At 57.0% G+C, this 199,088-nt stretch carries 174 protein-coding genes, 5 tRNA genes and 2 pseudogenes; 58 read left to right on the forward strand and 123 right to left on the reverse strand.

The features are described from left to right. Positions 1 to 120: 120 nt before the first annotated feature. Genes hemG through pepQ form a run of 4 tightly spaced genes read right to left on the reverse strand, consistent with a single transcriptional unit; the run spans position 121 to position 4,093 of the window. A complete protein-coding gene (hemG, locus tag B4056_RS07040; RefSeq protein WP_039381821.1) occupies positions 121 to 657 on the reverse strand; it encodes a menaquinone-dependent protoporphyrinogen IX dehydrogenase in 537 nt (178 codons plus the stop codon). 18 nt (positions 658 to 675) lie between these two features. Beyond that, the gene (gene trkH, locus B4056_RS07045) at positions 676 to 2,127 is read right to left on the reverse strand and encodes a Trk system potassium transporter TrkH (RefSeq protein ID WP_065647777.1); all 1,452 of its coding nucleotides are present in this window, start codon (positions 2,125 to 2,127) and stop codon (positions 676 to 678) included. A gap of 17 nt (positions 2,128 to 2,144) precedes the next feature. Then, a complete protein-coding gene (locus B4056_RS07050; RefSeq protein WP_113655768.1) occupies positions 2,145 to 2,762 on the reverse strand; it encodes an IMPACT family protein in 618 nt (205 codons plus the stop codon). Beyond that, entirely contained in the window at positions 2,762 to 4,093 is a 1,332-nt protein-coding gene (gene pepQ / locus B4056_RS07055) for a Xaa-Pro dipeptidase (protein WP_071668198.1), read from the reverse strand. Before pepQ ends, B4056_RS07050 begins: the two co-directional genes overlap by 1 nt. Positions 4,094 to 4,279: 186 nt before the next feature. On the opposite strand from pepQ, the gene fadB reads away from it, so the two are divergent. Continuing rightward, positions 4,280 to 6,463 carry a fatty acid oxidation complex subunit alpha FadB gene (fadB, locus tag B4056_RS07060; RefSeq protein ID WP_288654238.1) on the forward strand — a complete coding sequence of 728 codons (2,184 nt, stop codon included), beginning with the start codon at positions 4,280 to 4,282 and terminating at the stop codon, positions 6,461 to 6,463. Positions 6,464 to 6,472: 9 nt separating this feature from the next. After that, complete coding sequence (fadA, locus tag B4056_RS07065) at positions 6,473 to 7,636, forward strand: acetyl-CoA C-acyltransferase FadA (RefSeq protein ID WP_094111146.1); 1,164 nt, start codon at positions 6,473 to 6,475, stop codon at positions 7,634 to 7,636. A gap of 63 nt (positions 7,637 to 7,699) precedes the next feature. Here fadA and fre read toward each other — a convergent pair whose 3' ends face one another. Then, positions 7,700 to 8,401 (reverse strand): NAD(P)H-flavin reductase, encoded by a 702-nt coding sequence (gene fre / locus B4056_RS07070; protein WP_094111147.1) that lies wholly within the window; start codon positions 8,399 to 8,401, stop codon positions 7,700 to 7,702. Between the two features lie 31 nt (positions 8,402 to 8,432). Then, the gene (gene ubiD, locus B4056_RS07075) at positions 8,433 to 9,917 is read right to left on the reverse strand and encodes a 4-hydroxy-3-polyprenylbenzoate decarboxylase (protein ID WP_039381814.1); all 1,485 of its coding nucleotides are present in this window, start codon (positions 9,915 to 9,917) and stop codon (positions 8,433 to 8,435) included. Between the two features lie 236 nt (positions 9,918 to 10,153). Between ubiD and rfaH the strand changes: the two genes are divergently transcribed. Beyond that, positions 10,154 to 10,642, forward strand: a complete 489-nt coding sequence (gene rfaH / locus B4056_RS07080; RefSeq protein WP_039381813.1) for a transcription/translation regulatory transformer protein RfaH — start codon at positions 10,154 to 10,156, stop codon at positions 10,640 to 10,642. On the opposite strand, the gene tatD is transcribed toward rfaH, so the two are convergent. From tatD to udp, 10 genes are all read right to left on the reverse strand, one after another. Then, on the reverse strand, positions 10,639 to 11,421 hold the full coding sequence (tatD, locus tag B4056_RS07085) for a 3'-5' ssDNA/RNA exonuclease TatD (protein ID WP_288654243.1): 783 nt from the start codon (positions 11,419 to 11,421) through the stop codon (positions 10,639 to 10,641). The genes rfaH and tatD overlap by 4 nt on opposite strands. Positions 11,422 to 11,511: 90 nt before the next feature. Beyond that, positions 11,512 to 12,258 carry a Sec-independent protein translocase subunit TatC gene (gene tatC / locus B4056_RS07090; protein ID WP_039381808.1) on the reverse strand — a complete coding sequence of 249 codons (747 nt, stop codon included), beginning with the start codon at positions 12,256 to 12,258 and terminating at the stop codon, positions 11,512 to 11,514. A gap of 2 nt (positions 12,259 to 12,260) precedes the next feature. Further along, entirely contained in the window at positions 12,261 to 12,770 is a 510-nt protein-coding gene (tatB, locus tag B4056_RS07095; protein WP_094111148.1) for a Sec-independent protein translocase protein TatB, read from the reverse strand. A gap of 9 nt (positions 12,771 to 12,779) precedes the next feature. Further along, positions 12,780 to 13,025: a twin-arginine translocase TatA/TatE family subunit gene (gene tatA / locus B4056_RS07100; protein ID WP_039381803.1), complete on the reverse strand. Its 246-nt coding sequence runs from the start codon at positions 13,023 to 13,025 to the stop codon at positions 12,780 to 12,782. Positions 13,026 to 13,129: 104 nt separating this feature from the next. Beyond that, a complete protein-coding gene (gene ubiB / locus B4056_RS07105) occupies positions 13,130 to 14,767 on the reverse strand; it encodes a ubiquinone biosynthesis regulatory protein kinase UbiB (protein ID WP_039381801.1) in 1,638 nt (545 codons plus the stop codon). Beyond that, entirely contained in the window at positions 14,764 to 15,369 is a 606-nt protein-coding gene (gene ubiJ, locus B4056_RS07110) for a ubiquinone biosynthesis protein UbiJ (protein WP_039381799.1), read from the reverse strand. The genes ubiB and ubiJ overlap by 4 nt, the downstream gene beginning before the upstream one ends. A gap of 6 nt (positions 15,370 to 15,375) precedes the next feature. Next, the gene (gene ubiE / locus B4056_RS07115; RefSeq protein WP_288654247.1) at positions 15,376 to 16,134 is read right to left on the reverse strand and encodes a bifunctional demethylmenaquinone methyltransferase/2-methoxy-6-polyprenyl-1,4-benzoquinol methylase UbiE; all 759 of its coding nucleotides are present in this window, start codon (positions 16,132 to 16,134) and stop codon (positions 15,376 to 15,378) included. A gap of 74 nt (positions 16,135 to 16,208) precedes the next feature. Beyond that, positions 16,209 to 17,696 (reverse strand): DNA recombination protein RmuC, encoded by a 1,488-nt coding sequence (rmuC, locus tag B4056_RS07120; RefSeq protein ID WP_104085848.1) that lies wholly within the window; start codon positions 17,694 to 17,696, stop codon positions 16,209 to 16,211. A 91-nt stretch (positions 17,697 to 17,787) separates the two neighbouring features. After that, entirely contained in the window at positions 17,788 to 19,059 is a 1,272-nt protein-coding gene (locus B4056_RS07125; RefSeq protein WP_113655772.1) for a tetratricopeptide repeat protein, read from the reverse strand. Between the two features lie 99 nt (positions 19,060 to 19,158). Then, on the reverse strand, positions 19,159 to 19,920 hold the full coding sequence (udp, locus tag B4056_RS07130) for a uridine phosphorylase (RefSeq protein WP_039381790.1): 762 nt from the start codon (positions 19,918 to 19,920) through the stop codon (positions 19,159 to 19,161). Between the two features lie 300 nt (positions 19,921 to 20,220). Between udp and B4056_RS07135 the strand changes: the two genes are divergently transcribed. The 3 genes from B4056_RS07135 (at position 20,221) to B4056_RS07145 (ending at position 22,750) form a co-directional block, all read left to right on the forward strand. Then, the gene (locus tag B4056_RS07135; RefSeq protein ID WP_071668202.1) at positions 20,221 to 21,057 is read left to right on the forward strand and encodes a dienelactone hydrolase family protein; all 837 of its coding nucleotides are present in this window, start codon (positions 20,221 to 20,223) and stop codon (positions 21,055 to 21,057) included. Between the two features lie 180 nt (positions 21,058 to 21,237). Then, a complete protein-coding gene (gene metR / locus B4056_RS07140) occupies positions 21,238 to 22,173 on the forward strand; it encodes an HTH-type transcriptional regulator MetR (protein WP_039381784.1) in 936 nt (311 codons plus the stop codon). A gap of 94 nt (positions 22,174 to 22,267) precedes the next feature. Next, a complete protein-coding gene (locus B4056_RS07145) occupies positions 22,268 to 22,750 on the forward strand; it encodes a DUF1456 family protein (protein ID WP_071668203.1) in 483 nt (160 codons plus the stop codon). Positions 22,751 to 22,788: 38 nt separating this feature from the next. Here B4056_RS07145 and B4056_RS07150 read toward each other — a convergent pair whose 3' ends face one another. Further along, the gene (locus B4056_RS07150) at positions 22,789 to 23,649 is read right to left on the reverse strand and encodes a carboxylate/amino acid/amine transporter (protein WP_039385681.1); all 861 of its coding nucleotides are present in this window, start codon (positions 23,647 to 23,649) and stop codon (positions 22,789 to 22,791) included. Positions 23,650 to 24,051: 402 nt separating this feature from the next. Between B4056_RS07150 and glpT the strand changes: the two genes are divergently transcribed. Next, positions 24,052 to 25,392 carry a glycerol-3-phosphate transporter gene (gene glpT, locus B4056_RS07155; RefSeq protein ID WP_071668204.1) on the forward strand — a complete coding sequence of 447 codons (1,341 nt, stop codon included), beginning with the start codon at positions 24,052 to 24,054 and terminating at the stop codon, positions 25,390 to 25,392. A gap of 33 nt (positions 25,393 to 25,425) precedes the next feature. Here the strand turns inward: glpT and yigL are convergent, their stop codons facing one another. Then, positions 25,426 to 26,226, reverse strand: coding sequence for a sugar/pyridoxal phosphate phosphatase YigL (gene yigL / locus B4056_RS07160; protein WP_094111152.1), 801 nt, complete (start codon positions 26,224 to 26,226; stop codon positions 25,426 to 25,428). A gap of 32 nt (positions 26,227 to 26,258) precedes the next feature. Then, entirely contained in the window at positions 26,259 to 27,254 is a 996-nt protein-coding gene (gene pldB / locus B4056_RS07165) for a lysophospholipase L2 (RefSeq protein WP_094111153.1), read from the reverse strand. A gap of 104 nt (positions 27,255 to 27,358) precedes the next feature. Between pldB and rhtB the strand changes: the two genes are divergently transcribed. Continuing rightward, positions 27,359 to 27,982: a homoserine/homoserine lactone efflux protein gene (rhtB, locus tag B4056_RS07170; protein ID WP_094111154.1), complete on the forward strand. Its 624-nt coding sequence runs from the start codon at positions 27,359 to 27,361 to the stop codon at positions 27,980 to 27,982. Positions 27,983 to 28,044: 62 nt separating this feature from the next. Here the strand turns inward: rhtB and rhtC are convergent, their stop codons facing one another. The 3 genes from rhtC to pldA are packed head-to-tail and all read right to left on the reverse strand — an operon-like array spanning position 28,045 to position 31,405. Further along, on the reverse strand, positions 28,045 to 28,668 hold the full coding sequence (gene rhtC, locus B4056_RS07175; protein WP_094111155.1) for a threonine export protein RhtC: 624 nt from the start codon (positions 28,666 to 28,668) through the stop codon (positions 28,045 to 28,047). Positions 28,669 to 28,680: 12 nt separating this feature from the next. Continuing rightward, on the reverse strand, positions 28,681 to 30,507 hold the full coding sequence (gene recQ, locus B4056_RS07180) for an ATP-dependent DNA helicase RecQ (protein ID WP_039381770.1): 1,827 nt from the start codon (positions 30,505 to 30,507) through the stop codon (positions 28,681 to 28,683). A gap of 19 nt (positions 30,508 to 30,526) precedes the next feature. Continuing rightward, complete coding sequence (pldA, locus tag B4056_RS07185) at positions 30,527 to 31,405, reverse strand: phospholipase A (protein WP_039381766.1); 879 nt, start codon at positions 31,403 to 31,405, stop codon at positions 30,527 to 30,529. 166 nt (positions 31,406 to 31,571) lie between these two features. Here pldA and B4056_RS07190 point away from each other — a divergent pair, with 166 nt between their 5' ends. Then, a complete protein-coding gene (locus tag B4056_RS07190; RefSeq protein WP_039381765.1) occupies positions 31,572 to 32,042 on the forward strand; it encodes a thioesterase family protein in 471 nt (156 codons plus the stop codon). A gap of 41 nt (positions 32,043 to 32,083) precedes the next feature. Next, positions 32,084 to 32,983 (forward strand): EamA family transporter RarD, encoded by a 900-nt coding sequence (gene rarD / locus B4056_RS07195; protein WP_288654330.1) that lies wholly within the window; start codon positions 32,084 to 32,086, stop codon positions 32,981 to 32,983. On the opposite strand, the gene B4056_RS07200 is transcribed toward rarD, so the two are convergent. From B4056_RS07200 to B4056_RS07240, 10 genes are all read right to left on the reverse strand, one after another. After that, complete coding sequence (locus B4056_RS07200; protein ID WP_094111157.1) at positions 32,954 to 34,006, reverse strand: AbrB family transcriptional regulator; 1,053 nt, start codon at positions 34,004 to 34,006, stop codon at positions 32,954 to 32,956. The two genes, rarD and B4056_RS07200, sit on opposite strands and share 30 nt — an antisense overlap. 213 nt (positions 34,007 to 34,219) lie before the next feature. Continuing rightward, the gene (gene corA / locus B4056_RS07205) at positions 34,220 to 35,173 is read right to left on the reverse strand and encodes a magnesium/cobalt transporter CorA (RefSeq protein ID WP_039381760.1); all 954 of its coding nucleotides are present in this window, start codon (positions 35,171 to 35,173) and stop codon (positions 34,220 to 34,222) included. A 186-nt stretch (positions 35,174 to 35,359) separates the two neighbouring features. After that, positions 35,360 to 35,413 carry a YsgD/CorL family protein gene (ysgD, locus tag B4056_RS17025; protein WP_349919670.1) on the reverse strand — a complete coding sequence of 18 codons (54 nt, stop codon included), beginning with the start codon at positions 35,411 to 35,413 and terminating at the stop codon, positions 35,360 to 35,362. Positions 35,414 to 35,488: 75 nt separating this feature from the next. Continuing rightward, positions 35,489 to 37,651 carry a DNA helicase II gene (gene uvrD / locus B4056_RS07210; protein WP_039385680.1) on the reverse strand — a complete coding sequence of 721 codons (2,163 nt, stop codon included), beginning with the start codon at positions 37,649 to 37,651 and terminating at the stop codon, positions 35,489 to 35,491. Positions 37,652 to 37,818: 167 nt separating this feature from the next. After that, entirely contained in the window at positions 37,819 to 38,535 is a 717-nt protein-coding gene (gene yigB / locus B4056_RS07215; protein ID WP_071668210.1) for a 5-amino-6-(5-phospho-D-ribitylamino)uracil phosphatase YigB, read from the reverse strand. Then, on the reverse strand, positions 38,532 to 39,434 hold the full coding sequence (gene xerC, locus B4056_RS07220; protein ID WP_094111159.1) for a tyrosine recombinase XerC: 903 nt from the start codon (positions 39,432 to 39,434) through the stop codon (positions 38,532 to 38,534). The genes yigB and xerC overlap by 4 nt, the downstream gene beginning before the upstream one ends. Then, a complete protein-coding gene (locus tag B4056_RS07225; RefSeq protein WP_094111160.1) occupies positions 39,431 to 40,135 on the reverse strand; it encodes a DUF484 domain-containing protein in 705 nt (234 codons plus the stop codon). Before B4056_RS07225 ends, xerC begins: the two co-directional genes overlap by 4 nt. Further along, positions 40,132 to 40,956 carry a diaminopimelate epimerase gene (dapF, locus tag B4056_RS07230; protein ID WP_094111175.1) on the reverse strand — a complete coding sequence of 275 codons (825 nt, stop codon included), beginning with the start codon at positions 40,954 to 40,956 and terminating at the stop codon, positions 40,132 to 40,134. The genes B4056_RS07225 and dapF overlap by 4 nt, the downstream gene beginning before the upstream one ends. A 29-nt stretch (positions 40,957 to 40,985) precedes the next feature. Then, positions 40,986 to 41,189 (reverse strand): LPS translocon maturation chaperone LptM, encoded by a 204-nt coding sequence (gene lptM, locus B4056_RS07235; RefSeq protein WP_039381747.1) that lies wholly within the window; start codon positions 41,187 to 41,189, stop codon positions 40,986 to 40,988. Positions 41,190 to 41,301: 112 nt separating this feature from the next. Continuing rightward, positions 41,302 to 43,860: a class I adenylate cyclase gene (locus B4056_RS07240; protein ID WP_288654254.1), complete on the reverse strand. Its 2,559-nt coding sequence runs from the start codon at positions 43,858 to 43,860 to the stop codon at positions 41,302 to 41,304. Between the two features lie 308 nt (positions 43,861 to 44,168). Here B4056_RS07240 and hemC point away from each other — a divergent pair, with 308 nt between their 5' ends. From hemC to hemY, 4 genes are read left to right on the forward strand one after another with little or no spacing between them, the layout of a single operon-like run. Beyond that, entirely contained in the window at positions 44,169 to 45,110 is a 942-nt protein-coding gene (gene hemC / locus B4056_RS07245) for a hydroxymethylbilane synthase (RefSeq protein ID WP_094111176.1), read from the forward strand. Next, on the forward strand, positions 45,107 to 45,847 hold the full coding sequence (gene hemD / locus B4056_RS07250; protein ID WP_150034908.1) for a uroporphyrinogen-III synthase: 741 nt from the start codon (positions 45,107 to 45,109) through the stop codon (positions 45,845 to 45,847). The genes hemC and hemD overlap by 4 nt, the downstream gene beginning before the upstream one ends. Positions 45,848 to 45,870: 23 nt before the next feature. Continuing rightward, positions 45,871 to 47,001: a uroporphyrinogen-III C-methyltransferase gene (gene hemX / locus B4056_RS07255; protein ID WP_094111162.1), complete on the forward strand. Its 1,131-nt coding sequence runs from the start codon at positions 45,871 to 45,873 to the stop codon at positions 46,999 to 47,001. 2 nt (positions 47,002 to 47,003) lie between these two features. After that, a complete protein-coding gene (gene hemY / locus B4056_RS07260; RefSeq protein WP_071668214.1) occupies positions 47,004 to 48,200 on the forward strand; it encodes a protoheme IX biogenesis protein HemY in 1,197 nt (398 codons plus the stop codon). Positions 48,201 to 49,012: 812 nt separating this feature from the next. Here hemY and B4056_RS07265 read toward each other — a convergent pair. From B4056_RS07265 to trxA, 18 genes are all read right to left on the reverse strand, one after another. Further along, a tRNA-Pro gene (locus B4056_RS07265) sits at positions 49,013 to 49,089 on the reverse strand. Between the two features lie 37 nt (positions 49,090 to 49,126). Beyond that, positions 49,127 to 49,213, reverse strand: a tRNA-Leu gene (locus B4056_RS07270). Between the two features lie 16 nt (positions 49,214 to 49,229). Next, positions 49,230 to 49,305: transfer RNA gene (locus B4056_RS07275), tRNA-His, on the reverse strand. 90 nt (positions 49,306 to 49,395) lie between these two features. After that, positions 49,396 to 49,472: transfer RNA gene (locus tag B4056_RS07280), tRNA-Arg, on the reverse strand. Positions 49,473 to 49,630: 158 nt separating this feature from the next. Next, the gene (gene wecG / locus B4056_RS07285) at positions 49,631 to 50,374 is read right to left on the reverse strand and encodes a lipopolysaccharide N-acetylmannosaminouronosyltransferase (RefSeq protein ID WP_175540443.1); all 744 of its coding nucleotides are present in this window, start codon (positions 50,372 to 50,374) and stop codon (positions 49,631 to 49,633) included. Between the two features lie 19 nt (positions 50,375 to 50,393). Then, positions 50,394 to 51,737, reverse strand: a complete 1,344-nt coding sequence (gene wzyE / locus B4056_RS07290; protein WP_039381732.1) for an ECA oligosaccharide polymerase — start codon at positions 51,735 to 51,737, stop codon at positions 50,394 to 50,396. Further along, on the reverse strand, positions 51,734 to 52,804 hold the full coding sequence (locus B4056_RS07295) for a TDP-N-acetylfucosamine:lipid II N-acetylfucosaminyltransferase (protein WP_039381728.1): 1,071 nt from the start codon (positions 52,802 to 52,804) through the stop codon (positions 51,734 to 51,736). The genes wzyE and B4056_RS07295 overlap by 4 nt, the downstream gene beginning before the upstream one ends. Beyond that, complete coding sequence (wzxE, locus tag B4056_RS07300) at positions 52,801 to 54,054, reverse strand: lipid III flippase WzxE (RefSeq protein WP_094111163.1); 1,254 nt, start codon at positions 54,052 to 54,054, stop codon at positions 52,801 to 52,803. The genes B4056_RS07295 and wzxE overlap by 4 nt, the downstream gene beginning before the upstream one ends. Continuing rightward, on the reverse strand, positions 54,054 to 55,184 hold the full coding sequence (gene rffA, locus B4056_RS07305; RefSeq protein WP_071668217.1) for a dTDP-4-amino-4,6-dideoxygalactose transaminase: 1,131 nt from the start codon (positions 55,182 to 55,184) through the stop codon (positions 54,054 to 54,056). The genes wzxE and rffA overlap by 1 nt, the downstream gene beginning before the upstream one ends. Next, entirely contained in the window at positions 55,181 to 55,879 is a 699-nt protein-coding gene (gene rffC / locus B4056_RS07310) for a dTDP-4-amino-4,6-dideoxy-D-galactose acyltransferase (protein ID WP_288654260.1), read from the reverse strand. Before rffC ends, rffA begins: the two co-directional genes overlap by 4 nt. Next, positions 55,857 to 56,738: a glucose-1-phosphate thymidylyltransferase RfbA gene (gene rfbA, locus B4056_RS07315; RefSeq protein WP_288654332.1), complete on the reverse strand. Its 882-nt coding sequence runs from the start codon at positions 56,736 to 56,738 to the stop codon at positions 55,857 to 55,859. Before rfbA ends, rffC begins: the two co-directional genes overlap by 23 nt. 22 nt (positions 56,739 to 56,760) lie before the next feature. Continuing rightward, positions 56,761 to 57,837, reverse strand: coding sequence for a dTDP-glucose 4,6-dehydratase (gene rfbB / locus B4056_RS07320; protein WP_104085860.1), 1,077 nt, complete (start codon positions 57,835 to 57,837; stop codon positions 56,761 to 56,763). Continuing rightward, positions 57,834 to 59,093 (reverse strand): UDP-N-acetyl-D-mannosamine dehydrogenase, encoded by a 1,260-nt coding sequence (gene wecC / locus B4056_RS07325; protein WP_288654262.1) that lies wholly within the window; start codon positions 59,091 to 59,093, stop codon positions 57,834 to 57,836. The genes rfbB and wecC overlap by 4 nt, the downstream gene beginning before the upstream one ends. A gap of 2 nt (positions 59,094 to 59,095) precedes the next feature. Next, positions 59,096 to 60,220, reverse strand: a complete 1,125-nt coding sequence (wecB, locus tag B4056_RS07330) for a non-hydrolyzing UDP-N-acetylglucosamine 2-epimerase (RefSeq protein WP_039385676.1) — start codon at positions 60,218 to 60,220, stop codon at positions 59,096 to 59,098. 10 nt (positions 60,221 to 60,230) lie between these two features. Continuing rightward, positions 60,231 to 61,277, reverse strand: a complete 1,047-nt coding sequence (gene wzzE / locus B4056_RS07335; protein WP_071668219.1) for an ECA polysaccharide chain length modulation protein — start codon at positions 61,275 to 61,277, stop codon at positions 60,231 to 60,233. A 33-nt stretch (positions 61,278 to 61,310) separates the two neighbouring features. After that, positions 61,311 to 62,387 (reverse strand): UDP-N-acetylglucosamine--undecaprenyl-phosphate N-acetylglucosaminephosphotransferase, encoded by a 1,077-nt coding sequence (gene wecA / locus B4056_RS07340; RefSeq protein WP_071668220.1) that lies wholly within the window; start codon positions 62,385 to 62,387, stop codon positions 61,311 to 61,313. Between the two features lie 274 nt (positions 62,388 to 62,661). Then, positions 62,662 to 63,921, reverse strand: coding sequence for a transcription termination factor Rho (gene rho, locus B4056_RS07345; protein ID WP_039381703.1), 1,260 nt, complete (start codon positions 63,919 to 63,921; stop codon positions 62,662 to 62,664). 344 nt (positions 63,922 to 64,265) lie between these two features. Then, entirely contained in the window at positions 64,266 to 64,598 is a 333-nt protein-coding gene (gene trxA / locus B4056_RS07350) for a thioredoxin TrxA (RefSeq protein WP_039381699.1), read from the reverse strand. Between the two features lie 116 nt (positions 64,599 to 64,714). Between trxA and rhlB the strand changes: the two genes are divergently transcribed. Further along, entirely contained in the window at positions 64,715 to 66,010 is a 1,296-nt protein-coding gene (rhlB, locus tag B4056_RS07355; RefSeq protein WP_094111166.1) for an ATP-dependent RNA helicase RhlB, read from the forward strand. A 6-nt stretch (positions 66,011 to 66,016) separates the two neighbouring features. Continuing rightward, positions 66,017 to 67,501, forward strand: coding sequence for an exopolyphosphatase (gene ppx, locus B4056_RS07360; RefSeq protein WP_094111167.1), 1,485 nt, complete (start codon positions 66,017 to 66,019; stop codon positions 67,499 to 67,501). Between the two features lie 17 nt (positions 67,502 to 67,518). Here the strand turns inward: ppx and rep are convergent, their stop codons facing one another. Then, positions 67,519 to 69,537, reverse strand: a complete 2,019-nt coding sequence (rep, locus tag B4056_RS07365) for a DNA helicase Rep (RefSeq protein WP_039385675.1) — start codon at positions 69,535 to 69,537, stop codon at positions 67,519 to 67,521. 151 nt (positions 69,538 to 69,688) lie between these two features. Between rep and ppiC the strand changes: the two genes are divergently transcribed. Then, positions 69,689 to 69,970, forward strand: a complete 282-nt coding sequence (ppiC, locus tag B4056_RS07370) for a peptidylprolyl isomerase PpiC (RefSeq protein ID WP_039381691.1) — start codon at positions 69,689 to 69,691, stop codon at positions 69,968 to 69,970. Here ppiC and B4056_RS07375 read toward each other — a convergent pair whose 3' ends face one another. Together B4056_RS07375 and pdeH are read right to left on the reverse strand one after the other, a co-directional pair. After that, the gene (locus B4056_RS07375) at positions 69,971 to 72,031 is read right to left on the reverse strand and encodes an AsmA family protein (RefSeq protein ID WP_094111168.1); all 2,061 of its coding nucleotides are present in this window, start codon (positions 72,029 to 72,031) and stop codon (positions 69,971 to 69,973) included. A gap of 59 nt (positions 72,032 to 72,090) precedes the next feature. Further along, positions 72,091 to 72,861, reverse strand: a complete 771-nt coding sequence (pdeH, locus tag B4056_RS07380) for a cyclic-guanylate-specific phosphodiesterase (protein WP_288654267.1) — start codon at positions 72,859 to 72,861, stop codon at positions 72,091 to 72,093. Positions 72,862 to 73,436: 575 nt separating this feature from the next. Here pdeH and B4056_RS07385 point away from each other — a divergent pair. Then, positions 73,437 to 74,309 carry an alpha/beta hydrolase gene (locus tag B4056_RS07385; protein WP_288654270.1) on the forward strand — a complete coding sequence of 291 codons (873 nt, stop codon included), beginning with the start codon at positions 73,437 to 73,439 and terminating at the stop codon, positions 74,307 to 74,309. Positions 74,310 to 74,350: 41 nt separating this feature from the next. Here the strand turns inward: B4056_RS07385 and B4056_RS07390 are convergent, their stop codons facing one another. The 19 genes and pseudogenes from B4056_RS07390 to B4056_RS07480 form a co-directional block, all read right to left on the reverse strand. Then, positions 74,351 to 75,841 carry a M16 family metallopeptidase gene (locus B4056_RS07390; protein WP_288654272.1) on the reverse strand — a complete coding sequence of 497 codons (1,491 nt, stop codon included), beginning with the start codon at positions 75,839 to 75,841 and terminating at the stop codon, positions 74,351 to 74,353. A gap of 245 nt (positions 75,842 to 76,086) precedes the next feature. After that, on the reverse strand, positions 76,087 to 77,367 hold the full coding sequence (locus B4056_RS07395) for a dicarboxylate/amino acid:cation symporter (protein ID WP_039385674.1): 1,281 nt from the start codon (positions 77,365 to 77,367) through the stop codon (positions 76,087 to 76,089). Between the two features lie 233 nt (positions 77,368 to 77,600). After that, a complete protein-coding gene (gene hmsP, locus B4056_RS07400; protein WP_199560447.1) occupies positions 77,601 to 79,610 on the reverse strand; it encodes a biofilm formation regulator HmsP in 2,010 nt (669 codons plus the stop codon). Between the two features lie 205 nt (positions 79,611 to 79,815). After that, on the reverse strand, positions 79,816 to 80,820 hold the full coding sequence (locus B4056_RS07405) for a glycosyl hydrolase family 8 (RefSeq protein ID WP_376780632.1): 1,005 nt from the start codon (positions 80,818 to 80,820) through the stop codon (positions 79,816 to 79,818). Positions 80,821 to 80,829: 9 nt separating this feature from the next. Further along, positions 80,830 to 81,276 (reverse strand): cellulose biosynthesis protein BcsD, encoded by a 447-nt coding sequence (bcsD, locus tag B4056_RS07410; protein ID WP_094111172.1) that lies wholly within the window; start codon positions 81,274 to 81,276, stop codon positions 80,830 to 80,832. Beyond that, entirely contained in the window at positions 81,276 to 85,076 is a 3,801-nt protein-coding gene (locus B4056_RS07415; RefSeq protein ID WP_150034913.1) for a cellulose biosynthesis protein BcsC, read from the reverse strand. Before B4056_RS07415 ends, bcsD begins: the two co-directional genes overlap by 1 nt. A gap of 11 nt (positions 85,077 to 85,087) precedes the next feature. Next, positions 85,088 to 87,523 (reverse strand): cellulose biosynthesis cyclic di-GMP-binding regulatory protein BcsB, encoded by a 2,436-nt coding sequence (gene bcsB / locus B4056_RS07420; RefSeq protein ID WP_094111174.1) that lies wholly within the window; start codon positions 87,521 to 87,523, stop codon positions 85,088 to 85,090. Then, positions 87,520 to 89,639, reverse strand: a pseudogene (gene bcsA, locus B4056_RS07425) (UDP-forming cellulose synthase catalytic subunit). Before bcsA ends, bcsB begins: the two are co-directional and overlap by 4 nt. Before the next feature lie 54 nt (positions 89,640 to 89,693). Beyond that, on the reverse strand, positions 89,694 to 90,494 hold the full coding sequence (bcsQ, locus tag B4056_RS07430) for a cellulose biosynthesis protein BcsQ (protein WP_071668229.1): 801 nt from the start codon (positions 90,492 to 90,494) through the stop codon (positions 89,694 to 89,696). After that, positions 90,485 to 91,105: a cellulose biosynthesis protein BcsO gene (gene bcsO / locus B4056_RS07435; protein WP_288654277.1), complete on the reverse strand. Its 621-nt coding sequence runs from the start codon at positions 91,103 to 91,105 to the stop codon at positions 90,485 to 90,487. The genes bcsQ and bcsO overlap by 10 nt, the downstream gene beginning before the upstream one ends. Positions 91,106 to 91,578: 473 nt before the next feature. Further along, entirely contained in the window at positions 91,579 to 92,589 is a 1,011-nt protein-coding gene (gene dppF / locus B4056_RS07440) for a dipeptide ABC transporter ATP-binding subunit DppF (RefSeq protein WP_039381655.1), read from the reverse strand. Beyond that, the gene (dppD, locus tag B4056_RS07445; protein ID WP_039381653.1) at positions 92,579 to 93,565 is read right to left on the reverse strand and encodes a dipeptide ABC transporter ATP-binding protein; all 987 of its coding nucleotides are present in this window, start codon (positions 93,563 to 93,565) and stop codon (positions 92,579 to 92,581) included. Before dppD ends, dppF begins: the two co-directional genes overlap by 11 nt. Positions 93,566 to 93,577: 12 nt before the next feature. Further along, positions 93,578 to 94,480: a dipeptide ABC transporter permease DppC gene (gene dppC / locus B4056_RS07450; protein ID WP_094111900.1), complete on the reverse strand. Its 903-nt coding sequence runs from the start codon at positions 94,478 to 94,480 to the stop codon at positions 93,578 to 93,580. 9 nt (positions 94,481 to 94,489) lie between these two features. Then, positions 94,490 to 95,509: a dipeptide ABC transporter permease DppB gene (dppB, locus tag B4056_RS07455; RefSeq protein WP_039381648.1), complete on the reverse strand. Its 1,020-nt coding sequence runs from the start codon at positions 95,507 to 95,509 to the stop codon at positions 94,490 to 94,492. Positions 95,510 to 95,709: 200 nt separating this feature from the next. Next, entirely contained in the window at positions 95,710 to 97,320 is a 1,611-nt protein-coding gene (gene dppA / locus B4056_RS07460; protein WP_039381644.1) for a dipeptide ABC transporter periplasmic-binding protein DppA, read from the reverse strand. Between the two features lie 841 nt (positions 97,321 to 98,161). After that, positions 98,162 to 98,238 (reverse strand) — tRNA-Pro (locus tag B4056_RS07465). Positions 98,239 to 98,359: 121 nt separating this feature from the next. Then, a complete protein-coding gene (gene eptB / locus B4056_RS07470; protein ID WP_094111899.1) occupies positions 98,360 to 100,051 on the reverse strand; it encodes a kdo(2)-lipid A phosphoethanolamine 7''-transferase in 1,692 nt (563 codons plus the stop codon). Between the two features lie 260 nt (positions 100,052 to 100,311). Next, on the reverse strand, positions 100,312 to 100,740 hold the full coding sequence (locus B4056_RS07475; RefSeq protein ID WP_039381640.1) for an organic hydroperoxide resistance protein: 429 nt from the start codon (positions 100,738 to 100,740) through the stop codon (positions 100,312 to 100,314). A gap of 73 nt (positions 100,741 to 100,813) precedes the next feature. Continuing rightward, positions 100,814 to 101,278, reverse strand: coding sequence for a MarR family winged helix-turn-helix transcriptional regulator (locus tag B4056_RS07480; protein WP_071668230.1), 465 nt, complete (start codon positions 101,276 to 101,278; stop codon positions 100,814 to 100,816). A 60-nt stretch (positions 101,279 to 101,338) separates the two neighbouring features. Between B4056_RS07480 and B4056_RS07485 the strand changes: the two genes are divergently transcribed. Beyond that, positions 101,339 to 101,932, forward strand: a complete 594-nt coding sequence (locus tag B4056_RS07485; protein ID WP_104085869.1) for an HD domain-containing protein — start codon at positions 101,339 to 101,341, stop codon at positions 101,930 to 101,932. Positions 101,933 to 101,973: 41 nt separating this feature from the next. Here B4056_RS07485 and B4056_RS07490 read toward each other — a convergent pair whose 3' ends face one another. Next, on the reverse strand, positions 101,974 to 102,270 hold the full coding sequence (locus B4056_RS07490) for an HTH-type transcriptional regulator (RefSeq protein ID WP_039381633.1): 297 nt from the start codon (positions 102,268 to 102,270) through the stop codon (positions 101,974 to 101,976). Between the two features lie 699 nt (positions 102,271 to 102,969). Between B4056_RS07490 and B4056_RS07495 the strand changes: the two genes are divergently transcribed. From B4056_RS07495 to B4056_RS07515, 5 genes are all read left to right on the forward strand, one after another. After that, positions 102,970 to 103,686, forward strand: coding sequence for a DUF3053 domain-containing protein (locus tag B4056_RS07495; protein ID WP_071668231.1), 717 nt, complete (start codon positions 102,970 to 102,972; stop codon positions 103,684 to 103,686). A 431-nt stretch (positions 103,687 to 104,117) separates the two neighbouring features. After that, on the forward strand, positions 104,118 to 106,052 hold the full coding sequence (locus B4056_RS07500; RefSeq protein WP_039381628.1) for a PTS mannitol transporter subunit IICBA: 1,935 nt from the start codon (positions 104,118 to 104,120) through the stop codon (positions 106,050 to 106,052). Between the two features lie 93 nt (positions 106,053 to 106,145). Further along, positions 106,146 to 107,294 carry a mannitol-1-phosphate 5-dehydrogenase gene (mtlD, locus tag B4056_RS07505; RefSeq protein ID WP_113655840.1) on the forward strand — a complete coding sequence of 383 codons (1,149 nt, stop codon included), beginning with the start codon at positions 106,146 to 106,148 and terminating at the stop codon, positions 107,292 to 107,294. A gap of 63 nt (positions 107,295 to 107,357) precedes the next feature. Beyond that, the gene (mtlR, locus tag B4056_RS07510) at positions 107,358 to 107,903 is read left to right on the forward strand and encodes a mannitol operon repressor MtlR (protein ID WP_175540444.1); all 546 of its coding nucleotides are present in this window, start codon (positions 107,358 to 107,360) and stop codon (positions 107,901 to 107,903) included. Between the two features lie 89 nt (positions 107,904 to 107,992). Then, complete coding sequence (locus tag B4056_RS07515; RefSeq protein ID WP_065647847.1) at positions 107,993 to 108,355, forward strand: YibL family ribosome-associated protein; 363 nt, start codon at positions 107,993 to 107,995, stop codon at positions 108,353 to 108,355. Between the two features lie 6 nt (positions 108,356 to 108,361). Here B4056_RS07515 and B4056_RS07520 read toward each other — a convergent pair whose 3' ends face one another. The 3 genes from B4056_RS07520 to fdhD form a co-directional block, all read right to left on the reverse strand. Next, positions 108,362 to 109,324, reverse strand: coding sequence for a VirK/YbjX family protein (locus B4056_RS07520; RefSeq protein WP_094111897.1), 963 nt, complete (start codon positions 109,322 to 109,324; stop codon positions 108,362 to 108,364). 184 nt (positions 109,325 to 109,508) lie between these two features. Further along, complete coding sequence (gene sodA, locus B4056_RS07525; RefSeq protein WP_039381619.1) at positions 109,509 to 110,126, reverse strand: superoxide dismutase [Mn]; 618 nt, start codon at positions 110,124 to 110,126, stop codon at positions 109,509 to 109,511. A 149-nt stretch (positions 110,127 to 110,275) separates the two neighbouring features. Further along, the gene (gene fdhD / locus B4056_RS07530) at positions 110,276 to 111,067 is read right to left on the reverse strand and encodes a formate dehydrogenase accessory sulfurtransferase FdhD (RefSeq protein ID WP_223811803.1); all 792 of its coding nucleotides are present in this window, start codon (positions 111,065 to 111,067) and stop codon (positions 110,276 to 110,278) included. Between the two features lie 332 nt (positions 111,068 to 111,399). Here fdhD and fdhE point away from each other — a divergent pair, with 332 nt between their 5' ends. Both fdhE and B4056_RS07540 read left to right on the forward strand, forming a co-directional pair. Beyond that, the gene (fdhE, locus tag B4056_RS07535; protein ID WP_094111895.1) at positions 111,400 to 112,326 is read left to right on the forward strand and encodes a formate dehydrogenase accessory protein FdhE; all 927 of its coding nucleotides are present in this window, start codon (positions 111,400 to 111,402) and stop codon (positions 112,324 to 112,326) included. A 48-nt stretch (positions 112,327 to 112,374) separates the two neighbouring features. Next, the gene (locus tag B4056_RS07540) at positions 112,375 to 112,986 is read left to right on the forward strand and encodes a glutathione S-transferase (protein WP_071668235.1); all 612 of its coding nucleotides are present in this window, start codon (positions 112,375 to 112,377) and stop codon (positions 112,984 to 112,986) included. A gap of 56 nt (positions 112,987 to 113,042) precedes the next feature. Here the strand turns inward: B4056_RS07540 and glyS are convergent, their stop codons facing one another. Then, positions 113,043 to 115,112, reverse strand: coding sequence for a glycine--tRNA ligase subunit beta (gene glyS / locus B4056_RS07545; RefSeq protein WP_039381608.1), 2,070 nt, complete (start codon positions 115,110 to 115,112; stop codon positions 113,043 to 113,045). 9 nt (positions 115,113 to 115,121) lie between these two features. Further along, positions 115,122 to 116,033, reverse strand: a complete 912-nt coding sequence (gene glyQ / locus B4056_RS07550) for a glycine--tRNA ligase subunit alpha (RefSeq protein ID WP_039381606.1) — start codon at positions 116,031 to 116,033, stop codon at positions 115,122 to 115,124. A 203-nt stretch (positions 116,034 to 116,236) separates the two neighbouring features. On the opposite strand from glyQ, the gene B4056_RS07555 reads away from it, so the two are divergent. Next, positions 116,237 to 117,232 (forward strand): acyltransferase, encoded by a 996-nt coding sequence (locus B4056_RS07555; RefSeq protein ID WP_039381604.1) that lies wholly within the window; start codon positions 116,237 to 116,239, stop codon positions 117,230 to 117,232. Positions 117,233 to 117,275: 43 nt separating this feature from the next. Here B4056_RS07555 and B4056_RS07560 read toward each other — a convergent pair whose 3' ends face one another. Further along, on the reverse strand, positions 117,276 to 118,193 hold the full coding sequence (locus B4056_RS07560) for an alpha/beta hydrolase (RefSeq protein ID WP_313110223.1): 918 nt from the start codon (positions 118,191 to 118,193) through the stop codon (positions 117,276 to 117,278). Positions 118,194 to 118,482: 289 nt separating this feature from the next. Between B4056_RS07560 and B4056_RS07565 the strand changes: the two genes are divergently transcribed. Both B4056_RS07565 and B4056_RS07570 read left to right on the forward strand, forming a co-directional pair. Beyond that, positions 118,483 to 119,586 carry an EpsG family protein gene (locus tag B4056_RS07565; protein WP_223811801.1) on the forward strand — a complete coding sequence of 368 codons (1,104 nt, stop codon included), beginning with the start codon at positions 118,483 to 118,485 and terminating at the stop codon, positions 119,584 to 119,586. A 242-nt stretch (positions 119,587 to 119,828) separates the two neighbouring features. Next, entirely contained in the window at positions 119,829 to 120,866 is a 1,038-nt protein-coding gene (locus B4056_RS07570) for an acyltransferase family protein (protein ID WP_039381595.1), read from the forward strand. A gap of 65 nt (positions 120,867 to 120,931) precedes the next feature. Here the strand turns inward: B4056_RS07570 and B4056_RS07575 are convergent, their stop codons facing one another. The 4 genes from B4056_RS07575 to B4056_RS07590 form a co-directional block, all read right to left on the reverse strand. Further along, the gene (locus tag B4056_RS07575; RefSeq protein ID WP_094111892.1) at positions 120,932 to 122,065 is read right to left on the reverse strand and encodes an ROK family transcriptional regulator; all 1,134 of its coding nucleotides are present in this window, start codon (positions 122,063 to 122,065) and stop codon (positions 120,932 to 120,934) included. Positions 122,066 to 122,158: 93 nt separating this feature from the next. Beyond that, entirely contained in the window at positions 122,159 to 122,899 is a 741-nt protein-coding gene (gene dnaC, locus B4056_RS07580) for a DNA replication protein DnaC (protein ID WP_288654292.1), read from the reverse strand. Next, the gene (gene dnaT / locus B4056_RS07585; RefSeq protein ID WP_288654295.1) at positions 122,899 to 123,435 is read right to left on the reverse strand and encodes a primosomal protein DnaT; all 537 of its coding nucleotides are present in this window, start codon (positions 123,433 to 123,435) and stop codon (positions 122,899 to 122,901) included. The genes dnaC and dnaT overlap by 1 nt, the downstream gene beginning before the upstream one ends. A 100-nt stretch (positions 123,436 to 123,535) precedes the next feature. Continuing rightward, on the reverse strand, positions 123,536 to 124,198 hold the full coding sequence (locus B4056_RS07590; RefSeq protein ID WP_113655844.1) for a hypothetical protein: 663 nt from the start codon (positions 124,196 to 124,198) through the stop codon (positions 123,536 to 123,538). A 128-nt stretch (positions 124,199 to 124,326) separates the two neighbouring features. Between B4056_RS07590 and B4056_RS07595 the strand changes: the two genes are divergently transcribed. The 10 genes from B4056_RS07595 (at position 124,327) to B4056_RS07640 (ending at position 134,459) form a co-directional block, all read left to right on the forward strand. After that, positions 124,327 to 124,887, forward strand: coding sequence for a DNA-3-methyladenine glycosylase I (locus tag B4056_RS07595; RefSeq protein ID WP_145339787.1), 561 nt, complete (start codon positions 124,327 to 124,329; stop codon positions 124,885 to 124,887). A gap of 108 nt (positions 124,888 to 124,995) precedes the next feature. Next, complete coding sequence (locus B4056_RS07600; protein ID WP_039381558.1) at positions 124,996 to 125,658, forward strand: OmpA family lipoprotein; 663 nt, start codon at positions 124,996 to 124,998, stop codon at positions 125,656 to 125,658. 153 nt (positions 125,659 to 125,811) lie between these two features. Further along, the gene (locus B4056_RS07605) at positions 125,812 to 126,807 is read left to right on the forward strand and encodes a LacI family DNA-binding transcriptional regulator (RefSeq protein WP_094111888.1); all 996 of its coding nucleotides are present in this window, start codon (positions 125,812 to 125,814) and stop codon (positions 126,805 to 126,807) included. A 61-nt stretch (positions 126,808 to 126,868) separates the two neighbouring features. Continuing rightward, positions 126,869 to 127,894 carry a LacI family DNA-binding transcriptional regulator gene (locus tag B4056_RS07610; RefSeq protein WP_039381552.1) on the forward strand — a complete coding sequence of 342 codons (1,026 nt, stop codon included), beginning with the start codon at positions 126,869 to 126,871 and terminating at the stop codon, positions 127,892 to 127,894. A 127-nt stretch (positions 127,895 to 128,021) separates the two neighbouring features. Further along, positions 128,022 to 128,768 carry a sugar phosphate isomerase/epimerase family protein gene (locus tag B4056_RS07615; RefSeq protein ID WP_039381548.1) on the forward strand — a complete coding sequence of 249 codons (747 nt, stop codon included), beginning with the start codon at positions 128,022 to 128,024 and terminating at the stop codon, positions 128,766 to 128,768. Positions 128,769 to 128,778: 10 nt separating this feature from the next. Continuing rightward, the gene (locus B4056_RS07620) at positions 128,779 to 129,726 is read left to right on the forward strand and encodes a sugar kinase (protein ID WP_071668244.1); all 948 of its coding nucleotides are present in this window, start codon (positions 128,779 to 128,781) and stop codon (positions 129,724 to 129,726) included. A 93-nt stretch (positions 129,727 to 129,819) separates the two neighbouring features. Continuing rightward, the gene (locus B4056_RS07625; RefSeq protein WP_071668245.1) at positions 129,820 to 131,100 is read left to right on the forward strand and encodes an MFS transporter; all 1,281 of its coding nucleotides are present in this window, start codon (positions 129,820 to 129,822) and stop codon (positions 131,098 to 131,100) included. Positions 131,101 to 131,167: 67 nt separating this feature from the next. Beyond that, the gene (ghrB, locus tag B4056_RS07630; protein WP_039381539.1) at positions 131,168 to 132,142 is read left to right on the forward strand and encodes a glyoxylate/hydroxypyruvate reductase GhrB; all 975 of its coding nucleotides are present in this window, start codon (positions 131,168 to 131,170) and stop codon (positions 132,140 to 132,142) included. An 84-nt stretch (positions 132,143 to 132,226) separates the two neighbouring features. Next, positions 132,227 to 133,513, forward strand: coding sequence for a valine--pyruvate transaminase (locus B4056_RS07635; RefSeq protein WP_094111887.1), 1,287 nt, complete (start codon positions 132,227 to 132,229; stop codon positions 133,511 to 133,513). A gap of 40 nt (positions 133,514 to 133,553) precedes the next feature. Then, positions 133,554 to 134,459, forward strand: coding sequence for an EamA family transporter (locus B4056_RS07640; RefSeq protein ID WP_094111886.1), 906 nt, complete (start codon positions 133,554 to 133,556; stop codon positions 134,457 to 134,459). Between the two features lie 55 nt (positions 134,460 to 134,514). On the opposite strand, the gene ibpA is transcribed toward B4056_RS07640, so the two are convergent. Next, positions 134,515 to 134,931, reverse strand: coding sequence for a small heat shock chaperone IbpA (ibpA, locus tag B4056_RS07645; RefSeq protein ID WP_039381531.1), 417 nt, complete (start codon positions 134,929 to 134,931; stop codon positions 134,515 to 134,517). A 287-nt stretch (positions 134,932 to 135,218) separates the two neighbouring features. On the opposite strand from ibpA, the gene B4056_RS07650 reads away from it, so the two are divergent. Further along, positions 135,219 to 135,575, forward strand: a complete 357-nt coding sequence (locus B4056_RS07650) for a YceK/YidQ family lipoprotein (RefSeq protein WP_223811800.1) — start codon at positions 135,219 to 135,221, stop codon at positions 135,573 to 135,575. Here the strand turns inward: B4056_RS07650 and B4056_RS07655 are convergent. From B4056_RS07655 to dnaA, 11 genes are all read right to left on the reverse strand, one after another. Beyond that, positions 135,544 to 136,815, reverse strand: a complete 1,272-nt coding sequence (locus B4056_RS07655; RefSeq protein WP_113655848.1) for a DUF3748 domain-containing protein — start codon at positions 136,813 to 136,815, stop codon at positions 135,544 to 135,546. The two genes, B4056_RS07650 and B4056_RS07655, sit on opposite strands and share 32 nt — an antisense overlap. A 101-nt stretch (positions 136,816 to 136,916) precedes the next feature. Continuing rightward, positions 136,917 to 138,209: an MFS transporter gene (locus tag B4056_RS07660; RefSeq protein WP_039381522.1), complete on the reverse strand. Its 1,293-nt coding sequence runs from the start codon at positions 138,207 to 138,209 to the stop codon at positions 136,917 to 136,919. 244 nt (positions 138,210 to 138,453) lie between these two features. Further along, entirely contained in the window at positions 138,454 to 139,602 is a 1,149-nt protein-coding gene (dgoD, locus tag B4056_RS07665; protein WP_288654305.1) for a galactonate dehydratase, read from the reverse strand. Further along, positions 139,599 to 140,216 (reverse strand): 2-dehydro-3-deoxy-6-phosphogalactonate aldolase, encoded by a 618-nt coding sequence (locus B4056_RS07670; RefSeq protein WP_094111682.1) that lies wholly within the window; start codon positions 140,214 to 140,216, stop codon positions 139,599 to 139,601. Before B4056_RS07670 ends, dgoD begins: the two co-directional genes overlap by 4 nt. Beyond that, positions 140,200 to 141,078, reverse strand: a complete 879-nt coding sequence (locus B4056_RS07675; RefSeq protein ID WP_094111681.1) for a 2-dehydro-3-deoxygalactonokinase — start codon at positions 141,076 to 141,078, stop codon at positions 140,200 to 140,202. Before B4056_RS07675 ends, B4056_RS07670 begins: the two co-directional genes overlap by 17 nt. Then, positions 141,075 to 141,773, reverse strand: a complete 699-nt coding sequence (locus B4056_RS07680; protein WP_113655849.1) for a FadR/GntR family transcriptional regulator — start codon at positions 141,771 to 141,773, stop codon at positions 141,075 to 141,077. Before B4056_RS07680 ends, B4056_RS07675 begins: the two co-directional genes overlap by 4 nt. A gap of 373 nt (positions 141,774 to 142,146) precedes the next feature. Next, on the reverse strand, positions 142,147 to 142,956 hold the full coding sequence (yidA, locus tag B4056_RS07685; RefSeq protein WP_039381505.1) for a sugar-phosphatase: 810 nt from the start codon (positions 142,954 to 142,956) through the stop codon (positions 142,147 to 142,149). 194 nt (positions 142,957 to 143,150) lie between these two features. Beyond that, on the reverse strand, positions 143,151 to 145,559 hold the full coding sequence (gyrB, locus tag B4056_RS07690) for a DNA topoisomerase (ATP-hydrolyzing) subunit B (protein WP_150034923.1): 2,409 nt from the start codon (positions 145,557 to 145,559) through the stop codon (positions 143,151 to 143,153). A gap of 17 nt (positions 145,560 to 145,576) precedes the next feature. After that, positions 145,577 to 146,665, reverse strand: coding sequence for a DNA replication/repair protein RecF (recF, locus tag B4056_RS07695; RefSeq protein ID WP_288654309.1), 1,089 nt, complete (start codon positions 146,663 to 146,665; stop codon positions 145,577 to 145,579). A gap of 86 nt (positions 146,666 to 146,751) precedes the next feature. Continuing rightward, entirely contained in the window at positions 146,752 to 147,852 is a 1,101-nt protein-coding gene (dnaN, locus tag B4056_RS07700) for a DNA polymerase III subunit beta (RefSeq protein WP_039381494.1), read from the reverse strand. Positions 147,853 to 147,857: 5 nt separating this feature from the next. Continuing rightward, on the reverse strand, positions 147,858 to 149,261 hold the full coding sequence (gene dnaA / locus B4056_RS07705; protein ID WP_039381492.1) for a chromosomal replication initiator protein DnaA: 1,404 nt from the start codon (positions 149,259 to 149,261) through the stop codon (positions 147,858 to 147,860). A 599-nt stretch (positions 149,262 to 149,860) separates the two neighbouring features. Here dnaA and rpmH point away from each other — a divergent pair. The 9 genes and pseudogenes from rpmH to B4056_RS07750 all read left to right on the forward strand — a co-directional run bounded on the left by rpmH (position 149,861) and on the right by B4056_RS07750 (position 157,381). Beyond that, positions 149,861 to 150,001 carry a 50S ribosomal protein L34 gene (rpmH, locus tag B4056_RS07710; protein WP_003849659.1) on the forward strand — a complete coding sequence of 47 codons (141 nt, stop codon included), beginning with the start codon at positions 149,861 to 149,863 and terminating at the stop codon, positions 149,999 to 150,001. 15 nt (positions 150,002 to 150,016) lie between these two features. After that, positions 150,017 to 150,376 carry a ribonuclease P protein component gene (gene rnpA, locus B4056_RS07715; RefSeq protein ID WP_071668251.1) on the forward strand — a complete coding sequence of 120 codons (360 nt, stop codon included), beginning with the start codon at positions 150,017 to 150,019 and terminating at the stop codon, positions 150,374 to 150,376. Beyond that, a complete protein-coding gene (gene yidD / locus B4056_RS07720; RefSeq protein ID WP_071668252.1) occupies positions 150,340 to 150,597 on the forward strand; it encodes a membrane protein insertion efficiency factor YidD in 258 nt (85 codons plus the stop codon). The genes rnpA and yidD overlap by 37 nt, the downstream gene beginning before the upstream one ends. Before the next feature lie 2 nt (positions 150,598 to 150,599). After that, positions 150,600 to 152,246 carry a membrane protein insertase YidC gene (gene yidC / locus B4056_RS07725; RefSeq protein WP_094111677.1) on the forward strand — a complete coding sequence of 549 codons (1,647 nt, stop codon included), beginning with the start codon at positions 150,600 to 150,602 and terminating at the stop codon, positions 152,244 to 152,246. Positions 152,247 to 152,350: 104 nt separating this feature from the next. Continuing rightward, positions 152,351 to 153,715 carry a tRNA uridine-5-carboxymethylaminomethyl(34) synthesis GTPase MnmE gene (gene mnmE / locus B4056_RS07730; RefSeq protein WP_071668253.1) on the forward strand — a complete coding sequence of 455 codons (1,365 nt, stop codon included), beginning with the start codon at positions 152,351 to 152,353 and terminating at the stop codon, positions 153,713 to 153,715. 352 nt (positions 153,716 to 154,067) lie between these two features. Beyond that, the gene (locus B4056_RS07735; RefSeq protein ID WP_039381479.1) at positions 154,068 to 154,319 is read left to right on the forward strand and encodes a helix-turn-helix domain-containing protein; all 252 of its coding nucleotides are present in this window, start codon (positions 154,068 to 154,070) and stop codon (positions 154,317 to 154,319) included. Next, positions 154,319 to 155,638: pseudogene (locus B4056_RS07740) on the forward strand (type II toxin-antitoxin system HipA family toxin). The gene B4056_RS07735 and the pseudogene B4056_RS07740 overlap by 1 nt, the downstream one beginning before the upstream one ends. Positions 155,639 to 155,847: 209 nt before the next feature. Next, positions 155,848 to 156,438 (forward strand): malonic semialdehyde reductase, encoded by a 591-nt coding sequence (locus B4056_RS07745; protein WP_094111675.1) that lies wholly within the window; start codon positions 155,848 to 155,850, stop codon positions 156,436 to 156,438. 181 nt (positions 156,439 to 156,619) lie between these two features. Beyond that, positions 156,620 to 157,381, forward strand: a complete 762-nt coding sequence (locus B4056_RS07750; RefSeq protein WP_094111674.1) for a 4'-phosphopantetheinyl transferase family protein — start codon at positions 156,620 to 156,622, stop codon at positions 157,379 to 157,381. A gap of 30 nt (positions 157,382 to 157,411) precedes the next feature. On the opposite strand, the gene B4056_RS07755 is transcribed toward B4056_RS07750, so the two are convergent. Then, positions 157,412 to 158,725, reverse strand: a complete 1,314-nt coding sequence (locus B4056_RS07755) for an NCS2 family permease (protein ID WP_094111673.1) — start codon at positions 158,723 to 158,725, stop codon at positions 157,412 to 157,414. Positions 158,726 to 158,874: 149 nt separating this feature from the next. On the opposite strand from B4056_RS07755, the gene yieH reads away from it, so the two are divergent. Beyond that, a complete protein-coding gene (gene yieH, locus B4056_RS07760) occupies positions 158,875 to 159,552 on the forward strand; it encodes a 6-phosphogluconate phosphatase (protein WP_288654316.1) in 678 nt (225 codons plus the stop codon). Positions 159,553 to 159,986: 434 nt separating this feature from the next. Here yieH and B4056_RS07765 read toward each other — a convergent pair whose 3' ends face one another. The 24 genes from B4056_RS07765 to ravA all read right to left on the reverse strand — a co-directional run bounded on the left by B4056_RS07765 (position 159,987) and on the right by ravA (position 186,625). Next, entirely contained in the window at positions 159,987 to 161,225 is a 1,239-nt protein-coding gene (locus tag B4056_RS07765; RefSeq protein ID WP_113655869.1) for an MFS transporter, read from the reverse strand. A 105-nt stretch (positions 161,226 to 161,330) separates the two neighbouring features. Beyond that, positions 161,331 to 162,065 (reverse strand): phosphate signaling complex protein PhoU, encoded by a 735-nt coding sequence (phoU, locus tag B4056_RS07770; RefSeq protein ID WP_071668257.1) that lies wholly within the window; start codon positions 162,063 to 162,065, stop codon positions 161,331 to 161,333. 14 nt (positions 162,066 to 162,079) lie between these two features. Beyond that, complete coding sequence (gene pstB, locus B4056_RS07775) at positions 162,080 to 162,853, reverse strand: phosphate ABC transporter ATP-binding protein PstB (RefSeq protein WP_039381453.1); 774 nt, start codon at positions 162,851 to 162,853, stop codon at positions 162,080 to 162,082. A 44-nt stretch (positions 162,854 to 162,897) separates the two neighbouring features. Then, the gene (pstA, locus tag B4056_RS07780) at positions 162,898 to 163,785 is read right to left on the reverse strand and encodes a phosphate ABC transporter permease PstA (RefSeq protein WP_039381450.1); all 888 of its coding nucleotides are present in this window, start codon (positions 163,783 to 163,785) and stop codon (positions 162,898 to 162,900) included. Next, entirely contained in the window at positions 163,782 to 164,744 is a 963-nt protein-coding gene (pstC, locus tag B4056_RS07785) for a phosphate ABC transporter permease PstC (RefSeq protein ID WP_039381448.1), read from the reverse strand. The genes pstA and pstC overlap by 4 nt, the downstream gene beginning before the upstream one ends. Positions 164,745 to 164,829: 85 nt before the next feature. Continuing rightward, positions 164,830 to 165,873, reverse strand: coding sequence for a phosphate ABC transporter substrate-binding protein PstS (gene pstS, locus B4056_RS07790; protein ID WP_039381445.1), 1,044 nt, complete (start codon positions 165,871 to 165,873; stop codon positions 164,830 to 164,832). A 172-nt stretch (positions 165,874 to 166,045) separates the two neighbouring features. Then, on the reverse strand, positions 166,046 to 167,875 hold the full coding sequence (glmS, locus tag B4056_RS07795; protein WP_039381443.1) for a glutamine--fructose-6-phosphate transaminase (isomerizing): 1,830 nt from the start codon (positions 167,873 to 167,875) through the stop codon (positions 166,046 to 166,048). Between the two features lie 144 nt (positions 167,876 to 168,019). After that, on the reverse strand, positions 168,020 to 169,390 hold the full coding sequence (glmU, locus tag B4056_RS07800) for a bifunctional UDP-N-acetylglucosamine diphosphorylase/glucosamine-1-phosphate N-acetyltransferase GlmU (protein ID WP_113655870.1): 1,371 nt from the start codon (positions 169,388 to 169,390) through the stop codon (positions 168,020 to 168,022). A gap of 200 nt (positions 169,391 to 169,590) precedes the next feature. After that, the gene (locus tag B4056_RS07805; RefSeq protein WP_039381436.1) at positions 169,591 to 170,010 is read right to left on the reverse strand and encodes a F0F1 ATP synthase subunit epsilon; all 420 of its coding nucleotides are present in this window, start codon (positions 170,008 to 170,010) and stop codon (positions 169,591 to 169,593) included. A 24-nt stretch (positions 170,011 to 170,034) separates the two neighbouring features. Next, entirely contained in the window at positions 170,035 to 171,432 is a 1,398-nt protein-coding gene (atpD, locus tag B4056_RS07810) for a F0F1 ATP synthase subunit beta (RefSeq protein WP_065647895.1), read from the reverse strand. A gap of 63 nt (positions 171,433 to 171,495) precedes the next feature. Beyond that, a complete protein-coding gene (gene atpG, locus B4056_RS07815; protein ID WP_039381430.1) occupies positions 171,496 to 172,362 on the reverse strand; it encodes a F0F1 ATP synthase subunit gamma in 867 nt (288 codons plus the stop codon). 52 nt (positions 172,363 to 172,414) lie between these two features. Further along, complete coding sequence (atpA, locus tag B4056_RS07820) at positions 172,415 to 173,956, reverse strand: F0F1 ATP synthase subunit alpha (RefSeq protein ID WP_039381427.1); 1,542 nt, start codon at positions 173,954 to 173,956, stop codon at positions 172,415 to 172,417. A 14-nt stretch (positions 173,957 to 173,970) separates the two neighbouring features. Further along, complete coding sequence (atpH, locus tag B4056_RS07825) at positions 173,971 to 174,504, reverse strand: F0F1 ATP synthase subunit delta (protein WP_039381423.1); 534 nt, start codon at positions 174,502 to 174,504, stop codon at positions 173,971 to 173,973. Positions 174,505 to 174,518: 14 nt separating this feature from the next. Next, a complete protein-coding gene (gene atpF / locus B4056_RS07830; RefSeq protein ID WP_039381418.1) occupies positions 174,519 to 174,989 on the reverse strand; it encodes a F0F1 ATP synthase subunit B in 471 nt (156 codons plus the stop codon). Positions 174,990 to 175,097: 108 nt separating this feature from the next. Further along, the gene (gene atpE, locus B4056_RS07835) at positions 175,098 to 175,337 is read right to left on the reverse strand and encodes a F0F1 ATP synthase subunit C (protein ID WP_003849523.1); all 240 of its coding nucleotides are present in this window, start codon (positions 175,335 to 175,337) and stop codon (positions 175,098 to 175,100) included. 48 nt (positions 175,338 to 175,385) lie between these two features. Continuing rightward, a complete protein-coding gene (gene atpB / locus B4056_RS07840; protein WP_039381416.1) occupies positions 175,386 to 176,204 on the reverse strand; it encodes a F0F1 ATP synthase subunit A in 819 nt (272 codons plus the stop codon). Between the two features lie 8 nt (positions 176,205 to 176,212). After that, a complete protein-coding gene (gene atpI, locus B4056_RS07845) occupies positions 176,213 to 176,593 on the reverse strand; it encodes a F0F1 ATP synthase subunit I (RefSeq protein ID WP_039381414.1) in 381 nt (126 codons plus the stop codon). A 712-nt stretch (positions 176,594 to 177,305) separates the two neighbouring features. Beyond that, complete coding sequence (rsmG, locus tag B4056_RS07850; protein ID WP_071668258.1) at positions 177,306 to 177,923, reverse strand: 16S rRNA (guanine(527)-N(7))-methyltransferase RsmG; 618 nt, start codon at positions 177,921 to 177,923, stop codon at positions 177,306 to 177,308. Between the two features lie 48 nt (positions 177,924 to 177,971). After that, positions 177,972 to 179,861 (reverse strand): tRNA uridine-5-carboxymethylaminomethyl(34) synthesis enzyme MnmG, encoded by a 1,890-nt coding sequence (gene mnmG, locus B4056_RS07855; RefSeq protein ID WP_288654323.1) that lies wholly within the window; start codon positions 179,859 to 179,861, stop codon positions 177,972 to 177,974. Between the two features lie 439 nt (positions 179,862 to 180,300). Next, positions 180,301 to 180,741: an FMN-binding protein MioC gene (mioC, locus tag B4056_RS07860; RefSeq protein WP_039381406.1), complete on the reverse strand. Its 441-nt coding sequence runs from the start codon at positions 180,739 to 180,741 to the stop codon at positions 180,301 to 180,303. Between the two features lie 153 nt (positions 180,742 to 180,894). Beyond that, positions 180,895 to 181,356, reverse strand: a complete 462-nt coding sequence (asnC, locus tag B4056_RS07865; protein ID WP_039381403.1) for a transcriptional regulator AsnC — start codon at positions 181,354 to 181,356, stop codon at positions 180,895 to 180,897. A 104-nt stretch (positions 181,357 to 181,460) separates the two neighbouring features. After that, positions 181,461 to 183,599, reverse strand: coding sequence for a 5-histidylcysteine sulfoxide synthase (gene ovoA, locus B4056_RS07870; protein WP_288654324.1), 2,139 nt, complete (start codon positions 183,597 to 183,599; stop codon positions 181,461 to 181,463). A gap of 72 nt (positions 183,600 to 183,671) precedes the next feature. Further along, positions 183,672 to 185,132 carry an ATPase RavA stimulator ViaA gene (viaA, locus tag B4056_RS07875; protein ID WP_094111669.1) on the reverse strand — a complete coding sequence of 487 codons (1,461 nt, stop codon included), beginning with the start codon at positions 185,130 to 185,132 and terminating at the stop codon, positions 183,672 to 183,674. Next, a complete protein-coding gene (ravA, locus tag B4056_RS07880; RefSeq protein WP_288654326.1) occupies positions 185,129 to 186,625 on the reverse strand; it encodes an ATPase RavA in 1,497 nt (498 codons plus the stop codon). Before ravA ends, viaA begins: the two co-directional genes overlap by 4 nt. Before the next feature lie 285 nt (positions 186,626 to 186,910). Between ravA and kup the strand changes: the two genes are divergently transcribed. After that, the gene (gene kup, locus B4056_RS07885; protein ID WP_039381392.1) at positions 186,911 to 188,779 is read left to right on the forward strand and encodes a low affinity potassium transporter Kup; all 1,869 of its coding nucleotides are present in this window, start codon (positions 186,911 to 186,913) and stop codon (positions 188,777 to 188,779) included. Here the strand turns inward: kup and qseC are convergent. Together qseC and qseB are read right to left on the reverse strand one after the other, a co-directional pair. After that, on the reverse strand, positions 188,748 to 190,121 hold the full coding sequence (gene qseC / locus B4056_RS07890) for a quorum sensing histidine kinase QseC (protein WP_094111667.1): 1,374 nt from the start codon (positions 190,119 to 190,121) through the stop codon (positions 188,748 to 188,750). The two genes, kup and qseC, sit on opposite strands and share 32 nt — an antisense overlap. Beyond that, complete coding sequence (qseB, locus tag B4056_RS07895) at positions 190,118 to 190,780, reverse strand: quorum sensing response regulator transcription factor QseB (RefSeq protein WP_071668262.1); 663 nt, start codon at positions 190,778 to 190,780, stop codon at positions 190,118 to 190,120. Before qseB ends, qseC begins: the two co-directional genes overlap by 4 nt. Positions 190,781 to 190,958: 178 nt before the next feature. Between qseB and B4056_RS07900 the strand changes: the two genes are divergently transcribed. The 7 genes from B4056_RS07900 to rbsR all read left to right on the forward strand — a co-directional run bounded on the left by B4056_RS07900 (position 190,959) and on the right by rbsR (position 197,369). Further along, positions 190,959 to 191,357, forward strand: coding sequence for a YgiW/YdeI family stress tolerance OB fold protein (locus B4056_RS07900; protein WP_094111666.1), 399 nt, complete (start codon positions 190,959 to 190,961; stop codon positions 191,355 to 191,357). 215 nt (positions 191,358 to 191,572) lie between these two features. Beyond that, the gene (gene rbsD / locus B4056_RS07905; protein ID WP_039381382.1) at positions 191,573 to 191,992 is read left to right on the forward strand and encodes a D-ribose pyranase; all 420 of its coding nucleotides are present in this window, start codon (positions 191,573 to 191,575) and stop codon (positions 191,990 to 191,992) included. 7 nt (positions 191,993 to 191,999) lie between these two features. Then, on the forward strand, positions 192,000 to 193,508 hold the full coding sequence (gene rbsA / locus B4056_RS07910) for a ribose ABC transporter ATP-binding protein RbsA (protein WP_288654328.1): 1,509 nt from the start codon (positions 192,000 to 192,002) through the stop codon (positions 193,506 to 193,508). Beyond that, positions 193,505 to 194,476, forward strand: a complete 972-nt coding sequence (rbsC, locus tag B4056_RS07915; protein WP_039381378.1) for a ribose ABC transporter permease — start codon at positions 193,505 to 193,507, stop codon at positions 194,474 to 194,476. The genes rbsA and rbsC overlap by 4 nt, the downstream gene beginning before the upstream one ends. Before the next feature lie 27 nt (positions 194,477 to 194,503). Further along, positions 194,504 to 195,379 (forward strand): ribose ABC transporter substrate-binding protein RbsB, encoded by an 876-nt coding sequence (gene rbsB / locus B4056_RS07920; RefSeq protein ID WP_039381376.1) that lies wholly within the window; start codon positions 194,504 to 194,506, stop codon positions 195,377 to 195,379. Positions 195,380 to 195,442: 63 nt separating this feature from the next. Further along, a complete protein-coding gene (rbsK, locus tag B4056_RS07925; RefSeq protein ID WP_094111663.1) occupies positions 195,443 to 196,372 on the forward strand; it encodes a ribokinase in 930 nt (309 codons plus the stop codon). A 13-nt stretch (positions 196,373 to 196,385) separates the two neighbouring features. Beyond that, entirely contained in the window at positions 196,386 to 197,369 is a 984-nt protein-coding gene (rbsR, locus tag B4056_RS07930) for a ribose operon transcriptional repressor RbsR (RefSeq protein WP_039381369.1), read from the forward strand. Here the strand turns inward: rbsR and mdtD are convergent. Beyond that, positions 197,366 to 198,769 carry a multidrug transporter subunit MdtD gene (gene mdtD / locus B4056_RS07935; protein WP_094111661.1) on the reverse strand — a complete coding sequence of 468 codons (1,404 nt, stop codon included), beginning with the start codon at positions 198,767 to 198,769 and terminating at the stop codon, positions 197,366 to 197,368. The genes rbsR and mdtD overlap by 4 nt on opposite strands. Positions 198,770 to 199,088: the final 319 nt, after the last annotated feature.

The following is a 199,088-nucleotide window of genomic DNA, read 5'->3' on the forward strand; positions in this document are numbered from 1 at the left end:
TTTTCCGTAAGCCGGTGTGCCGTGTCGATGGAGGGGTATTAGAGGGACGTCTTCCGTGCTGATATGCGTTAAATACAAAAAAAGAATCGTTCGCGCTATTTTTCGCCACAACGCTCTATTTCACAACGATTTGCCTGGTAACTGCGCAAATTCATACGCAAATCTGCTCACTGCAGACCAGTCGGTGTACTCGACTTCTTTAGAGGTATCGGTTTCACCACCGGTCATGCGCATAATTAACTGAATCATTACCCGATCAAACCAGCGATAGCGCGGATAACGTAACGCGCCGGCAAACACAGCGCAGCAGTCGGGCTGCCACGGTGACTGCTCAAGAAATTTGCGGGTATAGGCATTGGTTTGCGGGGAACGCTTGTCAGCTTTGCGCGCCGTCAGATTCACGCTAAAAAATCCGCTTACCCGCTGCTGCAGCGACTGCCGGTGCTGCGTGACAAACGTCATCAGCGCCGTATCAAAATGACCATAGCGAATCGAGGCGCCTATCAGTACGCGATCGTACTGCGACCAGTCAATCTGTCTCGTCTCTGCAAGATCCTGCACATCACATAACTGCTGCGGTACCAGAGTCTGAGCAATACGCGCTGCAATTTCGCGGGTTTGTCCGTCGCGGGTGGAATAAAGTATTAATGCTTTCATTACAGGTTCCTGTTTCTCTTATTCACGCCAGAAAGTCGGCGTGAACAGCACCAGCAGCGTAAAGACCTCAAGACGCCCGAACAGCATCGTCAGGATCAATATCCATTTCGCCACATCATTCATGGTTGTGAAGTTGTCTGCGACTACACCCAGTCCCGGCCCAAGGTTGTTCAGCGTTGCCGCAACAGCAGCAAACGCGGAGAAGTCATCAACGCCGGTCGCGATAATGGCCAGCATGCTGAGCAGAAACACCAGCGCATAGGCGGAGAAGAAACCCCATACCGCTTCCAGAATACGCTCCGGCAGCGCCCGGTTGCCAAGCTTAATGGTGTAAACCGCATTAGGGTGCACCAGACGTTTTAGCTCACGTGAACCCTGCTTGAACAATAGCAGAATACGAATAACCTTCAGGCCGCCCCCGGTTGAGCCAGCCATACCACCGATAAATGCTGAGCAGAGCAGCAGCACCGGCAGGAACAGCGGCCAGCGTGCAATGCTATCTGTGGTGAAGCCCGCCGTTGTTGCCCATGACACTACCTGGAAAAAAGCCTGATTCAGCGTTTGCCAGCCGCTGTCATAAACATTATGCAGCCAGAGCACCAGCGTGCAGATCACCACCAGCGTAAACTGCACGCCAATAAACATCCGGAATTCAGGATCGCGCCAGTAAACCTTCAGGTTACGCCCGCTCAGCAGTGAAAAGTGCAGGCCGTAGTTACAGCCGGAAATCAGCAGAAACACCGCAACAATCGTGTTGATCGTCGGGCTGTTAAAATAGCCGATGCTGGCATCGTGCGTGGAGAAACCGCCAATAGCGATGGTAGAAAAGCTGTGCCCGATAGCGTCAAACATCGGCATGCCGGCCAGCCACAGGGCCAGCGCGCAGGCGATGGTCAGCACAACATAAATCAGCCACAGCGTTTTTGCTGTCTCTGCAATACGCGGCCGCATCTTATTGTCCTTCAGCGGCCCGGGCATTTCGGCGCGATAGAGCTGCATGCCACCAACGCCCAGAATCGGCAGTATGGCAACGGCCAGCACGATAATCCCCATACCGCCCAGCCACTGCAGCATCTGCCGGTAAAACAGAATCGCTTTCGGCAGGGAGTCGAGCCCCACCAGCGTCGTTGCACCCGTCGTCGTCAGGCCGGAAAAGGATTCGAAAAAGGCATCGGTCGCGGAGAGGTGAGGCTGCTCGGCAAAGATAAACGGCATTGCACCGACGCTGCCCAGTACCGTCCAGAACAGCACCACAATCAGAAAGCCTTCGCGCGGTTTAAGTTCGGTCTTCTGTTTACGGTTGGGCCACCAGAGCAGCGAACCAATGACAATCGCCATCAGGAACGTCTGACTGAAGGCGCGGCCGGCACCGTCGCGATAAATCAGCGCCACTAAACCCGGTACAATCATGGTTACCGAGAATAAAATAACCAGCAGACCCACAATGCGGGTAATGGCGCGGAAGTGCATTCAGCCGTGTCCTTTGTTCAGTTATCCAGCGGGAGCAGCGCTAGCGCACCCCGGCTGTAGTCAGAGAGGTTTTGCTTAAAGGCCGCTATCTGCGCATGAGGCAGCGCAATGCGCAGCGTGATGCAATCTTCATAGCGGCTCTCTTCAGTAATGCCGTCAAAACGCTGCAGCAGGCGTTCTATATCGCTCATCTGTGCATAATCACAGCGCAGCATAAAAGATTGCATCGGCACTTTGCGCTGACGCGGCAGCTGTTTCAGTCCCTGCTGCACCCCGCCGCCGTAAGCTTTGACCAGCCCGCCGGTCCCCAGCATGATGCCGCCATAATAGCGTACGACTACGGCAGTGATCTCACCAAGGCCGCTCCCCATCAGCTGCGCCAGCATCGGCTTACCTGCCGTGCCGGAGGGTTCGCCATCGTCGGAGAAGCCCAGCTGCTGTGAATCGTCCGGAGCACCGGCAACCCAGGCCCAGCAGTGATGCCGCGCAGCGGGATGCTCGCTTTTGACCCGCTGCACAAACGCCCGCGCCGCTTCAGCACCCGGCGTATGCGCCAGCAGAGTGATAAAGCGGCTTTTTTTGATCGTCTCTTCGCTGCTGCTTATCGCCTCAGCCGGAATATCATAAGCGTCCATCAGGCCAGGTGCAGGTCGCGCGTCATGTTCTCAATGCGATTAGGGTGGATCACCACATTATCTTCAATGCGAATTCCGCCATACGGCTTCAGCGCATCAATCGCCTGCCAGTCAAAGTGCTGGGTGTACTTACCCCCGCGTAGCGGCGCCAGCAGCGAATCGATAATATAGAAGCCCGGCTCAATGGTCAGTACCATGCCGGGCTCCAGCACCCGGGTGCAGCGCAGATAAGGGTATTGCGCCGGCGCAGCCAGATGCGTGCCGCGATCGTCCTGCATAAAACCGGCCACATCATGTACCTGCAGCCCGAGGGGATGACCCAGGCCGTGCGGCATGAAAGGTCCGGTGAGATTCTCTGCCACCAGCGCCTCTTCCGTCAGGCCTTTTACCAGACCAAATTTCAGCAACAAACGCGCAATGCGCTGATGCATCTGCAGATGATAATCGGTATAGCGCACGCCCGCTTTCAGCGTAGCGATCAGCGCCAGCTCCTCTTTATTCATTGCCTCCACCAGCTCGGCATAGCGCGTTTTACTTTGCGCCGCATAGCTGCGGGTTAAATCTGCTGCATATCCTGCATACTCAGCGCCGGCGTCAATCAGGAAGCTGTGACGTTTGGCTGGCGGCTGGTGATCGAGCCGGGTGTAGTGCAGCACGGCTGCATGTTCGTTCAGCGCCACAATATTGCCATACGGCACATCCGTATCCCGGTGCCCGGTAGCGGTAAGATAGGCGAGGTTAATATCGAACTCGCTCATGCCGGAGAAAAACGCCTCTTTAGCCGCGCGATGGCCAGCAACCGCCAGCTTCTGCGCCTGACGCAGGCAGGCGAGCTCATAATCCGTTTTGATACTGCGATGATAATGCAGGAAATCGATGACCGCCTGCGGGTTGATCTGCGCGCTGCTGAAGCCCAGCTGCGCAGCACGTTCCGGTACCGGGCCAATGTAGGCGACGTTTTCACGCGATGCTGGCAGCAGCTGTGCAATCTCATCTGCATTTTTCAGCCCGATGACATCAACATCTCCGGTCCAGAAGCTCTCCGGCAGCGGCTCGACGTTATGCCAGTAGTCGACGGGTGAATAGAACCACAGTTTAGGTTTATTGCTGCCGTCGACCCACAGCCAGCAGTTCGGCACCTGCGTGACCGGCACCCAGGCTTTGAACTGCGGATTCACTTTAAACGGATAGGTGTGATCATCCAGAAAAACGGTCTGTAGCTCGCCGGAGTGGATCAGCAGCGCATCGAGTTTGCCGCGCGCCAGAATCTGTTGCGCCCGCTGCTGCAGCGTTTTGATATGCGCCTGATACAGTGTTTTCAGTGAATCCATGAACGAGTCTCCGATGTCGCGAAAGTGGCCGCAGTGTAGCATAGCCGCGCCGCTATTGGCGCGCCAGCCAGCCTGTGATCGCGGTATCAAATAAGCACACTGCCGTTTGCAAAAGAGGGGCAGGCCGCTCACACTCCTGTTCATCTGGTATGACCAGATCACTTTTCGCGGTTTCAGGAGACGGATATGCTCTACCAAGGCGATACCCTTTCATTACACTGGCTCGAAGACGGCGTTGCCGAGCTGGTTTTCGATGCTCCCGGCTCGGTCAATAAACTTGATATTAAAACCGTCGCCAGCCTGGGAGAGGCGCTGAATGTACTGCAGCAGCAGCCCGGTCTGCGCGGTCTGCTGTTAAGCTCCGCCAAACCCGCTTTTATCGTCGGCGCGGATATCACCGAGTTTCTTTCGCTGTTTGATGCCCCTGAAGAGAAACTGAGCGCGTGGCTGACCTTTGCTAACAGCATTTTTAACCGGCTGGAAGATCTGCCGGTACCGACCATTGTCGCCATTGATGGCTATGCGCTGGGGGGTGGCTGCGAGTGTGTGCTGGCAACCGATCTGCGCGTCGCGACGCCGGAGACGCGTATTGGCCTGCCGGAAACCCGACTCGGCATCATGCCAGGCTTTGGCGGTAGCGTGCGTTTGCCGCGCCTGCTGGGAGCCGACAGCGCGCTGGAGATCATTGCCGCCGGCAAAGATGTGGATGGATTAAGCGCGCTGAAGCTGGGTCTGGTCGATGCCGTGGTCAGCCGCGACAAACTGCGCAGCGCCGCGCTCACTATGCTACACGACGCCATTACCCAGCAGAGCTGGCAGGCACGCCGGGCGCCGAAGCTGGCGCCGCTGAAGCTGAGTCCGGTTGAAGCCGCGATGAGCTTTACGCTGGCGAAAAGCATGGTGCTGCAGACGGCAGGTAAACACTACCCTGCCCCGCTGACAGCGGTGAAAACAATTGAAGCTGCCGCCGGGCTGACGCGCGATGATGCGCTTAAGCTTGAAACGGCTGCGTTTGTGCCGCTGGCACAGAGCGATGTTGCCCGCGCGCTGGTCGGCATTTTCCTTAACGATCAATATGTCAAAAGCCTGGCGAAAAAACATAGCGCCCGCGCAGAGCTGCCGCAGCAGGCCGCCGTGCTGGGTGCCGGCATCATGGGGGGCGGGATTGCCTGGCAGTCAGCGTGGAAAGGCGTACCCGTTATCCTGAAAGATATCAGTGAAAAAGCGCTGACGCTGGGTATGAATGAAGCCAGCAAGCTGCTGAATAAGCAGCTGGCGCGCGGCAAAATTGATGGTGCGAAACTTGCTGCCGTGCTGACAACTATCCAGCCGGTGCTGGAGTATAGCGGTTTCCGCCGCGCTGATGTGGTGGTAGAAGCGGTAGTGGAGAATCCGGCGGTCAAAGCGAAAGTGCTCGCTGAGACCGAACAGCAGCTGCGGGACGATGCCATTCTCGCCTCCAACACCTCAACCATCCCGATTAGCGAACTGGCGAAAGCGCTGCAGCGTCCGCAAAATTTCTGCGGTATGCACTTTTTCAATCCGGTACCGCGCATGCCGCTGGTGGAAGTGATCCGCGGCGAACAGACCTCAGAAGCGACCATCAGTAAGGTGGTGGCGTGGGCCAGCAAAATGGGAAAAACAGCGGTCGTGGTTAACGATTGTCCCGGTTTCTTTGTTAACCGGGTACTGTTTCCCTATTTTGCGGCTTTCAGCCTGCTGCTGCGCGACGGCGCTGATTATCGCCAGATTGATAAAGTCATGGAGCAGCAGTTTGGCTGGCCAATGGGGCCAGCGTGGCTGCTGGATGTGGTCGGTATCGATACCGCCCATCATGCGCAGCAGGTCATGGCGCAGGGCTTTCCGGCGCGCATGCAGAAAAACTATCGGGATGCCATCGATGTCCTGTTTGATGCGGGCCGGTTTGGGCAGAAAAACGGCCTCGGCTTCTACCGCTGGGAACAGGATAAAAAAGGCAAACCGCAGAAGATACACGATCCGGACGCCGATACGCTGCTGAGCAGCGTCAGCGAACCTGCGCGTGCGTTCAGCGATGAAGAGATTATTAATCGTATGATGCTGCCGATGCTGCATGAAGTGGTGCGCTGTCTGGAAGAGAAGATTATCGCCTCACCGGCAGAAGCGGATATGGCGCTGGTCTATGGCCTCGGCTTCCCGCCATTCCGCGGCGGCGCTTTCCGCTATCTTGATACGCTCGGTAACAGCAATGTGGTCGACCAGGCCAGACGCTACGCACATCTCGGCACGCTTTATACGCTGCCGGAGGCGCTGGTGCAGCGTGCGCACGCGCATCAGAGCTGGTACCCCGCCGTTCAACCTATTGATGAAGCGTCGCTGCAGCGCGCCTGAGGAACAGAGATGGAAAATGTCGTCATTATTGATGCCGCACGCACGCCCATGGGCCGCTCTAAAGGCGGCGCCTTTCGTCAGGTGCGGGCGGAAGATCTCTCAGCACATCTGATGCGGGAGCTGCTGAGCCGCAACCCGGCGATCGACCCCGCCTCGCTGGATGATATCATCTGGGGCTGCGTGCAGCAGACGCTGGAGCAGGGATTTAATATTGCGCGCAACGCGGCGCTGCTGGCGGAAATTCCGCACCGCGTGCCCGCCAGCACGGTGAATCGCCTCTGCGGTTCATCTATGCAGGCGCTGCATGATGCTGCCCGGGCCATTATGACCGGCGATGCGCAGACCTGCCTGATTGGCGGCGTTGAGCATATGGGCCATGTCCCGATGAGCCACGGCGTTGATTTCCATCCCGGCCTGAGCCGGACAGTGGCAAAAGCCGCCGGCATGATGGGCCTGACAGCGGAAATGCTGGCGCGCATGCACCATATCAGCCGCGAACAGCAGGATGCGTTTGCTTTCCGTTCGCATCAGCGTGCATGGGCGGCGACGCAGCGCGGCGATTTTGCCCGCGAAATTATTCCCACCTGGGGGCACGACGCCGATGGCGTGCTGAAGCGCTATGAGAGTGATGAGGTCATCCGTCCGGAGACCAGCCTGGAGGGTCTGGCCGCGCTGCGGCCGGCGTTTGATCCGGTGAGCGGCACGGTGACCGCCGGCAGTTCATCCGCGCTTTCTGACGGCGCTGCCGCCATGCTGATCATGAGTGAAAGCCGCGCCCGTGAACTGGGCATCACCCCACGTGCGCGTATCCGCAGTATGGCGGTAACCGGCTGCGATCCTTCAATTATGGGATACGGCCCGGTTCCCGCCAGCAAAATGGCGCTGAAGCGCGCCGGACTCAGCGTAGCGGATATCGGACTGTTTGAACTCAATGAGGCTTTTGCTGCGCAAACCCTGCCCTGCATCAAAGATTTAGGGCTTATGGCGCAGATGGATGAGAAAGTAAACCTGAACGGGGGTGCCATTGCACTGGGGCATCCGCTGGGCTGTTCCGGCGCGCGCATCAGCACCACCCTGCTCAACCAGATGACACAGCATGACGTGCAGTTTGGCCTGGCAACCATGTGTATCGGCCTGGGTCAGGGCATCGCCACCGTATTTGAACGTATCTAAAACAGAGACCTGTGAATCGCACGTGTTCCCGCCCTTCCGGGCGGGCTTTTTTACGGCTGCGCCTCAGATAAACGCAAAGGCATCGCCATACATCTGCGCTTCCAGCGCGCCGCGCTCGCTGCAGAAACGCTCACGGGCAATTTTTGCCATCTCAAAGCGTCCGGCGATATAGATGTCATGGCCGCTCAGATCGGCATGATCCTGCATAACGGCGGTCAGTACCGTCCCGCTGCGCCCCTGCCAGCCATCTGCAGGCTGCTCAACCACTGGAATCACCCTGAGATTCGGGTGTTTTACCGCCAGCGCTTCCAGCTCATCCATATCGTAGAGGTGCTGCAGTTCACGTCCGCCCCAGTAAATGGCGATATCACGATCGGGCTGCTGCGCCAGCGCGGTCAGCAGCAGTGAACGCGCGTAGGAAAAGCCGGTGCCGCCGGCGATCAGAATCACCGGGCGCTCGCTCTCTTCCCGCAGCCACGCATCACCATGCGGCATATCAATCGTTACCTGGCGGTCGCTTCTGATGCGATCCATCACGGCCATAGCGTAAAGATTGAGATCGGATGCGCCAATGTGCAGCTCAATAATCTCTTTCTCCATTGGCGTTGAGGCAATGGAGAAAGGACGCTTGTCGCGCTCATCCATTACCACCATCAGATACTGACCGGCGCGAAAGCTAAATTCCGCTTCCGGGATCAGGCGCACGCGATATACGGTGTCGGTAATCGCCTCAACCGAAGTCACTTTGCAGCTTAACGTCGTCATAATTGCCCTTTCTTATGGTTCTCTGCTGCCGTCAGCGCTGCGGCGGTTCGGCAAAGATTGCTAACTCATCCCAGATTGCGTCAATACGCGCGGTGACCGCCGGATCTTTGACGATCGGCGTGCCCCACTCGCGCTGCGTTTCACCCGGCCATTTATTAGTAGCATCCAGCCCCATTTTGGAGCCCAGCCCCGAAACCGGTGAAGCAAAGTCGAGGTAATCGATCGGCGTATTCTCTACCAGTACGGTATCGCGCGCCGGGTCCATGCGGGTGGTAATCGCCCAAATCACATCATTCCAGTCGCGCGCGTTTACGTCGTCGTCACACACAATAACAAATTTGGTGTACATAAACTGACGCAGAAATGACCAGACGCCAAACATCACCCGCTTGGCATGTCCTGCGTACTGTTTTTTAATCGTCACTACCGCCAGGCGGTAGGAGCAGCCTTCAGGCGGCAGATAAAAATCGACAATTTCCGGAAACTGTTTGATTAAGATTGGCACCAGCACTTCATTCAGTGCCACCCCCAGTACCGCAGGCTCATCGGGTGGACGACCGGTATAGGTGGAATGATAGATCGGTTTACGCCGCTGCGTAACGTGCGTAACGGTAAAGACCGGAAAGCTGTCTACTTCATTATAGTAACCGGTATGGTCGCCATAGGGACCTTCCGGCGCCATGTCGCCCGGTTCAATGTAGCCTTCCAGCACAATTTCCGCGCTGGCGGGCACTTCCAGATCGCAGGAGACGCATTTTACCACTTCGGTTTTATTGCCGCGCAGCAGGCCGGCGAAGGCGTACTCCGAGAGCGTATCCGGCACCGGCGTGACCGCGCCCAGTATGGTGGCGGGATCGGCACCCAGCGCCACCGCGACCGGAAAGCGTTCGCCGGGGTGGGCTTTGCACCACTCCTGAAAATCGAGCGCGCCGCCGCGGTGCGACAGCCAGCGCATAATCAGCCGGTTTTTGCCGATAACCTGCTGGCGGTAGATCCCCAGGTTCTGCCGCTCTTTATGCGGTCCGCGCGAAACGGTCAGCCCCCAGGTAATCAGCGGTGCCGCATCGCCAGGCCAGCACTTCATCACCGGAATACGCGACAAATCAACCTCATCGCCGCTGAAGATCTCTTCCTGACAGGGAGCATTGCGCAGACGCTTTGTTGGCATATTCAGCACCTGCTTAAACTGCGGCATTTTGTCAAAGAGATCGCGGAAGCCTTTGGGCGGCTCCGGCTCCTTCAGAAATGCCAGCAGTTTACCGACGTCGCGCAGCGCGCTGACCTCCTCCTGCCCCATACCCATGGCCACGCGCTTTGGCGTGCCAAACAGGTTACACAGCACCGGCATGTCATACCCTTTGGGGTTTTCAAACAGCAGCGCCGGGCCGCCGGCACGCAGCGTGCGGTCGGCGATTTCGGTCATCTCCAGTTCAGGATCAATCTCCTGAGTGATGCGCTTGAGCTCGCCACGCTGTTCCAGCAGCGAAAGAAAATCTCGTAAGTCCTGGTATTTCATGTGGCTTCAGTTTTCCGGCCAGAGTGAATCGGGAAATCGTGCAGATCCGTAATGGTCTGGCAGTCTGATACAGATGCGCCCTAGTCGTCAATTCTCTTGCCGCAAAGCGCACAGATAACGCACTAATCAGAAAATTCGCAGAGAATTTCTCTGGCCGGCACGGTATACGCCAGCCGATGCGCTATAACTCTGACTGCAGGTTTGTTATTCTTGGCATCCATTATTTGGGGGCAATTATGGAATCCTGGTACTTACTCTATTGCAAACGCGGACAGCTGCTGCGCGCTAAGGAACATCTTGAGCGTCAGGCAGTAACATGCCTCAGTCCAACGATCGCGATGGAGAAGCTGGTGCGCGGTAAACGCACCACTGTCAGTGAGCCGCTGTTCCCTAACTATCTGTTTATCGAATTCGATCCGGAAGCGATTCATACCACCACCATCAGCAGCACGCGCGGCGTCAGCCATTTTGTGCGCTTCGGCGCTATGCCCGCCACGGTGCCCTATGAAGTGATTGAAGCACTGCAGACCGATACACCACAGATTGTTCTGGATCCTGAAACGCCGCAGTCGGGCGATGAAGTGCTTATCACCGACGGCACGTTTGAAGGGCTGCGGGCGATTTTTGCCGAGCCCGACGGAGAAACCCGTTCGATCCTGTTGCTGAACCTGCTGAATAAGCAGGTGATGCGCAGTGTGGATAACAAACTTTTTCGTAAGGTTTAAGCCAGCCTGAACAGCTGACGCGCGTTTGCGTCGGCATGCGCACTCAGCGCCTCCGCCGTCTCTCCGCGCCAGCCCGCCACCTGCTGTACCAGATGAGGCAGAAAACAGGGTTCATTGCGCCGCGAGGCCGGACGGGGCCGCATATCGCGCGGCAGTAAATAAGGCGCGTCCGTCTCCAGCAGTAAACGCTCCGCCGGGATCAGCGGCAGCATCTCACGCAGCGCCATTCCGCGGCGTTCATCACACACCCAGCCGGTAATGCCCACGGAGAGGCCCAGCGCCAGACAGGCTTCCAGCTCCGCACGCGTGCCGGTAAAGCAGTGTACCACCGCTCCCGACAGCTTCGGCAGCCACGGCTCCAGCACCGCAACAAAGCGATCGTGCGCTTCGCGGCAGTGTAAGAACACCGGCAGCTGCAGCTCTGCAGCCAGCGCCAGCTGGGCATCGAATGCATACTCCTGCTGCTGATGCGCAGCCAGATTGCGGTTGAAGTCGAGCCCGCACTCCCCTATGGCAACCACCTGTTCGCTCTCTGCCAGGCGGCGCAGCGTGCTGGCTGTTTCTGCGGACCACTCACTGGCGTGATGCGGATGGACGCCGGCCGTAGACCAGCAGTAGCCGGGATGCTGTGCTGCCAGCTGTCGTGCCTGCTGGCTCTCCAGCGCGTTAGTGCCGGTAAGCAGCATGCCGGTGACACCTGCTTCGCGCGCGCGCTTAACCACCTGAGCGCGATCTTTTGCGAATTGCGTGCTGGTCAGGTTTACACCGATATCAAACATCTCTTTCCCCAAATAAAAACCGCCCGGCAGGCGGGCGGTTTGTAAAATGCTTTCACCCCGCGCGCAACGGGGCGTCCTGCGTAAACGCGATCAGGAGTCTTCCTCTGCCGCTTTACGCCCTTTACCCACGTAGTAGCGGGAAAAGAATACGCCGACTTCAAACAGGCAGTACATCGGAATAGCGAGCAAAGTTTGGGAAAAAACGTCTGGCGGTGTGAGCAGCATCCCAACAACGAAAGCGCCGACCAGAATATAAGGCCGTTTTTTCCGCAAATCGTCTGGCGTGGTGATCCCGGTCCAGCAGAGCAGCACGATGGCTATTGGCACTTCAAACGCAACGCCAAATGCCATAAACAGCGTCATGACAAAGTCGAGATAGTTCGTAATGTCGGTCGCAATGGTGACGCCCTGCGGCGCGGTCTTGGCAAAAAAGCCAAACGCCAGCGGAAAGACAATAAAGTAGGCAAAAGCCACACCCACGTAGAACAGCAGTGTACTGGAGAAAAGCAGCGGCATAACCAGCCGGCGTTCATGCCGGTAGAGCGCTGGCGCGATAAATGCCCATACCTGATAGAGGATCACCGGAACCGCCAGAAACACCGAGACAATAAGGGTCAGCTTGATCGGCGTAAAAAATGGCGAGGCAACATCTGTGGCAATCATACTGGCGCCGGCCGGCATCTGGCTGATCAGCGGTGCGGCGACCGCGTGATAGATATCGTTAGCGAAATAGATCAGGCAGAGAAAAATCGCAAACACGGCAATGATGCAGTTCAGCAGACGCTTACGCAGCTCGATCAGATGGCTGATGAGCGGCTGGGTATCTTCAACAGCCATGGTTATCGTTCATCTTTTGCAGAAAGGGGAGTGGGTGAGTGCGCCGCATCAGCCCGATCGCTGAGCGTTTCTGCAGCAGCAGGTGCCTGCGCCGGTGCGCTGGCGTGATGCTCCGCCTGTGCCGGCGTAACGGCGGCAGCCGGCGGCACATCAGGTTTAACCACGGCAGGCTGATGAATCGTATTCGCTTCATCCTCCGCTTTTTCGATATCAATACTCTGCTGAACAGAGCGCTTCATGGAGTCAGCGGTTTTACGCAGCTCTTCCATTGACTGCTTCAGCTCCGGAGAGAGCGTTCCCTTTCCCGCCTCTTCCACTTTCTTCAGGCTGTCCTGCAACTCCTGCAGCTTTAGCTCCTGCGCCAGCTCGTGCTGCACATTAGCCGCCAGCGAGCGAATTGCCCGGATCCAGCCCACTACCGTTTTTACCGCCACCGGCAGACGTTGCGGCCCGAGTACAATCAGGCCGATCACGAACACCAGAACCAGTTCACTAAAGCCAATATCGAACACAGTTACACCTTACTTATCCCGCGGCTGATCTTTATTCACCGGGTCATGCTGTTTATCTGCCAGCGTTTTGGCATTGAAGTCAGCATCCTGCTCTTTAGGCAGATCTTTTTTCTCATCTTCATCACTCATCGCTTTTTTAAAGCCGCGAATGGATGAGCCAAGATCTGAACCGAGGTTGCGCAGTTTATTGGTGCCGAACAGAAGTACAACGATGACGGCAATGATTAACAATTGCCAGATACTGATACCGCCCATGAGATATGCCTCTGAAATACTTAACAAAAAGAAAAACTGTAATGTGGCGGGCCGGGAAACCGGCTCCGGCCTGCGACATTACGCGATTTGCACCAGGCAAACAATTAGTTTGTCTTGCGCCAGCCCACCAGCCAGGTCACGATGCCCGCCGCCATTAACAGCGCCGGGAAGAAGTCCCAGTCAGGCCGGCTCAGGAGTACTGCCGTCCCGCTTAACAGCAGCGTGGCCCCCACGCCAAACAGGTAGCGCGACTGGTGATGCCGGGTGCGCTGCGCGTTCAGTTCATTAACCAGTTTATCAACGCTGTGCTGCAATAACTTATGCTGGCGCATGCTGTCGTAAAACAGTTCCGGCAGTTCTGGCAGTTTCTCTGCCCAGAAAGGCGCTTTCTCTTTAACCTTACGTACCAGCGCCGGAAGACCAATCTGATCTTTGATCCACTCTTCCAGAAACGGCTTCGCGGTTTTCCATAAATCGAGCTGCGGATAGAGCTGACGTCCAATCCCTTCAATATAGAGTAGCGTTTTTTGCAGCAGCACCAGCTGCGGCTGCACTTCCATATTAAAGCGGCGCGCCGTGTTGAACAGGTTGAGCAGCACGTGACCAAATGAGATCTCCGCCAGCGGCTTCTCAAAAATCGGTTCGCAGACGGTGCGGATTGCAAACTCAAAATCTTCAACGTTAGTATCGGGCGGCACCCAGCCGGAATCCACGTGGAGTTCCGCTACCTTGCGGTAGTCGCGGTTAAAAAAGGCAATAAAGTTTTCGGCCAGATAGCGCTTATCTTCTTTGTTAAGCGATCCCACAATCCCGCAGTCGATACCGATATATTGCGGATCTTCCGGACGATCGTAACTGACAAAAATGTTGCCCGGATGCATATCGGCGTGAAAGAAGCTGTCGCGAAATACCTGGGTAAAGAAAACCTGCACGCCGCGTTCAGCCAGCAGCTTCATATTGACGCCGTGCTGCTCCAGCGTGGCGACATCGGAGATCGGGATCCCGTAAATCCGCTCCATCACCAGCATGGTTTCGCTGCAGTAATCGGAGTAGACCTCCGGTACGTAGAGCATGCGGCTCTGATCAAAATTACGGCGCAGCTGAATCGCATTGGCCGCTTCCCGCAGCAGATTGAGTTCATCAATCAGCGTTTTTTCGTAATCGCGGACCACTTCCATCGGACGCAGGCGGCGACCATCCGGCAACAGGCGCGGCACCCAGCGTGCCAGCCGGTAGATCAGCTTCATATCCGCTTTGATAACCGGCAGGATATCAGGGCGGATCACTTTGATGACCACTTTGCGGCCGTTAGATTTCAGCGTCGCGGTGTGGACCTGAGCAATAGAGGCAGAGGCGAGCGGTTTGATATCGAAATCGTCAAACCAGGTCTCAACCGGACCGCCAATCGAGCGCTCAATCTGCGCTTTTGCTTTTACGCCGTCAAACGGCGCGACGCGGTCCTGCAGGATTGCCAGCTCGTCGGCAATTTTAGGCGGAAACAGATCGCGACGGGTTGAGAGCATCTGACCAAACTTGATCCAGACCGGGCCAAGCTGCTCCATTGCCAGACGCAGGCGCAGGCCCATCTCCGCTTCTTTATGCCGGTTGGGGATCCAGAATACGCAGCGGCGCCACAGCCGCAGCGGCAGCGTGATGCGCATGTGCGGTATGAGTTCATCCAGCCCGTAGGTCAGAAAAATTTTAACGATAAAATATAAGCGCCGAAGTTCTCCGAGCGTCATTTCGCCTCCCGCTGTGCCAGACGCGCCTCAAAGGCGTTTAGTGAACGCTCCATCGCTTCAACCTCTTCTGCAAACCATGCCAGCTCCAGCGCACCCGGCGCCAGCCGCCACTCTTCGGTTACCACCTGGCTGAGATAGTCCTGACGGCGCGTTACCTGCTGCTGCGCAAAAGCCAGCGCCCGCCTGCCGGCCTGACTGATACCCTGTGCCGCAATATCACCGGTCCAGGGTGCCAGATACTCTGCCGGATCGAGTTCAGCCAGATCCATTAATGCGGAGAACTGCTGTACCACCTGCAGATCGCCCTCAACGTTCAGCTCGCCGCTGCGGATCAGGCCGGTGAGCTGCTGGCGATCGCGCAGTTTAGGCAACGTACTCAGGCGCAGGCTGACGCTGCAGTCGCTGCTGTCCTGCCAGTCGCCCAGCACGTCCAGTCGCGTTTCGCTGAAGACCAGCACAAGGGGAAAATCGAGCTCCTGCAGCCGCAGCAGCAGCACCTTACCTGCCAGGCGCTGCCGGGCGGCTTTCAGGCTACGATCGCGATAAAGTACACGATTCAGCGCGGTTTCAAGCGCGCCGGTAATAAGAGGGGTTAGCGTCATGGTCACTCAGAACTTAAAGCCACGATGCAGCGCGACAATGCCGCCAGTCATGTTGTGATACGTGCTGTTTTCAAAACCGGCGTCGTTCATCATCGCTTTCAGGGTCTCCTGATCGGGATGCATACGAATAGATTCAGCCAGATAGCGATAGCTCTCTGCGTCATTCGCCACCAGCTGCCCGATACGCGGCAGAATATGGAATGAATAGGCGTCATACGCCTTGCTCAGCGGATCCAGCACCGGCTTAGAAAACTCCAGCACCAGCAGACGACCGCCCGGCTTCAGCACGCGAAACATTGAAGCCAGCGCTTTCTCTTTTTCCGTGACGTTGCGCAAGCCAAACGAGATGGTGACGCAGTCAAAATAGTTATCCGGGAACGGCAGAGCTTCCGCATTCGCCTGCACATAGCTGACGTTGCCGGTGACCCCAAGATTACGCAGCTTTTCACGGCCCATTTTCAGCATCGAGCTGTTAATATCCGCCAGAACCACCTGCCCGGTTTCACCCACCAGACGGGAAAATTTCGCCGTGAGATCGCCCGTGCCGCCTGCCAGGTCGAGCACACGCTGACCGCGACGCACGCCGCTGCTGTCAATGGTAAAACGCTTCCATACGCGATGGACGCCGAACGACATCAAATCGTTCATCAGGTCATATTTTGCCGCAACGGAATGAAACACGTCCGCGACTTTATCGGCCTTTTCACTTTTTGCTACGGTCTGGAAGCCAAAGTGAGTAGTTTCCTGCTGTGATTCATCTGCCATCGGTTTTACCTGTTCCACAAATAATTCTCTCCGAAGTGTATCAGAGTCGCGCGATCCGAGCACGTTGCCGCCGGTTATTCATTGATACGGCGCACTTCCGCTGCCGTTTCCGCATCATCCTCTGCCCAGCGCTCATCCGCTTCATCCGGCAGCGCCTGCTGCACCAGCTGCGGATTAATGGGCCGCTTAACTTCGACTCCCAGCGACTTAAACGCCTCGCTCTGGGCGATAAGATTGCCGCGCCCTTCTGCCAGCTTTTTCATCGCCTGCTGATAGCTCTGCTGCGCCTTGTCCAGATTATGTCCGATGCCGCTCATATCATCGACAAACAGCCGCATTTTGTCATAGAGCCGTGCGGCGCGATCGGCAATCCGCTGGGCGTTGCGGCTCTGATGCTCATAGCGCCACAGATTATTGATAGTACGCAGCGCCACCAGCAGCGTAGTCGGACTGACCAGCATGATATTCTGCTGCAGCGCCTCGCTAATCAGCTCAGGCTGCCGATCGATGGCCAGCAAAAACGCCGGCTCCACCGGTATAAACATCAGCACATAATCCAGCGAGCGTAAACCGGGTAATTGTTGATAATCTTTTCGCCCCAGCAGACGAATATGACCGCGCATCGCCGCAACATGGTCCTGAATAGCCAGCTCCCGTGCGGCATCATCCTCAGCGTTAAAGTAGCGCTCATACGCGACCAGCGTCATCTTGGCATCCACCACCACATCTTTGCCCTGCGGCAGCCGGACAATCACGTCGGGCTGCATGCGCCCCTGCTCCAGCGCGATGTTAACCTGGGTTTCATACTCATACCCCTCACGCAGGCCGGACGCTTCCAGTACCCGACTGAGCACCACTTCGCCCCAGTTACCCTGAATCTTGTTGTCGCCTTTCAGCGCTTTGGTCAGGTTTAACGCCTCCTGCGCCATTTGTGCATTGAGCTGCTGCAGCTGGCGGATCTCATACGTTAACGTATGACGCTCACGCGCCTCCTGACCAAAACTCTCATTGACCTGACGGCGAAAGCCATCCAGCTGATCGCGCAGCGGCGCAATCAGGCTGTTAAGACTCTGACGATTTTGCTCATCAACACGGCGACCGCTGTTTTCAAAAATGCGGTTCGCAAGATTCTCAAACTGGGCGCTCAGACGCTGCTCGCTGCTGGTCAGCAGCCGCTGCTTCTCTTCAGCGGCAAAGCGCGTCTCCTCCAGCCGGATAGTCACCTCGCGCAGCTCCGCTTCCTGTGCGCTGTTGACCTCCAGCTGATTACGCAGCTCGCGGCTGAGCTGTTCACTTTCAGCACGCCAGTAATCCAGCTGCTGCAGGCGCTCCTGCGCCCCGCTCAGGGTGCCATGCAGCTGCCGCAGCTCCTGTTCACGCTGCCGGAGCTGCAGCTGCAGCTGTTCCTGTTCGCGCTGCTGACGCTGCTGCGCCGCTTCCAGCAGGCGATGCTCCGCAGTCAGGCTGGCGTGCTGCTGACCGGCACGCAGCTGCGCCAGCAGCCAGCCGATACCCAGACCGGCCAGTGCCAGTACAAGCGTAATAATAAGTTGCTGATCCATGATCCCCCCGCCCCTCGCGATGCTCAGGGGAAAGGTAAAGTTGGCCTGGAGGAATGTCTACTGAAATCTCTGACCGCCAGGCCGCAGGAGGTCAGCAGGCTCTGACCGTGAGTTCGCCCGCTTTCCAGGCATCGATCAGGAAAAACGGCATCGGCAGCACCCATTCACTCTCATTCACCACGCGCGCCGGATAACACCAGCTCTGGCCGCCACAGGCGAGTTCAACCTGCTGCGCACCGTTGCAGGGGGCAGTGGCCTTACCGGTCATGCTGGCATAGCCGGCGTTACTGCCGACATGAAAATGTTCTGTCTGCCAGCGAACGGGGGCGTGAGCGGGCCACGGCTGCGCCTGATGAAAATGAAAAAGATCGTCATGACTGAGCAGGCTGGCACGAACGGTGGGCCACAGCGCCACTTTGAGGAAATATTGATCGGTGAAGCGCTGATTGCCGGTGTAGCGCGCCATAAAGTCGCGCATCTGCTGCGCAAGGTTGCGGACGACGCCGTGACAGCCGCCCCACATACCGGCCAGCAGCAGTTCGGTATGGGTAAAGTAGTCACGCATATGATGAAACCAGAACGGCGAGTCGAGCCAGGCCTGCACGGCCGCAGCTTCGCGCTCTGACAGCAGCGAGTCGGCGTCGCGAATGATAAAGCGCCTGACCGTGGGGTCATCCATCACCAGAAAGCGCCAGAGCGTAGGCTGAATCTCTTTTTCGTGCGACATATCCACCAGCTGCGCGCCGGCGTGCTGCAGGCGCTGCCAGACATGCTGCGGCACGCTTTCATCCAGATAGACGCGACACTGCCATGCCGGATAGAGCTCGCGCGCCACTTCAACGTTTTTAATCAGCGTTTCGCAGTAGCGCGGCTGGTTGCCATACAGGCTGAACGCAATACTGTTTTCCGCCGGGTTGTGCGGGTTAAACGCCGGCGGCGCATCAGCCGGAAACGGCTGCTTTTGTCCGGCAGAAAAGCGCGCATCGGAGTGCATCAGCGAAGCCAGGCCGTAGCGTGCCACCTCATCCGGCTTATCCAGCCAGCCACAGACCTCGGTCAGGCCATCCAGCCAGGTTTCCGAAGCCTGTGCACGCTGTGCGTCAGGCGCCTGGCAGATTTTCTGATAGATTTTGTACGATTTTTTATAGTCGCCGGTGCGCATCAGCGTCAGTGCATAGTCGCTGAGCACCTGCATATGGTTCGGCATTACCCGCAATACCGCTTCACAGCACTGACGCGCCTGCGCGTAGTCGCCGTCGGCCATCGCCTGGCGAAACTGCGCGGCGGCGTGTTCAACGCGCGCCTGCGCAGCAGCGGGATTATTGACAGAGGCGGAACGGGGAGCGGAGAAGGTCTTACGCATAAAAGGGATCCCAGAGTTCGCTGAATAGGTGCGCATCCTGATTCGTCAGCGGCTGAGTTCCCTGTGAGGCGGGTCCCGCATCCATTGCCAACTGGCGCGCTACAGTAAGCGACGCGCGGCTTCCACCACAATTTTCACAGCGTCGCTCTCGGTCTGCTTCATGGTTGCCGCGTCCGGGATCTCTTTTTGCGTACGGTTCACAATGACGCCAGCCACCATGCCGGCACGCAGTCCCTGACTGGCGCACATGGTTAACAGTGTAGCGGATTCCATCTCATAGTTAAGTACGCCCATCGCCTGCCACTCCTGCATGGAGCCCTGGAAGCGATTGACCACGCGACCAGAGAAAGTGTCGTAACGCTCCTGACCCGGGTAGAAGGTGTCAGAAGAGGCAGTGATGCCGATATGGGTACGCGCGCCGCACTCTTCTGCCGCCGCGACCAGCGCCGTGGTACAGGCAAAATCGGCCACGGCCGGAAACTCCATTGGAGCAAAGTGCAGGCTGGCGCCATCCAGGCGTACTGAGGCGGTCGTCACCAGCACGTCACCGACGTTAATGTGCGGCTGAATGGCACCGGTGGTGCCGACACGCAGGAAGGTCCGGACGCCGAGCTGCGCCAGCTCTTCTACCGCAATTGAGGTTGAAGGACCACCGATACCGGTTGAGCAGACCACTACCGGCTTGCCGTCGATCTCCGCCAGCCAGGTAGTGAATTCACGATGCGACGCCAGATGCTGCGGATTCTCCATCAGCGCAGCGATTTTTTTCACCCGCTCCGGGTCGCCCGGGACGATCGCCAGCGTAGCGCCTTTCAGGTCAGCTTTAGTGATACCAAGGTGGAAAACGTCAGACTGGGTCATATCAGACTCCTGCTAATTAAGTATTGTGTCGCGCACTCTACGTGAGGCAGCGCGACAAATATGTGATATCTCTCACTTCAAATAATGAAAGTTACATTACCAACCGCACTATTTGTGATTTTTGTCACAATATAACGCGCCGTTTCACACATTTATCCGGCACGGTGCTGCGTAAGCTTCAGCGGCAATGTTAATACAGAAGCCGCATCTGAGAATCTGTTCCTTTTACCCTGTAACCATCCGGCTATTATGACCAGGCTATAGTTACCTGATTGCGCACCTGCCAGCACGGAGAGAACCATGAAAACCACAGAAAATATGGCACAAGAATCGACCCCGGGTGGCTTCGCCTCAGCGGCGCAGCCCGCCGCCAGCAGCACAATCATTACCCAAAGCGATGCGATTCAGTGTGGCGAGACCTCAATTCCCAGCCAGGGGGAAAATCTGCCCGCCTGGTACGCACGACCTAAATCATTCAGCGGTACGCTGCCGGTGGTACTGGTGGTTCAGGAGATTTTTGGCGTACATGAGCATATCCGCGATCTGTGTCGCCGCCTGGCACTGGAGGGCTACCTCGCAGTGGCACCGGAACTCTATTTCCGCGAAGGCGATCCGCAGGAGTATCACGATATCCCGACGCTGCTCAGCGAGCTGGTGAGCAAAGTGCCCGACAGCCAGGTGCTTGCCGATCTCGATCATGCGGCAAACTGGGCTGCACGGCACGATGGCGATATTCGTCGTCTGGCGATTACCGGCTTCTGCTGGGGCGGGCGCATCAGCTGGCTGTTTGCCGCACACAATCCTCAGGTGCGTGCCGCAGCGGCGTGGTATGGCCGCCTGGAAGGAGAAAAAACGCTGAAGCAGCAGAAGCATCCGATTGATGTCGCCGTCGATCTGAACGCGCCGGTGCTCGGCCTGTATGGCGGGCAGGATGAGGGTATTCCGCTGGAGAGTATCGATAAAATGCGTCAGGCGCTGCATGCCGCCAATGCCAGAGCGGAAATTGTGGTCTATCCGGATGCCGGTCATGCGTTTAACGCCGATTATCGTCCAGGCTACCATGCAGAATCGGCCCGGGATGGCTGGCAGCGTATGCTGGCGTGGTTCAAACAGTATGGGGTAGCCCCCAGCGCATAACGTTATCCGGGGCGCTGAGGCGCCCTTTTTCATGCACGTTCTGCTTTTGACGCCCGCGTTTGCTGCCTCTGCGCACAGCAGCCCATCCCATTTAGCCATCCAGATGTTTACACCGCCACAATCTGCGGGTAGTGTATAGCTTACCGCGTTATTCGTTTTGTCCCGCTGTGAAGGATTCTCATGATCGAACTCAAACACCTGCGAACGCTGCAGGCGTTACACAACACCGGCTCGCTCGCCGCCGCTGCGGCGCAGCTGCACCAGACGCAGTCTGCGTTATCGCATCAGTTCAGCGATCTGGAGCAGCGCCTTGGCTTCCGGCTGTTTGTGCGTAAAAGCCAGCCGCTGCGCTTTACGCCGCAGGGTGAGATTTTACTGCAGCTGGCAGAGCAGGTACTGCCGCAGATCCAGCAGGCGCTGCAGGCGTGTCATGAGCCACAGCAGCAGGCCACGCTGCGCATCGCTATTGAATGCCACAGCTGTATTCAGTGGCTGACGCCTGCGCTGAATAACTTCCGCAAGAGCTGGCCGCAGGTGGTGATGGATTTTAAATCCGGCGTCACCTTTGATCCGCAGCCGGCGCTGCAGCAGGGCGAACTGGATGTGGTACTGACCTCGGATATTCTGCCGCGCAGCGGGCTGTTTTATACGCCGATGTTTGATTTTGAGATGCGGCTGGTGCTGGCACCCGATCATCCGCTGGCGCAGCGCACGCATATTACGCCGCAGGATTTCGCTGATGAAGTTTTAATGATCTACCCGGTACAGCGCCAGCGGCTGGATGTCTGGCGTCACTTTCTGCAGCCCGCCGGCGTCAGCCCGGCGCTGAAAAGCGTGGACAATACGCTGCTGCTGATTCAGATGGTTTCGGCGCAGATGGGGATCGCCGCCCTGCCGCACTGGGTGGTTGAGAACTTTGAAAAGCAGGGGCTGGTCGTCACCAAAACGCTGGGCGACGGTCTCTGGAGCCGGCTCTACGCCGCCGTACGCGAAGGCGAACAGCGTCAGCCGGTGCTGGAAGCCTTTGTGCGCTTTGCCCGCCAGCACGCCTGCGATCACCTGCCGTTTGTGCGCGACGCCTCGCAGCCGGGCGCGGTATTACCCGGCGCATCCTGATGGTCCGGTGCGGCGTGCGTGCGCCGCGCTGTTATCCCCGCCCCGCCTGCACTATAATGCGCCGCCTTTTACTGCATACCCGGAGAGTTTCACCATGACCAATAACGATGTTCTGCGCAGCGTGCGCTATATGCTTGATCTGAGCGATAGCAAAGTGGTGGAGATTTTTGCCCTTGCGGGAAGCGATGTGCCGCTGGAGGATGTGCAGGCCTGGCTGAAAAAAGAGGATGACGCCGCGTTTCGCAAACTACCTGATGTACTGATGGGCTATTTCCTCAACGGCCTGATCTACTACCGGCGCGGTAAGAGCGACGATGCGCCGGCGCCCTCTGTTGAACGTCGCATGAGCAATAACATCTTTCTGAAGAAGCTGCGTATCGCGTTTGCGCTGAAAACCACCGATATTCCCGACATCCTGCTGAAAGCCAACTTCAAGGTTTCACAGGGTGAAATCGGCGCTATCTTCCGCAATCCGGATCACAAGAACTATCGCGAATGTGGCGATCAAATTCTGCGTAATTTCCTGAAAGGGTTAACGCTTATCCAGCGTCCGGGAACGCCGGCGAAGAAAAGCTGATCGCACGGCGCTGCCTGCAGGCTGCGCCCGCCACGTGCTCAGGCGTGACGCCTGCCGATCACCCAGCGTTTATGCACATAGAGTGAAGCGAAGATCACCGCAGCGCCCGCAATAAAGCTCGGCCAGTGCGGCTTCTCCTGCCAGATCGCCAGATTTACCAGCAGCCCCGCCGGAACATGCATATTGTTCATAATGCCCAGCGTGCCGGCATCCACCTGCGTGGCTCCATAGTTCCACATAAAATAGCCCAGCCCGGATGCGGCAACGCCCAGCCATATCAGCACGCTCCACTGCAGCGTGGTCGTGGGCAGCTTCTGCGGATTGCCCCACAGCGACCAGGCCAGGGCGGCAATCAGCACCGCTCCGAGATAGAACCAGGAGAACGCCGTATGCTGCGGCATGGGCCGCGTCTCCTGCAGCCGTTTGTATCCCACCATGCCGACAGCAAAGCAGAGATTCGCCGCCTGCACCAGCAGCAGACCCAGCCAGAAATGATCGCTGACTTTGTCATAGCGAATAATGGCTGCCCCCGCTACCGCCAGCAGCGCGCTGAAGGCGTAGCCGATGCGCAGCGGACGCCGGCTCAGCAGGTCATAAATCAGCGTAATATAGAGCGGCGTCATCACCGTAAACAGCAGGAACTCAGATACGCTCAGGTAGAGATAGGCTTCAAAACTGAGCAGATACATAATGCCGAGCTGCAGCATTCCCACCAGCATATAAAGCAGCAGCGTTGATGCCCGGTAGCCGCGCCAGCGCAAAAACGGCAGAAAAACCAGCGCGGCCAGGCCCAGGCGCATCAACACGGAAAACCAGCTATCCACCTGGCCGGCCAGATATTCGCCGATCAGGCTAAAAGAAAAAGCCCACAATACAGTGGTGATAATAAGTAACAGCACGGCACACCATTCCCCGATAAACAGAGGCGCTAGTGTAATCAAACCTTCATGAACCAGCTGAATAATCTGGTTTACAACTGAGCATATTTTGCCCGCTTGTGGCGGACAGCTGGCGATACGCGCTGGTCAGCTGTTACCTCCTTACACAGGCTCTGGTCAGAATGCGTATGAACACCGGCTTAAAACCTGGCAAAATGCGCGAAATCCAACATTTCCTGGTTTTTTTCGCTCCTGATTGTCATAAAACTGTAACATATGTGTCACACGTCACAGTAACGTGCAGCAACCATCTCTATCCTTTGCGCGATATGGAAACACCAGGTTTCCTTTGCGCTTATGCGTATTTCTGCCCCAACCTGCTGGGAAATTCATAACTATTCTGCGCCCCGGAGGGCCACACTCATGCTGAGTATTTTTAAACCTGCACCGCATCGGCCTCAGGTCGCTGACGATCGTGTTGATCCACTGTATCGCCGGCTGCGCTGGCAGATCTTCCTCGGGATCTTCTTCGGCTATGCGGCTTACTATCTGGTACGCAAAAACTTCGCGCTGGCGATGCCCTATCTGGTTGAACAGGGGTTCTCGCGCGGGGATTTAGGGTTTGCCCTCTCCGGCATCTCTATTGCGTACGGCTTTTCCAAATTTATCATGGGTTCTGTTTCCGATCGCTCAAACCCGCGCGTTTTTCTGCCGGCGGGCCTGATTCTTGCCGCCTCGGTCATGCTGTTTATGGGCTTCGTGCCCTGGGCGACCTCCAGCATTATGGTGATGTTTGTGCTGCTGTTCCTGTGTGGCTGGTTCCAGGGAATGGGCTGGCCGCCGTGTGGCCGCACCATGGTGCACTGGTGGTCACAGAAAGAGCGCGGCGGCATTGTTTCCGTGTGGAACTGCGCGCATAACGTCGGAGGCGGTATCCCGCCACTGCTGTTCCTGCTCGGTATGGCGTGGTTTAACGACTGGAAAGCGGCGCTCTATATGCCCGCGTTTGGCGCCATTCTGATCGCGCTGTTTGCGTTTGCCATGATGCGCGATACGCCGCAATCATGCGGTCTGCCGCCGATTGAAGCGTGGAAAAATGACTATCCGCCTGATTACAGCGAGGACCATGAGCAGGAGCTGACCGCAAAGCAGATCTTTATGCAGTACATCCTGCCCAATAAGCTGCTGTGGTATATCGCGCTGGCAAACGTCTTTGTCTATCTGCTGCGCTACGGCATCCTCGACTGGTCGCCGACCTATCTGAAAGAGGTGAAACACTTTACGCTGGATAAATCCTCCTGGGCCTACTTCCTGTATGAGTATGCGGGCATTCCCGGTACGCTGCTGTGCGGCTGGATGTCAGACAAAGTGTTCAGAGGCAATCGCGGCGCGACCGGCGTGTTCTTTATGACGCTGGTGACAATCGCTACCGTGATCTACTGGCTTAACCCGCCGGGCAATCCGGGCATCGATATGCTCTGTATGATTGTGATTGGCTTTCTAATCTACGGCCCGGTGATGCTGATTGGCCTGCACGCGCTGGAACTGGCACCGAAGAAGGCCGCCGGCACCGCAGCGGGCTTTACCGGCCTGTTCGGTTATCTGGGTGGCTCCGTGGCAGCCAGCGCTATCGTTGGCTATACCGTTGATTTCTTCGGCTGGGATGGCGGGTTTATGGTGATGATCGCCGGCTCGGTGCTGGCAGTGGTGCTGCTGCTGCTCACCATGATCAACGAACATAAGCATAAGAAACAGCTCGGATAAGCGAGGCGGGCCGGGAGAGACCGGCCCGTTTTTTTACTCCAGAAAGAGTTTACGCAGCGTGTGCGGCACCGCATCGTCCGCATTGCTGCCAATGATCTCCAGCGATGGCAGCGTATCCTTCAGGCGCTGCTGACCGTTGTGCATAATGCACCCTTTACCGGCCATACTCAGCATCTCAACATCATTCATGCCATCGCCGAATGCGATGCACGCTTTCAGCGAATGCCCCAGCTGTTTTGCCACAGCTTCCAGCGCGTGCCCCTTCGACACGCCGCCCGCCATCACTTCCAGACAGGTTGGCAGCGAGAAACTGACGTTAACGCGATCGCCCCAGCGCGCTTCAATCGCCTGCTCCAGCGGCAGCAGACGAGCCGGATCGCTGCAGGTGAAGAAGACTTTGCTGATGCCATCGGTGGGCAATATTCCCGGCTCATAAAGCTGATACATAAACTCCGACTCCTGGAAATAGTCCTGCTCATCGGGATGGTGACGGTTCATAAACCACTCATCATCGCGATAAACATGGGTCAGAATATTTTCATCCTGATATTTCAGGGCGTAAAGCTCGCTGGCGATATCGCCGTCAAGATTGTGGCTGAAAATCAGCTCGCCTGCGGCGTTATGCACGCGCGCGCCGTTGGAGGTGATCATGTACGCCGGAATGCCGAGCTTGTCGCGCATCTGTCCCACGTCGATATGGTGGCGGCCGGTGGCAAAAACAAAATGGATATCACGCGCCACCAGCGCCTGCAGCGTGGTACGGGCAAACGGCGTCAGACGATGTTGCGGCGAGAGCAGCGTGCCATCCAGATCGGATGCAACGATGTGAAACATGGAAACCTCGGGTTGTAATAACGGAAATAACGTCAGCTGAGATGACGGGCAAAAAAATCCACGGTGGCATTGAGCGCTTCGGCGCGCATTGCATCTGATTCAAACAGAATTTCATGTCGCGCGCCTTCAATGACGCGCGGTACGTTACCTTCACAGGGATGCCCGGCTGCCGCCAGCGCCTGGCAGAAGAGATCCTGTGAACGGTTGTCCACCACATCATCTTCACTCGCCTGCAGCAGCAGCAGCGGCGTGGTGATATTTGCCGCCTGACGCATAATATTGCGTCCGGCCTGCACGCCTTCACGCACCCAGTGATAGGTCGGACCGCCGACGCGAATAGCCGGATCGTCAGCATAAAAGCGCAGATTGCGTCGATAGCGCTCGCGGCTGTGCGTCAGGCGGTTAATGCCAAACGGATGCGCGCGCCAGCGTCCGGTGCCAAGGGCGTATCCGTCGCGCAGCGCCGGCCGCTTCTCTGCCCAGTCAAGAATACGGTGCGCCAGAAAGGGCGGCAGCGGTAGCACAATGCCAAACATAGGTGCGCACAGCACCGCCGCATGAAATGCCCGCGGCTGCCGGGCCAGAAACAGCGCGACAATCGCACCGCCCATTGAGTGAGCGAGGACATAGCGCTGCTGATAATGCTGGCTGACAATCTCTTTCAGGTAGAGCGTCTCCAGATCGTCAACATAGTCGCTGAACTCCACCACGTGTCCGCGGTGCGAATCTGCCAGCAGCCGCTCAGAGCGCCCCTGCCCGCGATGGTCAATAATCACCACATCGTAGCCGCAGTGAAACAGGTCGTATGCCAGCTCCGGGTATTTGATATAGCTTTCAATACGCCCCGGCACAATCAGGATCACGCGCGTGTGGTGTGGCGCAGTAAAACGTACATAGCGGAGAGTAAGATTGCCCGTTCCGGTGAACTCACACTCTTCCCGCTGCCGCCAGAAGTCGAGCAGCGGACCGGTAGCAAACGCCGCAAAAGCGCGTTCACGCCTGAGCCAGCTCTCTCTGTGATGCTGCATCTGCCCCTCCCGGAGAGTTCAGTTCGCCCTGCTGGTATGCCATAGCGCAGCGCAATTTTCTGGCGTATTGTGTCATACTTCGCTCGCTTCAGGGAATGTCACACATGACGACAGAATGGTGGTTAACCTACCTGCTTACCACAACCATCCTCAGCCTTTCACCAGGCTCAGGCGCTATCAATACCATGAGCACCGGTATCAGCCACGGCTATCGCGGTGCGGCCGTATCGATTACCGGCTTACAGCTCGGACTGGCGGTGCATATTGTGCTGGTGGGGGCCGGACTCGGCGCGCTATTTTCACAGTCGCTGCTGGCGTTTGAGATCCTGAAATGGGCCGGTGCTGCCTATCTGATCTGGCTGGGTATTCAGCAGTGGCGCGCCGCTGGCAGCCTCGACCTGAACGCCGTTGCCAAAGCGATGCCGCGCCGGCACCTGTTTCAGCGCGCGCTGCTGGTGAACCTGACCAACCCTAAAAGCATCGTGTTTCTCGCCGCGCTGTTTCCGCAGTTTATTCTGCCCCATCAGCCGCAGCTGATGCAGTATCTGATCCTCGGCGTGACCACGATTGTGGTCGATATCATCGTGATGATTGGCTACGCCACGCTGGCGACGCGCATTGCGGGCTGGATCAAAGGCCCGAGACAGATGAAGCTGCTGAACCGCATTTTTGGTGGATTGTTTATGGCGGTCGGCGCGCTGTTAGCCAGCGCGCGTAAAATAGCGTAATAAACGGCCGGGTGTGCGGTCAGCCACACCCGGCGCAGCGTCGCCGTTTCAGGCGACCGGGCCTAGCGCGAAATAATCAGGTGAATGCCAAAACCGGCAAACAGCACGCCCGCCATGCCATCCACCCACTTTGCCATGCGCTGATACTTCTCGCGCATCCACGGCAGGGCAAAGATAGCGGCCACCAGCGCAAACCATGCAAAGGTTTCCGCAATAATCAGCAGAAATAGCCCCCAGCGCGTCGCGGCACCGACATCATTACCGACAAACAGCGAAAAGACGCTGCCAAAATAGATAATGGCTTTGGGATTGGACAGGTTTGTCAGCAGCCCTTTCAGAAAGCTCATGCCGCGCTTCGGCAGCTCCACCACGGGTGCATCACTCTGCGGCTGCTTATGGCGCTGACGCGCCGAGCGCAGCAGCTGCCAGCCCATCCACAGCAGATAGAGCCCGCCGCCCACCATGATAATTTCATGCAGCCACGCCATTTTGGCCAGCAGCAGGTGCAGCCCCATCAGCGCTACGCCCGCCCAGACAACAATGCCCAGCGTAATGCCCAGCACGCCCATCATCGCCTCTTTACGCGAGCGGCTGGCCGCAGTTTGCGACACAAAAAAGAAGTCAGGGCCGGGGCTCATCAGCGCAACCAGGTGCACCAGCGCGACGGTAGCAAATAATATCAGCATGCGTTTAGTCCTTTATTCGTCATTATCAAGATGTTCCCGGATCATCAGCAGGAACGGCTTACCAAAGCGCTCCAGCTTGCGATGCCCTACGCCGTTTACGCTCAGCATATCTGACGCGCTGACCGGCAACTGTTCCGCCATTTCAATCAGCGTGGCGTCATTAAACACCACGTAAGGCGGAATATTCTCTTCATCTGCTATCGCCTTGCGCAGCTTACGCAGCTTGGCAAACAGCTTGCGATCGTAGTTGCCGCCGTACACTTTTGGCGCACTGCTGCGGCTTTTCGCCGTCACGGTGCGCGGTACCGCAAGCATCAGCGGTATTTCAGCGCGCAGTACCGGACGCGCGGCCTCGGTGAGCTGCAGCGCAGAGTGCATGGCGATATTTTGTGTCACCATGCCAAGGTGAATGAGCTGACGCAGTACGCTGATCCAGTGCTCCAGGCTCTGCTCGCGCCCCAGGCCATAGATCGGCAGTTTGTCGTGGCCGTTATCGCGAATACGCTGGCTGGCTGAGCCGCGCAATACTTCCACAATGTAGCTCATGCCAAAACGCTGGCCGGTACGGTAAATGCACGACAGCGCTTTCTGCCCGTCAACCAGCCCGTCATAGCGGCGGGGAGGATCGAGGCAGATATCACAGTTGCCGCAGGGCTGCTGACGCCCTTCGCCAAAGTAGTTCAGCAGTACCAGACGCCGGCAGGTTTGCGCTTCCGCAAACGCGCCCATCGCATTGAGCTTGTGACGCTCGATATCCTGCAGCGGCCCCGGGACTTTCTCTTCCAGGCATTTGCGTAGCCAGACCATATCCGCCGGATCGTAAAGCATCATCGCTTCAGCAGGCAGGCCATCGCGGCCGGCGCGGCCGGTCTCCTGATAGTAGGATTCGATGTTGCGCGGGATATCAAAATGCACCACAAAGCGTACGTTGGGTTTGTTGATCCCCATGCCAAACGCCACGGTAGCGACCACAATCTGCAGATCGTCGCGCTGAAACGCTTCCTGCACATGCGCGCGCTGTGCGCTGTCGATGCCGGCGTGATAGGCGCCCACGCTCAGACCACGGCTCTGCAGACGCGCGGCGGTATCTTCCACTTTTGCCCGGCTGTTGCAGTAGATAATGCCGCTTTTGCCGCGCTGCTCCTGTACGTAGCGCAGCAGCTGATCGGTGGGTTTAAACTTCTCCACCAGGGTATAGCGAATGTTAGGACGATCAAAGCTGCTGACCTGAATCAGCGGATCGCGCATCTGCAGCAAATGGACAATGTCGTTACGCGTGGTTTCATCGGCCGTGGCGGTCAGCGCCATCACCGGCAACTGCGGAAAGCGCTGCCTCAGCTGCCCGAGTGCGCCATACTCCGGCCGGAAGTCATGCCCCCACTGCGAAATACAGTGCGCTTCATCGACGGCCAGCATCACCGGATTCCAGTGCTGCAGCCCCTCGAGGAAGTTGTCCATCATCAACCGTTCCGGAGCGATGTAGAGCAGTTTGAGCTTCCCGGTACGGCAATCGGCAAAAACCTGCTGCTGCTGTTCGCGCGTCTGCGTCGAGTTAAGACACGCCGCCGCCACACCGTTGGCCAGCAGCTGATCAACCTGATCTTTCATCAGTGAAATCAGCGGGGAGACCACCAGTGTCAGCCCGTCCTGCACCAGCGCCGGGATCTGATAACAGATCGATTTGCCGCCGCCGGTCGGCATGACGACCAGACAGTCGCGCCCCGAGAGCGCTGACTCGATAATGGATTGCTGACCCGGACGAAACTGCTGATAGCCGAAGGTGTCATGTAACACCTGCTGCGCCAGCGTTTCCTGATTGTGCACTGCCGAAATTGCCACGGTAATCCTGTTTTACTGATTAGAACAGATCGTTAAGCGTTACGCCCACGCCTAAACGGGTCTGACGGTGGTTATAGTCGATAAGCGATTCGCCATAGCCGCTGAACAGCTGCGTATAAAAGCGAACGTGTTCAGTGAGAGGATAGCTCCAGGCGAAGGTTGCGCCGCCGTAGCCGCTGTTCCAGTTATAGTTGCCTTCCACGCTGAAAATGCTGTCGCCCATCATATAGCCGAGCTTCGCGCGGTAATAACCCATGTATTTGGTAATGTCCGGGTTATCGTCATTGCTGGCGCTTTCCGGCAGACGATACCAGGGCTTGATCTCCGCAAGGAAGTTGCCGTTTTCTGCCATCAGGCGGGCGTAAAGGCGGTTCCAGCTGCGGGAAGTGGGATCGCTGCGACCATTGGACTGATGATTAACGCCCAGCTCCACATCGCGCAGCGTCCAGCCTGCCAGTGAGTAGTCCGTTGCCCAGCCCAGAAACAGCTGTGGCTCATAGTTCGTTTCGCGGAAGGGTGACGACGCGCCGCGATTCGACAGCTGCCACCATGAACGCTGAGTATACGAGGCGGCCAGTACTGAGTTATCACCTAAAATGCCGCGCCACAGCGGAAACGCCAGGCTGAGCTGGAATTTTACTTCATCTTTTTTCGCTTTGTCTGCCCAGTTGTAAGAGGAAATCGCCTCTTTATTCATGTCGCTGGTGTAGGTGTAAAGCAGGTAGTTGTTTTCATAGGGGTAAAGCACAAACGGATTGTCATGCTTTTCCAGCAGATTTGCGATCACGCTCCCCTTCACCGCAGGTGCGTCGTGAATATTTTTAATCGTGGCTTCATCTGCCTGCGCCAGTGCAGGAACGGTTAATGCCGCGGCCAGCATGACGTATTGCTTACGCATAGTGTTCTCCAGTGCGCTGCGTGGGAAGGTTTTCAGGGCGGTGGTACAAAAAGCAGGCCATTCTACACGCAAAGCGGGGCGTTGATCAGCGCCGATTTCTGAAACTGGAAAGCAGCGCGGGAGCAGCATAATATACACAACTTCTTAACATCTTAAGGCCGTAACTATGTCATCTCCGATGCTGACTCAGCAGGACGCGCGCCAGCTGATTGGTGAAATTTTTGTTTATCATATGCCGTTTAATCAGGCGCTGGGCCTGGAACTGGAACACCTTGATGCTGATACGGTCCGGCTGGCATTTGCCAATAAAACCATGCTGGTAGGCAACGCCGCACAGCAGATCCTGCATGGCGGCGTAATTGCCTCGGTGCTGGATGTTACCGCCGGGCTGGTTTGCGTCAGCCATGCGCTGACGCGGCAGGAGAGCATCAGCGAAGAGGAGCTGCGTCAGCGGCTGGCGCGGATGGGCACTATCGATCTGCGGGTTGATTATCTGCGCCCGGGCCGCGGCGAGCGTTTTATCGCTACCGGTACTCTGCTGCGTGCCGGTAATAAAGTCGCCGTGGCGCGCGTTGAACTGCATAATGAGCAGCACGATTATATCGCTACGGCCACCGCAACCTACCTGATCGGTTAACTCACGCAGCGCAACCGGTGCGCCGCCTTATGGACAATACAATGGACAGCCAGCAAACGCGGCAGGGCATTTTTTATGCGCTCGGCGCTTATTTTATCTGGGGCGTTGCTCCGGCCTACTTCAAACTGGTCAGGGCAGTGCCGCCCGCCGAAATCATGACCCATCGGGTGATCTGGTCCGTGCTGTTTATGCTGATCCTGATTACGCTGAGCCGCAGCTGGAAGCAGGTGCGCCAGGTGGCCGCTCAGCCGAAAAAAGTTCTGCTGCTGGCGCTGACCGCCGTCACCGTCGGCGGCAACTGGCTGCTGTTTATCTGGGCGGTGAATAATCAGCATATGCTGGAGGCGAGCCTCGGCTACTTTATCAATCCGCTGATTAATGTGGTGTTCGGCATGCTGTTCCTGCGTGAACGCTTTCGCCGTCTGCAGTGGCTGGCGGTTGTGCTGGCGGCGGCGGGCGTACTGGTGCAGCTGTGGCAGTTTGGCTCGCTGCCGGTGATTGCGCTGGGGCTGGGGCTGAGCTTTGCGCTGTATGGCCTGGTGCGGAAAAAGATCCAGGTTGATGCACAAAGCGGCATGCTGATCGAGACGCTGTGGCTGTTCCCGCTGGCGGCGATCTATCTGTTTGGTATTGCCGACAGCGCGACCAGTCATCTCAGCGCCAATCCGCTCAGCCTCAATCTGATGCTGGTGGCCGCCGGCGTGCTGACCACCATTCCGCTGATGCTGTTTGCCGCAGCCTGCGCGCGTCTGCGTCTCTCAACCGTGGGCTTTTTCCAGTATCTTGGCCCGACGCTGATGTTTCTGCTGGCGGTACTGTTTTATGGCGAGCGCCTGACTCCCGATAAGCTGGTCACCTTTGGCTTTATCTGGCTGGCGCTGGCGGTGTTTATTTTTGACGCCGTACTCTTCTCAGCCCGCACGCGGATGCGCAAAGCGTGAGATAAAGCGCGCCAGTGCCGGGCCGGTGAGCAGAATGGTAAACAGACGCAGCGTCTGCAGCGCCATAACAAACGCCATATCGACCCGGCTGCCGGCGGCGATAATAGCGACGGTATCCAGCCCGCCCGGGCTGGTAGCCAGATAGGCGGTCATCAGGTCAATATGCAATACCCGCGTCAGCATCCATGCCAGCGCCGCACACAGCACCATCAGCCCGAGGATTGAGGCGAGCATCTGCGGCAGCGTCCGCAGCGCCAGCAGGAAAATCGGGCGCGTAAAGCGCAGTCCGACGCTCCAGCCAATCAGCGCATAGGCCAGCGCCAGCAGCCACTCCGGCACCTGCAACGTCGCGATTTCGCTCCCCTGCAGCGTGGCCCCAGTCAGCGCCGGCAGCAGCAGCGCACCGGAGGGGATCCGCAGGCGCTGCCCGAGCCAGGCACCGGCGATCATCACCACCAGCGTCAGCAAAAAACCGTGATCAAGCGCCGGAAACCAGATCGGTCTGGTCGCACCGCCGCTGGTATCCAGACCAATACGCGCCACCACCGCCGCCGCCGTGGCGACAAACAGGACGCGCAGATACTGCATAAACGCGACCAGACGCACGTCAGCCCCGAAATCCCCCGCCATCGCCACCATTGCCGAGGCGCCGCCGGGCGACGATCCCCATGCACCGGTAGGACCCGGCAGGTTACTGAAGCGCACCAGCAAAAAACCTGAGAGACCGCTGGCGGCCAGCGTGAGGATCAGAACCGCCAGCACCACCGGCCAGTCGTTTAATAATGGGGTCAGTATGGCGGGCGACAGGCTCTGAGCGATCATACAGCCCAGCACCGCCTGTGCCAGAATAAACAGCCGCTTATCGATGCGCAGCGTTGCGCCGCTGAGTCCCATTACGGTTCCGGTGATCATCGGGCCAAGCAGCAGCGCAGCAGGCAGGTGAAGCAGCTGGAGAGCAACGCCCAGCGTCAAAGATGCAACCACCAGCAGCATCCATTGTAAGCGGAGAGAGTAGTGTGACATGAGCAAAATCAGACAAAGATAAGAGTTCAACAGGTTACGCAGGTTGCGCCCCCGGAGCCAGCGCAAATCGTTTTTTAATCAGCAGGCGGGGGCGATGTTTGACCAGGGCGCCATGAATGGCGCCCCTACAGAAATGTAGGGGGCGCATTTATGCGCCCCTGGCGTCAGACGGGTGCGGTGTTCAACCAGGGCGCCATGAATGGCACCCCACGATCACAGCCAGTTTTTGCGTTTGAAATAGAGATAAGGTGCCAGGCCTGCCAGCATCATCAGGCAGATTGCGCCAGGATAGCCGAAGCTCCATTTTAGCTCAGGCATAAACTCAAAGTTCATACCATAGCTGGAAGCCACCAGCGTTGGCGGCAGGAACACCACCGAGACCACCGAGAAGATCTTGATAATGCGGTTCTGTTCGATATTGATAAAGCCCATCGCCGCCTGCATCAGAAAGTTGACCTTCTGGAACAGGGATTCATTGTGCGGCAGCAGCGATTCAATATCGCGCAGGATCTCACGTGCCTGCTCCAGCTGGTTACCTGGCAGGCGCGCCTTACGCACAAGGAAATTGAGCGCACGCTGCGTATCCATCAGGCAGAGACGGACTTTCCAGCCGATATCTTCCAGCTCAGCGAGACGCGACAGCGCCTCGTCATACTCTTCACCCTGCTGGCCTTCCATAATCACGCGGCTCAACTTCTCCAGCGCGCTATAGATATTTTCAATCTCATCCGCCAGCTGCTCAATTTTGGTCTCGAACAGATCCAGCAGCAGCTCGTAAGCGTTGCCGTCGGTCAGCTGCTGATTGCGGGCGCGCATGCGGTAAAGACGAAAGGCTGGCAGCTCGCGCTCGCGCAGCGTATAGAGGCGATCTTCGCGGATTGTAAAGGCCACGGTGGAGTTGCCGGCGTGATCTTCAGCATCCTCAAAGAAAAAGAACGAGTGGATATGCAGGCCATCTTCATCTTCAAAGAAGCGCGCCGAGGCTTCAATATCTTCCAGCTCCGGACGCGTTGCCAGGCTCTGTCCCAGCTCTGACTGCACGCGCTCGCGCTCGCTGTCATCCGGCTCGATGAGATCGACCCATACCGACGTGTTGAGTTTATCGTTGTTATCTTCCAGCTCGATGCGCGTCAGGCGATCGCGCTCGAGTTTAAATGCGCTCAGCATAGCAATACTCCCCATTGCAGACCAAATGGGACAGGGCGGTGCCCGTCACGTCCGAAACGTAACGGACACGGCAAAGCCTTAACGCGGAAACTTTCGCTTCAGGGTGTGATCAGTGCTGACTCATGCGACGGATAAGCAAAGGAGGTCGCGGATAACCTTTCAGGCTACCTGCGTAAAGAGGTAGCCTTAGATATTCCTGCTAAACAGGATGTTGAGCCAGCATCGACTGGGCGCGTCCAAGGCATTGTCCTCTCATGATAATAGTGCGCGCATGTTACGCTGAGACGAAAAAGTCGTCAAGGTAGCGCAGCCGCGCTACATCGCCTCCAGCCGCGCATACGCGGCGACCAGCCACTTAATGCCCTGCCCCTGGAAAGCGACCTGCAGGCGACTGTGCTCGCCGCTGCCTTCCAGATTAATAATGGTGCCTTCGCCAAACTTCGCGTGACGCACCCGCTGACCCAGGGTAAAGCCGCTGTCGCTTTTGCTGGTGGGCGTGCCCATGCGCTGATGGCTGACCGGACGGCTGACGCTGGCGCGCAGGCGCACTTCTTCCACGCACTCTTCCGGCAGTTCGCCAATAAAGCGCGACGGGCGATGATAGACTTCCTTGCCGTAAAGCCGCCGCGTCTCGGCGTAGGTGAGCGTCAGCTTGACCATCGCCCGGGTGACGCCAACATAGGCCAGCCGCCGCTCCTCCTCCAGACGCCCGCCCTCATCCAGCGACATCTGGCTCGGGAACATGCCCTCTTCCATGCCGACAATAAAGACCTGAGTAAACTCCAGCCCTTTTGCCGAGTGCAGCGTCATCAGCTGTACGGCATCCTGCCATTTATCCGCCTGACCTTCGCCCGCTTCCAGCGCGGCGTGCGATAAAAACGCCTGCAGCGGCATTAAATCTTCATCTTCATCCTGATAGCTGAACTGGCGGGTGGCCGTAACCAGCTCCTCTAAGTTCTCAATACGCGCCTGGCCTTTTTCGCCTTTTTCCTGCTCATACATCAGCCACAGACCGGAATCTTTAATCACGCGATCGGTCTGCACATGCAGAGGCATCTCTGCGGTTTCATGCGCCAGCGCATCAACCAGTTCGCAGAAGCGCTGCAGTGCCGACGCCGCCCGCCCTGCAAGCGCGCGATTCTGCAGCAGTTCCCGCGTGGCCTGCCACAGCGTAAGCTGTTTTTCGCGCGCCGTCTGACGCACCACATCAAGTGTCCGATCGCCCACGCCGCGCGTCGGCGTATTGACCACGCGCTCAAATGCAGCGTCGTCATTACGGTTGGCAATCAGGCGCAGATAGGCGAGCGCATCTTTGATCTCCTGACGTTCAAAGAAGCGCATACCGCCATAAATACGGTATGGCATGCTGGCCTGCAGCAGCGCCTCTTCCAGCACGCGCGACTGGGCGTTACTGCGATAGAGAATCGCGCAATCCTGCAGCGCATTACCGTTCTCATGCCAGGTTTTAATGCGGTTAACCACAAAGCGCGCTTCATCCAGCTCGTTAAACGCACAGTAGATTGAGATTTTTTCGCCGTCGCTGCCGTCGGTCCAGAGCTCTTTTCCGAGCCGTCCGCTGTTGTTGGCGATCAGGGCGTTGGCGGACTTCAGGATATGATTAGTGGAGCGGTAGTTCTGCTCAAGGCGGATCGTTTCCGCACCGGGAAAGTCCTGCAGGAAGCGCTGGATATTCTCAACCTGCGCGCCGCGCCAGCCGTAGATGGACTGATCGTCATCGCCGACAATAATTACCCGGCTGCTGTCGCCCGCCAGCATGCGGATCCACGCATACTGAATGTTGTTGGTGTCCTGAAACTCATCAACCAGAATATTGCTAAAGCGCTCGCGATAGTGATTCAGGATCTGTGGCTTATGCAGCCACAGCTCATGCGCGCGCAGCAGCAGCTCGGCAAAATCGACCAGGCCTGCGCGATCGCACGCCTCCTGATAGGCCTGATAAATACGCAGCCACGTCTGCTCAACCGGATTGTTGTAGCTTTCGATATGTTTTGGCCGCAGACCCTCATCTTTCTTGCCGTTGATGTACCACATGCCCTGCCGTGCCGGCCACTGCTTATCATCCAGATTCATTGACTTAATCAGACGCTTCAGCAGCCGCAGCTGATCTTCGCTGTCGAGGATCTGAAAATCCTGCGGCAGTCCGGCATCCAGATGGTGCGCCCGCAGCAGGCGATGCGCCAGGCCATGGAATGTGCCAATCCACATGCCGCCCTGTCCGCTGCCAATCAGCTGATCGATACGATGACGCATCTCAGCCGCTGCTTTATTGGTGAAGGTGACCGCCATGATGGAGTATGGCGAGCAGTTCTCCACCGACAGCAGCCAGGCGATGCGGTGCACCAGCACACGGGTTTTGCCGCTGCCTGCTCCGGCCAGCACCAGCAGATTGCTGCGCGGTGCGGCAACCGCCTCACGCTGTTTGTCATTCAAGCCGTCGAGCAGATCAGAAACGTCCATAAGCACCGTTTTTAAAGAATAGAGTTGCGTACCCTGAGTCATTCGTCCTGCAGCGATGCCGCAGATCTCTGAATGGTCGCGCGCTTACGCAGGTAAGTCGCCAGAGTGAACCGGCACAGCCCGTAAAGCCGTGCGCCACAGGATACGACTGGATAAATTTACAGCCATTATAGCAGTGAGGTCAGGGATGCCAACCGATGAATTTCGACGTGCGGCAGCAGGCGGGCGTCATCAATCTGCATCAGATTGCCGCTGTTCAGGTTGATCCAGCACGCCTGCAGGCCAGCGCGCAGTGCGCCTGCAACATCGGTAGTCAGGTCATCGCCAACGTGCAGGATCGCCTCCGGCGCAATAGCAAGCCGCTCCGCCGCGAGATGATACATATCCTGCCACGGCTTGGCGCGACCGTGCGGACCGGCACGCAGCGTAAACTGAAAGTAGTGCTGAATGCCGAGCTTTTCCGGATCGGCATTGCCGTTGGTGATCGCCACCAGCGGCACGCGCTCGCCGAGCCAGCGCAGCGTCTGGTGCGTCTCTTCCGGCATCACAACCTGACTGCGCCAGTGGTGAAAGGTGCGCATCACCTCTCCTGCGCCCGCGGCAGCGTCGGCGGCCGGCAGGCCAATATTCAGTAACGCCAGCTCCACCGAACGGCGGCGCCACTCTGAGACGTCATGATAAATATCGGGTTCGCGCGCCAGCAGCTCATCACGCAGCTGCTGATAATCGGCCGGTGTGAATTCACGCAGCGCCGGGTGAAACGCCTGTAGCGCCGCATGCGTCTCCTGCGCGGTCTTGCGGATCACCGGGCGGTTGTCATACAGCGTATCATCCAGATCGAAGGTCAGCGCCTTAACCGGATGCAGGGAGCGGTAAAACTTCATTCTGATTTTCCTCGTTTGGCACGCGGATGCGCGGCATCGTAGACCGAGGCCAGATGCTGGAAATCGAGATGGGTGTAAATCTGGGTGGTCGAGAGATTGGCATGCCCGAGCAGCTCCTGCACCGCGCGCAGGTCGCCGCTTGACTCCAGCAGGTGGGTGGCAAAAGAGTGGCGCAGCTTATGCGGATGAATATGGCTGGCCACGCCCTGTTTGATGCCCCACTCGGCAAACCGCTTCTGCACGTTGCGCGCGGAAATCCGGCTACCGCGCGAAGAGACAAACAGCGCATCATCCTGCGGAGCAAAACTGTCGCGCAGCGCCAGCCAGTGCTGCAGCCAGGTCACCGCCGTTGCGCCAACCGGCACGCGCCGCTCTTTACTGCCTTTGCCCAGCACCTGGACTTCACCCGACTCCGCATCAAGATCGCGGCAGTTTATCCCGACCAGCTCGCTGAGACGCAGGCCGCCGCCATACATGGTTTCAAGCATTGCGCGATCGCGCACCGCCAGCGGGTCATTAAGGTCAATCTCCAGCAGCTGCGTGACTTCATCCACGTCCATATTCTTTGGCAGATGGCGAGCGTTACGCGGCGTGGCGATACCTTTCGCCGGATTTGCGCTCAGCATGCCCTGGCTGACCTGCCAGTCAAGAAAGCTGCGCAGGGCAGACATACGCAGCGCCAGACTGCTCGCCTGCAGGCCATCGCGCCGGCTGCGCGCCGCCAGGCTGCGCACCTGCGCCGGCTCCAGCTGCGACCATTCGGTTAACTGCATGCTCTCCGCGAGCGCCACAAGCGCCAGCAGCTGGCGACGATAGTTTTTCTGCGTCAGCGGACTGAGCTGGCGTTCTACCTGCAGATAGCGCAGAAAGGCGTCGACGGCGGGCAGCAGCGTACTCATACGCGCTCGATCCAGCGCGCCAGCAGCGCCGGCAGCATCTGGGCCAGGTGCTGCAGTAAGAGTGTCCCCATGCCGGCCTGATAGTGCTGATTATCGCGGCTGCTGAAGATGACGACGCCCGCTTCACCCCGCTCGCCCAGCAGCGACATCGCAACCGAGCCGACCGCTTTCGCCTGCGGCAGCAGCAGCAGCAGCTCCGGTCCGTTCAGGCTGCCAAGATAGTGCTGCTGCTGACCAAAACGCTGAATACGCAGCGGCTCAAACGCCTGTCGCGCCAGACCCAGCTGGATAAAATCAGAGGGTGCGCCGAGGCGCCATTGATCGCTGAACAGCCGTACATTGGCGCCCGCCAGACCCAGCTCGCGCGCCCAGCGCTGCAGGCGGTTCAGCATCTCCTGCAGGCTGTCAGCGGCGGCGAGATGTCCCTGCAGCGCCAGCAGGCGATCGAACAGCTGATGATTGGCGTTGGCCTGTTCCATCAGCAGCGTGATCTCCTCTTCCAGCTGACGGATGTGGTTGCGCTGGCGCGCCATATGCCACTCTACCAGCGAGACGCTGCCGCGCACCGCGTGCGGCACCGCCATCTGTTCAACCTGACGTGCGTTGCGGATAAAAAAATCGGGGTTCTGCTGCAGATAAGCGCTGACGGCGCGATCGTCAAGCTGCACCGCGCTGTCAGTCTGCTCTTCCGGGTATTTCATAAATGGATAAATCCGTCATAAACGTGGGTGGCGGGTCCGGTCATATATAGCGGCTGTCCGGCCCCCTTCCAGGCGATATGCAGCGTGCCGCCGGGCAGATCGACGCGCACTTTTTCTGCCAGCAGCCCCTGCTGAATACCACAGGCTACTGCTGCACAGGCGCCGCTGCCGCACGCCTGGGTTTCGCCGGCTCCGCGCTCATAAACGCGCAGGCGTACGTGCTCACGGCTGACCACTTCCATAAAGCCGACGTTAACGCGTTCCGGGAAGCGCTCATGACTCTCCAGCGCCGGCCCCAGCGTCTCAACGGCTGCAGTTATCACGCTCTCCACCTGAATTACACAGTGCGGATTACCCATTGAGACGGCACCAAACATCACGGTCTGCTCAGCGACGCGCTGCAGATAGAGATTCTCCGCCTTGTTAGCGCGCAGCGGCACACGCTGCGGATCAAAATCAGGCTCGCCCATATTGACCCGTACCAGCTCATCGCTGGTCACGCTCAGCACCATACGTCCGGTTTGGGTGCTGACGCGAATGTCATTTTTATTGGTCAGCCCTTTGAGGCGCACAAAGCGGGCGAAACAGCGCGCGCCGTTGCCACACTGCGCCACTTCACTGCCGTCAGCGTTAAATATGCGATAGTGAAAGTCGAGATCCGGATCGTAGGGTGGCTCTACGATCAGCAGCTGATCAAAGCCGATCCCCAGATGCCGATCCGCCAGGCGGCGAATCAATTCCGGCGAAAAAAAGACGTTTTGTGTCACTGCATCCACGACCATAAAGTCGTTGCCGAGACCGTGCATTTTCGAGAACTGCATTTTCTGCTCCGCCGGATTACTCATTAAATTTAGTTTGACTGTACGCCTGATGAGCTGCCGGTGACCAGGCCCCCGGTATCCGCCTGCTGAGCGGCCTGCTGCTGCTGTTCTGTCGGCTTGTCGTTCTGCTGTGGCTTATCCGCGGGCGGGAAGTATAACGGGCCTTTCAGGCCGCAGCCTGCCAGGCTGACCAGCATCAGCGCCATGCCCAACTGGCTTATGACTCGTCTCATTTTATCTGCTCGTATTGTCCAATTCTCAGCTGCTTATCATCGCAGCTGATGGTGTAAAAGCAACAGGAAATATCGGACAGAGTGGCCGTGCAGGCTGGCTGAAAACCCGCGATCAGTGCACCTGATAACGCGGCATAAAATCGGCGTTGTCGTTATCCGGCGGGGTCGGACAGAGCTGCGTCAGGGTCTGACTGCGGAACGGGATCACCTGAAAACGATCGCCGGTGTTCACGATTTGATAAAACTGCGGCAGATTGAAATTGATAAAGCTTGAGCCGTAGGTAAAGCGATCGTGTGATGAAGAGTAGAAACGGCTGACGTCGCGCACCAGCTCCTCTTTACTGCCTTCGCAGTGGTGGTAAATCTCCACGCGATTGCTCTCATCGAGAATATAGATGTTGAATCCGCGATCGTCGCTGGTGTCTTCAAAGAAGAACTGAATAATGCCTTCGCTGGCGTAGCCGTTTACCACCGGCGGCAGCGGAGTCTGGTTCGATTCCACCTTAATCGATAACCCATGCAGCTTGTTGTTGGAAATCGCGCCGTAAAACTCTACCGCGTTCTCCAGCTTCTGCACCGAGACGCTCATGCGTTCAAAGAAGAGTCCCCAGGTCTGTCCCGCGACGCGAATCGCTTTGAAGCGGCCCGGCTCCTGCCGCGTACTCGACAGGCGCAGCTCAATGCACTCTGATACCAGCTGCTGTACCCGCGTGCGGATCAGGCCACGCAGATGCTGACTGTAGCAAAATACCTCAACCGTATCGGGCGGCGCCGCATCCTGATGCATCTTGCCCAGAATGGTTTTCAGCGCGTCAATCATCGCCTGTTCACCGCTGAAATGCAGGGTACGTACTTCATTCCACGAGTTGCGGTAGAGCAGATCGACGCTGCCAATCAGGCACTGCTGCTGCTGACCAAAGCTGAATACATCCAGCTTGCGGAAATCAAAGTGCACCACCTGGTTACGGAATGCCGCAGTGGGATCGTGCTCAAGATTGACAATAATCGCCAGATGGCGGATTTCGCACGGGCTGTAGAGCGCTTTTGGCGTAGGCGCCGGCAGGCGCAGCGGAAAGTGGCCGGAGACATCGCTGACCAGCTCCTGCAGACGCGCCAGGTCGCACAGCTCGTTACCTTTAATGTGCAGCCGCGTTTTCTGCGTCAGTAATCCGTTGAACCATGCCCACGCCACCAGCTTGTTCAGATAGCGGTTATATTCCAGCGGCTGATGGCTGATAATCGAACTCATATCCGGCGACTGATTATAGAGATACCAGCCTGGCCGGTTCGCGCGCCCGGCGGGCGCGTGAATAAAGGTCAGGTTCTCTTCTGACAGATCGGGTGATATTTGCGGGTTGACCAGCGTGACTTTACCCGGCAGCGCTTCAAAAGCGGCATACAGTTTACGCGTCAGTACGCCGATATCCTGCGGGCTGGCACTGACGCTTAAATTGTTCCGGCGCGCAAAGCGGATCAGATTACGATAGCTCTGCATCATCGCATCCAGCAGCTCATTATGCGCCTCGCGCACGCGCTCGATCTTCCACTCCGCCCGATTATCCAGAACGGCGAGTTTCGCTTCGTCCCAGCCCCAGGCTTTTACCAGCTGCAGCAGAATTTCGCGCCGCCAGCCGTTGCGGGCGTGCTGATCGTCACCGGAAAGCTTCTCGCACACTTTCAGATAGAAACAGCGCCGCACCAGGTCGAGGCGGGCGTGATCTTCCACGCTGGTCAGATAGCGCGTGACCCGCTCCAGCATCATGCAGTAGGGATCCAGCCCGAAGCTGACGATCTCGCCTTCATGCAGACGCTGTCTGATATCCATCGCCAGCAGCTGCGTATTCGGATACTCCCAGCTGTACGCTTCCAGCAGCAGCGTTTTCAGCACCGCTTTATAAGGGGAGTCGATACTTTTATAGAGCTGCCACAGGCTGGCGCCAAAATACTCTTCTGCCGACAGCGTACCGAGGCCGCCTAAATCGAGCCATTCGTTCGGTGTCAGTACGCCCTGTGAATAGAGCGACATGACGTAATCGTCATAGTGATGCTCTTCCTCATTCGGCACCATATTCCACAGAATACGCTTACCCGCCATGCGCACTGCCGTACGGTAGAACTCATCAAGCAGCAAAATATGCTGGGTCGATCCGCAATCCTCACCGCCGAGGCTGCCGCTCTCGTTGTGACGAAAACGGTTTTCATCAATAAGGAAAAAGCTGACTTCCACACCCATTGACACACACCACTTCTGTAACAGCGTACACTTACGCTGCAGGGCCAGACGCTCTTCGTTATCAAGCCAGGAGTGGTGGCACACCCAGATATCCAGATCGGATGCGCTGTTCTGCCCGACCGACGAGGTGCTGCCCATTGAGTAGATAGCGGTAATTGGCCGTTCGCCCCCGGCCGCTGGCGTCAGGTCTGCCGCCGGTTTGCCGGTAACGGTATGCAGCAGCTGCTGTTGCTGTTCATCAGGCGTGAAGAAGCAGACGCCGTGTGGAACGTTACCTTCGAGGTAACCCGGCATCAGAGGATGATGATAGTGCAATAATGTTGGCAGCAGACTGTAGACGTGCTGGAAAGCAGGCCCCATGGCAGCCAGCGCGCGATCTACGCGCAGCTGGTTAATCGCATCCAGTCTCTGTTTAAGTGTCTCAATGTAGAGGTACAAGACGTTTCGCCTGATTGTCCCAGTGTTAAGCACCCTGCTTCCAGCGTTTGCCATTTTAATAATGAGGTATGCAGGCAAATTATTGCTGGAAACGTGATCAATCTAACACCAGAAGGATTGACCGTAAAGAAAGTTGCGCTACATGACAGTTTAGCATCTGCCGCAGAGCAACCCGCTTTTTTTGCGCCACGCCTGCTGAGGTATGGCGAGCCACAAATGAATAGTGCGGCCTTTTCAATCCGTTGAAACTGACAGCATTCCCCTATCGATGATAGGATAATCGATGAACGATCAAAATGGTTAACGGTATGTTAAACAAAATTTTCAGAATTGCTACCCGTCAAAGTCCTCTCGCACTCTGGCAGGCACAATATGTTCAGCAGCGCCTGATGGCAGCCCATCCGGGCCTGCAGGTAGAGCTGGTGCCGATGGTGACCAAAGGCGATGTTATTCTCGATACCCCGCTGGCAAAAGTGGGCGGCAAGGGTTTGTTCGTTAAAGAACTGGAACAGGCCATGCTGGAGAATCGCGCCGATCTGGCGGTGCATTCCATGAAAGATGTGCCGGTTAACTTTCCGGAAGGCCTGGGTCTGGTGACTATCTGCGAACGTGAAGATCCACGCGACGCCTTTGTCTCTAATCACTATAACGCTATCGATGAGCTGCCTCAGGGTGCAGTAGTTGGCACCTCCAGCCTGCGCCGCCAGTGTCAGCTGAGCGCACGCCGGCCTGACCTGATTATCCGTTCGCTGCGCGGCAATGTCGGCACCCGTCTCGGCAAGCTTGATGCGGGTGAATATGATGCCATTATTCTGGCCGCTGCCGGTCTGAAACGCCTTGGGCTGGAAGATCGCATTCGTCAGGCACTGCCTGCAGAGCTTTCACTGCCCGCCGTGGGACAGGGTGCCGTAGGCATTGAGTGCCGGCTTGATGACAGCGCATTAATTACGCTGCTGCAGGCGCTGAACCACAGTGAGACAGCAGTATGCGTGCGCGCTGAGCGCGCCATGAATACCCGGCTTGAGGGTGGATGTCAGGTGCCGATCGGCAGTTTTGCCGTACTGGAAGATGACCAGCTCTGGCTGCGCGGTCTGGTCGGTGCGCCCGACGGCAGCCAGATGGTAACCGGTGAACGCCGTGGCCCGCGTGAGCAGGCGGAGCAGATGGGCATTTCGCTGGCTGAAGAGCTGCTGAATAAGGGCGCGCGCGAAATTCTGCATGAGGTCTATCAGGGACAGCCGCCGGTATGACTATTCTTGTGACCCGTCCGGAACCGGCTGCCAGCGAGCTGGTTGCGCGCCTGCGCAGCCTGGGCAAGCTGGCGTGGGCGTTTCCGCTGATTGAATTTACGCCGGGTCGCGATTTAGCACAGTTACCGCAACAGCTGACGGCGCTGCGGCCGGGCGATCTGGTGTTTCTGCTGTCACAGCAGGTAGTGAATTTCGCCCATCCGGCGCTGCAGCACAGCCAGACAGCCTGGCCCGCTGCCGCTGACTACTATGCGATTGGTCGCTCAACCGCGCTGGCGCTGCATACCGTCACAAATCTCAAAGTAGACTATCCTCATGCGCGGGAGACCAGCGAAGAGCTGGTTCGCCTGCAGCGCCTGCAGCAGGTCAGCGGCAAGCGCGCGCTGATCCTGCGCGGCACTCCCGGTCGGGAATTATTAGCGGAAACTCTCATCGAACGTGGCGCAGAAGTGCAATACTGTGAGTGCTATCAGCGCAATGAGAAGCACTACGACGGCGCTATTGAGGGTCGGCGCTGGCGCGACCGCGGGATTACCACGCTGGTGGTGACCAGCGGTGAAATGTTAAAACAACTCCATGCACTGTTTCCGCCAATCGATCGGCGGGAGTGGTTACTGCACTGTCGACTGGTGGTCGTCAGTGAACGTTTGGCTACCCAGGCCGCTGAAGCGGGCTGGCAGGAGATAGACGTAGCCGATGGTGCCGATAACGACGCGCTGCTGCGTGCGTTACGCTGAACTTAACAATGGGATGAGCCACAATGACGGAACACAAAGCTTCCTCCGCCATGGTTGAAGAAACTACCCCAGCGGACACTTCCCCGACGCCAGAAAACCAGCCGCCACGCGAAAAACAGCGCGATGGCCGGGTATTAAGCGCCGTGGCAATTGTGATTGCGCTGGCGATTGGCGCAGGCCTTTACCTCAACGGGAAACATCAGGCCGATGTACAGGCTCAGACTAACCAGCAGCTCAGCGAGCAGCTCAGCGCGCTGCAGCAGCAGCTTGGCAGCGACAAACGCCAGCTGACGCAGCAGCTGACTGATGCGGGCACTGCTCTGCAGGAAGCGCGCGCTAAGCAGGATAACAGCGCAAAAGAGCTGGAGACGCTGCGTGAAAAAGTCGCCACTATCTCCGGTAATGACACCCGCACCTGGCTGCTGGCGCAGGCTGACTATCTGGTAAAACTGGCGGGCCGCAAACTCTGGAGCGATCAGGATGTCACCACGGCCGCTGCGCTGCTGAAAAGCGCCGATACCAGTCTGGCTGAGATGAACGATCCCAGCATGACCAACGTCCGCCGGGCGCTGACGCAGGATATCAGCTCACTTTCGGCCGTCAGCCAGGTCGACTACGACGGCATCATCCTCAAGCTGAATCAGCTCTCTAACGGCGTAGACAATCTGCGCCTGGCGGACAACGACAACGACGATGCGCCAATGGATAGCGACGGTGGCGAACTCTCCGGCTCGCTGCACGAATGGCGGCAGAATCTGGTGAAGAGCTGGCATAATTTTATGGATGATTTCATTACCATCCGCCGCCGTGATAATACCGCTCAGCCGCTTCTGGCGCCTAATCAGGACGTCTATCTGCGTGAAAATATCCGCTCCCGTCTGCTGGTGGCTGCGCAGGCGGTGCCGCGTCATCAGGAGGAGATCTATAAACAGTCGCTGGATGCGGTATCGAGCTGGGTACGCGCCTGGTATGACACCAACGATGCGGCGACCCGGGCGTTTCTTGCACAGCTGGATGAGCTGAGCCAGCAGACCATCTCAATGGATGTGCCGGATTCGCTGGAAAGTCAGCCGCTGCTGGAAAAACTGATGCAAACGCGCGTGCGCAATCTGCTGGCGCAGCCATCGGTTGCGGCTGAACAACAGGGAGGCTGACCATGCTAAAAGTACTGGTACTTTTCCTGCTGTTGCTGGCTGGCGTCGTGCTGGGCCCGATGGTAGCCGGGCATCAGGGTTATGTGCTGATCCAGACTGATAACTGGAATATTGAGACCAGCGTGACCGGGCTGGGGATCATCCTGGTCCTGAGCCTGCTGGTGATTCTGCTGGCAGAGTGGATCCTGCGTCGTCTGTTCCGCACCGGCGTCCGTACGCGCGGCTGGTTCACCGGCCGCAAACGTCGCAGCGCGCAGCGTCATACGCAGCATGCGCTGATGAAGCTGGCTGAAGGTGACTATCAGCAGGCAGAGAAGCTGCTGGCGAAGAATGCCGATCACGCCGATCAGCCGGTAGCAAACTATCTGCTTGCGGCTGAAGCGGCACAGCAGCGCGGCGATGAAACCCGTGCTAATCAGCATCTGGAACGCGCTTCTGAACTGGCAGAGAACAATACTATCCCGGTGGAGATCACCCGGGTCCGGCTGCAGCTGGCGCGCAACGAAGATCATGCGGCGCGTCACGGTGTTGACCGTCTGCTGGAAGTTGCGCCGCGCCATCCGGAAGTGCTGCGTCTGGCGGAGCAGGCCTATATTCGTACAGGTGCCTGGGGTGCCCTGCTGGATATTCTGCCGGCGATGCAAAAGGCCAAAATTAACGATGATGCGCAGCGTCATGCGCTGCAGCAGCAGGCGTGGCTGGGGCTGATGAACCAGGCGATGGCCGATCAGGGTAGCGAGGGCCTGAAGCGCTGGTGGCAGAGTCAGAGCCGCAAGACGCGGCAGGAGACTGCGCTGCAGGTCGCCATGAGTGAGCATCTGATCGAGTGCAACGATCCCGACACGGCTCAGGATATCGTGCTGGACGGTCTGAAAAAGCAGTATGACGATCGGCTGGTGCTGCTGATGCCGCGCATTAAAAGCGGCAATCCTGATGCGCTGGAGAAAGCGCTGCGTCAGCAGATCAAACAGCATGGGGCAACGCCACTGCTGCACAGCACGCTGGGGCAGCTGCTGATGCGCCACGGCGAATGGCAACAGGCCGCCGATGCGTTTGAGCAGGCGCTGGCGCAGCGTCCTGATGCGTTTGATTATGCCTGGCTGGCGGATGTCTACGATCGCCTGCAGCGTCCGGAGGATGCGGCCAGCATGCGCCGCGAGGGCCTGCTGCTGACGCTGAAGAACAATCCGGCAACCTGATTTATGCTTGTTGTTTGTCTGCCGGGCTTGTCCCGGCTTTTTTTTGCCTGAACCGTGCCATCCCCGCCGTAAGCAGATAAAAAAACACCTGCCAGAAGCAGGTGTAAGATCAGGTCGTAAGACAACTGATGGTATCCGACTCAACGTAATGTCCGTCTAACTACAGTAGCGCACAGCGTTACTGCCAGGCTGGACAACGGATACCGTAAGGGGCTCTGCATCATTCCCAGGTTTATGTCGCCTGAGCGGACATAAGAGGTGGAATGAGCATCTACGACAGGAAGTATTGCACAAGATGTGCCAGATTGGCATTTTTCTTAAAAAGCTTTTCTGGTTCAGGGAGTTAACGCTGCTGTTCTCTTATCTGAAAAGCGACATGCCGCAGGCAGTATGCGATTGCGGTCATTTCCGTCGCAAAACAGCGACAAATAGATCTCTTATGGAATAAATTCAATTTATTCAAAGCGTTATTTGTCGCAAAAATACGACAAAAACTGTAGCGGTCGCATTGCGAGTTTAAACCAGGGCGCCATTAATGGCGCCCCTACGGTTTGGTGGGGGCCGCGCATCGTATCGCGGATTTTTTGCAGGGGTCGCATTTATGCGACCCTGGCCGCAGACCGTATCGCGGGTTACGTCATTGCGTATCGTACCCGCCCTTAACCAGGGCGCCATAAATGGCGCCCCTACGGTTTGGTGGGGGCCGCGCATCGTATCGCGGATTTTTTTGCAGGGGTCGCATTTATGCGACCCTGGCCGCAGATTACACGCAAACGAAAAAAGCCTGCTTTTTCAAGCAGGCTTTTCGAATATGGTCGGCGAGAGAGGATTCGAACCTCCGACCCACTGGTCCCAAACCAGTTGCGCTACCAAGCTGCGCTACTCGCCGATTTTTTACTTCTTTACTTCTTTACTAAAATTCTGCCTGGTGCGAAGAGAGGGACTTGAACCCTCACGTCCGTAAGAACACTAACACCTGAAGCTAGCGCGTCTACCAATTCCGCCACCTTCGCATGTCCCAGCAAAATCTGGGGTGGCTAATGGGACTCGAACCCACGACAACTGGAATCACAATCCAGGGCTCTACCAACTGAGCTATAGCCACCATAATTCTGGTGCGTAAGCTGTTACGCTTACTATTCACTGCATAACGCGGTTAAACCCAACCACCGAAGCTCTTGCGCCCAAAAGAAAATGGCGCGCCCGACAGGATTCGAACCTGAGACCTCTGCCTCCGGAGGGCAGCGCTCTATCCAGCTGAGCTACGGGCGCGTAGCGCCGTTGCGGATGGGCATACTACGTATTTGGCTTCACCCTGTCCAGTGCTTTTTAAAGAAAAAAACGCGTTTGGTTATGCTTTGTGCATTCCGTCGATAAATAGCGCAATTTCACGCTTATAAGCTAAAAAATTGCTGGATTAATCAGCAGCCTCAGAGATCGCCCCTCCAGTGATAGCGCAAATATTTCAGCAGCTTTAACTGCCGGCGCCAGCGTGAAGGCTGCCGGATCAGCCGATAGAGCCACTCCAGCCCCAGACGCTGCCAGAGACGCGGTGCACGGGTAACGTTGCCGGTAAAAACATCATAGGTACCGCCTACTCCCATATAGAGTGCGTCGGGCCAGTGCTGGCGGCAGTCACGCATCAGAAGCTCCTGACGTGGTGAACCCTGCGCTACGGTAACGATTTTTGCGCCGCTCGCAGCGATACGTGCAAACAGCGCCTCGCGGTCAGCCGGGGCAAAATAGCCGTTCTGGCTGCCGACAATATTTACGTTCCACTGACGCTGCAGTTTGTCGCAGGTCTCCTGCAGTACCTGCTCGCGGCCGCCAATTAAAAATACCGGAATCCCGGTGCGTCCGGCGCGCTCCATCAGCGCCTCCCACAGATCGGCACCGGCAATGCGGCTGACCTGCAGCTGCGGATACTTTTTGCGCAGCGAGCGGACAATACTGATGCCATCCGGATATTTAAACTCAGCTTCGCTAATCAGAGCGCGTAGCTGCGCATCTTCTTCCAGCGTCAGCATCTTTTCAGCATTGATGGCAATCAGCGTACCGCGCCGGGGCGTGTTATCAGGCAGCAGAAAGCTGACAAAGCTCTCCATATCGTTAAACGCGTGCAGATCAACGCCGCGTATCGCGTAATGCGGCTCAGTGGTCGTCATGGTTTTCATCTTCCGTTTTGCCCGGTGATCAGGAGGAGCCGCGCAGCGCCTGAACACGACGCGGACGAATAAGCCCTGCGCGCGCCAGCAGCCAGCTGAGCAGCTTTGCCAGGCCTGTACAGGCGGCAAAAATGATGCAGAAAAACACCACGCGCGAGCCGAATGCGTCCAGCCCCTCGCGAGCGAGAACGATCATGTTAAACACCGCACCGAAGCAGAAACTCTGCAGCACCGCGCCGCTATAGCGGTTGTCGCTGTCACGTCCCTGCGTATAAAGCGCGTCAAAGCCTTTCATCAGGAGGCCCACCGCTACCGCACCCAGCGGAATAAACAGCACGCCACCCATGATCAGCAGCGAACCGATCAGCGTCGGCGAAATGGCCAGGCCGGAGTGGTTATTCAGCACTTCCCAGGTAAAGTAGTTAGCGCTGTTCAGGATCGCAGAGGGACGATCGGGCCACAGCCAGCCCGGAATAAAGACATAAAAGTCGCGCCAGAGCGGCGCCAGCCCCTGAAAATCGATTTTGTCATAGTTCTGCAGCAGCAGCGCCAGGTTCTCCCACGGCGAGAACGTATCCCGCGTCAGGTAGAGAAACGTATAAAAGGCCTCTGCCCCGGCCACATCCAGGTTGTAGCGCCGCAGCGCCAGCCAGAACATACCGCAGATCGCCATCGCGCCTGCCCCTGCCAGCATCCAGAGCGTGATCCAGCCGCGCGTAATACCAATAAACAGAAACAGCGCAAAGGCGATGATGATGTTCGCGCGCGTACCGCCCACCAGCGCATAGGTCAGCAAGCCAAACGCCACCGTTACCAGCAGAAACAGCAGCCACTGCCGCTGTGTCGGATGCAGAAAATAGCGGATCAGCATCGCCGGAATAAAGAAATAGAAGAAGCGCTTGAGCGCCACGCCAGAAACCTCACTCGAGAAAATCTGGTTATAGGCCGAGAGCCGGAACAGCAGCAGCCCGTTGTGCATGAAAAACACGGTCACCGTGCCAATCGCCACCAGCGCCAGCAGCAGGCAGGTGAGATGCGTCTCCACCCGATCCATTACCAGCCACGGCTTGCGCGGCGCGGCGCTGGCCGGTCGCAGCCGGACTTTATAACTGACGTAGTAAATAGCGTAGAAGCTGGTGGCTGCCAGCAGCGCCTGCAGCAGAAAGGCGGGCGGTACCACGGCCACATCAAAGCGGAATACCAGTACGCTGGTCAGCGGAAAACCAAAGTAGAAGGTCAGCAGAAACAGCAGCGTAAAGAAGAGATGAAAGTTAAAGCGCACGCGCCTGAACTCACGCCAGGTCAGCGTCAGGATAAAGCCCAGCGAGCAGAGATAAACCACCAGCAGACCACTAAACTGCAGCAGACTCATGATGCACTTCCTTCACTCAGGCTGAGCGCATGGCGCCAGCCGGCAAGATAGCCCGGCGCAAAAAAAGCGATGGCCGGTTTGTCGCACGCCGTCAGCTGGCGCTGCGCTTCCGCGATGCGGCTGGCATCAAGTTCGTCACAGCTGAACAGCACCGGGATGCCCTGCTCGCTGAGATCGCGCCAGAACGGATTTTTACGGTTCAGCACAAAGGGAATGTTAGCCTGAATCAGCAAACAGAGCGTGCCAATCCCCTGCTGCCGCTCAAACATAAAATAGCCAAGCTGGCAGCGTCTGAGCAACTGAAGGTAGGCTGGAAAATCGAGCCTGTCGCGGATCAGCGTAACCTGCCCGGCCGGAAACAGACGCTGCGCCGCCGCATCGATCTCATCAATATAGGCATAGTTGTTGGCCGGGTAGCCGAGCGGAACCAGCACGCTGACCTGCTCGCCAAACTGCCGGCGTATCGCCTGCAATCCTTCAATGTGCCGGTTGCTGCGGTCGCCGGAGTTGCCCAGCAGGATCGTCAGCGCACTGTCCGATGCTGTGGCTGCCGGCAGCGCAATATCAGGCATGCGCGTCGGAAAATAGAGCAGTGACGCCGGCACCTGCGGATGCCGCTGCTGATAAAAAAAGAGATCGCCGCGCGTAGCAAACACCTGTGCCATACGCCCCTGCGCGATGCGGCGCAGCAGATAGAACAGACGATATTTCAGCCCGGCACCCTCTTCATACAGGTCAGCTCCCCAGACATGCCAGAACGCCTGATGGCGGCGGATCTTTCCGCTGAGCAGCGCCAGCCAGATACGCGGGTTAAACTGTCCGTGAAAGAAAAAGCGCCGGGAGCGATCGGCGGCGCGCGCTATTACCGCCTGCGCCAGCGCGGCTTTAGTAGCGAAAGTTTCGATCTGCAGCTGGCTACAGGCGGGCAGCGAGCCAGGCGCAGCAACTACCATAAAGCGGCGCGGCGCGGCGGCAGGCAATTCAGTGCCTATCACGTCATTAAAGAAACGCAGCACCGTCTGATTGTGATGCGGGATATCAGATCCCAGCACATGAAATAACGTCATTTTGTCCGGCAATAAATCAGGAAAGCGCCACAGCAAAGGGCAAAATAGAGTATATAGGTCGCCATATACGCCTGCGCTGCGCCAGTCGCGCCGTGAAGCGGGATCAGCCAGCGCGAAAACAGCGTCAGCAAAGCAAACTGGCTGATCTCGGTGAGAATATAGAAGCGCAGCGACGCTTTGGCGATCACCAGATATCCGAAAACATAGGCGCCGACTTTAAAGAGATCGCCACATAACTGCCAGATAAAAAGATCGCGCATGCCGCTAAACTGCGGGGAAAACAGCAGCCAGATCGCCATGTCGCGCAGCAGCCAGACAGCGAAACTGGCGGCCGCCACCGCCGGCAGTACAAACCGCAGCGCGCGGCCTATCTCCCGTGCAATCTGCGGCTTATGCTCCAGGCGTGCCAGCGTCGGCAGCAGCCAGACGCTGAAAGTAGCGGTAATAAACTGCAGATAGGCGTCAGAGATCGTCGTCACGCCCTGCCATAATCCCACCTGCGCCCAGCCCTGCTGTTCCGCCAGCAGATTACGCATCATCACCCACGCAACCGGCAGCGTGATCGACGTCATCAGCGCCATCAGCGTATATTTTGCCAGGTTGCGTGCCAGTTCCGGCTGCCATACTGGCCTGAGCCAGCGCAGCGGCAGCACCGCACGATGGCGCCGCAGCATAATCAGCGCCGGTATCACCAGCAGCGCCGGGACCAGCGCCAGTCCCGCCAGCGCCCCCTGATAACCGCCCAGCCACCAGCAAATAATATAACCGGCCACCCCTGTCAGGCTGCCGGTTATCAGCGCCAGCGCATTGCCGCGCGCATCGCGAAAGCCTTTCAGCAGCGCCAGTGTCAGATTCGCCCAGGCGATGCCAAACTGCAGAAACGCCACGATGCGCACCACGCTCTGGTAGTGCTCGTGCCCAAACAGCATCCGGCTGACCGGTGCCGCACCCAGCAGCAGACCCGCGGCCAGCAGCGCCGAAAAGCCGAGCACCATCGCAGAGGCCGTACCGGTCAGCGCCCGCAGCTGCGCAGGTTCATGCTGCAGCTGCGCCACGCTGGCGGTCACGCCATTAAAAATGCCTGCGCCAGCCAGTACGCCGAGCACGGTAATCAGCTGCCGGAAGTTACCCGCCTGCCCGACGCCTTCCGGACCGAAACTCAGCGCCAGCAGCTTTATCACCAGCAGGCCAGCCGCAATTTTTACCAGCGTGGAGGCCGCGGTCCAGACCGATGCTTTTGCCAGCGACATCAGGCAAAGTAGCTCAGCAGAGAGCTAATCACGGTACGCTGATTGTTATCTGACAGGTTATAGAACAGCGGCAGGCGCAGCAGGCGCTCGCTGTCGCGCGTGGTGACGCGATCTTCACCGTGGAAGCGGCCAAACCGCTCACCGGCAGGCGACGTATGCAGCGGAATGTAGTGAAACACCGTGAGGATCTCCGCTTCTTTCATCCAGCGTATCAGCGCTTCGCGATCGTCACTATCGCGCAGTTTCAGATAGAACATATGCGCATTATGACGGCAGCTATCCGGCACTGCCGGCAGCGCGATCCGCCCCTGAGCCGCCAGCGGCTGCAGCGCGTCGTAGTAGCGCTGCCACAGTCGCAGTCGCTGCTGGTTGATGGTCTGCGCCGCTTCCAGCTGCGCCCAGAGATAGGCTGCCTGCAGATCGGCCATCAGGTAGCTTGAGCCGATATCGCGCCAGGTGTATTTATCCACCTGACCACGGAAAAACTGACTGCGGTTGGTGCCTTTTTCCCGGATAATTTCAGCACGCTCGGTGAGCGCCGCATCATTTATCAGCGTCGCACCGCCTTCACCTCCGGCGGTGTAATTTTTCGTTTCGTGAAAGCTAAAGCAGCCGATGTGCCCGATGGTGCCAAGCGCGCGGCCTTTATACTGTGACATGACGCCCTGTGCAGCATCTTCAATGACATAAAGCTGATGCTTTGCGGCCAGCGCCATAATGGTGTCCATTTCACACGCCACGCCCGCATAGTGTACCGGTACGATAGCGCGCGTTTTCGGCGTGATTGCAGCCTCAATCAGTGTCTCATCGATGTTCATCGTATCCGGGCGCACGTCAACAAAGACAATGGTGGCGCCGCGCAGCACAAACGCGTTTGCGGTGGAGACAAAGGTATAGCTCGGCATGATCACTTCATCACCGGGCTCGATGTTGATCAGCAGCGCGGCCATCTCCAGCGAGGCGGTGCAGGAGGGCGTCAGCAGCACTTTTTTACTGCCAAAATGCTGCTCCATCCACTGCTGGCAGCGGCGGGTAAAGCCGCCGTCACCGCACAGCTTGCCGCTGGCCATCGCCGACTGCATATAGTCTGTTTCAGTGCCCACCACAGGGGGCGCGTTAAAAGGGATCATGATGCTTTCCTGTAAAACCAGTAGGCGGTGCTTTCCAGCCGGGCACCGCAGCGTAAATAGAGGCGCATCGCTGCAAGATTGCTGAGCTGCGTGGCAACGCGCAGCTGCGCCAGCTGGCGCACCCGGCCCCAGTCAGCCGCAGCCAGCAGCAGACGCTGGCCAATACCCTGCGACCGGGCATCAGGCAGCACCGCCAGCAGTCCGATACGCACATCGCCGTTCACTTCACGCAGGGAGACAAAGCCCTGCAGGCTGCCCTGTTCATCGCAGGCGATCAGACACTGGTGATCGAAGGTGCCGCGCACCGCGTTTTCAATCCACTGCGCATAAAACCGGCCGCTGTCGGCCGCGTCAAACCACGGGGCACGAAACCGGCTCTGGCTGAAGGCTTCTGCAGCGGCGGCACGCAACGCCGGGATTTGCGCCTCACGCGCAATTCGTACGCCAGGCTGACGCGCCGTCTGCGTCAGCGGTAACGTCAGATCGGCTTCTCCCTCAACCAGCTGAAAGCCGTGCTGGCAGACCGCATCAATCGCCGCGGTCTGCTCTGCCGGCACTTTTATCTGCAGCAGGCCTGTCGCCTGCTGCAGCGCCTGCGGCAACGTTAGTTCACCCTGCAGCGTCAGGCGCGCCGTGGGCTGATGAAAGAAGTCACTCTCCCACTCAAGGAGATCAATACTGACGCGGACGGGCATGTAAAATATCCAGCAGATACTGGCCGTAGCCGGTTTTGGTTAACGCCTCGCCTGCCGCCTGTAGCTGAGCATCGCTCAGCCAGCCGTTGCGCCAGGCAATCTCTTCCAGGCAGGCTATCTTGAATCCCTGCCGCTTTTCTACCGTCTGCACAAAGACGCTGGCTTCAACCAGGCTGTCATGCGTACCGGTATCCAGCCAGGCGAACCCGCGACCCAGCAGCTCTACAGAGAGTAAGCCAGCCTCCAGATACATCTGGTTAATCGCCGTAATCTCCAGCTCACCGCGCGCCGAGGGCTGGACGCGCTTTGCAAACTCCACCACGCGGCGATCGTAAAAATAGAGTCCGGTCACCGCCCAGCGCGATTTTGGCTGCGCCGGCTTCTCTTCGATTGAAAGCGCATTAAACGCCTCATCAAATTCCACCACGCCGAACCGCTCGGGATCCATCACCTGGTAAGCGAAGAGCGTCGCGCCTTCCGTTCGGGCAGCCACTTTTTTCAGCTTCGGACTAAAACCCTGACCAAAGTAGAGATTGTCGCCCAGCACCAGACAGCAGTGGTCGTCACCAATAAACGATTCACCAATAATAAACGCCTGCGCCAGTCCATCGGGGCTTGGCTGTTCAGCATAGGAGAGCCGGACACCAAACTCACTGCCATCCCCCAGCAGACGCTCAAAGTGCGCCCGGTCTTCAGGCGTGGTAATGATCAACACATCGCGGATGCCTGCCAGCATCAGGACAGAAAGGGGATAATAGATCATCGGCTTGTCATACACCGGCAGCAGCTGCTTGGAAATTGCGCGGGTAATCGGATGCAGGCGCGTTCCTGAACCACCCGCCAGAATAATACCTTTCATCATTGCTCCTTCTGGCTCTGCTTCAGCGCGATGCGGTTAAGCCGAGGCGTTCAGCGCGATAGCTGCCGTTGAGAATAGCCTGCCACCACTGCGGGTTGGCCAGATACCACTCCACCGTTTTACGTATGCCGCTCTCAAAGGTTTCCTGTGGCGTCCAGCCCAGCTCGCGGGCAATTTTGCTGGCATCGATGGCGTAACGCAGATCGTGTCCGGGACGGTCGCTAACAAAGGCGATCAGCTCGCGGTAGCTGTTAATCGCCGCAGGACGCTGCCCGGCGGCAAGCTCATCCAGCAGATCGCACAGGGCGTGCACTACCTCAAGATTACGTCGCTCATTATGCCCGCCAATATTGTAGGTCTCTCCTGCTTTGCCGTGACTGACAACGGTATAGAGCGCGCGCGCATGATCTTCCACATAGAGCCAGTCGCGGATCTGGCTGCCGTTGCCGTAGACCGGCAGCGCCTTGCCCGCCAGCGCATTGATGATAGTCAGCGGGATCAGCTTCTCCGGAAAATGGCACGGGCCATAATTATTGGAGCAGTTGGTGACGATCACCGGCAGTCCATACGTTCGCATCCAGGCACGCATCAGATGATCGCTGCTGGCTTTTGATGCGGAGTAGGGGCTGCTCGGCGCATACGGCGTGGTTTCGGTGAAAAAATCATCCGTACCGTGCAGATCGCCAAAGACTTCGTCTGTGGAAATATGGTGCAGCAGGAAGCCAGCTTTGCGCGTGCTCTCCATCGCCTGCCAGTAGTGGCGTACCGCTTCCAGCAGATGATAAGTGCCGACAATATTAGTTTCGATAAAGGCAAATGGCCCATCAATCGAGCGGTCGACGTGGCTTTCTGCTGCCAGATGCATTACGCAGTCGGGCTGATACTGCGCCAGCACCCGATCAAGCTCCGGCCGGTTACAGATATCAACCTGTTCAAAGGCAAAACGCGGATGCTGCTGCACGCCCGCCAGTGACGCCAGATTGCCGGCGTAGCTTAGCTTATCCACCACCACGACCTGATGCTCCGTGCTTTCAATCAGAAAGCGCACCAGCGCTGAGCCTATAAATCCCGCGCCGCCGGTGATCAGAAAGCGTTTCATCGCCATACCCCTTTGGTATCGACAATCCACGGCTGGGCAATCTGCGCAGCGTCAATGGCCCGGAACTGTGCATGATCAACCAGCATCACCAGAATGTCAGCCTGCTGTAGCGCCTGCTCCACGGATACCAGCGAGGCGTCCTGCCCCAGCCGGTCAGGAATCGACGTAACGTGCGGCTCGACAACCCAGGTCTCTCCGCTGTGCCACGCCGCAATGCGCTGCGCGACCGCCATCGCCGGGCTCTCACGCAGATCGTCGATATCGGGCTTAAACGCCAGCCCGAAACAGGCAATAGCGATCTCGCTGGCGCGCTTATCGCTCTGCGTCGCGCACTCCGCCAGCGCCTGTTTTACCTGCTCCAGTACCCAGCCAGGTTTGGCATCATTCACTTCACGCGCGGTGCGAATCAGCCGCGCCTGCTGCGGGTTCTGCGCCACAATAAACCACGGGTCGACGGCAATACAGTGTCCGCCCACGCCCGGTCCGGGCTGCAGAATATTGACGCGCGGATGCCGGTTCGCCAGCGCAATCAGCTCCCAGACGTTGATCTTCTGATCGGCGCAGATCAGCGACAGCTCATTAGCAAAAGCGATATTGACATCGCGGAAGCTGTTTTCCGTCAGCTTGCACATCTCCGCCGTACGCGCGTTGGTTTCAACGCAGGCTCCGCGCAGGAAAATACGGTACAGCTCGCTGGCACGCGCCGAACAGGCGGGCGTCATGCCGCCAATCACGCGATCGTTCTCCAGCAGTTCGGTCATCACCTTGCCGGGCAGCACCCGCTCCGGACAGTAGGCGATAAAGATATCGCTCTCGCCCTCATGCTGAGGAAAACGCAGATCGGGACGCGCCTCGGCCAGCCATTCCGCCATCTGCTCTGTGGCGCCGACCGGCGAAGTCGACTCCAGAATCACCAGATCGCCTGTTTTCAGTACCGGTGCCAGCGACAGCGCGGCCGCGCGGACAAAGCTCAGGTCTGGCTGATGATCGTTCATAAAGGGCGTGGGGACAGCGATCAGAAACGCATCTGCCGGTTCTGCCGTCGTGGTGGCGCGCAGCTGCCCCTGCTGCACCGCCTGCCGGACCACCTCGCCGAGATCGGGCTCCACGATGTGGATTTCCCCCCGGTTAATGGTTTCAACGGCGCGCAGATTGACATCCACGCCCACGACCTGCTTTCCCCTTGAAGCGAAAACGGCTGCCGTTGGCAGCCCGATGTAACCCAGTCCGATCACGGAAATGGTATTAAAAGACATAATTAAACTCTGTTGTTGTTCAGCGCCTGCAGAATGCGTGCGCAGGCGTGGCCGTCGCCATAAGGGTTGTGTGCCCGGCTCATACTCTGCCACGCCTCTTCGTCCTGCAGCAGCAGGGTGACTTCAGCGACAATGGTATCGACATCGGTGCCAACCAGTTTTACCGTCCCTGCCGCGACCGCTTCCGGCCGCTCCGTGGTATCGCGCATCACCAGCACCGGTTTCCCCAGCGACGGCGCCTCTTCCTGAATTCCGCCGGAATCGGTGAGGATCAGCCAGGCACGGTTCATCAACCAGACAAACGGCAGATACTCCTGCGGTTCGATCAGAATAATATTGTCGATACCGCTAAGTATCCGGTTAACCGGCTCGCTGACGTTGGGATTGAGATGCACCGGATAGACGATCTGCGCCTGCGGATGAAGGCGCGCAATCTGCGCCAGCGCACTGCAGATACGCTCAAAGCCCTTACCAAAACTTTCGCGCCGGTGACCGGTAACCAGGATCAGCTTTTTGTCCGATTCCAGAAACGGATAGTGCGCCGCCAGGCGGGCATTGAGATCGGCGTTGGTCAGCACGCGATCGCGCACCCACAGCAGCGCGTCGATTACCGTATTGCCGGTGACAAAGATACGCGCATCAGGCAGGTTTTCCCGCAGCAGGTTCTGCCGTGATGTGGTGGTCGGCGTGAAGTGATAGCTTGCCAGATGGCCTGTGAGCGTGCGGTTAGCCTCCTCCGGCCAGGGCGACATCAGATTACCGGTGCGTAAACCAGCCTCGACGTGCCCCACCGGGATCTGCTGATAAAAGGCCGCCAGGCTGGCCGCCAGCGTGGTGGTGGTATCACCGTGCACCAGCACCACATCAGGTTTAAAATCGGCTAAAACGGTTTTCATGCCCTGCAGAATACGGCAGGTAATCTCGGTCAGCCCCTGCTCCGGGCGCATGATATTTAAATCGTAATCGGGCTGCAGCTGAAACAGATGCAGCACCTGATCGAGCATTTCACGGTGCTGTGCGGTGACGCACAGGCGGGATTCAAACGCAGCATCCTGCGCCAGTGCCTGCACCAGCGGCGCCATTTTGATGGCTTCAGGACGGGTGCCAAATACAGTCAGTACTTTCACGCTGATTCTCTTATTGGCGAATAGCTGATAACGCGCGCGGCCGGCGCACCAGCGCCACACCCGCTCCGACCAGCGCCCCGATCGCTCCCCACATCACCATCATAAACAGACGGCGCGGGCTGTCGCGTGAAACGGGCTCTTCCGGCGTGCGCAGGTAGCGGTAAGTCTGGAACTGTTTATCAAGGCGTGGGCCAGCCTGTAACGTGCTCAGCATCGCCCTGTTTTGATCATAGCTCAAATCGTAGGCGGGGCCGCTGGCCTGCAGCATATCGAGCTGCGCCTGTAGCCGCTGCTGGCCCAGTAAAAAGCGATCGCTCTCTGGCAGGCTCTCACCTGCAGCAGGCGCACGGTTATCGGTAATACCCTGCTGACTGGCGAGCTTCAGCGCCTGCTCAATGCGCTGACGCTGGCGATCGTACACCGCCTGCGCCACCGCCTGCTGCCGGTCAACCTGCGACTGCAGCTGCACGTTACGCGCCTGCCATGCGCCTTTCAGCTCTTCATTCAGATGGCGTGCCGCACGCTCGCTGGCGTAAGCAATATACTGACGCAGAAGATTGTTAGCATCACCGGCGGTTTCTGCCACCAGCCGCACCGTATCAAGCGTGTTGTGCGCACTATCTGCCGGCATAAACTGGATGTTGGTGATCATATCGTCCAGCAAGGCCGCATCATTATGCGCATTACCACTTTTACGGCTTTTAAAATAGTCGGTCTGCTGCCAGAAATCGCGCCGCGTATCCCATGAAGCGAGCTGCATGGTGAACTCCTGATAGACCTCATCCATTACGGTAGGGGCCGGATTATTCAGGCTCAGCGTATTGCTGTGGATATCGAGGTTGTTCAGAAACTGCTGCTGTACATAGTAGTCGCCCAGCATGTTAACCGTAGGCCTGTCGGTGACTGCCGTGGTGCTCCACGCCTGCTTCATCAGCATTGAAGCGAGCCAGGCCAGCAGGGCAAACAGAACAGCGCAGCCCGCTATCCAGCGTTTACCGCGCCACAGCGTGCAGCCCAGGCCGCGAATATCCAGTTCGTTCTCCACAACAGAGTTCATAACAGCGGTGTCCTTATCTGATGCTTATCCAGGTCATGTTTTATTGATATGCGCTTGATTCCATCTGCGCTTGAGACGGCGAATCATTCGTGCCATACGCCACGCGTGTTTAATGCAGTAGCCATAGAGCAGAAATGCTACCAGGAAGAGCACCAGCATGACCCACTCAGGTATGAACGCCAGATATTCGCCGAGCACGCCGATGCCTGCCAGCAGCGCCGCCGCCAGCGTGATCAGTAAAAAAGCCTGACGTGACGAGAAACCGGCACGCATGATGAGGTGGTGAATATGTTGCCTGTCGGCTGAGAATGGACTCATGCCCTTGCGCAGCCGGCGATACATGATAGCCACCATATCCATCAGCGGGATGGCGATCAGCCACAGCGCTGTTACCGGCGTAATAGGATGGCTCAGGCCCTGTGTCGTTTCCAGCAGGATCCAGATAATGGTGAAACCGATCATGGTGCTGCCGGCATCACCCATAAACACTTTATAGCGTTTGCCCAGAAAACCGAGGTTCAGCAAAATATAGGGAATAGTGGCGGCGATCATGGCAAAACACCACATTGCCAGGCTGGTCATGCCGTCAAAATAGAGAATGATCCCCATTGCACCGAACGTTACGCAGGAGAGTCCGCCCAGCAGACCATCGATACCGTCGACCATGTTAAACGCATTAATTGCCGCCCAGACGGCGAACAGCGTTAATACGTAGCCAAAGGGACCGACGACAATCTCCACCGGACCCACAATAAAACCGAGACTCAGCAAATAGAGCTTGGCGCCATACATCATGACAACGGCGATAATCGCCTGCATACAGGCGCGAAACTTTACGCTGATATCAAAGCGATCGTCGAGTGCGCCGACCAGCACCAGCACGCCGGCACAGAAGAGATAGAGCAGGCCGTTCGGCATATAGGACTGCGTAATAAGGAAAGCGAAGCAAACGCCAGCGTAAACGGAAATACCGCCAACGAGAGGGATAACGCCCTGATGCTTTTTCCTTGCATTAGGCTTATCAACTAATCCGATTTTTTTTGCGACCTTACGGGCCATAAAAAGGAATGCCAGAGAGAAGAGAAAAGTTAAACCCAGCTCTGCACCCATAGTGAGTAAATTCACATTAACGCTCTCAGCTAAAATCGTGGACAACAATAAGCAAAATCCCGGTTATTGCTGTATATCCCTGTCTGACCAGGCCGCAGCGCGCGCGGTTGCTGAAAAAATCGCCGCCTTTCTGCTTGCGTCATTCTAAAACTTTTCTGACTCGCCTAATCCTAATGCGCACAAATAAAAAACGCCACGATAAGCCGTGGCGTTTAACAGAAATAATGCCGATTTATTACCTGCGTAACAATATCATTGTTTCGCTTTTAACCGCTTATGAACGCTTCATCATGTCGAAGAATTCATCGTTGGTTTTGGTCATCGCCAGCTTGTTGATGAGGAACTCCATCGCGTCAATCTCGCCCATCGGGTGAATAATTTTGCGCAGGATCCACATCTTCTGCAGCTCTTCCTGAGAGGTGAGCAGCTCTTCTTTACGGGTACCTGAACGGTTGTAGTCAATTGCCGGGAAGACGCGTTTTTCCGCAATCTTACGCGACAGGTGCAGTTCCATGTTACCTGTACCTTTAAACTCTTCGTAAATGACTTCATCCATTTTCGAACCGGTATCAACCAGCGCTGTGGCGATGATAGTCAGGCTACCGCCCTCTTCCACGTTACGTGCTGCACCGAAGAAACGCTTCGGACGATGCAGGGCGTTGGCATCAACACCACCGGTCAGGACTTTACCTGAGGCAGGAACCACGGTGTTATACGCACGCGCCAGACGGGTGATTGAGTCGAGCAGGATGATGACATCTTTTTTATGCTCGACCAGGCGCTTGGCCTTTTCGATGACCATTTCAGCAACCTGCACGTGGCGGGATGCAGGCTCATCGAAGGTAGAGGCGATAACTTCACCTTTAACCAGACGCTGCATCTCGGTCACTTCTTCCGGGCGCTCGTCAATCAGCAGCACCATCAGGACGCAATCCGGATGATTATACGCAATGCTCTGCGCAATGTTCTGCAGCAGCATGGTTTTACCCGCTTTTGGCGGTGCCACAATCAGGCCACGCTGGCCGCGGCCAATTGGCGACGCCAGATCCAGCACGCGAGCGGTTAAGTCTTCAGTTGAGCCATTACCCCGCTCCATACGCAGACGACTGTTAGCGTGCAGCGGCGTGAGGTTTTCGAACAGAATCTTACTGCGGGCGTTTTCCGGCTTGTCGTAGTTAACTTCGTTAACTTTCAGCAGGGCAAAATAGCGCTCACCCTCTTTTGGCGGACGGATTTTACCGGAAATGGTGTCGCCGGTACGCAGATTAAAACGACGAATCTGGCTGGGGGAAACATAGATATCGTCAGGACCGGCGAGGTAGGAGCTGTCTCCGGAACGGAGGAATCCAAATCCGTCCTGCAATATCTCCAGCACGCCATCACCAAAGATGTCTTCGCCGCTCTTCGCATGTTGTTTGAGGATGGCGAAAATAATGTCCTGTTTGCGCATGCGCGCCAGGTTTTCCAGCCCCATATTTTCGCCGAGAGTAATCAGCTCAGAAACCGGCGTATTCTTTAATTCGGTAAGATTCATAGTGATGGGTTCTTAAACTCGGGGTAATTCTCGAAATGATTGTCGTGAATGGTATGGCAAAAATTCCATGCCTGTTAATGGCTCTTTTTCAACACTGCTCGGCGGGTATCGTCTGATAGAGCGATAGGAAGCGAGAGACGGTCGAAAGATGATGCCGGGTATGCTAGCCGTCAGATTGCCAAACCACAAAAACGTTCAACTCGAGCGGGGTCTGACAAGAGAAATCTTTAGATGCAAACTACAAAGGTAAGTGCGTAATGCAGTATCGTCAAATTAGCACGCCTGACCAGCGGCGTCCAGCAGTGGCGAAAAAATTCACCACTGCGGAACAGAGCGCGTTGCGCTTACGCCAGATTGGCGTTCAGGAACTCTTTCAGCTGGCCTTTAGACAGCGCACCCACTTTAGTTGCCGCCACTTCGCCGTTTTTAAACAGCAGCAGGGTCGGAATACCACGGATGCCATATTTTGGCGCGGTACCTGGGTTCTCATCAATGTTCAGCTTGGCGATGGTAAGCTTACCGTCGTACTCTTCAGCAACTTCATCGAGGATCGGGGCGATCATTTTGCAAGGACCACACCATTCAGCCCAGAAGTCAACCAGGGTAACACCCTCGGCTTTCAGCACGTCAGTATCGAAACTGTCATCGGTGAGGTGAACGATTTTATCGCTGCTCATGTTTAACTCCAAAGATTATGCCTGGCGAATTGGCGTAAAATATACCAACGTTGGTTAACTTTATTTCATCGGATACGCTTTCGTAAAGCGATAGTAAGCTGATATTCTACCACACTATGAGCAAAACACACTTAACCGAACAGAAGTTTTCCGACTTCGCCCTGCACCCTCAGGTCGTGGAAGCCCTTGATACTAAAGGCTTTCAGCATTGCACGCCTATTCAGGCGCTCGCACTGCCTTTTGCGCTTTCAGGGCGTGATGTTGCGGGTCAGGCGCAAACCGGTACCGGCAAAACGATGGCGTTTCTGACGTCAACGTTTCATTATCTTCTTTCTCACCCTGCAGCTGAAGGGCGCCAGGTTAATCAGCCACGTGCGCTGATCATGGCCCCTACGCGCGAGCTGGCCGTACAGATTCACGCCGATGCGGAGCCGCTGGCTAAAGCAACCGGCCTGAAAATGGGTCTGGCTTACGGCGGCGACGGCTATGACAAGCAGCTTAAAGTGCTCGCTGACGGTGTCGACATCCTGGTGGGCACTACCGGACGTCTGATTGATTACGCAAAACAGAACCATGTGAATCTGGGCGCTATTCAGGTTGTGGTGCTGGACGAAGCCGATCGCATGTTCGATCTCGGCTTTATTAAAGATATTCGCTGGCTATTCCGCCGCATGCCGCCTGCCACGCAGCGTCTGAGCATGCTGTTTTCCGCAACGCTCTCTTACCGCGTCCGGGAACTGGCGTTTGAGCATATGAACAACGCGGAATATGTCGAAGTGGAACCGGAACAGAAAACCGGCCACCGCATCAAAGAAGAGCTCTTCTATCCATCCAATGAAGAGAAGATGCGTCTGCTGCAGACGCTGATCGAAGAAGAGTGGCCCGATCGCGCCATCATCTTTGCTAACACCAAGTATCGCTGTGAAGATATCTGGGGCCATCTGGCCGCCGACGGTCATCGCGTCGGTCTGCTGACCGGTGATGTCCCGCAGAAAAAGCGCCTGCGCATTCTCGATGATTTCACCAAAGGCGACGTGGATATTCTGGTAGCAACGGATGTTGCGGCGCGCGGTCTGCATATTCCGGCCGTAACGCACGTCTTTAACTACGATCTGCCGGACGATCGCGAAGATTACGTTCACCGTATTGGTCGTACCGGCCGTGCCGGCGCCAGCGGACACTCTATCAGCCTCGCGTGTGAAGAGTATGCGCTGAATCTGCCCGCGATTGAGGAGTATATCGGTCACGGCATTCCGGTCAGCAAATACAACAGCGATGCGCTGCTCAGCGATCTGCCACCGGCAAAACGTCTGCAGCGCAACCGCACCGGCAACGGTCAGCGTCGCGGCGGCAATAACAGTAATCGCCGGAGCAGCGCGCCCCGTAACCATAACCGTAAACGCCCAGGTTAATCCCACATGCTAAGCGCATCATCACTCTATGCAGCGATCGACCTCGGGTCTAACAGCTTTCATATGCTGGTGGTGCGTGAAGTTTCCGGCACTATTCAGACCGTGGCGCGCATCAAGCGCAAAGTCCGGCTGGCAGCAGGACTTAATGCTGACAGCGAACTCTCTGCTGAGGCGATGCAGCGCGGCTGGCAGTGCCTGAAGCTGTTTTCGGAACAGCTGCAGGATATCCCGCCAGAGCAGATCCGCGTGGTGGCGACCGCCACGCTGCGCATCGCACGCAACGCGCCAGACTTTCTGACCACCGCTGAAGCGATCCTGGGCTGTCCGGTCAATGTTATCAGCGGTGAGGAAGAAGCGCGCCTGATCTATCAGGGCGTGGCCCATACGACCGGCGGCTCCGACCAGCGTCTGGTAGTCGATATTGGCGGCGGCAGCACCGAACTGGTTACCGGTGAAGGTTCGCACGCAACCACGCTGTTCAGCCTTTCAATGGGCTGCGTCACCTGGCTGGAGCGTTTTTTCAGCAATCGCCATCTGACGCAGGACAATTTTGACCGGGCAGAACAGGCGGCGCGCGACATGCTGCAACCCGTGGTAGCGGCGCTGCGTGAGAAAGGATGGCAGGTCTGCGTCGGTGCATCCGGTACGGTTCAGGCTCTGCAGGAGATCATGGTGGCGCAGGGGATGGATGAGCGTATCACCCTGAGTAAACTGCAGCAGCTGAAGCAGCGCGCTATTCAGTGCGGCAAGCTGGAAGAGCTGGAAATTGAAGGGCTGACGCTGGAGCGTGCGCTGGTCTTTCCCAGCGGTTTGTCGATTCTCATCGCCATTTTCAACGAACTGAATATTGATAGCATGACGCTGGCAGGCGGCGCGCTGCGTGAAGGTCTGGTGTATGGCATGCTCCATCTGCCGGTCAATCGCGATATCCGCAGCCGTACGCTGCATAATGTGCAGCGCCGTTTTTCTATCGATGTGGAACAGGCTGACCGGGTGCAGCAGCTGGCTGAACGTTTTTTTCGTCAGGTCAGCCAGAGCTGGAAGCTTGACCAGCGCTGTCGCGATCTGCTGTTAAGCGCCTGTGCCGTACATGAAATTGGCCTGAGCGTCGATTTTCGTCAGGCTCCCCGGCACGCCGCCTATCTGATCCGCCATCTCGACCTTCCTGGCTTTACGCCCGCGCAGAAAAAAGTGCTCGCCTGTTTGCTGCAGAACCAGAGTGGCAGTATCGATCTGGCTCTGCTGGCCCAGCAAAATGCCGTGCCGCCGCGTACGGCAGAACGCCTGAGCCGCCTGCTGCGCCTGGCGATTATCTTCTCCACGCGTCGCCGTGACGATACGCTCCCGGCGGTACGCTTACTGGCAGAAGAGGATGCGCTGCACCTTACGCTGCCGGCGGGCTGGCTGGAGGCGCATCCGCTGCGCGCCGAGCTGCTGGAGCAGGAGAGCCACTTTCAGTCCTACGTTCACTGGCTCCTGACCTTCTCCTGATGACGTGACGGCTGCCACTACTTTTTTGCATTCGCCAGCATTGCCCGCAACCCGGCCACCCGGGTTTGCCCGGTTTTAACGCGCTCTTCTGCGCTTACCACTTTTTTCTCACGCTCCCACTCGACGTCATCCTGCGGCAGTTCCAGCAAAAAACGGCTGGGTTCAGGACGAATCAGCTCACCATACTGGCGACGCTCCCGGCAGAGCGTAAAGGTCAGCTCTTTCTGTGCGCGCGTAATGCCCACATAGGCGAGACGCCGCTCCTCTTCGATGTTGTTCTCATCAATGCTGCTCTGATGCGGCAACAGACCTTCTTCCATGCCGACCAGGTAGACATAGGGAAATTCCAGCCCTTTTGATGCGTGCAGCGTCATCAGCTGAACCTGGTCGAGATCTTCATCACTCTCTCCCCGCTCCATCATATCGCGCAGGGTAAAGCGCGTGACAACCTGTGCCAGCGTCATGGGCTCATTCAGCTCATCACCTTCAAGCATTTCCGTCATCCACTGGAACAGCGTATTGACGTTTTTCATCCGCATCTCTGCGGCTTTCGGACTGCCGGAAGTCTCAAACAGCCAGCTCTGATAGTCGATACCGCGGATCAGATCGCGCACCGCGCTGATCGGCTCCCGTTCAGTCAGCTGCACAATCTCATTCAGCCAGTGGGTAAAACGCTGCAGATGCTCCAGACCGCGCCCGCTTAGCGTCTGAGCCAGCCCCATGTCAAAACTGGCATTAAACAGGCTCTTATTACGCAGCGTGGCCCACTCACCCAGCTTCTGCAGCGTGGCCGGGCCGATTTCGCGACGCGGCGTATTTACGATGCGCAGAAACGCGCTGTCGTCATCCTGATTAGTCAGCACGCGCAGATAGGCCAGCAGATCCTTGATCTCCGGGCGTGAAAAGAACGAAGTGCCGCCGGAAATACGGTAGGGAATGCGGTTCTGCATCAGCAGCTTTTCAAACACGCGCGACTGATGATTGCCGCGATAGAGAATGGCGTAATCTTTATACTGGGTGCGGTTGATAAAGTGATGTGCGATCAGCTCGCCGGTTACGCGCTCCGCTTCGTGGTCTTCATTATTCGCGCTCAGCACCTTCAGCGATTCGCCTGACCCCAGTTCAGAAAAGAGACGCTTTTCAAACACGTGCGGGTTATTGGCGATCAATATATTAGCCGCTTTGAGAATACGCTGCGTGGAGCGATAGTTCTGCTCCAGCTTCACGACCTCCAGCGCCGGAAAGTCCTCTTTCAGCAGCACCAGGTTTTGCGGACGCGCCCCGCGCCAGGAGTAGATAGACTGGTCGTCATCGCCCACCACGGTAAATCGCGCGCGCGCGCCGACCAGCAGTTTTACCAGCTCATACTGGCTGGTGTTGGTATCCTGATACTCATCCACCAGCAGATAGCGAATACGCTGCTGCCAGCGTTCGCGTACCGCCTCATTACGCTGCAGCAGCAGCGTGGGCAGCAGGATGAGATCGTCAAAATCGAGCACGTTGCACGATTTGAGATGCCGATCATAGAGCTGATAGCAGTGCGCAAATATCTGGTCACGCTGGGATTTTGCTATTGCTGCCGCACCCTGCGGATCGATCAGATCGTTTTTCCAGTTAGAGATCGTGGCAATCAGCTGCTGCAGCTGTGTTTTATCCTCTTCCAGCCACTGGCTGGTCAGCTCTTTCAGCAGCGCCAGCTGATCCTGGTCGTCAAACAGCGAAAAGCTCGATTTCATCCCCAGCGCGGCATATTCACGCTTGATAATCTCCAGCCCCAGCGTATGAAAGGTTGAAATCATCAGGCCGCGCGCCTCTTTGCGTCCCAGCGTTTGCGCCACGCGCTCTTTCATTTCGCGCGACGCCTTATTGGTAAACGTCACCGCAGCAATGTGGCGCGCCTGATAGCCGCATTCGCGGATCAGGTGAGCGATTTTATTGGTAATGACGCGGGTTTTACCGGACCCCGCCCCCGCCAGCACCAGGCAGGGGCCGGTGACAAATTCGACAGCACGTTGTTGGCCGGGGTTTAAACGCATAAAAAATATCACTCGATTGAATCAGACAGGAGGAATTACATCGCGTCGCAGGGTGCGTACCTGAACGCAAAGGTCGCCATCAATGGCGCCCCTGCAACTGACGCGCACTACGCTATAATGCGCCGCACATTATACATAACAGGAGAGCACCATGGCGAAAACCGCAGCAGCTTTACATATCCTTGTGAAAGAGGAAGCGCAGGCGAAAGCCCTGCTGGCGCAGCTGGAGAAAGGAGGCAACTTTCAGCAGCTGGCAAAAAAACATTCAACCTGCCCGTCCGGACGCAACGGCGGTGATTTGGGCGAGTTTCGTCAGGGACAGATGGTGCCGGCTTTTGATAAAGCGGTTTTTACCTGCCCGCTGCTGAAGCCTTACGGACCGGTAAAAACCGCGTTTGGTTACCACATCATTAAGGTGCTATGGCGCAGTTAATCACTTCTGGCTCTTCATCTGCTGCAGCACATTGCTGCACTGATTAGCGTCGGTGTCGCTGGGTGAAATCAGCGCCAGCAGCGCGGCAGCCGGTGCCACAACCGCCCCCAGCGCTACGGCCGCCGCCCCGCGTGCAATAAGCGGCCCGGTTTTAACCCCGGCATCCGGATTTTTAAAGGTTCCGCGCACGTAGAGCGGAGAACGCAGCGTAATAATGCGAATGCCTTTGCTCTCCGGATTTACCGTCAGATCGAGTCGCTCGCTGGCAAAGTTAACGTTGCCGGTGACGTTGATTACCGCATTTTCGGTATCAAACACGAACAGGCGCGGCGTTGCGACGCCCTGGCGCAGCGTCAGATCGGTGGCGGCACAGTTGATGCGCACTTCATCATCACCAAACAGTTTACCCACCACGTAGTTTCCGACGTTAAGCCCGGCAATTTCCATCAGGCTGCGGCTGATGAGGCCATTGTTCATCAGCAGGCGCAGCTGACCGTTGCTGCTGCCCAGCAGTGCGGCAACCGAATTGCCGGTACCGCTTAGCGTTGCGTCTCCGTTGAGCTGGCCCAGGCTGCGCTGCATGGCGGTTACATCAGGAAACAGCTGGCGCAGCTGCAGTTTGCGCGCGTGCAGATCGGCGCGGCCGCGCATCGGTGAACGGCTGCCCTCAAGCCGGATAGTGGTATTGATATTGCCGCCGGCCATGCCGAAGCGCAGCGGATCAAGCAGCAGATCGCCTTTTTCCAGCGTCAGATGCGTATAGAGGTCGCTGAGCGGCAGCTTGCTGCTGTGCTCAATGCGCTTGCCGCTAAACTTCACGTCGGCATCCATCGCATCCCAGCTTTTGGTTTCAAACTTATCGTAAGGCAGCACGCGATCGGCAGGCTGCGTGGCGGCTTCACCACGCTGCGCCTTCGCCCGCGCCGTTTTCTCACTCCCTTTACCGGAATCAACGCCAATCAGCGGGCCGAGATCGGCCATGCGCAATTGACGGGAAGTGAGTTCGCCGCTCAGCTTCGGCCGGGGTTTGCCCTGACGATAGGTGAGCGATCCATGGATATCACTGTCACCGATATGGCCATTAAACTTTTCATAGCGGAACAGCGCGCCTTTGGCGTCATTAAAGCGGGCAGTCAGATGACCGTCAGTTTCATAAGGGGGGGTATCAGGCAGCAGCACGCCGGTTAAGCCATAGAGATTGGCCAGCGTATCGCCGGAAAATCGCAGGCGCACATCCAGCCCGCCCAGGTTCAGCGGATCCTGCAGCGTGCCTTCCAGCCTTACCCGCGTGGTGCCGTTACGCAGATCGGCCTGCAGCGGAAATGGCGTGGTTTTGCTGCGCAGTGAGAGCATGCCGCCAATTCTGCCGTCGCCGGAAAGCGGCTGCTGGTTATAGGTGCCTTTCGCCTGCCAGCCAAAAACAAAATCGCCAGCGCCTTTCTGCTTATCATCGCCGCCGGTAACCTGAGCATAAGGCACGGGTTTACCGAGTGAGTTGATATTCACCGTTACATCCGCTTTGTTGATCGCATCGCGGTAGCGCAGCTGCCCCTGATCAAACAGAATATTATCCATGCGGAATGACCAGGCTGAGGGAGCGGCGTCAGCCTCGCTGTTTTCGCTACTGGCGAGCGTAAATGTCCAGTTATTCTTCTTGCTGGCGAGCTGTATCAGACGCGCGTCGGGCTGCTGCAGCTTGATCCAGGGCAGGTAGATCTCTTTGTGCAGCAGCGCCAGGGGGGCCAGCGTCGCATCAACGCGCTGCAGGTGTACCATAGTCACGTCAGGAATGTCGGGCGGATTGCCCAGCATGATATCTTCAGCGTGTACCTGCGGCCAGGGGATCCAGCTGCGCCAGCCCGGCTCAGCGCGGTTACGCGCCCAGTGTACGCCAAGGTCGCCGCGTATCGCGAAAGGACGGTTCAGCTCTGCTGACACTTTCTGATTAATGGTTGGTTTCAGGCGGTTCCAGTCAAAGGTGGCAATCACCACAACCAGTACCACGATCAGTAACAGCAGAATGCCCGCCACCCAGCTGGCAGCTTTTCCCGTGCGAGTCATGCTTTTTCCTCCTTGTTCTCACGTCTCATTAAAGATAGTCGAGACGCGGTGTAACAACATCAGAGAAGCATCAACGGCAGCGATCTCAGCTCACTAAAAGGAAGCGGACGGGAAAAAAAGTATCCCTGAGCTGCAATAGCGGGTGAGGATTGTACCTGGCGCCACTCCTCTTCGGTTTCCACGCCCTCAACTATTACGCCATTGCAGTAGCGATTAATAAGCGTCAGCAGCGTTGAGAAAAGGACTCGCCCCTCTTCTGACGCGCGCAGCAGCATAAAGAGTTCACGCGATAATTTGATGTAGTCATAGCGCAGTTCGGTCAGCGCAGAAAAATTTGCCATGCCGGAGCCAAAATCATCCAGCCATAGCGGCCCCAGCTCCGGCATCTGCGCCACCATCTCCTCCTGCGGCAGCGCATGATGCTCAGTGAGTTCAAAGCGCACCCACGGCAGCTGGCCAATCAGCCGTCGCAGGGCCGGATGCTGCTGTATCGCCAGCAGCGTCGGCCCGTCAATATTGACCGATGCCACCAGCTGATGGCGGATAAAAAAGCGGGACCACGTCAACAGCAGAGTGAGTTGTTCATGCACCACATCCAGCCGCTGCTCTGTCGATAGCGCAGCAAAGTAGCTTTCCGGTGAAAGACGCTTTTCCGGCATAGCCGCGTACGTAACGGCGGTCAGCAGCTCAATCGCCAGCAGGCGGCCAGATATCTGATAAATAGGCTGAAAAGTATAAGTACGCTGGCACTGCTGCCGGAAAAATGCGATATCCGGTTGCGTATGTTTAAGAGAAACAGACAGCCGGTGTCCGGAATTCTTCATCACCATGGTTTTTTCCTGATCGGTGGTGAGTGCCAGCAGAAAGCAACCCGGCGGCAAGTATCGGCTGGTTCCTGGATAACTTTATTGCTTTGTGCAGCCATATAGGGCGTCGAGTCTAACAGCGCGCCTTTGCCTTAATCGCAGAAACAGAGGATGCTTTGTCTGCTAAATCGTCGCCGGAGGGCGATTTAAAGACTTAAGGCAAACTGACGCGCCAGAAAACCGGCCGCCGGAAGGGTTCGGAAAAAGGCGCAGCCGGAGGGATTTCTCTGCTGAAATTTCCCGTGATTGGTTTGACTTACTACTCTGTTTTATCCTGTTCATTGCGCTTAGTACGCCTCTTCCATCTTTCGCACTTTATCTGAAGTGTGCACTTATTATCTTCGCTAAACATAACTGTTTAAATTCAGTCTCTTGAAAGAGAATTCCCGCCTGCCAGGTATAGTCTGATTCTCGCTGGTTATCGTTTTTTCGGCTGGACGACAACGCAAAAGAAGACCATCTTTTAATCAATAACAGCAGGACGCTGTTCCTTCGGCCGCAGAAAAACAACGACTATACGCCCTGCTCAGGACAGATTTATGCACACAGAAATTATCAATATCTGGCCATCCGGTGATGCGCCAGGCGCCAGTGACTCCCGCGCTCAGCCGCAGATTGTTGACCTGGCTAAAGAGTATGAGCCTTACGATCGCGCAGCCACCGGCGTGCGCTGCCCGGAAATGGCTATCTGGTATCCGGAAACCTCCAACGGGATCACTCTGCTGGTGGCACCGGGCGGCGGTTATCAGCGGGTGCTAATCGATCGTGAAGGGAGCGCGCTGGCCACGTTTTTTACCTCGATGGGCTATACGCTGGCCGTAATGACATATCGCCTGCCCTATGACGGGCATCATGAAGGCGCGGATGCACCGCTGGCCGATGCCCAGCGGGCGGTCCGCGTGCTGCGCGAACGGGCGCAGCAGGGCAAAAACGGTAAGTACATTGTGATGATGGGCTTTTCCGCAGGCGGCCACGTTGCGGCCTCGCTGGGAACGCGGTTTAACGAGAAGCTCTATCCGGTCCAGGATCGTATCGATGCGCTCTCACCGCGCCCCGACGCTATGGTGCTGATCTACCCGATTATCAGTATGCGTGACGGCCTGGCACACGAAAGTTCACGCACGCGCCTGCTGGGCGCCTGGCCGGATCAGAAAAGTATCAATGCCTATTCGCTGGAGACGCGCGTGCACGCGCAAACACCGCCAGCCCTGCTGATCCATGCGGCTGACGATGAAGCGGTTTCCGTTAACCACAGCATGCTGTTCTTCAGCGCGCTGCGTGAACATAAAATTCCGGCCGAGATCCATTTTTATCAGAAAGGCGGGCACGGTTTCGGTATCCGCGGCGTAGCCGATCTGCCACTGGCAAGCTGGCCGATGCTGGTCACCGAATGGCTGCGGGCGAAAACCTGACGTTGTTACGCCCTGCGCGGAATTCATCACAGGGGGCGCATTTATGCGCCCCGATCGGTGCTGTTTTCTGCTTTACTGCTTTCGTCCGGGGCCGGTGCGGCGGGCGCATCAGGCACCGTCATCACCTTGTTCCAGCTCTCCTGCAACATCTTCACATTGGTCTCTGCTTCGCCCTGTGGCTGGATCAGTACCATAGTCAGCTCCTGCGTCAGCTGCTGGCGCAGTTCCTGGTTAAGCTGCTCACGCGTTAACTCACTCAGGAAAGACTGGCGCAGTTTCTGATACTGCTCGGGAGCAATATCCACTACCGCATTCTGCTGCGAGCGCAGGCGCTGCCCCATCAGAATGTCAGTATCCGTACGGGCGTAGGTGGTAAACAGCTTATTCAGCTCCAGCAGCTTCTGCGCCATAAGCGCATCAAATTCATCCTGCGGCAGCCCTTTATCGCGAACCACGGCCAGCGCTTTAGCGATCTGATTCATGTTTTGTGGCAGTGACGCGTTGGGACTCTCCATATTGATGGAGCACTGCGCGCGCTGATAAAGCACGCGGCAGTCAAAGCCGACCTGCACATTTTGCGCTTTATTATCTGCCAGCGCGCGCTGCACGTGCCAGAACAGCGCTTCCCGCGCCAGATCGCTCTGCCAGTAACGTTGCAGATACTGCGATTCGCGAATCGGTTGCCACGACGTATCCCATACCAGCGACAGCCGATCCTGTGCCAGAGAGCCATCTACCAGATTGACCGGCTGATGCGGCAGCGGCGACAGCGTGGGCAGTGGTGCCGGCGTATCGCGTTTTCCTTTCAGCGTTGCGAAAGTCTTGCCAATCTGCTCCATGATAGTGCGGCTGTCGACATTACCAACCACATAGAGCGTCATATTATCTGGCGTATACCACTGCTGATAAAAACTGTTCAGCTGCGCGGGATCGACCGGCGCGCGCGGTGGCTCACCGGGGTCGTGCGCCAGCATGGTTGAGCCTTTCAGGCGGTAGCGCCACCAGACATCCTGCGTGTCAGATGGCCAGGTGGCGATGGGATCGGTCGCGCTTAATGCCGTCGCGACCACCTGCTCATTAATGCTCATCTTACCCGCGGTCGCCGCCAGCCAGTTTAACGCTTCTTTAAGCAGTTCTGGCCGGTTGTTGGGCAGACTGAGGTTGTACTGAGTGTAGTCGTATGACGAGATCGCTGGCGGCAGCGGACGCTGCGGATCCATCGCCTGCTGCCACAGTGCACGCTGCTGATTGGTATCCAGCGCGGTGTTATGCACCATCGCCAGGCGCGGTAACAGATGACTGAAGCCGGTCTGCTGAGCGCTCTCCGCCAGCGAGCCGGTATTAACCACCAGGCGAAGCTCAATGCGATCGCTGGGACGTTGTGGTGTGGTCAGCAGCTGCCAACTGAACCCGTTGTCCAGTTTGCCCTCCTGCCAGGCGGGATCGGGCTGAAGTGTTTCGGCGTGCGCGCCGAAACCGGTTGCTGCAAGCAGCAAGCCGCCAACCAAAAGCCGAATTCTGGTGCCCTGCATGTGAACCCCTAATCAAACAGATAAACGCTTGTTAGCACGGACTGACTGGCCACCGGGAAAGCGGCCCGCGCGGCGTATTGCCGCCGCGTTTATTTAATGACAGTTCCTTTGACCACAGGATGGCCAGGAAGTCGCGCAACAAGGAAAAAAATCGGGAAAAAAATCAACGGGGTTTATTATGCAAATGCCCGCTGTCAGGGCAAGTGACAGCGGGCATTTAATCGGAAATTAACGCAAATTGCGGATTATGCGCCGGTATGAGAGACGTGATTGACCTTTTTCGCTGAAGAAAGCGTCTCTTTCATCTGGTTTTCATCCAGCTGACCCACCCACTTAGCCACCACCACCGTGGCTACGCCGTTACCGACCAGATTAGTCAGCGCACGCGCTTCGGACATAAAGCGGTCGATGCCCAGAATCAGCGCCAGGCCCGCGACCGGCAGATGCCCTACCGCAGAGAGCGTCGCGGCGAGAACAATAAAGCCGCTTCCGGTAACGCCCGCCGCGCCTTTCGAGGAGAGCAGCAGAACCACCAGCAGGGTGATCTGATGGAAGATATCCATATGAGCGTTGGTCGCCTGCGCAATAAACACGGCGGCCATGGTCAGATAGATTGAGGTGCCATCCAGATTAAACGAGTAGCCCGTTGGAATAACCAGCCCCACCACCGATTTTTTGCAGCCGAGGCGCTCCATCTTATCCAGCATGCGCGGCAGCGCTGATTCAGACGATGACGTACCCAGCACAATCAGCAGCTCTTCTTTGATATAACCGATAAATTTGAAGATGTTAAAGCCAGCCCAGCGCGCAATTGCGCCCAGCACGATCACGACAAACAGGATACAGGTAATATAGAAACAGATGATCAGCTGGCCAAGCTGCACCAGCGAGCCGACACCATACTTACCGATGGTGAAGGCCATGGCACCAAACGCCCCGATAGGTGCCAGGCGCATAATCATGTTGATCACGCCAAAGATCACTTTTGAGAAGCTTTCGATAACGTTGAACATCACGGTACCGGCGCTGCCGAGGCGATGCAGTGCGAAACCAAACAGAATAGCGAACAGCAGCACCTGCAGAATGTTGCCGCTGGCAAAGGCACCAATGACGCTGCCCGGGATGATATCAAGCAGGAACGCGATCACACCCTGCTGTTCTGCCTGCTGTGCATAAACGGCTACCGCTTTCGCATCCAGGGTGGCGGGATCCACGTTCATTCCTGCGCCAGGCTGAACCACGTTCACTACCACCAGTCCGATGATCAGCGCGATAGTACTGACGATTTCAAAATAGAGCAGCGCTACGGCGCCAGTGCGTCCAACGGCTTTCATGCTCTCCATGCCGGCGATACCGGTCACCACCGTACAGAAGATTACGGGGGCGATGATCATCTTGATCAGCTTTACAAAACCATCACCAAGCGGCTTCATTTGCGCGCCTAATTCGGGATAGTAATGGCCTAACAGAACGCCGATGCCGATGGCAACCAGCACCTGAAAGTAGAGGCTTTTAAACAGTTTCATAACAGGTGTCCAGGTAGAGACGGCATTCACCGCCTGTGTCAGGGAGAAACGCATGCGGCAAGCCGCCTGAGAGCGTAAAACCTTACCGATAAACTGAAAATAACACCCTGTTAACAGGATGAGTATCCCCTGACATTCCTTACAAAAGTTACAAAACTCTAACTATGAACTGAAACGCTTCAGCTGGCGCTATGGCGCGGTTTCTGCAGAACAATCAATTGATAAGGTCACTATCACGTGCGTGAACAGCGCTGCAGCCAGCCCTGTTCAAAGATGGTAAGCGGCAGCGCTTCGGCATAGAGGTAGCCCTGACCGATAGTGATGCCACGCGCCAGCAGCCAGTCGCGCTGCTCCGCCGTTTCCACCCCTTCAGCCACAACATCCGCATCCACAATCTTTGCCACAGCGGCCACAATGCGCACCATAGTGTCATCGTCCGGCAGCGCGGCGACAAAGCTGCGGTCCATCTTCAGCTTATTAACCGGTAACGCTTTAAACTGATGCAGATAATTGAGATTGCAGTAGCCCATACCAAAATCGTCCAGCGCAACGGCAACTCCGGTCTGCTGCAGCGCGAGCAGCAGCGCCATCGCCTGTTCGGCATCACCTATTCCGGCGGTTTCGGTGACTTCCAGCACTAAGGAACCCGGCCGGATGCGATGCCGTTCCAGCAGGCTCTGCAGATGCGTCACCATGCCGCTGTCGCGCAGCTGGACGGCCGAAATATTTACGCTCAGCGGCAGCGTAATCCCCCGTCGCTGCCAGCCGGCCAGAATGCGGCACGCCTCTTCAAATACCCAGCGACCGATGGCGGAAATCACGCCGATCTCTTCCGCGCTGGCGATGAACTCTTCCGGCAGCCCGAAGCTGCCATCCGCCATCCGCATACGCAGCAGCGCTTCAGCCCCCGTCAGCTCACCGGTTGCCATGTTAAGCTGGGGCTGCAGATAAAGCGCAAACTCACCCTCCTGCAGCCCCTGCAGAATGTCATGCTCCTGCGTCAGCCGCTTCTGCGCCCGTTCGGTCAGTACCGGATCAAAAAACAGGATCTGATTTTTCCCCTGATGCCGCGCTGACATCATGGCTGACGTCGCCCGATCCAGCTGCTCGCGGGCAGAGCAGAGGCTCTCGTCAGAGAGTGACAGCCCGATACTGGCATTCGGTCGCAGCTGCAGCTGATACAGATTGACCGGCTGATTGATACGCAGCATCAGGTTGCGCGCCAGGCGCATCGCGCGGAATGGATTGTGCGCCCGCTTCAGCAGCAGCGCAAAATCGCTGGGCCCTGTCTGCGCCAGCAGCGTGTGGTCATCAATCGTGCTGCGGATTTTCTCGACCAGCGTCAGCATCAGCGCATCGCGCTGCTCATCGCTCAGCACGCCGTTGGCTTCCTGCAGCGTTTCGATACGGATAACCATGACGCTCCAGGGCTGCTGCCGGTGACGCTGCTGCAGATGCTGGTCGAGCAGCGCCAGGAACAGCGTGCGGTTAGGCAGATCCGTCACGGCAAAATGGGTGGTCAGCCGGCTCATCTCATCGTGAACGGACTCCAGCACCTGCTGATTGCGGTTATAGCTGCGGATCAGCATGCCTATCTCATCATCGCGGTGATTTCCGGGCAGCGTAAGCTTATGTGTCAGGATGGCTTGCGGCGGCAGCTCCTGCAGCTCGCGTGAAATATCGCGCAGCGGGTGCACCACCAGACGGTTAATACACCAGCTAATGGCGACCGAGAGAATCAGCGCCATCAGCAGCCAGCTGGTGATCATGGTTGAGAGCGTACTGAGCAGAAACTGGTAAACGCGCGAGGAGTCCGCCTGAAGCACCAGATAGGCGATGGGCTTTGGCATGCCGCCCCGCTCTATCGCATACAGCGGCAGCGTGATCTGCACCGGCAGTTCAAACAGCCGGGCGACCAGACGCGGAACCGGCTTTTCCGGTGCAAAATCGGCGTGCAGCGCCTGAAACGCATTGGGCAGCACCACATCGGCCCGCGACAGGATACCGGCGGGTTTCAGTGTATTAAGAATATGCTCCGCCTGAGGGATGTCCGCTTTCAGCACCGCCTCTGAGAGCGGCTGGCGTACCGTGTGCGCCACATTCTCCATCTGCTGGGCGTAATCAACCCTGCGCTGCTGCACAAAATGAAAAAGCTGGATAACGATAAAAATCGTGATCGTCACCAGCACAACCGCAGACACGGCTGCCATTTGCTTGATGGTTAACGAGCGACTGACGCGCAACAAAATTTCTCCCGGCCGCAATGCCGCCATAATCCGCAGTGATAGTAGCCTGAATGCGCAGCAAGTATATCCCAGGTCTCAGACGTTGTACGCCGCGATAAGGGTGAAAATCATCGGTCGGAAGGAAGAGAGGCGCGTTTTCAGCGTTTTACCCGTTGCCGGGCGCGGAGAACGCGAGCGCGCACCGCGCGCTCGCAGGAGAGTATTAACCTTTTTCCTGCCAGGCAAGCCACACTAATAGCTGCAGGCTGGCAGAGAAGTAATTCTGTTCCGGCTGAATGCGGTCGCTGAGATGACCGGTCTGGTTCAGCGTCAAATCGCGTACCGCTGTCAGGCCGCCTTCCATATTGTAAGGCGCCGGGCTGTTAGCCAGTACGTCGAACCAGGCCGGCGTGGTCTGACGCGGATAGCCCTGCCAGACGTGCTGAAAAGGCACCAGCCGCAGGCTCTGCGGATCGTACCACCAGATATTCAGCGGCACGCGAATCGCATCATAACTGAACCGGTTAGAGTACCCCACCGCCGGTGCGACAGAGCCATCCGCGTTCAGCGCGACCCAGTCCAGCGGCAGCGCGGTTTTACCAAACTGCATCTCACCCAGCAGCGTCAGGCCATCGTCAATGAGCGTATTCCAGACGCGCAGATGGCTCTGCTGAGAAAACGCCTGCCAGGCAGCAAACAGAAAATAGGAGGGGTTCAGCACGACGTAGCTCGACTTATTAAAGCCGTTTGCGCCAGGCAGCATAACTTTGTGTCCGGCGTAATCGATCACGTTCAGCTTAATAATTGCCCGCTGAATGCGATCGGAATCCTGCTGATAATCTCCTCCCCACTTTTGGGCCGCGCGCTGCAGCGCCCAGGCAATGAGCACATTACCGTCGCTGGCGTCGTTTTTGTCTGCCACCGGATCGGCCGCATCAGGCACATAGCGCCAGTAGAACAGGTCATTTTGCGGATTATGCAGATGCGCACGCGTCCACTGCCACAGCAGATCAAAGGTAGCGCGATCGTTATTCGCCACCGCCAGCAGCATGCCATAGCCCTGACCCTCTGTATGGCTGACGCCTTTGTTGCCGGTATCGATAATCCGGCCGTCGCTGTTCAGAAAGCGGCTTTTATAACTGCTCCAGCCGTCTGCCATCGCCTGCGCGCTAAAAAATATCATCATTAAACAGAGCATCCACCGACGCCCGTGCCGCATTACATTCATTACCGCTTCCTATTGATATCGATACAGCAGCGTTGAGCCATTGTCGTTTTCCAGCGTCAGCGGTACTGCCGCGCTGCCGCCCTGATCGCGCAGCCACTGCGCATACAGCCCGCCCAGCACGGCCCCCATTGCCAGCCGCCAGCGTTCAGCCGGCAGCGTGTCGTGACCGGCCGGCAGCGCATGATGCTCAATCTGAATCGCATTTTCTGCCGGATGAATCTGCACAAAGCCCCAGTTGAAGCGGGCCAGCTGCAGATTCATCTCCCGCTCCAGATCCTGCACGGTACGTGAAGCCGGCAGAGGATAGCGCATCGCCAGCGTCTCCCCGGTGCTGGCCAGAAAAGCCGTGGCTTCATCACCGCCGTTCTCCAGCACGCTCTCTGTCATCACGCAGACCAGGTCAAACCAGCCAGGCTGATGCGACCAGGTCACGCGTGCGGTGGGTTGCTCGCTCATCAGTTATCTCCAAACATATAGCGGAAGTAGAGATTGGCAGTGCTTTCGTTGTAGTCGCCAAAGGTGTCATACCCCAGCTGCCCGCCAATCGTGACATCTTTATTAATTTTATAATCCGCACCGGCGTGCAGGTTGTAACCTATGCCGTTTTTACTTTCACCGCTGTAGTAAGCACTTCTGACAAAGCCGCGATCGGCCAGACTCTGCAGCTGCGACTGCAGCGCAGCATCGTCCGGGAAGTAGGCGCTCTTATCCTGGCTGTAAGACTGATACCCTACCGATCCCCCGACGTTGACTTTCAGATCGTCAAACTGACGGCTGAAATCCACCGGGAATGAAACGGACGCATAGTTCTGCGGGCTGAAATAGCCGCCCTGGCCATAACTGAAATAGCTGAGATTTTTGGAGAAATCCATCCAGGAGAGATTCATCCCCACTTTCAGCTCGCGATCGTCGTAGTGGAAAGGCCGTACATAAACGCCAGCGGTTGCCTGAACGCTCTGGTTGCTCGCCACATTTTCGCCAATGTAGCTATAAGCGCCGCCGCCGGCATAAAGTCCGGCATCGCCGTTGTCATAGCTCAGCAGGGCATTCGCGCCATTTTTCGTTACGCGTCCCCAGCGTTTGCCGCTGGTTTTATCTTCTGCTCCCACATAGGAAAGCAGGCTGTCGGTCATGGCACGGCGTTCACCGGTCAGGATCAGCGTCAGGAAATCCGTGAGTTTTGGTGACCACTGTATCCCGCCCACCAGCGTGCTGAGATCCTGGCCCAGCGGCGTGCTGCCGAGATCGATTTTATAGCTGTCACCCTTCAGCGCCATATTCAGCTCAACGCCGGAAGCGGACTGCGAATCGGTGGCTGAAGCGGGAACGTCCGTGATTTTCGCATCCCCGGCTGCCACGACATTGCCCTGCACCAGCGCATTGCTGCCAAAGCGGCGCCATGCATCTCCGCCAGCGCTGCCCGCGGTCAGTGAAACCGGCGTAACGGTAAAATCAAACCGCGACTCGCCAAACGGCACCGTGGAAAAGGTCAGCGGCGCTTTCGCTTCGGTCAGCTTACTCAAGCCTGACTCGCCATCGCGTCCGCGCACCTGCATCTGTCCCTGTACCCAGGTCCCGGTTTTCTCCTGCAGCGCGTCCATCATCGTGTCAATCTGATGCAGCGTCTGGTTCTGCTGCAGCACAGGCGTATTGGCTGCCAGCGCAGTGTCTGCTGTGCGGCTTACTGTTGGTGCGTTCTGCCACGGCATGACCGCGCCATAGCTGGAAGAGGAACGGCCAACCGGCGAGGTGCTGCGGTTAATAAAGGGATTGTCTGCCAGCGCCAGTCCGCCAACCACAGGTACGCTGCCGCTTTGCGCGCCCTGCAGACCAATCATTTTACCGCGTGCGGTACGCAGATAACGCATCGCTTCGCCGTGCTCGCCGTTGGCTTCCGCTACGCGCGCCAGCAGCAGCAGCCGCTCCGGCGTCTCTTCATTGCGCAGTCCGCGCGTCAGCGTATTCGCCCTGCTGATATCATTCTCTGCCAGCGCCACGTTAATGGCCCCGGTGCGCGCATCCTGTTGCGGCGTATCCTGCGTGATCAGATAGTCATAGACCACGCCCGCCTCTTTGTTCATTTTGCCGGACTGATAGAGACGCGCCATGGCAAACATCAGATCGCGGTTTTGCGGATCCTGCTGCAGCGCACCCACCAGTTTGTCATAGGCCGCCGCATACTGTTTCTGCTCACGCAGGCGATCTACTTCATTGATCAGATAGCCGTTGCGCACATCAGCCAGCTGCGCTGCCGTACTGCGCGCCTGCAGTTCAGGCGAGCTGAGAAAACGCTGCGCTTCACCGCTCAACCCGGCCTGGTTGAGCACCGTGACCTGCGTGGCATAGTCCCCGGCGTTACCCTGCACGCCGCGCTGCATGTTGCTGCGTACCACCGCCACGGCGCTGGTGAGATCGCCCGCTTTCGCCAGTTTCTCCGCCAGATTGCCGGCGTCAACCGGATTAGCCGGCGGGGCAGCAGCCAGCGCGCGCAGCGTATTCGCCGCCGCCGCATCCGAGCCCTGTGCCAGATACTGATCGGCCGTTGCCATTTGCAGATTAAAGTTAACGCGCTGCGCCAGTTCACGCATTGCGCCGGTTTTACTGCGATCGGGAATACGTGCCAGCAGCTGGCTCGCCTGCTGCCACGCGCCGCTTTCGCTGGCGTTGAGCGCACCGGCATAGAGTTCGCTGCTGGTCGCGCCATTGCGCATCACCGGCTGCATCACATTGGCTGCCATCAGCGTATTGCCCTGCGCGCGGTAGAGCCGCGCCAGATCCAGACGCAGCCAGCCATCGGTGGGATAGCGCTGTACGCCGCTGGTCAGCGTGGCGATCGCGGCGGCGCTGTTGCCTGCGGCCTGCTCGCGTTTCGCCTGTGCCCGGATGGGATCGCTGTTATTACCGCGTGGCGCCACGCTCTGCCGCACGCTGTCGGGCAGTGAGGCGAGCAGGCTGTTAGCTTCAGCGCTGCGGTTCTGCTGGCGCAGCACATAGAACAGTCCCTCTTTGGCGCTGCGGTTATCCGCATCGCTTTGCAGGATCGCACGGTAGGTTTGTTCCGCCTGCTGCAGCTGATTGGTGCGGCGCTGCACATCGGCACGGAACAGTTTTGCCGCCACGCCTTTTTCGCCTTCAGCCTGGGTCAGCGGCTCGCTCAGCGCCAGCGCCTGCGCACTGTCGCCGCTTTTCAGCGCCTGCTGAGCGGCGGCAAGCTGCGCGTAAAAGCGGGCATCCGCCGCCTGCTTCTGCCGCGCATCGCTCTGATCGCCACCCAGCTGTGCCGCCCGGTTCAGGTAGTCTGCGGCTTCAGCGTAGCGCCCGGCGCGCTGCGCAACATAGCCCATGCCCGCCAGCGCATCCGCATCCTGCGGGTTCGCCTGCAGCACTTTTTCAAAGCTGGACTGCGCACCGCTGACATCGCCGCTGTTCAGGGCCGTAAAGCCGGCGCCCTTTTCCGCGCCGCCCACGTTTTTACGGTAGTAATCCACTACCGCGTTATCCTGAGGATGACGCTGCTGCCAGGTCTGATAGAGCGCAGCGTCCTGAGCCTGCGGTGCCAGCCAGAGCAGCGCCTGCCGCAGCGAGCGGTCAGCCTCTTTATTGCCGTCAGCCATACCGGCCAGCAGCTCAATCCCCTGGCGACGGGTCGGCTCCTGATAGGTCATCGCCTTGCCCAGCGCCAGCTGCGCACCGGTATCCTGCGGATGATCGGCGGCAAACTGCCGCAGCGCTTCAACCGCCTGCGGCAGCAGCGTGCGATCGCCGGCCATGGTCAGATAATATTCAGCGGCGACGCTCGGCGGTGGCTCGTTACCGCTGAAGGTGTTGCGCCACGTCTGCAGCGCTGCGGCGATGTTGCCGCTGCGTGCCTGCTGACGCGCCAGCGATAGCTGCGCCTGCGGAATACTCTGCAGTTGACGGGCGTTATCCAGTTCGGCCAGATGCGCATCGTTGGGCGAAACGGCACTCAGCCGCGCACGCCACTGCGCTGCCTCGGCGGTACTTCCGGTCTGCTGGGAGTAGAGCGCCAGCAGATAGAGCGCCTGGGTATTATTCGGCTCCGCCTGCAGGATTTTCTGCAGCGACGCCTTTGCCAGATCGTCATGCGCTTTCTGATGCCAGTAGGCAGCCTGGTCAAACAGCGCCTGCAGCGCAGGATTGTTGCTCTCTGCCGCCAGCAGCGGCTGAGAGAGCGTCAGCGCCCCGCCCAGCAGCAGGGCGTGGCGGATGCCGGCACTCAGTATATTTTTATGCATTCTTTTTATCCTTACTTCCTGCCGGACTGACTGTCTGCTTTGGGGTTAAGACGCCGCCATGCGTGACGCTTCAGCATGAGCCAGGCGCTGCTGCCGATCAGCACGGCAACCAGCAGCGCGGCCAGCGCCATCAGCACCGAGTGCTGGTTGGCGTACCACACCACCATCATGTACCACGGCATCTCTCCGCTCGGAAACTGCGGGCCAACGCGGAAGCTGCGGATCCCGTTCTCATCGGTAATGATGGCGGTATCGCCGCGAATACCGGCGTTGATGCGCGCTGAATTAAGATCGTCATGCAGGCGCAGCAGCTGCTGATCGCTGGTGGCCACCGTCATCACCACCAGCCGGTCGGCACTCCACGGCGAGCGATAGCTGACAAAACCGCGCCATGCCTCATTAGAGGAGAAGTAGCGATCGGCGTCCAGCTGCTGACGATACCAGTCGCCGGTCAGCCAGCCGCGCAGCTTATCCTTCAGGCCTGGCTCGTTAACGCTCAGCGTATTGCCGCTGGTCTGCCACGGCGTGCCGTGCAGCATCTGCTGCGTAAAAGCACTGTGCTGCATGGTACTGACCGCCAGCACATCACTCTGCTGCAGCCGGCTCAGATTGGTGCCGCCTTCAGGCAGGCCAAACAGTACCTGATTCTGTACCAGCGCAACGCCGGTTGCGTTACCCGCGCGCGCCGCCATATCGAGCAGCGTGGCGATCTCCGCATCACCCGGTTTTTCCGGCAGCAACAGCGTGGTCTGCGAGAAGTCTGCCAGGCGCGTGAACGGGAACGCGGCTCCGACAAAGTAAGAGAGGTTCGGCAGCATGGTAAAGTGACGGGTGTGGCTCAGATCGATCCACGAATCCTCTTCGATGCGGCTTTTAATGTTGTTGTTAAGCAGTACGCCGCACGGCGCATCCGCTTTTGGCTTGATATTAAAGTAGAGCGCCAGCTGGTTATCGCCGTAAATCAGATACGGCTCCAGCTTCAGGGTGTAGTGCTCCTGACGCGCGTCGCCGCCCAGGCGGTGCCAGGCGCTCTCCAGCAGGCCGACTTTGTTAACCGTCAGGTTACGCAGGAAAGTCCCGTTGAGGGCGACATTCAGGAACGAATTGTTTTCGTCGATCCAGCTTTCAGTGGGAAAACGGTAGTTCAGGTTTACCGGGATCGTATCGCCATCCCATAAAAACAGATCGGGCGCCGCGCGGAAGTTTACGCGCAGCGCATCATGCCAGATACCGGTCGTGGTCAGGCTCTGATCTTTGCGCAGCAGTTCACTCAGGCGTACCGGGCGTGAGGTGTTGATCCAGCGCGGGGCATCATAAGGCTTACGCTGGGCCAGCGGCTGCGGCTGCACAGCAAGCTGGCTGGCATCGGTAGTCAGCGGTTTGGTTGTCAGACGATTCGCCGCCTGACGCAGCTGTGCGTCATCGCTGCCCACAATCAGCAGCAGTTTATAGACCGGATTATCCGGGTTATCGATCACCTGCAGCAGCGGGCCATTGCTGGCCGGCAGCGTCACGATGCCGATTTTGTCGCCCGGATGCCCGACCAGAATACCGTTGCGCTCTGGCAGTGCGCCGCGACTCACCGGAAAACGTATACCGCGGTAGTCAGACTGAATGCCCATCCACGACGCCACCAGTGCGGCAGCGCTCACCGCATCCGGCGTTACGCTGCTGGCAAAACCAAAGGTGACGCTGGCCGGCGTCATACGCTGCGCATCAATAAACGGACGCGGGAAGTTGCGCAGGCTGGTGCCGATATTCAGCTGCTGGCCCTCCAGGCTCAGCGTGGTTTGCGGCAGAATCGTTACCTGATACTGCTGTGTGCTCTCTTTTTCACACAGCAGCTTATCCGCATCGTTGATTTTAAAGCTGAGGTTGTTATCTGACACTACCATGGCAGCCGGAATATCCAGCTGATAGTCGCTGACGTCGCTGTCGCTGGAGCCGAGCGGCAGCGTGCCGAGCGGCTGTCCGTTCAGCATCAGCTGCAGCGACGTATTGCGCGCGGCCAGCGCTGATGAGACGCGCAGCGACAGGTTGAGCCGTGCGTTGGTAACCACCTCATCACCGGGCAGGGTAAAGACAATGCCCGACTGCAGCTGCCCGCCGGTCAGGGTGATACCCTGCTTCTGCCCCATCTGCGACACCGAAATGGTGCTGCTTACCGGCTGGTTAAGAATGGCGCTTCCGGTATCAGGCGCAGGCAACAGGATTGCCGGCGCTTCAGCCTCAGCTGGCGCGGCAGTACTGCTCTCCGGCGTGTACGGGGCGGCCCCGGCCGCCTGCTGCAGCTGCGCGTCAGCCGTGCTGTCGAGCCCTTCCGGCGGCGGCACGGCTGACAGCGCACTGCTGTCCTGCGTAACCGCAGGCTCTTCAGCCTGAACCGATGTCAGCAGCAGTGCGGTCGCCAGCGAACTGGCGAGCAGCGTTTGCGTTAATTTCTTCATGCTGCGCTGTCCTCTTTCGCCGCAGGCTGGTCATCACGCTTGTGCTTCTCGCGGCGATCTTTCCAGGTCAGCCAGAACAGCTCAAAAACGGTACGAATAATAGTGCCGATCGATACCAGCGGATTATCCTGCTTATACTCCGGCTGGATCCACGCATCCGCTCGCGCCAGCACCACGCGAACCAGCTCGCGGCGACGCGCCAGCGGCATCGCGCCAGCGGCATCGCGCCAAAGCGCAGACGGATTGTCTCTGCATCGCCGGAAATTTTACTGACCGGGATAGTGATAGTGCCGGACTTCAGCAGCAGATCGATCTCTTCAATCTCATCCATTTCATGCCGGTTGTCAGGCGCATCCAGCTGCGCGCCGCCCATCGAGAGATCGCTGGTGCGGGTACGCGACGAAATCCCGCTGGCGTAGTGGATCACAGCCGGGATCTGCACCTCAATACGAATGGTTTTACGCACCTGCTTGGTTTCGCGCGCCACGGCGATGGCCGCCATCAGAATAATCAGACTGAAAATAGCCCAGCCAACGTTAAGCGCGATAACCCAGGGATCGACCCCGAAATAGTCATGCGCCGTCGCGCGGACCACGCCGGCCACAATGCCGATGGAGAGCAGCGTCGCGACAATGACGTGCGGCCGTACGATATGGAAATCAAAGAAGCCCTGATCGAGCAGACCGCCTTTATCCGTTACGTTGAACTTGCCATGTTTCGGCGACAGTAGCGTCAGCAGGGTCGGAATGACCAGATGGAAGCACATCACCGTTTCGTAAATCTCTCCCCAGAAGGTATAGCGGAAGCGGCCATTCATACGGGAGTTAACGTAGAGCGACATCACCAGATGCGGCAGCACATAGGCGAAGATCAGCGACGCCGAAGAGTGGATGATATTCAGGTTAAACAGCAGATAAGCCAGCGGCGCGGTAAGAAACGCCACGCGCGGCAGGCCAAACTGAAAGTGCAGCATGGCGTTGAGGTAGCAGAGGCGCTGCTGCCACTTCAGACCACGGCCAAACAGCGGATTATCCACGCGGAAAATCTGCGTCATGCCGCGCGCCCAGCGGGTACGCTGAATAACGTGCAGGCCGAGGCGTTCCGTTGCCAGACCGGCCGCCAGCGGGATCGCCAGAAACGCTGAGCCCCAGCCGCGACGCTGCATTTTCAGCGCGGTGTGCGCGTCTTCCGTCACGGTCTCAACGGCAAAGCCGCCAATCTCTTCCAGCGCGCTGCGCCGGATAACGGCACAGGAGCCACAGAAAAAGGTCGCATTCCAGTTGTCATTGCCCTGCTGTACCGGACCATAAAACAGCGATCCCTCGTTAGGAATAGAGCGGGCGGCACGCAGGTTGCGCTCGAACGGATCGGGAGAGTAGAAATAGTGCGGCGTCTGCAGCAGGGCCAGCTTCGGATCTTTCAGGAAGGGGCCGACCGTTGCCTGCAGGAACGCGCGCGTGGCGACGTGATCGCAGTCGAATACGCAGATCAGCTCGCCTTTGGTAATGGTCATCGCGTGATTAAGATTGCCCGCTTTGGCGTGCCGGTTGTCATCACGCGTGATATAGCCCACGCCCACGTCAGCGGCGAATACCGCAAACTCGCTGCGCTTGCCGTCATCCAGCAGATAGACTTTGATTTTATCGCGCGGGTAATCGATACACTGCGCCGCCAGCACGGTATCGCGCACCACGTCCAGACTTTCGTTATAGGTCGGTACGTATACATCCACCGTGGGCCACAGGCGGGTATCATCCGGCAGCGGTTCAATCGTACGCTTTAAAGGCCAGGTGGTCTGCAGGAACCCGAGAATTAAGATCAGCCAGACGTAAAGTTCAGCCAGATATAAACCAATGCCGAGAATAGCTTCGATCTCGGAATTAAATTCCAGCGTTTCGGTAGTGCGCCACCAGATATATCGGGTCGACATCAGCGCGGAAAGAATAACCATTACCACGGTTATTTTACGGCTTTTGCTGAAGCCCAGTAAAAACATCATCCCGATGCTGATTAAACCAAAAATATATTGTTTCTGGCTGTCCATAGGCGTGATGATGATTACCGCCGCCACCGGCGCGAGCACCAGCAGCAGCAGGTAAAACCCGAGTTTACTCATGAGTCACCCTGAAAAAGCGTTATAAATTATCTGAGCCGGGCCTGAGCCCGGCTATTAATACTGGCTGCGGATAGGCGCCTGAACTTCACCGTTGCCGACCTGAATACTGAGCAAATTAGCCACGCGCTTTGCCACCAGTTCAATATCGAAGGCGGCCGCAGACGCGGGGCTGAAATCGTACACTGACTGCTGTGATGCATTCGCTTCCGCCACGCTTTCATCGCGGTGGACAACGCCGAGCAGGCTATCGCCCAGACGCTGCTGCATAAATGATGTGACTTCCCGGCTGATATTGCGGCGATTGTCGCTTTGGTTCAGCACAAAATAGTGGCCATGTTTATTATTCAGCGGCTGACCAATCATGCGGTTATTTTCAATTTGCGGCAGCAGAGAGACGGATGCCGTATCCGCAAGCATGACTACTAAATGCATATCGGCAAGTTGCTGCATCGCTTTAAGCGCCGGCCCCGGACCGGGAGGAAAATCGGCCACAATTACCAGGCCGGGATAATTCAGCACGGTATCGAGACCGCGCCGCAAAAAATGGGTGTCGCTGGCAAGCTTGTGCTCAAAGCGTTCACGCTGCTCCTCTGTGACGTCGCCGTAGGGCAGCACAAAAATATTGCCGCCGGTGGTCAGAATCGACTGGCTCCAGTCAGCCTGCTCTTCAGAGCGCGCAACAAAGCCGCGGCCATCCTGCAGCGGGACGCCAAAATGCAGACGCAGCGCATTCTGCACATCAAAATCGATTGCCAGCACCTTGCTGCCGGCGCGCGCCAGACTCCATGCAAGGTTGGCCGCCATGGTGGTCTTCCCTACTCCCCCTTTTGGCGAGCACACACAAACTAACGGCATAACGCAATCTTCTCCAGTAGCGGTTTGAGGAGTGTTTCTTTGGACAATACGGCGGGTTCAGCCGGACGCGAGCGAAACAGCGTGCTGAAGCGGGCAGAGGCGGGCGGAGCGACAGGCGCTGCCGCTGCTGCGACCGGCATCGCGCTGGCAGGCGCCTGCGGGGCAGCGGGGCGGATCACGACCGGCTCAGAAAGCGGAGGCGGAAACAGTGAGCCGGCGCGCTGCCGCTCCACAAGCGCCGCCGCTGGCATCGCTGCCGGCGCGCGCTTCGGCGGCGGCGGCGGAAACAGCGCACTGCTGCCCGGCGCGGCCTCGCGGACCGGCGCGGTAGCCGCCAGGCTGCTGAGCAGCGAGGCGCCCTCCTCTGCCGGAGCACGCGGAGCGGCAGGTATGGCTGGCGCGGCAAATGCCTCAGGGCCGGCCGGCTGTGGCTGCGGCAGATCGATACGCTGCCCCTGGCCCAGCTCCGGCGCATCATCTGTGCTCAGCTGGCGCAGAATGGCCCACTGATGATGATCGGCGCTCTGCGCCTGACCCGACATATCTTTGAAATCGATATCAAGCGTCTGCGTTTTTTCTTTGAAACGCTGCAGATCGTCATAATTCTTCATGATCAGTGCCTGTGAAAGCAGAGGGAATTTTTTGGCGAATATAGCACACACATTAAAAGTCGGTGAGAAAATTCTGATTATTAAAACCGCATATCTGATAAAGCTGCTTTATCTGTGTTTATAAAAAACCGGGTGCTTTACCGGCGGGAGATACGCGGCGAAAAGAGACTAATGCATTGCCGTTAACCGAAACGAAAATGCCGCCGAAAAGAAATTAAATATCTGTAAAATAAGGATATTTATGATTTTAGCGTTGCGTAACCCCAGCGGTTCAGCCGGCAACGCCTGCACGGTGATTTAAGAATTTGTCTTAGCGCGCTGCGCGGGGAGCCCTGTCGCTGACGGTCAGATAACGTAATGTGATAGATTTCCGGACTTATGCCCGGTTAACCTGATAAAGGTTAGCATTGCTGAACTGTTTCCGCTAAAAAAAGAAAGGCTCCCGCGGGAGCCTTTTTTATCAGTGGCGTTAATCAGGGTGTTTCCAGCGGCTGGTTTTCATCCTGATCGACGGCAAAGCAGGCAACCTGCTGATCGCCATAGCGTTTGAGTTTTGGCTGCAGCTGCACGCAGGTGCCAAAACGGCGCCGGCAGCGTGCGTTGAACGCACAGCCCGGCGGCGGATTGAGCGGGCTGGGCAGCTCACCGGTCAGTTTGATACGCTCGCGCCGCTCATCCGGATTAAGACGCGGCGTGGCGGAAAGCAGCGCCTGCGTATAAGGATGGCGCGGATTGCTGAAGATCGCCTCTTTACTGCCTTTCTCCACGCAGCGCCCGAGGTACATCACCATAACTTCATCGGCGATGTGCTCGACCACTGAGAGGTCGTGCGAAATAAAGACGTAGGAGAGGCCCAGGTCCTGCTGCAGATCCATCATCAGGTTCAGCACCTGCGCGCGTACCGAAACATCGAGTGCTGAAACCGGCTCATCCGCGATCAGGACATCCGGATCCAGCATCAGTCCGCGCGCAATGGCAATACGCTGACGCTGACCGCCGGAGAACATGTGCGGATAGCGATCGTAATGTTCGGTCTTGAGACCCACTTTCGCCATCATCTCCAGCGTTTTTTCGCGCCGCTCCGCTTTGCTCAGCGCGGTGTTGATAATCAGCGGCTCCTCAAGGATCTGGCTGATTTTTTTACGCGGGTTGAGCGAGCCATAGGGGTTCTGAAAGATGATCTGAATTTTCTGCCGGCGCAGTTTTTGCGCCTGCGGATCGTGCTTCAGCAAATCCTGTCCGTGCCAGTAAAGCTCGCCTTCGGTCGGGGTTTCGATCATGGTCAGCAGACGGCCAAGCGTGGATTTTCCGCAGCCCGACTCACCGACTACCGCCAGCGTTTTACCCCGTTCGAGGTTGAAGGAGACGCCATCCAGCGCTTTCACCAGGCGCTCCTGACCAAACAGGCCTTTCTTCACCGGGTAGTGTTTTTTCAGGTCAATCGCCTGCAGCAGATAATCCTGCTTCGTGTTATCAGGACTCATAGGTCGGTCTCCCGGCATCATCCAGTGGGAAGTGGCATTTAGACTGGCGGCCCGGAATGTCGCGCAGCGCAGGTTCTTCGGTACGGCAGCGATCGGTCACATAGGGGCAGCGCGGATTCAGCAGGCAGCCAGAGGGCCGGTCATATTTGCCCGGCACCACGCCCGGCAGCGATGCCAGCCGCGCCTTGTCTGCCGCAAACTCCGGCAGCGCCCGCAGCAGCGCCTGCGTGTAGGGATGACGCGGCGCCCTGAAGATATCCACGGCTTTGCCGCTCTCCACCACCTGACCGGCATACATCACAATAATGTGCTGCGCCGCTTCGGCAACCAGCGCCAGATCGTGGGTGATGAGGATCAGCGCCATGTTCTCCTGCTTCTGCAGCGCCAGCAGCAGTTCGATGATCTGCGCCTGAATGGTGACATCCAGCGCCGTGGTTGGCTCATCGGCAATCAGCAGCTTAGGCTTGCAGGCAATCGCCATGGCGATCATCACGCGCTGGCTCATGCCGCCCGACAGCTGGTGCGGATAGACATCAAGCCGCGAAGCCGGATCGGGAATACCCACCTGCTCCAGCAGATCGATAGCGCGCTGGCGGCGGGTGCGTTTACTGCCGCCCTGGTGCACCTTGAGCGCTTCCATAATCTGGAAACCCACGGTATAGCAGGGATTGAGGCTGGTCATCGGATCCTGAAAAATCATCGCCACTTCTGCGCCAACCAGCTGCCGGCGCTCTTTTTCAGAGATCTTCTGCAAATCGCGCTGGTTAAACTCCAGCTTCTCAGCCATGACGCGGCCAGGAAAATCGATCAGACCCATAATCGCCAGCGAACTGACTGATTTACCAGAGCCCGACTCACCGACAATCCCTACGACCTGGCCCTGCTCGACCTGATAACTGATGCGGTCAACCGCACGGAACGGTGTTTTTTCGTCGCCGAAATGCACCGATAACTTCTCTACATTTAATAACGCCATCTCGGTGCCTCTTTACTGCTTGAGTTTCGGGTCGAGTGCATCACGCAAACCATCGCCCATGAGGTTGAATGCCAGAACCGTCAGCAGGATGACCACTCCGGGGAAGGTCACTACCCACCAGGCACTTTGCGCATACTGCAGAACGTCAGAGAGCATGGTGCCCCACTCCGGCGTCGGCGGCTGCGCCCCCATTCCGAGAAAGCCCAGCGCCGCCATGTCGAGGATGGCGTTGGAGAAACCGAGCGATGCCTGCACAATCAGCGGAGCCAGGCAGTTTGGCAGAATATTGACGAACATCTGACGCAGCGTTCCCGCACCTGCCACGCCGGAAGCGGTGACATAATCGCGGTTAACCTCAACCAGCACCGCCGCGCGCGTCAGGCGGATATAGTGCGGCAGCGCCACAAACGTCAGCGCCAGCGAAGCGTTGACGATGGAGGGGCCAAAGATGGCTACCAGCACCAGCGCCAGCAGCAGGCTGGGCAGCGCCAGCATGATATCGACCAGACGCATAATAGTGGCATCCACCACGCCACCGAGGTAGCCCGCCATCAGGCCAAAAATCACGCCAAAAATCAGTGACAGTACCACGACCAGGCAGCCTACCAGCAGCGACAGGCGCGCCCCGAACATCAGGCGTGACAAAATATCGCGGCCCACATCATCGGTGCCGAGGAGATAACTCCAGCTGCCGCCCTCCTGCCATACCGGCGGATGCAGCAGCGCATCGCGGAACTGCTCTGCCGGACCGTGCGGTGCCAGAAAATCGGCAAAAATTGCAATCAGCAGCATCAGCGTGATGTAGACCAGGCCGATGACTGCGCCCTTATTACGTTTAAAATAGTGCCAGAATTCCTGAAACGGGGTCATCGGCTTTGGTGCGGCAGTTACGCGCGCGGGTTCAACAGCAGACATAGCTCCCCCTTATTTCTTATGTCGGATGCGCGGGTTGACCACGCCATACAGCAGATCAACCAGCAGGTTGACCAGAATGATCAGGATAGCAACCAGCAGCACGCCGCCCTGCACTACCGGATAGTCGCGGCGCTGCAGCGCTTCAATCAGCCAGCGGCCCAGACCCGGCCATGAGAAGATAGTCTCGGTCAGAATCGCACCGGCCAGCAGCGTGCCGACCTGCAGACCGATAACGGTGACCACTGGCAGCATCGCATTACGCAGCGCATGCACGACAATAACCCGCATGCGCGTCAGCCCTTTGGCGCGGGCGGTGCGGATATAATCCTCGCCCAGCACCTCCAGCATGGAGGAGCGCGTCATACGCACAATCACCGCCAGCGGAATGGTGCCCAGCACAATCGCCGGCAGGATCATATGCATGACCGCATCTTTGAAGTCGCCCTCTTCCCCCCACAGGAGCGTATCGATCAGCATAAAGCCGGTCAGGGGATGGCTGTCGTCAAGGAAGATGGTATCGCTGACCCGGCCAGAGACCGGCGTCAGGTTGAGCTGCACCGATACCAGCATAATCAGCATGATCCCCCACCAGAAGATCGGCATGGAGTAGCCGGTCAGGGAGATCCCCACGGCGGTATGATCGAAAACCGATCCGCGCTTTACGGCGGCCAGTACGCCCACCGGAATACCCACGGCGATAGCAAACAGCATGGCACAGATGCCCAGCTCCAGCGTCGCCTGGAAGCGCGGGACAAACTCATCCCACACCGGAATGCGGCTTTTCAGAGAGATACCGAGATCGCCGTGCAGCACCCCGTTGATATAGGTGATGTACTGCTTCCACATCGGCTGGTCGAGGCCAAACTGCGCCATCAGCTGTGCGTGACGCTCCGGGGAGATACCGCGTTCGCCCGCCATGATCAGCACCGGGTCGCCGGGGATCAGATGAACAAACGCAAAGGTCAGTAGGGTAATACCGATAAACGTCGGGATGACAAGGCCCAGACGTCGGAGTATGAATTGCAGCATAAGCCGGATTCTCAGTCATTCTCCCGCAGCGGAAAGTCGTCGCGGGACTACATTGCTCATAACGCGCGGTCGGCAAAGCCGGACGCGATGCAGGCAGCGCTTCAGTAAAAGTATTTGCCGGAAAAAAGTACGGGACACGGATGGCGAAGAGCGCATCCGAGGGCCAGCAGGCTGGCCCTCACCGTGATAATCCGAAAGGGTTATTCCTGAATATCGACGTTTTCGAAGTGATGCTTACCTAACGGATCAACCACATAGCCGCTCACTTTCTTGCTGACAGGCTCATAGACGGTCGAGTGTGCAATGATCAGTGCCGGAGCCTGATCGTGCATAACAACCTGCGCCTGCTTGTAGAGCGCAATACGTTTATTGTGATCGGCTTCCGCACGGGCCGGCTGGATCAGATCTTCAAACGGCTTGTAGCACCAGCGGGAGTAGTTGGAGCCATCTTTTGCCGCTGCACAGCTGAACAGGGTGGCAAAGAAGTTATCCGGATCGCCATTGTCGCCGGTCCAGCCCATCATCACCGTCTGGTGTTCACCTGCTTTGGCGCGCTTGAGATATTCGCCCCACTCATAGGTAACAATTTTGGCTTTTACGCCAATTTTCGCCCAGTCCGCCTGAACCATCTCCGCCATGCGGCGCGCGTTCGGGTTGTATGGACGCTGCACCGGCATTGCCCAGAGATCGATAGAGAAGCCATCCGCCATGCCTGCTTCTTTCAGCAGCGCTTTGGCTTTTTCCGGATCGTAGGCGTAATCTTTGATCTCGTCGTTATAGCCCCACATGGTTGGCGGGATCAGGTTTTTCGCTGCCTGCCCTGCTCCCTGATAGACCGCATCGATGATCGCCTGCTTGTTGACCGCCATGGTCAGTGCCTGACGCACTTTGGCGTTATCCAGCGGCTTTTTCTCTGTGTTAAATGAGAGATAACCCACGTTCAGGCCAGGCTGCTCCATCAGATTGATTTTGCTGTCTTTCTTCATGCTGGCGATGTCAGCCGGGTTTGGATAAGGCATCACCTGGCACTCGCCCTTCTGCAGCTTGGCGTAGCGCACTGACGCATCTGGCGTAATAGAGAAGACCAGACGATCGATTTTTGGTTTAGTGCCCCAGAAGTCCGGGTTCGCTTTGTAGAGAATGCGTGAATCTTTCTGATACTGCTGCAGTACAAACGGGCCGGTGCCGACCGGATTCAGGTCGAGTTTTTCCGGCGTGCCTGCTTTCAGCATGTTATCCGCATACTCTTTAGAAAGAATAGAGGCGAAGTCCATACCGAGGTCAGCGAGGAAAGGTGCTTCAGGACGGGTCAGGGTAAAACGCACGGTGTGATCGTCAACTTTTTCAATTTTGCCGATCAGCTTCGGCATATCCATGCCTTCAAAATATTCGTAGCTGCCGCCAGAGACGCCGTGGAATTTATTGTTTTTATCGAGCTGGCGCTCAAATGAAAACACCACGTCATCGGCGTTAAATTCACGCGTTGGTTTGAAATCTTTCGTGCTCTGCCACTTCACGCCCTGGCGCAGGTGGAAAGTGTAGGTTTTGCCATCTTCGCTGACATCCCACTTTTCAGCCAGGCCTGGCTGCAGTTCAGTGGTGCCGGTTTTAAACTCAACCAGACGGTTATAAATCGGGACCGAGCTGGCGTCATAGGTGGTGCCAGAGGTAAAGAGCTGCGGGTTGAAACCTTCCGGCGAGCCTTCTGAACAGTAGACAAGGGTCTTCGCCTGAACACCGGCAGCGACGGTCATCGCAATCAGGCTGAGACCGGCCTTCAGCATCCTGGATTTAGCCCGGGAGTTCATCATGTTTTGCTCCATTGTGATGTGATGTTGTGTGCATCGCCCGTCCTCTGATTTTTTTATGCGGTACGGGCAGGTCTGACAGCGACCAGAATGTGAGCGGTTATTGTTATTGCCCTGGCGGGATACACCAGCCAGATGCGTCCGTCTCTACATCTTACTGAGGCATCAATTTGTCAACAGTTGCAACGAACGTCAATACAACGTGGGGTTATTTACACAGAGTGTGAGTAAGTGCAAGCAACGATAAAAAAGAGCACTGGAGAGAGAAACCGATATATAAGGCGGTGAAAAAGCGTTCGATACCGCTGGATTATCTGGCGCTTGCGTCAAATAACAGTGATTATCACCGCTAAAAAACATTTTAAAATTGTCGATAAACGTCGAATATCTGAACGATTCCCCGTGCGTTATGACGTTCGGGTAGCGAAATATGCTGGCGTAATGGCATAAGAAATCAGCAAAAAGCAAAAGCCGGTCATAAGCAGAATGTGTCGCGAATTAAGAGAGGTGCTTTGATGCAGCAAGTGATGAAGAGCGGTGTTAAGGAATAATAAGGTTTATCCCGGTGATGATTAATGGAACGCGTAAATTGATGACTTTGCTTGATCGCTGCCGGGATGTGAGTCTGGTTCAGGGAAGGCCAGTAAATCCTCAGTCATCACCGAAGCCGGATAAAGGGTGAAATGCGGGGCCGTGGAGTAAAGCGTCACACGCCATGGATGGCGTGTGACGGGCGATCAGGGACGGACCTCGTCTTTACGGAGCGGTCGCGGATTTCACCCTGAGAGTGCAAATACGACAGACGAAAAAAACCTGCTTTTTGCAAAGCAGGTTTCTTAAATGATGGTCGGCGAGAGAGGATTCGAACCTCCGACCCACTGGTCCCAAACCAGTTGCGCTACCAAGCTGCGCTACTCGCCGATGGGGGCGAATATTACTGCTGCGCCTTTACAGCGTCAATCCCTTTTCCCTTTAAAGCTGCCTGATTGCCTGAAAAGCAGGCAACCGCGCCGGGAAGGCGATCTCAGCGCGGGCATACCGGTCAGAGATTGCTCTGTGCTTTAGCGGCGGGAGCCTGACACCAGTTGTTTGCCGGATTGATACCGCCATTGGGTGAGGTGTAGCCCAGACAGCCCAGTATGGTATCAAACAGCTCAACGTGACGATGCGTTTTACCGACACGCTGCTGCGCCTGCAGTCGCTCAAAGTTGCTGCGGTTCACCGGATCGTCCAGATATTTATCGGACGCCCAGACCATCATCGGCACGCGGAACTGCTCAGGCGGCGCCATCTCACGTGGGGTGCCGTGCAGGTGCATATTTTCGCTGATCGACTCGCCGTGGTCCGCCGCATAGAACACCAGCGCTTTTTTATCACGCAGCTGATCCAGTACGCTGTCGAGCATCGAGTCCACATACAAAACAGAGTTGTCATAAGCGTTGATCAACTGCGCCTTGCTGCAGGTGTCATCCACGCCCATGCACTCAGGCTGATAACGCGCGAAGCTGCGGGGATAGCGCTGCGAGTAAAGATAGTGTGAGCCTTTGGTATGCAGCACCACCAGATGTTTGCCTTTCGGGAAACGCTGCAGGGAAGCCTGCAGTTCCGGCACCAGCAGCATGTCGTCTACCGCTTTACCCTGATTACGCTTTTCAGAGCCGATCTGCTCGCGGAAAGAGAAGTTATTCACATCGGCATTGTCATAGAACCAGACCTCGCTCTGCATGGCGAACAGCTCAGAGGTAAAACCCAGCTCTTTCATGACGGCAAATACGTTCTGCTCTTTCAGAGTACGGCCCGGATTATCCATGGTGCCGCCTTCGCGAACAAACATGCAGCGCAGCGAGAGCTTGGTTGCGGTGTCGCAGGACTCACCGCGGAACGCCACCAGGTTTTTCTCTTTGGAGAGCTTTGGCGTGGTATCGCGATCGTAGCCCAGCATCCCCATATGATCCCAGCGCGTGGTTTCACCGATAACAAACACGACGTAAGTGTCATCAATGCCTGCCGGTGCCACATAGGTAAAGTTTTTCGCCGGATCGAACAGCGCTTCGCTGTCCAGCTTTTCATCCACTTTAGTCCAGGTAAACAGCCCCAGAGCAGCAATCCAGTTAGAAGGCAGATAAGAGTGTGCCACTACCCCGCCATAGCTGGGCAGATCGATATTCGTGATCTCTTCCTGCGTTTTCTGCAGTTTGTCAAAATAGCGGATCGGCAGCCATACCAGCGCCACGCTCAGCAGCATAATAGCTACCGGTTTCAGGCGCTGTCCCGGTGTTTTTAGCTGCTCAATCAGCGTCATACGCAGCCGGTTGCGCCAGATCAGCAGCAGCGGCAGCGCGCTGACCAGCACCATCCAGACAATAAAATGCAGGCCGATCACTTCTTTAGAGAGATCGATGTCGGTTGTCATAACCGAAGCCACAATGCCGTAGCCAATCACGACATTAAAGAAGGTCATGTAATATGCCGCGGCCACGGAAATCACTACCAGCAGACTGGCCAGCACGCGGTAAGCCCATTTTCCACCCAGCGAGAGCAGACGCATCAGGAAAAAGGTAAGTAAAACAGCGGCCGTGACTTCAGCAACAGCAGAAAGCCAGTCGGACGGGGTTGATTTGGTTAAGAAGCCGTCAAAGCGGCGGTAAAAAATTGGCAGGTTTAGCAGGATGCCAAGATAAAGTGCGAGCAGCAGAGAAAGCTTCTGCTGAGTTAAACTTTTGATATAATTCATTTAAATTTTCTGTTCCCGACCCGGTGTCGATTTATCACCGTTCCTGTGACTCTGTTCAGACAGCAAGGTTCGCTTTGAGAATGGAAAAGCGTGACGTATCGAGCAGGATCGGGACGAATCTGAACCGAAAATAACTGCGATGCCGTGTTAAGCGCAGCAGTAGAACATTTAACCAATGGTAAGACCAGATTTTTTTGTGCGGGCTAAAAGTGGGTGAATAAAAAAGGCTCCCGCAGGAGCCCGGTTAACCGCGTGCGTGCTTAATTAATGATATTCAGCGTCACGTCGATATTGCCGCGGGTGGCATTAGAGTAAGGGCACACGATGTGTGCAGCATCGACCAGCTTTTGGGCTTCTGCAGCATCCATCTCCGGCAGGTGGATATTCAGCGTAGCTTCAATACCAAAACCGGTCGGAATCGGGCCGATGCCAACTTCACCTTCAATCCATGCCTCTTTTGGCATCGCGATTTTGTCGCGACCGGCAACAAATTTCATGGCGCCGAGGAAACAGGCTGAATAGCCCGCCGCAAACAGCTGCTCCGGATTAGTCGCCTCGCCACCGGCTCCGCCCATCTCTTTTGGCACGCCCAGCTTAACGTCCAGGACGTTGTCAGAAGAGGTTGCACGTCCGTCACGGCCACCGGTTGCTTTTGCTTTAGCTGTATAAACCACTTTGTCTAAAGACATACTTTATCTCCGTTCGCTATATAATAACGCGCTACTTATCCGCGCCGATGTAAATGCTTTTTTAACCGCGCAGTCAGCCTGCGCGGTTCAGATTGGTGCGCAGCATATCAAGCTGCTCTTTCAGCGCTGCCATCGTCCCGGTGTCACAGGCCGTCGCACACTGCACCGCTTCCGGAATCGCAGCGGCGCGCGCCTGTAGCTCGCGCCCCTCATCGGTCAGCGTCACCACGACCTGCCGTTCATCCTGGCGTGAACGCTGCCGGCGCACCAGCCCGGCTGTTTCCAGCCGCTTAAGCAGCGGCGTCAGCGTCGCGGAGTCAAGAAACAGCTGTTCGCCAATCTCTGACACCGTGACATCATCCTGCACCCAGAGCACCAGCATCACCAGGTATTGCGGATAGGTGATATTGAGTGCCGCCAGCTGCTGACGATAGACCTTATGCATGGCCAGATTTGCCGAGTAGAGCGCGAAACAGAGATGCTGATCAACCTGGAGTGGCGGCCGCTTCACTTTTTTGCCATCTTGATTACTGTTCATGCAAATTAATATAGATAGCGCGCTAGATAATTGCAAGCTACTTTTCACGGGAGAGTGAAGATGCAGGATTCACTGGAGGAGCAGGCGCGTCGTTTTGCTACTGAACTTCATGCAGCTACAGGCCAGCGACGTAAATACACCGATGAGCCCTATATCGTTCACCCGCAGGCAGTGGCTGAACTGGTGCGCAGCGTAACCGATGATGAAGAGATGCTGGCAGCTGCCTGGCTGCACGATACGGTAGAAGACACATCCAGCACGCTACAGGATATTGAACAGCAGTTTGGCCAGCGCGTAGCCGGCCTGGTCGCGATGCTGACTGACAGCGCCCAGCCGCAGGCCAGAAACCGCGCGGCGCGCAAACTGGCACACTTCCGGCATACGGCGGACGCCTCACCCGAAGCGCAGACGATCAAGCTGGCAGATATTATCGATAATACCCGCGCGATAGTGCAGTTTGACCCGGATTTTGCGCGCGTTTATCTGATTGAGAAGCAGGTGCAGATTCAGCTACTGCTGCAGGGCGATAAACAGCTCTGGCAGCAGGCGCATCAGAATATCAAACAGGGATTGCAGCAACTGTCGCAGCCCCCCTATAACGTTCCGGAAAGCTGGTTCGCCCGTCAGGCGGCTAAATTTGAAGCGCTGAAATAAAAAACCCGCCGTGCAGGCGGGTTCGGAGAACCGATAATTGGTTACTCAAGCAGCTGCCGTCCCAGATAAGGATTCGCCTGCAGCAGCTTCATCAATTTGCGTGCCGTAGCGGAGGGGCGCGTGCGCTGCGCTTCCCAGCTTTTTACTGATGAGACGCTCACCCCCATCACGCGGGCGAACTCATCCACCTGCATGCCGGTCATCTCACGTAAACGCTGTGGCTCGGGAACTGACACCGTGTTGAGTGCAATATCTGATACGGAAGGCTTAGCATCACGTGTCAAAACAATTTGCTCAAGACTGCTGAGTAATTCAACCATTGGATCTTTTAATTCCATAGAGAACTCCTTAAAACTCACTATGAAGCACGTGAAAGTAGAGAGGTAAGCATCAAATGATGCTGAAACCAGGCTTTATCAGGCTGCATCCCGCAGCGGTTTGGACGTTAGAGTTATAAAACCGTTACGGGACACAGCCTGCTGGGCACTGCGAACATGTCAGCGCAATGCAACAATTGCCGGGTTTCTTAGTATGGGTCAGAATCCAGGAATTGCTGTCTGTTTTTTGATTATTTTTTCATCTTGCTTATGGCTAAAACCTGCAGTAACGCTTAAGTGCCTGTCAGGTAAAAAGTTGCTGTCTGTCACACTCTGCCCTCTGTCCTGAATGAAGCAAAAATAGCGCCAGATCCGCATTTCGCATCCTGCGGACGTTTCGCACCGCCGCTGCGGCATTTTTGTTCGCATTGTGCTCAATAATAGAGCAGAGATGCACCAGTCTGATGCATATTAAAGGAGAGGTTATGAGTTATGCCGCCTCTGCTGCGTGCACTCCTTCGCCTGCTACGCTGGTCAGGGGCTGAAATAGGGCAGCGGTCTGCCACATCGTTGACTATTGCTGTGCCACACGGGCGCGCTGACCGGAGAGCATCACACTGCACGCCTTCGGTCATTGTGCACGCCAGGCCATTGCACTATTCTTTAGGACCATTCTCAGCGATTCACATATTGCCATTTTGTCACGACAGGAGTTGAAACATGGCGTCAGGAACTTCCCGCATCTGGATGCGTACCGGCATGCTGCTCGCCAGCGCGCTGGTCATATTGCAACTCACCGCCTGCGGTGACAAAGAGGGCGATCAGCGTAAGGCGTTTAACGATTTTCTGCAAAATACCGTGATGCGCAGCGGTGAACATCTGCCGGCACTGAGTGAAAACCAGAAGCAGACCTTCGGTAACTACGCCAGTGACTATGCCATTCTGTATGGCTTTTCTCAGCAGGTGAGTCAGGCCACGGAACAGGGTATGCGTCCGGTCGTGGATGAGCTGGCAGCGATTCGCGTTCCGCAGGATTATCTGACCCGCCGCGATACCCTGCGCCAGGTGAGCGGCAATCTCAGCGTTCTGACGCAGCAGATCCAGAGCGCGAAAATGCAGGCTGACAGCAGCAAGGCGACGCTTAAACAGCCCGACGACCTGAAAAAGTCGTATGACGCAGCCTATGCAAAAGTGGTTACACAGCCGGCAGGCACGCTGATCCCGCTGCTGCCTAAGCTGCAGGCGCTGAGCCAGAGCGCTGTACAGACCGGAGACTATCTGCAATCGCAGGGAACACGCGTCACTTTTAATGATGGTGGCGTACAGTTCCCGACGCAGGATCAGGCGACCCGGTACAATGCGCTGATGAGTGAGCTGTCTGCAAATGCGCAGGCGCTGACGCAGGCGCAAAATGCAGTACAGGGTTCCTGGCAATAACGCCGGTTACGGGCAGTATTACCACTGCCCGGTTCTCGCTGCGCTTCGCTTTATAACGGCCTGCCGCTTTACCTACCCGCCTGTGATCTGGCGCAATTATGACCAGAAATTCTTTGTGACGCTAATCACACTTCTGCAATAAACCCGCACTACCAAAGAGTGAGGCTTATCACATAAAACCCGCTTTTTTGCTGAATTTTTCGGCGTCGCTGCTTTTTTATCCTGTCTTTGTGTGACAAGAGTCACATTAACCCCCCCTGTTCACCCCGCTTTTGCGTGATATGGATCACACTAATTCCGGACGCTACGCACGCTCCTGAACAAGTGCTAGAGTCCGCCTGCATACAGTAATGCCACGGCCCCCGCCGTAATGTCTCAACAAAAACAAATGCGCGCTCTTATTGCAGCGCGTCTCAATAAGGGGTGGGTTTATGTCCTCATCAGTCAAGGTCAGAGTGCAGAGCTTTGGTCGCTTTCTGAGTAATATGGTGATGCCTAACATCGGTGCGTTTATCGCATGGGGTATCATCACCGCGCTGTTTATTCCAACCGGATGGATCCCGAACGAAACGCTGGCGAAACTCGTCGGTCCGATGATCACCTATCTGCTGCCGCTGCTGATTGGCTTCACCGGCGGCCGTCTGGTCGGCGGCGATCGCGGTGGCGTGGTCGGCGCCATTACAACAATGGGCGTCATTGTCGGTGCCGATATGCCGATGTTCCTCGGCGCGATGCTTGCCGGACCGCTGGGCGGCTGGGCAATCCGCGCGTTTGACCGGGCCGTTGACGGCAAGATCAAAAGCGGTTTCGAGATGCTGGTGAATAACTTCTCCGCCGGCATCATCGGTATGCTGCTGGCGCTGCTGGCGTTCCTGGCTATTGGTCCGCTGGTGCAGGGGCTGTCGCACATTCTCGCCGCCGGGGTTAACCTGATGGTGCAGAACAACCTGCTGCCGCTGACCTCTATTTTTGTTGAGCCGGCGAAAATCCTGTTCCTTAACAACGCCATCAACCACGGCATTTTCTCGCCGCTGGGTATTCAGCAGGCGAGCGAAGCGGGTAAATCGATCTTCTTCCTGATCGAAGCTAACCCGGGCCCGGGGATGGGCGTGCTGGTCGCTTATATGATTTTTGGTCGCGGCAGCGCCAAACAGTCAGCGGGCGGTGCCGCTATTATCCACTTCCTCGGCGGCATCCATGAGATTTACTTCCCGTATGTGCTGATGGCGCCGCGCCTGCTGCTGGCGGTGATCCTGGGCGGTATGACCGGCGTATTTACGCTGACGCTGCTGAATGGCGGCCTGGTCTCTCCGGCGTCACCGGGTTCTATCCTGGCCGTGCTGGCGATGACGCCAAAAGGCGCCTATTTTGCTAACGTTGCCGCTATCGTAGCCGCTTTTGCCGTCTCTTTTGTTGTCTCTTCTATCCTGCTGAAAACCAGCAAAGTGAAAGAAGACGAAGATATTGAAGCGGCGACCCAGCGTATGCGCGACATGAAAGCGCAGTCTAAAGGCCAGCCGGCGGCAGGCGCACCGGTAGTAGCTGACGCTCACAGCGTAGACGTGAGCCACGTGCGTAAAATCATCGTTGCCTGTGACGCCGGTATGGGTTCCAGCGCCATGGGTGCCGGCGTGCTGCGCAAAAAAGTGCAGGATGCGGGCCTCACGAATGTGTCGGTGACGAACAGCGCTATTAATGCGCTGCCGGGTGACGTTGACCTGGTGATCACACACCGCGATCTCACGGAACGGGCGATGCGTCAGGCACCGCAGGCGCAGCATATCTCGCTGAATAATTTCCTTGATAGCGCGCTCTACACCAACCTGACCGAGCGACTGGTCACGGTAAACCGCAGCGTGGCGCATCGCGAAACGGTGCAGTCAACGCTGGCAGACAGCTTTGATAACGAGAATACGCACCTGTTTAAGCTCGGGACGGATAACGTATTCCTCGATCTGAGCGCCAGCAACAAAGAGCAGGCGATCCGCTTTGCCGGTGAGCAGCTGGTAAAAGGTGGCTATGTCCAGCCAGAGTACGTTGAGGCGATGCTGGCCCGTGAAAAGCTGACGCCAACCTATCTGGGTGAGTCGATTGCGGTTCCGCACGGAACGGTAGAAGCAAAAGATCGCGTGCTGAAAACAGGCGTGGTGTTCTGTCAGTATCCGGCAGGCGTACAGTTTGGCGATGAGCCGGATGAGGTGGCGCGCCTGGTGATCGGGATTGCGGCCCGCAACAATGAGCACATTCAGGTGATCACCAGCCTGACCAACGCGCTGGATGATGATAGCGTGATTGAACGACTGGCGCAGACCCGCAGCGTGCAGGAAGTGCTGGATCTGCTCTCAGGCAGCAGCGTCAAAGCGTAATCAGTCAGCAGTTTTTTCCCCGGGGCGGGCAGGCCCGCCCTGTGTCCGGGGCGGAAATGCCCGCCCTTTCGCTATTTGAGATGGGTCAATTTTATGAAAGCGTTACATTTTGGAGCAGGCAATATTGGTCGCGGATTTATCGGCAAGCTGCTGGCCGATGCCGGCATCGAGCTGGTCTTTGCTGACGTCAATCAGGTTGTGCTGGATGCCCTTAACGCCCGTCACACCTATCCGGTTCATGTTGTTGGCGAACAGGCAAAAACAGAGACGGTCACCGGCGTCAGCGCCGTTAACAGCACCAGCGATGACATCATTGCGCTGATCGCTGAAGTCGATCTGGTCACGACTGCCGTCGGACCGCAGATCCTTGAACGTATTGCCGGCAGCGTGGCGCAGGGTCTGATCGCCCGCCACGATCGGGGTAATACCGCACCGCTTAACATCATCGCCTGCGAAAATATGGTGCGCGGCACCAGTCAGCTGAAGCAGCATGTGCTGAAGGCGCTGCCGGCGCAGCATCACGCCTGGGCAGAAGCGCACGTCGGCTTTGTCGATTCCGCCGTGGATCGTATTGTCCCGCCTTCTGAAGCGGGCAGCAGCGATCCGCTGGAAGTGACCGTTGAGACCTTCAGCGAATGGATTGTTGATAAAACGCAGTTTAAAGGGGCGCTGCCGGCGATCCCTGGCATGGAACTGACCGACAATCTGATGGCGTTTGTTGAACGCAAGCTCTTTACCCTTAATACCGGCCACGCTATTACCGCTTATCTGGGCAAACTGGCGGGTCATGTAACCATTCGCGATGCGATCCTGGATAGCCGCATTCGCGCCGTGGTTGAGGGGGCCATGCAGGAGAGCGGCGCCGTTCTGATCAGGCGCTACGATTTTGATGCAGAGAAACATGCGGCTTACATCAGCAAAATCCTTACCCGCTTTGAGAACCCTTACCTGAAAGATGACGTCGAGCGCGTAGGCCGCCAGCCGCTGCGCAAGCTGAGCGCAGGCGATCGCCTGATTAAACCGCTGCTCGGCACGCTGGAGTACCAGCTACCGCAAGATAATCTGGTGCAGGGGATCGCAGCCGCGATGCACTACCGCAGCGATGCCGATCCGCAGGCGCAGGAGCTGGCCACGCTGATCGCGGAACAGGGCGTTGCAGAGACGCTGGTAAAAATTTCCGGCCTGGAGCCGGAGAGTCAGGCAGTAGAGGCTGTGGTGAGCGCTTACAGCGCTATGGCATAATGCGCGCCCCCGGGTGAGCAAACCGGGCGCAACAGGGTTGCGCCCGCAGACGGTAGCTGAACGATGCAGGCAATGATGGAAGAGAAGCAGGCTTTTGAAAACCAGGTGCTTGAGCGCCTGAACGCCGGTCGTTCGGTGAGAAGCTTTCTGATTGCTGCGGTTGAACTGCTGGCAGAAGCGGTTAATCTGCTGGTGCTGCAGGTCTTTCGCAAAGATGATTATGCGGTAAGGTACGCCGTCGAACCGCTGCTGCTGGGAGACGGGCCGCTGGGCGAGCTGTCGGTACGTCTTAAGCTTGTTTACGGACTGGGCGTGATTACGCGGCAGGAGTATGAGGATTGCGAACTGCTGCTGACGCTGCGCGAAGAGCTGAACCACGACGCCAGCGACTATCGCTTTACTGATGACGAGGTGCTGGGTCCGTTCAGTGAGCTGCACTGCGTGGTCGCCTGGCCGCCACAGCCCGACTTCACCCGCGATGATGAGGCGCTGCGCATTATGCAGCAGCAGCGTTATCTGCAGATGGTGCGATCCACCATGGTGCTCTCTTTGACCGAACTTATTTCCCGTATTTCGCACAAACAGGCATTCAAAAAGCCCGCTGTCTGACCTCAGGCAGCGGTACATCGAACAGTCGTACTGCCCGCCCGGCCTAAATTAATGTATCCTTTCCCTGTTTTCCTTAATGAGTTTTTCCAATGAAAGAACAAGTCAAAGCCGAGATCAAACGCCTCAGCGATCAGCTGGACGCACTGAACCGCAAAGAACCCCAGCTGCTGGAAGCGGGTGACGCTGAAAAGCTGGGTGCGCTGCTGAAAGAGAAAGAGACGCTGGTGCAGGAGATTGAACGTCTGCGCGGCGTACGTGATGAAAAGCTGAGCAAAGAGGCGCAGCAGCTGCAGCAGCTGCCGTTCAGCCGTGAAATCACGAAAAAAGAGCAGGCCAACATGGGTGCGCTGAAGAAAAGCGTGCGCGGCCTGGTTGTGGTGCATCCGATGACCGCGCTGGGACGAGAAATGGGTCTGAAAGTCATGACCGGCTACGCAAAACAGCCGTTCTGAGGCTGTTCAGGCTGCACGGTCTGCGCGGTGAGCGCAGCCGGCGGCCTGCTGAACCTGCTCTTTCAGGCTGTCGAGCAGCGTGTAGCGCCGGCGATATTCGGCGCGCTTTTTACTGGCTATCTCCTCCAGCGCTTTGCGCTCCATCTGCAGCGGCAGCGTAAAGCAGCCGTCGGCCCGCTCCTCGCCGCCCAGCGACAGCCAGAACTCACTGTAGCTGGCAAAAAACTTATCCCCTTTACTGTGTCGATAGCGCAGGCTGCGAAACACATGCGTGGTGTCGCCGACGGCGGCTATCGCTTCTGCTCCACACGCCTCCGCCAGCAGAAACAGTGCTTCCATCAGCACGCGCTTGGGAAACAGACCGTGCGCAGCTTTGGTCGCTTCGCGGATCGCCTCCGACGGAATATGCTTGCGCGGCCCCTGCAGTCCGCCAATAAACAGCGTACACCGCTGCGGCCCGCCAATCAGCGAGAATGAGAGGGAGGCCAGCAGCATACTTTGATAGTGCAACGTCAGCGTCAGCTCACCTTCGCGATCGTAATAGCCGGAGCTGCAGGCAATCGTAAACTGCTCTTCATTTTTGCCGCTGAGCTGTGCAACAGGCGTCCCGGCCGGATTCAGCATTAGTTGACGCAGGGCGGGATTATCAAGCTGTGCAACATGCTGGTAGTGCTGCACGATAGCGCGTGCGCGCTGCGCCACGCTAAACCGCGAACAGAGATAGGGACGATGCGGTTTAGCGGGCAGCAGACCCTGGCTGGCCATCAGCTGTGGCAAAAAGGGCAGCTGCGCCAGCTGCTGCAGATAGGTCAGCGTGGTAAACGGATAGAGCGCCGTTCGCAACGCAAACTTGGTACGAAAGCGGCCGCTGTGCCAGAGATTATCAGGTCGAAGTTTGCCGCTGATCAGCGGAAAAAACAGCGCTGAAGAAGAGAGATCGCCCGATTCAGTGTGGGTAATTGTTGTCATAAGGAGCTTAACGTCTCGAAAAAACCTGCTGCAATGTTAAGCACAGCCGCTTCAACGATTCGTTAATGACCCCACCCCGCCGGCACTAAACGGTTTGCTGTTTAGCTGGGGTTTAGATTGCCGTGACGCAGATAAAAAAAACCGGCGACATCGCACCGGTTTTTTACGCAGAAATAAGCGCTGATTATTTTGCTGAAGCAAAACGCGCTGCTGCTTCGTCCCAGTTCACTACGTTCCAGAACGCTTTGATGTAGTCAGGGCGCTTGTTCTGATACTTCAGATAGTAAGCGTGCTCCCACACATCCAGACCAATGATTGGGAAGCCAGACGCACCGGCGATCGCGTCACCCATCAGCGGGTTATCCTGGTTAGCGGTTGAAACCACAGCCAGTTTGTCGCCTTTTTTCACCAGCCACGCCCAGCCAGAGCCAAAACGGGTAGCTGCTGCTTTTTCAAACTCTTCCTGGAATTTCTCAACGCTACCGAAATCTTTTTCGATAGCCGCTTTCAGGTCGCCCTGCAGCGTGGTGCCGGTTTTCAGGCCTTTCCAGAACAGGCTATGGTTAGCGTGGCCGCCAGCGTTGTTACGCAGCGGGCCTTTTTTGTCTGCTGGCAGCTGATCCAGTTTGGTAATCAGCTCATCAACCGGCAGATCGGCGAATTCGGTACCTTCCAGCGCTGCGTTAGCGTTGTTTACGTAGGTCTGGTGGTGTTTGGTGTGATGGATTTCCATCGTCTGCTTGTCGAAGTGCGGTTCCAGTGCGTCGTAGGCGTACGGCAGGGATGGCAGTGAATAACTCATGTTCTTCCTCTCCATTTAATGTTTTGCAGCATCACCTTACCAGTGTGCCGCGTAAGCAGTGGGATCATTATAGTTAAAATCATGATCCATAAAAGGGTTATCAATGCCGTAGAAATGATAAGGATTTGCGGTTCAGCGGCCTGAACCGGCTAGCGCAGCCGCTGCGGGTGGGTATAGATCGTTGCCCGCCCTGGCTTACTGAAGCCTACCAGCGTCAGATTACTGCGCTGCGCAACCTCTACTGCCAGCTGGGTGGCGGCCGAGACCGCAAACAGGATCTCCACGCCGCACATGGCGGACTTCTGCACCATCTCATAGCTGGCGCGGCTGGAAACCAGTACTGCGCCCTGCTGCCATCCCTGCTTACTGCGCAGCCCCAGCAGCTTATCCAGCGCAACGTGCCGCCCGACATCTTCACAGCCGCCCGGCAGCAATCCCTCGGGTGAGAGCCATGCCGCCGCGTGCGTACAGCCGGTAAGATTGCCCACCGGCTGATAGTCACGCAGCCGCGCCAGCCCGCTGTCCAGCTGAGCCAGGTCAAACGTCTGGGTAAAAGGCAGCGGCTGCAGCGGCTTACCAATCTGATCCAGCTGCTCAACGCCGCAAACGCCGCAGCCGGTTCGCCCCGCCATCGCCCGGCGCTGCGCTTTTAACGCCATAAACCGGCGGCTGGCGAGCTCAATCTGTACTTCAATGCCGTTGCAGCCCGGCACCACATCGATGCCATAGATCTCAGCCGGTTGTTCAATAATCCCTTCTGAAAGCGAGAAACCCAGCGCAAACGCCTCGAGGTTGTCAGGCGTCGCCATCATGACCACATGCGAGATGCCGTTATAGACCAGCGCTACCGGCACCTCCTGTGCCAGCCAGTCAGTTTCGGCCGTTTCCGGTGTCCGGCGCTGCCACACTTCAGCCTGGCTTACGCCAGCGATCGTTTTCACAGGTTGCTCACCTGCCTGCTGTTTTGCTGTCACGTTATCTGTCTCTTATTGCACTCATCAAAAGCGGCGGGCCTCACGGCCTGGACGCTATACCGGCTGCCGGTTCAGATGCTGAGCATGAACGTCGGCCAAAAATTTTTCTTCAACTTATGTGCTGGCACTCTGGCTGCGCGGCCTGCGGCGGTCACAGAATCGTCCCTCCCTCCGGCTGCCGTCACCGGCAGTTAATCGTCCGTCAGCCAGCCGCCTGAGCGTCAGGCTGCTATCATCAGCGTAGTCGTGCTGCTTTCATTGTTGGCAGCGTTATCGCCAGAAAATAGAGGTGTTCCCTGATGAGTATTCGCATTATTCCGCAGAATCAGCCGGAAACACGCGAACCGCAGACCGCGGAACAGATCCCGCCGCTGCTGTTTCCCCGGCTGAAAAATCTCTATAGCCGTCGCGCTGCACGCCTGCGCCATCTGGCGGCAAAAAATCCGCTGGGTGACTATCTGCGCTTTGCTGCAGTGATCGCTCAGGCGCAGGAGATTGTGCTGTATGACCATCCGCTGCGGCTCGATCTGCGTCCGCGCCTTGCAGAAAGCGCGCAGCGCAATGAGCCGCCGCTTGATATTCGCCACTATCCGCGCGATCGTCACTGGCAGCAGCTGCTGCATTCACTGATTGCAGAACTCAAACCGGAGATGAGTGGCCAGGCGCTGGCGGTGCTGGAGAACCTGGAAAAATCGTCCGCCAGCGAGCTGGAGACGCTTGCCAGCGCGCTGCTGGCCGGGGAATTTAGCCGGGTCAGCAGCGATAAGTCGCCTTTTGTCTGGGCTGCACTGTCGCTGTACTGGGCGCAGATGGCCGCTATGATACCCGGCAAGGTGCGGACGGAACAGGGCGATCACCGGCAGTTCTGCCCGGTCTGCGGCAGCGTTCCGGTTACCGGCCTGGTGCATATGGATGTGGCGCAGGAGGGATTACGCTATCTGCACTGCAACCTGTGCGAAAGTGAGTGGCACGTCGCCAGTGACCGATGCTGCAACTGTGAGCAGACGCGCGATCTGCACCTCTGGTCGCTCGATAATCACCAGGCTGCCGTTCATGCAGAGAGCTGCGGCGACTGCGGCACCTATATGAAACTGCTCTGCCAGGAGCGGGATCCGGCGGTAGAGCCTGTTGCCGACGACCTGGCGTCGCTGGTGCTGGATGCGCGCATGGAGCAGGAAGGGTTTGCCCGCAGTAGCCTGAATCCATTTATGTTTCCCGGCGAATAGCTGGCCCGGGCGTTACCGCTACGTACCGCGTTTTATACGGAGGCTTTGATGAAACTGATAGGCAGTTATACCAGCCCGTTCGTGCGCAAAATTTCAGTTATTCTGCTGGAAAAGGGCATCGTGTTTGAGTTTATAAACCATACACCCTGGGCGGAAGATAGCCAGGTGCCCCACTATAATCCGCTGGGAAAAGTACCGGCTCTGATCGACGAGCGCGGATTAACCTGGTACGACTCTTCTGTCATTGCTCAGGTTATTGAGCTGCGTGATGAAGCACCCGCCCTGCTGCCTGATGATGCGCTGCGCGCGCTGCAGGTACGCCAGCTGGCAAAGCTGGCTGATGGTATTAACGACGCGGCGGTGACCATTGTGCGGGAACAGATGCGGCCTGGCGCGCAGCAGTCTGAAGAGGTGCTGCTGCGCAACCGTGAAAAAATCCAGCGCGGTCTGGATGCGCTGGAGGCGGCCGCGGCGAAAGCGGAGTTGATCAACACCGGCACACTGAATCTGGCGGATATCGCGACCGGCTGCATGATTGGCTATCTGAATTTCCGTCGCGTGCTGCCGAACTGGTGTGTAAACCGCCCGGCGCTGGTCAAACTGGCGGAAACCCTGTTTCAGCGCGAGAGCTTCGCGCGTACCGTGCCGCCGGCAGGTTAGACGGCAATAAAAAGGGACGATTGCTCGTCCCTTTCGCTACCGCATCCTGCTGCCGTTTACTGCAGCAGGGAAATATCTGCCACCTGCAGGAACAGCTGACGCAGCTGTGCCAGCAGCGTCAGACGATTCACGCGCACGGCATCATCTTCTGCGTTAACCATAACGTTGTCGAAGAAGTTATCTACCGCTTCACGCAGCTGTGCCAGCTCCACCAGCGCATCCTGATAGCGGCCTTCAGTAAACCAGGGCTGCAGCTTGTCGCTCAGCGCGGTGACGAAAGTCGCCAGCTGGATCTCCGCGTTCTCTTTCAGCAGCGATGCCTGCACGCTGTCGTTCAGCGGATCGCTGGCTTTTGCCAGAATGTTCGACACGCGCTTGTTGGCCGCTGCCAGCGCTGAGGCTGCCTCCAGCGTGCGGAAATGCGATACCGCTTTCATGCGCGCATCGAAATCTGCCGGACGGGTAGGACGACGCGCCAGTACCGCCTGAATGGTATCAACGCTGTGACCCTCTTCCTGATACCAGGTACGGAAGCGACCCAGCATGAAGTCGATCACCTCATCAACCACTTTCGCGTTGCTCAGCTTGCTGCCGTAGAGGCGCACGGCCTCTTCGGTCAGACTCTGCAGATCGAGCGGCAGATTCTTCTCGACGATAATACGCAGTACGCCCAGCGCGGCGCGGCGCAGTGCAAAGGGATCTTTGTCGCCTTTCGGATGCTGACCGATACCAAAAATGCCCGCCAGCGTATCCATTTTATCTGCAATCGCGACGGCACAGGCCACCGGGTTAGAAGGCAGCGCATCGCCAGCAAAGCGCGGCTGATACTGCTCATTGAGCGCTACCGCCACATCTTCCGCTTCCCCGTCATGACGGGCGTAGTGCATACCCATGACGCCCTGGGTGTCGGTAAATTCAAACACCATGTTGGTCATCAGGTCGCACTTGGAGAGCAGGCCGGCGCGGGTCGCGTGATTGACATCTGCACCAATCTGCGCGGCGATCCAGCCTGCCAGCGCCTGAATGCGGTCGGTCTTATCACGCAGCGTGCCCAGCTCTTTCTGGAACAGCACCGTCTCCAGACGCGGCAGATTATCTTCCAGACGCTTTTTACGATCGCTGTTAAAGAAGAACTCCGCATCCGCCAGACGGGGACGCACAACTTTTTCATTACCGGCCACGATCTGCTGCGGATCGCCTGACTCGATGTTGGTAACGAAGATGAAGTTCGGCAGCAGTTTTCCTTCCGGGCTGTAGACCGGAAAATATTTCTGATCGCCTTTCATGGTATAGACCAGCGCTTCCGCCGGTACTGCCAGGAACTTCTCTTCAAACGTTGCGGTCAGCACCACCGGCCACTCCACCAGCGAAGCAACCTCTTCCAGCAGGCTGTCGCTGAGATCGGCGACGCCGCCCAGCTGCTGTGCAGCCGCTTCCGCATCCGCCTTGATTTTTGCTTTACGCTCAGCGTAATCAGCCATTACCTTACCGCGCGCCAGCAGCTGCTGCGGATAGTGATCGGCGTGCTCCAGCGTAAACTCCGGCTCGCCCATAAAGCGGTGGCCGCGAATGGTGCGCGCTGACTGTACGCCCAGGATAGTGGCCGGGATCAGCTCCTCTCCCAGCAGCAGCGTCACGGTATGCACCGGGCGCACGAACTGGACATCGCTGGCGCCCCAGCGCATCAGTTTTGGAATCGGCAGCTTGCTCAGTGCGGTAGTGACCATTGCCGGCAGCAGCGCGCTGGCCTGCTCGCCCTTCACCGCGGCGCGATGCACCAGCCATTCGCCTTTATCGGTGCTCAGGCGCTCAGCCTGATCGACCGTGATGCCGTTGCCGCGTGCCCAGCCTTCAGCTGCTTTCGTCGGATTACCCGCTGCGTCAAACGCAGCCGCGACGGCGGGGCCGCGCTTCTCAATCTCGCGATCGGGCTGCGCCGCCGCCAGCGCTGCGACTTTCAGCGCCAGACGGCGCGGAGCAGCAAACCAGCTGACTTCGCCGTGCGTCAGGCCAGCGCTGTCCAGCTCGGCAGTAAAGTGTGCAGCAAAAGCTTCCGCCAGGCTGCGCAGGGCTTTCGGAGGCAACTCTTCGGTGCCAATTTCCACCAGGAAAGTTTTATCGGTCATGGCTGCCTCTTACTTATTACGGTTGCACATCGGGAAACCCAGCGCCTCGCGTGACGCATAGTAGGCTTCCGCCACGGCTTTCGTCAGGGTGCGAATACGCAGAATATAGCGCTGGCGTTCGGTAACGGAGATCGCCTTGCGCGCGTCGAGCAGGTTAAAGCTGTGGGCCGCTTTCAGAATGCGTTCATAGGCTGGCAGCGGCAGCGGCTTCTCCAGCGCCAGCAGCTGCTGCGCCTCTTTCTCATACTGCTCAAAACAGCTGAACAGGAAACCGACGTCGGCATATTCGAAGTTATAGGTCGACTGCTCTACTTCGTTCTGATGAAACACATCGCCGTAGGTGGTTTTGCCAAATGCACCGTCGCTCCAGGTCAGATCGTAGACGCTGTCCACGCCCTGGATATACATCGCCAGACGCTCCAGGCCATAGGTGATCTCACCCGTGACCGGCTTGCACTCAAGGCCGCCAACCTGCTGGAAGTAGGTGAACTGCGTCACTTCCATACCGTTGAGCCACACTTCCCAGCCGAGGCCCCAGGCGCCCAGCGTCGGGTTTTCCCAGTTATCTTCTACGAAACGAATATCGTGGATAGTGGGATCGATACCCAGCTCTTTCAGCGAGCCGAGGTAGAGCTCCTGAAGATTGTCCGGGTTAGGCTTGATCACCACCTGGAACTGATAGTAGTGCTGCAGACGATTGGGGTTTTCACCATAGCGTCCGTCGGTCGGACGACGTGAAGGCTGCACGTAGGCGCTGGCCATCGGCTCCGGGCCAATAGCGCGCAGGCAGGTCATCGGGTGTGAGGTGCCGGCGCCCACTTCCATGTCCAGCGGCTGGACAATGGTGCAGCCCTGGCGCGCCCAGTAATCCTGCAAGGTCAGGATCAGGCCCTGAAAGGTCTTGGTATCAAACTTTTGCATGTTGAATTCGCACGGGATACGGGTGAATTAAAAAGAGTTCGACAGTATACCCTTTGACCGGGCAATGTGCAGCCGGAAATCCTGAGGCTGTGCGGGTCGCGCGCGCTTTTGCCGCACAGAGGGCTCTGAATTACGGCGGCAGATGTTGTTGAGTGGCGGCACAGCGGCTACCCTTCCTCGCACCATCTGTACGCGAGGATCCCATGCCGCAAAAAATTAGCTGGATCGACAACTTACGTGCGGTCGCCTGCCTGATGGTGATCGTGATCCATACCACGACCTGGTATATCACCGGACCGATGGCGGTCACCGGCATAACCTGGGATGTGGCCAACCTGATGAACGCCGCCTCCCGCGTCTGCGTGCCGCTGTTCTTTATGATCTCAGGCTACCTGTTTTTTGGCGAGCGCAGCGCGCAGGCGCGACATCTGATACGCATTGTGCTTTGCCTGCTGTTCTACAGCGCGGTAGCGCTGGCGTATATCACCTGGCTGACACCGATCAGCGAAGGTCGATCCATCATGAAGCTGCTGCAGAAGCCGGTGTTTTATCATCTGTGGTTCTTCTTTGCGATTATCGGTATCTACCTGCTTTCGCCGCTGATACAGGTCAAAACGGTACAAAAACGCTATGTGGCGCTGCTGGTGGTTGTGCTGGCGGTGGTGGCAAACCCGAATACGGTCAGCCAGTCAGTGGGATCCTTTCGCTGGCTGCCGGTCAATCTCTATGTCAGTGGCGACAGCATCTACTACCTGTTGTACGCCCTGCTCGGACGCGCTATCGGCTGTATGGAGACGGGCGGCCGCCGGATCGGCTGGCTGGCGGGAGGCGTTTTTATCGCCTGCGTGCTGGGTATTGCACTCGGTACAAAGCAGCTGCTGCAAATCAACGGCGCCTTCAACGACACCTGGTATCTCTACTGCGGGCCGCTGGTCTTTATCGCGGCCATCAGCCTGCTGGTTCTGTTTAAAAACAGCCTGAACCAGCGGCCGCTGCCGCTGCTGGCGACCATTTCTCGCTATTCGCTGCCGGTATATGGTTTTCACGCGCTGTTTATTCACTATCTGCGTACTCACCACTATGACGATATGTCACGCCCCTGGCTCGATTTGCCGTGGGTGTTTGGCGTCACGCTGCTGGGCAGCCTGCTGCTGGCAAAGGTGCTGAAGCGCATCGATACGCGACAGCTGGTCAGCTGAAAGCGCTGACCGGCTCGCCAGAGTTCATCGCGCATTCTGGCTTTTACCGGTCAGTCAGCGTGCTCTGCCAGTCATGAAACAGCGTCAGCCAGTTTCTTACCGGCAGCTTTAGTTTTTGTCCGGTCCCGAAACCGTGCCCGCCCTGCTGGAACAGGTGCATTTCTGTTTTCACTTTATGCTCGCGCAGCGCGGCAAACATCAGCAGCGTATTCTGCGCTGAAGCCGTACCGTCATTCAGCGCGTGAACGAGAAACGTCGGCGGCGTACGATCGCTGACGCGCGCTTCCTGCGACTGCTGCAGAAGGGTCTGCGGGCTGATGTTTTTGCCGTACATGGCGGCGCGCGTGCCCGGATGTGTTACGCCATCCTTAAGCGACAGTACCGGATAGATAAGGGCAGTGAAGTCGGGACGGGCTGAGACGCTGTCCTGCGCATCCTGTGCCGGATAGTTATCAGCCTCTGGATCGTTACTGAGATTCGCGGCCAGATAAGCCCCTGCAGAAAAACCCATCACGCCAATACGATCGGCAGCAATATGGTATTGCGGGGCATTAGTCCGGATAAGCCGAAGTGCCCGCTGCGCATCCGCAAAGGCCGCCTGGCGATTCTGTGTGGTGCCGTCATGCGGCATACGATAAAGAAGAACGAAGGACGTATAACCCTGACGACTTAACAGCGTGGCGATATTAAGCCCCTCAAGATCTTTCATAATATAAGAAAATCCCCCACCGGGAATGATAAGCACGGCTGTGTGATTATTTTTTCCCGCAGGCGCTACATAAATCATTTCCGGCGAATTAACCTGCGTAACGGCACGATTATTATCAGCAGGATTTTTACTGAAATTAATAAATTTATTCTGTGTTATTTTTTCGCCCGGCCAGATAGGAATTTCCTTAGAGGCAAAGGCCAGCGGAAGATAAAGCAGTAAAAACGCGCTTATCAGGCGAAAAAGGATCATTCTTCTGGCTCCATATTATTAATAAAAACAGTTACAAACGCACTTTAGCCTCGGCCTTTTCTTTACCTCTGCGGATCGGCAACTCTCTGAAAAGGAAAAATATCAGCAGCAGAATTTGAAAATAGCAGAAAGCGGATGAATAATAATCCCGGCAGTAATCTGATAAAATACCGGGCCAGGAAAAATTAGACTTTTCTCATGTTTACCAAAACATAGCCCTATGTTATAAGTGCATTTTAAACTATAAGAATCTGTGACCATGGGAATTTACTGGATCATAAGTCTTAGCATGACTTTTGTCGCAATTGTCGAAATCATGTTAAGTAAAAATGAAAACACAGCACATATCAGGACGTGGCTTTATTTTATTGCTGTTGTAGTACTTTTTACTTTTGGCGGCATCCGTGGCCTGGGAACCGGCCTTGATGACTTCCAGTATCGCGACTTCTATGCACAGTTTCTCGATAAAATTATTATCGAGGGCTTCTGGCGCGCCGTGGTCGAGTTTCGCTATGAGCCTGCTATTTATGCGATTGCCGGTGCAACGCGCATTTTTACGGCCAATGCTGACATCTTTATCTTTGTTATCGCCTTCATCGCGGTATGCGTTAACGCGCACTACTTCCGCAAGCTGACGCCGCTGCCGCTGGTCGCGCTGGCCATCTACTCGGCGCACCTGTTTATCAACAAAGATATGAACCAGATCCGCTTTGGTCTCTGCTCGGCGTTTCTGCTCGGCTTTGTCTGGCATATGTCGCGTCGCAGTAAATCGGGTATGGTGACCACATTTCTGCTGTCGTTTTTCTGCCACGCAACGGCCGTTGTCGCGCTGCTTATTCCGATGGCGATGATTATCCGCAAAAACAAATATGTGCCGATTGCGATCGTCGTTATCAGCCTGCCGCTGGCCTTTATGGGAAGCTCGGCACTGATCTCCGCGCTCTCCAGCCATCTGGGTTCACTGGGCGACAGGGCCATGGGCTATGCCGATGCAGAGTCGCGCCAGGAGCAGGGTATTCTTACGCTCTCTAACCTGAAGAACATTGGCTTTGTCTTTATCTTCAGCTACATGCTGCTGAGTGATAAAATCAGAAACGCCGACCCGGCAAAATTTAACACTTACTATATTCTGGCGATTACGTTTGCCATCGGCAGTGGCCTGCGTATGGCGCTGCAGGACTACGCCTCTGGCGGCCGCCTGGCAAACTACCTGCTGCAGGTTGAACCGGTGCTGATTTCACTCTGTATCTGGGAAACCAAAAAGCTGAGAAAGGTCATCGCCGTAGCGATAACCGTGCTGATGGTGCTCTACTATCTCTACTATAACACCATGGCCAGTAAGCAATCGATCGTCGGCTACGAGGTGTCGCGCAGCTTCCAGCTGTTCCGTTAATCGTTAAAAACGCTAACCAACTGGTTAGCGTTTTTTATTTATAACCTCTTTTTTCCACCATACCAGGGAAATTCTGAATATTACGCCGCGCTTATACATCGCTTGATTTTTCTATCGTTTAAAACTCTAATAGTTTACCTCTGCCGCGGCAGAGCTTAACGCTTTTAATCAGAACACCATCCGATACAGGCGCTTTAATTATTATTACAGCGCGTTGTTATCCCATTAAAAAGAATGCTGATATGAACGAAAAAAATAATTTTGATATTGTCAGGCTTTCGCTTGCCTTTATCGTTTTGCTGGTACACTCAGCTGAAGTCACCAGAAATGCCGATATTCGTTTCCTTGCACATTATCTGAATAGCGATTTTGCTGTGAAAGGATTTTTTGCAATAAGCGGATTTCTTATTGCAAAAAGTTACTTAAGAAGCCGCTCGCTGAACTCTTATTTTATTAAGCGCGCCCAGCGCATCCTGCCCGCTTATATATTTGTGATTTTGATGTGTTTTACCATTGGCCTGTGTCTGACGACATTGCCGCTAATGGATTTTCTGAAACATCGTGAAACTATTAAGTATCTGGTGGCAAACTTTACCTTTCTGAATTTTATTCAGGCTTCACTGCCGGGTGTGTTTACCGATAATCCAAACCAGCCGATGGATGGCTCACTCTGGACGATCAAAGCGGAACTGACGCTCTATGTGCTGTTACCGTTTATCGTTCCGCTAATGAAGCGTAATCCGCTGAAAGTCTGGGGCGCCATTTTCATCATCTCCTGCGCCTGGTTCTTCTATTTCACCTCTGTCTATAGCGGCCCCAAAGCCGATACGCTGGCGAAGCAGTTTGTCGCCCTCTCCTCGTACTTTTTCTTTGGCAGCCTGCTGGCGATACACAAGCCCGCTTTTGATCGGCTGAAGCTGATTACGCTGGTGTCGATGGCGGCATGGCTGCTATGCAAACGCAGCGAGTATGCGTTTCTTATTGAGCCGGTCGCGTTCTCTTCAGTGGTGATTTTCTGCTGTACCAGCCTGTGTCGTGAGATAAAAATCAGCCAGTTTGGCGATCTTTCTTATGGCATGTACCTTTATCACTGGCCGATTATTCAGGTACTGCAGCACTTCGGCGTGTTCAGCGCCAACGCCTTTGCTGGCCTGCTGCTGACTATCGTCATCACTCTGGCGCTGGCGTGGACCTCATGGACCCTGCTGGAGAGCCGCTTCCTGAAACGGGCGCATCATACACCGCCTTCCATCGTACCACCGGCTGCTGCCCGCGACTGAATCAGCCAGCAGGCCACCTGCGGGTGGCCTGACCTGCGATGAGGTAAAAAGAAGGGTGCACGGCGTTAATAATCTGCCTGCTCATACTGCGCAATAACCGCCAGAGCCAGACCCTGGGCCGGCTCAAGGCGCTGCGCCAGAAAATGGAGCGTCGTATGCGCGTGGGTGAACGCCAGCGTACTGGCCTGCATCGTCTGCTGTACCGCCTCCCTGAAAACAGCTGAGCTGTTCCACGGCGCGTCAATAATGATACAGGCCGGGTTAACCAGCTGCATGACCTGACTCAGCGCAAAACCAAGATGCTCGCCCGCTTCGCTCATCAGCGGATTAAACAGTGAAGGTTCACTCTCACCCTGCTGCCAGCGCAGGCCCGGCTTGCGTTTGCTCAGCTGCTGCTGAATGGCGGGCTGACCGATCAGCGTCTCCAGGCACCCCCGGCGGCCGCAGCTGCAAAGCTGCCCCTCGCGCTGCATCCGCAGATGGCCGATTTCACCGGCGGTCCAGCTGCTGCCGGTATACAGCGCGCCGCGATCGATCAGCGCGCCGCCCACGCCCTCCGCAATACGCAGATAAAAATGGCTCTGCGCCTTACTGAGCTGCAGCTGCTGTACAGAGAGCAGCGCGGCTGCCTTGACGTTGTTGAGCACCAGCAGCGGCAGGCTGACGCAGCGTTGCAGCGGTGCCAGCACCGCCACGTTCTCCCAGCCAAGCGGCGCAGAGAAGTGCACAAAGCCGCGCTGTGAATCGATAATGCCCGGCAGACCAATCGCAATCCCTGTCAGCTCCGGATGCGCGGCGCATAATGTCTGACACACTTCAGCCAGTTCCTGCAGCAGCCGCTCCGGGGCGGCCGTTTCGGTGCGCCACGTCTGTTCCGCAATAACCTGTGAGAAGTAGTCGCGTACCTGCCAGTGGATCGTCTGTCGCGCTACCATGATGCCAGCGCTTTTCAGTTTTTCCGGCCGCAGGGCGATCTCAATTTTGGGCCGTCCTGCCGCCGTCACGCTGACCGGCCCCAGCTCGCGCACCAGCCCCTGCGCCAGCAGGTCGTCGATAATCAGTGAAACCGTGTTTTTGCTCAGATCCAGCGCCCGGGCGATGTCCTGACGGGAGGTGATGCGGGCGGAGCGCAGCTGCGCCATGACCCGCTTCAGATTATTCAGTCGAAGTACCGCTGGTCCTTTACCGGCTGCTTTCATGGCGCCTTCACCTGAGGATGAGATACGGTTCAGTTTAGCAGCCCGGCATCACCCGGGCGCGCAGGCGGCCGCGCAGTTTACCCGTTTCAGCTATCAATATTCATCACCGCGCACGCGGCTGCGGTAGCTCTCCCAGTCGAAGCGTACCCACAGGCTGTTTCCCAGCCGCATCCGGTCCATTACGCGCTCGCCCAGCAGGCTGTTCATTCCTGCCGGGTCAAGATTAGAGAGCATGCCGGTAGGGCGTTTTGAAGAGGAGCGCCGATCGACAATCTGATTAATAATCACTTTTTCGTAGCGCGATTCACTCTGCATGCCGATCTCATCGATCACCAGCAGATCAACCTTCGTAAGATCCTGCAGCAGCCGCTCTTCCGTGATATCGCTGCCGCCGCTGAACGTACCCTTCATGCTGGACATCAAATCGGCCACCGTCACAATCAGGACGCTCCTGCCGCGAATGATCAGATCATTCCCGATCGCCGCCGCCAGATGATTCTTTCCGGTGCCGGGACGGCCGGTAAACACAAAGCTGGCAATACTGTTCTCAAATCCGGCCGCGTACTCGCGCGCCAGCGCCAGCGCTTTGCGCTGCCCGTCATTCTCTACGCGATAGTTGTCAAAAGAGCAGTTCATATGCAGTTCGCGAATACCGGAGCGGCCCATAATGCGCTGCATCTTCATGGCGCGGTTCTCACGTACTATCGCTTCTGAGCGCAGACGGCCCTGCTCCTGATTCCACGCCAGCAGCTCAGCGCCATTTTTGAATTTTGGCTGCACCTCTTTCGGCATGATTTTTTTCAGGCGATTGAAAAGATCGGTTGGCGTTTTCATTACTCACCTCGGAAACCATCGGGAATATCGTAATCAGTATTGTCGATACGCGTAATATCGCGCTTTGGCTGGCCCCCATTGCCGGCACGATGCATCTGCACGCTGCGCGCCAGCTTCTGCTGCCACTGCACATGATGAAACGGCCGCCCTTCTGCCTGCCAGTAAGCTACAAAGGTAGCCAGCTCAGCGGGCGTCACCGGCTCGCTGAGCGCCACGCCCCATATGGCGGCCTGACGCTGAAAGTCGCTGTCGGGCTGCCAGCCCTGATACATGGCAAACTTACCCGCCGGGATAGCCAGCGCGGCGCTATCCGGCTGAAACAGAGTGTCATCCAGCGCGACATCGCTGGGCTGCCGGACTGCCGCCTCCAGCGCCAGCAGCGCTGCCAGGCGCTGCGGCGTCAGCGCATAAAAAGCGGGCACGTTATCCTGCAGCACGGCCAGCGTACCGTTATCGGCCTGGTGCAGTGCGGCAAGCGGATCGCGGCAGAAGCTGTCCAGCCCGGCCAGCGTTGAAGATAAGATTTTTACGGACATGAAGAGACCTGACGTTGAGCATTTCGGGGCGCCAGATAACCCGGCGCCAGAGAGACAGTGTACCTGTTTTAGCACCGGGGATCGTCATAAAAGGCAGGAATCAGCGTGCAGCGCGGCTCAGCACAGGCGAGACGCTATCGCGGGGCAGAGACGCCTGCGCCGTATGTGTCTGCGACAGATAACGCAGCGATGCGATAAGGCAGAGAGTGTAACCAAAGAGTTCGCAGCCCTCTTCGGCCATATTCTTCACGACCCGGTTATACCCCTCCATCATCAGCTGCTGCCAGAGCTGATGCATACCGAATAGCCGGGAAAACACCAGTATGGCCAGTAAGCCTGCGGCCATCATCTGCCAGCTGCGGTGCTGCAGCAGCGCAGCGAGACCAGGCAGGATCTGCGCCGGGGTACGCAGCGCCAGCGCCAGTGACGCGGCGGTGGTCGCGAGCGCAAACCAGAGCCAGGCACCGTGCCGGATAAGATCAAACAGATAATCGAGTTCGCGTATCAGCATGCAACTGTAGAATCCACCCACCAGAATCAGCGCGCTGCGCTGCTCAGGTCGCTGCGACGCGGCGCGGAAGAACAGCGCAGCAAGCAGAGTCAGCATCACGGCCTGCGTGATTTCAGTAAACGACGTTTCGTGTAATGCGTTGTGCATCCAGGCGACGTCGATATATACCATCGCCATACAGAAAACCAGAAGCAATCCACTGATGAGAAAGGCCGCCATCTCGCGGCTAATAAGAGTAATATGTTCACGCATTATAATGTAACCAAATGATAAAATAATTAGCGTGCTTAGTATATTTCACCCGACTTATCGCGCTTCTCATTTGGCGCCGGTTTTCAGCCTTGCCGCTGAACGTTCGTAGCAGAAACAGGGAGCAGAGCATGCAGCGATGTGGCTGGGTAACCGCAGATCCGCTTTACGTGCGTTATCACGACCGTGAATGGGGGGTTGCGCAAAGAGAAAGGCGCGCCCTGTTTGAGATGCTCTGCCTTGAAGGGCAGCAGGCGGGTCTCTCCTGGATCACCGTGCTGAAAAAGCGCGAAAATTACCGCCGGGCGTTTCATGATTTCGATCCGGCCACCGTCGCGCGAATGGACGAAGCGGATATCAGCCGTCTGATGCAGGAGAGCGGAGTGATCCGCCATCGCGGCAAGCTGGAAGCGATTGTGCAGAACGCACGCGCCCTGCTGGCGCTGGAAGCAGCAGGCGACGATTTTTCCCGCTTTATCTGGTCATTTGTGAACGATCGCCCCATTTTGCACCATTATGCCGATTACCGGCAGGCACCGGTCACTTCCGAACCGGCGATGGCGCTCTCTAAGGCTCTGAAGCAGCGCGGCTTCAAATTTATCGGTCCGACAATATGCCACGCATTTATGCAGGCCTGCGGGCTGATTAACGATCATCAAACCACCTGTTTCCGCCATCCCGATAATCTTTAACGCAAAAATTTACATTTTCAGATTCGGCCTCACGAATTTCCCCATCTTTGAACGGCATAATAGTGGCCTTCCGGGAGTGTTACCCATAAGTATATTGAGGGACTGATGATGAAAAAACGTGCTCTGACGCTGGCCTTGTTTGTAAGCGGCAGCCTTGCGCTGTCGGGTTGTACTACCAATCCTTATACCGGCGAATCGCAGGCGGGTAAGTCCGGAATTGGTGCGGGTCTGGGTGCCGTGGTCGGTGCCGGAGTAGGCGTGCTCTCCTCCTCTAAAAAAGATCGTAAAAAGGGCGCGCTGATTGGCGCGGCATCCGGTGCGGCGCTGGGCGGCGGCGTGGGGTATTACATGGATGTTCAGGAAGCGAAACTGCGCGACAAAATGCGCGGTACGGGCGTCAGCGTAACCCGTCAGGGCGACAACATTGTTCTGAATATGCCAAACAATGTCACCTTTGACTCCAGCAGCGCAACGCTGAAAACGGCCGGCGCCAACACCCTGAGCGGCGTGGCTATGGTGCTGAAAGAGTATCCAAAAACCGCCGTTAACGTTGTCGGCTATACCGACAGCACCGGTTCACGCGCGCTGAATATGCGTCTGTCGCAGCAGCGTGCCGAAAGCGTGGCCAGCGCACTGGTGCTTCAGGGCGTAGCGCAGAATCGCCTGCGCACGCAGGGCATGGGACCGGATAACCCGGTTGCCAGCAACAGCACTGAAGAGGGCAAAGCGCAGAACCGTCGCGTTGAGATCACCCTCAGTCCGCTGAACTAAACAGCCTGCCGGCCTGCACCCGCAGGCCGGTTTCTGACACTTTCCGGAAATAACTGGAAACCATTCCAGAAAACAGTATATACTGCCCCCGCTCTCTGAAGACTACACTGGCTTATACCAGCGTGACAAAAACTCAACCGGTCGGATACGCCCATGTCACTCAAAGCGATCGCTGCCGCCCTTGGCCTCTCTGTTACCACCGTCAGTCGCGCGCTGAACGGCTACGACGACGTGGCGGAATCAACCCGGCAACGCATTCAGGATGAAGCACGCCGTCGCGGTTATCGGCCAAACATTGCGGCACGCCGTCTGAAAACCGGCCGGGCAAACGCCGTCGGGCTGGTATTACCCGTCAGTACCGCCTCGCTTAACGACAGCTACTACAGTGAAATGCTGCTGACGCTGGATCGGTGCCTGGCGCGTCAGGATATCGACCTGCTGCTGCTGCCGGATAAACCGCGCGATCAGCAGCGCAATTTATTGCGCATGCTGCGCAGCGGCGCACTCGATGCGCTGATCGTTACCCATACCACTCCGCACGACGCCCGCCTGGAGCGCCTGCAGCAGAAAGGGTTTCGCTTCCTTACCCTCGGCCGCAGCGAGCTGCCGCAGCCCTACGCCTGGTTTGACTACGATAACTACGCGGGGGCGCAGCTGGCGGCGCGGCACGCCCTGCAGCAGGGGCTGACGCGGCTTGCCTGGCTCGGTACCGATGAGCCGGGCACCTATATCCTCGATCGCCGCCGCGGCTTTCTCGATACGCTGCGGGATGCCGCACAGCCTGCAGAATTTGTTGCGGCACTGCCGCCTACCCGCCGTGCCGGACTGCAGCAAACGCTCGCCTGGCTGCGTCACCCTGCGCCGCCGCAGGCCATTATTACCGACTGCAGCACGCTCGGCGAAGGTGCAGCCATTGCGCTCCAGCAGCAGCAGCGGCTCTCCGGTGCGCGTGCGATCGCGCTCTACGTCTATGACGGTCTGCCCCATGACTCGATTATCGACCATCCGGTTAATGTGATCCTGCAGATCTCTCAGCAGCGCATCGGCGAATGTGTGGCGGAGATGGTGCTGCAGCTGCTGGCAGACAGGCCGGTCACCGAGCTGCAGACACTCTGGCAGCCGGTTTTGCGCCTGGCCGCTGACGCCTGATGATGGCGCGCCGCGCGTGCTGTGATAGTCTTCGCCTGATTTAACTTTTCAGGAATATGCAATGAAAACCAGGCCGCCACGCGCCACAATCAGCGATGTTGCCCGCACGGCAAATACAGGTAAAACCAGTGTTTCCCGCTATCTGAACGGGGAAGAACATCTCCTTTCGCCCGATCTGAAAACCCGTATTGAGCAGGCGATTGACGCGCTGAATTATCGTCCCAGCCAGATGGCCCGCGGCCTGAAGCGTGGCCGTACGCGATTAATTGGCCTGATCATTGCAGATATCACCAATCCCTATTCCGTGGATGTGCTGAGCGGCATTGAAGCAGCCTGCCGCGCCCGCGGATTTACGCTGCTGATGTGTAACACCAACAATGAGGTCGATCTGGAGCAGCACTATCTGCAACTGCTGAGCAGCTATCAGGTTGAGGGCATTGTAGTTAACGCGGTCGGTATGCACGAAGTGGTACTCAACCGGCTGCAGCAGTCAATGCTGCCAATGGTATTGATCGACCGTAAAATTCCTGAGTTCGCCTGCGATGTTGTCGGGCTGAATAACCAGGAAGCAGCCTGCAACGCCACGCGTCATCTGCTGGATAATGGCTATAACGCCCTGCTGTTTCTCAGCGAGCCGCTGGGCAGCGTCAATACCCGCCGCGAACGCCTGCGCGCCTTTTTTGCCACCGCAGGTGCCGCGCCGGACGCCATCGCGGAGAATGCGGAAGTGCCGCTGCACCAGCCAGAACCTCTGGATCGGGCGCTGCTGGACTTTTATCAGCGGCATGCCGGCAGACGCGTTGCCGTGGTAGCTGCCAACGGTGCCCTGACGCTGCAGGTGGCACGGGCGCTCCAGCGCCTGGAGCTGGTCTGGGGTAAAGATATCGGCCTGCTGGGGTTTGATGAACTGGAATGGGCGGCGCTGGCCGGCGTCGGCATTACCACGCTGCGTCAGCCCACCTGGCAGATTGGCTATGCGGCGCTGGAGCAGGTGATCACCCGTATTGACGGCAGCGATGCACCGATACGGGATCAGGTGTTTTCCGGCGAGCTGATCGTGCGCGGGTCGAGCCAGCCGCTGCGCTGATACCGGAACCTGATGCTGACTTCGTGAGCAGGATCATAAATCCGCAGTCTGCGTCTTTCCTTTGGAACCGGTTCCATCTAACGTTTTCTCAACGATTGGGAGGCAGTTTGGTGCCCGGAGAGACGTGATGAGACCAGAAATTATTGTAGTGACCGCCGCCTACGGCGCGCATAAAATTGCCGAGCTTGGCGGGCAGAGCCGCCTGCTGCCGCTGATCAAAGCGGCTGGCGCTGACGGCGTTGAGATTCGCCGCGAGCTGTTCAGCGACATTGAGCTGCAGCAGCTGCCGGAGCTGGGCCAGACGGCGCGCGAGCAGTCGCTGCAGGTCAGCTACTCCGTTCCGGAATCGCTGTGGCTGGCAGATGGCGCACTCAATCCACGGCTGGCACAGTTTTTCCATGAAGCGGAGCAGCTCGGCGCGCAGCGGCTGAAACTCGCTATTGGCCACTTTGTTCAGCTGGCTGACCGGCAGCTGGTAGAGATTCTGGCGTCAACATCCGTGACGCTGGTGATTGAGAACGATCAGACCGCTGACAGTACGCTGGCGCCCATGCTGCGCTTTTTTCACCACGCCTGCGACGCCGCCCTGCCGCTGGATATGACGTTCGATATGGGGAACTGGCTCTGGACCGGCGAGGATGCGCTGCAGGCTGCTCATCAGCTCAGCCGCTACGTCAGCTATGTGCACGTTAAAGCGGCCGTTGCGCATCGCGACACGTTCCGGGCGATCGCCCTTGATGATGCGGATGAGAGCTGGCGCACGCTGCTGCACGCCCTGCCCGCAGATGCACCGCGCGGTATTGAGTTCCCGCTGGAAGGCGGCGATCTGCTGGCGGTAACCCGCCACTATGTTGACCTGCTGCGTGCCGCCTAAGGAGCCTGCCATGACACAACCTTCTCAACTTGATGTCGTCACCATTGGCGAAGCGATGGCGATGTTTATCGCGCAGCAAACCGGCGACCTTGCGGCAGCAGAGCGCTTTATCAAGCGTATTGCCGGCGCCGAACTGAACGTTGCCATCGGTCTGGCACGTCTTGGCCTGCAGGTTGGCTGGGTCAGCCGCGTCGGGGATGACAGCTTCGGGCGCTTCACGCTGCAGCAGCTGGCAAAAGAGAGCGTTGATCACCGCTGTGTGACCACGGATGCCCGCTACCGTACCGGCTTTCAGCTGAAAGCGCGCGTCGACGACGGCTCCGATCCGGAAGTGGAATATTTCCGCAAAGGATCGGCGGCAAGCCACCTCTCGCCGGACGATTTTAATCCGGACTATTTTGGCAGCGCGCGCCATCTTCATCTGAGCGGCGTGGCCGCTGCGCTCTCTGATTCATCGCTGGCGCTGCTGCACTATGCGGCACAGACAATGCGGGCGCAGGGCAAAAGTATCTCTTTCGATCCCAATCTGCGTCCGGTGCTGTGGCGCAGCGAAGCAGAGATGCGCCAGCAGCTTAATGCGCTGGCAGAGTATGCCGACTGGGTGCTGCCGGGTGAAAAAGAGGGCTATATCCTGACCGGCTATCGCCAGCCGGAAGCAATTGCTGATTTCTACCTCGATAAGGGCGTCAAAGCGGTGGTGATTAAAACCGGCTGCGACGGTGCCTGGTATAAAACGGCACAGGGAGAAAAAGGCGTGGTCGCCCCGGTGCTGGTCGACAACGTGGTGGATACCGTGGGCGCAGGCGACGGCTTTGCCGTGGGCCTGATCAGCGCCCTGCTGGAAGATAAAACGCTGCCGCAGGCGATTCTGCGCGGCAATAAGATCGGATCGCTCGCTATTCAGGTAGCGGGAGACAGTGAAGGTTTACCCACCCGCGCGGCGCTGGGTGATTACTGAGTTACTGCGCCGGCACGATACTACTTACCCTACAACACTATTATTCTGAGGCGCATCCACGGAATGTGCCCGCCTCAACCAGAGGAGTCACGCATGAAATCGCAGACAATCGCGCCAAAACGCTGGTGGTATATCATGCCCATCGTGTTTATCACCTACAGTCTGGCGTATCTGGACCGGGCGAACTTCAGCTTCGCCTCTGCCGCAGGCATTAATGACGATCTCGGCATTACCAAAGGGATGTCATCGCTGCTGGGCGCGCTGTTTTTTCTCGGCTACTTCTTCTTTCAAATCCCCGGTGCTATCTATGCCGAGCGCCGCAGCGTAAAAAAACTGATTTTCTGGTGCCTGATCCTGTGGGGCGGCTGCGCTTCGCTGACCGGGATCGTCAGCAATATTCCGATGCTGGCAGCGATCCGCTTTATCCTCGGCGTGGTGGAAGCGGCCGTGATGCCCGCGATGCTGATCTACATCAGTAACTGGTTTACCAAGTCGGAGCGTTCGCGCGCCAATACCTTTCTGATCCTCGGCAACCCGGTCACCGTACTGTGGATGTCGGTGGTGTCCGGCTATCTGATTAACGCCTTTGGCTGGCGTGAGATGTTCATCATCGAAGGTTTTCCGGCGGTGATCTGGGCTATCGCCTGGTGGTTCCTGGTGCAGGATAAACCGGCGCAGGCAAAATGGATGAGCGATGAGGAAAAAGCCGCGCTGCAGGCGCAGCTGCAGAAAGAGCAGGAAAATATCAAAGCGGTGCGGAACTACAGCGAAGCGTTTCGCAATCGCAACGTCATCATCCTTTGCATGCAGTATTTTGCCTGGAGTATTGGCGTATACGGCTTTGTGCTGTGGCTGCCTTCCATTCTGCGTAACGGCACGCAGATGGGTATGGTGGAAGCGGGCTGGCTCTCAGCGGTGCCTTATCTGGTCGCTACTATCGCCATGGTGGTGGTGTCGTGGGCGTCTGATAAAACGCAGAACCGGAAACTGTTTGTCTGGCCGCTGCTGCTGATTGGCGCACTGGCGTTCCTTGGCTCTTATCTGGTAGGTCCGGGCAATTTCTGGCTCTCCTATGCGCTGCTGGTGATTGCCGGCGGAGCGATGTATGCCCCTTACGGTCCGTTCTTTGCCATCATTCCGGAAATGCTGCCGCGCAACGTTTCGGGTGGTGCCATGGCGCTGATTAACAGCATGGGTGCGCTGGGTTCCTTTATCGGTTCATGGATTGTCGGCTATCTTAATGGAGCAACCGGCAGCCCGGCCGCATCTTATATCTTCATGGGTTCAGCCCTGCTGGTTTCGGTCTGGCTGACGCTGATCGTCAAGCCTGCCGCAAACAAAACGCCGCCGATTCACGGGGCGAAGCACGCCTGAAAGCGTAAGAGATGACTTCTCCGGGCGGCACCTGTCGCCCGTCACCTATTTCTACAGGAAGCGATTCATGAAACCTGCTGTGATCCTCTACAAAAGCCTGCCTGACGATCTGCGCCGCCAGCTCGATACGCATTTTCACGTTACCGAAGTAAAAGATGTTTCACCGGAAACGGTGCGCCAGCATGCGGACGCGTTTGCGCAGGCAGAAGGTATTATCGGTTCCGGCGGCAAAGTCGATGACGCACTGCTGTCGCAGATGCCGGCGCTGCGCGCCTGCTCCACCGTCTCCGTCGGCTATGACAACTTTAACGTTGACGCGCTGAATCAGCGCAAGGTGCTGCTGATGCACACCCCGACGGTCCTGACCGAGACCGTAGCGGATACCATGATGGCGCTGGTACTGAGCACCGCACGCCGCGTGGCCGAGCTGGATAAATGGGTTAAAGAAGGCAACTGGAAAAAGAGCATCGGTCCGGATCTGTTTGGCACCGACGTTCACCACAAAACCATGGGGATTTTAGGCATGGGCCGTATTGGCCTGGCGCTGGCGCAGCGCGCCCATTTCGGTTTTGGTATGAATATTCTCTATAACGCCCGTCGTCAGCATGAAGAAGCGGAGAACCGCTTTCAGGCCCGCGCCTGCGATCTGGAGACGCTGCTGAAAGAGAGCGATTTTGTCTGCATCAGTCTGCCGCTCACCGAACAGACGCACCATATGATTGGTGCCGCGCAGCTGCAGCTGATGAAGCCCGGCGCAATTCTGATCAACGCGGGTCGCGGCCCGGTGGTGGATGAGCAGGCGCTGACGGCAGCGCTGAAAGCGGGCACCCTGCTGGCTGCCGGACTGGACGTTTTTGAGGTAGAACCCGTTCCCGCTGAGGCAGAGATCCTTACCCTGCCAAACGTGGTGGCGCTGCCGCATATTGGTTCAGCCACGCACGAGACGCGCTACGGCATGGCCCGTGATGCGGTTGAAAATCTGATTGCCGCGCTGACCGGTACACCGGATAAAAACTGCGTTAACCCGCAGGTTCTGCGCTGACAGGACCGCTTTAGCCATTGCGCCCGCCGCAGGCGGGCGTTATGGTGGTTTTCTCCATTCGCTTTCACAAAATTTTTACTTCCTATGTCCTTTTCTCAGTTCGGCGACAAATTTACGCAACCCACCGGTATCTCCCGTCTGATGGAAGATATGGGAGAGGGACTGCGCACACCCGGCACCATCATGCTGGGCGGCGGTAACCCGGCACAGATCCCGGCAATGAACGATTATTTTGACCAGCTGCTGCTGCAGATGCATAAAGATGGCACGCTGAGCGAGGCGCTGTGCAACTATGACGGGCCACGCGGCAAGGCGCAGCTGCTGGCATCGCTTGCCACCCTGCTGAGCGAGCAGCTTGGCTGGCCTGTCACGGCGCAAAATATTGCGCTGACCAACGGCAGCCAGAGCGCGTTTTTCTACCTGTTTAATCTGTTTGCCGGACACCGCGCCGACGGCAGCAAAAAGCGCGTGCTGTTTCCGCTGGCGCCGGAATATCTCGGTTACGCTGACGCCGGCCTTGAAGAGGGGCTGTTTGTTTCAGCGAAGCCCACCATCGAGCTGCTGCCAGAAGGGCAGTTTAAATATCATGTCGATTTTGACCATCTGCCGCTGCATGAGGATATCGGGCTGATTTGCGTTTCGCGCCCGACCAATCCGACCGGCAATGTGGTCACTGACGATGAGCTGTTGCAGCTGGATGCGCTGGCACAGCAGCACGGCGTGCCGCTGTTGATCGACAATGCCTATGGCGTGCCCTTCCCCGGTATCATTTTCAGCGAAGCGCGGCCGCTGTGGAATCCCAACACCATTCTCTGCATGAGCCTCTCCAAGCTCGGCCTGCCTGGCGCACGCTGCGGCATCATTATTGCCGATGAAAGCACCATCAGCGCGCTGGGTAATATGAACGGTATTATCAGCCTGGCGCCCGGCAGCATTGGCCCGGCGCTGGCAAACGAAATGATTGTACGCGGCGATCTGCTGCGCCTCTCTGATGAGGTTATCCGGCCGTTTTATCAGGCTAAAGTGGCGGAAACGCTGGCAATCCTGCGTCGCTACCTGCCGGAAGATCGCTGTCTGATCCACAAGCCGGAGGGGGCAATTTTCCTCTGGCTCTGGTTTCGCGATCTGCCCATCACCACTGAAGTGCTCTATCAGCGTCTCAAAGCGCGCGGCGTGCTGATGGTGCCGGGCCACTTCTTCTTCCCGGGGCTGGAGCAGGCGTGGCCGCATACGCATCAGTGCATGCGCATGAACTACGTACCGGAAGCGGCGAAAATTGAGCAAGCAGTCCGGATCCTGGCGGAGGAGCTGGAGCGCGCGCTCCGCGAGGCCGAAAGCGTCACGTATCCCGCAGACGAGAACCGGGTTTAACCGCCCGAAACCGGCTACAGCCTGAGAACAGGAAGCCCTTATGTCCATGAAAGATATGCTGTTAGCGCTGTGCGTCGTTGTGGCGTGGGGCGTCAATTTTGTGGTGATCAAACTCGGGCTGCAGGGCATGCCGCCTTTTCTGCTGGCGGGACTGCGTTTTGCCCTGGTGGCGTTTCCGGCCCTGCTGTTTGTAAAGCGTCCGGCTATTCCGCTGCGCTGGCTGGTCATCTATGGCATGACGATCAGCTTCGGGCAGTTTGCCTTCCTGTTTTTAGCCATCAAGCTTGGCATGCCCGCCGGGGTAGCGTCGCTGGTGCTGCAGGCGCAGGCGTTCTTCACGCTGCTGCTGGGCGCGCTGCTGCTGGCTGAGAAGCTGCGCTGGAATCATATTACCGGCATCGTGATCGCGACCCTGGGGATGTATCTGCTCGCCAGCGCCGGTATGGCGGGCCAGACGGCAGGCGGCATTACCCTGACAACCATGCTGCTGACGCTGGCGGCGGCGGCCTCCTGGGGGCTGGGCAATATCACCAATAAAATCATTCTGCGCAATCACCGCGTACCGGTGATGTCACTGGTGGTGTGGAGCGCGCTGGTGCCGGTTATTCCCTTTTTCATCTGCTCCTGGTGGTTCGAAGGCAGCGCGCTGATCGTGCACAGCCTGCAGGGCATTTCACTACAGACTATTCTGGCGCTGATCTATCTGGCTTTCATCGCCACTATCATCGGTTATGGCATCTGGGGTCGGCTGCTGAGCCGCTATGAAACCTGGCGCGTCGCACCGCTGACGCTGCTGGTGCCGGTGGTGGGGATTATCAGCGCGGCCGTTGTGCTGGATGAAGCGCTGACCGCGCAGGAGCTGCTGGGCGCAGCGGTGATCGTTGCCGGTCTGCTGATCAATGTCTTTGGCGGCCTGCTAAGTCAGCGGCTACTCTCCCGCGCCTGATTCTGATCAAAAAAAACGCCGCATTGCTGCGGCGCTTAAGGCTTATGTAATGGCCTTATTTCAGAATTTCAATCCGGCGTGGTTTCGCTTCTTCAGGAACGATGCGCTCCAGATCGATGCTCAGCAGACCGAGTTCGAGACGCGCATCGCGCACCACGATGTGATCGGCCAGCTGGAATTTACGCTCAAAATTGCGCTCGGCGATGCCCTGATAAAGATATTTGCGCTCCGGCTGCTCTTCAGGGTGCGCGCCGCGTACCACCAGCATATTGTCGTGGGCGGTGATATCCAGCTCATTCTGGGCAAAGCCTGCTACCGCAATCGTAATGCGATAGTGGTTTTCATCCACCAGTTCGACATTGTAAGGAGGGTAACCTCCGTTCGCCTGGTTCTGGTTGGTTTCCAGCAGATTAAACAGACGATCGAAACCGATGGAAGAACGATAAAGTGGAGAGAGATCAAAGTTACGCATAATAAGACTCCTGATAATCAGCAAGTTTTGGCAACCTTCCACTATGGACAGGTTGTCCGGCCTGGCACTGTCCCATGCGGCAACAGTCATACGGCCGTAATGTGAAAATGGGTATGGTAGCGATCTTTTCAAGGGCCACCGGCGTGATTTTTTTGCAGCAAAACCGGTGAGATGACATACACTCAGGAAACCCTGCACCTGCACTGAAAACAGAGCCAGAGAGCGCTGATAACGTCAGGTGACATATTGCTGCCAGGGATGCAGCCATGACTGAAGGGATGATGACAATGAAGATGATAAAACGTTTTCCGCTGACCGGCCTGCTGGTGTGCTGTGTGATAACCACCTCCGGCTGCTCCAGCATGATGTCGCACTCCGGCGGCAGTCAGGGTTACTATCCTGGCACGCGCGCCAGTGCCAAAATGCTGACTGATGATGACACGGGCTGGGTGCTGAAACCGCTGGCGCTGATCGATCTGCCCTTCTCTGCCGTGCTGGATACGCTGCTGCTGCCGTGGGACTACTTCCACGCCGGTGAGGACAAACGCAGCTCCTCACCGCGCGAACGCGTGCTGCAAAGTGAAAGAGAGGCCAATACCCAGGCGAGCCTCGCTACGGCTGCCGCGATGCCGGCGTCGCACTGACGCAGAACAGCTGGCGCCAGCCCTCCACTTCACGCATATAGGCGATCTGTTTTCCGTCCGGCGACCAGACCACTGCGTCGCCGCTCAGCGCGGCGGCAGTGACCGGCGTCAGTGGCGTACAGCGACCGTCTGCCATTTCGCAGCGCATTACGCGGTCGGCACAGATAAAGGCGACGGCATCACCCTGCGGATGCCAGCTGAACGCAGACTGGATACTGCTGCTGAGCCGGGTGATCTGCCGCGGCTCACCGCCGTTGGGCGACACGCTCCAGAGCTGAATAATGTCCTGCTCATCGGCCAGCAGAAAGGCAATCGCGCTGCCGTCTGGCGCCGCGCGCAGCCAGTGACGCGGCTGCAGCGCCAGACCCCGGGTATGCGTCAGCCGCCGCTGCTGCACCCCTGCCGGCGGTGCCGGCATCCGGGTATCGCTGCCCTCCAGCGGCGAGCTGCCGGGACGGGCGTAATCAGCCAGCGCGTCCGGTAAATCCACGATAAACACCTCCGGCACCTTCTGCCCGCTGGCGCTGCGCGTGTCGCCGATAAAGGCGATAGCCCAGCGCTGCCAGCTGCCGTCAGCTTTCTGATAGCCGCGATCGCCAATCCAGCACTCTTCATAAGCGCGATCGATCGCATCGCTGCCGGGCTGCGGGTCGCGCTGCGTCTGGCTGATCAGCACGCAGTAGTGGCTGCCATCATACTCACGCGGATGTTTTTCAGCCGGACAGACCGGATGCAGCGGCACGGCCACGCCGACGTTGCGCAGATCCTCGCGGCTGTCGCGCTCATGCATCACATGATCGTTGTAAGTAAAGCTGAGGCGGGTGCCGTCCGGGCTAAAGACATGCACATGCGATCCGCCGCGCAGCGCGCCCGGCGTATAGGGCGCGGTAATATCGCAGGCGTCCAGCGTCTCCGCATGGCCATTCTGCACGATCACGCCACGGCGATGGTGAAAATCGTAATGCCAGTGCGCATCAGGATGTTCCGGGCCATGAATAAAGACGTAGCGCGGCGGCAGGTCGGGGCTTACGGTCACCACCCCAACGTGAGCCCCGTCGCGCGCCTGATAGAGAAGCTCAACGGCGCCCGTAAAGACGTTAACCCGCTCAATGGTCAGGCCGGTAAAAGAGGCGCCGGAGGGGCGCACATCAAACGCCAGCCACTGGCTGTCGGCGGTCCAGACGTTGATATTGGTCAGCTGGTGATGACGCTGCGCAAAGGTAAGCTGTTTTTCTGACATGGGACGCTCTGACAAATAACCGATGCTGATACGGTACGCGATTCCCTGCCGGGGTGCAGCAGTTTTGCGGGGATGCGCGCTTCCATGCGCGCCTCGTCGGATCAGCCAACGCGTTTCACGTCGCCGACCAGCAGAATGTAGGAGAGTGCGCCCACCAGCGCCACGGCGGAGATATACACCAGAGCCGGAGCAAAGCCATAATCCTGCGCCAGATAACCGACCACCAGCGGAACCGTAATACCGCCAAGTCCGCCGATAAAGTTGAACATGCCGCCGGTCAGACCAATCAGACGAACCGGTGCCAGCGATGATACCAGTGACCAGGTGATTGAGGCGAAACCGTTACCGAAGAACGCCAGCGCCATCAGCACCATAATCCACACGGGATCATTGGTGTAGTTAGCACCCATGATGCAGGTAGAGATCAGCAGACCGCAGATGATCGGCGTTTTGCGTGCGAAGCCGATTGAGCGTCCGCTGCGCACCAGCCTGTCGGCCACGATACCAGACAGGATCACGCCGAAAAAGGCGGCCAGAAACGGTACGGTTGTCATGAAACCGGCGGTTAATGCGGCAATATGCTTTTCCTGGGTCAGGTAGTTAGGGAACCATGTCAGGAAGAACCACAGCGTTGAGGTCACCGCAAACTGACCAAGGTACACGCCGCACAGTTTACGGTGGAACACCAGTTTCCAGTCGGCAGCTGTAAGCCGGGTGCGTGCTTTTTTCTCTGACGGCGCATCACCGTCAACCATTGCGCCACCTTCGCGAATATAGTCCAGCTCGGCCTGATTGATCCCTTTGCTGTGTCTGGGTGCCCGGTACACTTTGATCCACACCAGCGACCAGACGATGCCAATTCCGCCGGTAATGATAAACACCCAGTGCCAGCTGAGCAGCTCCTGGATCCAGATCAGCAGCGGCGTCAGGAATGCCAGTCCGACAAACTGTCCGGAGGTGTAGAAGCCAACGGCAGACGCACGCTCCTGCTCCGGAAACCAGCTGGTTACCAGGCGATTATTTGTCGGGAATGCCGGCGCCTCAAATACACCGGTAACCGCACGTAAGCTAATCAGCGATAATAAGCCCGTGGCAAATCCCTGAAATAATGTCGCCACCGACCAGCCGAGGATGGCAATAAAATAGGTCAGCCGCGAACCCACGCGATCGAGAAACCAGCCTCCCGGGATCTGGCAGAGCGTATATAGCCAGGCAAAGGCGGAAAAAATATAGCCCATTTCCGCTTTGGTAATGCCAAACTCCTCCTGAATATGGGCTGAGGCTACCGCTAAATTAGCGCGGTCCACATAACAAATAACCACGGTAATAAAGATCATTAACAGCGTAATATAACGCCGCCGCGTTGGTCTGGCCTGAACAGCAGAGAGATCCATGGTGTTTCTCCGTCATGATGTTGTCCGCAGGGCGCAACAAGGCGCACCGCAAACAATGCAGGGTAAGATAGTCAGATGTAATCCGCCGTAGCGGTAAATATGCCGTGCCGTCAGTAAGGCTGAGGGGTAGCCTGAGCCTTATTTATCCGGCACTTTTTTTAAAATATTTATAAATTTCCAACAGCCTGAATAATCCGGCCTGACGCAGGGTGATTATTTTAATCAGTCACCCGCAGAGCAGCGATCACCATTCAGCCACAGAGCCGTCCGGGAAGCGCCATAGCGGATTACGCCAGTCCGGCGCATTTTTACTGCGCTCAATCACCAGCTCTTCGTTAATTTCCACGCCAAGGCCTGGTTTATTCGACGGATAAAAGTGGCCATCATCCATTTTAAAATCGTCTTTATTAATAACGTAATCGAGCAGTTCGGCACCCTGATTGTAGTGAATACCCATGCTCTGCTCCTGGAATACCGCATTACGCGATACGAAGTCGACATGCAGACAGGCCGCGAGCGCAATCGGGCCCAGCGGACAGTGCGGCGCCAGCGCAACATCATACGACTCTGCCATGGCGGCAATTTTGTAGCATTCGGTGATGCCGCCAGCGTGCGACAGATCGGGCTGGAGAATGGCCAGCCCGCCCGCTTCCAGCACGCGTTTGAACTCAAACCGCGAGAACATCCGCTCACCGGCAGCGATCGGCAGGTGAGTCTGCGCAGCCAGGCGCGGATAGTATTCCGCCTGCTCGGCCAGCACCGGCTCTTCAATAAACAGCGGACGATAGGGCTCCAGCTCTTTAATCAGCACTTTTGCCATCGGCGCGCTGACGCGGCCGTGGAAATCGAGGCCAAACTCAATCTCGCTGCCGAACGCTTCGCGGATTTGCGCCACGGTATTGACCGCCGCGTCCACTTTGCGCGAGTTATCGATGATACCCATCTCTTCGCAGCCGTTGAGCTTGAAGGTATCAAACCCGATGGCGCGCAGTTTCTGAATGCCATCGATAACCTCCGCCGGCCGGTCACCGCCCACCCAGCTATACGCTTTGATACTGTCGCGTACCAGACCGCCAAGCAGCTGATATACCGGTACGCCAAGCGCTTTACCTTTGATATCCCACAGCGCCTGATCGATACCGGCAATGGCACTCATCAGAATCGGACCACCGCGGTAAAAGCCGCCGCGGTACATCACCTGCCATATGTCGTTGATGCGCGCCGGATCCTGCCCGACCAGATACTCTGACAGCTCATGCACCGCTGCTTCGACGCTGCGGGCGCGTCCTTCAATTACCGGTTCACCCCAGCCGGTGATGCCCTCGTCGGTTTCGATTTTCAGGAACATCCAGCGCGGCGGCAGGCGATACGTCGTGAGTCGGGTAATTTTCATTGTACAGCGTCCTTGTAAGCAGCAATAAATGCGCGGGCCTTCTCTGCCGTGCGTGACAGCGGCTGGCCGGCGCGATAGAGATCGCTGCCCAGACCGGCGCCGATGCAGCCTGCAGCCATAAATTCATGCAGATTTTCGGGTGTAACGCCGCCAACGGCAAACACCGGGACTTCCGGCGGCAGGACCGCTTTCAGCGCTTTGATATAGCCGGGGCCAAAGGCTGAAGAGGGGAAAATTTTCAGCGCCTGCGCCCCCGCCTTTAAAGCGGTAAAGGCTTCTGAAGCGGTAGCACAGCCGGCTGCAACAATCATGCCCTGCGCGACCGCCTGGCGAATCACGTCCGCATCCGTGTTGGGCGTGACCACCAGCCTGCTGTTCAGCGTGGCCAGCCTGTCGACCTGCGCCGTTTCCAGCACCGTTCCGGCGCCAATCAGCGCGCTATCGCCAAACTTTGTCACCATCGCCCCGATGCTTTGCGCCCAGTCGGGCGAATTCAGCGGAATTTCGATGGCATCAAAGCCAGCCTCAATGAGCGCACCGACGTGCGCTTCAGCTTCATCCGGTGTTATGCCGCGCAGAATAGCAATCAGCGGCAGTTTAGTGGGCCAGGACATTCGCAATACTCCTCATTCCATGCTGGAATGCAACATCGCCTTCCAGCGTAACTGAATCCCGGTTAATAAACGTCAGCGCCTGCTGATAACGCTGCGCCAGCGTGTGGCCGCCAATAATGGCGATCGGCTGTGGTGATGCAGCCATGCGCTGCGTCATCAGCGCCACTTCATGACCGATTAACAGGCCGGAAAGAAACTCACTGACATGACGGCGATCGCGGGCGCCCAGCACATGCGCCGCGCGCACTTCAAACAGGCGGGCAATAACAGACGCATCCTGACACCCTCTTTCCACCCCCTGCATAAATGCCGTCTGAGAGGTCTCCTGTTCGGGCAGACCGGCGCCAATCAGCGACTGCTGCAGCAGTAAATGGTGCAACTCACCGGTCATGACCGTACGGAAGTCCAGCACCCGATCCTGTTCCAGCTGAACCCATTTGGCATGCGTGCCGGGCATTACACACAGCGCTACCGGCTGCAGCGTTAACGCACCCAGCAGCTGCGTCTCTTCACCGCGCATCACGTTGTAGTTATCATCACGTTCAACGCTTAGTCCCGGCACAATCCATGCTTTTTGCTCCACACGCGTCAGGTGAGCGTGCAGCGCATTCAGGCTGGCCGGACAGGGCAGATAGGGGACTGACAGCCAGCCGGCATTGCTGCCGACCATGCCGGCCATGATCACCGGCACCTCATCCACAGGCCAGCCAGCGGTGACGCTGGCAAAGACCTGCGCTGGCGTCTGCCCGCCGAGGCGCGTGATGCCGGCGGGGGAGCGGCGTTCATCAACGCAGACGCCCTGCTGATAATGCCAGGCGCGTAAATTCGTTGAGCCCCAGTCAATAGCGATATAGCTGGTCACAAAATCTCTCTCAGTCGGGCCGTGGAGCTGGCAATCATCGCTTTTGCTGCACGTTCCGCGGCGTCACCATCCTGATGGCGAATAGCGTCGTACAGCGCTTTATGTTCAGCTAATGTGCGCGGCATATTGCCGGCGTCCGCCATGTACGTCTGCGCAAACACCGCTTTCTGGAGCTGGCTTATCGCGACGTTAAGCTGCTGCAGCACCGGATTATGTACCGAGCCCATCACCGCTTCGTGATAGCGAATATCCGCGTCGTTAAACGCTTCGCGATCGAGATGGTTTGCCACCATATCGTTATAGGCCTGTTCGATAGCGGCCAGATCGGTTGAGGTCGCCCGCTCGGCTGACCAGCGCGCAATCTGCGGCTCAACCAGCACGCGCACTTCGTTCATGGCGGCAATCAGGCGCGGATCCTGATCGTGCGCCAGCGCCCACTGCAATACATCGCTATCGAGATAATTCCACTGATTGCGCGAGGTCACGAACGCACCGCGGTAACGCTTCATCTCCATCAGGCGCTTTGCGATCAGCGCACGATAAACCTCACGGATAATGTTGCGTGAGGTCCCGAATTGTTCGCACAGCTCTGCTTCTGCGGGCAGCGCCGCACCCGGCACATACTTACCGGCGACAATCTCTTCACCCAGCGTATGGATAATGCGCTCTGTTTTGCTCAGCTGTTGTTGTGTCATGGGAGTCCGGTATATGAAGGGCATCAGCCCGTCAGATTACTGCGTTCCTGATTTGAAACCTAACGGCTGCCTGAGCCATTGCGGACGATTGTAGTACTACATATACATCTCGTACTACAATTCAGATCACAAAACAGACAATCGATGCGGATTTTACCGATCGGCAGGCCCTGCCGGCTCGTCATGACGCGCACAGCGTCAGCGTTTAACCACGGCAATGAGGAAGCCTGAAGCGCGCGGCTGGTCTGAGAAGGAGGTGATGCCGGTGCGGCAGGCCATACGACCTTCCACAACCGGCACAGAGATACCGCGGTGAGGGGGATTATCTGCGGGGCTCCCGCAGCGTGCCGGGAATCATATAAACGTGCTGGGGTTACAACACCAGCTCTTCGATAGCGTGCGCAACGCCATCTTCCATATTGGTTTTAGTCACGAACTGAGCGATCTTTTTCACTGAGTCGATGGCATTACCCATCGCCACGCCGGTGCCGGCATACTCAATCATCGCCAGATCGTTCTCCTGATCGCCAATCGCCATCACTTCTGACTGCTGCAGGCCGAGTTTTTCCGCCAGCATCTTCACGCCATAGCCTTTGTTCACCAGCGGGTTGAGGATCTCCAGAAAATAAGGCGCGCTTTTCAGGACGGTGTAGCTCTCCTGCATGCGCGCTGGCAGCCTGGCAATCGCTTTATCCAGCAGCGCCGGCTTATCGATCATCATAATTTTCGGGAAGCGCGTCGCCGGATCCATCTCTTCAACCGCACGATAGCGCACCGGAATACCGGTCAGGCTGGCTTCATGAATGGTGTATTCGCTGATGTCTTTATTGGGGGTATAGAGGGACGATTTGTCGAACGCCTGAAAATGCACGCCGAGTTCGCGCGCCAGCTGCTCAAGATAGAGGTAATCATCAAAGCTCAGCGTTTTCTCAGCCACCACGTCACCGCTATCGGCCTTGTGCGCCAGCGCACCGTTATTGCTGATGCAGTACTGACCCGGCTGGCGCAGATCCAGCTCCATCAGATAGCGCTCAACGCCGACAAACGGGCGGCCGGTCGCCAGCACAATCGACACGCCCTTGTCGCGCGCGCGCCCAATCGCTGTTTTTACCGCCGGAGTGATTTCGTGCTGCGGATTCAGCAGCGTGCCGTCCATATCGATCGCAATCAGTTTTATCGCCATAACGTCCTCGGTTAATTCAGTGTCTGACTTTCATGCTAGCGCGATTCAGCTCTCATTGACCAGTTTATCGGCGCGGCGGATCGCAGATGCGGTGGGCGGCAGGCTGAGCCTGGTGGTTGAGATGCCGGATGGTTCAGGAGAAAGGACGCTGCGGATATAAAAAACCCCTCCCGGGCGGGAGGGGTCAGAGCGTATCAGATATCGATATTTGCGGCTTTCAGCGCGTTCTCTTCGATAAAGGCGCGACGCGGCTCCACCGCATCGCCCATCAGCGTGGTAAAGAGCTGATCGGCAGCAATCGCATCCTTAATGGTAACGCGCAGCATACGGCGGCTGTCCGGATCCATCGTGGTTTCCCACAGCTGCTCCGGGTTCATCTCGCCCAGCCCTTTATAGCGCTGAATGGAGAGACCACGGCGCGACTCTTTCACCAGCCACTCAATCGCCTGCTCGAAGCTGGCAACCGGCTGACGACGTTCGCCGCGCTCGATATAGGCGTCCTCTTCAATCAGGCCGCGCAGCTGCTCGCCCAGCGCACAGATTTTGCGATACTCCGGACCACCGATAAACTCGCTATCCAGCGGATAGTCGGTATCCACGCCGTGGGTGCGCACACGCAGTACCGGCTCAGCCAGCTGCAGCTCACGGTTTTCGCGTACCTGTGCCACATAGGTGCTGCCGTGTGCTTCACGCTCGTTGAGATACGCCACCAGCGTCTCCAGCCAGCTGCTGACGGCAGCGGTATCTTCCAGCCCCGCCAGCGTTGGATGGTAAACCAGCGCGTTCAGCAGCGCCGCCGGGAAGCGACGCTCCATGCGTTTGATCATCTTCTGCGTACTGTTGTATTCCGCGACCAGGCTCTCCAGCGGCTCGCCGCCCAGCGCCGGTGCGCTGGCGTTGGTGTGCAGCGTAGCGCCGTCCAGCGCGATGGCGATCTGATACTGATCCATCGCGTCGGTGTCTTTAATGTACTGTTCCTGCTTGCCTTTTTTCACTTTAAACAGCGGCGGCTGCGCAATATAGACGTGGCCGCGCTCAATGATTTCCGGCATCTGACGGTAGAAGAAGGTCAGCAGCAGCGTGCGGATGTGTGAACCATCAACGTCCGCATCGGTCATGATAATGATGCTGTGATAGCGCAGTTTATCCGGATTGTACTCATCGCGACCGATGCCGCAGCCCAGCGCGGTGATCAGCGTGGCGACCTCCTGCGAAGAGAGCATTTTATCGAAACGCGCTTTCTCTACGTTGAGAATTTTTCCCTTCAGCGGCAGAATCGCCTGGTTTTTACGGTTACGCCCCTGCTTCGCCGATCCGCCTGCAGAGTCACCCTCCACCAGGTAGATTTCAGAAAGCGCCGGATCGCGCTCCTGACAGTCTGCCAGCTTGCCCGGCAGGCCGGCCAGATCCAGCGCGCCTTTGCGGCGGGTCATCTCACGCGCACGGCGTGCTGCTTCGCGCGCGCGCGCCGCATCGATGATTTTGCCTACCACAATTTTTGCATCCGCCGGGTTTTCCAGCAGGTATTCGCTCAGCAGCTCATTCATCTGCTGCTCTACCGCCGATTTTACTTCGGAGGAGACCAGCTTATCTTTGGTCTGCGAGGAGAACTTCGGATCCGGCACTTTCACGGAAACCACGGCAATCAGGCCTTCACGCGCATCGTCACCGGTGGCGCTGACTTTGGCTTTTTTGCTGTAGCCCTCTTTATCCATATAGGCATTGAGCGTGCGCGTCATCGCCGCACGGAAACCGGCGAGATGCGTCCCGCCGTCGCGCTGCGGAATGTTATTGGTAAAGCAGTAGATGTTTTCCTGGAAACCATCGTTCCACTGCAGCGCCACTTCCACACCGATGCCATCTTTCTCGGTAGAGAAATAGAATACGTTAGGGTGAATCGGGTTTTTGTTGCGGTTCAGATACTCCACAAACGCCCTGATGCCGCCTTCATAGTGGTAGTGATCGCTCTTGTCATCACGCTTATCCTGCAGGCGAATAGAGACGCCGGAGTTCAGGAACGAAAGCTCACGCAGGCGTTTGGCAAGAATCTCATATTCAAAATCGGTGACGTTGGTAAAGGTCTCGTGGCTTGGCCAGAAGCGTACGCGCGTACCGGTCGTCTCGGTATCGCCGGTAACCGCCAGCGGCGCCTGCGGCACGCCGTGCACGTAGGTCTGCTGATGCACTTTGCCGTCGCGACGAATGGTCAGCTCCAGCTTCTGCGACAGGGCATTAACCACGGAAACGCCAACGCCGTGCAGGCCGCCCGACACTTTGTAAGAGTTGTCATCAAACTTACCGCCGGCGTGCAGAACGGTCATGATCACTTCCGCCGCCGAGACACCCTCTTCCGGGTGAATACCGGTTGGAATACCGCGCCCGTCATCCTGCACCGACACGGAGTTATCCGCGTGGATAGTGACCACGATGTCACTGCAGTGTCCGGCGAGCGCTTCGTCGATGGCGTTATCCACGACCTCGAATACCATGTGATGCAGACCGGTGCCGTCATCCGTATCGCCGATATACATACCCGGGCGTTTGCGTACCGCATCAAGCCCTTTCAGGACTTTGATACTTGAGGAGTCATAAGAATTCGACATCAACGTTTCTCGCTCATTTAATCTTCAGGTTGAACCGCTATTTTACCCTGTTCCACGCGGAACATCTTGCCCTTTTCGTCGCTCATATCGATTACATGCTCTGTGCCAATAGCGCTGACAAACACCTGAGCCTGCGTGGCTTTCAGCCGCTCAGCCAGCAGTCGCCGGCGCGTGTCATCCAGCTCGGATGCGAAGTCATCAATCAGGTATAAACAGCGACGTCCGCTGCTGCGCGTCAGGTACTCACCCTGCGCTAAACGCAGGGCGCACATCAGCAGCTTCAGCTGTCCGCGTGAGAGTAAATCTTCTACCGGCGTCCCTTCAGCACGAATGCGGAAATCCGCTTTGTGCGGGCCGCTGGCGGTGTAGGTAAGCGCGCGATCGCGCTCAAAATTGCGCTCCAGCAGATCGCCATAGTCGCTCTCTTTATCCCAGCCGCGCTGGAAAGAGAATAACAGGGCAAACTCAGGCAAAAACTGGCTGCAGGTCGCGGTGATCTCACTGGCGATGGCCGCGCTGTACTCCGCGCGCCAGGCGCTGATCTGCGCGGCCAGCGGCACCAGCTCCTGATCCCACGGACGAATCTGGCTGTAGCGTGAGGCCTGACGCAGCGCCGCGTTACGCTGCTTCAGCAGGCGACGCAGGTTGCTCCAGGCGATAAAAAAACCGGGATAAGCATGAAAACAGCCCCAGTCGATATAGGCTCTGCGGTATTTGGGGCCGCCGTTGAGCAATGTAAACCCCTCAGGCGTAATCAGCTGCATCGGCAGCAGCTGCGCCAGCTCGGCCACTTTATGCCCGTCGCTGCCGTCAATCCGCACCTTGCTGTCGCCGGCGCGGTTTTTGGTCAGCCCCACCGCCAGCGCGCGTTCACCGCCGCCATCAATACGCCCGTGCAGGACAAACGCCTCCTGCTCGTGACGGATCACCCGCCCCGCCTGCAGGCTGCGAAACGCCCGTCCGTGACCCAGCGTATAAATCGCCTCCAGCACGCTGGTTTTACCGCTGCCGTTGGCGCCGACAAGAAAGTTAAAGCCGGGTGCGAGGTCCAGGTCAGCCTGCTCAATATTACGAAAATCTTTAATCAGAAGGCGGGTTAAAGCCATGACGTGTTCCGGGGATCAACGTAGGGGAGCCATTAATGGCTCCCGAAGTGGTGCAAAAATCCGTCAGGTCGGCATAAATGCCGCCCCTACAATCTCATCGGCATGACGACGTATGCCGCAGCTGGACTGGCTACGTCTTCAATCTGTACGCTGGAAACAGAGTCGGTAAGCAGCAGACGGACGTTCTCGCACTTCAGCGCATTCAGCACATCCAGTACGTAGCTGACGTTAAAGCCAATCTCCAGCTCGGTGCCGCTATAAGAGACATCCAGCATCTCTTCCGCCTCTTCCTGCTCCGGGTTGTTTGCCGTGATTTTCAGCTGATTTTCAGTGATGTAGATGCGTACGCCGCGGAATTTCTCATTGGACAAAATAGCCGCACGGGCAAACGCCTGCTTGAGCAGATCGCAGCCCGCCTCCAGCGCCTTGTCCGGATTTTTGGGCAGAACGCGCCGGTAGTCAGGAAAACGACCATCCACCAGCTTAGAGGTGAAGATGAAATCGCCTACGTGCGCCCGAATGTTGCTGCTGCCAATCTGCACGCGCAGCGGGTTCTCACCGCCGTCCAGCAGGCGGACCAGCTCAATGACCCCTTTACGCGGTACGATCACAGAATGGTTTGGCAGCGCCTGACCAATCGGCATGGCGCAGACCGCCAGACGGTGACCGTCAGTTGCAACGGTACGCAGCTCTTCACCTTCGGTCTCAAACAGCATACCGTTAAGGTAGTAACGTACATCCTGATGCGCCATTGAAAACTGCGTGGCTTCAATCAGCCGCTTCAGCGTGGCCTGCGGCAGCGTAAATTCAACCTCGCTTTGCCAGTCATCCAGGTTAGGAAAATCGCTGGCAGGCAGCGTTGACAGTGAAAAACGACTGCGCCCGGAACGCACCAGCATGCGATCGCCTTCCAGCGTAACGCTGATTTCAGCGCCTTCGGGCAGGCCACGGCAGATATCAAGGAATTTGCGCGCCGGCACCGTGGTGGCGCCAGGCTCGTGGGCCTGATTCAGCGCCACGCGCGCTACCATTTCCATTTCCAGATCGGTTCCGGTCAGCAACAACGACCCTTCATTTACCTGCAGCAGCAAATTTCCGAGGATCGGCAGCGTCGGACGTCCGCCAAGCGGACCACTTACCTGTTGCAGGGGTTTCAGCAACTGCTCACGTTCAACAATAAATTTCATATGCGTCAGGAAGATAATGTTCGGATAAGGTTAGAGAAATCTTCTTTGATGTCGTGGCTCTCTTCACGCAGCTGCTCGATTTTCCGGCAGGCGTGCAGCACGGTGGTATGGTCCCGGCCACCAAACGCATCGCCAATTTCTGGCAGACTATGGTTGGTCAGCTCTTTTGCCATCGCCATCGCCATTTGACGCGGCCGCGCCACAGAGCGCGACCGGCGTTTCGACAGCAAATCCGCCACTTTGATTTTGTAATATTCCGCTACGGTTTTCTGAATGTTGTCGATGGTAACCAGCTTCTCCTGCAGCGCCAGCAAATCGCGCAGCGCTTCACGCACGAAATCGATGGTAATAGCGCGTCCGGTAAAGTTGGCATTCGCGATCACGCGGTTCAGCGCCCCTTCAAGCTCACGCACGTTGGAACGCAGACGTTTGGCAATGAAGAAAGCGACTTCACCCGGCAGGCGGATATCGTTCTCATCTGCTTTTTTCATCAGAATGGCCACGCGCGTTTCCAGTTCAGGCGGCTCAATGGCTACGGTCAGACCCCAGCCAAAGCGTGACTTGAGGCGATCTTCCACGCCGTTAATCTCTTTGGGATAACGGTCAGAGGTGAGAATGATCTGCTGATTGCCTTCCAGCAGCGCGTTGAAGGTGTGAAAAAACTCCTCCTGCGAGCGCTCTTTATTGGCAAAGAACTGAATATCATCGATCAGCAGCGCGTCCACGGAACGGTAGTAGCGTTTGAACTCTTCAATCGCATTGTTCTGCAGCGCTTTTACCATGTCCTGCACAAACCGCTCTGAGTGCATGTAGACCACTTTGGCGTTGGGTTTACGGGCAATAATGCCATTACCGACCGCATGCAGCAGGTGCGTTTTACCCAGACCCGTGCCGCCATAAAGGAACAGCGGGTTATAGGCACCACCAGGATTATCTGCCACCTGGCGTGCCGCCGCGCGCGCCAGCTGGTTTGATTTACCCTCAACAAAGTTGTCGAAGTTATGGCGGTTGTTCACGTTCGAGCGATAGGTCACGTCCGCAGGTGCCGGCACTGAATCCCAGCTCGGACGCAGCAGCTGTGCCGGTGCCGGACGGGTTTCCACCGGTGCCGGCGCGCTGACGGTGCTGGTCATAACCGGCTGTGCAGCAGCAACCTGCGCCACAGGACGCGTACCCACTTCAAATCGCAGCAACGGCACATTTGCGCCGCAGAACTCGTTCAGCAGCCCATTAATACTGTTGAGGTATTTATCCCGAACCCAGTCGAGTACAAACCGATTTGGTGCATACAAGGCCAGCGTATTGTCGTTTAATTCAGCCTGCAGTGGACGGATCCACATGCTGAATTCGGTGGCAGGTAATTCATCCTGCAAACGGGCAAGACACTGTTGCCAAAGCGTAAGTGACACGGCGGACTCCACTCGTACAAAATCGATAAGAATTTAAGGCGCTAATAATAGAAACTGTCTTTTTTGACACAGGCGGTCAGAAAGCGCCTGCGACCGCTGTCTGCGGTAGTCATCCCCGGCGATCGCAGTGAGGATCGTCAGCGGAAGGGCGGATCATAGCGCAAAGCGCACCAGAGATCTTCCCTTTCTACACAGTTTTGATCCAATTTATCCACAGGGTGTAAAACCTTTGAACAGTTTATCCGTTCTGGCAAAAAAGCAAGCGAAGATCGCGCAGCAGACGCGAATTTTTCAGCCGCCGTCGCGTTTTTTTTCCTGTGGATAGCGTGTGCGATCGCAAGAAGATCCTGGACGATCCTTGCGCTTTCCTTTACAGGCCGTATAATTCCCCACCCGGCATTGGCACGTGGTGCATTAATGCCCGGAATCGCGGTGTTTCCGGGTATTCAGGTCCCGCGACCAGCGAAGTAAATTGACTCCGGACTGTACAATTATTACAATCCCGCCTCTTTATTAAAGACACATTGAGGCGTCGGTCGCTTTACTGCCCCGAAAACGCGTCACCCAGTGAAATTTTTCAAGTTTAGGTAGAAATCGCCATGAAACGCACTTTTCAACCGTCCGTACTGAAGCGCAACCGTTCACACGGCTTCCGTGCTCGTATGGCAACCAAAAATGGTCGTCAGGTTCTGGCACGTCGTCGTGCTAAAGGCCGTTCTCGTCTGACCGTTTCTAAGTAATAAAAGCTAACCCTCGTGGTTCAGCTCGCATTTCCCAGGGAGTTACGTTTGTTAACTCCCGCTCATTTCACTTTCGTCTTCCAGCAACCTCTTCGGGCTGGCACGCCGCAAATCACCATCCTCGGCCGCCGCAATTCGCTGGGGCATCCCCGCATCGGTCTTACCGTCGCTAAAAAGCATGTAAAGCGCGCGCATGAACGTAACCGGATCAAGCGATTGACCCGGGAAAGTTTTCGTCTGCGTCAGCATGAACTGCCTGCGATGGATTTTGTTATTGTTGCGAAAAAGGGGATTGCTGACCTCGATAACCGGGCACTGATGGAAGCGTTGGAGAAACTATGGCGTCGTCACTGTCGCCTGGCTCGCGGCTCCTGATCGCACTGATACGCGTTTATCAACGCGCTATCAGCCCTCTGCTGGGACCTCATTGTCGGTTCCATCCCACCTGTTCGCAGTACGGGATTGAGGCCCTGCGCCGTTTCGGCGTGATAAAAGGCAGTTGGTTGACGATTAAACGCGTATTAAAATGCCACCCGCTAAACCCGGGTGGCGACGATCCTGTGCCGCCAAAAACCTTTGATACCAGAGAACATTAACGATGGATTCGCAACGCAATCTCTTTCTCATCGCTTTTCTGTTCGTGTCTTTTATGATCTGGCAAGCCTGGCAGACGGACCACGCTCCGCAGCCACAGCAGACCCAGACCACGCAGAACACAAGCAGCGCAGCGGGTGATGCCGCCACTTCCGGCGTGCCGGCCAGCGGTCAGGGCAAAACGATCACCGTTAAAACTGACGTCCTGTCACTCAATATCAACACGCGCGGTGGTGATATTGAACAGGCTCAGCTGCTGACCTACCCGGATAAACTCGGCTCCGACGCGCCATTCCAGCTGCTGGAAACCACGCCGGCATTTGTTTATCAGGCGCAGAGCGGCCTGACCGGTCGTAACGGCCCGGACAACCCGAACAATGGCGCGCGTCCACTCTATACTGCCGCACAGGATAGCTTCAATATGGCCGATGGCCAGACTGAGCTGCGTGTGCCGCTGAGCTGGACTGGCGAAAACGGTGTGGTTTATACCAAAACATTCATCTTCAAGCGTGGCGAGTTCGCGGTTAACGTTGACTACAACATCAATAACACCTCACAGCAGCCGCTGGAAGTGGCGATGTTTGGCCAGCTGAAGCAGACCATCGACCTGCCTAAGCATCGCGACACGGGCAGCAACAACTTTGCGCTGCACACCTTCCGCGGTGCCGCCTACTCCACCAGCGATGCGAAATATGAAAAATATAAGTTCGACACCATCGCTGATAACGAGAATCTGAGCACCACCACCAGCAACGGCTGGGTTGCGATGCTGCAGCAATATTTCGCCACGGCGTGGGTGCCACGTACGCAGGGCAATAACACCCTGTATACCAGCAACCTCGGCAACGGCGTAGCGGCGATCGGCTATAAGTCAGCGCCGGTTACCGTTGGTGCAGGTGCACAGCAGACGCTGGGCGCAACGCTGTGGGTCGGCCCGGAAATTCAGGATAAGATGGCTGCGATTGCGCCGCACCTTGACCTGACCGTGGATTACGGCTGGCTGTGGTTTATCTCTCAGCCACTGTTCAAGCTGCTGAAGTTCCTGCACAGCTTTATCGGTAACTGGGGCTTCTCCATTATCGTCATCACCTTCATCGTGCGCGGCATCATGTACCCGCTGACCAAAGCGCAGTACACCTCGATGGCTAAGATGCGCATGCTGCAGCCGAAGATTCAGGCGATGCGTGAGCGTCTGGGCGATGACAAGCAGAAGCAGAGCCAGGAAATGATGGCGCTCTACAAAGCGGAGAAAGTGAATCCGCTGGGTGGCTGTCTGCCGCTGGTGATTCAGATGCCAATCTTCCTGGCGCTCTACTATATGCTCTCTGGCTCGGTAGAACTGCGTCACGCACCGTTTGTACTGTGGATCCATGACCTCTCTGCGCAGGATCCGTACTACATTCTGCCGGTGCTGATGGGTATCACCATGTTCTTCATTCAGAAGATGTCACCGACCACCGTGACCGATCCGATGCAGCAGAAGATCATGACCTACATGCCGGTGATCTTTACCGTCTTCTTCCTGTGGTTCCCGGCAGGTCTGGTGCTGTACTACATCGTCAGCAACCTGGTCACCATTCTCCAGCAGCAGCTGATTTACCGCGGCCTGGAAAAACGGGGCCTGCACAGCCGCGATAAGAAGAAAGCGTAACCTTCAGCCCGGCTGAGCAACAGGTATAATCAAGGGGCGGCATTTATGTCGCCCTGTTTTTTTTCTATTTTTCAGCCCGGCACAGCGCGGGCAAGAGGACGATCATGAGCCACAGCGATACTATCGTTGCGCAGGCAACCCCACCGGGCCGCGGCGGCGTCGGTATACTGCGTATCTCAGGCACCCGGGCAGCAGACGTTGCGCAGGCGCTGCTGGGTAAACTGCCAAAGCCGCGCTACGCCGATTATCTGCCCTTTACCGATGCAGATGGCAGCGTGCTGGATCAGGGCATTGCGCTGTGGTTTCCGGGTCCGAACTCCTTTACCGGTGAAGATGTGCTGGAGCTGCAGGGGCATGGCGGACCGGTTATCCTGGACCTGCTGCTGAAACGTATTGTCGCCCTGCCCGGCCTGCGTATTGCGCAGCCAGGTGAGTTTTCGGAGCGCGCGTTTCTGAATGACAAGCTCGATCTGGCGCAGGCTGAGGCGATTGCCGATCTGATTGATGCCAGCTCGGAACAGGCGGCGCGCTCGGCAGTGAACTCGCTGCAGGGCGTGTTTTCACAGCGCGTAAATGCGCTGGTGGAGGCGCTGACCCACCTGCGCATCTATGTTGAGGCCGCTATCGATTTCCCGGATGAGGAGATCGACTTTCTTTCCGACGGTAAGATTGAAGCGCAGCTTAATGCGGTGATCGGCGACCTGAATGGCGTACGCGCTGAAGCGCGTCAGGGCAGCCTGCTGCGTGAGGGCATGAAGGTGGTGATTGCCGGACGCCCGAATGCAGGTAAGTCGAGCCTGCTGAATGCGCTGGCGGGACGCGAAGCGGCTATCGTTACCGACATTGCCGGCACCACGCGCGATGTCCTGCGCGAACATATCCATATTGATGGAATGCCGCTGCATATCATTGATACCGCCGGACTGCGCGAAGCCAGTGATGAAGTCGAGCGCATCGGCATCGAGCGCGCCTGGCAGGAGATTGAACAGGCCGATCGGGTGCTGTTTATGGTCGATGGCACCACAACGGACGCTACCGAAGCGGCGGCTATCTGGCCCGACTTTGTGGCACGCTTACCGGCGGCGCTGCCCATTACCGTGGTGCGTAACAAAGCGGATATGACCGGTGAGATCCTGGGGCTGAGTGAGATGAACGGCCATGCGCTAATCCGCCTTTCAGCCCGGACCGGCGACGGTGTGGAAACGCTGCGCGATCATCTGAAACAGAGCATGGGCTTTGCCGGCAATATAGAAGGCGGATTCCTTGCGCGCCGTCGCCATCTGCAGGCGCTGGAGAGTGCCGCCACGCATCTGCAGCAGGGGAAAGCGCAGCTGCTGGGCGCGTGGGCGGGTGAGCTGCTCGCGGAAGAGCTGCGGCTGGCACAGCAGGCGCTCAGCGAAATTACCGGCGAGTTTACCTCTGACGATCTGCTGGGCCGTATCTTCTCCAGCTTCTGTATCGGGAAATAATACGGCGAGAAATAGCTGAAAATAGAATAAACAATTGAATATAATAATATTATTTTGAATGTTCGTGCCTGATTCTGATACCTAACGGTATCTGCATCAGGCGTCTCTCTGGATATGAGACTGGTAACCCCCTCCCCTCAATCTTTTAAATTTCCATAAGGTCTGCTTTTTGAATATTTCCAGAAGCGATTCCTGACCAGGGTGTCCATAATCTGGCTACTGTTTATAACAGTCAGCAACTAATTACCCACCATAACATGCATGAATTTTCTTACACGCTATAGCGTGTAAGCTTTGATTTACCTGCTTAAGCGTGTAAATTAAAATCATCCGATTAACAGGATGCCACGATATGAAGATTATTAATGTCAGCCAGCTCAGCGCTCACCTGCGAGATGTTCGTCTGTCAAAAAAACTGTCTCAGGGAAAAGTGGCCAGCAAGGTAGGGATTCGCCAGGACACCGTATCCAGCTTTGAACTCCAGCCAGGCACCAGCAGGCTGGAAACTTTTTTCAGGATATTGTCAGCACTGGAGCTGGAGCTGGAGGTGAAACCCAAAGGCAGCGATACCCAAAGCTCTGAAGGCTGGAAAGAGGAGTGGTAATGGCTGAACTGGATGTCTACATGAATGGCTATAAGGTGGGTGTTTTTAGCCGTGCCGGGACCGGTGCTCATGCATTTCAATATGCTGAGGCCTGGCTTAATCAGACCGGCAGCCGTCCTGTATCACTTTCCATGCCCTTGCGGCGACAGCCTTATCAGGGCAATGAGGTTTATAACTTCTTCGATAATCTATTGCCAGATAACCCGGAGATCAGAGGCTGAATCCTGGCCCGCTATAACGCAGACTCAACCCAGCCTTTCGACCTTTTGGCACGAATCGGTGCCGATACTGTTGGCGCGCTACAACTGCTACCTAAAGATGCCGCGCCGGGCGACATTCGCACCATCGACTACAAAGCATTGTCTGACCGGGATCTGGCCAAAATACTCACAGGCTATAAAGCTGGCGCGCCCCTGGGCATGATTGAAGAAATTGACGACTTTCGCATATCGCTGGCAGGCGCACAGGAGAAAACTGCCTTGCTGTTCAGCAATGATTGCTGGTGCCAGCCCAGAGGAACCTCGCCTACAACCCATATTCTCAAATTGCCTATCGGCAAGATAGAGAGCCACTCATACAGTCTCGACTTGTCAGACAGCGTCGAAAACGAATTTCTCTGCACGCAACTGGCAAAAGAGTTCGGTTTACCGGTCCCTGATTGCTTTATATTGCATATCAATGATATCAAAGCATTGGCTGTGAAACGGTTTGACCGCCGGTATGCCTCGGATGGTAGCTGGGTAATGCGGCTGCCCCAGGAAGATTTTTGTCAGGTGTTAAATATTCCTTCAGCACGGAAATATGAAAATCAGGGCGGCCCTGGCATAGACGATATAATGCAAACTCTGCTGGGTTCAGCCAACGCAGAGCAGGATCGTTATCACTTTATGAAGGCGCAAGTATTATTCTGGCTGCTGGCGGCCACCGATGGCCATGCAAAAAACTTCTCGGTCTTTATTGAACCGGAAGGGCGTTTTCGCCTGACTCCTTTTTACGACATCTTGTCTGTCTATCCAGTGTTTGGCGGCCGGGGCCTCAATCGAAGAGACGCCAGGCTCGCTATGGGCCTGACAAGCAGCAAGGGGAAAAAATACGCCATTGAGCAGATATTCCCGCGCCATTTTTTCCAAACGGCGAAAGCTGTGGGGTTTGAGCGTTCTGTTATGGAAGAGATCCTGACAGAACTGGCTAACTCTGTTGATGTTGTTATTGAGCGTGTGACCCGGCAATTGCCGGCTGGCTTTCCCGATGCCAACAGCAGCGCCATTCTGGAAGGCCTGAAAGCCCGTTCAGCCAGACTGATAGCGGGCTGGGAATAAATTTCCGATAAGCCGGGATGCCTGTAGCTCAGCTGAACCCCTGATGCACGGGAAATAAGCGCGTACTGCTCTTTGCCAGTCGATCATACATCTTTGTTATTTGGCTCCCTTTCTCCTTTACAGTATAACGATAGAGGCTGCGTTAAGCGCAGCCTCTATTATTCATGCTAAAAATCGGGCCTGCATCGTAGCCTGAACAGGAGAAAAACATGAGTACACCGCTCGACAGCGCGGCGCTTGATGCGCTGTTTACTGACGCCCGCACCCACAGCCACTGGCAGGATAAGCCGGTTTCACAGGCGCTGCTGCAGGAGCTTTATACCCTGACGGCTCTGGGCCCGACCTCCGCTAACTGTTCACCAGGCCGCTTTGTATTTGTGACCTCAGCGGAAGGCAAAGCCAGGCTGAAACCTGCCCTCTCCTCAGGCAACGTGGACAAAACCATGTCGGCGCCGGTAACGGTGATTGTCGCGTGGGATCCGGAGTTTTTTGAGCAGCTGCCAAAACTGTTTCCGTTTGGTGACGCGCGCAACTGGTTTACCAGCAGCCCGGAGCTGACAAAAGAGACCGCGTTTCGTAACAGCAGCCTGCAGGCAGGCTACATGATCCTCGCCGCGCGTTCGCTCGGTCTGGATGCCGGTCCGATGTCCGGCTTTGATCCCGCCAAAGTAAATGCCGCTTTCTTCAGCGAAAGCAAATGGCAGGTGAACATGCTGATCAATCTTGGCTACGGCGAGGCAGATAAACTGCATCCGCGCCTGACGCGACTCGGTTTTGATGAAGCCACCACCTTTGCCTGAAAGCTGGCAGCCCGTTTGCGCTCTGCCGGTCAGTCCGGCAGAGTCTCTTTCCCGCCTCGTCCCGCGCTGATTTTCAGTCTTATCTGAATTTATCGCTCTGCCGGGAAAGCCGGATGCAAACATCTAAGAAAATTCTTACAATGCCGCTGATGATTATTCGCCCATTTTCACGGAGCGACAGATGGCTGGTCATTTTGTGCGCTGGACAGGCACCACACCCCTGCCGGTAACGGTTTCACGCATCACTCCGGATGTGCTGGATAGCGCTGCCCGTCTGCCCGACCGGCGGCGCGCGCGTTTTCTTGCTGCCCGCGAGCTGCTGGCGCAGCTGATGCTGCGTATCTACGGAATCGATCGGCTGCCACCGCTGAGCGTCAGCAGCAGCGGACGCCCCTGCTTTGCCGATCCGAACCTGCCTGATTTCAGCATCTCCTATACAGGCAATATTACCGGCGTACTGCTGGCGGAAGAAGGCGGGCGTGCCGGACTGGATATGGAGATTGTCCGCGCGCACAGCCGGCAGACGCAGGAAGCGCTGATGCAGGAACTCTCTTCCGGTGAAAAGGCGTGGATCAATGCACAGCAGGATTTTATGGAAGCGGCCACGCAAATCTGGACGCTACGTCAGAGCGTGCTTAAGCTGACCGGTGAAGCAGATCGGGGCCTCTCTTCGCTGCGTCTGCATCCGGCATCAGGCCGGTTGCGCTCCACGCTATTTCCCGATATTCAGGCGGTCTGTGATGCAGAGCCGACGCTGGTCTGGTCATGCGCCCTTTCACCCGGAACCGGACATCTGCGACTGTGGGAGATTGACGGGCAGCAGCAGTGGGTTGCGCTGCGGGATATTGAAATGAATAAGCCGAACATGGATTCACATACGCTGCGCCTGACCAGTCTGCCCGGCGAACGCATAGCCGGGCAGCAGGAGATGCGGCAGCACTGAATCGGGTGGCCGCACAGGCCACCTGAAGCGTCAGTGCGCGTCAATAAACGCGATTTTCAGTGCAAACAGCAGCGCAACTATCACCACGCAGGGGCTGATTTCACGCCAGCGTCCGGTGCCCAGCTTCATCACGCAGTAGGCGATAAAGCCCAGCGCGATCCCTTCCGTAATCGAGAAACTAAACGGCATCATCGCCGCGGTGACAAAGGCCGGTACCGCTTCGGTGAGATCGTCCCAGCGTACGCGCGACAGCGATGCCGTCATCAGTACACCGACATAGATCAGTGCGCCCGCCGCCGCATAGCCCGGCACCATCGCCGCCAGCGGCGACAGAAATATTGCCAGCAGGAACAGCAGCCCGGTGATGACCGCCATCAGCCCGGTACGGCCGCCAATGGCAACGCCGGACGAACTCTCAATATAGGCTGTCACCGATGACGTACCCGCCAGCGCACCCGTGACGGAGCTGATGCTGTCCACATACAGCGCCTGCTTCATACGGGGAAAGGTGCCCTTTTCATCGGTCAGACCCGCTTTATCCGTAACGCCAATCAGCGTACCGGACGAGTCAAACAGATTGACCAGCATAAAGGAGAAGATCACGCCTGCCATACCGATATTGAACGCGCCTTTAATATCCACCGCACCCACTACCGCCGAGATTGACGGCGGCGGCGCAAAGAAACCGGTGAACCTGACGTCACCCAGCGCAAGGCCTATGCTGGTTGTGACCACAATAGAGACCAGCACCGCCGCGTGAATATTACGCGATGCCAGAATAGCGATAATGAAAAAGCCCAGCGCGCCCAGCAGCACGCTGTGCGACGTCAGATTACCGACCGCCACCAGCGTCTCCGCGTTTGGCACAATAATGCCGGCATTTTTCAGCCCCATCATCGCGATGAACAGGCCGATACCGGCGGTGATCCCGGTGCGCAGGCAGAGCGGAATATTGGCTATCATCCAGTAGCGCACGCGCAGCAGCGTCAGGATCAGCAGCCCCAGCGCACCCCAGAAAATGGCGCCCATGCCTATCTGCCAGGAGTAGCCCATTGCACCCACCACCACAAATGCGAAAAAGGCGTTCAGGCCCATCGCGGGTGCCAGCGCAACCGGCAGGTTCGCTATCAGCCCCATCAGGATGCTGCCAAAGGCGGCAATCAGACAGGTAGTGACAAACACCGCCTGGGTATCCATACCGGCAGCGCCGAGGATCTGCGGGTTAACAAAGACGATATAAACCATCGTCAGAAAAGTGGTGAACCCGGCAATCACTTCGGTGCGTACCGTGGTCCCGTGTTCCTGCAGTTTAAACGTGCGCTGCAGCAGGCCCTGAGTCTTCATTTCGCTGTTCCGCTGAAAAATTTATCGCCGCGTATCCTATAGGCTTTATTGCGGTAAAACACGGAATTTTCGCAACCGGTTGCCTGCTGCTGCCTGTGGCAATCCAGGCTAGAGTAAAAGCTGAAGAGTTATCAGAAGGATAGTGGGCGATGACAGTGGGGTGTGTGTTCTTTGATTGTGACGGCACGCTGGTCGACAGCGAAATGCTCTGCACGCAGGGCTATGTGAATACGTTTGCGCGCTACGGCATCACGCTGTCGCTGCAGCAGATGTTTGAGCGGTACAAAGGCGTGAAGCTTTACGACATTATTCGCGACATCAGCGAAGAGTATCATCAGGCGCTGCCGGTAGCAGAGGTGGAGCACGCCTATCGTATTGAAGTCGCGCGCCTGTTTGAGCAGGAGCTGCAGCCGATCGGCGGTGCACCGGAGCTGGTGGCGCGGATCCGCGTTCCGGTATGCGTGGTTTCTAACGGACCGGTAAAGAAAATGCAGCATTCACTGGGTCTTACCGGCATGCTGCCGTGGTTTACCGAGCGCCTGTACAGCGGCTATGACATTCAGGCATGGAAACCCGATCCGCAGCTGATGTTCCACGCCGCAGAGCAGATGCAAGTGCCGATTGAACGCTGCATTCTGGTGGATGATTCCGAAGCGGGCGTTCGCGCCGGCATTGCTGCAGGTATTCCGGTGTTTTACTACTGCGCCGATGCGCATAATCCCGCAATTGATCATCCGCTGGTGACGCGGTTTGATGATATGGCGCAGCTGCCTGCGCTGTGGCAGGCGCGCGGCTGGGCGCTGTTATCAACCAGCGAGGTTCTGTAGGGGGCGCCCCTGATATGCGGCGGCATTGCCTGACATCAGGGCGGCATTAATGCCGCCCCTGCGGTGCCCCTGCAATGTTCTGCAGGGGGCGCATTTATGCGCCCCTGACATGCGGCGGCATTGCCTGATATCAGGGCGGCATTAATGCCGCCCCTACGGCGCCCCTGACATGCGGCGGACGGCATCGCCTGACACCAGGGCGGCATGAATGCCGCCCCTGCGGCGCCCCTGGAGAAGTTCTGTAGGGGGCGCATTTATGCGCCCCTGACATGCGGCGGACGGTATCGCCTGATGAACCGGGGGCATCGCCTGATATCAGGGCGGCATTAATGCCGCCCCTACGGATGCCCCTGCAACGTTCTGTAGGGCGCGCATTTATGCGCCCCGGGCATGACGATTGCGTCTGATGCTGCCCCTGGCATGCGCGCAGGCTATCAGCCTATCGCGCCCAGCGAATCCTCATTGCTTTGCTTCTTAGGCAGCAGAAACAGCGTGGCGAAAATATCCAGCAGATAAATCAGCGCCAGCAGCGTAATAGCGGCGGTGAAGGAAATTTGCGTAGCCAGCGCGCCAATCACCAGCGGACCAAAACCGCCGACGCCGCGCCCGAGGTTAAATAGCACATTTTGCGCGGTAGCACGCGCCTGCGGCGGGAACGTATCGGAGATCAGCGCGCCATAGCCGCCAATCATGCCGTTAACAAACATGCCCATGATGGCGCCGGTAAACAGCATTACCGTCGGATCGCGCAGCTGCGCATAGACCACCACCATCACCACGGCACCGAACTGGTACAACAGAAAAATTTTCCAGCGTGCGAAGCGATCGGCCAGCACGCCAAACAGCCAGATACCCAGGGTCATGCCCACCACCGTCACCGCGGTCCACAGCCCCGATTTTGTCAGGCTGAAACCAAAGCTGGAGGAGAGATAGCTCGGCATCCAGATCATCAGACCGTAATAGCCAAAGTTCTGTACCGAACAGAGGATAAAAATACCCAGGCTCGCTTTACGGGTGGCGCGGTCAGCAAACAATAGCCTTATGCGGGCGGTAAATGAGAGTGCCGGTACGCTTTTTACCTGCCGTGTGAAACTCTCCGGCTCACCCATACTGCGCCGCAGCACGAATGAGAGCAGTGCCGGCAGCATACCCACCAGAAACATGCCGCGCCAGCCAATCACGCTGAGCAGCGGCGGCGTAATAAAGGCGGCCAGCAGCACACCGAGCTGCCAGCCGATGCCGACCCAGGCCGATGCCCGGTTGCGCTTCTCCTGCGGCCAGGCTTCGGCGATCAGCGCCATACCGATACCAAACTCGCCGCCCAGCCCCACCCCGGCCAGAGTCCGGTACGCCAGCAGATCCCAGTAGCCCTGCGCCACCGCGCACAGGCCGGTAAACAGTGAAAACATCAGTATCGTTACGGTCAGGATACGGATCCGGCCAAAGCGATCGCTGAGATGACCAAACAGAATACCGCCGATCACTGCGCCAATCAGCGTCCAGGTCACCAGCGATCCCGCCTGTGACGGGTCAAGCATCAGTGACACGCTGATGGCCGGCAGCATAAAACCGAGGATCAGCAGATCAAATCCATCCATCGCGTAGCCGCTGATTGCGGCCAGCATCGCTTTAGCCGGCGTTACGGCAGGTTTAGCAGAGCGGGAAAGGGACATAAAAGAGCACCTGGCGAAAAAAAGTGCGCCAAGTATAAAGAGCGGGCGGCGGAGTGACCAATCAGAAATGGTAATGGCTGCCGCACAGGCAGCCGGAGGAGAGGGTCAGGTAGGGCGATTGCTGCCGTCGTCGCCGGAGAGCAGTTCATCCAGCCGGTCGCCGCCAACGTGACGAAAATCCTGCCCCTTAACAAAATAGAAGATAATTTCGCAGATGTTCTGACAGCGATCGCCGATACGCTCGATCGCGCGCGCGCAGAACAGGGCGGTCAGCACGCTGGGGATCGTGCGCGGATCTTCCATCATATAGGTCATCAGCTGGCGCACGATGCCTTCATACTCTTTATCCACTTTTTTATCTTCACGGTAGATGGTGATGGCAGCGCTGAGATCCATGCGCGCAAACGCATCCAGTACGTCATGCAGCATCTGCACCGTATGATGGCCCAGCGACTCCAGGCTGACCAAGAGCGGCAGATGCTGCTGGCCAAACTTCTCCAGCGCGGTGCGGCTGATTTTTTCCGCCACGTCACCAATACGCTCCAGCTCAGAGATCGCTTTGATGATGGCCATTACCAGCCGCAGGTCGCTGGCGGTAGGCTGACGCTTGGCGATAATACGCACGCACGCCTCATCAATCTCTACCTCCATCATATTGACCTTCTGGTCGCCTTCAATCACCCGGCGTGCCAGTTCCGCATCCTGATTATGCATGGCGGTAATCGCGTCGGTGAGCTGCTGCTCCACCATGCCGCCCATGATCATCACCTGCGTACGAATATGCTCCAGCTCGGCATTAAACTGACCGGAGATATGTTTATTAAGATTTAAATTATCCATGAGTCTCTCCTGAATCAGCCGTAACGACCGGTGATGTAATCTTCAGTCTGCTTCTGCGCGGGTTTGGTAAACAGCGTGTCGGTGTCGCTGAACTCAATCAGCTCGCCAAGATACATAAACGCCGTATGATCGGAGCAGCGGGCAGCCTGCTGCATATTGTGCGTCACAATCACCACGGTGTAATCCTGCTTGAGCTCGGTGATCAGCTCCTCAATGCGGCCGGTGGAGATCGGGTCCAGCGCCGAGCAGGGCTCATCCAGCAGCAGCACTTCCGGCCGGATAGCGATACCGCGCGCGATGCAGAGACGCTGCTGCTGCCCGCCGGAAAGACTGTAACCGCTCTGATGAAGCTTGTCTTTGGTTTCGTTCCACAGCGCGGCTTTGGTCAGCGCCCACTGCACGCGCTCATCCATATCCGCGCGCGACAGCTTCTCAAACAGGCGCACGCCGAAGGCGATGTTGTCGTAAATTGACATCGGAAACGGCGTTGGCTTCTGAAATACCATGCCGACGCGCGCGCGCAGCAGGGCGATATCCTGGTGCGACGCGAGAATATTGTCGCCATCCAGTAGGATCTCACCTTCTGCGCGCTGCTCCGGGTAGAGCGAATACATTTTATTAAACGTGCGCAGCAGCGTGGATTTACCGCAGCCCGACGGACCGATAAACGCGGTGACCTGATTGCGGGCAATATCCAGGTTGATATCTTTCAGCGCGTGGAACTTACCATAATGAAAGTTCAGATTACGCACCTGGATTTTACCGGCAGAAGGGGTTGCCATACTCATTGCTCATCTCTCTTATGCAGCGCCGCCAGAGCCGCGCCGGAAAATTAGTGTTTGCCTTTGGCGAAGATCATGCGGGCAACAATGTTCAGCAGCAGCACGCACAGCGTAATGATCAGCACGCCTGCCCACGCCAGGCTTTGCCATTCGGCAAACGGGCTCATGGCGAACTTGAAGATAGTGACCGGCAGGTTGGCCACCGGCTGCATCATGTCAGTGCTCCAGAACTGGTTGGAGAGCGCGGTAAACAGCAGCGGAGCGGTTTCACCTGCGATACGCGCAATCGCCAGCAGTACGCCGGTAATGATGCCGGAAACAGACGCTTTCAGCGTGATGGCTGAGATCATCTTCCACTTCGGTGTGCCCAGCGCGTATGCCGCTTCGCGCATACTGTCCGGCACCAGCCGCAGCATATTCTCGGTGGTACGGATCACAATCGGGATCTGCAGCAGCGCCAGCGCCGCAACGCCTGCCCAGCCGGAGAAGTGCTGCATCTGTGATACCACAATGGTGTAGACAAACAGTCCGACCACGATAGAGGGCGCGGAGAGCAGAATGTCGTTGATAAAGCGGATCACCTCTGCCAGCCAGTTCTTACGGCCATACTCCGCCAGCCAGATCCCGGCCATAATGCCCAGCGGCGTACCGAAAAAGGTGGACCAGAAAATCAGCAGGCCGCTGCCCGCCAGCGCATTTGCCAGCCCGCCGCCGGCGGTGTTGGGCGGCGGCGTTGATTCGGTAAACAGCGACCAGCTCAGCCCGTCGATGCCTTTAGTCACCGTGGTGAACAGGATCCAGATCAGCCAGAAGAGGCCAAACGCCATGGTCAGCAGAGACAGCGTCAGGGCGATTTTATTTTTTGTACTGCGCCACGCCTGCATTTTGCGGCGCGAGGCTTCCAGCTCAGTACGGCTCTGCATTTCAATTGCGGTCATGAACGGGCCCCTTCACTTTTTGCCAGCCGCAGGATCATCAGCTTCGAGATCGCCAGGACGATAAAGGTGATCACAAACAGGATCAGACCCAGCTCCATCAGCGCAGCGACATGCACGCCCGATTCCGCTTCAGCAAACTCGTTAGCCAGCGCTGAGGTGATACTGTTGCCAGGCATAAACAGCGAAGCGCTGTCGAGCTGGTAGGTGTTACCGATAATAAAGGTCACCGCCATGGTCTCTCCCAGCGCCCGCCCCAGTCCCAGCATCACGCCACCGATGACGCCGTTTTTGGTAAACGGCAGCACGATACGCCAGATCACTTCCCAGGTTGTGCAGCCGATGCCATACGCGGACTCTTTCATCATCACCGGCGTCTGTTCAAAGACGTCGCGCATTACCGAGGCGATATAAGGAATGATCATAATCGCCAGGATGACGCCTGCGGCCAGGATACCGATACCAAACGCCGGGCCGGAGAACAGCGTGCCGACGATGGGAATGTTAGCGAGGACGTTGCCAACCGGCGTCTGAAAATATTCGGCAAACAGCGGCGCGAAGATAAACAGGCCCCACATGCCATAAACAATGCTCGGGATGGCCGCCAGCAGTTCAATGGCGGTGCCCAGCGGACGACGCAGCCAGCCGGGTGCCAGCTCGGTCAGAAACAGTGCGATCCCGAAGCTTACCGGTACCGCGATGATTAATGCGATCAGTGAGGTCACCAGCGTGCCGTAAATCGGCACCAGTGCGCCAAACTCTTCGTTTGGTGCATCCCAGGTTTTGGTCCAGAGAAAGGCGAAGCCAAACTTCTGAATGCTGGGCCAGGAGGAGACGATCAGGGAGACAATAATGCCACCCAGCAGCAGCAGGACAATCAGCGCAGAGAGTTTAACCAGCGCGCCAAAAATCATGTCGCCTTGCTTACCCGGTGCTTTGAATGCCGGCTTGGTAGCAGCCATAAAATTCTCGGTTCTCAGAGGATATGCAGGGCGACCAGGCGGCCGCCCCCGGGATACTCAGCCACTAGCCGAGCCTGACAATGGCTTACTGCCAGAGCGCTTTGCCGCTGCTGTCTTTGATATTCGCTTTCCATGCCGCACGGATCTGCGTCACTACGCTCTCCGGCAGCGCCGCGTAATCCAGCGCCGTGGCGGTTTTGCTGCCGCCTTTATAGGCCCAGTCAAAGAACTTCAGCACTTCTGCGCCCTTCTCCGCATTAGCCTGATCTTTGTAAATCAGGATAAAGGTGGTGGAGGCGATCGGCCACGCGTCGTCACCTTTCTGGAACGTCAGGTCCTGAGCAAACGAGCTGCTCCAGTCAGCGCCTTTGGCGGCGTTGGCAAAGCTGCTTTCACTCGGGGCCACCGGCTTGCCATCCGCATCCAGCAGTTTGGTGTAGGTCAGGTTGTTCTGTTTCGCGTAGGCGTATTCGACATAGCCAATTGAACCCGGCAGACGCTGCACGAAAGCGGCCACGCCATCGTTGCCTTTACCGCCAAGGCCTGTTGGCCAGTTAACGGTGTTGCCTTTGCCTATTTTGCTTGCCCAGTCCGTGTTCACTTTGGTCAGATAGCTGGTAAACACAAAGGAGGTACCGGAGCCGTCAGCGCGGCGCACGACGTTGATATTGGTGTCAGGCAGTTTCAGGTTCGGGTTCAGCTTAGCGATCGCCGGATCGTTCCATTTTTTGATGGTGCCGAGGTAGATGTCACCTACGGTTTTGCCATCGAGCGTCAGCTCGCCCGACTTCACACCCGGAATGTTAACGGCCAGCACCACGCCACCGATAACGGTCGGGAACTGGAACAGGCCATTTTTCTGCAGATCTTCCTCTTTCATCGGCGCATCAGAAGCACCGAAATCCACGGTTTTTGCGATGATCTGCTTTACGCCACCCGAAGAGCCGATCCCCTGATAGTTGATTTTGCTACCGGTGGCCTGCTGATACTCTGCTGCCCACTTGGCATAAACCGGGGCCGGGAAGGTCCCGCCAGCGCCGGTCAGATCGGTGGCGGCAAACGCAGAAACTGCGCTGACGGCGAAAGTGGCGGCGAGGATTCGGGCTACGGTGCTACGCATCAGTGTCATGTTCCCTCCGGGGGAGTATAAATCAGGCTTAACGCCGTTTTAGTTGGAGTCAGTGATTGCTGCTGGAGGGAAAATAGGACAGTTTGATGACAGCGAAATGTACGAAATGTGACAGTTTTATGACGAGGATAAAAACCGGGCGGGCCCGTTGCAGGCCCGCCCGGCTTAGCGATTACTCAACGGTAACCGATTTTGCCAGGTTACGCGGCTGGTCCACGTCGGTGCCTTTGATCAGCGCCACATGATAAGAGAGCATCTGCAGCGGCACGGTGTAGAAGATAGGGGCAATCACTTCCTCAACATGCGGCAGTGAAATGATTTTCATCCCTTCACTGTCGCTGAAACCCGCATCGCCATCGGCGAAGACATAGAGCAGGCCGCCGCGCGCGCGCACCTCTTCAATATTGGATTTCAGCTTTTCCAGCAGCTCATTGTTAGGTGCGACCACGATCACCGGCATATCGGCATCAATCAGCGCCAGCGGGCCGTGCTTCAGCTCACCGGCCGCGTAGGCTTCGGCATGAATATAGGAGATCTCTTTGAGCTTAAGCGCGCCTTCCATGGCGATCGGGTATTGATCGCCGCGGCCAAGAAACAGCGCATGATGCTTGTCAGAGAAATCTTCTGCCAGGCTCTCGATGATCTTATCCTGCGCCAGCATCTGCTCAATACGGCTTGGCAGCGCCTGCAGCGCGTGCACAATCTCATGCTCCGTTTCCGGCTTCATGCCGTGCAGACGACCCAGTTTTGCCACCAGCATCAGCAGTACCGTCAGCTGCGTGGTAAAGGCTTTGGTGGAAGCCACGCCAATTTCCGTGCCCGCTTTGGTCATCAGCGCCAGATCGGATTCGCGCACCAGTGAAGAGCCGGCGACGTTACAGATAGCCAGTGAGCCAAGATAACCCAGCTCTTTGGAGAGGCGCAGCGCCGCCAGCGTATCGGCGGTTTCACCCGACTGCGACAGGGTGATCAGCAGGCTGTTTTTGCGAACTGCGGATTTGCGGTAGCGGAATTCAGAGGCGATCTCAACGTCACACGGGATATTCGCCAGTGATTCAAACCAGTAGCGCGATACCATACCGGAGTTGTAGGAGGTGCCGCAGGCGATGATCTGGATATGCTCTACTTTGCTCAGCAGCGACTCTGCATGCTCACCCAGTTCGCGCAGATCGACAATCCCGTCGTGGAAGCGGCCCGCCAGCGTATTTTTGATAGCGTTGGGCTGCTCGTAGATCTCTTTCTGCATATAGTGGCGATAGATACCTTTATCGCCCGCGTCATACTGCGCGTTTGATTCAATCTCCGCGCGCTGGACCTGATGGCCTTCGCGATCGATGATAGTGACTTCACGGCGGGTAACCTCGGCAATATCCCCCTCTTCCAGGTAAATAAAGCGGCGGGTAACCGGCAGCAGCGCCAGCTGATCGGATGCGATAAAGTTCTCGCCCACGCCACGGCCAATCACCAGCGGGCTGCCGGAGCGCGCGGCCACCAGCACCGACGGATCGCGGCTGTCCATGATGACCATGCCGTAAGCACCGCGCAGCTGAGGGATCACGCGCAGAATAACCTCACGCAGCGTGCCGCCCTGCTTCTGCTCCCAGTGCACCAGATGCGCCACCACTTCGGTGTCCGTCTCGGAGGCAAAATGGTAGCCACGTTCGATCATTTGCGCGCGCAGCGGCTCATGGTTTTCGATAATGCCGTTATGCACCACGATGATCTGCTCTGAGACGTGCGGATGCGCATTTGCCTCAGAAGGTTCACCGTGCGTGGCCCAGCGGGTGTGGGCAATACCGGTACCGCCAATCAGCGGCTGCTGATCTGCGGCCTCCGCCAGATTAGCCACTTTGCCAACGCGACGCAGACGCGTCACGTGCCCCTGACGATCGACCACCGCCAGACCGGCTGAGTCATAACCGCGATACTCCAGACGACGCAGACCTTCCAGCAGGATCTCTGCAATGTCACGCTGCGCTACTGCTCCAACAATTCCACACATATTCGTTTCCTGACTTCATGGCTTTCGGCCATTGCGTTGTCATCTGACCTGATTTCCGGCTGCGCCGGTTCCCCGAGCCTTGTAGAGAGTGGGGATATCGTTATGGCACTGCTAAACGGGCCGATCTTTGCCGGCCCTTAAAATTTATTTTTTCTTCACCGGGCGCTGCCAGCCCGCTTTCTGCTGCTGTTCTTTGCGGTTGTAGACCAGATCGGCGGCGGTAACATCTTTCATCACCGTAGTACCGGCAGCGATAGTGGCGCCTGCGGCAACGGTGACCGGTGCCACCAGCTGCGTATCCGATCCCACAAAGACGTTATCGCCAATGATGGTTTTAAACTTGTTAGCGCCATCATAGTTGCAGGTAATAGTGCCGGCGCCGATGTTAACGCCCGCCCCTATTTCCGCATCACCCAGATAGGAAAGATGGCCCGCTTTGGAGCCTTTGCCGAGCGTGGCCTTTTTCATTTCCACAAAGTTGCCGACGTGCGCCTGTTCAGCCAGTTCGCTGCCAGGACGCAGCCGGGCAAACGGCCCGACCGTGCAGGCGGCGGCCAGCGTAGCATCTTCGATGACAGAATAAGGGCTGATCTCACAGTCATCGCCCAGAACGCTGTTTTTGATCACGCAGCCGGCGCCAATTTTTACCCGGTTGCCCAGCGTGACATCACCTTCGATGATGACGCCGATATCAATTTCCACGTCGCGCCCGTGCGCCAGCGTACCACGCAGGTCAAAACGCGCCGGATCGCGCAGCATCACGCCCGCCAGCAGCAGTTTTTCCGCCTGCTCCTGCTGAAAAGTGCGCTCCAGCGTAGCCAGCTGCAGACGATTATTTACACCTTCCGTTTCACTGATACGCGCCGGATGAACGGTATTAATTACGCGGCCTTCCTGATGCGCCATCGCGATAATATCGGTGATATAGAACTCACCCTGTGCGTTATTGTTGTCGAGCTGTGCCAGCCAGCGCCGGAGATCGCCGCCGTTGGCTATCAGGATACCGGTATTGATCTCCTGAATAGCCAGCTGCTCAGGAGATGCATCTTTCTGCTCAATAATGCCGGTCACGGTCATATCTTCGCGCACGATGCGGCCGTAGCCGGTGGGGTTATCCAGCACCACGGTCAGCAGCCCGATGCCGCCTTCAGGTTTCGCCGCGCGCAGCTGCTGCAGCGTTGTCTGCGAGATCAGCGGCACATCGCCATACAGCATCAGAATATCTTCGTCATCGGCAAAGAAGGGCGCTGCCTGCTGCATGGCGTGCCCGGTGCCGAGCTGTTCCGCCTGCAGTACCCAGTTCAGGGCGTTGTGCGCCAGCTTCTGCTGCAGCAGTTCCCCCCCGTGACCATAGACCAGGTGAACCTGCCGGGCACCAAGCCCGGTAGCGGCATCAATAACATGCTGCACCATGGGTTTACCTGCCAGCGTGTGCAGAACTTTAGGCAGATCGGAATACATACGGGTGCCTTTGCCAGCGGCCAGGATCACCACACTCATCGCGCTTACAGACATAATTTTCCAGACTCAATTTAACTTTCGAAAGTGTAAGGTTTACCCCTGAGATTACTACATTTTTCTCATGGCGAAATTAGACAACCGGAGGAAAGCGGAAAGGGGATTCAGGGAGGGTGCATGACAACGGGTTTGCCGGGCGCCGGGCAAAAAAAATGCCAGCCCCGGAGGGCTGGCATTTCATGACGCATAAAGCCTGATTACATCGCTTTTTTGGTCAGCTCGATAACACGCAGTTTCGCGATAGCTTTCGCCAGCTCTGCAGAGGCCTGAGCATAGTCCACGTCGCCGTGGCTGCTGTTCATGTGCTCTTCTGCTTTACGTTTCGCTTCCAGCGCGCGCGCTTCGTCAAGGTCTTCACCACGAATCGCGGTGTCGGCCAGAACGGTCGTGCTGCCCGGCTGTACTTCCAGCACGCCGCCGGAGAGGTAGATATACTCCTCGTCGCCGTGCTGCTTCACGATGCGAATCATGCCAGGCTTGATGGCGGTCAGCAGCGGGGCGTGGCCCGGGTGGATACCCAGCTCGCCTTCGCTACCTGACACCTGGATACGCTGTACCAGACCGGAGAACATCTGCTGCTCCGCGCTGACCACGTCCAGATGATAAGTCATAGCCATACCATTCCTCCCGGGAAACCGTTATTACAGTTTCTTCGCTTTTTCTACGGCTTCTTCGATAGCGCCGACCATGTAGAACGCCTGCTCTGGCAGGTGGTCGAATTCGCCTTCCATGATGCCTTTGAAACCACGAATGGTATCTTTCAGCGTCACGTATTTGCCCGGAGAACCGGTGAAGACTTCAGCAACGAAGAATGGCTGAGACAGGAAGCGCTGGATCTTACGCGCACGTGCCACCAGCAGTTTATCTTCTTCAGACAGCTCGTCCATACCGAGGATGGCGATGATGTCTTTCAGCTCCTGGTAACGCTGCAGCAGTGACTGTACGCCACGTGCGACGTCATAGTGCTCCTGACCCACGATCAGTGGATCCAGCTGACGGCTGGTAGAGTCCAGCGGGTCAACGGCCGGGTAGATACCCAGAGAGGCGATCTGACGGCTCAGCGTAACCGTTGAGTCTAAGTGAGCAAAGGTGGTTGCCGGAGACGGGTCAGTCAGGTCATCCGCAGGAACGTAAACGGCCTGTACGGAGGTGATTGAACCAGTCTTGGTGGAGGTAATACGCTCCTGCAGCACCCCCATCTCTTCAGCCAGCGTTGGCTGATAACCTACCGCAGATGGCATACGACCCAGCAGTGCAGATACTTCAGTACCTGCCAGGGTATAACGGTAGATGTTGTCGATGAACAGCAGAACGTCACGACCTTCATCACGGAATTTTTCCGCCATGGTCAGACCGGTCAGTGCTACACGCAGACGGTTACCCGGCGGCTCGTTCATCTGGCCATACACCAGCGCTACTTTATCGATAACGTTGGAGTCAGTCATTTCGTGATAGAAGTCGTTACCCTCACGAGTACGCTCACCAACACCAGCAAAGACCGAATAACCTGAGTGCTCAGCCGCGATGTTACGGATCAGCTCCATCATGTTTACGGTTTTACCTACGCCCGCACCACCGAACAGACCGACTTTACCGCCCTTAGCGAACGGACACATCAGGTCGATAACCTTGATGCCGGTTTCCAGCAGTTCCTGCGAGTTTGACTGATCTTCATAGGAAGGCGCGGCGCGGTGAATAGAGGAGACCTCTACTGCGCTGCCATCTTCTTCTGTCAGGTCGCCTTTCATGTCGATAGGCTCGCCCAGCACGTTCATGATACGGCCAAGGGTCGCTTTACCAACCGGAACCTGAATAGGTTTTTTCAGATCGATTACTTCCAGACCGCGCTTCAGGCCGTCAGAAGAACCCATGGCGATAGTACGTACTACGCCACCACCCAGCTGCTGCTGAACTTCCAGCACCAGACGAGTATCACCATTCTTAACCTCGAGAGCGCTGTATACCTGTGGTACCGCGTCCTGAGGGAATTCGACGTCAACTACGGCGCCGATAATCTGGACAATCTTTCCAGCTGCCATCTTGAATCCTCTACCTAATACGAGAATATCCGGCCGCGCTCGGGCGACAGGATATATGCCTGGTTAAACCGCGGAGGCTCCCGAGACGATCTCGGTAAGTTCCTGGGTGATGCTGGCCTGACGAGCTTTGTTGTAGACCAACTGCAGCTCTTTGATCAGGTTTCCGCCGTTATCGGTTGCGGCTTTCATCGCTACCATACGCGCGGCCTGCTCACTGGCCAGGTTTTCCACCACACCCTGATAAACCTGCGATTCGACATAACGACGCAGCAGCGTATCGAGCAGCGCCTTCGGATCGGGTTCGTACAGGTAATCCCAGGTCTTCGCCTTCATCTCTTCTTCACCTTCCGCTGGCGGTAACGGCAGCAGTTGGGTAATGGTCGGAGTCTGAGACATGGTGTTGTTAAACTTGTTGCTGACGATATACAGCTTGTCGATACGGCCTTCATCGTAGGCCTGCAGCATAACTTTTACCGGGCCGATCAGATCGGACAGCGCAGGCTTATCGCCCATGCCGGTAACCTGAGCCACGACGTTACCACCGACAGAGCCGAAGAATGAAACGCCTTTAGAACCGACAATCGCCAGATCGCTCTGAACGCCTTTGTCTGCCCAGCCTTTCATTTCAGCCAGCAATTTTTTGAACAGGTTAATGTTCAAACCACCACAAAGCCCGCGGTCAGTCGAAACGACCAGGTAGCCGACGCGCTTAACGTCGCGCTCATCCAGGTAAGGGTGCTTGTATTCCAGATTACCCAGTGCAAGGTGACCAATCACTTTGCGCATGGTATCTGCATACGGACGGCTGGCCGCCATGCGTTCCTGCGTTTTACGCATTTTGGAGGCGGCGACCATTTCCATCGCTTTGGTGATCTTCTGCGTATTTTTTACGCTTCCGATCTTGGTACGTATTTCTTTTGCGCCGGCCATTAGCTTCTCCTCAAAGCCTTGCGGCCTGTCTTTTCAGACAAGCCGCCAGACATTACCAGGACTGGGTTGCTTTAAACGTTTCGAGCAGGCCTTTCAGCTTCGCTTCGATATCGTTGTTGTAGTTACCCGCCTGGTTGATTTCAGCCATCAGCTCAGCGTGTTCGCGATCGGCGTACGCCAGCAGAGCGGCTTCGAAGCTGCCGATTTTCGCCAGTTCAACGTCGTTCAGGAAGCCGCGCTCAGCAGCAAACAGCACCAGACCCTGCTGCGCAACGGACATTGGCGCATACTGTTTCTGTTTCAGCAGCTCGGTCACTTTCTGACCGTGGCTCAGCTGTTTACGCGTTGCATCATCCAGATCGGAAGCGAACTGAGAGAACGCTGCCAGTTCACGATACTGTGCCAGCGCGGTACGAATACCACCGGACAGTTTCTTGATGATCTTGGTCTGTGCAGCACCACCAACACGGGATACGGAGATACCCGGGTTAACGGCTGGACGGATACCGGAGTTGAACAGGTTCGACTCAAGGAAGATCTGACCATCAGTGATCGAGATAACGTTGGTCGGAACGAACGCAGAAACGTCACCAGCCTGGGTTTCAATGATTGGCAGCGCGGTCAGAGAACCGGTCTGGCCTTTCACAGCACCGTTGGTGAAACGCTCAACGTAGTCAGCGCTTACGCGTGATGCACGCTCCAGCAGACGAGAGTGGAGATAGAACACGTCGCCCGGGAATGCTTCACGGCCTGGTGGGCGGCGCAGCAGCAGGGAGATCTGACGGTAAGCGATAGCCTGCTTAGAGAGGTCATCGTAAACGATCAGCGCATCTTCACCGCGGTCGCGGAAGTATTCGCCCATGGCACAACCAGCGTACGGAGACAGGTACTGCAGCGCAGCAGACTCCGATGCAGAAGCCACAACCACGATGGTGTTAGCCAGCGCGCCGTGCTCTTCCAGCTTGCGAACCACGTTAGAGATGGTTGACGCTTTCTGACCAATCGCAACGTAGACACACTTGATGCCTGAATCACGCTGGTTGATGATGGCGTCGATAGCCATTGCAGTCTTACCGGTCTGACGGTCACCGATGATCAGCTCACGCTGGCCACGGCCGATTGGAATCATCGCATCGACAGATTTGTAACCAGTCTGAACAGGCTGGTCAACAGACTGACGATCGATAACGCCTGGTGCAATCATTTCAACCGGCGAGAAGCCGTCGTTGTCGATTGCGCCTTTACCGTCGATAGGTGCACCCAGGGTGTTCACCACGCGACCCAGCAGGCCACGGCCAACCGGTACTTCCAGAATACGACCGGTGCACTTAACCTTCATGCCTTCGGCAAGGTCAGCGTACGGGCCCATAACGACCGCACCAACCGAGTCGCGCTCGAGGTTCAGTGCGATAGCGTAACGGTTGCCCGGCAGGGCAATCATTTCACCCTGCATAACATCGGCCAGGCCATGTACGCGGATGATACCGTCACTTACAGAAACAATAGTACCTTCGTTGTGAGCTTCACTCACGACATTGAACTGAGCAATGCGCTGCTTGATCAGTTCGCTGATTTCGGTGGAATTCAGTTGCATATGCTCCAGTCCCCTTAAGACTGCAAGACGTCTGCCAGACGGTCAAGACGGCCGCGCACGCTGCCATCAATCACCAGGTCACCCGCACGGATAACCACACCTGCCAATACAGACTTATCAATTTTGCAATTCAGCTTAACTTTGCGTGACAGACGTTTTTCCATCGCGGTGCTGATTTTGGTCAGCTGGCTGTCACTCAGCGCACTGGCGGAGATTACATCAACTTCGGCTGTCGCTTCATAAGCGTCACGCAGTTGAATAAATTGCTCCAGTACGTCTGGAAGCGCTGTCAAACGTCCGTTCTCCGCCATTACCTTGATCAGGTTCTGAGCGTGTTCATCAAGTTGATCACCACAGACTGCATTGAAAGAGGCAGATAACGCTTCAGGTGCTAAGGCACCAGAGAGTACTTCTGCCATCTGTTCGTTGCGAGCCACTTCTGCGGCAAACGCCAGCATGGTCTGCCAGCGTTCGATACTTTGATGCTCAACAGCAAAGTCAAAAGCTGCTTTGGCGTAGGGGCGAGCTACAGTAATCAGATCAGACATCAGCCCCTCCCTCCTTACAGTTCAGCGACCAGTTTATCAACGATGTCGCTGTTAGCAGCTTCATCCACGGAACGTTCGATGATTTTCTCGGCGCCAGCTAATGCCAGCAACGCGACCTGTTTACGCAGCTCTTCACGTGCACGTGAGCGCTCGGCTTCAATTTCTGCCTGCGCCTGAGTGACGATGCGGTTACGTTCAGTTTCAGCTTCGGTTTTGGCTTCGTCCAGAATCTGGGCACGGCGTTTGTTCGCCTGCTCGATAATGACCTGAGCTTCTTCCTTCGCTTTTTTCAGCTGGTCGGTCGCATTGGCCTGCGCGAGATCCAAATCTTTCTTCGCGCGTTCAGCAGAAGCAAGGCCTTCAGCAATTTCTTTCTGGCGCTTTTCGATGGCAGCCATGATCGGTGGCCATACGTACTTCATGCAGAACGCGACAAACAGGATGAACGCGATGGCCTGGCCGAGGATTGTTGCGTTAATGTTCACAGCACAATGCCTCTTATTAAGTTAACGTGCTCTGCCGCTATCATCGATAAACGGCAGAATCTGTTCCTCATCACACCAGGTGCCATGAGTGAACAATGGCTACAGGCTTTAGGCGACAGCAAACATCACGTAGAGACCCAGACCAACAGCGATCATCGGGATTGCATCCACCAGACCCATTACAACAAAGAACTGCGTACGCAGCAGAGGGATCAGATCCGGCTGACGCGCTGCGCCTTCCAGGAATTTACCTCCGAGGATGCCGATACCGATCGCAGCACCGATTGCCGCCAGACCCATCATCACAGCGGCAGCCATGTACAGCAGATCCATATTCAGGTTTTCCATGACAGTCTCCAGTTTGTTTCAGTTATGCTTAAGTTGTTGAGAAAAAAATCAATGTTCTTCAGATGCCATCGACAGATAGACAATCGTGAGGACCATGAAAATGAAAGCCTGCAGCGAAATAATCAGGATGTGGAAAATGGCCCATGGCACATTCAGCACCCACTGCGACCACCACGGCAGCAGACCGGCAATCAGGATAAAGATCAGCTCACCCGCATACATGTTGCCGAACAGTCGCAGACCGAGTGAAACCGGTTTTGACAGCAGGCTGACACCTTCAAGAATCAGGTTGATGGGGATGAAGATCGGGTGATTAAAAGGCTGCAGAGTCAGCTCTTTAGCAAAGCCGCCTACCCCTTTCATTTTGATGCTGTAGAACAGAATCAAAATAAATACGCCCAGCGCCATAGATAGCGTGATGTTCACGTCTGCTGACGGCACGACGCGCAGCGCCGGCAGGCCCAGATAGTGCTCACCAATAAACGGCAGCAAATCAATAGGCAGCAGATCCATGAAGTTCATCAGGAAGACCCAGACAAAAATTGTCAGAGCCAGCGGGGCGATAACTTTACTTTTACCGTGGTACATGTCGCGAACGTTGCTATCAACAAAGCCGACAACCAGCTCGATAGCCGCCTGCATTTTCCCTGGCACGCCGCTGGTGACGCTTTTCGCCACGCTGCGGAACAGCACAAGGAATAATACTCCCAGTGCAACAGAGAAAAACATGGAGTCCAGGTTTAACGTCCAGAATGTTGCTGGCGCGTCGTGTGCATTCACCAGCTCGAAAGTACGCAGGTCCATCTGAAGATGCGTCAGATGATGTCCTATGTATTCCTGCGGCGTTGAGATTTCTCCTGCGGCCATGATGCCTCTTACCCTTTGTTGTTAATTACAGCCGGTGCGACGATTTGCACCACCAGCACCGATAACCAGGTGATTGCGAGTGGCCAGAAGACCGCTCCGAACCCACCCAACGCCACAGCGAGAAAAATAACGGTGGCGAACACCTTAAGAACTTCACCCAGGGCGAAACTCCAGGCGACACGCCCTTTAGCCGGTGTTTGATCCTGCAGACGCCAGGCTAAAAACGTGAACAGTATGTTTGGCAGCCAGGCTGCCACACCACCCGCGATAGCAGAGGCGCCCCAGGTGACATCTTTCAGGGCAAACAGCGCACCGATTACGACAAACGTCACCAGCTGGACAACCAGAACGGCTCGGGCTAATTTCACACTGTAAAGAGACACTGACATGACGCTTAACTCTCCTGCCCCGAACGGGGTATGTCGCGTGTCGTATAAGACTGCCTTTGCCGTTTTGAGTCAAGCAGCAAAAGCCGTGCAAATTATACGGGCCGCACCTGCGATTTCAATCGCTAAGTAGCGAAAAGGTGAACAATTATTTAAATTTCTTTCTGAAGGGCTATTTTTCCAAAGATTCATAACCCGGAAAGCCATCAGCGACGTTGCCGTTTTCTGGCTAAAGCGCGATATAAAGCGTGCTGCAGATCACATAATAAACAACCAGACGCTGAAAAATTTACCAGAATGCATAATCCGCACTAATAATCAGGGCATGTTAACCATTTAAAATCATGGTTTTATAAATTTAAATCTGCTTCAGCTCACTCTTTTCCGATAAAAACATCCGGTTGACACTGCGGAAAGAATTAAAATCAAAATAATAATATTGCGCCCGCCGATTTATTGCCGCGTCATATTTCCCTGCGTGATAATCGAAAGCAGAAAACAGCGGTTATCATGTGACATTAGTGGCAATAAAATGTGAATTAATCGTTAAATGTAACAACGCTTTTCGGATAATTACGGCGAAGGATGTTAACGCCTTTCCCCTCCCCTGCCGAATAAAAGCGTTTGTCACCGCGCGTTCAACCGCTGTTTTTTTATTCAGCCCTGACGATGGTTCCGCTGCCAGAAGCTGAATAAAACCCTGCTTTTTGCAGGCTTATTGCTGCGAAATCACCACAAGATGACGCTCGCCTTCCAGTTCAGGAACGCGCAAGGCTTCAATTTTTTCTACGCTAAAGCCTGCTGGCAGCGAAGCGATCTCCTCATCCGGACGCACGCCTTTCAGCGCATAAAAGCGTCCATGCGTTCCGGGCAATGCGCGGCACCAGGTCAGCATATCTTCCAGTGAGGCAAATGCCCGGCTGATGACACCATCAAACGGTGGATCTGCCGGGAACTCTTCAACCCGGCTCTGGACTGGAGTAATGTTAGTGAGTCCTAACTCATGCTGTACCTGACGCAGAAAACGAACCCGCTTACCCAGGCTGTCCAGCAGCGTAAAATGCGCCTGCGGACGGACAATAGCCAGAGGAATGCCCGGCAGTCCTGGTCCGGTCCCTACATCAATAAAGCGCTCCCCCTGCAGATGCGGCTCTACCACCACGCTGTCGAGGATATGGCGTACCAGCATTTGATGCGGATCGCGCACTGAGGTCAGGTTATACGCTTTGTTCCACTTATGCAGCAGCTCCACATAGCCAACCAGCTGCTGTTTTTGTTGATCGGAGAGCGAAATATTTGCTGCGTCAAGCAGCCGGGAGAGTTTGTTAATCACAGCGAGGTTTCCGTTAACAGGGGCAGTCGAAGCTGCCCCGGTGGTCAGTCAGGCGCTTTTACGCAGCAGACCCTGTTTTTTGAGATAGATCAGCAGAATTGAGACCGCAGCTGGCGTGATGCCGGAAATACGCGATGCCTGGCCAATAGAGGACGGCTTATGGTCGTTGAGCTTGGCGATCACTTCGTTTGACAGGCCATTAACCTGACGGTAATCGAGATCGACAGGCAGCAGCGTGTTCTCATTGCGCAGCTGGCGATCTATCTCCTCCTGCTGACGCGCAATATAACCCTCATATTTAACCTGAATTTCAACCTGCTCGGCTGCCTGTTCATCAGGCAGTGCCGGACCATAGTCCGCCAGCGTCATCAGTCGGGCATAGGTCATCTCCGGACGACGCAGCAGATCCTCTGCGCTGGCTTCTTTTGTCAGCGGTGCGCTGATGATGCTGTTTACGTCAGCCACATTCTCTGACTTCGGATGCACCCACAGGCTGCGCAGACGCTGGCGCTCCTGCTCAATCGCCTCCAGCTTCTGGTTATAGCGCGTCCAGCGCGCATCATCGACCAGTCCCAGCTCACGGCCCGTTTCAGTCAGACGCAGATCGGCATTATCTTCGCGCAGCATCAGACGATACTCAGCGCGGGAGGTAAACATGCGGTATGGCTCTTTGGTACCCAGCGTGCAGAGGTCGTCGACCAGCACGCCGAGATAAGCCTGATCGCGGCGCGGTGCCCAGCCCTCTTTGTCCGCAGACTGCCGTGCAGCGTTAAGGCCAGCCAGCAGTCCCTGGGCTGCCGCTTCTTCATAACCGGTGGTGCCGTTGATCTGGCCGGCAAAGAAGAGACCGTGGATAAACTTGCTCTCCAGCGTGGGTTTCAGATCGCGCGGATCGAAGAAATCGTACTCGATAGCATAGCCAGGGCGCACAATGGTGGCGTTCTCCAGCCCTTTCATTGAACGGACAATCTGCATCTGTACATCAAAAGGCAGACTGGTTGAAATTCCGTTCGGGTAAATTTCATTGCTGGTCAGCCCTTCCGGCTCCAGGAAGATCTGGTGGGCGTTGCGATCGGCAAAGCGCATCACTTTATCTTCGATAGATGGGCAGTAACGCGGACCAATCCCCTCAATGACGCCCGCATACATCGGGCTGCGATCGAGATTATTACGGATCACATCATGCGTCTGTTCGTTGGTATAGGTGATCCAGCAGGGAACCTGCTGCGGATGCTGTGCCACGCTGCCCATAAACGAGAACACCGGCATCGGCGTATCACCGTGCTGTGGCGTCAGTACAGAGAAATCGATCGAACGCGCGTCAATGCGCGGTGGCGTACCGGTCTTGAGACGGTTGACGCGCAGCGGCAGCGCCCGCAGCCGTTTTGCCAGCGGGACAGAAGGCGGATCGCCGGCGCGTCCACCGCTGTAATTATCAAGACCGATATGAATTTTGCCATCGAGGAAGGTGCCAACGGTCAGCACCACAGTTTTAGCCCGGAATTTCAGTCCCATTTGCGTGACGGCACCTACTACCCGATCGTTTTCGACGATCAGATCGTCAACCGCCTGCTGGAAGATCATCAGGTTGGGCTGGTTCTCCAGCGCGGTGCGTACCGCCTGGCGGTACAGTACACGGTCTGCCTGAGCACGCGTAGCGCGCACCGCCGGACCTTTGCTGGCGTTTAGTATCCTAAACTGGATACCTGCCTGATCGATTGCCGTGGCCATCAGGCCGCCGAGGGCGTCCACTTCCTTTACCAGGTGTCCTTTCCCGATACCACCGATTGCCGGATTGCAGGACATCTGTCCCAGCGTGTCGATGTTATGCGTGAGTAACAGCGTCTGCTGACCCATTCGGGCGGCCGCCATAGCGGCTTCGGTACCCGCATGACCACCACCGATTACGATGACGTCAAAAGGATCTGGATAAAACATGAAGTGGGTCCTCGTTAAAGTTCAGACAGGGATCGTTGCCCTGGGCGGTGGATTCTACTGAAATTATGGTTCAGGCGAAAGCGGCGGATCCTGCGTGTTTATAGAAAGGATCTTTACTCTTTTATATGATCTTCTTGTTAGATCTCTTATTAGGATCGCCGGTTTCTGTGGATAACGTGGTAAACCCGTTATTTTACATCAGCCTGGGAAGGATCGTTTGCTGTGAAAGATCGGTGATCCTGATCCAGATAAGCTGGGATCAACTTTGCTGGTTATCCACAGATGAAAAAAGCATCAGCGGTTATTCTTGGGATAACTACCGGTTATACGCATGATTCAGGCTGGTTTATCCACAGGAGATCGGAAGGATCCGGAAGAAATACAGTGTAATCGTCTGGGGATCGTCACTATTTCCCGATCCCCTGCCGGTTATGATCCGTCAGATCTGCTCAATCCAGCCAGCGACCCAGGCTTCAGCGGCATCTTCCGGTATTTCATGCTCAAGCATGTCGATTTCCAGCCGTTCCCCGATGCGCGTTGCGCCCAGCGCGATCAGCTGAGCCTCCAGGGTTTTTATTGCGCCACAGAAAAGATCGTATTCGCGGTTGCCGATGCCTGCTGCGCCAAAGCGCACGGCGGAAAGATCGGGCTTTTCAGTCTGCAGCGCCTCATAAAAGGGCAGCAGATTGTCCGGCAATTCACCGGCGCCGTGTGTGGACGTTACCACCAGCCAGATACCTGAATCAGGCACCTCATCAAGCGCCGGGCCGTGCAGTACGCTGGTTTTGAAGCCCGCATCCTGCAGCTTCTCTTCTAAATGTTCTGCGACATATTCGGCACTGCCAAGGGTACTGCCGGTGATTAAGGTAATATCAGCCATGATCGTCTCCCGCACTAAAGGCAGGCATTGTACGCTGTGATCAAGCCGTGATCCACCTGTGGAAAACAGGGTTAATAAAAGAAAGCATCCGCCGACAAACCGGATACCGCGCCGGATCGCTGCTGCATAACTTTATGCACAGGCTGGTGCGGTTCAGGGCTTGATGGTACGCATGATCGGGTTTTGCAGCGAGATCAGCGTCTCAGTGGACTGGATCTCATCAATAGTCTGGATCTTGTTGATCAGCACCTGCTGCAGCGCATCGATAGATCGGCACATGACCTTAATAAAGATGCTGTAGTGACCGGTGGTATACCAGGCTTCAACCACCTCATCCAGCGCTTCAAGCTTGCTGAGCGCTGCCGGATAGTCTCGTGCGCTCTTCAGAATGATGCCAATAAAGCAGCAAACATCGAATCCCAGCTGGCGTGGATCGATTTCCACGCGCGTACCGAGAATAATGCCGGCCTGACGCATTTTCTCAACGCGGACATGAATAGTGCCGGGGCTGACATTGAACTGCTTTGCCAGCTCTGCGTAAGCCGTGCGGGCGTTCTCCAGCAGCGCATTGAGTATGCCGCGGTCGAGATTATCCAGTTGCAGATGTTCTGCCATCATCCTTCCTCTTAAATTCGTCTTCGCTGAACAGAGGTGAATGTGCAGGAATTTAGCGGGGCAGGCAAGATGCAGACTGCGGGCATGCCGCAGTCTGCACGCTTTTAGCGCTTACGCCAGAGCGTAAGCTGCGCCTGAGTATGCTGAAACTTGCGTGCGGTTTCGCGGATCACAAAGGGAACATCCTGCGGCGGCGCGATTTCATCAAACTCGTCGCGCAGAAGGCGCTGCAGTGCCTGGCAGGTGGTCAGCGCTTCGCCGTTTTCACGGATACCGCCCAGCCAGTTCTCTTTCGGCGTGAACTCCTCAAGCCAGGTGTAAGGTGAAGAGATCGCCAGCACGCCGCCCTGACGGATCATCGGTGCGATATCCTGCAGGAAACGCTTTGGCTGACGCAGACGATCAATCAGATTGGCGGCCAGCACCAGATCGTACCGATCCGGCTGCGGCTTCAGGTTGCAGGCGTCACCCTGAACGAATTGGATCCGCTCCGCCTGCTGCCGGTCAGTGCCGATCTCCTTCAGGCGCACCTGGCGATACGCCACCAGCTCGCCCTCCTCCGGTACCACGTAGCGGAAATCCTCACCGGAGGTGAGCTGCAGCGCCACGTCGATAAAGCGTGCGGAGTAGTCCATGCCGGTAACGGCAGCAAAGTGACGCGCCAGAGCAAAGCTGGCGCGACCGGTGGCACAGCCGATATCCAGCGCATGCTCGCGCTGATGGCAGTGCGGCAGCACCAGCTCAATCAGTTTTTCGGCATAATTTTCCACGCCGTAGTAGCCAGGCCCGTACTGGAAATCGAGATACTGCGACACCATGCCGTCGGTTTCATACGGGTTAAGCTGCATACTCTCCTGATGCGCTGACACCACGTAACGGAAGCCGGCATGCTGGAAAAAGTGGCGGCGAAACGCGTAGCGCGACGATTTTAACGCCTCGTTACCGGTTGAGATCCAGCTGCCGCCTTTGATGATGGCATGCTTGCCGTCAAAGGTAGGCGTGGAAAAATCGTCATACAGCGGATGGACGCGAAATCCTTCAAAGCCATTAATGGGCGTGGTGGTCCACTGCCAGACGTTCCCCACCAGATCAAAGAACGCGCCCTGGGAAAAATGATCCACCGGACAGGAGGAGGCCCAGTACGCGAGATTGATATTACCGGGTGCCTGCTCCCAGTCTGGCTGATCGCCGCTGACCTGTTCGCGCAGCAGCATATATTCCGCCTCACATGGCAGCTGAATTGTCTTACCGCTTTTGTCTGCCAGCCAGCGGCAGAAGGCGGCCGCTTCCAGCTGATTAACTTCAGCCGGCCAGTCCCACGGCATCGGGACTTCCTGCGTCATCAGGCGCAGGCGCAGCGCGTCAGGTTGGGTGATATCACCGACCCAGAAAGCAGGCATCTGCGCCCCGGCAAATGTCCGCCAGCCCTCTCCCTCTTCATCCCACCAGCGCGCCGTCTGATAGCCACCGGCAGCGACAAACTGATAAAACTCCGCGTTGCTGACCAGCATTTTGCTGGCCTGGAAGGGGCCGAGCTCGGTTTTCTGATGGCCATACTCATTGTCCCAGCCATAAGTCTCATCCGTTTTTCCCTGCAGCACCGATCCACCCGCCAGCGCAATCAGACTGTTTTCCGGCACCGCGGCGCGATCGTGACGCGCCAGCGGGCAGGCAGGCCAGACGGGCTGCGGCTGCACCCACTCCAGCGGCAGCTGGCGGATCAGCACGCTGGAGGTTTCCAGATGGATGCGCTCATGCTCAATGCCCATCAGGATCACCCAGGCCGGACTCTCCCAGCCGATCGGCAGCTCAAGCGGCATCGTACGGATAAAATCAGTCACCAGCGCTTTCACTTTGCCGCGGTAGTCGCGCACTTCTGCCACACCGGGCCAGTCGTAGTGGGCGTCATTGAGATCGTCCCAGCTCATCTCATCCACACCAATCGCCATCATCGCCTCAATGCGCGCGTCAACACGCCGATCGAGATAGCGTCCAGCCATCAGCTTGTTGATATAGAAAGATGCGGTATGGCCAAAATAGAAAATCAGCGGATGGCGCAGCGAAATCGCTTTATTAAACCAGGCGCGCTCATCGCTCAGGCAGTCGAACAGGCTTTCATACAGCGTCCAGGTCTGAGTGAAATAGGTGAGCAGTTCGGCACGTTTCTCTTCAGCGGTGCCACCGGAAAGGCGCAGGGTGCGGGTCGGAGCAGGCAGCTGGCAGGGCAGATCGGCGATTGTCACAGTGAACTCCATAAAGCTGAATAAACACAGCGGGTCATTCACTATAGCAAACAGGCGTGTCTGTCAGATGAATCAGCGCGTCCAGCGACGCAGCAGGCGGCTTTTCAGCCCGGTATCGAAGCGCCAGATATGATCGAAGATGCGCAGAATGCCGGGTTTGCCATGCGCTGACATCGCCACGGCGTGAAACCGCTGCTGCTGCATCCGCTGTCGCTGCTTTATGGTCTTAATCAGCTCTTCCGGCAGGCGCTGGGCGATAAAGTCCGACACGATCACCGCGTCTGCCTCCTGCCACTGGCTGCCTTCCATGCGCTGCACCACGGCACTCAGGCAGGCCGTCAGATCGGTACCGCCGCGAAAACGCTGGCTGAGAAAACGAATCGCCTGTTCAATGCCGTTATCGGCGGTCAGCTCATAGCCGACCACCTCATGGGCAAACAGCATAATGTAGCAGCGACGCCGATCTGCCAGGGCGATTTTCAGCAGCGCAAGGCAAAAGGCCTTGGCGCAGCGTTCATTAAACCCGCCCATAGAGCCGGACGTATCCACGCAGACAATAAACGGACCGCGCGGCTCTGTTTCATGCTGCTGATGGCTCACCGGCCGCAGCGCGGTTTTTTCGTGCCAGGCATCACCCTGCAGGCGATAGGTCAGCAGGCGTTTTTCTACCAGACGCCGGTAAAATTCCAGCTCCAGTTCACTGATACTGAGCGCGGCCAGTTCCGGCGGCAGCAGGCGCAGCACATCATCGCTCTGATGAATGCCGCTGACCTCTTCCGGCACGTTATCTGGCTCATGCACCAGCTGATGAAACGCTTCCAGCGGCGCATCGCGTGACGGCACCGATTTGGCTTCGCGGCTGCGGCCCAGCTGCTGCGCCAGCTGCATCAGCTCCGGCTGCTGCGCCAGAAACGCACCATATTGCACAATTAGTGTGTAGTCGCCTGGCTGCAGCGAGGCTTTGCTGAGATCCCACAGCCGGCCGGCGGCGGCCTCATCTTCATCGCTCAGCACCGGCGCCAGCTGGCCGCTCAGCGCCATACGCTGCTGCAGTTCCGCCAGCAGCCGTTCACGCTGCGCCTCCAGCAACGTTTCATTCAGCGTCAGCGTCTGCAGCGTCAGGCTCAGTCGCCAGCGCTGCAGGAACAGCCGGTGCTGCGCGTTGCTCAGTTCCGGGCCTTCATTACGCTGCAGCAGCGTCCCGGCTTCGGTGAGAAAAGGGGATGGCAGCTTCTGCAGCTGCTCAAGGAGGTGCGGCAGTTGAGCGCTGAAATCACGGCTGCTGAGCAGCTGTAACCGCTCAAACAGCTGAAACTCCTGCGCCAGCACGGCGGGCACGGGCGTCGATCTCATCTGCCCGGCGATTTCAGCGCGCCAGCGCGGCAGATCGCGCAGCATCGCCTGCTTCATGCGGGGAAATTTTTCGAAAAACAGCGTCAGCTGCGGTGTGGCCAGCAGCGCCAGAATCAGCTCATCAATCAGCTCCGTTTCACCAATTGAGAGCAGTGTGCTGAGCGTCTCCAGCGAGATCATTTCCGCGCCTGTTTTAGCTGCTCGGCGACATCCTGCAGGCTGGTCTCAATGCGTGCCAGCCAGTCATCGCTGATAAACAGGCAGCGCTGATGCTGGCTGAACAGCGCCCGCTGCGCCCGCAGGCGGGCCTCAAGCGCATCATATTCATCAACGATTTCCGGCGGCAGCGCCTGCAGGCTCGCCGCTCCGGGCAGCGTCAGGCGCGCAGACTGCAGGCTGACATCGCGTAGCGTCAGGCAGTGATGGGTATCGACCATCAGATCGAGTGGCTGTGCAAAGCCGATGCCGTTCAGCTTGCCGCGTATATCTCCGCCTTTCAGCAGCCACTGTACCAGGGCCTCACGGCTTACCACTATATGGCTGACCTGCATATCGTGCAGCGTCAGCGGCTGCTGCAGCATCAGGGTCAGCTGTTCGCCGGCAACCGACTCCGGCAGCTCATAATGTGGCTTACGGCTGAACATGCCGCTGTGTTTCTCCAGCGTCAGCGCCTGCGCCACGCTCTGCTGCTGCTGCAGTGCCAGACGCTGCGCATTGATCTGCTGCAGCCGGTGCAGCATCGCCTGCTGCTGCCAGGCGTGCTGCGTCATCAGCGCATCCATTTCCCGGTCCAGCAGCGTCATCGAAGCGATGTCGTGCCAGAGGCAATCTTTGAGCAGAACCAGATCGATAGGCGCAATCGCCGTGCGCCCGCTGTAAAAGGCGCTGGCCTGCAGCAGATGAATCGCTTTTTTCCAGCGGCGGTCAGAGATGTAGGGCGCATCCGGCAGGTTTTCCAGCTGCTGACGCAGCTGATAGATAAGCTCAAACACATCGTCAGGCAGCTTTACCTGACTGATGCCCTTTTGCCACTGCAGATACTCTTCATCGCTGATGCAGAGCGACTCCGCGACCGGATTGACGTTCTCATCCTGCTGGTGGGTCAGCATGCTGCGAAAATTTTGCTTCTCATGTACGTTATCGAGCCACAGGCGGATAAGCATGCGGTCATAGAGCGCTTCAAGGCCGCTGTCAGCTTCCGGCAGCTCGTTTGAGGCGGTCACCAGCAGACGCATCGGGATCGCCTCTTCGCAGTCGCCGTTCCGGAAGCGGCGTTCGTTAATGGCGGTCAGCAGCGTGTTCAGAATGGCCGGACCCGCTTTCCAGATCTCATCCAGAAAGACGATCTCCGCATCCGGCAGATAGCCTCTGGTCAGACGCTGATAGCGGCCCTCATCTTTCAGTGCCTGAATCGACAGCGGGCCAAACACCTCTTCCGGCGTGGAGAAACGGGTCATCAGATATTCAAACGCACGGGCGTGCTGGAAAGCATATTTAAGGCGACGGGCAATCAGGCTTTTGGCAATGCCGGGCGGGCCGAGCAGAAAAACGCTTTCGCCGCTTAACGCTGCCAGCAGGCAGAGGCGAATGGCATGGTGCCGTTCATACAGCCCTTTTTCCAGCGCATTACTCAGTCGGGAAATTCTTTCTGCCAACAGATGGGGTTGAGCCATAATCACATCATTGTCCTTCTGAACCTGGTGCCGTTACGGTCTGGCGAGCGCAATACTCTACTGTTTATCATGCTTGAATGCGTTGATAGCCGTCAGCTTTTTTGTTTCAGAAGGTTGTGGCAGCACAACGTGCAGTTTTCAGCCCGTTTTCTGCAGGATTTTCGGCGAAAAAGCAGAGTACGCTGCGTATTATCATCAGCGCTGTCTGTTGGTTTCTGCCAATTATGTGCATACTGTGCGCTTTTTGATGGCCTGAGTCGCAACGGCTCCAACACAAGACACCCTATGAGCTCGGATAAGAAACAGTCTCTTAGCGCCGTCACGCTGGCTGCAATCGGCGTGGTCTATGGCGACATTGGCACCAGCCCGCTGTATACCTTACGTGAATGCCTTTCCGGCCAGTTCGGCTTTGGCGTTGAACGCGAAGCGGTATTCGGCTTTTTATCGCTGATCTTCTGGCTGCTGATTCTGGTGGTTTCGCTGAAATATATCAGTTACGTCATGCGCGCGGACAATGCGGGTGAAGGCGGAATTCTGACGCTGATGTCGCTCGCGGGTCGTCACACCGGCGCGCGTGCCACAGCCGTTCTGGTGATCATGGGGCTGATCGGCGGCAGCTTCTTTTATGGTGAGGTGGTGATCACCCCGGCCGTATCCGTGCTCTCAGCGATTGAGGGACTGGAGATTGCCGCGCCCGGTCTCGACACCTGGATCGTCCCGCTGGCGATCGCCGTGCTGACGCTGCTGTTTATAATCCAGAAACAGGGCACCGGTATCGTAGGCAAGCTGTTTGCGCCGGTTATGCTGGTATGGTTTCTGGTGCTGGCCGTGCTGGGCGCGCGCAGCATCCTGAATAATCCTGATGTACTGCACGCGATGAATCCTTACTGGGCGCTGCACTTCTTTGTTCAGTATAAGTCGGTCTCCTTTTTTGCGCTGGGTGCGGTGGTACTGGCGATCACCGGCGTCGAAGCGCTTTATGCGGACATGGGACACTTCGGCAAATTTCCGATCCGTCTGGCGTGGTTTGTGGTGGTGCTGCCTTCGCTGGTGCTGAACTATTTTGGCCAGGGTGCGCTGCTGCTGGCGCATCCGGAAGCGATAAAGAACCCGTTTTTCCTGCTGGCACCGGACTGGATGCTGATCCCGATGCTGCTGCTCGCTACGCTGGCGACGGTTATCGCCTCACAGGCGGTGATCTCCGGCGTCTTTTCCCTGACGCGTCAGGCGGTGCGGCTCGGTTATCTGCCGCCGATGCGCATTGTTCACACCTCTGAAGAGGAGTCAGGACAGATCTATATCCCGGTCATTAACTGGCTGCTCTACGCCGCGGTGGTGATTGTGATTGTTGGTTTTGAGCACTCCAGTAATCTGGCGGCGGCCTACGGCATTGCCGTGACCGGCACTATGGTGCTGACGGCGATCCTCTGCGCCACGGTGGCGATCCAGAACTGGCACTGGAATCGCTATCTGGTCATGCTGATGCTGGCCGCGATGCTCTGCATTGATGTGTCGCTGTTCTCCGCTAACCTGATCAAAGTCTTCTCCGGCGGCTGGCTGCCGCTGACGCTGGCGCTGATGATGTTCATCATCATGACGACCTGGAAAAGTGAGCGCTTTCGTCTGCTGCGCCGCATGCATGAGCACGGCAATTCGCTCGATGCGATGATCGCTTCACTGGAGAAATCACCGCCGGTACGCGTATCGGGTACGGCGGTATATATGTCGCGTGCGCTGAACGTGATCCCTTTCGCGATGCTGCATAACCTCAAGCACAACAAAGTGCTGCATGAGCGCGTGGTGCTGCTGACGCTGCGTACGGAAGATTCACCCTATGTGCATAACGTACGCCGGGTCACCATTGAACAGCTGTCGCCTACGTTCTGGCGCGTGGTGGCGAGCTACGGCTGGCGCGAGACGCCAAACGTGGAGGAGATTTTTCACCGCTGCGGGCTGGAGGGGCTTAACTGCCGGATGATGGAGACCTCATTCTTTATGTCGCATGAATCGCTGATCATCGGTAAACGGCCCTGGTATCTGCGCCTGCGCGGCAAACTGTTCCTGACGCTGCAGCGTAACGCGCTGCGCGCGCCGGATCAGTTTGAAATCCCGCCTAACCGTGTTATCGAGCTGGGTACGCAGGTCGAGATTTAGCGCCGCTGCGTTGCCGGATTAGCGTGATGCGCAGCCCCTGCGGCACGGCGTGACTGAAGTGCAGCTGCAGGTCGTGCAGCTGCGCAATATTTTTCACAATCGACAGCCCCAGGCCGCTGCCGTTCTGTGTTTGGCCGGGCGGGCGCCAGAAGCGTTCGCCGAGCCGCGCCAGCTGCTCGTCCGATACGCCCGCACCATTATCTTCTATCACTATGCTGTCCGTCCCCAGCCGCAGCGCTATCCGGCTCTGTGCCGGCGCATAGCGCAGCGCATTATCCAGCAGATTACGTATCATCAGGCCCAGCAGCAGCGGATGACCGTTCATCACCGGCGCAGCATCGCTGGTCAGTGTTATCTCTGTCTGCTGCGCGGCGGCCTGCGGCAGATGTTCAGCGACCAGCGCCTGCAGTAGCGGGAGCAGCGCGACCGGCTGAAATTCACTGCGCAGATCGTCCGCTTCAACGCGCGACAGCGTCAGCAGCTGATCCACCAGCCGGGTCGCACGGATAATACCGCTATCGAGCTGCTGCAGCGCCCGCCGTCGCACCTGCTCATCATCTTCGGCCAGCTGGATCACCTCACTTTGCACGCGCAGGGCAGCCAGCGGGCTGCGCAGTTCATGGGCGGCATCGGAGGTGAAGCGACGCTCGCGCTGTACCAGCTGCGCCGTGCGTCCGAAGAGATCGTTGAGCGCCGCTACCAGCGGCTGTACCTCACGCGGCAGATGCGTAACCGGCAGCGTGGTCGCGTCATCCGGCGCACGCTGCTGCAGCCGGTGCGCCAGCTGCTTCAGCGGCCGCAGTTCATACCACACCAGCAAGAGCAGCAGCAGCAGCATAAACGGCATCGCGACAAGCCACGGCAGCAGGGCGGCGGACGCCAGATCGAGCGTCATATCATCCCGGTACTCCTGCTCCTGCCCCACTACCACGCGATACTGTTTATCGGGTGACGTCAGCCAGAGCAGACGCCAGCGCTCATCGTCGTCACGCAGCTGCCCGTCACGAAAGCCGTCGCGTCGCGTATCGAACGATAACCCGCGCCCGTTCTCGCCGTCGTTGAGCAGCGGCGTACCGTCGGTGCGGAACACCGCAAATGCCAGAGCGTCATCATCCTGATCGCCGCGGTGATGGCGTAAAAGGGCTTTGGTTCGGGGTAATACAGCCTGATGCAGGCTGGTGGGATCGAGCGCCAGCAGCCGTTTGGCAAACAGCATCTGCTGGGTATCAAACAGTTCATTAACCGTGTCGCGCGTCTGCTGCCATGCGCTCCAGCCGGCGCTGGCACCGCACAGCAGGATCAGCAGCACAAAGCCGATCGCCAGCCGGACAAACAGGCTCATTCTGCCGCTCCCAGCGTATAGCCAATACCGTGCACGGTGCGGATAAACTGGCTGCCCAGCTTTTTGCGCAGATGATGAATATGTACCTCAACCGCGTTGCTGGAGACATCGTCATCCCAGCTGTAGAGCTTCTCTTCAAGCTGGCTGCGCGTCAGCACCTGAGCCGGATGTCGCAGAAACAGCTCCAGCAGCGCCAGTTCGCGGCTTTTCAGTTCAAGCGGTTCGCCATTGAGCAGAACGCTGTGGCTGGCGGGCTGCATGACAACATTGCCGTGCCGCAGCTCCGGCTGCAGCTGACCATGCCGCCGGCGGATCAGCGCCTGCAGGCGCGCAGCCACTTCGGTGAGGGCGAACGGTTTGCAGAGATAGTCATCGGCGCCCAGCTGTAAACCCTGTACGCGCTGGTCCAGCGCGTCGCGCGCGGTGAGGATCAGCACCGGAATATCCGCGCCTGCAGCGCGCCACTGGCGCAGGATCTCCAGCCCGTCGCGTTCCGGCAGCGACAGATCCAGCACCACTGCATCCCAGGGCGCTGCGCTCAGCGCCTGACATCCGGCCTCACCGGATATAAACCAGTCGACGCTGAATCCCAGTTTTGTCAGGCCAACCTTCAGCCCGTCGCCAATCAGCGTGTCATCTTCAATCAACAGAATTCGCATTGTGCTCTCCCCCGGCTACAGGCGAGTTATACGAAGCCCGTCCGGGCTTGTACAGGCCAGCAGCGCGATTTTCAGCTATTTTTCACGCAACGATAAAAAACAGCGCTCCTTAAGATCCTGTTAAGAACTCTCTGGTCTACTGCTGATATTCCACCTGTTCACAGAAATGAGGTAACTAATGAAAACACGTATCGCGTTACTGACCCTGATTGCCCTGGCCACCGCACCGGTACTTGCTGCGCCGCAGGGCGGCTTTATGGATCCCGCTGCGCCAGCCGCACAAAGTAATCAGGCGGGCGGTTTTAAAGCGGGCGAAGCCAGCGTCGTGACGGTAAAACAGGCTGAAGAGATGAAAGATGACAGCTGGATCACCGTGCGCGGGACGCTGGAAAAGCAGACTGGCGATGAAGATTATCTGTTCCGCGACAGCAGCGGCACCATGAAAGTGGAAATTGACCACAAGCGCTGGAACGGCGTGACCATTACGCCAAAAGATCGCGTCGAACTGACGGGCGAGCTGGATAAAGATTTCAATGCCACTGAGCTTGATGTGAAACAGGTTCGCAAACTGCCATAAGCACACTGTGAAGCCACTGCCTGAGTGGCTTCATTCATTCTGATGGGCCCATATCATCCTGCTCCCTGCCTCTCTGTACTCCCTTACCCAAATTTTTTCCGGCTGACAGCGAAACGTTTCGATGGCGATCACACTTCCGTGATGGTGTCATTGCGTTACTATACTGCTTTTATACACTGCTCCACAGCGAAACGTTTCGCTGTGGAGTGGATGAAATGAAAAAAGGTCGCCTGTTACACGCTGAACTCTCTCATGTGATTGCCCGCCTCGGGCATACTGATACGCTGACTATTGCGGACGCGGGCCTGCCTGTTCCGCACGGCCCCCGGCGTATTGACCTGGCGTTAACGCCCGGTACGCCCGGATTTTTACAGGTTGTGGAGGTAGTCACACAGGAGATGCAGGTAGAAAGCGCCCTGATTGCGGAGGAGATAAAAGAACATAATCCGCAGCTTCACAGCCAGCTGCTCGCCGTGCTCGAAGCGTTGCAACAGCACCAGGGGAATAGCATCACCGTCCGTTACATCAGTCATGAACAGTTCAAACAACAGACGCAGTGCAGCCAGGCGGTCATTCGCAGCGGAGAGTGTTCTCCGTATGCGAATGTCATCCTGAGCGCCGGCGTCACCTTCTGAGGCCGCTATGCAACCCTTACTGCAACTTAAAGGAATCGAAAAGTCGTTTCCTGGCGTAAAGGCGCTGAATGGTGCCTCGCTGGCGGTCTACCCGGGGCGCGTTATGGCGCTGGTGGGCGAAAACGGGGCCGGTAAATCCACCATGATGAAGGTGCTGACCGGCATCTACACCATGGACGCCGGCTCGCTGCAGTGGCTGGGCGAACCTGTTGCGTTCTCCGGCCCAAAGGCGTCGCAGGAGGCAGGCATCGGCATTATTCACCAGGAGCTTAATCTGATCCCGCAGCTGAGCGTGGCGGAGAATATTTTCCTGGGCCGGGAGTTTATAAACCGGTTTGGCCGTATCGACTGGAAAAAGATGCATTGTGAGGCAGAGGCGCTGCTTAAGCGTCTTAACCTGCGTTTCAGCAGCCACAAACTGGTGGGCGATCTCTCAATTGGCGATCAGCAGATGGTAGAGATTGCCAAAGTACTGAGTTTTGAATCACGCGTCATCATCATGGATGAGCCGACGGATGCGCTGACGGATACCGAAACGCTGTCGCTGTTTCACGTTATTAACGAACTGAAAGCGCAGGGGTGCGGCATTGTCTATATCTCGCACCGTATGAAAGAAATTTTTGAGATCTGCGATGACGTAACCGTATTCCGTGACGGGCAGTTTATTGCCGAGCGCGCCGTCAGCGATCTGAGCGAAGAGCAGCTGATTGAGATGATGGTGGGACGCAAGCTGGAAGATCAGTATCCCCATCTCGATCAATCGCCCGGTGAAATCCGCCTGCAGGTTGAAAAGCTCTGTGGCTCAGGCGTGGAGGATGTCAGCTTTACCCTGCGCAAAGGCGAAATTCTGGGGATTTCAGGGCTGATGGGGGCCGGGCGCACTGAGCTGATGAAAGTGCTGTATGGCGCCCTGCCGCGCCGCAGCGGCAGCGTCACGCTGAATGGCCGTACTGTGACCGTACGTTCGCCGCAGGAGGGGCTCGCCAGCGGTATCGTTTATATCTCTGAAGATCGTAAGCGTGACGGACTGGTGCTCGGAATGTCGGTAAAAGAGAACATGTCGCTGACGGCGCTGCGCTATTTCAGCCACGCCGGCGGTAACCTGAAACATGCGGAAGAGCAGCTGGCGGTAGGCGATTTTATCCGCCTGTTCAATGTAAAGACGCCCTCAATGATGCAGCCAATTGGCCTGCTCTCCGGCGGTAATCAGCAAAAGGTGGCGATTGCCCGCGGCCTGATGACCCGTCCGGACGTGCTGATCCTGGATGAACCCACGCGCGGTGTCGATGTAGGTGCCAAAAAAGAGATTTATCAGTTAATTAATCAGTTCAAAGCGGAAGGGCTGAGCATCATTCTGGTGTCATCGGAAATGCCGGAAGTGCTGGGCATGAGCGATCGCATTCTGGTGATGCATGAAGGCCATATCAGTGGCGAATTTTCCCGCGAGCAGGCTACCCAGGAATCCCTGATGGCGGCGGCGGTCGGTAAGCAACACAGCGAGGATTTAGTCGTATGAGTACCCAAACCCTACCCGCCAGCCGCCGCTGGTTCAGCAAAAGCTGGCTGCTGGAGCAGAAGTCACTGATTGCGCTGATTGTGCTGATCGCCGTGGTCGCCAGCCAGAGCCCGAACTTCTTTACGCTGGCCAACATGTTCAACATTCTGCAGCAGACCTCGGTCAACGCCATTATGGCAGTGGGCATGACGCTGGTGATCCTGACGTCAGGCATCGACCTGTCAGTGGGATCGCTGCTGGCGCTTACCGGTGCGGTTGCCGCGTCTATTGTCGGCATGGAGGTCAATGCGCTGGTTGCCGTTGCCGCTTCTCTGGCGCTGGGCGCGTTTATTGGCGGCATCACCGGCGTGATAGTCGCGCGCGGCAGGGTGCAGGCGTTTATCGCCACGCTGGTAATGATGCTGCTGCTGCGCGGTGTCACCATGGTCTATACCGACGGCAGTCCGGTTAATACCGGCTTCAGTGAAAACGCCGATCTGTTTGGCTGGTTCGGTATTGGTCGCCCGCTGGGGATCCCGACGCCGGTATGGCTGATGGCACTGGTATTCGCGCTGGCGTGGTACATGCTGCATCACACCCGCCTCGGTCGCTATATTTATGCGCTGGGCGGTAATGAAGCCGCTACCCGTCTGTCAGGTATCAGCGTTAACCGCGTCAAAATTACCGTCTATGCGCTGAGCGGACTGCTGGCAGCGCTGGCAGGCACGATTGAAGTGGCCCGTCTCTCCTCAGCACAGCCTACGGCTGGCACCGGTTATGAACTGGATGCGATTGCGGCTGTGGTCCTGGGCGGCACCAGCCTGGCAGGTGGTAAAGGCCGTATTATGGGTACGCTGATTGGCGCGCTGATTCTGGGCTTCCTGAATAATGGCCTGAACCTGATGGGCGTATCTTCCTACTACCAGATGATTGTTAAAGCCGTCGTGATTTTACTGGCGGTGCTGGTAGATAACAAAAGCAGTAAATAACTCTGACCCTCACACAGGATCCTGTAAATGAAAAAATTAACTGCACTGGCCGTCATTCTTGGTGCCACCCTGAGTGCCGGCGCAATGGCCAAGGATACGATTGCGCTGGTGGTTTCTACCCTCAATAACCCCTTCTTTGTCTCGCTTAAAGATGGCGCTCAGAAAGAAGCGGACAAGCTTGGCTACAACCTGGTGGTGCTGGACTCCCAGAACAACCCGGCAAAAGAGCTGGCTAACGTGCAGGATCTGACCGTTCGCGGCACTAAGCTGCTGCTGATCAACCCGACAGATTCCGACGCTGTTGGCAACGCCGTAAAAATGGCTAACCAGGCAAATATCCCGGTGATCACGCTGGACCGTATGGCAGCACAGGGCAAGGTAGTGAGCCACGTCGCCTCTGACAACCGCTTTGGCGGTAAAATGGCGGGCGATTTTATTGCGAAAAAAGTGGGTGACGGCGCAAAAATCATTGAGCTGCAGGGCATCGCCGGCACATCAGCCGCACGCGAGCGCGGTGAAGGTTTCAAGCAGGCCGCTGATGCGCACAAATTTGCTATTCTTGCCAGTCAGCCGGCTGACTTCGATCGTACTAAAGGGCTGAACGTGATGCAGAACCTGCTGCAGGCGCATCCGGATGTGCAGGCGGTGTTTGCACAAAACGATGAGATGGCGCTGGGTGCGCTGCGTGCGCTGCAGACCGCCGGTAAAACCGATGTGCTGGTGGTTGGATTTGATGGTACGGCTGACGGCGTGAAAGCGGTAGAGTCCGGTAAACTGACCGCAACCGTGGCGCAGATGCCGGATAAGATTGGTATGATTGGCGTGGATACCGCAGACAAAGTGCTGAAAGGTGAAAAAGTGCAGGCGATCAACCCGGTTGACCTGAAACTCGTCACTAAATAAAACCAAAGAAAAGCGTGGCCTCGCGTCACCCTCAGGGTGACGCAACTTCCTGGATCTCTCCCTATGAGTAAATGCGCAAAACTGGCGGTAATGGGCAGCATCAACGCCGATCATATCCTGAACCTGAGTCACTTCCCGCGCCCCGGTGAAACCGTTATCGGTAAGGCGTATCAGATTGCGTTTGGCGGCAAAGGCGCTAATCAGGCGGTGGCAGCCGGACGCGCGGGTGCTGATATCGCCTTTATCGCCTGTGTAGGTGGCGATGACACGGGCGAACGCATCTGTGAACAGCTGCAGCGCGACAATATTGATATCACGCCGGTTGAAGCCATCCCGTCAGAGGCAACCGGCGTGGCGATGATCTTCGTCAACGGTGAAGGTGAAAACAACATCGGCATTTATGCCGGCGCGAACGCCGCGCTGACGCCAGACTATGTACGGCGTCATCAGCAGGTGATCGCTGACGCTGAGGCGCTGCTGATGCAGCTGGAATCCCCGCTGGAAAGCGTGCTGACGGCAGCGCAGCTTGCGCGACAGCACGGCACGCAGGTGATCCTCAATCCGGCCCCTGCGACCAGGCTGACGGATGAATTGCTGGCACAGATTGACATCATTACGCCTAACGAAACCGAAGCGGAGATCCTGACCGGGATTGCCGTTACCAGTGACGCTGAGGCCGCACAGGCAGCGCAGGTGCTGCATGCCAAAGGGATCCGCACCGTGCTGATTACGCTGGGGCGGCGCGGCGTATGGCTGAGCGAACAGGGTAACGGCGAGCGCATTCCTGGTTTTAACGTACAGGCCGTTGACACCATTGCCGCAGGTGACACCTTCAACGGTGCTTTTATTACCGCGCGGCTGGAAGGCATGACGATGCATGATGCGGTACGGTTTGCGCATGCGGCAGCGGCGATTGCCGTGACGCGGCCCGGCGCTCAGCCTGCTGTACCGTGGCGCCGCGAAATCGACGCTTTCCTGCAGCAACAGGAATAAGCGCTTGGCTACCATGAAAGATGTTGCCCGTCAGGCGGGCGTCTCCACCTCTACCGTTTCGCATGTGATCAATAACAATCGCTTTGTCAGCGAGCAGGTGCGCGAAAAGGTTGAACAGGCCATCCGTGAGCTGAACTATGCCCCTTCGGCGCTGGCGCGCAGCCTGAAGATCAGGCAGACGCGTACTATCGGTATGTTACTGACGGCCAGCAGCAACCCTTTCTATGCTGAGGTCGTGCGCGGCGTGGAAAACAGCTGTTACGAACGCGGCTATAGCCTGATCCTGTGCAATACCGAAGGGGATGAAGAGCGCATGAATCGCAGCCTGGAAACGCTGATGCAAAAGCGCGTGGATGGCCTGCTGCTGATGTGCACGGAGACGCATCTGCCTTCGGCTGAGATCCTGAATCGTTATCCCTCGGTGCCGATGGTAATGATGGACTGGGCACCGTTTGAAGGACGGGGCGATATCATTCAGGATAATGCCTTACTGGGCGGCGAAATGGCGACCCGCCATCTGATTGAACGAGGCTACCGGCGTATTGCCTGTATTGCGGGACCGCAGGACAAAACGCCGGCGCGACTTCGTCTTGAAGGCTTTCATAAAGCGATGGCGGCGCACGGTTTAACGGTACCTGATGGGTATGTGGTTGACGGCGACTTTGAGTTCCAGGGCGGATTCAATGCCATGACGCAGTTGCTGGCGCTGGAGCCGGTACCGGAGGCGGTGTTTACCAGTAACGATGCGATGGCCGTTGGCGTCTATCACGCGTTGTATCAGGCGGGCCTGCAGGTACCGCAGGATATTGCGGTTATGGGATATGACAACATCGAACTGGCCCGCTATCTGACACCGCCGCTGACCACGGTACATCAGCCAAAAGATGAGCTGGGCGAGCTGGCTATCGATACATTGATTCACCGCATGGGCGCGCCCGACGCCAGTCAGCAAACGCTGGTGCTGACGCCGGAGCTGGTGGAACGCGGTTCTGTTTAAGCCGCTTTCTTTTTCTTTTCCCGGTTGGCGATCAGGTTACGGCCGTCGCCGGGCCGCAGTAACAGAAACGCGGCGGCAGACAGCACGGTAATGACGCCCATCGTCAGAAACGTAGCGTGGAACTGCTGCACGGTCGTACTTTCAAAATCCTGGTAAAAGCGCAGCACCGCCGCGCTGACCGCAACACCAAAGCTGATAGAAACCTGCTGCGTTACCGCCAGTACGCTGTTGCCACCGCTGGCGTTGTCATCATTCAGATCGGCCAGCGTAATCGTGTTCATCGCGGTGAACTGCGTTGACATTGCCATGCCCAGCACAAACAGCGCTATCAGCAGCATAACTGCGCCCTCACCCGGCGACTGCAGCGAGAAGCTGGCGATCAGGATACCGATAATGATGGTGATGCCCACCAGGGTCCGGCGATAGCCAAAGCGGCGCAGCACCTGCGTCACCGTCGATTTGGCCAGCAGTGAGCCTACCGCCGTAGGCCCCATCATGCAGCCTGCAATAATTGCCGGATAGCCAAAGCCCACCTGCAGCATCAGCGGCATCAGAAAGGGAATACAGCCGGTTCCGAGACGCGCCGCAATATTGCCGAGGATACCGACAGAAAATGTACGGGTGCGGAACATAGGCAGACCGATCAGCGGTGCGGGATGGCGCCGCGCATGTACTATATAAAGAAGCAGCAGTGCAAAGCCGCCAAACAGCACCAGTAGCGCCTGCCATGATGCAACAATGCGCTCGCCGAAAAGCTCAATGCCCACTGAGATCAGCACCAGCCCCAGGCCGAAGAGAAGAAAGCCGGAAAAATCGAAGCGGCGCTTGGGCGTTGTGAAATCCGGCATATATTTACGCGCGTAAAAAATACCGGCAATACCAATGGGAATATTGATCAGGAAAATCCAGTGCCAGCTGGCGTAGGTAACCAGCAGGCCTCCCAGCATCGGTCCGAGGATAGGCCCGACCAGACCCGGCATGGTCACAAAGTTAAGCACCGGCAGCAGTTCACTGCGCGGATAGGCACGCAGCAGAGCCAGACGCGCCACCGGCATCATCATGGCACCGCCCACGCCCTGCACAATGCGTGACACCACCAGAATAGTCAGCGAGCCCGACAGGGCACAGGCCAGCGATCCCAGCGTAAACAGTGAAACGGCAATAATAAAAATACGGCGCGTGCCAAATCGATCGGCCAGCCAGCCGCTGACGGGTATCAGCATAGCGACAGTCAGGGTATAGCTGATAACGGCGGACTGCATAGCAAGGGGGGAGCGTTCAAGGCTGGTGGCAATGGCCGGCAGCGCTGTATTAAGAATGGTTGCGTCGAGTGCCTGCATAAAAAACGCCATTGCGGCTATCCACGGCAAGCCAGCCATACTGCGCGCAGAACGAATCATTGAAAATCCTTCTATTGGTGGTGCTGGCAAACAGCATTATCAGAAAAGAATAGCATTGCAGTTACAGGCGATGACGTTGATTTGTGCCTCTTACGAGGCCATTTTGGCCATTAATTGGTCATATAATGCCTGCTTTTAGCGCTTTCGCTCAAAAAAGAGACGCTCAGCTATTTTTTTGCAATAAACACTTGTCACCCGGCGAGAACTCCCTATAATGCGCCACCACTGAGACGGCAAAGCGGCAACGCAGACGGGCTCAGCAGGGCGTGAAGCGATTCACCCCGCCGGAGAAAAACGCTGAAAAAAGTGGTTGACTCCG

It is taken from the genome of Pantoea sp. UBA7232 (genome assembly GCF_002473195.1).
GTDB classification, from domain to species: Bacteria; Pseudomonadota; Gammaproteobacteria; order Enterobacterales; family Enterobacteriaceae; genus Pantoea; species Pantoea eucrina.

What these genes read in the sequence shown, in the direction of transcription:
- B4056_RS07745 (WP_094111675.1), top strand. Translation starts at nt 155,848, where the DNA reads ATGAGTACACCGCTCGACAGCGCGGCGCTTGATGCGCTGTTTACTGAC.
- B4056_RS07650 (WP_223811800.1), top strand. Translation starts at nt 135,219, where the DNA reads ATGAAGATGATAAAACGTTTTCCGCTGACCGGCCTGCTGGTGTGCTGT.
- dnaN (WP_039381494.1), bottom strand. Translation starts at nt 147,852, where the DNA reads ATGAAATTTATTGTTGAACGTGAGCAGTTGCTGAAACCCCTGCAACAG.
- B4056_RS07735 (WP_039381479.1), top strand. Translation starts at nt 154,068, where the DNA reads ATGAAGATTATTAATGTCAGCCAGCTCAGCGCTCACCTGCGAGATGTT.
- B4056_RS07050 (WP_113655768.1), bottom strand. Translation starts at nt 2,762, where the DNA reads ATGGACGCTTATGATATTCCGGCTGAGGCGATAAGCAGCAGCGAAGAG.
- ravA (WP_288654326.1), bottom strand. Translation starts at nt 186,625, where the DNA reads ATGGCTCAACCCCATCTGTTGGCAGAAAGAATTTCCCGACTGAGTAAT.
- mioC (WP_039381406.1), bottom strand. Translation starts at nt 180,741, where the DNA reads ATGGCTGATATTACCTTAATCACCGGCAGTACCCTTGGCAGTGCCGAA.
- atpI (WP_039381414.1), bottom strand. Translation starts at nt 176,593, where the DNA reads ATGTCAGTGTCTCTTTACAGTGTGAAATTAGCCCGAGCCGTTCTGGTT.
- hemD (WP_150034908.1), top strand. Translation starts at nt 45,107, where the DNA reads ATGACTATTCTTGTGACCCGTCCGGAACCGGCTGCCAGCGAGCTGGTT.
- pepQ (WP_071668198.1), bottom strand. Translation starts at nt 4,093, where the DNA reads ATGGATTCACTGAAAACACTGTATCAGGCGCATATCAAAACGCTGCAG.
- rbsR (WP_039381369.1), top strand. Translation starts at nt 196,386, where the DNA reads ATGAAAGATGTTGCCCGTCAGGCGGGCGTCTCCACCTCTACCGTTTCG.
- wecC (WP_288654262.1), bottom strand. Translation starts at nt 59,093, where the DNA reads ATGTCTTTTAATACCATTTCCGTGATCGGACTGGGTTACATCGGGCTG.
- B4056_RS07600 (WP_039381558.1), top strand. Translation starts at nt 124,996, where the DNA reads ATGAAAAAACGTGCTCTGACGCTGGCCTTGTTTGTAAGCGGCAGCCTT.
- B4056_RS07680 (WP_113655849.1), bottom strand. Translation starts at nt 141,773, where the DNA reads ATGACACAACAACAGCTGAGCAAAACAGAGCGCATTATCCATACGCTG.
- rfbA (WP_288654332.1), bottom strand. Translation starts at nt 56,738, where the DNA reads ATGAAAGGTATTATTCTGGCGGGTGGTTCAGGAACGCGCCTGCATCCG.
- wzzE (WP_071668219.1), bottom strand. Translation starts at nt 61,277, where the DNA reads ATGAACTCTGTTGTGGAGAACGAACTGGATATTCGCGGCCTGGGCTGC.
- ubiJ (WP_039381799.1), bottom strand. Translation starts at nt 15,369, where the DNA reads ATGACGCTAACCCCTCTTATTACCGGCGCGCTTGAAACCGCGCTGAAT.
- pstC (WP_039381448.1), bottom strand. Translation starts at nt 164,744, where the DNA reads ATGGCTGCTACCAAGCCGGCATTCAAAGCACCGGGTAAGCAAGGCGAC.
- rbsD (WP_039381382.1), top strand. Translation starts at nt 191,573, where the DNA reads ATGAAAAAAGGTCGCCTGTTACACGCTGAACTCTCTCATGTGATTGCC.
- B4056_RS07540 (WP_071668235.1), top strand. Translation starts at nt 112,375, where the DNA reads ATGAAACTGATAGGCAGTTATACCAGCCCGTTCGTGCGCAAAATTTCA.
- viaA (WP_094111669.1), bottom strand. Translation starts at nt 185,132, where the DNA reads ATGATCTCGCTGGAGACGCTCAGCACACTGCTCTCAATTGGTGAAACG.
- rep (WP_039385675.1), bottom strand. Translation starts at nt 69,537, where the DNA reads ATGCGTTTAAACCCCGGCCAACAACGTGCTGTCGAATTTGTCACCGGC.
- mnmE (WP_071668253.1), top strand. Translation starts at nt 152,351, where the DNA reads ATGAGCCACAGCGATACTATCGTTGCGCAGGCAACCCCACCGGGCCGC.
- yieH (WP_288654316.1), top strand. Translation starts at nt 158,875, where the DNA reads ATGACAGTGGGGTGTGTGTTCTTTGATTGTGACGGCACGCTGGTCGAC.
- dnaT (WP_288654295.1), bottom strand. Translation starts at nt 123,435, where the DNA reads ATGTCCGTAAAAATCTTATCTTCAACGCTGGCCGGGCTGGACAGCTTC.
- B4056_RS07415 (WP_150034913.1), bottom strand. Translation starts at nt 85,076, where the DNA reads ATGCATAAAAATATACTGAGTGCCGGCATCCGCCACGCCCTGCTGCTG.
- B4056_RS07485 (WP_104085869.1), top strand. Translation starts at nt 101,339, where the DNA reads ATGCAGGATTCACTGGAGGAGCAGGCGCGTCGTTTTGCTACTGAACTT.
- hemX (WP_094111162.1), top strand. Translation starts at nt 45,871, where the DNA reads ATGACGGAACACAAAGCTTCCTCCGCCATGGTTGAAGAAACTACCCCA.
- atpE (WP_003849523.1), bottom strand. Translation starts at nt 175,337, where the DNA reads ATGGAAAACCTGAATATGGATCTGCTGTACATGGCTGCCGCTGTGATG.
- hemY (WP_071668214.1), top strand. Translation starts at nt 47,004, where the DNA reads ATGCTAAAAGTACTGGTACTTTTCCTGCTGTTGCTGGCTGGCGTCGTG.
- B4056_RS07570 (WP_039381595.1), top strand. Translation starts at nt 119,829, where the DNA reads ATGAACGAAAAAAATAATTTTGATATTGTCAGGCTTTCGCTTGCCTTT.
- dppB (WP_039381648.1), bottom strand. Translation starts at nt 95,509, where the DNA reads ATGCTGCAATTCATACTCCGACGTCTGGGCCTTGTCATCCCGACGTTT.
- B4056_RS07490 (WP_039381633.1), bottom strand. Translation starts at nt 102,270, where the DNA reads ATGGAATTAAAAGATCCAATGGTTGAATTACTCAGCAGTCTTGAGCAA.
- B4056_RS07500 (WP_039381628.1), top strand. Translation starts at nt 104,118, where the DNA reads ATGTCCTCATCAGTCAAGGTCAGAGTGCAGAGCTTTGGTCGCTTTCTG.
- trkH (WP_065647777.1), bottom strand. Translation starts at nt 2,127, where the DNA reads ATGCACTTCCGCGCCATTACCCGCATTGTGGGTCTGCTGGTTATTTTA.
- phoU (WP_071668257.1), bottom strand. Translation starts at nt 162,065, where the DNA reads ATGGATAATTTAAATCTTAATAAACATATCTCCGGTCAGTTTAATGCC.
- pstB (WP_039381453.1), bottom strand. Translation starts at nt 162,853, where the DNA reads ATGAGTATGGCAACCCCTTCTGCCGGTAAAATCCAGGTGCGTAATCTG.
- fre (WP_094111147.1), bottom strand. Translation starts at nt 8,401, where the DNA reads ATGACGACGTTAAGCTGCAAAGTGACTTCGGTTGAGGCGATTACCGAC.
- glpT (WP_071668204.1), top strand. Translation starts at nt 24,052, where the DNA reads ATGCTGAGTATTTTTAAACCTGCACCGCATCGGCCTCAGGTCGCTGAC.
- rbsK (WP_094111663.1), top strand. Translation starts at nt 195,443, where the DNA reads ATGAGTAAATGCGCAAAACTGGCGGTAATGGGCAGCATCAACGCCGAT.
- yigL (WP_094111152.1), bottom strand. Translation starts at nt 26,226, where the DNA reads ATGTTTCACATCGTTGCATCCGATCTGGATGGCACGCTGCTCTCGCCG.
- atpG (WP_039381430.1), bottom strand. Translation starts at nt 172,362, where the DNA reads ATGGCCGGCGCAAAAGAAATACGTACCAAGATCGGAAGCGTAAAAAAT.
- yidC (WP_094111677.1), top strand. Translation starts at nt 150,600, where the DNA reads ATGGATTCGCAACGCAATCTCTTTCTCATCGCTTTTCTGTTCGTGTCT.
- B4056_RS07900 (WP_094111666.1), top strand. Translation starts at nt 190,959, where the DNA reads ATGAAAACACGTATCGCGTTACTGACCCTGATTGCCCTGGCCACCGCA.
- B4056_RS07575 (WP_094111892.1), bottom strand. Translation starts at nt 122,065, where the DNA reads ATGAAAGCAGCCGGTAAAGGACCAGCGGTACTTCGACTGAATAATCTG.
- rbsA (WP_288654328.1), top strand. Translation starts at nt 192,000, where the DNA reads ATGCAACCCTTACTGCAACTTAAAGGAATCGAAAAGTCGTTTCCTGGC.
- sodA (WP_039381619.1), bottom strand. Translation starts at nt 110,126, where the DNA reads ATGAGTTATTCACTGCCATCCCTGCCGTACGCCTACGACGCACTGGAA.
- mnmG (WP_288654323.1), bottom strand. Translation starts at nt 179,861, where the DNA reads ATGTTTTATCCAGATCCTTTTGACGTCATCGTAATCGGTGGTGGTCAT.
- B4056_RS07755 (WP_094111673.1), bottom strand. Translation starts at nt 158,725, where the DNA reads ATGAAGACTCAGGGCCTGCTGCAGCGCACGTTTAAACTGCAGGAACAC.
- atpB (WP_039381416.1), bottom strand. Translation starts at nt 176,204, where the DNA reads ATGGCCGCAGGAGAAATCTCAACGCCGCAGGAATACATAGGACATCAT.
- fadA (WP_094111146.1), top strand. Translation starts at nt 6,473, where the DNA reads ATGGAAAATGTCGTCATTATTGATGCCGCACGCACGCCCATGGGCCGC.
- bcsB (WP_094111174.1), bottom strand. Translation starts at nt 87,523, where the DNA reads ATGAAGAAATTAACGCAAACGCTGCTCGCCAGTTCGCTGGCGACCGCA.
- B4056_RS07610 (WP_039381552.1), top strand. Translation starts at nt 126,869, where the DNA reads ATGAAAACCAGGCCGCCACGCGCCACAATCAGCGATGTTGCCCGCACG.
- glmS (WP_039381443.1), bottom strand. Translation starts at nt 167,875, where the DNA reads ATGTGTGGAATTGTTGGAGCAGTAGCGCAGCGTGACATTGCAGAGATC.
- recF (WP_288654309.1), bottom strand. Translation starts at nt 146,665, where the DNA reads ATGGCTTTAACCCGCCTTCTGATTAAAGATTTTCGTAATATTGAGCAG.
- rhtB (WP_094111154.1), top strand. Translation starts at nt 27,359, where the DNA reads ATGACGACAGAATGGTGGTTAACCTACCTGCTTACCACAACCATCCTC.
- ubiE (WP_288654247.1), bottom strand. Translation starts at nt 16,134, where the DNA reads ATGGCAGATGAATCACAGCAGGAAACTACTCACTTTGGCTTCCAGACC.
- udp (WP_039381790.1), bottom strand. Translation starts at nt 19,920, where the DNA reads ATGACCCAGTCTGACGTTTTCCACCTTGGTATCACTAAAGCTGACCTG.
- dnaC (WP_288654292.1), bottom strand. Translation starts at nt 122,899, where the DNA reads ATGAAAACGCCAACCGATCTTTTCAATCGCCTGAAAAAAATCATGCCG.
- B4056_RS07620 (WP_071668244.1), top strand. Translation starts at nt 128,779, where the DNA reads ATGACACAACCTTCTCAACTTGATGTCGTCACCATTGGCGAAGCGATG.
- mtlR (WP_175540444.1), top strand. Translation starts at nt 107,358, where the DNA reads ATGCAGGCAATGATGGAAGAGAAGCAGGCTTTTGAAAACCAGGTGCTT.
- B4056_RS07375 (WP_094111168.1), bottom strand. Translation starts at nt 72,031, where the DNA reads ATGACTCGCACGGGAAAAGCTGCCAGCTGGGTGGCGGGCATTCTGCTG.
- rbsB (WP_039381376.1), top strand. Translation starts at nt 194,504, where the DNA reads ATGAAAAAATTAACTGCACTGGCCGTCATTCTTGGTGCCACCCTGAGT.
- kup (WP_039381392.1), top strand. Translation starts at nt 186,911, where the DNA reads ATGAGCTCGGATAAGAAACAGTCTCTTAGCGCCGTCACGCTGGCTGCA.
- B4056_RS07640 (WP_094111886.1), top strand. Translation starts at nt 133,554, where the DNA reads ATGTCCATGAAAGATATGCTGTTAGCGCTGTGCGTCGTTGTGGCGTGG.
- rffA (WP_071668217.1), bottom strand. Translation starts at nt 55,184, where the DNA reads ATGATCCCTTTTAACGCGCCCCCTGTGGTGGGCACTGAAACAGACTAT.
- rbsC (WP_039381378.1), top strand. Translation starts at nt 193,505, where the DNA reads ATGAGTACCCAAACCCTACCCGCCAGCCGCCGCTGGTTCAGCAAAAGC.
- B4056_RS07385 (WP_288654270.1), top strand. Translation starts at nt 73,437, where the DNA reads ATGCACACAGAAATTATCAATATCTGGCCATCCGGTGATGCGCCAGGC.
- fdhE (WP_094111895.1), top strand. Translation starts at nt 111,400, where the DNA reads ATGAGTATTCGCATTATTCCGCAGAATCAGCCGGAAACACGCGAACCG.
- hemC (WP_094111176.1), top strand. Translation starts at nt 44,169, where the DNA reads ATGTTAAACAAAATTTTCAGAATTGCTACCCGTCAAAGTCCTCTCGCA.
- B4056_RS07395 (WP_039385674.1), bottom strand. Translation starts at nt 77,367, where the DNA reads ATGAAACTGTTTAAAAGCCTCTACTTTCAGGTGCTGGTTGCCATCGGC.
- B4056_RS07660 (WP_039381522.1), bottom strand. Translation starts at nt 138,209, where the DNA reads ATGGATCTCTCTGCTGTTCAGGCCAGACCAACGCGGCGGCGTTATATT.
- B4056_RS07670 (WP_094111682.1), bottom strand. Translation starts at nt 140,216, where the DNA reads ATGTCCTGGCCCACTAAACTGCCGCTGATTGCTATTCTGCGCGGCATA.
- B4056_RS07135 (WP_071668202.1), top strand. Translation starts at nt 20,221, where the DNA reads ATGAAAACCACAGAAAATATGGCACAAGAATCGACCCCGGGTGGCTTC.
- dgoD (WP_288654305.1), bottom strand. Translation starts at nt 139,602, where the DNA reads ATGAAAATTACCCGACTCACGACGTATCGCCTGCCGCCGCGCTGGATG.
- atpA (WP_039381427.1), bottom strand. Translation starts at nt 173,956, where the DNA reads ATGCAACTGAATTCCACCGAAATCAGCGAACTGATCAAGCAGCGCATT.
- B4056_RS07655 (WP_113655848.1), bottom strand. Translation starts at nt 136,815, where the DNA reads ATGTCAGAAAAACAGCTTACCTTTGCGCAGCGTCATCACCAGCTGACC.
- B4056_RS07295 (WP_039381728.1), bottom strand. Translation starts at nt 52,804, where the DNA reads ATGACGTTATTTCATGTGCTGGGATCTGATATCCCGCATCACAATCAG.
- B4056_RS07125 (WP_113655772.1), bottom strand. Translation starts at nt 19,059, where the DNA reads ATGCGTAAGACCTTCTCCGCTCCCCGTTCCGCCTCTGTCAATAATCCC.
- pstS (WP_039381445.1), bottom strand. Translation starts at nt 165,873, where the DNA reads ATGACACTGATGCGTAGCACCGTAGCCCGAATCCTCGCCGCCACTTTC.
- rffC (WP_288654260.1), bottom strand. Translation starts at nt 55,879, where the DNA reads ATGCCCGTCCGCGTCAGTATTGATCTCCTTGAGTGGGAGAGTGACTTC.
- dppD (WP_039381653.1), bottom strand. Translation starts at nt 93,565, where the DNA reads ATGGCGTTATTAAATGTAGAGAAGTTATCGGTGCATTTCGGCGACGAA.
- B4056_RS07765 (WP_113655869.1), bottom strand. Translation starts at nt 161,225, where the DNA reads ATGTCCCTTTCCCGCTCTGCTAAACCTGCCGTAACGCCGGCTAAAGCG.
- trxA (WP_039381699.1), bottom strand. Translation starts at nt 64,598, where the DNA reads ATGAGCAGCGATAAAATCGTTCACCTCACCGATGACAGTTTCGATACT.
- gyrB (WP_150034923.1), bottom strand. Translation starts at nt 145,559, where the DNA reads ATGTCGAATTCTTATGACTCCTCAAGTATCAAAGTCCTGAAAGGGCTT.
- B4056_RS07495 (WP_071668231.1), top strand. Translation starts at nt 102,970, where the DNA reads ATGGCGTCAGGAACTTCCCGCATCTGGATGCGTACCGGCATGCTGCTC.
- eptB (WP_094111899.1), bottom strand. Translation starts at nt 100,051, where the DNA reads ATGAATTATATCAAAAGTTTAACTCAGCAGAAGCTTTCTCTGCTGCTC.
- bcsD (WP_094111172.1), bottom strand. Translation starts at nt 81,276, where the DNA reads ATGAGCGAGCAACCCACCGCACGCGTGACCTGGTCGCATCAGCCTGGC.
- ibpA (WP_039381531.1), bottom strand. Translation starts at nt 134,931, where the DNA reads ATGCGTAACTTTGATCTCTCTCCACTTTATCGTTCTTCCATCGGTTTC.
- B4056_RS07565 (WP_223811801.1), top strand. Translation starts at nt 118,483, where the DNA reads ATGACTTTTGTCGCAATTGTCGAAATCATGTTAAGTAAAAATGAAAAC.
- lptM (WP_039381747.1), bottom strand. Translation starts at nt 41,189, where the DNA reads ATGAGACGAGTCATAAGCCAGTTGGGCATGGCGCTGATGCTGGTCAGC.
- pdeH (WP_288654267.1), bottom strand. Translation starts at nt 72,861, where the DNA reads ATGGTGATGAAGAATTCCGGACACCGGCTGTCTGTTTCTCTTAAACAT.
- yidA (WP_039381505.1), bottom strand. Translation starts at nt 142,956, where the DNA reads ATGGCGATAAAACTGATTGCGATCGATATGGACGGCACGCTGCTGAAT.
- B4056_RS07405 (WP_376780632.1), bottom strand. Translation starts at nt 80,820, where the DNA reads ATGAATGTAATGCGGCACGGGCGTCGGTGGATGCTCTGTTTAATGATG.
- ghrB (WP_039381539.1), top strand. Translation starts at nt 131,168, where the DNA reads ATGAAACCTGCTGTGATCCTCTACAAAAGCCTGCCTGACGATCTGCGC.
- wecA (WP_071668220.1), bottom strand. Translation starts at nt 62,387, where the DNA reads ATGGGTGCAGAGCTGGGTTTAACTTTTCTCTTCTCTCTGGCATTCCTT.
- B4056_RS07190 (WP_039381765.1), top strand. Translation starts at nt 31,572, where the DNA reads ATGTCATCTCCGATGCTGACTCAGCAGGACGCGCGCCAGCTGATTGGT.
- B4056_RS07805 (WP_039381436.1), bottom strand. Translation starts at nt 170,010, where the DNA reads ATGGCTATGACTTATCATCTGGACGTGGTCAGCGCGGAGCAGCAGATG.
- metR (WP_039381784.1), top strand. Translation starts at nt 21,238, where the DNA reads ATGATCGAACTCAAACACCTGCGAACGCTGCAGGCGTTACACAACACC.
- B4056_RS07475 (WP_039381640.1), bottom strand. Translation starts at nt 100,740, where the DNA reads ATGTCTTTAGACAAAGTGGTTTATACAGCTAAAGCAAAAGCAACCGGT.
- uvrD (WP_039385680.1), bottom strand. Translation starts at nt 37,651, where the DNA reads ATGGACGTTTCTGATCTGCTCGACGGCTTGAATGACAAACAGCGTGAG.
- wzyE (WP_039381732.1), bottom strand. Translation starts at nt 51,737, where the DNA reads ATGAGTCTGCTGCAGTTTAGTGGTCTGCTGGTGGTTTATCTCTGCTCG.
- yigB (WP_071668210.1), bottom strand. Translation starts at nt 38,535, where the DNA reads ATGAAGTTTTACCGCTCCCTGCATCCGGTTAAGGCGCTGACCTTCGAT.
- mdtD (WP_094111661.1), bottom strand. Translation starts at nt 198,769, where the DNA reads ATGATTCGTTCTGCGCGCAGTATGGCTGGCTTGCCGTGGATAGCCGCA.
- mtlD (WP_113655840.1), top strand. Translation starts at nt 106,146, where the DNA reads ATGAAAGCGTTACATTTTGGAGCAGGCAATATTGGTCGCGGATTTATC.
- dppC (WP_094111900.1), bottom strand. Translation starts at nt 94,480, where the DNA reads ATGTCTGCTGTTGAACCCGCGCGCGTAACTGCCGCACCAAAGCCGATG.
- asnC (WP_039381403.1), bottom strand. Translation starts at nt 181,356, where the DNA reads ATGGCAGAACATCTGCAACTGGATAATCTCGACCGCGGCATACTCAAT.
- B4056_RS07560 (WP_313110223.1), bottom strand. Translation starts at nt 118,193, where the DNA reads ATGATCCTTTTTCGCCTGATAAGCGCGTTTTTACTGCTTTATCTTCCG.
- ubiD (WP_039381814.1), bottom strand. Translation starts at nt 9,917, where the DNA reads ATGAAATACCAGGACTTACGAGATTTTCTTTCGCTGCTGGAACAGCGT.
- xerC (WP_094111159.1), bottom strand. Translation starts at nt 39,434, where the DNA reads ATGAGTACGCTGCTGCCCGCCGTCGACGCCTTTCTGCGCTATCTGCAG.
- ubiB (WP_039381801.1), bottom strand. Translation starts at nt 14,767, where the DNA reads ATGACGCTCGGAGAACTTCGGCGCTTATATTTTATCGTTAAAATTTTT.
- glyQ (WP_039381606.1), bottom strand. Translation starts at nt 116,033, where the DNA reads ATGCAAAAGTTTGATACCAAGACCTTTCAGGGCCTGATCCTGACCTTG.
- tatD (WP_288654243.1), bottom strand. Translation starts at nt 11,421, where the DNA reads ATGTTTGATATCGGTGTAAACCTGACCAGCACGCAATTCGCAAAAGAT.
- B4056_RS07615 (WP_039381548.1), top strand. Translation starts at nt 128,022, where the DNA reads ATGAGACCAGAAATTATTGTAGTGACCGCCGCCTACGGCGCGCATAAA.
- dapF (WP_094111175.1), bottom strand. Translation starts at nt 40,956, where the DNA reads ATGCAGTTCTCGAAAATGCACGGTCTCGGCAACGACTTTATGGTCGTG.
- B4056_RS07635 (WP_094111887.1), top strand. Translation starts at nt 132,227, where the DNA reads ATGTCCTTTTCTCAGTTCGGCGACAAATTTACGCAACCCACCGGTATC.
- ppiC (WP_039381691.1), top strand. Translation starts at nt 69,689, where the DNA reads ATGGCGAAAACCGCAGCAGCTTTACATATCCTTGTGAAAGAGGAAGCG.
- wzxE (WP_094111163.1), bottom strand. Translation starts at nt 54,054, where the DNA reads ATGTCGCTGGCAAAAGCATCGGTCTGGACCGCGGCCTCCACGCTGGTA.
- B4056_RS07590 (WP_113655844.1), bottom strand. Translation starts at nt 124,198, where the DNA reads ATGCGTGAACATATTACTCTTATTAGCCGCGAGATGGCGGCCTTTCTC.
- B4056_RS07390 (WP_288654272.1), bottom strand. Translation starts at nt 75,841, where the DNA reads ATGCAGGGCACCAGAATTCGGCTTTTGGTTGGCGGCTTGCTGCTTGCA.
- B4056_RS07750 (WP_094111674.1), top strand. Translation starts at nt 156,620, where the DNA reads ATGGCTGGTCATTTTGTGCGCTGGACAGGCACCACACCCCTGCCGGTA.
- pldB (WP_094111153.1), bottom strand. Translation starts at nt 27,254, where the DNA reads ATGCAGCATCACAGAGAGAGCTGGCTCAGGCGTGAACGCGCTTTTGCG.
- B4056_RS07480 (WP_071668230.1), bottom strand. Translation starts at nt 101,278, where the DNA reads ATGAACAGTAATCAAGATGGCAAAAAAGTGAAGCGGCCGCCACTCCAG.
- B4056_RS07595 (WP_145339787.1), top strand. Translation starts at nt 124,327, where the DNA reads ATGCAGCGATGTGGCTGGGTAACCGCAGATCCGCTTTACGTGCGTTAT.
- glmU (WP_113655870.1), bottom strand. Translation starts at nt 169,390, where the DNA reads ATGTCTGTAAGCGCGATGAGTGTGGTGATCCTGGCCGCTGGCAAAGGC.
- atpD (WP_065647895.1), bottom strand. Translation starts at nt 171,432, where the DNA reads ATGGCAGCTGGAAAGATTGTCCAGATTATCGGCGCCGTAGTTGACGTC.
- B4056_RS07145 (WP_071668203.1), top strand. Translation starts at nt 22,268, where the DNA reads ATGACCAATAACGATGTTCTGCGCAGCGTGCGCTATATGCTTGATCTG.
- fadB (WP_288654238.1), top strand. Translation starts at nt 4,280, where the DNA reads ATGCTCTACCAAGGCGATACCCTTTCATTACACTGGCTCGAAGACGGC.
- rho (WP_039381703.1), bottom strand. Translation starts at nt 63,921, where the DNA reads ATGAATCTTACCGAATTAAAGAATACGCCGGTTTCTGAGCTGATTACT.
- rfbB (WP_104085860.1), bottom strand. Translation starts at nt 57,837, where the DNA reads ATGAAACGCTTTCTGATCACCGGCGGCGCGGGATTTATAGGCTCAGCG.
- qseB (WP_071668262.1), bottom strand. Translation starts at nt 190,780, where the DNA reads ATGCGAATTCTGTTGATTGAAGATGACACGCTGATTGGCGACGGGCTG.
- atpH (WP_039381423.1), bottom strand. Translation starts at nt 174,504, where the DNA reads ATGTCTGATCTGATTACTGTAGCTCGCCCCTACGCCAAAGCAGCTTTT.
- qseC (WP_094111667.1), bottom strand. Translation starts at nt 190,121, where the DNA reads ATGAGCCTGTTTGTCCGGCTGGCGATCGGCTTTGTGCTGCTGATCCTG.
- yidD (WP_071668252.1), top strand. Translation starts at nt 150,340, where the DNA reads ATGGCGTCGTCACTGTCGCCTGGCTCGCGGCTCCTGATCGCACTGATA.
- B4056_RS07605 (WP_094111888.1), top strand. Translation starts at nt 125,812, where the DNA reads ATGTCACTCAAAGCGATCGCTGCCGCCCTTGGCCTCTCTGTTACCACC.
- tatA (WP_039381803.1), bottom strand. Translation starts at nt 13,025, where the DNA reads ATGGGCGGTATCAGTATCTGGCAATTGTTAATCATTGCCGTCATCGTT.
- B4056_RS07515 (WP_065647847.1), top strand. Translation starts at nt 107,993, where the DNA reads ATGAAAGAACAAGTCAAAGCCGAGATCAAACGCCTCAGCGATCAGCTG.
- B4056_RS07625 (WP_071668245.1), top strand. Translation starts at nt 129,820, where the DNA reads ATGAAATCGCAGACAATCGCGCCAAAACGCTGGTGGTATATCATGCCC.
- ppx (WP_094111167.1), top strand. Translation starts at nt 66,017, where the DNA reads ATGCTAAGCGCATCATCACTCTATGCAGCGATCGACCTCGGGTCTAAC.
- rmuC (WP_104085848.1), bottom strand. Translation starts at nt 17,696, where the DNA reads ATGGATCAGCAACTTATTATTACGCTTGTACTGGCACTGGCCGGTCTG.
- corA (WP_039381760.1), bottom strand. Translation starts at nt 35,173, where the DNA reads ATGCTGAGCGCATTTAAACTCGAGCGCGATCGCCTGACGCGCATCGAG.
- rhlB (WP_094111166.1), top strand. Translation starts at nt 64,715, where the DNA reads ATGAGCAAAACACACTTAACCGAACAGAAGTTTTCCGACTTCGCCCTG.
- B4056_RS07200 (WP_094111157.1), bottom strand. Translation starts at nt 34,006, where the DNA reads ATGTCACACTACTCTCTCCGCTTACAATGGATGCTGCTGGTGGTTGCA.
- dppA (WP_039381644.1), bottom strand. Translation starts at nt 97,320, where the DNA reads ATGATGAACTCCCGGGCTAAATCCAGGATGCTGAAGGCCGGTCTCAGC.
- B4056_RS07520 (WP_094111897.1), bottom strand. Translation starts at nt 109,324, where the DNA reads ATGACAACAATTACCCACACTGAATCGGGCGATCTCTCTTCTTCAGCG.
- dppF (WP_039381655.1), bottom strand. Translation starts at nt 92,589, where the DNA reads ATGAGTCCTGATAACACGAAGCAGGATTATCTGCTGCAGGCGATTGAC.
- wecG (WP_175540443.1), bottom strand. Translation starts at nt 50,374, where the DNA reads ATGAAAACCATGACGACCACTGAGCCGCATTACGCGATACGCGGCGTT.
- tatC (WP_039381808.1), bottom strand. Translation starts at nt 12,258, where the DNA reads ATGGCTGTTGAAGATACCCAGCCGCTCATCAGCCATCTGATCGAGCTG.
- rarD (WP_288654330.1), top strand. Translation starts at nt 32,084, where the DNA reads ATGGACAGCCAGCAAACGCGGCAGGGCATTTTTTATGCGCTCGGCGCT.
- bcsQ (WP_071668229.1), bottom strand. Translation starts at nt 90,494, where the DNA reads ATGCCGTTAGTTTGTGTGTGCTCGCCAAAAGGGGGAGTAGGGAAGACC.
- pstA (WP_039381450.1), bottom strand. Translation starts at nt 163,785, where the DNA reads ATGACCGCAATTGAAATGCAGAGCCGTACTGAGCTGGAAGCCTCGCGC.
- B4056_RS07555 (WP_039381604.1), top strand. Translation starts at nt 116,237, where the DNA reads ATGCCGCAAAAAATTAGCTGGATCGACAACTTACGTGCGGTCGCCTGC.
- rhtC (WP_094111155.1), bottom strand. Translation starts at nt 28,668, where the DNA reads ATGCTGATATTATTTGCTACCGTCGCGCTGGTGCACCTGGTTGCGCTG.
- rpmH (WP_003849659.1), top strand. Translation starts at nt 149,861, where the DNA reads ATGAAACGCACTTTTCAACCGTCCGTACTGAAGCGCAACCGTTCACAC.
- B4056_RS07225 (WP_094111160.1), bottom strand. Translation starts at nt 40,135, where the DNA reads ATGAAATACCCGGAAGAGCAGACTGACAGCGCGGTGCAGCTTGACGAT.
- pldA (WP_039381766.1), bottom strand. Translation starts at nt 31,405, where the DNA reads ATGCGTAAGCAATACGTCATGCTGGCCGCGGCATTAACCGTTCCTGCA.
- bcsO (WP_288654277.1), bottom strand. Translation starts at nt 91,105, where the DNA reads ATGAAGAATTATGACGATCTGCAGCGTTTCAAAGAAAAAACGCAGACG.
- hemG (WP_039381821.1), bottom strand. Translation starts at nt 657, where the DNA reads ATGAAAGCATTAATACTTTATTCCACCCGCGACGGACAAACCCGCGAA.
- glyS (WP_039381608.1), bottom strand. Translation starts at nt 115,112, where the DNA reads ATGACCGATAAAACTTTCCTGGTGGAAATTGGCACCGAAGAGTTGCCT.
- rfaH (WP_039381813.1), top strand. Translation starts at nt 10,154, where the DNA reads ATGGAATCCTGGTACTTACTCTATTGCAAACGCGGACAGCTGCTGCGC.